Raw genomic sequence first — 224,957 nt, 5'->3', positions numbered from 1 at the left:
GGCCAGTGAAGACGTGGGATTCGTCCTCAGTGGTTCTGATAGTGATGACAACAATGTCGTAATCTTCACCGTTGAAGTAGTCATACGTGGTGGAAATACCGCCGATAATCAGGAGCGACACAAAGACCGTAAAGAGGTCCACGTCTGGGTCTGTGAGTCGACCAGCGAATGACAGCATGTAGATACCGAAGATGAGTCCGACAGTGATGATCGCGAAGAACCATCCGAGAAGGTTGTTACGGTACAGCGATGTGTCACGCGTGAATGTGACGCTTGTAATGTCATCTGTTGGGAGAGATACTGCCGACGATGTGTCCGTATTTTTCGGGGTGTACGTAATATGGGAGTCATCTCCAGCAAAGATACCAATATTTTCGCCATCAATGACATATTCGTCGATAAACGCTTCAGTTTCAAAATACATTATGTGTGATTTTGAGAGGCCCCTCTTTTGAGGCTTTTGGCCCTGTGAAATCTACAATTGGAGATCGGTTTGCCAGACGGTGCTGCTATATCGACTCTCTCTTACACTGACCACTTCCCAGTTTGTGCATAGATCGTCAATCCCGACCATATACTGTTTTCCTGTACCGACCACCCCCTCACCGACAAAGCAGTCTACCAAGAGCAACACAACTTCCCACTCGGTTCCGCACACCTGGCTCGAACTCCTCGGCGTCATGTACTCGAGAATCGCATCGACGACGGTTCGAATAGGGCTTACTCGAGGCGCTCGAGAATCGCGTCTTTTTCGTAGGAAAGCGTCAGCGAGCGCGAGCGCCCACGGCCATCGACCTCGGCGTATTCGGCGTCGATCAGCCCCAACTGATCGAGTTTGTTGACGATTTCGGAGTATCTGGTGTAGCCAAGGTCAGTCTGGTCGTGGAACGCCTCGTAGATGTCGCCGGCCTGCTTGCCGTCGTGGTGAGCGATCACCTCGAGGAGTGCCTCCTCGGTGTCGGCCAGCCCCGACAAACTACGCGAGAGATTGATGTACTTGGATTTCTCGTAGGCTTCCTCGACATCTTCGCGCTCGACCGTGCGACTTGCGCGCATTTCGGCGTTGAGTCCCGCCCGGCGCAGGAGGTCGATTCCCACCCGCAGGTCGCCGCTTTCGGCGGTGAGTGTCGCGACGTACTCGAGGGTCTCGCGTGAGATGACGCCGTCGTGAAAGCCGCGTGTGACGCGTTCCTCGAGAATGCCGACGATTTCAGGCTGGTCGTAGACCGGGAAGTAGACGTCTTCGGGCCGGAAGACGCTCTGGACGCGCGAGTCAAGTTCGTCGATCACGTCGAGGGCGGGATCGGAGGAGACGACGATGACGCCGATTTTCGCGCCGGGGTGTTCCTCGTGAGCGCGAAGCAGTGAGTACAGCGTATCGGAGGCTTCGTTTTCATAAAAGAGGTAGTTCACGTCGTCCAGCGCGACGACGAGTACCTTGTCCTCCTCGACGAGTTTCTCGGCGATCTGGCCGAACAGTTTCTTAAAGGAGATTCCGGACGAGGGCGGCTCGTAGTCGAACGTTCCTTCGAACAGCCTCGAGAACACCGAGTAGCGCGTGGCGTTGACCTGGCAGTTGACCCGGATCGTCCGCACGTCGCTGGTCTGGGCCCCGACCTCGTCGAACAGTTTCTGTAGCGAGGTCGTCTTGCCGGTGCCGGGTGGTCCACGGACCATGACGTTCAGCGGCCTCGAGCCTCGGACTGCCGGGCGAAGCGCGTAGGTCAGACTCTGCATCTGACTATCGCGGTGTTTGAACGTCTCGGGGACGTAGTCGATCTCGAAGACGTGCTCGTCTCTAAACACGGATTCGTCCCACGACAACATCCCGCCCTCGGGATCGTCACCCATCACTTTCACCACGCTCTCGAAGCTACTTAGTTGTTCGTAGCGAACCCGAGATTGGTGGCTTGACTATCACCGCGACTCCCTCACAGAGTTGGCACAGCTATGTAACCGATTGATTATTTTCTCCGGCTGAAACTGTTATCATACAATTAGTCGGATGGATAAACTCACACTTATTATCAATACCGACTAGACATCCTATTCTTGGGAAGCTCGGTATCCTTGATGAATACAATACATTATTACAATAGAGATAGCTGCGAATGCGATAGCGAAGATCAGATACGATAATTGATTGTCGATTTCATAGGAACCCATCCCTACAAATGTATGAACACTACGCCAGATCCACCATGAAGTAGGCGTAGCGACTACTACTATTAGAGTCATTAGAAGAAAAGTCGGTTTCAATATTTTTCCATATTTAGTTACCATTATTCCTATTGGTTATTCTTGTTGAAAGACTATAATTTTTATCGAGACGAAGACGTGGATAGATGGGAACCGAAGCGATCAGGACAAGCGGAGTCCCGACGAGAACGTGTCGGTGAAGGAGTGGCATCAAGTTGGCCGATAAGAGGACGACCACATTACCATAGATGAGCATGGGATTCACTATCCCAACGCCGAGTGAAATTGAAGTTCGTTTCAATATTGCGTAGTTTTCTATTCTATTCAAACATAATCTCTCTCGAATCAAAAGTGTTGAAACACTGGTGGCAGCCAGTGACCTGACTGGCGTCCGTCACTATACGAATGGGTTCACTTTACGGCATCGAACGGGAACGTGAGTGCATGACTCTCACCGCCGCCGTCGTCGGCTGTGGCAACATCGCCGACGCTTACTTTGCCGAAAAAGACCGAAATGATTGAATAGTGTCTTATTCTGTTCGAGTGTGTTCCTCGGCGGTTAGGAATAGAGAGATATCAATTACCAGTCCCAGTGCTGCAATTATGAAGGCTGCTAGCATTATAGAATGAACTTGTGACACAGACATTCCGACGCCACTAACAGATGACTGTGCCATTGTTATTCGTTCAAACCCGCCAAATATCAGTAAAAAGATTGCAAAGCGTTGAAGCGAGGGGCCAATCATTTTGTTCCTATTTTTATTTCAGCCACTAAAGTATGTTGATTAGATATCATCACACACGCAATAGGAAGTGGCTGAGTATCATTTTGAAGTATACTATCTACTCAGTCGAGATGTGACCACCGTCCGCCACGAATCGAATCGGTTCACTTTACCGCACCGAACGGAAACGCGAGCGCATGACTCTCAATGCCGCCGTCGTCGGCTGTGGCAATATCGCCGACGCCTACTTTGCCGCGAAAGACCGCTTCGAGGACTACGAAATCGTCGCCTGTGGCGATCTGCAACAGGACCTCGCCGAACAGAAAGCCGACGAGCACGGCCTCGAGGCCCGGCCCGTCGCAGACCTCGTTGCAGGCCCCGATATCGACATCGTGATCAATCTGACGCCGCCGAGCGTCCACGCCGACGTGCTCGTCGATGCGCTCGAGGCCGGCAACCACGTCTACACCGAGAAGCCACTCGCGACGACCGTCGCGGACGCCGAGCGGATTCTCGAGGCCGCCGCGGAAACCGACAAGCTGGTCGGCTCCGCGCCGGATACGGTCCTCGGTGCGGGTATCCAATCTGCACGCGCAGCACTCGAGTCGGGACGGATCGGCCGGCCAATCGGGGCGACGGCCCACTGGATGACCGGCGGTCACGAGGTGTGGCACCCGAATCCGGATCTGTACTATCAGGAGGGTGGCGGGCCACTGTTCGATATGGGGCCGTACTACGTCGGCGCGCTCATCACACTGTTGGGATCGGCGACAACCGTCACGGGGGCCGTCGGGCAGGCGTTCGACGAGCGCACGATTGGCAGCGGCGACCGCGCTGGCGAGACAATCGACGTCGAGGTGCCAACACACGAGGCTGGCGTCGTCACCTTCGACAACGGCGCAATCGCGAATCTCCAGTTCAGTTTCGACGCGACGGGTGGCTCCTCGGGGCCGTTCCCGCTGTTCGAAATCTACGGCACCGAGGGCACGCTACAGGTCCCCGATCCGAACAACTTCGATGGCGAGGTCCGCGTTCGAAACAGCAGCCGCGACGCGTTCGAGACCCTCGAGCACACCCACGACTACACCGCCGGTCGCGGCGCGGGCGTCGCCGACCTCGCGCGAGCGGCTCGAGACGACGACTGGAGTCACCGCACCAGCGGCCAGCGCGCGCTGCACGGCCTCGAGATCATGGCCGGGCTTCGGACGGCCGCGGAGCAGGAGAGTCACGTCACGCTCGAGCATGGCTGTTCGCAGCCAGCGGCGCTGCCAGAGTCGTTCCCGAAGTAAGGCGTCGACGCACAACTCGGTACTGGTCAGGCCGGTTCGATGCGCTCGATACCGCGCTCGAGGTCAGCCGGGTCGATCCGGCCGCCGTGGGCCATGCGGACGTGTGCGCGAACGAGTCGTTCGATTTCGTCCGTGCTACTCGAGTGGACCAGAAACGCACAGTTGTGATCAGAGCAGACGAATCGGTATGGCATATCCGTATTTCGGTGTCTCGGGAAGTAGGCGTGATACTTGCAGGTGTCGGCTGAAAAAGGGAAACGCGGGTGCAAGCAGCGTTAAAGCCAGCCGGTCTCAACGCGGTCGACGAGCGCCGAATCCGCCTCACGCCATGCGTTTCCGGCCCGATCGAACACGGCCGTTGCTCGCTCAGTTGCCGTCTCGAGGACGTGATCCTCGTCGATCGTCTGTACGGTGCCATCCTGTACGAGAAGTTCGCCCTCGACGAGAACCGCATCGACGAGTCCAGTGTTTGCTCCGTAGACGAGATTCGGGACTACCGTGTGCAGTGGGTCGCTAACAATTGGGGCCGTCGAGGGATGCTCGAGGTCGAGCAGAAGAATGTCGGCTCGTTTGCCTGCCTCGAGCGAGCCAACGCGGTCGGCAATGCCGAGCGTTCGTGCGCCCTCAATTGTAGCGACGCGAAGCGCGGCCCATGCTGGGAAGGCTGTCGGATCGCCGCGGTTCGTTTTCGCGAGGAGTGCTGTTGTCCGAAGCTCCCGCAAGAAGTCGTGACCGCCGCCACCAGGTGCTTGGTCCGTGCCAAGTCCTGCAACACCGCCGTACTCGCGGTAGTCGACGAGCGGCGGCATCACCCCATCGATGGCGGCAATCGAACTCGGATTCGCGGCCATCCGGACGCCCGCCTCGGCCAGTCGTTCGCGCTCCGCAGCCGTCGCACCGTGGAGATGTGCCGCCAGCAGGCGATCCGAGACGAGGCCGAGATCAGCGAGGACGCTCACCGTCGTCTCGCCCGCCCCGTAGCGAGCCGCAATCTGGCGGGCCTCACGCTCGCCCTGTGCGACGTGCATGTGGATTCCGCGATTATGCTTGGCTGCCCGGTCGCGAATCACGTCGAGCAACTCGGGAGGAACCATATCGACCGCCTGCGGCCCGTACAGACACGAAACGCGGTCGTGGTCGGCGTACGATTCGAACAGCCGCTCGTTTCGCTCGAGTGCCTCCCGACCCTGCGTCTCATTGAACGGATATGGCTCGTCCGGGCCGAGGTCGGCTGCTGCGTCATCGACGGCGTTGATGGTCTCCGCGGCGACGACACGAACGCCCGCCGGTTCGTAGACTTCCTCGACGAGACGGTCGACGTTCGCCGCGTACTCGCCAACGGTGGTGACGCCCGAGCGCAGCGCCTCGAGAACGCCCAGACGCGCCCCCGCGATTCGATCATCCGGCGTCAGTGCCTCCGTCAGCGGGCCGAGCGCCCGGTTCATCCACTCGATCTCGGGGACGTCCTGTGCGCCGCCCCGCAGCAGCGTCAGGTCGGTGTGGGCGTGGACGTTCACCAGTCCCGGCATCGCTACGCGGCCGCTGGCGTCGATCGTTCGATCTGCGTCGCCGTCGAACTCGGCTGTCGGTCCGACGAAGGCAATCTCACCGTCTTGGATAGCGATTGTCGCGTTCTCGAGGATGCCAAGTCGGTCGTCTCGCATCGTCAGCGCGAGTGTGTCCGTGATCGCGAGGTCCATACCCTGACGACGGGTGGCGCGGCCGAAAAGATGCCCGGTCGGTCGCGCTGTGAGCAGGTCGCAGGTCGTGAAACGCGGCGACATCGCTTTGCCGTCGGACGGATTCTCGCCATACGTGTTACCGCCAGGGCACTTCGGTGTTGCCTACCTGTTGTACTCGCTGTACGCCCATGGACGATTCCGCCGAGCGCCGGGAGCGGAACCCGCGCTTGCGGTGCTCATCGGCTCGCAGTTCGCCGACCTGATTGATAAGCCGCTGTGGTGGCTCGGCGTCTTTCCGACCGGCCGCGACCTCGCGCACTCGCTGTTTTTCGCCGCTGCGCTGATTGTCGTCGTCTACGCCATCGGGATCGCTCGAGGACGGACCGAAACGGCGACTGCGTTCGTCATCGCCCACCTCTCACATCTAGCTGCAGACATCCCGCCGCGAGCGCTGCTTGGCTATCCATTCGGCACCGAGTTCCTGTTCTGGCCGGTGCTCCCGCACTTTACGTTCACCTTCAGCGAGCGGTGGTTCGAACCGCCCGCACTCGTCGAGACAGTCGTTACCCCACTGACCGATTCGACGACGTTCCTCGCACTCGAGGGTGTCCTCTTCGTCCTCGCACTCATGCTCTGGTACCTCGACGGCTGTCCCGGCCTCGAGTATCTCCGACGTGGATCGAAGGCCGACAGCCAGCAGGTTGTTAACTGAACCGCTACAGTTACCAATACGCGGCCGAAAGCGTTCGTATGGGAACGATTGACGCAAGCGACTTGCTGCCAGCCGACCGACTCCAAACCGCCGCTCTCGAGGGCGAGGTCACCCAACTCCACCGCGGCGACAAACACGCCAGCGAGGGCGATACGTTCGACATCGAGAACACAACGTTCGAAGTCGTCGAGGTCCGCGAGGAACGACTCGGCGAATTGACTGACGAAGATGCCCAGGCAGAGGGGTCGTCCGATCTCGAGGCGTACAAAGACCGAATCGAACGAACGCACGACCTCGAGTGGGACGACGACCGAACTGCAGTGTTGCATCGATTCGAGCCGGTCTCGTAGGCAAGGATGAAGACGCGCTCAGTCGAACTTCTCGAGCAGTCGCTCGTAAAACAGTGGCTCTGACGGCCCACCATCTGCAGGCGAGCCACCGTTTGTGTGCGCCGCTGCACTCGCGTCGCCGCCAGCACCGGCTTCCGTCGCCAGTTTCTCGACGATTAGCTCTGGTGTCGAGCGAGCGAGGTGATCTTTGACTGGTGAGCGATTCACCTCGAGTTCGCCGTCGACTAACCCGACTGCTTCGATGCCGTCGACGGTCACCTCGTAGTTCGCCATCTCGCGGATCTCGTCGGCCAGGTGCGAGACGAACACCGCCGTCGCATCGTTTTCCGCGAGCGCCTCGAGAATTCCTGCGATGATCTTCGCAGAGGCCCCCGGTTCGGTGATGCTCTCGAGTTCGTCCACGAGGACGAGCGAGCCCTCGCCGCCCTGCGCGAGGTCGGCGAACTCCCGGACTGTGGACTCGAACGCACCTGCGTCGAGGGTCCCCTGCGTTTTTGCGTGGTAGTGCAGATCGTCGAATCGCCGCAGTTCGGCGTCCTCGGCGGGGACCGGCAGCCCCATGTGTGCGAGGACGACGACGCTCGCGACGAGGTCGAGCAGCGAGGTCTTGCCACCGCTGTTGACGCCCGACAGCAAGGCAACGCCTGAGACCTCGTAGTCGACGGGGTCGATCTTCTCGAGTGGCTCTGGCAGTAATGGTGAGCAGCCGGCGTCGATGTCGAAGCCGGTCGCGGTGGCCGTCTCGTCCCAGACGAACTCGGGCATTTCACACTCGTATTCGTCCGCAAATCGGGCAACCGCGAGTTCGACATCCAACTCGAGGGCGGTGTGGACGAGATCGCGGGCGTCCGCGCGCTGGTCGGCCAGATCGGCTGCGAGGTCGCGTTTGAGCCGTCCGGCGCGGCGCTCTTTGGCAGCGGTGAGTTCTTCCCGAAGGCGGCTGACGGCATCCTCGTCGCGCTCGACCGGAAACGTCGGCTCGTCGCTGAACGCACGTCGGGCGATTTCTGCCTCGCCGGTGTCAAGATCCAGCGCGTCGATCAGGTGCTCACGGGCCGCTTCGATGGCTGCGGCGTACTCGTCGGCCAGTTCTCGAGAGAGGAGCGAATCGACGCCAGCGCCGCGTTCGACCAGCGAGAGCAGGTCTGCGCCCTCGATGGTCACGTCCTCCTCGCGGATCGCCTCGCGCAGGTGGTCGTTCGCGACACTTTCGGCTGCGCCTGCAGCTACGTCGAGGTCGTCTACAGCCGTCGTCAGCCGATCCAACTCGTCGTCGCCCGCGACAGTTCCGTCGTCCTCGAGTCGCGAGAGGCCGTCCTCTAAGGCGTCCAGATCGCAGTCGGTCTCGAGGTCGGCCACGCGATGGACGTCAATCGCGGCGCGCAGTCGGCTTCGGTTGCGCGCGAAAAAGGCGAGCGGGCGCTCGGGAACGACCTCGGCGGGCGTCTCGAGGGCGTCGGGGCGAACCTGTACGTCGCCGTCGATGGTGACGCCAGTGAAGGACTCGTCGAGTGCGATTACCGTCGAGTAGCCGCGTGCGAGTTCCGCAAGTCCCTGTGCGTCCTCGATGACCTCGACGGAGAGTTCCGGCACCGCCTCTCGAGCCTCGGTGTAGCGCTCGGCGTCCATCGTCGCCAGACAGCGCTCGCGGACGCGCACGTCGCCCGGGTCTCGGAGGGGTTCAACGCCCTCGAGTGCTGCGAGGACGTCCGGATCTGGATCGCGCTCGAGTGCGTCGCGGGCGAACGTTCGAACCTCCTCGATGCGCGAGCGGCAGGGACTCGGATAGATCGTCTCGAGGCGGGCAGCGGCGTAGTTCGTGACGGTTCGGTCTTTGAGCAGTCCGAGGACCTCGCGGTAGATCTCGCGCGCGCGGTCGGTTGCGAGGAAGCCGCCGGGGTCGTCGTGTTCATCCCGAATTGCGCCACGGGCGATGCGGGCGGCCCGCCCCTGGCTGATCCCGGGTGCGGTCGCAATCGTCGCCACGTCGCCCGCGCGCAGCGCGTGCTCGGGGTCATCGAGGTCCGACAGCGCCCGCGCGGTCTTTTCGCCCACGCCCGGGATCGACTCGAGGTCCATTGCTTCTCGCGGAGCTATCAAACCGAAGCGAGAAAAAGTTCCCGCCCCAATTCGCCCAGTTGTTGTGTGTTAGCAGTTATAGCGTTCATTATTCACGGCCGACATATAACCTACTTCATTGGTTACGTAATCCAACTGTTAGGGTGACTCCACGATACTGAGGATTGCCGGTGCTCTGTATACCTGATATCGTTCCGAACCCGAGATTTCCTCGATAATTTCTGCTGCTTCGAGCGCTTTGATCGCGTCGTAGACAGCCTGGCGTGACCGGTTGGTGACGTCGATTGCTCGAGGAGCCGTGAGATACGGTTCCTCAAAGATGAAATCAACGACGTCTCGAACAGCAGGACTGTTCGGGAACGGAGAGTAATACTGTTCCCGAAGACCGACGAGTTTTATGCCGCAATTATAGGCATCAATCGCTTGTTCAGCGATTGCGTTCAGGACGAACGTAATCCACTGCTCCCAGTTACCATCACGACTCACCGCAAGCAAGTAATCAAGGTACTGTTGCCGGTATCTGTTGAAGTACGCACTCAGATAGAGATACGGCTTCGGCAGTAGTCCAGCATCATACAGTTGTAACATGATCAGCAGTCGTCCAAGGCGACCGTTCCCATCCCGGAACGGGTGAATCGTCTCGAATTGGTAGTGCGTAATCGCCACGTCAACTACCGACGGATACGACCCGCCGTTCATGTAAGATACGAGCTGTTCCAACAGGAGGTCAACTGTCTGAGGATTGGCTGGAATGAACCGGGCAGACTGCGCTGATCTATCAGGAGAACCAATATAGACCGGCACATCTCGTAGTTCTCCAGGGCGGTTTTCCTCACCACGAACGTCTTTCAGCATCGTCTCGTGGAGGTCGCAAATTAGCTCAACCGAAAGCGACTCCCCAGCCTCAATTCGCTCAAAGCCCTCGTGGATTGCGTCAACGTAGTTGTACGCTTCGCGAACATCAGCTGACTCAGCAGCAGATCGTTGTGGAGTCCCGTCGACATCGTGAAGGACGATATCCGAGACTGTAACGTTCGTTCCCTCAATTTGTGAACTCATTGCTGCTTCACGCACCACGAACGGGGCGATCAATAGGTTCTCGTTATCTACGTCCCGGTGAAGTGTCGCCAGCCGCCCTAATGCGTACTGAGCATCCCCGTATACCCGGATGATATCATCGGTGTACTCAATCTCCGGGGGAAGGCTTGCTGGACGATAGCAGGGAAGCCCTTCATACGGGGTGATCGTCCCCGGTCCATCCTCAAAATCGTCTGGATCCATTTGACTTAGAGTTGTACTCACTCCTATCTAAGTCTACTGAATGGGTTATGAATTGACTTAGAGTAGTTTCAAAATGCGCTGCGTCATCGGCGGACAAGAACTCTTGACTGGGAGAGTGTCACTGATCGTTTCAATCCGTGAGGTTGTTTCGATAGTAAACAGTTCCAGTTGTTACTATAGTAGCCACTGCAACTATTTACACACTGACCGCCGACCTGTCTGGCGATCAGGTGTGCATTGACTTGCAGTGGCTACTATAGACGCAAGGGTCCACACGCTGAGGCAGGTCTCGCACATTTATGCCACTCGAGGTTGCGGTGAGAGACATGCAGCGACAGCGCGATCCTCGAGCGGCGGGCTCGAGGCGATGGAGCCGACTGCGTCAGCGCCAGGACGAACCCATCGGGGTCCCGGAGTACACAGATGGGGTATGAGCGCGTCGACCTCGTCGTGGATCGCTTGCAACTCCTCCGGTCGTACGGCTACGGGCTCTGTATGGGCACAGCGGACGCCCTACCCGGCGTTTCGGGCGGTACCGTTGCCCTCCTGCTTGGCTTCTACGGCCAACTGCTTGCCGCGATTACGGCGCTGACGCCACGACGTGCTGCGACCGTCCTCTCTGGTTATCAGCCCGACCGGCGCGAGGAGGCCCGCGAGGCACTCCTCGAGATGGATCTGCAGTTCCTGCTCCCGCTCGGGGTCGGAATGGTCACCGCCGTCGTGCTCATCGCCGGCGTCGTCTCTTCGCTCGCAGAGTCGAATCCGTATCCCATGTTTGGCTTCTTCGCCGGCCTGATTGCCGCCTCGGCGATTGCACTTGGGAAGAGCCTCGAGTTTGCCACGTGGCGCCACGTCGCGGTCGCGGCGGTTGGCGGTGGACTGGCACTGCTCGTCGCCGCAGACATCGTCTCGTTGCCGGGCAGCGGTCCGGCCGTCATCTTCGTCGCGGGCGCAATCGCGATCAGTGCGATGATCCTTCCCGGCATTTCGGGCGCGCTCATTCTGATCCTGTTCGGCCAGTACGTCTACCTCTCCGATCAGTTGAGCGCGTTCGTCAGCGCACTCGGCGGACTTCCCACAGGTGGCGAAGTCGCTGCCCTCGTCGACCCCGGAACGACCGTGGTCGTCTTCGTCACCGGCGGCTTCGTCGGCCTCTTTACGATTGCCCGCGTCGTCCGCGCCGCGATGGCTCGCCAACGCGAGTTGACGCTGATTTTCCTCGTCAGCCTCATCGCGGGGTCGACGCCCGCACCGTTGCACAATATCAGCGAGCACACCGCGAGAGCGACCGTCTGGACCACTGATACGGCCGCAATCACCGCCGGCTGGATGCTCCTTGGCGCGCTTGCGCTGTTCGCCCTCGAGTATCTCGTCGGTGGGTTCGATCCCGAATAGGGCGCTGAGTCGTCGATTTCATTCTTCGCGTTCGCGTTCAGTCGTCGAGTGCGCTCTCGGCTTGCGCGCTCCGGGTCTGGCGTTATCCCGTCGCCGTCACAAGGACAGGTATGCTCAAAAAACTCATCGGCTCGAGTGCAACGCGCTCGCTGGCGGTCGTCTCAGTGCTCAAGGAAGCGAAACGCTCGTTGGACCGCGGGAAGCACCTGCGTATGCTCGTCTTTCTCGGCATCGCTGTCCTTGCCTGGAAGTGGGCCGTGATCGCGCTGGTCGCACAGGGACTGCTGTCGCTGATTCGCGGCGGCGACTCCAACTCAAGGAACGCGGACTCGAGTCCGGTCTAACGACCTGATCGGCAGTCAACCGGCGAATTTCGTTTTCAGCGGTCGTTAGTCGACTACCCGTGTCTTCGTTCTGCAGTTCATGGACTCAATCATTCAAAAAAGCTACCATGAGTGGTTACTATGGGTAACTATCACTGGCCCTTGTCCGGATTCGCAGCGGCTCGAGCCGACCCTCACTCGAATCGGTGGTATGTTGGTGGCAATCGTGGGGCTGGCACTGCTGCTGATCTATCCCCTGGCGCGGCCCGTCGTGTATCCGCTCGTACCCGCCGAGTGGATTCCGGGGTACAGTCACTCCCTCGAGCCGACGCATCCGTTCGTTGTGTACGTCAGTGCGATTGGTGGGGCACTACTCGTCACCTGGGGCGTGTTCGCGGTTCGCCATCGAGCAGTTGCGCCGTTAACCGTTCGGCGGGCGCTTCTGGCACCGGTACTTGGCCTGTTCGCCATCGGCGCTGGAGTCGCGGTATTCACGTATGAGTGGGTTCACGGGCTGCCAATCGGCTGGTGGACTGCCGAGGCACCGCTTGAGTTCCACGCGTCGCAGGTCGTTCACGCCGAACTAGGGCCACCGCAGTTCGGCGCGTTGGCTGCCGTTCTCGCGATGGTCGTCGGGACTGTCGCGGCCCGACACGGCTGGCACCGCGCCGTCGTATGGGCACTTCTTCCAGCCGCACTCATCGTCGGGCCAACTATCTGGTACGAGACGTCTCTTGGAGTCAGTCTGGTCGTTCTCGCAGTGTTTCTCGGCGGTCCCATCGCGTTCGGATACGGTACCGCAAAGTCAAGCTAAGACAGACTGTTGTCGGCGGCGGCAACAAGAGTGACCAGACGTTCTCGAGCCGACGATGATCCGCAATCACTGAACGAACTCATTTCCCTGTTGCCGGTGAGGCAAGCGTATGCCCATCCGACCGCCGACTGTCGACGAGTTGCAGGACCTGGGTTCGGAACTCTTTCTCGAGCTGACAGACGACGAAAGCGAGTTCTTTCGCGAGCAGATCGTCGAGAGCCTCGAGGACTACGAAACCGTCCGTTCGTACCACCCCGAGCCGCGTCTGGGTGGCACTGAGCCGCGCGTCCGAGCGGCTGGCTCCAGGCCCGATGACGAGGACAATCCCCACCAGCTGTGGGTCTCACGATGTGAGGTTCATGGCGACGACAGCGGCGACCTCGAGGACTGGGACGTTGCCATCAAGGACAACATCTGCGTCGCTGGCGTCGAGATGACCTGTGGCTCGCGCGTCATCGAGGGCTACGTTCCCGACGTGGACGCGACGGTCGTCAGCCGCCTGCTCGAGGCTGGCGCGGATATCGTCGGCAAGACGAACATGGACGAGATGGCAGTCACGCGTACTGGCCACAGCGCCTTCGGGACGATCACGAACCCACACGACGAGGATCATCTGGCAGGCGGCTCGAGCGGCGGCAGTGCGGTGGCGGTCGTCGAAGACGAAGTTGACATGGCGATCGGCTCCGATCAGGGCGGGAGCGTCCGCATTCCAGCCGCACTCTGTGGCATCGTCGGGCACAAGCCGACCTATGGACTCGTGCCGTACACGGGCTGTGTCGGCCTCGAGCATACGATTGACCACCCCGGCCCGATGGCCAGTGACGTCGAGACGGTCGCTCGAACGCTGTCTGTCATTGCGGGCAGCAACGAACGCGATCTGCGCCGGCCGGAACCGGTTCCCGTCGAGCGCTACGAGGACGCACTCGAGGGTGACGCGAGCGAGCTCTCGATTGGCGTGCTCGAGGAAGCCTTTGGCAAGCCAGACGGTGATGCAGCCGTCGAGGAGCAGATTCTCGATTCGCTCGACCTGCTCGAGGAACGCGGTGCGACAGTGGAGGAGGTCTCCGCGCCGCTGCACGATGAGGGCTCGGCGCTGCACTCGGTCTGTACGAACGAGGGGTTAGTCGCCGCGCTGTCGGGCCAGGGTGTCGGCCACGGCTGGAAAGCCTGGTACAACGTCTCGTGGATCGAATCGTTCGGCAAGTTCCGACAGGCCCAGGGCGATGACTTCCCAGCGGCGCTGAAACTGTCGCTGTTGACGGGCGCGTACATGGCCACGGAGTACCACTCCCGGTATTATGCCGCCGGGATGAACCTCGTCGTCAGCCTCGCCCAACGCTACGACGAATTACTCGCCGACTACGACGTCCTCGCGATGCCGACCGTCGACGTGACCGCCCCCGAGCACGACCCCGACCGAAGCGAGTTCGACCGCATTCAGAACCTCGAGATTCCGGGCAACACCTCACCCTTCAACCGGACCGGCCACCCCGCCGTCAGCGTCCCTGCAGGCGAGGTCGACGGCCTCCCAGTTGGACTCATGTTTGTCGGTTCGAGATTCGACGATGCGACGACCCTCGACGCGGGCTACGCACTCGAGCAAGCGCAAGCTGAGACCGCACCTTGACTGGTCACAAATCGGGGTGGTCAGTCGAACTAGCCTTAGTAGCGATGTTTTTGCTCACCCGTAACGTATGGACGCCGATTAGCCATGACCCGATCGAGCCGCCGTCAATACTCTCCGCGAGATCGAGCGCTCGTCGCTGAATTCGACGCGCTCGAGCGCCGGATCGCGAAACTCGAGCACGAACAGTCGCTGCTGTACAACACCCTGTCAGGGCTGGCCAGAGAGTCCGATCTCGAGGTATCGATCGGAAGCGTCTGCACCCGCTGTACCCGCTCGTACGTCCTCATCGGGAACGGGACGCTCTACTGCCCGAAGTGTCACAGTCGGCGCACTGTGTGAGTCGCCAGCCGTTCGCTCGAGTGCTCACTCGCTGCCCGACCATGCGAATACAGGGGTCATGTAGCACCGTCTGGAGCGTGAACGACCCGTATCGGCGGCACCGCGCTGCTCGATTCCGTCGCGTCCACTGAGACGTGACGTCACTTTCACACCACACCATGAATCCGACTGTGAACCTGCGCCCACTCGAGGAACAGACGATCGTCATCACCGGTGCCTCATCAGGTATCGGACTGGAAACTGCACGGATGGCTGCCGACCGTGGCGCGAACGTCGTGCTCGCGGCCCGAAGCGAGGACGCATTGCAAGACCTCGCCGACGAAATCACTGCTGGCAATGCAAGCGCCGAGTACGTCGCCGCCGACGTGAGTGATCGTGACGATATCCGCGAGATTGTCGCGACTGCCGAGGACGCCTACGGTGGCTTCGACACGTGGATCAACGGCGCAGCCGTCTCCATCTACGGCCGCCTCGAGGACGTCCCAATTGAGGACATGCGCGAGCAGTTCGAAACCAACGTCTGGGGACTGCTCTATGGCTCGATTGCGGCCGCCCAGCACTTCAAAAATCGCGGCGAGTCAGGCGCGATCATCAACATCGGGAGCATCGTGTCCGACCGCGCGATCATCCTACAAGGGAGCTACTCCGCGTCGAAACATGCCGTCAAGGGCTTTACTGACGCCCTCCGGATGGAACTCGAGGAAGAGGGCGCGCCGGTCTCTGTGACACTCATCAAACCGAGCGCGATCGACACGCCGTATCCGGAACACGCGAAAAACGAGATGGATGCCGAGGCGACGCTCCCAGCTCCCGTCTACGCGCCGGAGACGGTCGCCCAAACGATCCTCGACGCCGCTGAGCACCCCGAACGCGAGATCACCGTCGGTGGCGGTGGGAAAGGCATGATTCTGCTCGACCGCATCGCGCCTGGTCTACTCGACACGCTGATGGAACGAGTGTTCTACAACCAGCAGCGTACCGACGAGGAACCAACCGCAGAGCACAGCCTCGAGAGTCCGTCCGAAGACCTCGAGACACGCGGCGGCTACGAGGGTCACGTCGCGGACTCGAGTCTCTACACGCGACTGCGCCAGCGTCGTGGACTGACGGGAACAGCCCTCGCCGGTCTCGCAGCGACGGCGGCGTACGCGGGCTACAGAGCGCTTCGTGGCCGGCGAGACGGCCCTCCGGATGAGCGCGAACGTGATAACTCGAGCGAGACGACGACGCGGCCTCGAGTGCTGCGCTGACTCCGAACCTATAGTAACAACTGAAACTGTTTACACACCAATCGTATAGCAGTCATGCGATTGGGTGTGCACTGACTTTCAGTGGCTACTATACCTGCCGCGAAATATGCGTTGTCCGCTACTATTTTGCGCTGTTCAATCTCACTGGAATCCAATGAGCGAGCCGACGCTGATCGTCGTCCGTAACGAGGTCAACCCCGAGAGCGAGTACCACTGTGACGCCCTCGAGAGTCTCGTTCCGAACGCTCGAGCGCTCAACTTTCCAACGGGCGAGCGACCGGACCTCGAGTCCGCCGACGGGGTCGTGCTGACGGGCAGTACGGCCGGGGTTTACGAGCGTGCCAAGCACCCGTGGATCGACGATCAGCTAGTGCTCGTGCAGGAACTGGTCGAACGTGAGATTCCGGCCCTCGGCGTCTGTTTCGGCCATCAGGTTGCCAACGCAGCGCTCGGTGGGACCGTCGAGGCGCAGGAGACGACTTGCCGACCCGTCGAGATGGCGGTCGAAGACGGGGAGCCACTGTTCGACGGCGTCTCACCTATCGTCCCCGTCGCCCACGGCGATGTCGTTACTGAGGTCGGCGACGGAATGGAGGTTATCGCCTCGAGCGACTACTACCACGCCTTCGCCACTCGCCACCGCGATGCGCCGCTGTGGACCGTGCAGTTTCATCCCGAGTTTACGTCCGAGCTTCGAGAGCGACTCGAGGCCGATTTCGGCTGGACCGAAGACGAGTACGGTTTCGAGGACGTGACCGCGGCACGAGTGGTCGAAAACTTCGCGTCGATGGTCGCGGGCAACATGGGAACGACGCGCCCGTAACGCCGTCACAGTTCTCGGAACGTGTGCTCGACGCCGCTGACGTCGTCGATTGCTGTCTTCACCACCTGAAACGTTGCATCCGCCGAGAGCGTTTCCGTGTCGATCACGAGGTCGTAGGGCGACAGATCCGTGATATCGATATCGTAGTACTCCCGGTAGCGTTCGGCGTCGCTTTGCTCGCGTTCGCGGAGTTCCGCGGGCGCCTCGTCTCGATCACCGAGTCGATCCGCACGCACCTCGAGCGGCGCATCGAGCCACACCGACAGCGTTGCGCGGCCATCGGCGTGCCACCCTGCAAGCCGGGATTCGACGAGCAGCCCTTCGCCAGTCGGGTCGCGCTCGCCAGCGAGGTGGGCGTCGATGGCGGCCTCGAGTCGACGATCCAGTTCGCGGTCGATATCGGGGTCTGATTCGGCGACGGCGGTAAACTCCGCAACAGACAGGTTGCGTTCGGCGGCGAGCGCTCTGAAACTGTCGCCACCATTGAGTACTTCGTAGCCAAACGCCATCGAGAGCAGTTCCGAACACGTCGACGTTCCGGCCGCGGGCGGTCCAGAAAGGGTGATCAGCGGTGGCGTAGCCATGGTGTCACTACGCTGTTGGTGGTGGTAGTGTTTTCCGTCACCGCACATGCTGCGAGTGGTCGTCGTCGAACACGCTTGAGGGCGCTACGCCGGTGGAATCGTGATCGAATCGCCGACTGCGAGGTCGTCACCGCGGTCTGTCTCCGGAATCTGCATGATGACCATCAGCGTGTAGTAGTGGTCGAACGCCGCCTCGTCGGCCCATTCGGGGAACGTCGCCTCGCGGCGCTCGATAAAGCGCTCTCTGAAGCCCTCGAGTGTCTCGCCCGTGTCGGGGTCGCGTTGGGGGACGACACAGCGCCCGCAGGGTGTGACGCCCTCGAAACAAATGCCGTCGACCTCGAACGCGGGCGCGTCGTCGCCGACAAACCGGTCCTCCCAGAACGGCTCGACGCCGCCGACTTCGACATTCGCTCGCATCCGTCGCCGAACGCTGTCGACGGTGAGGTCCGCGTCGTCGAACCAGGAGGCGACTTCGCGGAGCGTGGCCGTACTGATCACCGACGGTCCCATCTCACGGCGATCCACATAACCGAGCGAACGGTCGCGCTCGAGCGTGACCTCGAGATCGAAGAAGTCGCCGAACCAGTCGGCAGCGCGTTCGCGGCCGGACGCTGACTCGAGGTCGAACGCGAGGCTGTCGCCGTCGGGAGGTGCGACAGTAAGCGTTGTCGTCTCAGGATCGAATCCAGTCTCGAGGTCGTGAATTCGGTCGGTTCGCTTGCCGTTGACAACGTCGCCGTCCGCATCGAACAGGGCGAACTCTCTGTCGTACTCGAGCGTGCCACCCTCGAGTATCGACGTGTGCTCGCAGTCGATACCGTCGAGTCCCTTCACGGGATAGACGGTGAGTCGGTCGATGTGGGTCATTGATGAGGCTAGCGTGGCAGTTAACCTATAGGTAGGTGTTCGCCTGATTGTTTCCGCGTCGAACTGTGTTTTGACAGTGAGTGATTGGGCGGATAACTGCACGCGGGCAGGCGGTCGTCATCTGCAGGCTCCACTACTATGTCGTGGATGCCAGTAGGAGGGGGACGATGAATCACACCGACAATGCCGATGCGCGACACTCGCTTGCCGTCGGAGAAATCACCCAGTTATTCGAGGACGCAACGTTCCCGATGACGACGGCGGACGTGCTCGAGCGGTATGCAGACGTCGAAATCGTCTATCCACACGAATCCGATCCACTCCAGACGGTGCTCGAGACCTCCGGCCACGAAACCTACGAAAGCCGGGATGACCTCGAGCTGGCGATCTTCAACGGTGTCCGGCGCGATGCCGTGGGACGACCGCGATACAGCGACCGCGGCGACAGCCCACACGACACCGACACGACCCGGATGCAACAGTCGTTCTGAGACTTCTCGAGAGGTTCTGATAATGACTCCAAGAGACATGACGCCACACGAGACGCTTGCGGCTGAACTGGCGCGCCTCGACGCGCTCGAACAGGGCATTGACACCGCACTCGAGACGCTGTCAGCCGATGTTGCGATCGACACGCTGGATACGGTGCGCGAACTTCAGTGCCGCGAGCAGTTACAGTACGCGATTGACCAGCGACGAGAGCAAACGGCCGACCGCCGCAGACACCTCGAGGAGGCGTTCGACGTCCTTGATCACCGTCTGGATACCGGGCCTGTGCCCGAACTGGACGGCCTGATCGCGGACAAAGAGAAGTTCAACAACGTCGTCTTAAACGACGAGTTGCGGCCGCTGTACTACGTCGAAACGATGCTGAAACTCGAGGCGCTCGAGTGTACGCGCTACGAGCGGGTCATCGGTCTGGCTCGCTCACTCGACGACGAGACTGGCGAGGCTGTCGCGGATGCGATTGCACCGAACTACGAACACGCCTGTGACGTGCGGACAGAACTCGAGTCGCTCGCCGATGGCGCGGCTGTTGACCGACTGCTGGCAGCGAGTCAGATCGACGACGCCGACCGCGCGTCGCTCGATCCGTACCAGTGAGCGCACTCGTGAGACCGACGGCGACTCGAGTGCCCGTCCCGGCCAGCCGCGGTTGGCTCCTGACGCGCAGTGCCACACCCGATTTATCACCACTTCAGCTATGAACATCGAAACTATCGAGGATCTGTTCGGATTCCAGCTACAGCACGCCTACTACGCAGAGCGAACCCAGGTCGAACTCCTCTCGGAACTCGCGACCGACGCCGCTGACGCCGGCAACGACGCCCTCGAGCAGGCGCTGTCCACCCACCGCGAGGAGACTGAACAACACGTCGACCGCCTCGAGCGCGTGTTTGCCGCACTCGGGCGTCGGCCGCGAGCCAGTCGCTCGCAAATAGTGGACGAACTCGCAGCGGCCCGACGCGATGACCTCCACCCGGAATCCGACGCCCCTGACCCGCCCCCACTCGAGACGGCGTTGCTCGCCGAACGATTCGAGAGTCGGACCTACGAGATGCTGGTTCGACTCGCCGGGCGGCTCGCCTACGCCGACGACGTGGTCGACCCGCTCGAGGCGATACTCGCCGACGAACGAGCGATGTGTGCCACCCTCGAGGACCTCGAGGATGGCTTTGCGATGGCCCAACCGAGACGCGAGGAGGCATGACGATCCGTTCGCATGCAGCTGCGACTTGCCGCCGACTACTGGGTCGTCGACCGCGACGGTGAACTCGTCTCGGCTACTCCGCTGATCGATGCCGCCGCACAGGCCGGAATCAGCCACGGCCCTGCTGATGCGCTGGTGACGGTCAAGGGCCCCCTCGAGTCCGCACCGTCGGCTGCGAGCAGCCCGATCGCTGATCGCTTCTCCAGTGTCTGTGCGACCGCAGCGACGTTGGATCGACGGCTCGTCCCGCTTGCGACGCCGATCAACAACGGGCCAGTGAGCAAGCACGGGCAGGACGCCTCGAGCACTGACTCGGTGCCCGCAAGCGCTGGTGCGCGCCTCCGGTTCGACGCGCGCAATGGGTGCGAGCAGTGGAACACGCTTCTTGCGTTGACGCCCGCGCTGGCGTTGGTCAGTTCCGCCCCATATTGTCGAGGTAATCGTGTCGCAAACAGTGCGCGTGCTCACGGCTATCGAACACATCACGGAATCCCGACGGGAGCGCGCGCGTTCGAGTACATCGACAGTCTCGCAGACGCCGCTTCGCCGGCGAACTCGAGCGATCCGTCCGACGCGGCAGCCATCGAGTGGCCAATTGCGTTCACTCCCGCCGCGGACTCACGCACCAACTCGAGCATGCTCGAGTGGCGACTACCGGATACAGCACTCCCCAGTCAACTCTGCCGGCTGGCAGCCGATCTCGAGGCCATCCTCGAGCGAGTCGCCCGCGGCCACGTCCACGTTGGCCGATACGCCACGTCGTCGTCCTCAGTCGCCGCAGGCAGTGCCGACGACATCACTGTCGGGCACGTCACGAACGCCGAGGTCGCCTTGCCCCGGGCTGCAATCGTCTCACAGCTCACGGAGACGGCTATCGACATCGGACTCGATGCGACAGGAGTCGCCGCCTACCTCGAGCGAATGGGCTTCGATATCGAAAACTACCACCCAATCGCCAGCCGAATCGACGGCCGCCAATTCGTGACGCAAGCTGATGCCCGTGAACTCCGCCTCGAGTATGCCGGCCGACTCGAGGAGGATGTTCAAAATCTCACGAGTGCAGACGTCCTCGAGTAACGACCTGCACCCCTCAAATGAGACCACTGATGAACGCCAGCCCCATCCCAACGAGGACAACTGCCGTAATCGTCGGCAGGTATGGCGTGATTCGCTCGACGCGCTCGCGATGGTGTTCGTAGCCCGCGATCAACAGGAGCGTTGGGATGACGATGGCGACGATAACCGCGAGTGAGTAAATGAGCATCAACTCGAGGCAGGCCTCAGTCCCGACACAGATCGCCAGAATCTGAATCGGCTCCTCGTGGGCAAAGCCAAGCAGCAGGGCAGTCACGCCCAGTGCGGTCAGCCCGCGCTCGGCGTGTTCCTCGGTGAGATGCTGGTGGCCGCCGCCTGGGAGAAACGACCGAAGGCGCTCGAGGAGGCCGCGATCGTCGGGTTTGGCGTTGTGGTCGTGGCCGTGACTGTGGTTGTTGTAGTCGTCGTGATCGTGGCTGCTGTGGTGGTCGTGACCGAGGTCATGGTCATGGCTGTGGCCGTGCTTCTGACCGTGGTCGTGGTCCCCATGGCCGTGTCCATGATCGGGGTCGTCCTCGTGGCTGTGATCGTGTCCGTGACCCACGTTCCCGTGTCCCCCGTGTCGGTACTCGTGAATGCCGAGCAGAATCAACAACGTGCCGGCGATATAGCGCATCCACGGCCCCTCCGCGAAATCGGCGAACGCGCTGAACCAGAAGTATGCGAGGACGAGGACGACGCTGCTGATGAGATGTCCTACGCCGAGAATCAAGGCAGCGACGAACCCGTACAGCAACCGGCGCTGGCGGTTGAGCGCGTACGTCGCCGCAATAGGCCAGCCGTGGTCCGGCAACACGCCGTGGACGAACCCGATAACAACCACGCCGATAACGACGCCGAGTTCCATACCTCAATTCCATCGCTACCGGCCTAAACAGGTTGTTATGAGCGAGATCAGCTGTTCGTAATACCGCTGTTAACGCTTGGTAACTTGGACTCGAGTAGTGTTAAAATTGACCGGCGCAGTCGTCAGTTGCCGTCGTCGTACTCGTACTCGTCTTCGGGGTCGTCGACACCCTCCGTCCGGGAACCGACCCACGCGCCGAGTGCAAGTCCATAGACGAGATGGCCCGCGTGAAACAGCGCAAGTTCGTTCGCCTCGAGTCGGATATCGAGCATTTCCTTGAGCATGATCTGAGACCCAAACGCCGATAGGGCCATGCCGTAGACTGACCCCCAAACGAGCCCGCGCTGTTCGGGTTCGATCGAGCGCTCAGCGTCTTGCAGCGCAAAAAGCCCGCCGAAGATTGCTCCGGCCTGAATGCCGTAAATAAAGTGTAAGACCAAGCCTGCAAACGGGTGATTGTCCGGGTCACCGCCTGAAACGTACTGCGACCAGAAGTTCGCCGACGGCGGGAGTGAGCGGAGGATCGGCAACCGGAACGCCGTCATAATCAGCGTCGCGACGAACCCCGCCTGAACGCCTCGAGCGGTCGCAGCGACGACGTGGTCGGCGCTCGAACGGCGCTCGTCCGAATCGAGGGGATCAGTCGTCTCGGTATCGGGTCGCAACTGACGCAAGCGGTCTGAGACGGACATTATGGGACCATACAACGAGAACGCTCTTACCGGTCCGGCATGCGTCTGACGGGTCAGTACGATGATACGCGATGGCGCTCGGTATCAAACTACTTGGCAGTCGGCGACAACCGGACCGATATGACCGACACGACGGCACTCCTGATCGGCGAGACGACGTTTCCATTTCACTCAATTGACGAGAAAGGACCCGAACTGGCCGCCGCTATCGGCGACGCCGCAGACGTCACGACGACGACCGACCGCGACGCCCTCTGTGATCTCTCCGAGTACGACGTCGTAATCGACTATCTGACCGACAGCGACCTCTCCGAGGACCAACTCGAGAGCGTGCTCTCGTTTGTCCACAACGGCGGCGGCTACCTCCCGCTTCACTGCGGCGCGGATCTGATGAGCACGGCTCCCGACGACCCCGACGACCTGCTCGACACGCGTGACGAACCCGTGCCTGAACTGCGCGAACTGATCGGCGGCCACTTCCTCACCCACCCCGAGGAGTCCGAGTTTGGCGTCGACATCCTCGAGGACCACCCAGTCACCGAAGGCGTCGAGGACTTCCAGATTTTCGACGAACCGTACCAGTTGGATGTTGACGAGGGCGAGGACAGCGACCTGACGATTCTCGCCCGCATGGACCACCCCGACCTCGAGGAGTACCCAATCGCGTGGACTCGAACCGAGGGTGACGGTCGCGTCTGTTACATTTCGCTCGGCCACACGGACGAGGCGCTGCAAAACGACAGTTTCCGGACGCTGCTGCGCAACGCCATCGGCTGGGTAGCATAGCCCGAATACGGCTCGACGTGTGGACCGGCTAGTTATTTATAGCGCATTCAGCAATGCCCTACCATGGATTTTGGCGTTCTCAGCACGGCAGGCATCGCACAGGGATCGTTCCTTCCGGGAATCGAGCCGACCGAGCACAACGTGACGGCTATCGCCTCCCGCAATGCAGCGGACGCACAGGCCGTCGCTGACGAACACGGCATCGAGACGGTGTATGAAGGGTATGAGGACCTCCTCGAGAATGCTGGCGTCGACGCGGTCTACATCCCGCTGCCGAACGCACTTCATGCAGAGTGGACGAAAAAGGCGGCTGATGCTGGCATCCACGTCCTCTGTGAGAAGCCACTGACCGTCGACGCGGCTGAAGCCCGCGAGGTCGTCGAGTACTGCGCCGACCGAGACGTGGTCCTGATGGAGGCGTTCATGTACCAGTACCATCCGCGAACCGAACGCGCCCTCGAACTCGCCGACGAGGAACTCGAGGACATTCGCTCGGTGACGGCCTCGTTCAAGTTCGGCCTGTTCGACGACCTGGACAATATCCGCCTCTCACCGGACCTGTCCGGCGGCAGCCTGATGGACGTCGGCTGCTATCCGCTTTCGTTCGCTCGGCAAGTCCTTGGCGAACCCGACAGCGCCTACGCCTACACGACAGACACCAAAGACAGCGGCGTCGACACCGAACTCGCCGCCATCCTCGAGTACGACGAGGCCTCCGCCCGCATCGCCTGTGGTTTCGATACGACCCACATCCAGCGCTATCGCATCGAAGCGAACAACGGCTGGATCGAAGCCGACGACGGTTTCAACCCCGGTAGCGGCTCCGTCGAACTCGAGCACAAAATCGATGGCCGCCACGCCGTCGAGACGTTCGATCCGGTCGATCAGTACCGTCTCGAGATCGAGCACTTCGTCGAGTGTGTCGAGACTGGCAGCCAGCCACGAACGGATGGGGCAGAGGCAATTGCGAACATGGAAGTCATCGATGCAATCTACGAGAGCGCCGACAGCGACCGCGCGGTCGAGATTGAACGCTAAGCCGGCCACTGGAGGCAGTTCACTGGGTAGACCACGTGAACTTCGATACCCTTCTGCCACGTACCTGCACTGTATCACGAACGATTGATGGGTATATTTTTAACAGTGCCTGTATATTGGCTGACCAATGTCTGATTCGATCCGGGTTTTGTACGTGAATACGAAATCGGATACCCTGGATCTGCCTGACACTCGAGCACCCCACGAACCCACTCGATTCGAAGTAGTGACCGAATCGACCGCTCAGGCTGCACTCGAGCGGCTCAAATCATCGGACTCGCCGATTGACTGTGTCGTCTCTGAGTATCGACTGGCTGACCTCGATGGGCTTGAACTGCTGGAGTGGGTTCGACAGTGTGACCCCACGATGGCGTTTCTCTTGTACACGGACAGCGGTTCCGAAGCCATTGCGAGCGAAGCAATCTCGCGGGGCGTCAGCGAGTATCTCCCGAAATCAGCCACCGACGAGGCCACGCTCGCCGAACGAATCGCGGCCGCCGTCGAACAGGCACGAGACGACCGACAGCGCCGCGAAGACAGCAATCTGCTGGACGAAATTTTTGACCAGATTCCGATTCATCTGTTCGTCAAAGATACAGCGGGACGCCACGTTCGGGTGAGCAGGCACCTCACCGAGGAAATCGAACACGAAGGGGACACCCTCGATGTTCCCGCGTTCACACGAGCGAATATCTTTGGCAAGACCGACATCGAAATCGGTGACAGCGAACACGAGCGCCAGTCCTACGCCGACGATATGCATGTTATCGAGACCGGTGAACCGATCATCAACAAAGCAGAGTACAGTCCAAACGCCGACGAGTGGAACCTCACCTCGAAAGTCCCGTGGTACGACGAAAATGGCGAGATAAAGGGACTTTTCGGCGCGACAAAACGGATCACGGACCGGAAACGCTACCAGCAAGAACTCGAGCGACAGAACGACCGACTCGAGGAGTTTACGGGCATCGTCTCACACGACCTTCGTAATCCATTGAACGTCGCGCAGGGCCATCTCGAGCAGGCCCGACTCGACTGTGATAGCGAACACCTTGCTGCGGTTGCACAGTCACACGACCGCATGGAGACGCTGATCGAGAATCTGCTGACCATTGCTCGAGAAGGAGAAGCAGTCACTGAGTTTGAGACGCTTCGACTGGCGGCTCTTGCTGACGCCTGCTGGGCGACTGTCAAGACGGACGAAGCCGAACTTCGCCTCGAGTCGGATACGATGCTTCGAGCCAACCGGAACAGAGTCAAACAGTTGCTCGAGAACCTACTATGTAACGCTGTGGCACACAGCAGCGGCGATGTCACGGTGACGGTCGGCGCAATTGACGGCGGCCCTGACTTCTATGTCGCCGATGACGGTCCCGGCATTCCGGAAGCCGAGCGCGAACGGGTACTCGAGCGAGGCTACTCGACGGCGACGGATGGCACCGGCTTCGGACTCTCGATTGTCATGCAAATTGTCGAAGCCCACGGCTGGAAACTGACTATTACCGAGAGCGACGACGGTGGTGCGCGATTCGAGATCACCGGCGTCGACGACCCAACACAGCCACACGGGTGAGTGTTCACGGGCCTGTGGCTACGACACGACTATCTGTCACTGAAACAGCAACTAATGGGGTGCTCCTCGAGCGCCCGCTCTGGCTCGACGAGCGAATGGACGCCGCTGACGTTCCAGCGGCCGCACCCGAGGCGCTGGCAGCGTCGATTCCAGAATAAGCGAAACGGCCGACGACGACAACGACCTTTTGCCTATCCGGGTCGAACGGGTGGCTATGACCACGCTCGAGGCGAAACTCGAGGCCGCCCGCGAGGACCTGGCCACCCATGACGGGGTTGTGATCGCCTTTTCCGGCGGTGTCGACTCGAGTGCAGTCGCCGCACTCGCCTACGACGCACTGGGCGAGGACGCCATCGCCTGTACCGCACGAAGCGAGACGCTCCCCGAGGCCGAACTCGAGGATGCGAAAGCGGTCGCCGAGGAAATCGGCATCCGCCACGAGATCGTCTCTTTTTCCGAACTCGAGAGCGATGACTTCGTCGAAAACGACGATGATCGGTGCTATCACTGCCGGACGATGCGGTTGGGTGAGATGCTCGAGACGGCTCGAGACCTCGGCGTCGGGACGGTCTGTGACGGGACGAACGCCGACGACCCCGGCGCGGGCCACCGACCCGGCCTGCAGGCCGTCGACGAACTCGACGTGCACTCGCCGCTGCTCGCTCACGATATCTCGAAAGACGAAGTGCGCGAAATTGCGGCTCACTACGACCTCTCCGTGGCGGACAAGCCCTCGATGGCCTGTCTGTCCTCGCGGATTCCGACCGGCCTCGAGGTCACCGAAGAGCGCCTGACGCGAGTCGAGCGCGCCGAAGCCGTGTTACGCCAGTGGGGTTTCGAGCAGTTTCGCGTACGCGATCACGACGGCCTCGCGCGCATCGAAGTCGCACCTGCGGAACTCGAGCGTGCGCTGACTCGTGAGTTCGCCGAAACCGTCCGCGAGGAACTCTCTCGGATCGGCTTTGACCACGTTACACTTGACCTCCATGGCTATCGAACTGGCAGCGTCAGTCCAGCAGGCGATGGGTCGAGCGAGGGCAGCGCCTCGGCTGGGTCAGAAACCGGGGACTGACGCGGCTGCCGCGTACCGTTTCTCCCGGCTCACTCGAGTGGCGAATTCGGAATCGTCGCACTCAACCCAGTTACCGAAGACAATCTTCCAATATATAACCACATTTTCGCCACCAAATCCGCCATTAGTACATTTACTGAACCAATGTTTGGTAATATTGCGTGTTGCGATACGAACGTAGCACTTGGGTTAGTATCTGTACTCGATGGACGTCGACGTGCCGCTCGAGTGGCAAACGGAAGCGTGTCGGTCGTACACCCCCGCAAACAGCAACCGAGAGATGGAATACCGGACGTATCGTCACGAATCGGGTGATCTCCGGCTCAAAGTCGCGCCAGCATCGCTCGACGGCGAGAGCCACCCTGGCTATGCCCTGACGGCGACGAGTTATCCCGGACTTGAGTTTTCGGAAACGATTCGTGTCAGAACTGTTCTCACCTTCGAACGGTGTAATCGGATCGCACACGATTTCATGGATCTGTTCTCGGCGAGTTACGACGGTCCCGGCTCGCTCGAGGATGCCCTCGAGTACGCCTACGAACGAACGAGAGATCACCGATGAGCTGACGATCCCCCATCTTTCTGGGAGAGTCGCCGTCCCCTGACTGTTCACATATTGTTCTATTATTGATACCAATGGACTTTTACTCATTCTCGAGTAAGCGGTGTTGATGATGTGGCAAGACCTCGTCTTTCTCGCCGGTAGCGCCCTCTCAATCGTCTTTCTCGCACCGACGATTCGAAACTCGACCGCCAGGATCCCGCTTGGCTCGAGCGTCCCCTCGATGACGATTGGGACCGTGTATGCAGTCACGTATGGAACGCTTGGGATGACCTTCTCTGCGGTCGGCTCGCTCGGCGTTGCGATCATGTGGGCACTAATCGTGAGTTACCGTGCGCCGCGGCCGGAGACGGGACCGCAGAACGTGCGCTACTTCGTCGCCGATCTGTTCGAGCGCGCTCAGCGACTTCCAGCCAGCATTCTCGAGGACGAACCAACGACGTCAGCCCAGTCCGGACACGAGCAGTCCGCCGATTGACGCAGCGCTGCGTACCAGTGAATCAACGATAAAAACGAGTGTGAATTGAAACCGACTGTGAGTGGTGACAACGGAGCCGTCGTCGACCGTCAGTCGTCCGATGGAGCAACCGACTCAGCAGTAGGTGCTGACTCGGTTTCTGCGAACGGGTACCAGGACTGTTTGGCGTCGCCCATATACGGGGCTTCAAAGTCCGTCTCCTCGGGTTCACAGAACTCGATCAACTGTTCGGTGCCCGTCGCCTCGACCCACTGGCGGAACGTCTGGCCTTCGGTGCGGTGGGCCGCAAAGGCCTCGAGCAGGTTCTTGATCGCGCCAGGTGCCTCGTCGGCGGGCACGCGCTGTTGGACCCACTCGACGAACGATGGCTCCTCGCCGATGCCGCCGCCGACGCCGATGTCGAAGGCTTCGACCATCTGGTCGTCCTTGCGGGCGCGCATGCCCTGCAGACCGATGTCCGCAGTCATCGCCTGCCCGCAATCGGCCGTACAGCCCGAGTAGTGCATCTTGATCTTCTCAACATCGTCTGGCAGATCGACGTTTTTGTTGAGCCAGCGCAGCATGCGGGCCATGCGCCCTTTCGTCTCCGTGAGTGCAATCGAGCAAAACTCCGTCCCGGTACAGGCCATCGCACCGCGTTCAAACGGACTCGGCTCGGGCTGGTACTCCTCGAGCAGTGGCTCAGCCAGCAGGTCCTCGAGTCCGTCCTCGTGAACATCGACGACGACGGGGTTCTGGCGACGCGTCAGCCGAATCTCGCCGGAGCCGTACTCATCAGCCAGATCGGCGAGTTCGATAGCGTCCTCGGCAGGAATGCGCCCGACGGGGACGTTCAGGCCGACGTACTTCAGACCCTCCTGTTTCTGGTCGTAGACACCGACGTGGTCGTGTTTGCCCGCGTCGGTCGACTTGCCCGCGTTGTAGGTGTACTCCTCGCGGAAGTCTTCGCCTGCGGTGTGCAGTTCGAAGTCGACGTACCCCGCCTGCAGCGTCTTGCGGATCTTCTCCATGCCCCAGTCTTCGGCGAAGAAGCGTGCGCGATTCTTCGAGCGGTTCGTCCGCCCGCCGTGGTCGTGATAGAGTTCAACGAAACCACGGCCGACCTCGTAGGCCTGCTCGGGCGTTACGAAGACATCGAGTGGCGTCGCAGCACGGGGCTGGCGACCACCGAGGCCGCCACCGATGCGGACGTTGAAGCCTTTCACTTCTTCGCCGTCAATTTCCTTGCGCGCGGGTTCGAACCCGATGTCGTTGATCGAATCCTGCGCACAACCCGACTTGCCCCCGGTCACACTGATGTTGAACTTCCGGGGCATGTTCGCGAGCGCGTCGTCGCCGCGAAGTTCGTTCTGGAACTTCTCGAGCAGTGGTCCGGACTCGACGTACTCCTCGACTTTGCCGTGGAGTGCAGTCCCCGAAATGTTACGCATCGTGTCTCCGCCCGCAGAGCGCGAGGAAACGCCGGTACTCTCGAGGTGGTCCCAGATTGCCGGCACGTCCTCGAGTTTGAGCCAGTGCAGTTGGACAGATTGGCGAGTTGTAAAGTCGACCCAGCCGTTGCCGAATTCGGGGTTTTCGACGGGCCCCGTCGCGTAGTCGCGAGCGACTTCGGCGATTGCACGCAGTTGCCCCGGCTCTAAGATGCCACTGGCGTTCGTCAGGCGCATCATGAAGTACGACTCCTGACCGCTGCGCTGGTGGAACAGCCCCCAGAACTTGAATCGGGTGAACCAGGTGTCGCGTTCGTCCTCCGGAATCGCCTCGTAGCCCCCGTTTTCGGCGAACTCGAGGATGTGCTCGCGGACGTCGTCCCCGTAACAGTCTGCTTTTTGTTCTTCTTTCTTATGCACCATCGACGCTCACCTCACGGTCGCCCCGACGACCCGTCGCAAAGACGCGGAATTCCACTCCAAACATTTCGCTATTCACGTTTTCATGCAATGGTTCTAAACCATATAACTTGTACTGTTGACATATGGTTAAATTTGGGAGCGTTTTAGGAACAGAGCCGAAGTGTACAACCAAATATAACGCATATTAGGATATGTCCGTGGAGAACATTGACTCGAGAATGGACGTCTTTCACTGAGTTGACTCGATGAGGTACCAGGCCGGTCGGGACGATAGCGCGATGGAGACAACAAGCGCGGACGAGAAAACGCACCTACTCGAGTGACTCGATTCAATCGTCAGCAGGTGCCGGCGTCTGTGACGGGGCCGCCGTCTCGCTTGAACGATACAGCGAGCCCGCGATGATAAGCGCGAGGAGACCGAGTAGGAGGTAGACGACGAAACCAGTTGCGTAGCCCGAGACACCCTGAACGTCGACGAACAGGCCGAGGATCGGTGGGACGACGAAGCCGCCAAAGCCGCCGAGTCCGCCCACGAGGCCAGACGCACCGCCGACTGCTTCGGGGACGTATCGAGGCAGCAACTGATAGATTGCTGCACTGGCGATTCCCATGCCGGCGCCGAGGACGACCGTCGCAGCGATTGCGAGGTGGAGATGTGAGACGAATATCAACACGACCGTCGAACAGACGACCAGCACGAAACTCCCAATTGTTGTGATCTCGCCGCCGAATCGGTCGCTGATCGCACCTCCGCTTGCGCGAAACAGCGGCGATGAGAGCGTAAACGCAAGCGCGGTGACGACACCGGCAGTCCGGAGATCAAGCCCATGGAAGTTGTGCCAGTACGACGGTAGCCAGGTCGTCAGTGCGAGATAGCCGCCGAAGGAGACGAAAAACATCAGCGTCAACAGCCACGACCGCGGGAGCGCCGCCGCCTGTTTGATCGACTCGAGTGCATCACCGTTCGGGAACAGTTCTTGTCCAACGTCTTCGGCGCGAGCTTTCGCTTCGGCTTCATCGAGGCCCTGTTTGCGCAACTGGAAATAGGGTGAGTCGACGGCGAACGTGACGAAAATCGCGGTCCCAACGAGGAGGAAACCAAACCACAGCGCGTACGTCCCCGTCAGCTGGATGGACTCGAGGGCAAACGGCGAGACGATGGTAAACAGGCCGGGTGAGAGCGTCCCGAGGCCGGCAAAGAGCGCGAGCATCGTCCCGCGGCGACGTGACTCGTACCAGTAGGAGATGTCGGTAATGCCGACGGAGAACGCCGCGATCCCACAGCCTGAGAGCGCGCCGAAGAAGAAGATGAGCGGGTAATGGACCATCGTCAGCCCGTCGGGGTACGTCGTCATCAGAATACCCAGCAAGCCGCCCATGCCGACTACTGACAGCCCAAGGAGGATGCTAAATGGCTTTTTGGCGCCGACACTGTCGGCCCACGCGCTGAAGGGAATTCGCAGTAGCGAGCCGGTCAACTGTGGTGCAGCGACGAGCAGGCCGAGCAAGACGCCCGACAGGCCCAGGACGTTCTCGAACTCGCTTGCGACGGGCCCGTAGACGACCACACCGGCGAATCCGACGAAGTAGCCGAACGTCAGGATCGAAAGCGCCTGCTTTGGCGTTCCACGAATCGTTGGACCGCTCGATTCAGACGCCACGGCCGACCACCTCAGCTAAACGATTCACACGAGAAGCGGCATATCCCTTCTCGAATATAACGAACGTCACGAATCATCGTCATGCTTGTCCAACATATAACAGTATTCGTTTATGAACTCGAATATTTCGCTATTTTCTATCCAACCTGCGTGGTCTTCAATCGAATAAGGACTATATTAGGACGTTTATTCGGCGAGACTGCGGCCGGAATTGTGCATCTTCAACGGACCAGCGAGGCCGCACTCGGGACAGTCATCGACTCTCGGAGCCACTACACGTTGTGTGCACAACCGCACTATGCTCTCGCTTCTGCGATGGCTATCGCGTCAGCATCTTGCGGTGGCTCGAGGCGAACGGCACACTGCTTGTAGTTTGGTTCTTTCGAGCGAGGATCGACATCAGAAACTGTCAGTTTGTTGATTCCAGGGTGGTGAATCGGCAGCCAGACGATGCCATCGGGAATCGCCTCGTCAGTGTCGACACGAACAGGTACCGACGCGCGACGAGAGACGACGCGACCGTACGTCGTGGATGCGTCGTCCCCGGCCTCGAGACCGGTCGTCTCGATATGCTCGAGTTCGTCGACCAGAGCAGCTGCCGTCGCGGGACTGACACGAGCAACTGGTGGGGCTGATTCGCGCGTCCGAACGCCAGTGTTGTACGCGTCCGGTTGTCGCCCGGTCGTCAGCGTCAACGGATATGAGTCGTCGGTCGACTCCGGGAGCGGGTGGGCGGTCCCACTCGAGAATCGCGCGCAACCGGATGGCGTTGGGAACGACCACGAGTCGCCTCCGGCCGCGGTCTCTGTCGCCGAGTCGCTCTCCGTGTAATCCGGCCCCTCGTAGTATCGGTAGCCAGCCGACACATCCGGGGCGGGTGCTGGCCAGCGAACCGCCGACTCAGCCTCGAGTCGCGGGTAGCTAATGCCCGACAAATCCGCCGGCGTTCCCGCAGTGAGGGCGGCAAGTTCGTTGAAGACTGCTTCAGGCTCGAGCCCGTCGTCGAACAGGCCCGGAACGGTTCGGGTTGCAAGCGCGCCGATCAGCTCGAGGTCCGTCTTGATGCCACCTGGCGTCTCCGTCGCGGCGCGAACGCGGGCAACGGTTCGTTCCATATTGGTCGTCGTTCCCTCGGACTCTCCCCAGGTCGCTGCCGGCAGGACCACATCTGCGAGTTCGACTGTCTCGCTTCGGAACGAGTCCTGGACGACGAGGAACGCATCCTCGAGTTGGTCGCGCACGTGTGTCGTATCGGGCATCCCCGCAACGGGGTTCGTCGCGACCGCGTAGACGGCCTCGACATCGTCACCGATTGCGTCGACGATGCCCACGGGGCCGGGACCCGGCGTTTCGGGCAGTCGGGATTCGGGTACGTCCCAGGCGGCTGCGACGTCCTGGCGGTGCTCCGGGTCGTCAAACGGTCGGTGTCCGGGCCAGGTTCCTTTCGAGGAACAGACGCGCGTGCCCATCGAGTTCGCCTGCCCAGTCAGCGAGAACGGGCCGGAGCCGGGGCCGAGATTCCCCGTCGCCAGACACAGATCGATCAGCGCGCCCGCGGCTGCGGTGCCGTTGACGCTCTGGTTGATTCCCATTCCCCAGTACAGCAGTGTGGGGTCCTCGAGTGCAGCCGCGATGTGTTCGACATCGGCCATCGAGACGCCAGCACGCTCCGCGGCAGTTTCGGCGGCTGGCAACGACGCTTGCAGGTCCGCAAAGCCCGTAGTTTCCTCATCAACGAACGTCTCATCGACGCGGTCGGTCTCGAGTACGTGTGCGAGAACCGCTCGAGCGAGCGCGAGATCGCCGCCGGGCTCGAGTGGCACGTGGTGATCTGCGACCTCGGTCGTCTCGCTCGCGATGGGATCAACGACGATCAGTTCCGAGTCGTCCTCGTCTGCGGACTGATTGATCCAGCGGAACATGACCGGGTGGGCGGCGGCCGGGTTCGCGCCCCAGACAAGGTGCGTGTTCGCCTCGGGAATATCGTCGTACGTCGGTGGCGGCGCGTCGCTCCCGAACGCATCGTAGTAGGCGGTAACCGCCGAGGCCATACACAGCGTCGTGTTGGCGTCGTAGTACGGTGTCCCGAACCCGCCTCGAGCTAGTTTCCCCAGCGCGTAGGCTGCCTCGTTGGTCTGCTGGCCGCTTCCCAACACCGCAACGCGTTCTGGACCACCCTCGAGTGCGCCGTCGAGCCCTTCCGCGGCGCGCTCTAAGGCGTTCTCGAGCGTCGTCGGGACGAGGTCGCCGTCACGGCGAACGAGCGGGCGGGTGAGCCACTCGCCGTCTGGGTCGGCAGTCTCGCGAATGCCACGCTGGCAGGCGAGACCGTTATTTACCGGATGTGTCGCATCGCCGCGAACGACGTCAAGACCGTAGCCCTGCTCGACGGGCCGTTGAACGTGCCCACAGCCGACCGCACACCGCATACACGTCGTCGGGACGAGATCAGTCACGAACGACACCTCCGACCGGCTTCGAACGGGCCACCAGAGAATACTCGGACCCGGACTCGAGAGCGTACAATATCATACGATTGGTCGTATAGGGTTGGAAAGTGTGTGGCTACTAAACCGTATTCGTTTATATTCCACTACATTTCGATCTATTAGATGATGTTCGTCCAGTGGTGGTACGCATTAGGACAATATAAGGACGGACACATGGCTAACGGATTCACTAAGTGACCGAGTGTCCACACCGAATTCTCTCGAGTGGGTGGCTCTTATCGTGTTTGGGCATTCGGTGGGTTGGCACCAGAAGAACGAGACGCTCGCGCGCGATTATTCCTTACCGACCCATTTCAGGATCAACAGGGTGCCTTCGAACAGCAAGATCATGGTGATCGCGACGAAGATGGGTGCCATCATGGTCGGGTCCATGGTGAACATAAAGGAGAGCCCGAAGAAGCCAGCCCAGAAGTACAGACGCTTGTCTGCGAGCCAGCGCCGGGTCGTTACACCCATCATGATCGCGAGCATCATGAACAGCGGAATCTGGAAGACGATTGCGAGGAACCCAGTCAGCGTAATGACCAGATCGAACGTCTCACCGAGCGCGTAGGCGATGTCTGCGCTTCCTTCCGCGTAGAACGTGAAGTACTCGAACAGCAGCGGCAACACGAGCACGTACGAGAACAACATCCCAAGTGCGCCAAGGATGACACTCGTCGGGACTGCCGCGAGGTAGTACTTGCGCTCGTGGGGGTACAGCCCCGGTTTCATGAACTTATAGCACTGGTAGACGAAGGCCGGCAAGCCGACCATGATGCCAAGCAGCGCCGAGAGCTTAATTCGGGTCAGCCACAGCTCGAGTGGGTGATAAATGTGTGGCGGGGGAGCTTCATCGGCTGCAGCCGGGAAGATATCTGCCCAGATGTAGCCGATGGCATCCGAGGCAAACAACAATCCGACGGCCGTGCCGGCGGAGGCGAACAACAGGACGAAGGCCATCCGAAGCACCATCTCCTCGATGTGGTCGGCCAGCGGCATCTCCTGGTCGTCCGGCGGCGTCTCGAGACCGCCGAGGTCGTCGTCTTCGTCGGGGTCCGGATAGTCCGGATAGGGGGGCTCCCCGGTTTCTGCCTCCGGACTCACGACGCCTTCGCCGTCGGTTTCGACCGGCGGAGTTTCGTCGCCGTCCGCGCCTCCGTCTGCATCGAAATCCTCGTCCGCGTCATCATCGGATTCGGGTTGCCCGCCGTCGGGGAGTACACGCTCGTCAGCCCGTTCATGTGGCTGGGTGCGTGCGCTCGCTGGGTCGGGATCCCCCGAAGCCGCCAACTCATCCGACATCTATCGGGATATAGATAGGCCACTGGTTATAGGCCTTTTTCTTACGACCATCTCACGCGACCCACAATGACTCCCTACCCGACGCCCTCGAGGCGGCTCACCCACACCGATACAGACGCAAAAACGTATATGGCTCATTTCCAGGGTACGGGACTCGAAAGGTTGATAACGGGATGTCAGTTACCCATGGACACCAAATGAGTTCTGCCGTCGACGAGGATACCGTCCGCGCAGTTCACTCCGGGCGGGAGACGCTCGGTGCGATACTCTCGAGTGCGCAAACACACCTCCAGAAGGTGTTTATCGTCTTTGTCATCGGCTTTATCGGCTCGTTTTACGCCCTTCGGGTCTTTATCTGGGACTTTCTCGAGGCGACGGCAACAGCGGAAATGGACCAGTACGTCGCCGATGCGACACAAATCATTACGCGCACGCCGTTCGAGGTCATCCTCTTACAGGCGAAAATCGGGATGCTTGTCGGTGTCATCGTCGCGATTCCGGCGTTGTTGTACTATTCACGCGATGCGCTTCGAAAGCGCGGCGTCAACTCTGTTGTTCCGGTCTCACGCGGGTATCTGGCCGCGCTCGTTATAACCTCAATGACGCTGTTCTGGGTCGGCGTCGCCTACGCGTACGCAGTCTTCTTCCCATTCGCGTTCGACTTCCTCGGTGCGGTTGCGTTCGATGCCGGCGTGAACCCAAGCTGGGGTATTACCGAGTTTACCGAGTTCATTGCGCTGCTAACGCTTTCGTTCGGACTGGCAGCACAACTGCCGCTGTTTATGAGCGTCCTTTCGTACACTGAGATCATTTCCTATGAGACGTTCCGCGATAAGTGGCGCCACGCAATTGTCGGCATCACCGTTTTCGGGGCTCTTTTCTCCCCACCGGATCCGTTCACGCTGATCATGTGGATGCTGCCACTGGTCGCTCTCTATGCGTTCAGTCTCGGTCTCGCGAAAATCGTCGCTAACATCCGCCGACGCGGCGCAGCCGAACTCGACGGCGGCACCGCCCTGATGAAACAGCGCGTCCTCCAATTCGCTGGCATCATCGGACTGACGACCACTGCGGTAACGATCTATCTCAATCAGAACGGCCTCGAGCGCACGGAAGAACTCCTCTACCCATTGCTGCCGGCTGGCATCCGACCGAGCAGTTCGCTCGAGTTGAGTTTCGGTCTCGAAACACTACCGGCTGAACACGGCCTGCTCGGTGATGCGGCCGTCGCGGGCATCATCGCGCTCGGGCTCGGAGTCGTGTTGCTCGTCGGCTACATGGTCAACATCCTGCAGTCGCCGGTGTATCCGCGCGAAGGCGACATTCGTGCAGCCGAAACGCCGGACGATGTCGACTTCAACACGCTCGCAGTCGGCGATATCGAGGAGGTTCCAGCGCCGGTCTTCCTCGCGATGACCGAAGACCAGGCAATGGACTATGCCCGGCAGGCGATGTACGACGACAACCGGGAGAAAGCCCAGACCATCATCGACCGGTTCGACACGCTGCACGAACAGCAAAAAACGGCGGACAACCCCGCCGACGTCAACTTCGACGTCCTCGATGCCGACGATATTGGCGAGCTTTCGGATTCGGTCTTCCTCACGATGACCGAAGATGAGGCTCTCGAGCACTCTCGGCAGGCGATGCACGACGAGAATCGGACGAAAGCCGAAGCGATTCTCAACCGCTTTGACGCACTCGAGGACGAACGCGAGGACGCCGACCTCGAGGATGCAGGCGGCGAAGAGGCAGGGGCGGCTGCAGGCGACGATGGCGTTGGTGATGACGATGATGAGGGGAGTCTCTTCTCGAGTACGGCAGCGGGCATGCTTGATCCGTTCACCGAGGAGGAGACGACGGAGGACGACATTGGGGGCTACGCGTACGATCTGGCCTTTATCGTGGACAGCCTGACCTCGAAGACGATCTACATCGTCGGCATGTTCATGGCTGTCCTCGGTGGCACCTTCCTTGCAATGTATCAGGGCGGGTTCGGGATCGTCCTGGCGCAGTTCGTCGACCGTATCCCGGCCAGTGTGCTCGCTGAGGTCACGGATCAGAGTGAAGCAGAAATCGCCGCTGCAGATTCATCGGAGCAGATGACCGATATAATCGGTGAACTCGGCTTAGTCATCGCGTTACACCCCGTCGAAGTGCTGATCTTCATGGTGAAGGTGAGTACGATCCTTGCGATCATTTCCGTGTTGCCAATGATCCTCTACTGGGCGTGGCCCGCAGCCAAAGAGCGCGGCCTCGTCCGCGGTGACCCGCGCGTGTTCCTCGTCTGGGGCGGCACCATCTTCGCCGGCTTCGGGATGGGGCTGTTCCTTGGCTTCTACTGGATCGCGCCGACGGTCATTTCGTATCTCATCACTGACGCCCTCCGGAACCAGATGGAAGTCACCTACCGGATCAACAGCTTCTCGTGGCTCGTGATCTACACGACCATCGGCGTTGGCTTCCTGTTCAATATCATCGTCACGATGGCGCTGTTCCACGTCGGGAAGATCGTCCACTACCGGACGATGCTGAAAGCCTGGCGTCCGGTCGTCGTCGGGATCTTCACCGTCGCCGCAATCGCCAGCCCGAAGGGCATCTTAACGATGTTGCTCGTCGCGATTCCGATTGCGCTGACGTACATGCTCGGACTCGCCATCCTGTACTTGTTCACCGCGGGTGGCCGCCTGTTCGGCGGCGGTGGCGGTGGGAGCGCAACCGAGCCGGAGCCGGAGACGGACGCAACGGCGGCGAACTAACTCCCTCTCTTTCAGCAGTTATCTCGAGCGAGTGACCAACACCTGACAGCGGTCCGTATAAGAGTGGGGACTCCGAACTGCCAGACAGACTGATGCCAAAAATTAGCGTGGAAATCCCACAGGAGCTGCTCGAGGATCTCGATTCACACGTCGGCGATGACGGGAAGTTTGTCAACCGAAGCGACGCGATCCGCGCGTCAATCCGGAAAAATCTCGATATTCTCGACGAGATCGATGAGCGCCACGACCGACTGACGGACGACGAGAGTTAAGACTCGAGTCGCTGTGCGAATCCGAAGTTGGGTTTGACGTCATCGACACGAACAGTGATGGTCTCGCCTTCTTCGGCGTCCGGAACGAACAGCCGATAGCCCTCAACGGAGGCGATACCATCACCCTCGCCGCCAACATCGACGATCTCGACCTCGAGTTCGTCGCCGGTGCGGACGGGTGCGGTGAGCCGCCCTTTCGCGATGAAGTACACCTCGGAGGAGGATTTTCGCGAGGCTTTGGGACTCGTGACGCGCACGTACTGGAAGTCATCTTCGACGTCGGCTTTGAACTCGTCGACGTCCGGACCCTCGAAAATCTTCACAACCAAATCACCATCGGGGCCGAGTAACTCGAGTGAGGTTTCGTAGGCCTGACGGGCGAGATACAGTGAGCGGGCTTGATCCAGCGAGTACTCGCCGGACATGTTAGGTGCCATGTCGGAGACGACCACGTCAACGTCGCCGCCTGCTGCATCGAGGACGCGTTCGCGTGTTCGCTCTTGGGTCATATCGCCGCGAAGCGTCTCGATCCGGTCGTCGATATCGTCGTCGAAGTTTTTGATCCGCTGGAGGTCGACGCCGATGACTTTGCCTTGCGGGCCAACCTTCTGTGCGGCAACCTGGAGCCAGCCGCCGGGTGCCGCCCCGAGGTCGACGACCGTATCGCCCTCGTCGATGACGTGCTCGAGTTCGTCGAGTTGTTTGAGTTTGTACGCCGCTCGAGAGCGGTAGCCTTGCTGTTTCGCCCGATTGTAGTAGTCGTCTTTTCGTGTCATAGCAATCTCGGCCGACGCTGTTGCAGCCTCCGGTCGGCCGAGTGGTCGACGCGACGGAGAGACGTGTCGGCAGTCTACACGTCTAGACGAGGCTGATGCTGAAAGGGTTGACGTACTCGGCCGACGAGACGGGACACCTCGAGAAGCAGGCGCGTGAGTGGGTGTCGGTCAGTTAGTCGTGTGCTCATCCGGGGTTGCTGTTAGCCCACCGGCGTATGCGAGCAACTGCTGTGCCCGTTCGCGCCGTGCCAGAAAAATCTCTCGGAGCGAGGGCGGATTCCGCAGGTCGGCTCCCTCGAGCAGCGGTTCTGGGAGTGCAAGCGTATTCGCGGGGACGCCTTCGTCGCCGTGTACTGGAAAGTGCTGGGACTCGAGTTTCATGACGAGTGGTGAGTCGAGCGCTTCGATGCCGTCGCCGGTCGCATACACCTGCTCGTTCAATCGCTCGTGTTGGTCGCGGTGCATGAGTGCCCGATTGTGGTCGGTGGGCGTCACATAGAGGCGGCCCAGATAGTAGCTCTGTGAGAAGAGCTCAAACATGGCAACCATACACATGGCCTGAATAGAGTTAACTATTTCCGGATACGTTTAAGTGGTCGCGCAATCATGGTTGTTTCAGATTGCTTGGGGCGGATCTGGAACATACTTTTATTCCTCACTGAATATATTCTGGTCGAATGTCTACCGATCGGTCAGGGAACTATAGTAACAACTGAAACTGTTTACACACCAATCGCATAGCCGTCGTGCGATTGGGTGTGCACTGACTTTCAGTAGCTACTATATGCGACGTATGCTTGTCTCCGCTTGCGCAATCGCTACGTATCAGATGCTGCTCGAGTGAGCCGATATCTGGCGCCCTTAAACGCTAAGGCCGGCGCTGATTGCTCGAGATGAGTCTGTGAACGGTCCGAACGAAACTCAGACTTTTTAGTGGACTCGCTAACAGGTACAACTGATGACCGCCTCTCGGGTTCGACCCCGTCTTCGCATTTGTGGACTTTTTGCCGTTATCGTCGTTGCGATTCTCGGGCTCACCGTCGCGCCGGTTGCGAGTGCGCTCGTGGGTTCCGGAGCTGACACCGCTTCGGGAGTTGACGATGAACAGACGGCAGAGTCGGAACCGAGTGCTGACGAGTCTGAGCCAAACACGAGCGTCACGTCGTTTATGCAATCAACTGCTGCGGATGCTGAGTACACGGTTGATTCAGAGCTGTTTACCGCCTCCTACGAAAATGCGGACACAGAACAGCGAGCAGCGCTCCTCTCTGAGCGCGTCGATGACCTCGAGCAGCGGGCTGACCGCCTCGAGTCAGAGCGAGAAGAGCTTCAATCGGATGGTAACTCGACAGATTCCCCGGGACTGCACCAGGCTCGGATGACTGCGCTCACGGTGGAACTCTCAGGACTCGAGCGCGAAATTGGCCAGACGAAAGAGCGCGCTGTTGCAGCCGATGTCGAAGATGAACGACTTGAGTCACTCGAGTCGAGTGTCGAAGCGCTTGCGGACGAGGAAGTCGCCCAAACGTCGCAGGGAATCGCTGGGTTCGACCGCCATCCTGGTCAGGGGCAGGGGCCGCCGGCTGACCGTGGCACTGCTGTGGGCAACTCACCGCCAGGACAAGCAGATGAAAACGCTTCGCCACCGGGACAGGCGGAGAACAGTTCGCCACCGGGACAGGCAACAAATAGTTCGCCAGGTCAGGGCAACGCCGGTAACGCATCGACACCGGATGCAGCCAACGGCAATGCAGGTGTGCCAGAACACAGCGAGTCGGCTGGAAATGCAAACGCGTCGAACGAGAACGCGAACACACCGAACGAGACCGCTGAGACACCAGAGCAGCGCACATCGAACGGCAACGGGAACAACTCAAACGGCAACGCTGGAAGCTCGGCCGAGGACGAAGCAACACCAGACCAGGGTAACTCCGAGAACGCAACCTCTGGTCAGGACAACGAGTCTGCTGACGAGTCAGGCGCTGCTTCCGAGTCGGACGCAAGCACTGGTTCGAACTCGAGTTCCGACTCGCAGTCAGCGGATCGCGGTCAGGGTTCGGGATCGAATTCGTCGGCCGACCAGTCTGGCCAGGGCTCCTCGAGTGACACAGACAACGCTGACGCTGGCAGTGATGAGGGCGAGGAGCGTTCGGAGTCCGGTGGGTCCGGTGGGTCGAACACAACTGACTCGAGTGACAGCGATTCGGACAGCACGGAGTCGATCGATAGCGACGACGCAGACAGCGACACCGCCGAATCTGACAATCGGAACTCGAGTGCTGGTGAGCGCGGTCAGCCGGGCCACGCTGGCCGATAAGCACAGCGCTGGGTCGGGTTGACTGTGCTGAGTGGCCGGACTGAGCAGACACCCTTTTCAGCGACGACCCCATACCCTCGCTCGATGGACTCCGCCGTGTTGCTGGATTTGTTGGGAAACGAAAATCGAAGACGCATCCTTCGGTTACTCGCCCGCAAGCCATGTTACGTCACGGAAATCTCTGACTACCTCGGTGTGAGTCCCAAAGCGGTCATCGAACACTTGCGAAAACTCGAGGAGGCCGGCTTGATCGAGAGTCGCGTCGATGACCAGCGCCGAAAGTACTTCCATATCGCCCGTAACGTTCGTCTCGAGGTGAACGTCTCCCCGTATGGCTTTGCGAGCAAGAGCGCGTATCCGGCTAACAACAGTTTTGACATTACGTCCTGTCGGCATCTTTCGCTGGATATCGCCTGGGATGACGCCGACGAACTCAATGGCCTCTTGCGGACTCTTGAGGATCTCGAGCAACTCGAGAACGAACTGTCGCTCGCCCAGCGGTGGGTACAGGGGCGACTCTGTGACGTGCTCGATGACATTTCGGAGGCGGTCGGAACGGACCCCGAAAGTCGAATTTACGCTGATCTGCTGGCCGCTATTCGAGCAGAGCCACGCGCCGTCGGTGAGCTGAGTCGAGACATTGATGCACCTCGTGAGGTCGTCGCAGAGTTGCTCGAGGTACTGGCCGACGAGGGGATCGTCCAGCGGACCGAACGCGGCTGGGAGCTGACGACGACGGCGTAATTTCGATTTTCACTCGATATCGCGGGCCAGCCCATCGCGCAGGTCGCGTCCGAAGTAGTAGCCGAGTACGGTCGAGACGAGGCCAATCGCTGCGCCGACGAAGAAGACGGTCGTTCCCGACCCCGTCAGAATAAACATCGTGTAGTCGTTGAACGCGCCAAGGACACCGACCAGCAGGCCTGCCGTCGTCATCTCGAGATACCGGCGCTTCGAGGTCACGAGTCCGACGAGGAAGGCAACGGTGAACAGCGCAATCAGTTGGCCGATGGTGCTCAGAAACGGGACTGCGCCGCCCGCGAACATCCCGACACCAAGCAGCAAGACAGCGGCGAGAAACCCCTTCGGCGAGAAGTACTCACCGGGCGAGACCGATCTCGAGCGGCCGGACCCGAGCCCAAGACTCGGCAGTTTCGAACGGAGCCCACCACTCGACTCACTCGGTTCGCTGGTTGCGTCGGCGTCCGAGGTGGCCGGCTCTGAATCGGAGAGCCACGAGTCGGAGCCGATATCCGTCGCTGTATCAGCACCCGCCTCCGTCTCTGTCCCTGTCCCCGTGTTCCTGTTCGCGTCTGCCGGCGCTGGCTCCGCTCCCGACTCCGACCCGGACCCTGACTCTTCGAGCAGGCGCTCCGTCTCCTCGAGCAAGTCGTCGGTCGAACGGGCGTCCCGGGATTCGGTCACCTCGTCGGTGCGGTCGCTCATACCTCAACGCAGGGTGGCCGGGACCATGGACCTTTCCCTGTTAGACTACTATCACGTTTACCGGTCGGAGCTGTGTGACCAAACGCAGCGGCGTACCGACTCCGGCCTCGTGACGATGCTTTATCAGGGGCGGGCTGGTAGAGTTGCAAGTGAACGTCGAACTGGTCGCCTTCGGTGCGCTCGCACTCGCCGGCGCGATTGTGCTTCTCTCGGCCGCACGCCGTCTCTACCCGAAACTGGGGATTGCCGAGGAGGCACTCGAGACGGCTGAACTGCTGACGGCACTGATCGTCGCCGTTCTCGTTCTGACCGGCATCGGACTCATTCTCGTCGGCTTCGCTGGCTGATCGACGTCGCCGAAAGCGTGCCTTCAAGTCTGCCCGCGCGCAACACTGGCGCATGAATCCAGGCGATCGCGTTCGCGTCGACCGCGCGGATCGCACGTACGAAGGCGTCTTGCTCCCCTCGAGCACCGACGACCACCTCGTCGTCAAACTCGAGGGCGGATACAACGTCGGTATCGACCGCGATGACGCGGACATCGACGTGCTCGAGTCGGACGTCTACGAAATCGACGGTGCGGATTCGGTAGGCAGCGACGAAGCCTCCGAGATCGAGTTCGACGACGACCTGCCAACCATTTCGCTCATCTCGACCGGCGGCACCATCGCGTCGACGGTCGACTACCGCACGGGCGCGGTGACGGCACAGTTCGACGCTGAAGACGTGCTCCGAGCCGTTCCCGACCTTGCCGGTCGCGCAAACTATCGCGGGCGCGTCGTCGCAAACATCCTCTCGGAGAACATGGAACCGCCGCTCTGGCAGGATCTCGCACAGGCCGTCCACGAGGAGATCGAAAACGGCGCTGATGGCGTCGTCGTCATGCACGGCACCGACACGATGCAGTACTCCGCCGCCGCGCTCTCCTTTATGCTCGAGACGCCCGTTCCAATCGTCTTTACGGGCTCCCAGCGCTCGGCTGATCGGCCATCCTCGGATAACGTAATGAACGCAGTGTCGGCCGTCGAGGCCGCACAGAGCGACTGCGCAGAGGTGCTCGTCTGCATGCACGCCTCCGAGAGCGACGACAGCTGTGCACTCCACCGGGGCACCCGCGTCCGCAAGAACCACACCTCCCGACGCAACGCATTTGAAACCGTTGGCGCAGAGCCACTCGGCACCGTCGATTATGACTCCGAAACCGTCGACTTCCAGCGGGACTACCAGCAGCGCGGCGAGACGGACCTCGCACTCGAGGAGAGCCTCGAGAGCGACGTCGAACTGCTCAAGTTCACGCCCGGCATGGACCCCGCGTTCCTCGACGTCGTCGAGGGAAGTGAGGGACTCATCATCGAAGGCACCGGCCTCGGGCACGTCCACACTGACCTGATCCCGCGCATCGAGGAGTTGATCAACGACGGGACGACTGTCGTCATGACCAGCCAATGTCTCGAGGGCCGGGTCTGTGACCGGGTCTACGATACGGGTCGAGACCTCCTCGAGGCGGGCGTTCTCGAGGCCGGCGACACGCTCCCTGGCACTGCGAAGGTCAAACTCATGTGGGCGCTCGAACATAGTGAGAACGTCGAGGAGGCTATGCAAACCTCGCTGGCGGGCGAACTGCAGGAACGCTCCGTTCCCTGGGAATAGGCTTCAGTGCCATCGCGCCGACTTGTGTATCGGCTGTTGATCGTCCAACACACACCTGACAACCGAAATTTGATTCACTCCACTCCATTCACATGCATATCCGCAGAGCGACACCCGACGATTACGACGCCGTCTGTGAACTGACGAGCGACATCTGGGCGGACCGCGGCGGCGACTACCTGCCCGATATCTACCACGACTGGCTCGAGGACGACCCCGGACAGGGAAAGAAAACCTTCCTCGCTGAGATTGACGGCGACCTCGCGGGGATTGTCCAGGGTGTCATGCTCTCGCCCGACGAAGCCTGGTTCCAGAGCCTACGCGTCTCGTCGGACTACCGCCGACAGGGCGTCAGCCAGCGCCTCAACGAGGAACTGTTCGCGTGGGCGCGCGAGCAGGGCGCAACGGTCGGGCGCGTTATGATTTTCTCGTGGAACACGGCCTCCTTTGCCGCCTCGCGCTCGAGTGGGTTCGACCCGCTCACGGAGTTTCGATTCGCTCACGTCGAACCCGATGTCGACGCTACGATACCGGACTCACGGTCGATCAGCCACGACCCTGCGCCAGCGTGGCGCTACTGGACCCACAGCGATGTGCGCGCGGAACTCGAGGGACTGGCGCTCGATTCTGACGAGTCGTGGGCGCTCTCCGAACTCACTCACTCGGACCTCGAGCGCTTTGCCGATGAGACGGCCGTCTTCGCAGTTGAAGGCGACGACGGGCTCGCGGGGGCGAGCTATCGCGTGCGGACATTCGAACGCGAGGACGACGACGGCGACCTCGTTCGCTGGGCCGAGTACGGCGTTGGTGCCTGGGACGACGTCGATTCCGCTCGTGCACTGTTTGCGGCGATTGCTCGCGATGCGGCCGCGCTCACGGTGGATCGAACGCGCATACTCATTCCCGAGACGGCACAATACGTCACTGACGCGGCCTACGCAGGTGCAACGGTATCTGAAGAGCCGGATTTCGCACTCGGTGTCGATCTGATGAAGCGCTAATCAGCGGCGCTCAACCGACCCGCCGCTGACCGGCGGAAACAGCGCCAACTCGTCGCCCGCTTCGAGTTCCGTCTCGAGGCCGTCTTCTTCGACCAGTACGTTCGTTCCGTTTCGAAGAACGTTGATCTGGGTTCGCAGGTCTTCGCCGTCCTCGTCGAGGACGCGGTCCTCGAGTGCCGGTCGGTCAGTGAGCAGTTCCTCGAGGGCGTCGCCGACGGTGTCGCCGGCGCTGGCCTCGACGCGAATGTGTTTCTCGCCGGCGCGTTCGGCGAGATCGGCGAACAGTTTCCACTCAGTGGGCATAGGTGGCGGTATCGGTGCTGGGGGCAAGTAGCTACCGTTTGCCACGTCTGGCGTGCGAACCAGGATGACGCCGCCGAAGTCGGAGGCGTTTAATTCGTTGGCGGTTGCAAGAGGTGTATGGTCGGCGAGGCACTCTTCGAGCGGTTGCCAGACAACTGGAAGCGACTGGTATCCGTCCGCGTCGCGATTGCACTCGCCCTCCTCGTTGCGCTGCTGTCGGTCGTCACGGGCGTTCTCAACATCAGTCAGGAGGCCGCCGATTTCGGCCCGCTCGCCGCTTTCGTTCCCGACTCCGTTCAGGAGGCTGTCGGCTTTACCGGCGCGCTGACTGGCTTCTTGATGGTCGGGAGCGCCCTCGCCTTGCGCCACGGGCTGCGAGCCGGTTGGTGGGCGACGCTCATTCTATTGCCGGTGACGGCGATTCAGGGACTTTTGCAGCTCAATCGGTACTCGCTCCCGTTGATCGCGCTGTCGCTGCTCTCGCTTCCGTTCTTGCTATTCACCCGAAATCGCTTCGATCAGGAGCTGGCGCTGACGACGACCCAACTCGCAGCCGGCGGCGCGCTCGTCGGCGTTCAGGCCTACGGGACCTTCGGGGCGTACGCCTTACAGGAGGACTTCGACGGCATCGACACCGTCCTCGACGCATTTTACTTTACGCTGATCACCTCGAGTACGGTGGGCTACGGCGATATCGGCCCGACCAGTCCGGAGGCAATCTTGTTCACGATGTCCGTCGTGGTTCTCGGTGTGGCGAGTTTCGGTATCGCTATCGGGGCGCTCGTCGGCCCTGCAATTCAGGCGCGAATTACGAAGACACTCGGGAAAATGACCGACTCAGAACTCGAACTCCTCGACAATCACGTTATGGTCCTCGGCTATGGGGATCTGACCGAACCGATCGTCAACGAACTCCACTCGGCGGACACCCAATTCGTCGTCGTCACGGACGACGATTCGGCGGCGGATGAACTCTCGAACCGCGACATTCCGGTGCTCACTGCCGACCCGAGCAACGAAGCGCCGCTCAAGCGAGCGAAAATTCAGAACGCGCGGGCCGTTCTCGTCGCCACCGACAACGACGCCGAAGACGCGCTCGCCGTCCTCACCGCCCGGCAACTCCGGCCGGACATCCGCATCGTCACCGCCGCAACCGACCGCCAGAATACGCGCAAACTCGAGCGCGCGGGTGCTGATGACGTCATCAGTCTCGCGGAGCTGGGCGGGCACCTGCTCGTGCGCTCTGCGCTCGGGTCGAACGAGTCGCCCGTGGTGTCGCGACTGTTGAGCGAGACCGAGTAATTACTCCGGTGCGCCCTCGAGAATTTCGACCCCGCTCGAGGCACCGATTCGCTCGGCTCCGGCCTCGAGCATCGCCATCGCCTCGTCGTAGCTGCCGATCCCGCCGCTTGCTTTGACGGGCAGGTAGTCGCTCATGAGTTCGACGTCTGCGAGTGTTGCGCCGCCGTCCTGAAAGCCGGTCGAGGTTTTGACCATTGTTGCATCCGCTTCGACCGCGGCCTCGCAAGCGCGGTGTTTCTCCTCGTCAGTGAGGAGTGCGGTTTCGATGATGACTTTCACCGGAATCGGCACCGCAGCGACGAGTTCGGCGAGTTCGGCCTGGACGGCGTCGTCCTCGCCGGCTTTGAGTCGGCCAATGTTGATGACCACATCGAGTTCGTCCGCGCCGGCTTTCCACGCGAGGACGCCTTCACGGCGTTTAACGTCGTGGTCGTTTTGGCCATGCGGGAAGCCAATCACGGTCGCGAGGGTTACATCCGGCGCGTACTCGGCCGCCTCCTCGAGCGCGTAGGGTGGAATACAGGCGTTCATCCCGTACTCGTCGGCGGCCTCGAGAATCTCGTGGATATCTGCGGGCGTTGTCTCCGGTCCGAGGACGGTGTGGTCGATCAGCGGCGCGAGGTCGGTGCGGTCCATAGCAGACCGACTCGGTGGATGGGCAAAAGTCCGCCCGGTCTTCACGCGATGTGGCAAACGGTCGGCCAGGAGTTGCTGGAATCCGTATCAGTAATCGGAAAGTGTTAGTCAGTGGTCGCTACCAATAGAAACATGGTAGTTCCAGAGGGGTTCGTGTTACCGCCATGGTATCTCCTCATCCCACTGCTCGTCGTACTCGGGGGGGTACTCGCGCTGTTGTGGACACTCGAGCCGCCGGTGACTGATCGGACGGTGATTGCGTTTGCGCCATGGATGATGTTCGGCTCGACGTTACACGTCTTGCATCGTCTCGAGGCCTATCCCGATAGTATCGCGGTGTTGTTCGCCTCGCCGAGTGTCTACTTGTTGACGGCGACCGTCGCGGGATTAGTCTGGATTGTCGGGCTCTTTCTCCACGCCGGCGGCTTGCAATCCTCGAGTGAGCGAGTCGTAGGAATCGCTGGTACGGCGTTTTTCGCCATGTTCACACTGCTTATTCTATTCGATAGTTGGGAGGCTGGGACATTCGAGCCGTTCTTCCCAGTTATTTCTGTCGTGATCGCCGGTATCGTCACCGCACTGGCGTGGCTCGCACTCGGACTGTGGTTTACTGACGTGGCTGCGACGACGAGTCTGACCGGCGTGCTCGTCGTTTTTGGCCACGCACTCGATGGCGTCTCGACCGCAATTGGATTCGATCTGCTCGGTGCCCACGAGGAAGTCCCCGTCTCACGGATGATTCTCGAGGCGGGTGAGGCGTTGCCAACGGCGGAATACATCGGCGGCGGCTGGCTGTTCGTGCTGGTCAAGGTTGCACTCGCGATGGTGATCCTCGGCCTGTTCAAGGAGTACGTCGAGGAGGAACCGCGACAGGCCCGGACGATCCTCGCGCTCATCGCGGCAGTCGGTCTGGGACCGGGTGTCCACAACGTCTTGCTGTTCATGGTCGGCTAGATTTTTCTCTCCAGACCACGACGATTCGATGAATGGAGACGGTGCTTACAGCCGGTCACGTCAACTGGGACGTGACGCTTCGTGTCGATCGATTCCCCGAAGCGGACGGTGAGGCGGCGATCTACGACCAGCATCGCTCGGGTGGCGGCAGCGCAGCCAACGTCGCGGCCGCACTTGCCGGTCTCGAGGTCGATGTCGGACTGATCGGCAGCGTCGGCGACGACGAAAACGGCCTGCTTGCCCGCCGCGATCTCGAAGAGGCGGGTGTCTCGCTTGACGGACTTCGGGTCGTTGCGGGTGCGAATACGGCGGTGAAGTACCTGCTCGTCGACGACGACGGTGAGGTCGCTGTTCTCGGAAACGACGGCGTCAACGAGGCTGTCGGCCCGGACGACATCGACGAGCGTCGCGTTCGTGACGCCGATCACGTTCATCTGACGAGCCAGCGTCCGGCAACTGCTGGCGCGATTGCGACGACGGCGAGCGACGCCGGCACGACCGTCAGCTTCGATCCGGGCCGCCGACTCAGTGATCGTGACTACAGCGAGGCGCTGTCTGCCGCTGACATCGTCTTCGCGAACGACCGCGAACGCGCAGCCTTGCTCGAGGACGAGTACGCTGGCTCGCCGTTCGATGACCGGATCGTCGTCATCAAACACGGCGCAGACGGCGCTGCCGTGCATACACCGACCGAGACGTACACGCACGCGGGCTTCGATATCGAGGCTGTCGACACGGTCGGCTCGGGCGATGCGTTCGCTGCCGGCTTCATCGCCAAACTGGTCGACAGTGCCGGCGTCGAGGATGCTCTCGAGTATGCAAACGCCTGCGGAGCGCTGACTGCGAGCGAGCGCGGAGCACGAACGGCACCGGCGGCGCAGGCGGTTGCCCGATTCCTTGGATTGCGTCCGCACTCGTGAGGATGTGACAGTGAGTGTCGACAGATTCTGCTTGAGAACACTCACAGCGACCGGTACGGGCCGATCCGGAAATCTTCTCATCGGGTGTTGTCTGACGGTACTTATATGGGCGACGACGTTGCCCTCTCAGCTAGACAGTCACGGAGACGTGACGGTGTGAGAGATATGACGGAACGAAAGATCTGCGAGCCCTACGATAGCCAGCATGGTCGACCGATTACGTACGACCGGCCAGCGGGGGAGTCGCCAAGTATCGCTGTCGCGACGGCACTGGCACGATACAACGACGAAGACGTCACTGCAGCGAGCACGCAGCTGTACGACTACGTCGATCCTGAAGCCCTCGATGCACTGTTCGAACAGACTCGTTCCGGCGCTGATCGCTCCGTTCGAGTCGTCGAGTTCGATGTCGACGGCGCGACGGTGTCGGTGAGCCCGGATCGAGTCGAAATAACGTCACAGTAGCAGCGACGTCCCGTTGGGAAGTGGGGTATCGCTCCCAACTGGGGGTGGTCCACCGTGGGCACACTCCATCTTCGGTCTCGAATCCTTTTTCTCGTCACCAACGGAACGCGCAGGTATGGGAACGCAACCACACCTGCTCGTTGAGGACGGAGACTTAGCAGATATCGCACTCATTCCGGGCGACCCCGGTCGTGTCGACCGCATCGCAGACCACTGTGACGAAAGCGAGACGGTCGCCGAGAACCGCGAGTACAAGGTCGTCAACGCCACCTACGAGGGTCGCGAACTGACGATCTGTTCGACCGGTATCGGTTGTCCATCCGCTGCGATTGCACTCGAGGAACTGGCGAACGTCGGTGTCGAGACGTTCATCCGCGTCGGCACGACCGGCGCGCTCCAGTCGGATATCGAAATCGGCGACATGGTCGTCGCGACTGGGGCAGCGAAAAACGAGGGTACCACGAAGCGCTACGAGGCTGTCGAGTACCCTGCCGTTCCCGACTATCATGTCCTCTCGGAACTGGTCGATGCTGCCGAGGCCAACGACGAGGACGTTCAGATCGGCCCTATCGCGTCTGATGACGCCTACTACGCCGAAACTGACGAGTACGTCGCAAACTGGGAGGACGCCGGCTTGCTCGCCGTCGAGATGGAAGCCGCTGCCGTCTTCACGCTCGCTCGGCGCAAGGGCCTTCGCTCTGGCGCGATCTGTACCGTCGACGGCAATCTCGTCGAAGGCACGCAGAAAGGGACGGACACTGAAGACGACGAACTGCCCGAAAAGGCAAAGAACAACGTCGGCCGCGCAATCGATATCGCCCTCGAGGCGACGACGACCCTCTAATCTGGGCTAGTGGGGTGGTTCGCCTCGTCTTGTACCGACTTACGACCGCCACGACCACGGATCGAACGCGATCGAATAGAAAAGGACGCCTGCGAAGACGATGATGTAGTACGCCGTCAGTGACAGGTCAGTGACTCGAACGGTGATCGTTGCCGCGACGACCCAGGCGATAATCACGCACAGGTCGATCAGTAATCGCCCCCCGCTTTCTGCAAGCCACCCACGGCTGTCTCGAGCGGCGTCTGATGCCATACTCGAGTCTCGACGCTCGAGGTTGTAAAGTTGTGTGTCGGCGCGGTCAAGGCAGGCTTGCCTCGGCTGTCACCATACAGCGACGTGGCGACTCAAAAGTGCAGTCCGTATTCATCGAGGAGGTGGTATGCAGCAGTGCCCCAGGTAAAGTCCGAACTTGGCCACCAGGTGCGGGCGTTGTTCATACCGCCGACGAGGATGTAGTCGTCGGGATTCTCGGGGTCGGGATGGAAGTTCACGGAGCCGCTGTCGCCGTCAGTGAGCGTATCTTCATCGCCCCAGATGAGTTGCCCGGGTTTGCAGACGGCACCAGAGTAACACGTCATCGCGTTCACGCCTTTAATTTCACCAACTGTCCGATCCGAGAGCGCCCCCAGTTTCTCGAGGGTCGCGTCACGAGCCATGAGGTCTGCAAGGCCGAGGCGGGTGTACTGGCCGATTACCTGTGATGGCTCTGCGCGCTCGATATTGGTTGCTGGCTGGTAGCTGTTGACCGGTTCGACCTGCACGAGATCTGCGAGCGGATAGCCCTGTACGACTTCCCCAATCTGGAATTCGTTGTCATCGTGGGCGATAAACAGTGACTCTCCGCGGTGTTCTTCTTCCTGGATGCCTTCCTCATCGTAGACGTGATTCGACGTTGCAAAGTAGCGCTCGCCAGTCTCGGCGTCGAACAGCGCCGGCGTCAGGGTTCCCGATCCTTCCTCGGTGTCACAGAGAACACCACCCGGTATGTTTGATGGGTCGTACTCTGCGAGTTGGTGCGCCGACTCGTACTCGCCATCGCTTTGTGGGCGCGGTGGGAGCTCATCGAGAACGCTGATCTCAAGTGGCACCTCTGAGACGATCTCCTCGAGCGTTTCACTGGCCGTCTCATCAGACGTCTGTACTGAGAGTGATGCCTGTGGGTTATCGTAGCTCCCGGGGACGACGAACGACGAGACCAGCGGGTCAAGACCGGTTTCTTGAATCGCTGTCTGGGCGTCGAACGCCAGTCTGAGACTTTCGTGCCAGGCGACCGGCACGTCTTTGGTCCGCTCTTCGAGTTCCTCGGCGTCCGGTTCGGGACGGGCCAGTGCGTACGTGATCGTCCCGAGGTCGGCGTTGGTGGCGTAGTTGGCTGCGCCGAGCCCCCAGATGAGGCCACCGGCGATGCCAGTATTGACTCCAGTCCGAAGTACCGTACGGCGACTGACTCGAGTGCGAGATCCCGACTCGTCCGTCGTATCGGCCGAGCGATTGTCGTTCGACACGTCACAGACTCCTACGACGTACGGAGTTAAATGCGTTCGAGTTGCGCATCCGTGCTTGCGGGACACTGATGCTACAGGTGCTGTTTCCCTCCGTACAGGAATAGTCACCCGACAGAATTGTATAAATCTTGACTTTCAGGGATGCCACAATGAAAGCCACAACGGCCGCAGTCGGTTCAACTCACTACTGTGGATCGGTCGGTTCGCCCTGGAGTGCTGTTGCGACCTGTCCAGCACACTCCGTCAGCGTTTCTGTCGTCGCTGAGGCGCCCTGTAGCGTCTCGTTGATCGCGCTCAGGCGCGCCTCCATCGAGTCGTCCGTGCCCATGACGGCCGTCCCAGCACTCTCGCTTGGTAATCCGCAGGTTGGACACGCCGCGGTATCGTCTCTCTTGTCTGTCTCGCTCGTTTCAGTTGCTTTGAGACAGCCGCGACAGCGTCCGATTGCGACCGGCACCGTCTCACAGTAACTGACGAGTTCTCGAAGCTCCGTCTGGAGCGTGCGGGCCGCCTCGACAAGTTCAGCGAGTGGGTCGCTAACAGCAGGATCGAGCGCTGTCTCATCGACCGCAGCGAGGGGATCGAGACGCGAGGGAACGGACTCGATCGCGAGCAACACCTCGCGACGTGCCTGACGATACTCGGCTTCAGCGTCGGTGCGGGCCGCATCGTCCTCGCCTGCATCCTCGAGTGCTGTCGGCAACGAGGTTGCAATCGAGGAGAACGAGGCAACAGCGGAGACGGTGACACCCTGGCGCTGTGTCAGGTCGCGCGCGAGCGTAAACAGCGTCTCATCATCCGGCTGCGTGTCGGTCGCGACGGACGCGCCCTGCAAGGAGTCAAAACACCGATCACAGACCGTCACGAGCGAACTCTCGTGGACCGTCCCCTCGAGCGGTACGTCGCCGATAGGATAACAGTGCAGGTCGGCTGTCGACGCGCTCTCGTCGCCGGTGCTGTCAGTTGCCCCACACCGGCGACAGGTGTGGCCGTCTCGGTCGAACACAGCACGTTGGTCACCGTGCCAGTCGCGGGAAGTCACGGGCGAGCGAAGACAGCGCGGCGACAAAAACGCACCGGCTATCATCGTCACTATTGCCAGCGTGTCCTACACGACAGCGACGTTCAGGGACGAAGCGGGTCTGCCTCGCCATCGATATCGACTGCTGTCGTCTGTTCCGGTGTCCCATACTCGAGTGTTGGACTCGAGCCGGCTGGAATCGCGTTGAAGCTCTCGAGAAACGAGACGATGCCGTCGCGACCGCCGAAATCGCCCTGATACCGGCGAAACAGCCGCGGAATCGTCACGTGGTTTCGATCCGGGTCGTACTCGGTGTTCTCTTCGACATACCACTCAACGGCGATATCGAGATCGGCATCGACGTCGGCCGGTGAGTAGACCGCAATCGGCGGACAGCTCTCTGCGCCGTGTGAGAGCGCAAAATGAATCCGCGCATCGCATTCCGGCAACCGAAACTGCCGTTCGAACGACGATGGAACCAGCCGCGGCAGGTAGCCAAGGCCCCACGGGTGTTTCGACCGCCGTAGGAGCCCATGTTTGATATCGTTGAGGCTCAACCAACTGCCAGCGATCGGCACCCGATCACGGGTGAGAAACTTCCAGCGCTCGAGGTGACTGCCTGCGGGTGACTCCGATTCGGACTCGAGGCGCAACTGGACGTAGGCGTTGTAACAGTTGAGCCAGAACGCAAGCTTTGCGGTGCGATCCGACAACGCCCGCGCTAACTGTGCGCGCTCGAGCGTCGCGAGGTGGTCACACAGCCCGCTGGGATCGCCACCCTCGGTCGTCACCGCGTAGAGAAGATCGGCTGACAGCGAGAGGGGATCGAGCTGAGTCGACATCGTTTGCCGGTTTGTCAACCACTCCCTTGAAGCCGTGTGGCGGATTGGAGCGACTGTCGCATCAGCAAACATGTCTGGGTCGGTTTTATCGGTCACAGTGATGATAGCTCACCCGTGAATCGATCCAGGGGCTATCTGCTCGTCCTCGTCGCGCTCTTTGCGTACTTTTCGTGGCAACTGGTCACGCCATTCTTCCAGTACGTCCTTGCAGCGGTGTTGCTCGCGTTCGTTCTCACGCCGCTCCAGCGCCGCCTCGAGGCGTACATCTCGCCGACACTGGCTGCATTTTCCCTGCTCATACTGGCGCTGCTCGGCTTCATCATCCCGTTCGTCGTCGTCGCCGCTGTCATCGCCGACGACGCCGCCGCAATGCTCGAGTCGGCCGATCCGGAGACGCTCGAGATAGCCACTATCGAAGACTGGATCGAGACCGAAACTGGCTTTTCGGTCGATATCACCGGCACCGTCGTCGATTCCGCCGAACAGATCGGGTCGGTCCTGCTCGAGCAGACGACCGCATGGTTTAGTGTCTTCACGCACGCACTGCTTGGCTTCGGACTGGCGCTGTTCTTGCTCTACTATCTGCTCAAAGACGGTGACGTGCTCATAGAGTGGCTTCGCGAGCGGACGCCGCTGCCCGATGACGTACAGGATGATCTCTACGGTGAACTCAACGATGTCATGTGGGCCGTCCTGGCGGGCCACGTCCTGATCGCGGTCGTCCAGGGCCTGATCGCCGGACTCGGCCTGTTCGCGACGGGGATTCCAAACGCTACCTTCTGGACGTTCGTGATGGTTATCCTCGCGCTCATCCCGCTGATCGGCGCGTTCCTGGTCTGGGGACCCGCTGTCGTCTATCTGGTCGCCTCTGGCGAGCCGATTCTGGCGATTGCGCTGTTTCTCTACAGCGCCATCGTCGTCGGCGTCTCCGATGACTACCTCCGGCCTATCGTCGTCGACCGCTACGCAGAACTCAGCCCTGGCATCATCATTCTCGGCGTCCTCGGCGGCGTCTACGCCTTCGGCGTCATGGGCCTGTTCTTTGGCCCCGTCTTGCTGGGTGCGCTTGTCGCAACGCTCGAGGTGTACGATGAACACTACGAGCGACTCGAGTCGGACGATACCGAATCTGTATAAACAATTGGAGTTACTCTGGGCTCCAAATTAGTCGATCAAGGTTCCAGCTTCGGTTCCTCGTTGTCGGCACAAGTCACTTGAGAACGTCCGTCGGTGAACCCTTCACCGCGACCATTGATACAATTATGCTGATAATCAACAGATGGAAAATTTAATTACATTTTATTCTTATCTATTATCATGGTTGAAAAACATTTTAGAGATTACCGAAGGCGAGCGATTCTTCGAACAGTAGCCATGACAAGCGTCGGAATCGGTATGGTCGGAACCAGCACTGCAAGCGACGACGCAGAACTCAATGATGAACAGTATATCGTTCTCGCAGGCGAGTCGGGCCATAGTGATCGACTCGAGAGTGCTGGTTACGAAGTTTTGCACGACCTTGCGGACGGATCCGTTATCATCGTTCAGGGGCCAGAAGGAATGGAGAACCAGTTAGAATCGATCCCGGTCGTAAATAGTGCGGTTTCGAACCAGACCTATACCGTCGAAATCACCGAGCCGGAGGCAGACGAAAGTGTGGCTGCTGCCGATACCGAATCACTGACCGACGAACAGTGGGCAATGGAACGAATTCGTGCCTTCGAGGCGCATGACATCGCAACTGGCGACGGAACGACAATCGCGGTGATCGATACGGGGGTCGATCATACACATCCGGATCTCGAGCCGCAACTCGACCGCGAGCGGAGTCGGCTGTTCCGTAACGGAACCGTTCACTCCGGAACGCAGGAGATCAACGTCGCTACTGAGCTGGAGCCGGTCGAACGATTCGTCGCGACTGACGTGGAGGGACACGGCTCTCACGTTGCTGGCATCGCCGCTGCCTCAGGAACCGAATCGGGAATCGTCGGCGTCGCTCCCGACGCGACGCTCGTCTCGCTTCGACCGTTCTTCTTCGAAAATCCGCAAGACGGGCTCTTTAGTTTGAGCAGTACGATTGTCGATCTTCTGATCGCGATCGATTACGCCGTCGAGATTGGCGTCGACGTGATCAACATCAGTCTGACCGCTGGCGATCCGGATCCTGGAAGCGTTGATCGCCGTCGCGTGTACGCCGCATTCAATCGAATCGTTGAGTACGCACTCGAGCGCGGAACGGCCGTCGTCGCCGCAATGGGTAATGCTGAAACGGGTAACGACGGTATTAACATGGACCAGTTCCCTGGCTATATCCTTCCTGCCAGTAATTCGGGGACGATAAGCGTCGCAGCAGTCACTGAAGACGACGTTCGATCTCAGGAATCTCACTTCGGAGACAGCACCGTGACCGTCGCTGCGCCTGGCGACCAGATTCTTTCGACGGTTCCAGACGAACTCTTCTGGGATCAGTACTATCTCGGCTCTGGTACGTCGACAGCAGCGCCACAGGTTGCGGGGCTTGCGTGTTTGCTCCGTGAACTCGATCCGAACCTTCATCCACGATCGATTACACAGGCAATGGAAAAGGGAGCGACCGATTTGACAGGTGAGAGAACATCTGGACTCGGGACAGGACGTATTGACACCTTCGAGACGGTCGACAGTTTCCAGTAACTTCGACTCGAGTCGTTGAGGTCGTTCGAAGGACCAGGTCATTCAGTATCTCCGAGATTTTCCAACTTCGACGAAAATCACTGCGGAAACCGCCAAAGAAGCTCTCAAACATGCTATTAAAGCTATGCTATGTGCGTAACAAGGTGGATCATATGGAAATTATTAATAGCGATTGCTCTTGGAAACATTTATGTGGAATGAAGATAATTTCTATTTGCGACGAAAGGTAGAAGAAAATTCCTGGCATCCGCAGGTGCACTGGCTGCAATTAATACCGTTGGAACTGTAAGCGCAAGTAATCAAACGGAAGAACTCTCAAAAGCGATTATCAACAAGGAGGTCCTTGAAGGTGCAGAAGAGAACGGGATTACCGGAGCTGAGCAAGCACTAGAAGATCTCGGATTAGACCCCGATTTCAACACCAAACATTTAGAAGAGTCTGACCTTCAGGAGCCCGAAAACGATGGGGAACTAAGTACTGAATGGAGATTTGCAGACCCAGAAGAGGACTCTGCCGCTAGCTTCTCCTGTACATCAACTAGTGCAGACAATGATGACGAGGTCTACATAACCGCCCTGTCAATCCTTCGAAATCCAACATACACCGCGAGAAACTCATGGTGGGCCCCTGATGCTATTGCGATTGGTTACAATAGTGAAACCGACTGGGCCGCAATGGGCCATCCGGAGCTCGACGCAACTGGAGGACATTCCCCAAGATACACGTCCGACGACGTGGACGATGATGCTCTTGCAGGCACTGTTAATATAGAAGCAAACTCTCCAGCAGGTGATGGTTTTTCAGAAGAAGATCTTCCGGAAGGTTATGTGGCTTTAACCGGTCGATTCCGATTAAGAGATGGCGGTGAGCCAACTACTGTTTGGGGATCGTACACCCATACATACTCAACGACTCCTGGCGGAGCAATTGAGAAGATTACTGGCGGGGCTAGTGGTATCGGGGTGGAACTTAATACACGTGCCCAAACTGCATGGAGTATAGGTGAATCTGCTGCACCAGAATATTCGCTTGATTAATAAGCAAAATAGTAAAGTATATGAATCTATAGAAAAGAATCAAATAGCAAGTAAATATATTTATGGATGAAACAGACCTATCCTATAAGACGGATCTTCGTGCGATTCGATCCGCCATTGTCGCATTGACACTTTCAGTTCTAGCAACCGCACTTATTCTTGACGGTGATGCGTTTGGTTTAGCACTGTTTGCGGTAAGTCTACTTATGTGCCTTCATGCCTTTATAACTCCAATTATTAGTGGATAATCTATTTCCGGAAGGTTAGACTTTATTTTATTATATTCTTCTCCCTATCTGAGTGGAAATATCTTGGAATTTTCGGAGGCGGACGAAAGTATGGCTGCTGCCGATACCGACTCACTGACTGGCGAGCAGTGGGCGGTGGGACGAACTCGCGCTCTCGAGGCGTACGCTATCGCTACCGATGATGACACGTCAATTGCGGTAAGCCATTTCCGGTGCAACCGCAGTACATGTCGCAGTTGCACCGGTAAATCAGTACAGCAACCGTCTCAGTCGTCTGCCGGCACCGGTCCCTCGTCAGCCAGTAGTGGCGTGCCGTCTGCCTTTGGCCCTAACTGTGGCCCGAACGGTGGGTCGTCGGGGTCGATGACGCGGCGTTTCTCGTAATCCGTCGAGCGCTCGACCGGCACGCGGCCAATCGAGGTGATCAGTTCGACGTAGTCCGCGAAGGAACGGAACTCGCCGTAGCCCCCGCCCGCGCGCTTGGTGATCTCCTCGGAGAGAATCGTCCCCATGAAGTCGTCTGCGCCGCAGTTTAACATCTTCAGGCCCTGCTCGTTGCCGTACTTGACCCACGAGGACTGGATGTGGTCGATATTGTCGAGGAAGAGCCTCGAGACGGCGATCATCAGTTCGTCCTCGTCGGTGCTTGCGCCCCCAGAGACCACGTCGTGCTCGTACAGCGGCGTGTTCTGGTGGATAAACGAAAGCGGGACGAACTCCGTAATTGCGCCGTCGACGCGCTCTTGCAGGTTGCGCACGCGTTTCAGGTGCATGGCGCGGTGGGCTTCGTTTTCGACGTGGCCGTACATGATCGTCGCCGTGAGGCCAAGGCCGACGTTCGCCGCGGCTTCCATCGCCTCGAGCCAGTCGTCGGTGCCGATCTTGCCGGGGCAGATCACGTCTCGCACTTCGTCGACGAGGATCTCAGCGGCGGTACCGGGCACCGTATCGAGCCCAGCTTCCTTCAGCCGGCCGTAGACTTCCTCGTAGGACCAGTCCGTGCCGCGTTTGGCGTGGTAGCCCTCTTCGGGCGTCATCGAGTGGACGTGCACGCCGTCGACGCTCATCGCCGCCATCTGCTCGACGTAGGTGCCGGGGTCTGTTTCGTACAGTTCGACCGGCTTGTAGTTCACCGCCTTCGGATCGGGGTGGGCCTCGAGAATCTCTCGATGCTCGTCGTCGAGGACGAACGCGGGGTGCAGCCCGGAGACCGAACAGACCTCATAGATCCCGCGTTCGGCGGCGTCGGCGACGATTTCACGCGACTCGGCTGGCGTCTTGGTGAAGCCGGCCGTCTCGATCTCGGCGTCGCGTTCGAACGTGTGGGCCGCGTCTTTGAAATTGCAGAATAGACAGCCCACGTTGCACGCGGTCGTGACGTTGTTGTTCAGATTCGCAGCGAAGGTGACTTCCTCGCCAACGACCTCAGCGCGCCGGCGATCTGCGGCCTCGAGCACCTGTTCTTTGCGCCGGCGATCGATTCCGTCGACGTCGGCTCCCGTCGTCAGCAGCGCAATTGCGTCTGCAACGGTCAGGCGGTCGCCGCTTCGTGCCTTCTCGAGTGCGTTCTCGAAGGACTGGTCGCTCTCGCTGTCGGGTGTGTACTCGAACGTGAGGTCGGCCTCGGTCACCGGTCGCTCCATCGAGGTAACGATGCGGATACAGTGAGAAAAGGATGCTGGTCGCAGCAGCGTACGTCTTGTACCGATGACGCGACGACGCGGTTGGTCCGGTCGCCGCCTCAGTCGTCGGCGTTGTCGCCGCTGTCGTCGCGTTTCAGGACGAGATCTCCGTCGTCCGGATCGGCCACCTCGGTCGTCGAATCGTCGTACTCGAGCATCTGCCCGGCACTCGAGTCGTTGTCGGCTGTGCCTGATCGGTCACCATCTGTGGCTGCACTGTCCTCGCTGACATCGAAGGCCTCGAGTGAGGTGCTCAAGTCGTCGGCCATATCGGTCAGGGAGTTGGCACCGGCGGCGACGTCGGAGACGGTCGCGGCCTGTTCTTCGGCGGCTGCGGCGACGGTCTCGGTTTCGCTTTTGGTTTCCTCGCTTATCTCGGTGACTTCGTCGACCATGGTGACGACGCGCTCGTTTGCGCGGGCCTGCTCGCCGGTCGCCTCGTTGATCGACTGGACACCGGCGTTTGCCTCTTCGACCTGTTCGGTAATGGCGTCGATCGCTTCGATGCCATCGTCGACGACGTCTGCGCCTTCGTCGACCTGCTCGCGCATGCGTTCGATTTCATCGACGGTTTCGTCGACCGCGGCTTCGACGTTGGTGATCAGGTCATCGACCTCCTGGGTTGCGTCGCCCGTCTCTTCGGCCAGCGATTTGACCTCGCTCGCGACGACCGCAAAGCCGTCACCTTCTTCGCCAGCGCTTGCCGCCTCGATAGAGGCATTGAGCGCGAGCAGGTTCGTCTGATCCGCAATGTCGTCGATGAGGTCGACAATTTCGCGAATCTCGCCCATCTCCGAATCGAGTTGCTCGACCTGCGTCGTGATCGCTTCCGCACGCTCTTCGAGATGGTCCATTTCAGTGCGAATTTCACCGGTTGCCTCGCCAGCCGCATCGGCGCGGTCGGCAGCGGTCTCGGAGACACTTGCCACGTCGTCGGCGGTAGAGGCAATCTCTTCGACGGTTGCAGAGAGATCGTTCATCTCGCCGTAGACGTTCTGGAAGCGGTCGCTCTGTTCTGCGGTTGCTGTTGCAATCTCTTCGGCGGAGCGGCTCACGTCGTTACTCGCCGTTTCAATCTCTGCGACCTGACCCGTGACCTGGCCGCTGATCTGATCGACGTCGTCTGCAAGATCCTGAATGTCGATGATCGTGCGCTCGAGATCCTCGAGCATGCCGTTAAAGGCGGTTGCAATCTCTGCAAGCGCCTCGTTGTCGACGTCGTCGTCGAGTCGCTGCGTGAAGTCGCCGTCTGCAGCCTCGCTCATCACGTCAGCGAACTCGGCGGCAGTCATCTCAAGGCGCTCGGCGAGGGCTTCGGCTTCCTCTCGAGCAGCTGCGGCTTCGTCTTTCGACGCCTCCGCTTCGGCTTTCGAGGCCTCAATATCCTCGATGTAGGTCTCGAGGTCGGTTTGCATCCGATCGAGCGAGTTCCCGAGTCGGCCCGGTACGTCTTCGTCGAGTGCGTCGTCGTTGAACTCCTGGCGAGCAATCGCATCTGCCTGATTCGCCGCGGTCTCGAGGTAGGTCTGAATCGAGGCAAACGAGCCCCGGACTTGTCCAACCTCGTCGATGCGGCCGTCGTCGTCGATTTCGATATCGGAGTCGCCGTTTGACAGTCGATCGGCGTCGTCAGCGAGGCTGTCAAGGGCGTGTGCTGTCGAGCGCCCAATCGTTGCTCCGATGATGAGGAATCCAAACAGTGCAATGGCGATGACCGCTCCCAAGGACTCGACGACGTCATCGACGAGCGCGTACGTGCTCGACTGTGGCGCGTGCGTGACGAGCGCCCAGTCAGTGTTTGGGATCTGTGCCGCAGCGACGACTTCGTCTGTGTCGTCGAGATCGATCACTGTTGACCCATCGAGTCCGCCCTCGAGGACGGCATCGCTTTCGGCGTGTTCGTACTCAGAGAGCAGGTGATCGCGGTCATCGGCGAACATCATCTCATGGCTGCCGCCGTCGACGACGGTAGTTTGTCCACCCTCGGCATGGTTTCTGAAGTAGTTAGATCGATCTTCGATCGAGTTGACGATCATGACCGCGTGATCCGTGCCATCGACGGGGCTGAAGAGCGCAATCGACATTTCACCGTTGTACTCGAAGGTATCCGAGTACGTCGAATCGACCTGTGAAATGTAGATGTTTTCGTACTCGAACTCCGAGACCGAGTACTCGTCGTTGATAACGTGGAGGTTGAGACCGAACTCGGTGACATCCGTCTCGACCATATCGCTATCCGTACTCACATCGATCGTATCTGACTCTAAATCGACGTAGTGGATGTCCTGAACGGTGCTCCCCATCTCATGATATCTGTTGTTGAGTCCCGTCCTAATTTCGTGATCTGTCCCGTTGGTATATGGAATATCACCGTCATTTGCGAGGACCTCGGCTTCCTGTGTCTCAAGATACATCCAGTCGCCGATCTCCTGGGCTTCAACTTCCGCCGTCAGCTCCAGTTCGTTCTGTGCGTTATCCGAAATCTGATTCGAGATATCGATGTAGGAAAAGCCTGCAACGGCGAGTGTGGCAACCAACACCAGCGCGATCACGAGTCCGAACTTTGCCACGTAACTCCGTCGAATCCGATCCGGCAGCACAACCCCCCAGATCCCCGCTGTCGAATTTGTGACTCGAGAGCGAGCCGTCGATGCACCTTCTGTGGCTCGAGTAGTGTACGTGGTGAGCCTCTCTGGCACCAGCCCACTGAGCCGCTCCCTGGCAGAATCCGGTATAAGCCGGTCTCTCAGCGACATTTTCGTAAATGTTCGTCCATTACATAAAAGCAGTTGTGGCCATCTCAATGCGTTGTCCGGACGCCAGCCAGTAACCATCTGCCGACCCGATCGATACTGAAACCTTCTTGAGTGATCGTCACGCGGATTCGAGTATGCACGACGGCGACCGCAACGCTGTGGGGTGGCGCGCGTGACCAGCGTCAAAGAGTTCCGAATCGAGCGCGAGGCGACGGCTGACAGCCTCGGGGCGGGTTCGTTCGTCTTTACGGACGATTACTCCGTCTTCGACTGGGGCAAAATGCCCGATCAGATTCCCGAGAAGGGAGCCAGCCTCTGTACGATGGGCGCGTTCAACTTCGAACTGCTCGAGGCCGAAGGCGTGCCCACGCACTACCGCGGCGTCGTCGACCATAGCGGCGACTCCGACTCGATCGTCTCACTCGAGGATGCCTCGAGTCCACCCTGGGAGATGGCCATCGAACTGACGCAGGTTCCGGATCTCCCAAACGAAGGGCGAGAGTACGATTACGACCACTACCACGAGGCCGCCGGCGAGAACTACCTCATCCCGCTCGAGATCGTCTTCCGAAATCGCGTCCCGATCGGCTCGAGTCTGCGTAGTCGAACGGAACCCGAAGATCACGGCCTCGCGTACGACTCCTGGCCCGACGAACCAGTCGACCTCGACGCACCAATCGTCGAGTTCTCGACCAAGTACGAGGAGGGTGATCGCTATCTCGAAGCCACAGAAGCCGACCAGATCGCTGGCCGCGCCTCGCTTTCCGCACTCGAGGACCTCGCACGCGACGTCAATCGGATTCTGACGGAACAGGCTGAATCGGCCGGTCTCGACCACCAGGACGGCAAAATTGAGTGCCTGTACTACGACGGCGAAATCCGTGTCGCTGATGTCGTCGGGACGTTCGACGAGAATCGCTTCAGCTACGAAGGCAGTCAGCTCTCAAAGGAAGTCCTTCGTCAGTACCATAAACGAACCCAACCCGAGTGGGTGCAAGCCGTCGAAGCCGCCAAAGCCGAGGCGAAACAGGAGAACGTCGCTGACTGGAAATCCCTCTGTACCGTCGATCCCGAACCGCTCGAGGACACCGTTCTCGAGACGGCTCGCAATCTGTACTGTGCGGGAACCAACGCCTACACCGGCCACGACGTGTTCGAGGCTCCGCCGCTCTCGAGTGCAATCGGTGCGGTCCAGCGATTATAAACTGGCGCTCGAGGCAGCCGGCAACGAGCACTGTTGATATTCGTGGGTCGATTGTATGGGGTATGATACCTGTGTTCACTGCGCGTCAACACAGTAACTCTCATATCGCCAGCGTTGCCAGAATCGAATGACAGCCAATGACCGCCGGCATTGCTAGTGTCCTCGGAGTAAGTATCGTTGCGGTGGGTCTGATCACGACAGTCACCATCGCTACAAGCGTCGCTGTCGCAGCGATCGTCCTTGCGATGGTTGGACTTGCCGTCCAGTCACATGTTTCCTCGAGTACGACCAGTGTGGCCTCGAGCAGTGCGAACGCGCCCGAACCGGGCGCTGAACCAAGCGACGACTAAGCGCGCTGTTGTCGTCTCGTTCGCGTCGTCTCTCGTCTTTTTTAAAAATAGTGTCGTGAGACACAGTCATGCGGTGTCGCTATCGCGGCGACACACAGCACCGTCGCCTTACTGCCACTCCTCGAGTGACGCGGCTGCCTGCTCAGGTACCGAGAGCCAGGCATCGTCACGGGCGATGTTGGCAATGACGAGCCGTGGCCGTCCGTCTGCGTCGTCGACTGCTGCAACCACCTCGTGGCTCTCTGTCGACGGTTCCCCGACTGACTCTGTCTCGGGCGTCATGTTTGGATATGTAACGTACTCGCCTATGAATGTTCTGGAATCGGCGCAATCAGTTGTGAAACGTAGCTCGTCTCGGCGAAAATGATTGAACAAGTCGGACTATAATGGTCTTTTTGGTAGACGGCTGCGAACTGATTCCTCGTTCGAGTCGCTAATCGAGAACTTATTTCTCCTGTGTGTGGTGAAAATTAATGCTGATAGCGACTTATTGTCTTCCAGCCAAGTGATTTACTCGTCAGCGACTGCGTTTCCAATACCGTCAACCGGGCGATCTGGGGTGACGTCGTCGATCTCTGCAGGAAGTCCAAGCTGGTACTGCTCACCGTTCTCTCGGACCGAGGTTCGTCCACGGTGAACTGAGACGTCGCCGTTTAGGTGGAGTTTGACAGCCTCGAGCAACGCATCGGCCTCGAGTGGCTGGCCCCGGTTTTTCATCGTGTCGGCGTCTGCATCGTCGGGGACGTCGAATGCGCGCTGGGTAATGATTGGCCCCTGATCGAGGTCGGTTGTCACGTAGTGGGCGGTGACGCCAGCGACGCGGACGCCTTCCTCGATGGCCTGGCGATAGGCCTCTGCGCCGGGGAACGCCGGCAACAGCGAGGGGTGGACGTTGATAATCCGGTCTTCGTATCGGAAGACAACGTTCGGGCTGAGAATCCGCATATACCGCGCGAGGACGATCAGGTCGGCGTTGTACTCCGCAAGCACCTCAAGGAGTTCGTCTTCGTTTTGCTGGCCGCTCTCGGTGCCGATATCGTGAAACGGCACGTCGTAGTGATTTGCAAGCGGCTCGAGGTCGTCGTGGTTACCGATGACCACGCTGATGTCCGCGCCGAGGTCGTCGTTGGCCCAGGCCTCGAACAGTGCCTCGAGGCAGTGGCTCTCTTTGGTGACGAGAACGGCGATCTGCTGGTTCTCGCGGTCGGCGGGGAACCGGACCTGCACGTCAAGTCCGAGGTCATCGCCGAGTTCGTGGAGGTCTTCCCGGAGTTTCTCCTCGGTCGTGACCATTTCCGAGGTGTCGACAGCGAGATACATCCGGAAGACGCCGTCGCGAACCGCCTGATCGAGGTCTTCAATGTTGATCCCGCGCTCGAACAGCAGGCTCGTCACGTTCGCAATCAGCCCGGTGTCGTCCTCTCCGATCACCGTGATTTCGGTCACATCAGTCGTCATCGAGACCACCTCCGCTCGAGCGTCCGTCGGTTCATCACCTCGTTCTCAGACCGTGTGCGGCTAAAAGTCCTGCTTTCCGTCTCCGATTCAGAGACGTTAAACCGAGAGTATAGAATACCAAATATTGCTAACTAACGCGCCAGAGTTATTAATTAGTGGGGCAAACCAGCCCACATGACACGTTCGTTCGACCACGAAGTAGCAGTCATCGGTGCGGGTCCCGCTGGCATCGGCACTGGCGTTGCCCTCGAGCGACTCGACCTCGAGTACACCGTTCTCGAGCGCGACTGTATCGGCGCGTCCTTTCGCCAGTGGCCCGCAGAGATGCGGCTACTAACTCCCTCGTTTCCCGCGACTGCGTTCGGGACGCGCGATCTGAACGCGATCACGCCCGATACGTCCCCAGCACTCGCACTCGACTGTGAGCATCCAACCGGCGAGCAGTACGCGGACTATCTCGAGGCCATCGCCGAGTTCCACGAACTTAGCGTCGAGACAGGTATCGACGTCACCAGTGCTGTGTCTCTCGATGGTGACACTGACGGTGGCTTTCGACTCGAGACGGACGATGACTCGATCACCGCACGCTTCGTCGTCTGGGCGGCGGGCGAGTACCAGTACCCCACGACGGCAGCCGTTGCAGGCGCACAACACGGCGTTCACGTCGCGGGCGTCGACTCCTGGGAATCGTACGCGACCGCGCACGATCTCGAGGCGGATGTCGACCTCGAGTCCGACGTTGCGCCAGTCGAAACGCTGGCGGCGGGCGATGGGACTGGCGACGCCACACCACAGGCGGCGGCCGACGGCGCGGGCACAATGGCACCGGTACAGGACGATGTCATCGTCATCGGCGGCGCAGAAAGCGGCGTCGACGCCGCGCTCTCCCTCGCCGAAGCGGACTGTTCGGTTACGGTCCTCGACGATGCCGGAACCTGGCAGTTCCGCAGTCCCGACCCAAGCGAGGTGCTCTCACCGCGGACGAACGAGCGACTCGAGGCTGCACTCGACGAGGAACAGCCGATTGCGCTCGTCGCGGGGGCGCGCGCAGAACGGATCGAACGACTCGCTGATGAGGACAGTACAGAGATCGATGACGGCGGACTCGAGTACGCTGTCGTCACAACTGATGGCGCCCGATTCTGTTCGCGAGCCCCACCCGTTCTCGCAACCGGCTTCGAGGGCAGCGTCTCGCTCGTCGAGGAACTGTTCACACTCGAGGATGGCGTGCCCGAACTCACCGACCGCGACGAGTCAACGGCCACGCCCGGCCTGTTTCTCGCCGGCCCGCAGGTCGCACACAACGGCCAGGAGTTTTGTTTCATCTACAAGTATCGCCAGCGCTTCGCTGTCGTCGCCGAAACCATCGGCGAGCGACTCGGCGTCGACACTGACGCGCTCGAGGAGTACCGGGAGAACAATATGTTTCTCGAGGATCTCGAGTGTTGTGAGCCGGAGTACTGCGACTGGTGAACTACCCCTGCCTACTCAGCCGCTGACGCGGCTTCCTTGAGGCAGGGGCTTCCTGCTTCTACGACGCGACTTGCATCCACCTGATTGGACGCGGAAAAACCGCATCCGTCGGTGGACACAGCGGTTGCAGTCTCCACAGGCGTTGCTTCGGAGTGAACCACTCCTAGTTGCTTCAATCCGCGCTCCAACACATTGCACGCCGCGTTCAGGTCACGATCCATCTCAACCCCGCACGTCGGGCAGTCATGCGTTCTGACCCACACTGGCTTTCTTGTCTCCGATCCACAGTGAGCGCATTCCTTCGTCGTTCCCGCCGGGTCAACCAGTTCGACGTAGCACCCATTCTTCTCCCCATGATGCTCGAACACTGAAATCATGTCACGCCACCCGACTTCGTGCTTGTTTCGGGCGTTCCCATCCTCTTCAAGCATCCCTTTCACGTTTAGGTCTTCGAGGAACACTGCATCGTACTCAGTGGTGTAGAAGTGTGCCAACTTATGCTTGAAATCATGCTTCTTATTGCTCATCCTATCATGGACTTGCGCTACCTGTCGACGTTGCTTCTCCCAGTTATTCGACCCGCGTTGCTTCCGAGAGAGTGAACGCTGTTCACGTTCCAATCGCTCCCGGTCTTCGGTTAAGTCGAGGCAACTGACAGACCTGCCGTCTGAGTCATGAATGAAACTCAGCACGCCGAGGTCGATTCCGATGCAGTCATCCGGAGTGATGTCTTCGATACTGGGTTTCTCCGGGTCGTCTGTTTCGACGGTGAACGACGCATACCACGCGCCAGTTGGTTCTTTCTTGACGGTGAGTTGCTTCACTTCCCCGTCTGGAAGGTCGCGGTGGAGGCGGATTGGTACATCGATGTTTTCACCAGCCACTCTCTTGAGTGTGAGAACTCCACGTCCACTAGGGCCGTTGTTCTTGTCCAACTCGAAGCCCCGAATATTGTACGTGAAACTCCTGAACTCTCGTGGCGGCTTCCACCGTAACTCACCTGCATCGTACCCGTTTTTCTGCAGTTCCTGCAGACTTCGTTTGTTGTCACGGATACGCATTGTTGCCGTCTGAAGCACGGTGGAGTACACGTCGTTGAGATCGTCCCACCATTGCTTCAGTTCCGGTAATTCATCTCGTGCCATGCGGACACGTTGAGTGAGTGTTCCGGCGTTCTCCGGGATTTCTTTGAATCGTTTCAGGCGGTCGTTGTAGAGTTGTCGCACGATGTCCACGTTCTCCTCGAGCAACTTGCGTTGCTGAGTTGTCGGGAACAAGCAGAAGCGTGGACTGTACTTCATGCGACGTAACCATTATTACGACAGTATTTTATTTAAAAGTGTGGTCGGGCAGCGAGCGGGTTCTGTATCACCGCCCTACTGCGCTACTCGCTTCGCTGCGTTGCTTCTTGAGGACGGAGGCTTAGAACCCTCACCACAACGCTAAAAATTGTGCGACGCGACGCTGTGGTCAGTGACTCTCGTGGATGTGACTCCGCAGCGAGTCCGTGTCGTTGAACCCTTCGTCACAGACGGCACAGGTGTTGTGGTGCAACGCGACGTGTTGGGTGACGCCAGCGGCTGACTGAAAGTCCTCGTCGCAGGTGGAGCAGTTGTATCCCATACTAATACTCTCTATCGGGCGAACACGGCAAAAGCGTTCCTAGGAATTTCACAGCGACTGCGCTTACTTTTTAACAACGATGCGGTGTGGTTTCACACCACTTATTTGAGTTCATCCGCTCGCCGCCGCAACGACGGGTCGATTGCTGTATCCGTGGCGAGGTCGGCGAGTTCGTCGCTGGCGTTACAGGTCCCGAGACCTGCCAGCGCACGCCGTCGGAACTCGCCGTCGAGGCCACCCATCTGGACGAGGATGGCAAGGTTGGTTCGTTCGTCGCGGTCGATCATACGATCAATCGCGTCGCGTCGATGCGTGTCGGAAACGGCCGATTTCACTGCGGTCTGGAAGTGCGTGGACATTGTGTGGAAAGTGGCTGTGTGGTGGTCGCGACTACCTGGCGTCCTCGCGCGAGACGAACCCGTCGCCCCATGCTTTGATCCAGCGGTTGCGTGCCGCGTCCGCGGTGACTGCTGAGTAGATCGTACAGGAGTCCGGACGGTGATCGTGGCGCTCGAGATAGGCCTGATAGCATGGCGAGATATCGGCGGTTGGGGGGTCGCCGTCACTCTCGGCTGGACTTGAGTCGCTGTCGCGTTCGGTGTCTGTATCGTGTTCGGTCACGGCGGGGTTCTCAGTCGGCGATGCCGATTTCGTGTTGTTCGTCGTGGTCGTGATCTTCGTCTGCACTAGGCTCCTCGGCTGCGTCCGCCTCGTCTGCCTCGTCCGCCGCTTCTTCCGGCACTTCTGGCGGCTCGAATGACGGGAACCGATCCTCGTAGGTCGACCAATCCTCCTCGAGTTCGTCGTCCGTGAGCAGACAGTCCTCGAGGTCACCACGCAGCGAGTCGTGGTCCATGTCGGTGCCGATCAGGACGAGGCGGATGCCGCGGTCGCCCCAGCGGACGTGCCAGCCTGCTTTGAGGTCGGGATTTTCGTCGAGGTGTTCCTCGCGTTCGTCGGCCGGCAGCGAGTCGACCCACTGACCGGCGGGAGCGACTCGAACGGACTGGCCGGCAACGTTGACGGTAATCGCTTCGTCCATACGCCTCACGTGTCGCTTCTCGCTCGCGGTTCCACTGCTCGCATCGGGATCCTCGCCTTGCTCGGATCCGGTCGCTCCCGTTCGCGGTTCCGAGGACTCACGTTGTTCGTCCTCGTAGCTCGCAATCCAGAAATGCCCCTTCGAGCGGACGACGTTGCTCGGGAAGTCATCGAGCAAGTCTGCAAAGCGCTCGGGGTGGAACGGTCGCCGGGCCTCGAAGACGAACGAGGTGACGCCGTGTTCTTCCTCGGCGGATTCGTGTGGCTCCTGGAGCTCTTTGATCCAGCCTGCGGAGTGGCTGGCTTCCTCGAAGTCGAATCGATCGGTCTCGATGATCGTGTTGGGATCGACCCGTCCGTGTTTGGTACGGATAATCTCCGCGCGCGGCTGGAGCACCTCGAGCGTGGATTCGATTTCTGCGAGCGTCGGTTCGTCCACGAGGTCGCACTTGTTGAGTAAGAGGACGTCGCAGAACTCGACCTGTTCGACGAGCAGGTTGCCAAGGTGTTTCTCGGTGCCGTCGTCGTCGAGGATTTCGTCGGATTCCATCGCCGCGTTGAACTGGTGGGCGTCGACAACGGTGACGGTTGTATCGAGGTGACAGCCCGACAGCGGTTCGATGCCGGTCTCCTCGTAGAACTCCGTCGGATCGAGGTCGGCCTGATCGAAGCCAAGCGTCAGCGTCTGGGCGACCGGTAGCGGTTCGGCGACGCCGGTTGACTCGACGACGAGAGCGTCGAATTTGCGGTCAGCGGCGGTGAGTTCGCCGATTGCATCGAGCAGGTCGCCTCGGAGTTCACAGCAGATACAGCCGTTCGAGAGTTCGATTAGCTCCTCGTCCTCGTCAGTAATATCCGAGGATTCGGCGACGCGATCCGCATCGACGTTGACCTCGCCCATGTCGTTGACGAGCACGGCGAGATCGCGGTCGCTCTCCCGCAGGAGGTGGTTCAGAACGGTCGTTTTCCCGGCTCCGAGCGTTCCGGACAGTACCGTGACTGGTAGCGAGTCGTCGCTCATCAGTTAACAACACAACGCCCTCACTGATAGAAGTTATTATTCTAAGCGAAGATATTATTAACAACCCGCTCGAGGTGTCGAACAGCATGACACAAGAGACACTGCCCGGGTTTGGCTGCGATCTGCAGTCTCACCGCGGCTCGAGGACCAGTCCGGAGGCGATGAATGAGCGGCGGTGACACAGACCGCGTCGTTCTTATCGGCAAGGAAAGCGTTGGCAAGTCAGCACTCGCGGCCGGACTCACCGGATCGACACCGGTCACCGAGAACATCGGTGGCTCGACCGTCTCGAGTGAGGTGTACCGAAGCGACGGCCTCGAGGTGGTCGATACGCCCGGAATCACGCTCGAGGCGGACACTGAGACGACCCGTGAGGCGATGACAGCACTCGCGGAGACGGATTCCGTCGTTCTCGTCGTCCCCGCAACGGATCTGGACCAGGACCTCGCGGATCTGTTACCGCTGGTCGGCGGGAAGACTGGTGCAGTGGTCGTCACCTACTGGGACAAAATCGGCGCCGAGATCGACGCGCGGGGAGTGATTGGCGACCTCGAGTCAGAGCTGGGCGTCCCGGTGGTTCCAGTCGATGCGCGAAATCTCGCTTCCGTCGCGGCCGATGGCGGCTACGCGGCACACGAAGTCGATGCGCCCGCGGACGCGAGAGCGATTCGGCAGGCACTCCAGCACAGCGGCGAGTTGCCAGCCACCATCTCAACACAGGTCGGCTGGAAGATCGAACCGTCCGAAACGATCCTCGAGCGACCCGTTCTCGGCCCGATTGTGAGCGCGCTCATCCTGCTTGCGCCCGCGGCGGTCGCCGTCTGGTTCGCGAATACAATCGCGGGCGAACTCGATCCGCTCGTTGGCGCGGCACTCGAGCCTGCCGTCGCCTGGAGCGCGACACTTCCGGGGCCGCTCGCGGCCGTGCTGGGCGGGGACTACGGCCTGCTCGCGATGGGACCATTCCTGTTCGTCTGGGCGCTCCCGACGATGCTCATCTTCGCGCTGTTCATGGGCGCGTACAAGGCGAGTGGTCTGGTCACGCGTGTGACGACCGCGCTCCATCCCGTCATGCGCCAGGTCGGCCTGACGGGACGCGATCTCGTGCGCGTCGTGATGGGCTTTGGCTGTAACGTCCCCGCCGTGACGAGCACGCGCAGTTGCTCGGACTGTACCCGGTGTACGACCATCTCGGCGATTTCGTTCGGCTCGGCCTGTTCCTATCAGTTCCCCGCGACGCTTGCGGTCTTTGCCGCCGTCGGCATGCCGTGGCTCGTCGGCCCCTACCTCGCGATTCTCGTCGCGACGACGCTCATCTACGTCAGGCTGATCGCACCACCCACAGCGCGCACGACACATCTCGCTGTCGACCGGCGCACGTTTCTCGAGCGCCCGCGCCTGCGAGCGATCTGGCGCGAAGCGCGCACGTCACTCGCGAGCTTTCTCAAAACTGCGCTGCCCGTCTTCGCGCTCATCTGTGTCGTCGCCGCTCTGCTCGAGTACGTGGGCGCGCTCACCAGACTCGGGGGCGTCCTCGAGCCCGCAATGAGTGTCTTTGCGCTCCCGACCGAGGCTGCGTTGCCGCTCGTGCTCGCGTCGATCCGCAAGGACGGCATCGCCCTCTTTACGGCGGATTCAGCTGGCGTCGCTGCGCTCTCTCCACTCGAGGTGCTCGTCGCGGTCTACCTCGCGGGCGTCCTCCTGCCGTGTCTCGTGACGGCGATTACGGTCGCTCGAGAAGTGTCGGTCCGGTTCGTCGCGACAATGCTGGCTCGACAGGCCGCCGCAGCGGTCGGCTTTGCCCTCGTGATCGCCTGGGGTGGCCGCCTCCTGTTCTGAACTAGCCCATCGACCGTTCGAACTCGCGGTCGCGCGAGTCTGCCGAGGGCTGTCCACTCGGCTGGACGGACTCGCTTTCGCCTGCGAGATAGCGTTCAACGTCGTCGACGGTCTCCGTCTCGAGCAGGACCTCGAGTCGGCGTTCGAACTCCGAATCGGAGAGATCGCCGTCGGCGTATCGGGTTCGTAGGCGCTCGAGGGCGTCTTGTGGGTCTTCGTCCGGCGCGGTCTCCTCGTTGGCTGGGTCCGCTGACGGTTGCTGTATCGCGGCGATCATCTCCCTGAAAATATCCCCGCCGAAGACGAACGCGAAGATGGCGACGATCACCGCGACGCCGGTGTCGACAGCCGCGAGCGCGACGAACGAGAACAGCAGGCCGACGATGACGATGGCCATCGGCATCGACAGCCCAGCGGTGGTCCAGTCACTTCCCATACGTCATATTGGGCAACGAACACAAAAAGGGCTGGTATTGATCAACTCTCTGCTACTTATACTCTTACAGTCGCTCTGTATACTGTGATAGATCTTCCTCGAGTTGCTACTGATTATTAAAACGAAGATCTAAAGTAATAACGGAGCATACTGAGCGGTCATGCGCGAGTGCGTCATCGTCGGCGGCGGCATCCACGGCACCTATCTCGTCCAGCGACTGCTCGAGGAGACGCCTCTCGAGCGCTCAGACGTTCTGGTCGTCGATCCGAACGACCGATTGCTCGCCTCGTTTCGCCAGAAAGCCCGCGCCTGTGAGATGAACGCGTTGCGCTCGACGTTCGTTCACCACATCGGTACCGAACCGTTCGGACTCGAGGACTTTGCAGAGGCGCGCGGGCGCGAAGACGAGTTACTTTCGCGGCCGAAATACCCGCGCCGCCCGTCGCTGTCGCTGTTTCTCGACTACACCGACTACGTCATCGAGCGCAACGACCTCGCTTCGCTCCATCGACAGGCCGCGGTCACGTCGATTCGTCGCTGTGACAGCTCCAGTGAAACGCAGTCGCTCGTCCTCGAGACCGACGCAGGCGAGACGATCACCACTCGGACGTGCGTCCTGGCAATGGGCCACGGCGGCCGGTATCAGCGCCCGTCCTGGGCGGACGGAATTGGAGAAATCGAACACGTCTGGGACGACTCGTTCGACCCTGAAACGCCCGCGGGCGACGCCATCGTCGTCGGTGGCGGAATCACCGCCGCACAGGTCGCACTCTGTCTTGCTGATCGCGTGCCGGACGATGCCGACGACGCTGACGCCGCCGCCGTTACCCTGCTCTCGAGACACGACCTCGAGACGGCGGCAATCGAGGCCGATCCGCGCTGGATCAACTGGAATCACGTCGAGCGCCACCTGCACCGCCATCCGCCCGGGTCGCAGGCCCGCGCCGATGTACTCCGCGAGGCGCGCAACGACGCGACGATTCCACCGACGCTGTTCGACCGCCTCGAGTCCGTCGCAGAATCGGAGACGCTGTCCATCCGCCACGGCGACGTTCGGAGTGCCCGTCAGGTCGATGGTCGTGTTCGACTGGTACTCGAGAACGGCGGCTGTTGCAGCGCCGAGCGGGTCGTTCTTGCCACCGGTTTCGCGCCCGTCTTTTCCCATCCGTTCGTCGAACAGGTCGCCGTCGAACTCGACCTCGAGTGTGGCTATCGCGGGATGCCGCTCCTGTCCGATGAGACGCTTGCGTGGCAACGGGCGGATGACGAACCAAGTCACGTCTTCGTCTCCGGGGCACTGGCAGCAGGTACCGTTGGCCCGCTTGCGGGCAACATTGCTGGCGCACGCCGGGCCGCTGACCGTCTGAGTGTGGGCATCGAGTCCATCGCCGACGCAACCCGTCTCGCCGCGTAACGCGAGATCCGCATCGTTTTATTCGCGTGTTCGGTATTGGGGTGTATGAGCACAATCGGTCCGGAACAATTCGAGGATCAACTCTCGAGCGACGACTCGCCCTACGTCCTCGATATTCGACCGCGCGAGACGTACCAGCGCGACCACATCGAGGGCAGTTATAACATTCCGGTCTACAACGACCTTCGAAATGGCGACGAGGAAGCGCTTCGAGAGGAGTTGTCGGATGTTCCGAGCGATGCAACCGTCGTCACGGTCTGTAAGGCAGGAATCGTCGCGCGCAAGGCCACGGCCGTTCTCGAGGAGGAAGGCTACGACGCGGTGACGCTTGCCGGCGGCCAGCGCCGTTGGAACGGCTACCAAAACGGCTCGCTCGGTTACCGACTGCGATCTGCCCTCAGCGGGTTGCTTCCCTGAGCGTTGCTCACTGGTGGAAAAGTATCCACGAACGTGTAACACCGAGCAAAGGCGAAAGCGTTTTTGAGCATGGTTACGGGATATCAGACAATGACCGCCTACACCGCGACGGTGACGGTTCGACTCAAACACGGCGTGCTGGACCCCGAGGCCGAGACGACGAAACAGGCCTTAGGACGCCTCGGATTCGAACTCGAGGGGCTTCGCTCGGCTGATCGCTTCGAAATCGATCTCGAGGCCGAGTCGGCAGATGCCGCCCGCGAGCGCGCCGATGAGATGGCCGAACGCCTGCTGGCGAACCCGACCATCCACGACTACGATGTGGAGGTCGACGAACGGTAGATGACCGTTGCAATCATCCGTTTCGGCGGCTCCAACTGCGACCGCGATGCTGACCGCGCACTCGCACACCTCGAGATCGACGCCGAAATCGTCTGGCACGAGGATGGCCTGCCCGAGGAGACGACAGGCATCATGCTGCCCGGTGGCTTCTCCTATGGTGACTACCTCCGCGCAGGCGCGATGGCTGCGCGCTCGCCGATTATGGCCGAGGTTCGGGAGGCAGCGGACAACGGCATCCCTGTTCTCGGCGTCTGCAACGGCGCGCAGGTCGGTTGTGAGTCTGGTCTGACTGAGGGCGCGTTCACGACCAACGAGAGCGCACGCTTCCAGTGTGAACACGTCTACCTGCGCGTCGAGCGCGCGGATACGCCTTGGACTGGCGCCTACGACGAAGGCGAGGTCATCGAGGTACCGATCGCTCACGGTGAAGGGCGCTACGAGATCCGTGACGAGCGACTCGCAGAACTCGAGGACGAGAATCGGATTTTGTTTCGCTATTGTGACGCCGAGGGCGAGACCGGCACCGAGGTCAATCCCAACGGCTCGAAACACAATGTTGCGGGTGTCCTCGGCGACGACGACCACGTTGCCGTGTTGATGCCTCACCCCGAGCGCGCGACGTTGCCAGACGTTGGCGCGACGGACGGTCAGGGCGTCCTCCGCGGGTTCGAAACTGCTGGCAGTCTCGAGTAACTCGCAGAGCGGCGCTGTATCAGCCGCCGATGTCGGGTCGGCCGGTACACTTATTCCAGTCCTCCAGCGACCAGTAGGTATACTGCTCGCAACTCCAGTGGCTAGTCTCGTGTGGGCAACTGGTACGTGCGGCCCTCCCGGGACGGAGACTGCTGACAATTATGAACTGTGTCGTCTACGCTGATCGCGCCCCGTCTGACGACCTCATCGCCGCGTTCGTAGCAGCAGGTTTCGAGCCGATTACTGCCGAGACGATCAGCGAGTGTCACTCGATCCACGAGCGCGAACCAACTCGCCTCGCCTGCGTCGTTGCGACTGACTCACTAGCTGATGGCTCTTGTATCGATTTGTGTCGTCAGTTCGACGGAGCGTCCGTCCCAGTTATCGTCTGTCCGGTTGACGGAAGCGAAGCACTTGCTGGCCGACTGCTCGCGGCCGGTGCCGACGGATACGTCCCGCGCTCACAGGCGCCTGAGACGCTTCTTAAGCGCATTCGAGATGTCTCAACACAGCAGCAGCGGTCACTCGTCGGACCTGGCGTCGACGGCGAGAGTCACGACAGCGCAGGTAACGAGGCCGACTCACCGGCGTCCGCAGACCCCATATCGGACGATACCTTCTTACTTGAGTCACAGTCACACGACTCGCTCGAGTCGCTGCTTGAGTCGACGGATGCTGACGTTTCACTCTCGTTCACACAGGGTGAGACGACGGATCGAGAGCGGGCAGGGACGATCGTGGAAGTCGTTGGCGAGAGCGTGTACTCGTTGGATGAGGCGGGGCGATTCGTTACCGTCAACGGGACGCTGATGGCTGTCACCGGCTACACTCGAGACGAACTGGTTGGCGAGCATATCTCGAAGATTCTCTCCGACGCGAGTGTCGAGCGACGACACAAACGCATTCGGGCACTTGCTTCCGCACGTGGCCAGCCCGACGATGCTGTCGCAACGTACGAAGTCACGCTCGAGACGCGGACTGGCCGCCAACTCCCCTGCGAGATCAATGCGGCGTTGCTCGGGACCACGGGGAACGACGAGGATGAGATGAGTGCAGATGTGAGTGGAGACCGGGGAACAGTCGGCATCATCCGGGATATCAGCGACCGCAAGCAGATGAAACGCGAGTTGCTCGCTCACGAGGACAAAATCGCGAGTTTGCACGAGGTGGCCTCGCAGCTCGACGACTGCGAGACGCGCGAGGAAATTTATGACCTGACTGTGACGGCCGCCGAAGAAGTACTCCAGTTCGATGTCTGCGTCGTCGATATGGTCGAAGAGTCGATGCTGGTCAAAAAGGCAGTTTCGACTGGCGTCGACGTGGAGGTCACACAGAAGATGTCTGTCGACAAAGGAATCGCTGGGAAAACCTATCGAACGGGCAAGACGCACCGCGTTGACGACCTCGCGGCCAATCCGATCGCACAGACCGAGGACGACGAGTACCAGTCTGTGCTGAGCGTGCCAATCGGCGATCACGGCATCTTTCAGGCGGCCTCATCCGAACTCGCTGCGTTCGATCATAACGACGAGGAACTCGCGGAACTGTTACTTTCACACGTCACCGACGCGCTCGAGCGATTCGATTTCGAAGCGGAGCTCCGTGCTGAGCGGGACCGATTCGCTGCGCTGTTCGAGAACGTTCCCGACGCGGCGGTCAGCACGCGCCAACGTGATGCGACGTCGACGCCAATTATCGAAGCTGTCAATCCTGCCTTCGAGGAACTGTTTGGCTACGACGAGGACGAACTGCTCGGAAAACCGCTCGATACGTTCATCGTTCCGCCCGAGCAAAACGCCGAGGCAGCGACGATCAACCAGCAAAGCAGCCAGGGCTCGGTCGTCGAAACCGAGGTTCAACGCCGCACCGCTGATGGCATTCGCGACTTCATGATGCGGGTGGTCCCCATCGAAACTGGCGACGAGGTCGGTCGGTCAGTGGGTCTCTACACCGACATTACGGACCGCAAGCGCCGACGCAAGCGCCTCGAGATTCTCAATCGAGTCCTTCGTCACGACCTCCGAAACGGGATGAACATCATCAACGGCTGTGCGGAGGTCGTTGCTGACACTGCCGAGGGTGAAACCGCCGACTACGCGTCGGTGATTCAGGAACGAGCGAACGAACTCATTGAACTCGCGGAAAAGACTCGTGCGGTTGAACGCACGCTCGAGCGCGACGGCTCGATGACGGCCGTTGTTGACGTGGCTGCGGCTGCTGAGCGAGCGGCAGATGCATTTGCGTATGCCGTTGACACGGACAGCGAAATCGACTGCGACCTCACAATATCGCTTCCCGACCAGTGTTTTGTGCGAGCAAATCACTACCTCGAGACGGCGATTTCGGAGGTTCTCGAGAACACGCTCGAGCATAGCGACACCACCTCGCTGGCGGTTGACATCCAACTGTCGCCAAAGCCGGATTCTGACGGATTTGTGACGCTGTCGATCAGTGATACAGGTCCTGGGATTCCGACCGAGGAACGCCAGTTACTGCAGGAGGAACGCGAGATCACGCAGTTGCGCCACGCCAGCGGTCTTGGACTCTGGCTGGTCAACTGGGCCGTCGCCCAATCCGGCGGACGGCTCACGTTTACCGACAATCAGCCCCGAGGGACGACTGTCACGTTACACTTGCCTCGAGCCGACACGCAGGCGATTCAGTACGTGACCGAAGGCGCTGCCGACGACTAATCGGTCTGTAATGGTGTGGGTCCCGCTTGCTGGCCGACACTTGGCTGTGAAGACTAGAACGTTGCTTTTGGGAGTGTTGCTGAGAAGTGCGCTGAGGCTGTGTTCCTCATACCAATCGCTATTGCCCGCTCGAGTTACCGGGAAATGGCCAGAAACCATACTATCGGGTACCCGTGATTTGAACTCGAGACCCGTCTCGAGGGTGTACACGTGTCCGAACTAGGTCCAGAGACAAACGCAGAGCCGATTGCAGTCGGTATCGCAGAGTACGCGCTTTCGACGGACGAGCGACCGCTTCGGACCAGCGGCGTTGGCTCGTGTGGCGTTGTGGCCGTTTATGACGAAGCAAGCGGCGTCAGTGGCCTGCTACACTTTATGTTGCCGTCTGCGACGGACTCTGACGAGGTGTTCCCACCTGCGAAGTTCGCTGATACTGGCATTCAAAAGTTGCTCTCGGCGATCGACGCCTACGGCAGCGAGCCAACTCGAGTGTGGGCGAAACTGTCTGGTGGGGCGCGGATGATTCCGTTTGATCGACTCGAGGAATCGATCGGTGAGCAGAACGTAACGGCCGCGCGGACGGCGCTTGCGGCCCAGGACGTGCGGATTCGCGGGATGGACGTGGGTGGCGAGACGGGGCGGCGGGTGACGTTCGTGCCGCGGACTGGCGAGTTAGTGGTGACAACGGCAGATGGGGAGACGCGCAGAAAGTAATCGAGTCAGGTACTCGTTGCCGGATGGAAGCCGTCTATCGAGTCAGCGGCTGGTTGAAACTCCGTTCGCGCTCCATGACGACCTCCCAGGTGCGCTCGCATTCACAAGAGACCTGCTCGAAGACGGTGGGGTCCTGTCGCAGCCCGAAGTCCTTGATCGCCTTTTGGACGAGATCATCGCACTCCTGGCAGTTGTGCGGGCCACGGTCGGAGCCGTGTCCAACGGGGTCGGAGACGACGATGGCGTCGATGTCTGCGGTCTCCTCGAGGACGTGTGCGACCGACCAGAGCCACGGTGGCCGGTAGCCGTCGTTGAAGTAGAGTTCGTCGACCATCGTGTAGCGCTGGACGTTACACGGGTTCATCGAGACGGTGTGACAGCCGGAGACGTCGGCACAGCGCTCGATTGAGGAGATCATGTCTGCAACGGCCTCCGATTCCGTGAGGAACGGCGGCTTCATCAGGAGGTAGGCTTTGATGCCCGCGTCAGCCTCGCTGCCAGCGTCGTCGTCTGCGACGGCTGCCTCGGCGCAGGCGTCTTCGAAGTCTTCGAAGTCGAAGTACTTGTTCACGCAGTCGTGGCGAACGCGGTCAGTCGCCGTCTCGAGGCCGATGGCGATGTCTGTGTCGATGCCGTACTGGGTGAAGTCGCCGATTTTCTCGCGGTCGACGAAGTCGGGGAGGGACTCGAGGACGATGCGCTCGCGCTCGGCGAACGTCTCGGCGATTGCGCGCCGGCTCTTGGCGTCGACTTCGCGTTCGTCGAGGAACGAGCCGGAGGTGTAGATTTTGATGAGTTCGGCGGGTTCGTCCGCGTTTTCTGCCTCGTGCTCGAGGCAGATGTCGATCTGGTTCATCAGCGCCTCGTGGGAGACGGAGCCGCCGTCGACGCTTTCGGCGACGTAGCCACACATCGTACAGCCGCCGGCGCGGGCCCAGCGACAGCCGCCGGTGTTCAGAATAATCGTCAGACTCGTCTTGACCCCAGTTGGGGTGTTGTCCTCGTCGAGCCAGACGCGGGTCGGCTCGTGGGGATCGTAACTGGCCTCCTTGCGCGAACGGATCTCGCGCATCACTTGGTTGTGGGCGTCCATGCCCTTGCCCTGCTCGTAGACGTCGGGCGTGGGTTTACTCATTAGCAGGGGAAAGCGGGCCAGCACCTAAAGCGCCTTCGTTGCCGCGAGCCACACCCGTTGGCTCACCCCAGTCGGATCTCTTTCGTCTCGATCGCATCGCAGGTCGGACAGACGAACTGGTATTGCACGCGCCCGCCTGTAGTGGTCACGCGCCAGGCAGATTCATCGCCCTGTGCCCCACAGTGGCGACACTGTCGCTCGGTTTCGTCGAATTTGGTCCGGAGCCGTTCGAACGGTGATCGGTGGACGCTCATACACGTGCCAATGCCATGTGTGATATTAACTCTCATGGATGTGGTTCGTAATCCAACTGGTCTGACGACACCCTGCGTTCTTGAGGGTCCCGCACGTACCACACTGTATGACAAACGCCGATACTGGGGGTGACACAGTCGAGGACTCGCCCGCCACAGCCACACTCGAGCGACTCGTCGACCCCGTCATTACTGTCACGGATGGGACCGTCACCTACGCAAACGGTGCCGCCCGCGAGGCGTTCGACCTCGAAGGGACTGGAGAGCACGCGTTAGGCGACGTTCTCGAGGATTCACACGCCGTCGCAGCGGAAATCAATGAGACGACAGTTGGGACGTCGCGTCAGATCGCACTCGATGGAACGCAGTACAATGGACGGATTCACCGCGCAGAAAGCGGTGCAACGGTTGTCTTTACGTCTCGAGTGATGGCCGATTCCGCGAGTGACACAGCGACAGCCACACGTGATGGCCAGCATTCCGACCTGACACAGGATCGAGCGGTCAAAGAGCGTGCACTCGAGGAAGCGCCAGTTGGGATCACAATTTCGGATCCCGACCGGGAGGACAACCCGCTTGTGTACGTCAACGACGCGTATCAGGAGATTACGGGCTACAGCTATGACGACGTCATCGGCCGGAACTGCCGGCTCTTGCAGGGCGAGGACTCCGATCCCGACGCAATCGCCGAAATGGCTGTTGCTATCGCCGAGGAACGGCCGGTAACTGTCGAACTGAAAAACTACCGCAAGGACGGCACTGAGTTCTGGAACGAAGTCACCATCGCGCCGGTCCGGGATGCTGCCGGAACGGTCACTCACTACGTCGGCTTCCAGAACGATATCTCCGCACGCAAGGAAGCCGAACTCGCCCTCGAAGATCGCACTGCGGAACTCGAGTACCTCCTTGAGCGCGTCGAAGGTCTCGTTCAGGATGTCACCGCGGCCGTCGCGGGTGCCGCCGATCGGTCGACGCTCGAGCGAGCGGTCTGTGATCGGATCGCGGCGGAGGCAGCCTACGATGACGTCTGGATCGGCGAACGAAATCCCGCCACCGGAACGATCGACGTCCGAGCTGGTGCCGGTTCAACACCAGAATCGATCGCAGTCGATGCGGCCCATCCGGCAGCCGAGGCGCTCGAAACGGGCGAGATCGCCCGCAAAACGGTCGCCACCGATGCTGATGCGTCGACAGCCGAGCCGACGCACGCAGCGTATCCGCTGATGTACAACGAGATCGAGTACGGCGTCCTCAGCGTTCGTGCCGTCTCTGGGCAGGATATAGGCGACCGTGAGGCCGTGATTTTTTCCGCACTCGCTCGAGCCATCGCAAGCGGGATCAACGCTCGCGAGACCAGCCGCGTGCTCACGACCGACGCTGTCGTCGCCATCGACCTCGAGGTAACGGATTCTGCTGTTGCACCCATTGCACTCTCTGCAAGCGCTGACTGTCGACTCGAGTATCGCCGATCGGTCCACCAACCTGGATCAGGTGACCTCAGTGACGGGGACACAGCGACCCTATTTACCGTTTCGGGAGCCAGTGCGGACACACTAACCGAGGCAGCCGATTCCCTGTCGGATATCGACTGCCGTGTCGTGGTCGACCGCGAAGATGACGATGAATGCGTGGTCGAACTCTCCGGTGGGGACGACCCCGTCTCTTGGCTCTCCGAACGCGGTGTGCGCGTTACGTCGATTGACTGCGAGGACGGCCGCGCGAGGCTTTCACTCGAGATTCCACGCTCGGCGAACGTCCGCACGATCATCGACGCACTCGAGGAGCGCCATCCCGGAACCGACGTTCGCTCGTTCCAACAGCGCGACCGAAGCGGCGAGACACGCCAGGAGTTCGCCGCGCGACTCGAGGATGAGTTGACCGAGCGCCAACTCACCGTTTTACAGCGGGCCTACCTTGGCGGGTACTTCGAGTGGCCGCGTCCGGTGACGGGCGAGGACCTGGCTCAGTCGATGAACGTTTCGCGGCCGACGTTCCACGAACATCTGCGAACGGCAGAGGCGAAACTCTGTCGTGCGTTTTTCGACGGCGAGTACAACAGCGAGTAGCAGAACTAACTCATGAGTGACAGTAGCGTGGCTCGGTAGCTGCTTTCCAGATGGGTTGAACTGCTGTCACATCGGCAGCTGCAGGCCGTATGACCGCGCCTACTCGTGTGTAGCCACCGATTAGCGCTTCGAGGGTCACCAGCGTTTAATACGACGTTTGTGGTAGCAACTGGTGATGCTCGAATTCGCAACTCCGTTACAAGTCGGCGGTGGCGGCTTCCTGTACTGGGCAGTCGTGTTCTTCGTGCTCGCGATTATCGCCGCGGCCGTCGGGGCCCGTGGTGTTGCCGGCGTGACGATGGAAATCGCACGTATCTTCGTGTTGATCTTCATCATCCTCGCGATCGTGGCGTTACTCCTGTAGCGTCACGCACTCGAGTGGCTTCCCAACTGCTCACGGGCGAGTAGATTCCGATCACACCGTAGACGATCGGTTGTCAGTCGGTACTGGTGGTCCGTCAATTGGATTCGTGGGTGTGATCGACACCAGTGCAGGTTGCGACGATCTGACCTGTCTTCTTCAGTCGGTCTGGGTGCGAGAGCCGGCAGCCCGTTCCGATTGTTAACCACTGTTGGTTACTGACGATCGAGAACAGCTAACATGCTGGCGGCCGAATACAATGGGGAGGGGTTACTATGACTGCACTCGGCGGTTTCCAAGATCACGTCGCCCGCATCGACCTAGCTGATGGGTCTGTCGCCTACGAGTCGATCGACGACGAGGACGCGAAGAAGTATATCGGTGCGCGCGGCCTCGGGGTAAAGTACGTCTTTGAGCAGGGGCCGGATGTCGATCCGCTCGGCCCTGACAACCTGCTCGCATTTATGAACGGGCCGCTCTCGGGTACCCAGACAACCATGAGCGGGCGCATCGCGGTCTGTACGAAGTCACCACTGACCGGCACCGTCACCGACAGCCATCACGGCGGCTGGTCGGGCGCACGCCTGAAATGGGCCGGCTTCGATGGCTTGCTCTTTGAGGGACAGGCCGACGACCCGGTGTACGCCTACATCGAGGATGGTGAGGTCGAACTCCGTGATGCGTCACATCTCTGGGGCGAGGGTTTCCACGACACCCGCGACGCCATCGAAGACGAACTCGAGGGTTCCTATGGAAAGAATCTCTCGATTATGGGGATCGGCCCTGGTGGCGAGAACGAGGTCATGTATGCCTGTATTATGAACGAGGACGACCGGGCCTCGGGCCGGGGTGGGACGGGCTGTGTCATGGGCTCGAAAAACCTCAAAGCCGTCGTCGTCAAGTCGACGACGAAGATGCCCAAACCCGCCGACCAAGAGACGTTCATGGAGGGTCACCAGCAGGCAATGCAAGCGATTCAGGAGTCCGAAGTCACCGCGCCGAACGAGGGCGGACTCTCGATGTATGGCACGAACGTCCTGATGAACATCGGTGAGGAGATGGACGGCCTCCCAACGAAAAACGGCCAGTACACCTCGACTGAGGCGATGCGCGATGCCGAAGGTGGCGATATCGACGCGGAGAACGTCTCCGGCGAGAACGTCCGCGAGAATATCCTCGTTGACGAACCCACCTGTCACTCCTGTCCCGTCGCCTGTAAGAAGGAAGTCGAAGTGACGGCGATGCACAAAGGCGAGGAGATGAACGTCCGCACCGAATCCTACGAGTACGAGTCCGCCTACGCACTCGGGCCGAACTCGGGTCACACCGACCGCGACGCCGTCGCGCTCATGCTTGACCGCTGTAACGACATGGGCGTCGACACCATCGAAACGGGCAACATGATGGCGATGGCGATGGAGATGACCGAGGAGGACAAACTCGAGGAAGGCGAACTCGAGTGGGGCGATACGGAGACGATGATCGACATGATCGAACGCATCGCCCACCGCGAGGGCGACCTCGCAGACCTGCTCGCGGACGGCCCACGCCGCGTCTCAGAGGCGAAAGATGCCTACGACAACTCGCTTGCTGTCAAGGGCCAGACCATCGCGGCGTACGATCCGCGCTGCATGAAGGGCATGGGCATTGGCTACGCAACCTCGAACCGCGGGGCCTGTCACCTGCGCGGGTACACGCCCGCCGCAGAGATTCTTGGCATTCCCGAAAAGGTCGATCCCTACGAGTGGGAGGGCAAAGGAGAACTCACGGCTGAGTTCCAGAATCTTCACGCGATCAGTGACTCCTTCGATATCTGCAAGTTCAACGCCTTCGCGGAAGGCATCGAAGAGTACGTTCTGCAGTACAACGGCATGACCGGCCTCGACGTGAGCGAGGACGACCTGATGAAAGCCGGCGAGCGCGTCTACAACTTAGAGCGCTACTACAACAACCTCAACGGGTTCGACGGCGCTGATGACTCGCTCCCAGCGCGCTTCCTCGAGGACGGTATCCGCGGTCAGGGCGCAAGCGAAGGCGAGTACTGCGAACTCGAGGCAATGAAAGACGAATACTACGAGTACCGCGGCTGGGTCGATGGTGTCGTCCCCGACGAAAAGTTAGACGAACTCGAGATCGAAATCGGCCCGGGAACGGGCGTCAGCGCCGATAGTAGTGGTGCGGCTGCGCCGGGCGACGACTGATCGATTCGGTTACTCGCTCTCGAACACGTCGGTATTTTTATCAGTTAATCACCGATCATGTAGCGTATGCTGCGTCGCTCTCGAGGTCTCCAGGGTCGAATGGCGCTTTCGCTCGTCTTACTGGTGACGGTTACCGTTGCCTTCGTCGCCGCTGTCTGGGGGCTGTTCTATGCACTCTTCGCACTGCTTGGCGACCGAAACCCTGGCGCGGTCGCAACCGTCCTGACGCTCGTCATCTTGGGCGCAATCGCCGTTCTCGAGCTCTGGCAGTGCCGAACGATCGAGCGCTCGAGCGGCGCACGCGAAATCTCGCCGGCGGACTATCCCGACCTCCACGCGACGACGACTCGGCTCGCGACGATTCTGGATGTCCCACAGCCGACACTCGAGGTATCGGACACCCAGGTTCCCGAGGCGATGCTTGTCGGCTTCCATCCGGAGTCGGCCCGACTCATCGTCTCGGCGGGAACGCTCGAGGCGCTTTCGGACGACGAACTCGAGGCTGTGCTGGCGCACGAACTTGCCCACCTCGCAAACCGCGACGCGATGGTGATGACCGCGATTTCGACGCCTGTCGTCATCGCTGACGGACTCAAAGGGCGAGCAATGTTAGCCATCACTCGCGGCGAAAGCCCGTTTATTGTGTTCATGTTCCCGTTCCTTCTCGTCGGTGGGCTTGGCTGGGCGCTCGCCAGAACCATCGTCGCCGTCCTCTCGCGCCAACGCGAACTCGTTGCCGACCGAGCGGCCGCGGACGTCACCGGCTCACCAGCCGCGCTTGCGAGCGCGTTACGGACGCTCGACGAGCACATCGCGGAGGCACCGCGGCAGGATTTGCGCGCGGCTGAAGGTGTGAGTTCGCTCTCGATTCTACCGTTGCGTCCCGAGGCCGTGACACCAGTCAAACTCGGTCCTGACGGCAATATTGAACCGTTTCTCTGGTCGATTCGCAAACCGCTCGGTCGGCTCTCTGCGCGACTCTTCCGAACGCACCCGCCGACTGCAGAGCGACTCGAGGCGTTGGCTGCGCTCGAGCGCGACCAACACGAGTCTCGAGAGGACGTGTCACTCGAGGCCTGATCCCTATCGTACCAACTGGCTTATTGAAATCCTCACTGGCTAATATAGTAGCCACTGACAGTCAGTGCACACCCAATCGCATGACGGCTATACGATTGGTGTGTAAACAGTTTCAGTTGTTACTATAGAATTTGGGTGTTGAAGCCAGTGAACTAGTCGTTCGGTCGACCTGCGAACTGAGCGATTGACTTCGGTGAAACAACCCACCAACCTTTTCCTGTTTATAGGTCAATATGAGATCATGAGTCTCGATGACATAGTATCTCAATTTAACACACTCCTCGACGGGGAGGATATGACTGGAAAACAAGCGGTTCTAATAGTTGTTGCTTGGATGGGTGCCACCGCTCTCTTCGGTTTGGTATCATATATTTTAGTGTTTGTGATTATTGGATTTTGATTGGTTCCCTGCTTATCGCCTACACTGACTGATTTAATTGTCATTGTACGACATTCGCGGTCTCTATAGTGGCCACTGCAAGTCAATACACTCTGCTCGCACAGCTCACGGGCACGGCGTGCCCGTTCGCACGGTTCGCGGGATCGCAGATCTCGCGTTATTCGCTTTGTCGCGGCTCCCATTCGTTCCGAGTCGCGCGTCCGTCCGACAGGTGTGCAGTGGCTTGCAGTGGTGGCTCTAACTTGAGTCACTGAGAGATCACCGGACGGTTCAGCCGTCCGAACGAACCAACGGACATATAGCCAAACCGAACAGTGTTCAGCTATCCATGATGGCGACGACACACGCGTTTGTGGGCCTCTCGCTCGCGGTCGGCGTCGCCCTCGTCGCGCCTGAATTTGCCGCCATCGTCGCGATTGCAGGTCTTCTCGGCGGACTCTTTCCCGACTTCGACCTGCCTGCGGGGCACCGACGGACGCTGCACTTTCCGGTCTACTACTGGATAGTCGCGATTCCTGCGACGGCCGTTGCGCTCGCCGTTCCAACCCAGTGGACCGTCGCCTTCGCCGTCTTCCTACTCGCCGCTGCGCTTCACTCCGTGACTGACGTGGTTGGTGGTGGCCTCGAGACCCGCCCCTGGGAGCGGACCACCGACAGGGCGGTTTACAGCCACTACCACGGTCGGTGGATTGCGCCGCGCCAGTGGGTCGGCTACGACGGCTCGCCGGGCGATCTGGCACTTGCGGCTCTGCTTGCACTGCCCGCGCTATTTGTCTTCGACGGTGTCGTCCAGTCGCTCATCGTCGCGATGCTCGTCATTTCGATTTTCTACACCACGCTCCGGCGGGTTCTCGTCGACGCAGGCGGTCGGCTGCTGGAACGCGCACCAGCACGGCTCGTGGCGGTGTTGCCACAGTGGGTCCGCTCCAACGGTAGCGACAGCGCGCCCAGGACCGAGCGCTCGAAGCGGGACTGACTGCAAGGAGGTGAGGCTGGCTTCGTCTCGTTCCACGGCAAAAATGAAATATCGGCCGCACTCGAGGTGTCCGCTACGACGCAACCACCGGACGGGTCCGGCAGGTGGCACGACTGACGTCTCGAGTGTGTTGCTCAGTCGTCGGCGACCGCGTGTCCGGTGGTCGCGGCGGTGGTTCCGGCCGTCTCGGACTCCGACTGGGTCAGTTCAATCACGACGCCGGTGTCCTCGCTGAGGGAGACTACGACGTCGTCGAAACAGCGGACGTACTCGGTGGCATGCTTGCCGGAGGTGTTGATCCGAACCTGTTCGTCGACGAGACTAGCCTCGGTGAGTGTCTCGACTTTTCGGTAGGCCGTCGACATCGGAATGTCACACTGCTCTGAGAGCTCTGTTGCGGTCAGTGCATCGTCGCTAGTCGCCTCGAGAATCGTTCGGCAGGCATCGTCCTCGAGTGCTGCGAGGACACGTTCTGGGTTGACGGGTTCGTCATCGGTGAGCCATCCTGCTTTGGGTGAGTTCGTAGCGGACATCGTACTTCGTAGTAGTGACCGGGCCACCTCGTAGTGAGTCCCACTAAATACAGGGGTGTTTAAATGGGGTCGGGAATATCTGCGCCTCGGTGGCTCGTTCGGCTCGGTGCTAGCGAGACACAGGCTTTAGGATACTCCGCCTCTCATCTCTCGGTAATGCCGTCGGGGATACGCGCCGAGATTCGACTCGAGGACCCGCTCGACTGTGTGGTGACGCAGGCGGCTGCGACCACCAGCGGAACGGTCAACTCGGTCACGACCAGTATCAATCCGGATGCGCCCACGCGCGTGACAGAGGAGTTCATGCTCGAAGCCGAGGAGTACCCCGACGACGACGAGTTCGACGTGGACGCGACGCTGTCGTCGGTGTTCGCCTATGGCTCGAGTTCGGTGTATCGGTTCGAACGCGACCTTGGTGCGGGCTGTCCCTGCGAGGTCATCGAGTCGTTCGACTCTCCAGTAACTGACGTCCGCGCGCGCGGGGCGTCGCTGTATCTGACTTTCCATGCACCGGATATGCAGGGGCTACAGGCGATTATCGGCGAGTTACAGACCCAGTACGACTCGCTCGACGTGCAGCGCTTGCTCCAGTCTCAGCAAGACCACGCCGAAGAGAACCTCGTCTTTGTCGACCGCTCGACACTGACCGACCGTCAGTTGGAAGTACTCGAGACAGCCCACCAGATGGGATATTTCGATCATCCGAAGCAGGCGAACGCGGGCGAAGTCGCCGAGGAACTCGGAATTACGAGCACGACGTTTACAGAGCACCTCTCGGCCGCACAGACGAAACTGCTGGATGCGATTCTTGATCACAAACGATGATCATACTAGAACGCTTCGGGAACTACTGCCGAGCAGAAACGAACCCCAACCCTATATATAATGGACACACAGCTATGAACGTAGCCGATTCACATCGTATACAGTCCGACCGACGTCATGAGTAGATACGTATTTAGCTGCCCCGAGTGCGGCCAAGAAATCGAGGTCAACGAGTCGATGCGTGAGGCTACGTTAGCCCACGGCTGTCCAGTCTGTGGCGCCGACGTCACACCATCGGCGTTCGCGACTGAACAACAGACGAACTAGTCGTCTCTCCTGTGATCGTTTCGTCTCCACTGTGTCTGTGGCCGCTCGAGAAGTGAGTTGGTCGCCGTAGCCGACGGCTGACCGGTCCGTGGCCGGCAGTCTTACATGCTGACAGTTTCCATATAGTACGTCCTCAGTCGTCGCTGCGGTCGATTTCTGTTCGCCGCCCGTTGAGTGTCTCCGGAACGAATCGATACAGTTCGATATCGAGATCTTTCTTCCCCTCGGCCCAGATTTCGAACAGCGGTCGCTTTGCATCGCCGTACTGTGCGATCTGGTCAGGCGTCAGATCTGCGGGAACGATCTCCTCAAGTGTCCCCGTTACGATGACGCTGCGATAGGTGTCTCCGTCCTCATCGTAGACGACCAGTCGCGCGTCGGGCGTCGAGTGGAGAAACTCTCGCTTTTCGCTGTCCGGTGTCGAAACCAGTCGCATATAGAACTCTCGATTCTCGTCGTCGTAGCCGTACGAAATCGGGATCGCATACGGATCGTCGGTACGTGCGAGCGACAGCACCCCCGTCTCGTGGCCGCCGAGGAACGTGTCGATCTCCTCGTCGGTCATATCGGTCTCTGTATCGATGGCCATCGTCTCAGTGTCCCAGCAAAGGAGAAACAGTCTCTTTATAGTTGCGACCCCGCCGTGTCAGCAGTTTGTCCGCCATCGCGCTCGAGTCGAGCGTCAATCACTGGCCACGCCAATCAGAACCGGCTCGCGAATCTCGAGGGCGGTCTCGAACTCCTCTTCGCGGTCCGCTCGCCGACCGGCGCGTAATAGTTGCTCTTCGTGCGCGCGTCGAACGGCCGCACACTCGCGCGTCTCGAGACCTACCTGTTCGCCGAGTTCGTCCCAGTGACCCCACTCGACGAGAAACGCCTCGTAGCTGCCGTCGTTCGCGTACACGCACTCGTACTCGCGCCGATAGCGCTCGAGATCAGCCTCGAGGGCGGTCTGTGCTCGGTCAACCAGTGTCGGCAATCTGTTCGGCGCCACGCTCGCCTTCGCAGCGGTGAGCAACAGCACCTGTCCGTCAATCGGCCCGCTCATCATTACCCACCCGCGCGCATCGCCTTCTGGGCAAAGTCCTCGACGAGTGACTCGAGGGCGGCCTCTTCGCCCTCGAAGACAACGGTCACTTCGGTCAGCGTCAGCGTCGGGCCGATACCGACGCTCTCCGAGGAGATGGTCGCCGCCCAGTCCTCGCCTGCAACGGTCTCGTCGTCGATCTCCTCGCCCCCAAGATTTGTCAGGTATCGTCTCGCGAGGCGTTCAGAGATGCCGCGAAAGGACCGCTCGATACGAGTCATCATACGTTTCGTTGGCTCGCTGTGGGTATATTCGTTCGGCACACTATTCGACGTGCTCATCCCTCACCCGTTAATATCAATCAAACACTATTATTTTAGTTCCTGAATGTCTATGTCTGGCCAATGGCTCTCCAGCTAGACGGCGTCGGTAAACGCTACGGCGAGAATCTGTGGGGCGTCCGGAACGTCGACCTCGAGTTAGAGACTGGAATTCATGGCCTACTCGGGCCGAACGGGGCCGGCAAGTCGACGCTGATGCGGCTGATCACGACGGTCTCGAAGCCGACGACGGGGACGATCCGTTGGGACGGAACCGACGTCACCGACTCGCCGGAGACGATTCGGCGCGTCCTCGGCTACCTCCCGCAGGATTTCGGCGTCTATCCCGACCTGACCGCGACAGAATTTCTCGAGTACATGGCTGCATTGCGTGGTCTTGATCGAGAGACAGCAGCCGCTCGGATCGACGAACTCCTCACGTTGACGGGTATCGACGGGGTAGCGGATCGCAGACTCGGAGACTTTTCCGGCGGAATGCGCCAGAGCGTCGGCATTGCACAGGCGCTGCTTAACGATCCTGACGTGCTGGTCGTCGACGAACCGACTGTCGGCCTCGATCCCGAAAAGCGAGTCCAGATCCGAAATCTCCTCTCGTCGGTCGCCAGCGACCGCGTTGTCTTGCTCTCGACACACATCGTGCCCGATATCGAGGCGACCGCAAACCGGGTCGCACTCTTGCGAGACGGCGAACTGCTCGCACACACCGATCCTGAGTCGCTCGTCGCCGACACCGACGGAAGGGTCTACGAGTACACGACGCCGCGTGACGAACTTTCGACACTCCGCGAACAGTATCAGGTCTCGAGCACTGTCCAACAGCCCGACGGCGTTCGGGTCCGGTTGCTCGCCGACAAGCGCCCGGCTCCTGAGGCCGAATCGGTGACACCGACGCTCGAGGACGCCTATCTCGATCACATTGGAACGCAGTCGAAAATGGCTGTCAGGACAGCGACAGCCATGGGTTCGGAGTCGGACGGGGTGACGTAGATGGCCGTGGGATGGCTGTCTTCTGTCGTCGCCATTGCACGTGCTGATCTCCGCCAGCGGACGCAGTCTCGGCGATTGCTGGTGGTCTTAGTGATTGTCGCGTACGTAGGCTATCAGTTGAACGTTGGGACGTTCGAACTGTTGTATCAGGATACGGTCGATGGCGAAACGGTCGACTATCGCGGAGAGCCGACCGCACCGTACGTTGGTCTGACGACTGGACTCCTGGGGGCAACGATTCTGTTGTTTTTTGGGTACTACATGCTCGGCAATTCACTGAAACGAGATCGATCAACCGGGTTTGACGAACTCCGCGCAAGCACGCCGACCAGTGACCGCACGTATCTTATCGGAAAGTGGCTCAGTCACGTTACACTCGCCACGATACTCCTGTTGACGCTGGCGGTGGCTGCGCTCGTCAATCACGCCGTCCACGGCGTTGGAACGACTGATCCTGTCTGGATCGTCGGTGCTGTCTTGTTAATCGGCATTCCGATGGGCGCGTTCGTCGCCGGGGTGACGCTCGTTTTCCAGTCAACCGATCGGCTGCGCGGGACAGCCGGGAACGTGCTCTACTTTTTCGGTGCGATGATGATTGTGACGAGCATTGCCCCTGCTTTTAGTAGTGACAGTGGCGGGACGGCGTCGATTTCACCCTGGATTCGAGCCATTGATTCGATTGGCCTTGTTGCGGCCGGTGAGATGACCATTGACGCGTTGCTCGCCGTCGCCCCGTCGTACGATGGCCCACCAGTCGGCAACTACGGAGCCGGTGCGGACACCGCTGAAACCGTGCTGTTCACCTGGGATGGTGGGGCTTGGCCCACCTGGTTCTATGCGAACCGCGCCGGACTGGCGCTGTGTGGCCTCGGGCTGACGCTCGCTGCGACCCTGCCGTACGACCGATACGCCGGCGGCGACGACTCACCGAATCGGACCGTCACTGCTCGAGTCGGCCAGTTCGTCCCCTTCTTCGGCGAAGACCATGCTGACACGACGAACGACGAATCCGACGCCAACTCGATTGTCACCACGAACGTCTCGCTCACGCCGGTGACGGATCGCTCGGCTGGCGGGTTCAGTCGCTTACTCCTTCAGGAGTGTCGGCTCCTGATCCGGGGCCGGGCTTGGTGGTGGTATGTCGGCGCAGCCGTCATCATCGCTGTCGGACTCAGCGGCTCTGCCCCAACCGACGTGATCGTCCCAGCCGCGGCTATCTGGCCACTGTTTCTCTGGTCGGGACTTGGCTACCGGCCGGTTCAGCACCGAATCATGCCGTTTATCCACTCCTCGAGGAGGCCGTCCCATCAACTCCTCGCGGAGTGGAGTGCCGGCGTCGTCGTAGCTGCGGTGTTTCTCGGCGTAGCGCTCTGGCCGGCCGTGCTCGAGGCGGGTCTCTCTGGCGTCGTCGTGTTCGCGGGTGCCGTGCTGTTCGTCCCATCGGTCGCACAGGCACTGGGCCTCTGGAGTGGAACACAGCGGGTGTTTGAACTCAGTTATCTGGTGCTCTGGTACGTCGGAGTGCTCAACGGCGTCGCGGTGCTCGACTTTGCCGGTGCGACGACCGAGACCGCCGGGACGACGACGCCGCTGCTGTTCGGTGCTATTGGCCTGCTTGCACTCGGTGTGTCGCTGACACACCGGACGCTCAACACGTAGTCTACACGACCGCTCGAAACGCCACGACACCGACAACGCCCGCAATCAGCGCCAGCAGAATGTTTTCTGTCCGCCACATGACCAGTAGGACCAGTCCTGCTGCTCCCCACTCGGCTGGCCCGCCGGCTGCGAGTTCGGGGCCGAGGATTGCGATCACGATTGCGCCCGGCAGCACGGAGAGTCCGGCCTCGAGGCGCTCGCTCAGGTCGACACGGCGGACGAGCCAGATGCCACCGACTTTCGTCAGGACGGTGACGGCGGCCATTGCGAGGATGACGCCGACGATGAATGGATCGAGCGAGAGCGCACTGGGGAGGTCAGTCGTCATAGCGGATCACCTCGACAGTGGCGGCGACGAGGCCGCCGAGCAGGATGTACCAGCGCCCGGGGAGGTACTCGGCGGCGAGGACGGCCGTTCCGAGGGCGACGACCCACGGGACGAGAGAGGAGTGGCCCTCCCAGAGTTCGGCGGCGAGCGCGACGAAGACGGCGGTGAGGATGAAATCGGCACCGTACTGGGCAGGGTCGCCGATCACGCCGCCCGCGAGCGCGCCGACGATTGTCGCACCGACCCAGAACACCCAGATGGCGATGCCGCTGCCGAGCAAGAAGGCACCGCGGCCGCTGCCGGACTTGAGATCGCGCATGGTCAACGCCCAGTTCTCGTCGGCCATCATGTAGAGGCTGCCGTAGATTTTCGCCGGCGAGAGGTGTTTGAACCACGGCTGGAGCGCCGCGCCCATCAGCGAGTACCGGAGGTTGATCGCGAACACGGTTGCGATGATCGCCCCCACCGGGAGCGGGTCCGCCCAGAGTTCAACGGCGACGATCTGGGCCGCCCCGGCCAGCACGGTCGCGCTCATGAGTGTCGCTTCCGCGACGCTCAGTCCCGCCTGATTGGCGAGAACGCCGAAGGCGATGCCGTAGCCGCCGACGCCGAGTGCGACCGGTACACAGGTCAGAAAGCCAGTTCGGACGCCCGCCCAGGTGAACGAAACTGACTCTGCTGCTGGCTCGAGGTCGCCGGCTGTCTCGGTTTCGGTCGGCTCGGCCTCGAGCGGGCGCTGCTCGTCGCTCTCAGAATCTGGCGATCCGGTTGCAGCGCTGTCGTCTGCGTCTCGAGTTGATTCGGACGCGACGGGGCGCGTGTCTGCATCGGCATCCACACTCGTAGTGCGGTGTACCGGCGACTAAACGTTCTCGGGGGAACGCTAACACATCTCGAGGTGCGGCGCTGTCTTACCCAGAGTGGCAGTCTTGTGCATCTGTGCCACCAGCGCCATCAGCACCACCAGCGACGGGCGGGAACACGGAGAGGACGTCACCATCCTCGAGTGTCGTCTCGCTGTCGTCCATGTGGACCACGTCGCGCCCATTTTTCAGGACGCTCAGGTGGTCTCTGATCGCGCCGTCGGCGAGCAGTTGCCCCTCGAGGCCGTCGTATGCGCCCTCGAGGTCGGCCAGCACGTCGCCGACGGTTGCGTCGTCGTTGACGGTCCGCGTCCGTTCTTTCTCGCCGACAGCGTCGCGAAAGGTGGCGAAAAAGCGTAGCTCGATGTCCATATCGGTGCGTCGTGAGCCATCAGCATAAACGTCGGTGTGGATGGGGGCTGTGTGCGTGCCCATCTTCCGGCGTGCGAGTGCTTGCAGTGACCGTATGCGCCTCGAAGGCCCAGCGCAGGTATGTCCACGCAACAGCATGAACGCAGTGTGACTCGCCGTCGTGCGCTCGCACGTACCGGCGCAGCGATTTCTGCGATGGCGTTGGCGGGCTGTGGTGGCCCCGGCGAGGAGGGCGAAGAGAACGGTATCGACCCCGAAGAGGGCGACGAGACGGCAGGCGAAGAAGAACCCGACGCCGAGGAGGGGACGGGGAACGGACAGGATATGGAGGATGATGAGGACACCGACGAAACCGACGACGAAGACGAGTAGATACCGTTCTATAGGAGGGCCGCCAGCAGCCTCACTCTAACTTCTCGAGGCCATCGAAGAAGTTCGCCTGTGGGCCGACCAGTGTGACGGGTTCCTCGGCGACCGTGACCGTGACCGTCGTCGGTGGCTCGAGGTGGCGTCGGTCGCGGCCGTCGCTGATCGCGTAGGCCGTTTCGGCGTCGCTGACGGTGAGCGTGATTTCGGTGTCGGTGTCGACGACTAACGGGCGCATGCCGTCGTCGGCTGCCATCTGCGTGAGGATCAGCGAGTTTGCGTTTGGATGCACCAGCGGGCCGCCCTCACTCAGGTTGTAGGCCGTCGAGCCGGTTGGCGTCGCCACGAGCACACCATCGGCGTGGCCCGTCGCATACTGCTGGCCGTCGACGCTAATCTCGAGTGTTGCGCCGCCGCCGTGACCACGACGTGGACCGTGGACGACGACCTCGTTGAGCGCCGGCTCGAGCGTCCACTCGCCGTCGACGCTCGTTGCTTGCAATCGGTTGAGTTCGCGGCCCTCGAGCGAGCCCGTGTCCTCGAGGTGGTCAACGAGGTCGACGACGACGTCTCGAGCGTTGTCGGGCGCGACGGCGTTGAGAAAGCCGACTTCGCCGAGGTTGACGCCGAGAATTGGCGTGCCGCCGACTTCGCGGGCGACGAACAGGAGCGTGCCGTCGCCGCCGATGCTTACCACGAGGTCGTGACCGCGCATCTCGGCGACTGGCACGCCCGCGCGGTCAAATCTGTCTGCGTGGCCGGTCGCCTCGTCGACGACGGCTGTGACGCCCTCGTAGTCGCGCTCGAGGGTGTCGACGAGGGTGCGTGCGAGTTCGTGTGCACGGGTATTGTTCCGCTGGGCAACGATTCCGACGACGACGTCCATCGTCGGCCGCTACCGGCCCCGTCATCAAAAAGCCATGCTTCGCGTCCCGTCGCGGTGGAGTCACGCCGACGTTCGGAACATCGGCACTATGATTAAGGGGGATGGGTTCGTTCGACACGAATAACAGTCGCGACGTTCGTCGCAGTCTCTGGCATGGTTGTCTCTCTCGCTCTCGTGATTGCTGGCTGCCGTCACCGCGAGCATCTCGCTTCGACTCTTGCGACCGTGGGGGTGCAGCCTCGAGCATGAGCGACGACTGGTTCGAGCGCGCCCTCGAGGATGACGAGGCTGCGAAAGCCGAGGCGGAAGCAGAGCGCGAAGGCAAACACGAAGATGAACGCGAACGCGCACACAGCGAGTCGGACGACGACGAACGTGAAGCGAAAGCGCACTCGCCAGTCGACGCCGAGTCGGATGACGCAGACTCGAGCGAGGGGTCGCTGTTCGAGACGAGTTTCGGGGAGGCGTTGCAGAACGTTCCCGCTCCAGAGATGGGAACTGAAGGCGATTCCAGTGGTTCCCATTCCGATGGCTCAGCCGATCCGTTTACCACCGAGACACCGCTCGCCGGTGACAGCGATAGTGGCCCCACCCCACCAGAGCACTTCTCCGCGGTCGATTTCGACCTCGAGGCTCCCGACGAACCCGATTACGACGCCGACGTGGATTCGGCGCTCTCGCGGATCGACCTCGGGGTCGAGGGACTCGACCGGATGATTCAGGGTGGCGTTCCGGAACGCTCGCTGATGGTCGCCATCGGCAGCGCCGGCACCGGCAAGACGACGTTCGGCCTCCAGTTTCTCGATCACGCACTCGAGGACGGTGAGAGCGCGGTGTTCATCACGTTAGAGGAGAGCCGCCAGCGCGTGATCGACAGCGCGACCGAGAAAGGGTTTCCGTTCGACGAGTACGTCGCCGAGGATCGGCTTGCCATCGTCGACCTCGATCCCGTCGAGATGACGAACAGTCTGGCCTCGATTCGCAACGAACTGCCGCGACTTATCGAGGACTTTGACGCCTCACGGCTCGTGCTTGACTCCGTCTCGCTGCTCGAGATGATGTACGACGACCGTGCCAAGCGGCGCAACGAAATCTACGACTTCACGAGAGCGCTCAAAGAGGCCGGCGTCACGACCCTGCTGACGAGTGAGGCTGCAGAAGACACGCCGTATGCCTCCCGCCACGGCATCGTCGAGTATCTCACTGACGCCGTGTTCGTCATGCAGTACGTCCGGCCGGATGATTTTCGAGAGACGAGACTGGCAATCGAGATTCAGAAGATTCGGGATGCGAATCACTCTCGAGAGAAAAAACCCTACGAACTCACCGACGATGGGATTTCGGTCTACCAGCAGGCCAACTTGTTCTGAGTCTCTCCAGACAGTCAATCCGCACCGTCTCGAGTTTGCGCAGTAATCAATTCTTTCGCCCTGTTCGCGGTCCATACTTTTGCGGGCAGCCCCGTGTGTGCTGACCATGGCAGAACGAACGACAAGTGACGAAACCATGTCACGGGCCGACCTCGCAGCGTATCTGCGACATCTGGCAACGGAGTTCGAAGACGAGACAGGAACCGAGCAGCTCAACGTCGACGTCGGGAACAAGACCGTCTCCTTGCACCCGCCGGAGTCGGTTGACGTCTCGATTGACGTGGTCGAACGATCCACGATGTTCCGTGGCAATCACGAGACGATCCAACTCGAGTTGCACTGGAAACCGCAAGCCGCCGAGTGACCGCGGTTCGGTTCGGCGGTGTTCCCACCGGGAGAGAACGAGAACGAATCTATTTTCCCTCGAGCGAGCGAGGATCGACTAGATGTACGAGACGATCCTCTTTCCCACGGACGGAAGCGATCACGCGGGGACGGTAGCCGACCACGCAATCGATATCGCGACGACGCGCGAGGCAGACGTACACGTCATGTCGGTCGTCGACGACCGCGCCTTTCTCGTGCTCGACGACGAGCGCGTCGCGCAGGTCCGTGGCGATCTCGAGGAAAGCGCACAGGCAGCGGCCGACGAGGCGGCAACACGAGCGCGCGAGCAGGGCATCTCGGTCGAAACGGCAGTCGATACCGGCCACCCGGCGGAGTGTATCGTCGAGTACGCCGAGGCAAACGATATCGACCTGATCGTGATGGGGACGAGCGGCGACGACTACGAGAACAACGTCGTCGGCAGCGTCTCCCAGCGCGTCGTCCGCACTGCGCCTGTGCCCGTGTTGACGGTTGGGCCAGACGCCGACGCCTGATCGGTTGGTTGTAACTCGGTGTTCGGGACTCGAGCAGGTACTTTGATAGTGGGTCAGTCTGCAATGCAGAGTCAATGCGTCGCTCGCTCGTTATTGGAATTGCCTTGCTGGCTGTCGCGTTTCTGTTTGTCGGCGGGCCATCGCTGTTGTTTTCGCCGTCTACCGACGAGATCGCACCAGAAACCGAAACCGAAGCAGGCCAGCAAGAGCCGGAACTTATCGCTGTCGCGGATAGTGAGAGTCAGTTCTGGCCGTACCTTAACGCCCAAGAGGCCCACGAAAAGCGAAGTCCGCTCAACGTGGTTGTTCGCGGTGATGCCACAGAAGTCGTTGATTTGCTCGCCGCCCACGGTGACGGCGACTGGGAGGAAGCCGACCACGACCACTTCGAGGCGACCGATCTCGTCGGTGTGACTGATAACGAGACTGCGGCGACGACTGACGACGACCACGAAACTGAAAACGGCGACGCGACCGGGGAAACGAGCGAGGACGACCACGAGGACACGGAAAACACCACAGCCGATACGCTGGCAGATGCGGTCCAACCGATCTCGCCGACCGACATCCCTTGGTCACAGGCTGATGGGGCAACGCGATACGCCTATCTCGACCCCGGCCCGGACGAGGAGAGTTACTGGACGACCGAAACGATGCAACTCGAGGATGGCGAGTACTACGGCTATCGCTACCACATCCGGGCCTACGAGAGCCCGAACCCGGACGATCAGTGGATCGTCATGCAGACCCACTCGGAGCACTTCGATTGGTTCACGCTGCGCCATCGCGTTGACGGCGTCGAAGAAGCGCAGACCCGCCTCGAGCGGGACCTGATGGCGATCCCGAGCGTTGATATACAGGAGGATGTCCAGCGGTTCTACCTCGGTAACGAGGGACCATCAGATGCCAACGGCTGGGCAACGAAGGTCGAACTCACCGCAATGGCGGCGGTCCCGCTGGCGCTCGGCCTTGCCGCCGGACGGGTTCGCGAACGTGACGATGAGGGCCTGCTCGAGCGGGCAGGTTCTGCCCTCGGCGTTGAACTCACTGCAGCGGACCGTGAGCGGATTCAGGCTGCATCCGACCGTCTCGATGCGCGCCATCTCATACTTGGGGCGACGATCGTGACTATCATCCTTGGCGTCCGAATCGGGGGGATTGCGGTCGATCGAACCGTCAGCGCATTCACAGTACACATGATCGCCGGCATGTTCTATCCGTTCATCGCTGTCGGCATTCCCGTCGCGACGTACATCATTGCAAACGGCCTCGAGCGTCGACTTGACGCGGCGATGGCTGCATCGCTCTCGCTTGCGGGGGCGATCTGGCTCGATTACACACTCGTCGGTGTCGATGTCTTGCCCATCGACGTGGTTGTCCAACGCATGCTCGTCGTGGTTGCACTCGGGCTGATCGCGGCTGGGGCGACACAGCGTGGGACACGCGACTCTCGGTTCAATAGTCTCCTCCTCGTCGGCGTGGCAATGTGGCTGGTGGTACTCATAGGGACGCTCTTTGGCTATCTCTAGACGATGTGCAGTCGCGTTTCGCCCGTACCCATGTCATATAGTCACACGACCCACAAGGGATTTAACTGATACTGAGTTACTCCCAGATGTGATCGGCCACTCCGGTGAGGTTCGCCTTGCGGCCCGGTAGCGACGCTTCTCATTCAAGTTAGTAACCGTTAAATGCCTCCCGCCGCTACCTATCTGTAGTATCTCGAGACAGCCGCTTCTTTCCGAATAGCCCACACGCACACCACTCACCCAATACATGGTAGACGTAAGCCAACATGAACTCGTGCCGGAGCACTCCATCCTCGATGAGGACACACTCGAGGAGGTTCTCTCCGAGTACGACATCGATCGCACAGACTTACCAAAAATCAAGCGCAACGACCCCGCGCTTCCCGATGATGCAGGGGTTGGAGATGTTATCAAAATCGTCCGAAATTCACGAACAACTGACCAGGCAGTCGTATATCGACTTGTGGTGGAATAAATGGCGATGGAACTTAACCGCGACAAACGCCGCGAAATTTCACGCGAATACTTCTCACGGGAACGGCTTGCAGAACATCATTACCGCTCCTTTAACGCCTTCCTGAACCGGGGGATGCAACAGGTCGTCGACGAAAAGGAGACGATCGATACGGACATCGGGGACAAAGAAGGCGAGGAGCCGGTCCACGTCGAACTTGGGGACGTCCGCGTCGTCACGCCCCGTGTTCGCGAAGCAGACGGGTCCGAAGAACTGCTGTACCCACAGGAGGCTCGCCTGCGAAACATCACCTACTCCGCGCCCGTCTTCATGGAGATGTCCATTGTCAAAGGCGAGGAAGGCGACGAACGCGTCGTCGACTCCACCGAAACCAAAATCGGCCGCATGCCGATCATGGTCGGCTCCGATAAGTGTAATATCGCCGGCTTCTCCGACGAGGAACTCATCGAAATCGGAGAAGACCCTGCTGACCCCGGCGGCTACTTCATTGTCAACGGCTCCGAGCGCGTGCTGATGACCAGCGAGGACCTCGCACCGAACAAGATCCTCGCCGAGTACGACACCAAATACGGCGACGAGATTCAGGTCGCAAAGACCTTCTCCCAGCGCCGTGGCTACCGCGCACTCGTGCTCTGTGAACGCACCCGTGACGGCCTGCTCGAGGTCTCGTTCCCATCCGTATCGGGCTCGATCAACTTCGTCACGCTCGTACGCGCACTCGGCCTCGAGTCCGACGAGGAAATCGTCCACAAGGTCTCGAACGACCCCGAGGTCGTCAAGTACATGCTCGAGAATCTGGAGGAAGCCGAGGTCCAATCCGAGGAAGAAGCCATCGAGGCACTCGGGAAACGCGTCGCCTCCGGCCAGGGCAAAAACTACCAGCTCAAGCGCGCGAACTACGTCATCGACCGCTACCTCCTTCCACACCTTCACGAGGAAGGTGTCGAGGAAGAGGACGTCCGCATCAACAAGGCCCACTACCTCTGCCGGATGGCCGAAGCCTGTTTCGAACTCGCACTCGGTCGACGCGACTCCGACGACAAGGACCACTACGCCAACAAGCGCCTCAAGGTCAGCGGCGACCTGATGAAAGACCTGTTCCGAACTGCACTCAACAAGCTCGCACGGGACGTGAAGTACCAGCTCGAGCGTGCAAACATGCGAAATCGGAATCTCTCGGTGTCGACCGTGGTTCGGTCTGACGTGCTGACCGAACGTCTCGAGCATCCGATTGCGACGGGGAACTGGGTCGGTGGCCGCTCCGGTGTGAGCCAGCTGGTCGACCGGACGGACTTCATGGGAGTTCTCTCGCACCTGCGCCGCCTGCGTAGCCCACTGTCGCGCTCGCAGCCACACTTCGAGGCACGGGACCTGCACGCGACCCAGTGGGGTCGTATCTGTCCCTCCGAGACACCCGAGGGGCCAAACTGTGGGCTGGTGAAGAACTTCGCCCAGGCGATGGAACTCTCCCAGAATATCGAGGACGAGCAGGGACTCAAACGGGAACTTGCCTCGATGGGGGTCGAGGGCATTCCGGGTATCGACAGCATCGAACGATCCACGACAGCAGACGACTAACTCATGAGCAGCCAACAACGCGAAGCCAAAGTCTACGTGAACGGGTCGCTGGTGGGAACACACCCCGATCCACACGAGCTAGCTGAACAGATCCGCGAATCCCGACGTATCGGAGACGTCTCTGATATGGTCAACGTCTCAGTCCGTGACCGGACGCGAGAAGTCATCATCAACGCCGACGCTGGCCGCGCACGTCGCCCACTGCTCGTCGTCGAAAACGGCGAGCCACGAATCACCGACGAGGAGATTCAGGCGCTCAAAGACGGCGACCTCGAGTTCGAGGACTTAGTCGACCACGGCTACATCGAGTTCATCGACGCCGAGGAAGAAGAGGACATCTACGTCGCCGTCGACGAGGACGATCTCAACGACGACCACACCCACCTCGAGATCGACCCACAACTGATCTTCGGGATCGGTGCGGGGATGATTCCGTACCCAGAGCACAACGCCAGTCCGCGTATTACCATGGGGGCAGGGATGGTCAAGCAGTCGCTGGGTCTCCCGAGTGCAAACTACCGTATCCGGCCGGATACGCGCCAGCACCTGCTGCACTACCCGCAGCTGTCGATGGTCAAGACCCAGACGACCGAACAGATCGGCTTCGACGACCGTCCGGCGGCACAGAACTTCGTCGTCGCCGTCATGAGCTACGAAGGGTTCAACATCGAGGACGCGCTGGTCATGAACAAAGCCAGCGTCGAGCGTGCACTCGCTCGCTCGCATTTCTTCCGGACCTACGAGGGCGAGGAACGACGCTACCCCGGTGGACAGGAAGATCGCTTCGAGATTCCGTCCCAGGACGTCCGTGGCGCTCGCGGTGAGGAAGCCTATAATCACTTAGACGAGGATGGTCTCGTCAACCCCGAGACGCGCGTCGACGAAAACTCCGTGCTGCTCGGGAAGACGAGTCCGCCACGATTCCTCGAGGAACCCGACGACATGGGTGGACTCTCGCCACAGAAACGACGCGAGACCTCCGTGACCATGCGCTCGGGCGAATCGGGCGTCGTCGACACCGTCACGCTGATGGAGGGCGAGGACGGCTCGAAGCTCTCAAAGGTCTCCGTGCGTGACGAGCGAATCCCCGAACTCGGGGACAAGTTCGCATCCCGACACGGCCAGAAGGGTGTCGTGGGCCACCTCGCACCACAGGAGGACATGCCGTTCACTGAGGAGGGCGTCGTGCCCGACCTCGTCTTGAACCCACACGCACTGCCATCCCGGATGACCGTCGGCCACATCCTCGAGATGATCGGCGGGAAACTCGGGGCAATGGAAGGCCGCCGTGTTGATGGCACACCGTTCCTCGGCGAGGACGAAGACGAACTCCGCGACGGACTCGAGGACAACGGGTTCAACTCTGCGGGCAAGGAGACGATGTACTCCGGTGTGACTGGTGAGAAAATTGAGGCCGAAATTTTCGTCGGCGTCATTTTCTACCAGAAGCTGTACCACATGGTCTCGAACAAACTGCACGCCCGTTCGCGCGGGCCGGTGCAGGTGCTGACCCGCCAGCCGACGGAAGGACGTGCCCGTGAGGGTGGGCTGCGTATCGGTGAGATGGAACGGGACGTGTTCATCGGTCACGGTGCGGCCATGACGCTGAAAGAGCGACTGCTCGATGAGTCCGACCGCGAGTACATCCACATCTGTGCACAGTGTGGGATGAGCGCAGTCGAGAACGTCGAACAACGTCGCGTCTACTGTCCGAACTGTGACGAGGAGACGGACATCCACGAAATCGAGATGAGCTACGCGTTCAAGCTCCTGTTAGATGAGATGAAGGCTCTGGGTATCGCGCCGCGACTGGAACTCGAAGACGCTGTCTAAACCGCACATGCAAAACAGTACACCAAAAGAAATCGGATCGATCAACTTCGGGCTGATGGAGCCCGAAGAGTATCGGGAGATGAGCGCGACGAAGATCATCACCGCCGACACCTACGACGACGACGGCTTCCCCATCGACATGGGGCTGATGGACCCTCGTCTCGGCGTCATCGACCCCGGCCTCGAGTGTAAGACCTGCGGGCAACACTCCGGGTCGTGTAACGGTCACTTCGGCCACATCGAACTGGCTGCGCCGGTCATCCACGTCGGCTTTACGAAGCTCATCCGCCGACTGCTTCGGGGCACCTGTCGAGAGTGCTCGAGTCTCCTACTGACGGAGGACGAACGCGAGGAGTTCCGCGACGATATCACGGAATCGCGTAAACTCGGTCGTGACCTGAACGACGTCACGAAAGCGGCGATTCGACAGGCCCGAAAGAAGGATCGGTGTCCACACTGTGGCGAAGTTCAGTACGACATCGACCACGAGAAGCCAACGACCTACTACGAGGTCCAGCAGGTCCTGACGAGCGAGTTCTCCCAGCGCATCGCCGGTGCGATGCAGGGTGACGAGGAAGAAGGCATCGAGCGGACGACGCCGGATGAACTCGCCGAAGAAACCGAGATCGAACTCACTCGCGTCAACGAGATTCTCTCGGGCTCGTTCCGCCCGCGTGAGAGTCAGCGCAAGGCCATCGAGAAGGCGCTCGATATCGACCTGACCGAGGAGGACACGAACAAGCTGATGCCCTCCGATATCCGGGACTGGTTCGAGAACATCCCGGACGAGGATATCGAAGTGCTCGGCATCGATTCGGACCGCTCCCGGCCCGAATGGATGATCCTCACTGTCCTGCCGGTGCCGCCGGTTACCGCACGGCCATCGATTACGCTCGACAACGGCCAGCGCTCCGAGGACGACCTCACGCACAAACTGGTCGACATTATCCGGATCAACCAGCGGTTCATGGAGAACCGTGAGGCCGGTGCGCCACAGCTGATCATCGAGGACCTTTGGGAACTGCTGCAGTACCACGTCACCACCTTCATGGACAACGAGATTTCGGGTACGCCGCCAGCGCGACACCGTTCCGGCCGCCCACTCAAGACGCTCTCCCAGCGTCTTAAAGGGAAGGAAGGCCGCTTCCGTGGCTCGCTGTCCGGAAAGCGTGTCAACTTCTCCGCACGTACCGTCATCTCGCCGGACCCAACCCTCTCGCTGAACGAGGTCGGCGTCCCGGACCGCGTCGCAAAGGAGATGACCCAGACGATGAACGTCACCGAGCGCAATCTCGAGGATGCCCAGCGGTTCGTCTCGAACGGCCCCGAGGGCCACCCTGGCGCGAACTACGTCCGCCGGCCAGACGGTCGTCGCCTGAAAGTAACCGAGAAGAACTGCGAAGCACTCGCAGAGAAAGTCCAGCCCGGCTGGGAAGTCAACCGCCATCTCATCGACGGCGACATCATCATCTTCAACCGCCAGCCGTCGCTGCACCGGATGTCGATCATGGCCCACGAGGTCGTGGTCATGCCGTACAAGACGTTCCGTCTGAACACGGTTGTCTGTCCGCCGTACAACGCCGACTTCGACGGCGACGAGATGAACATGCACGCCCTCCAGAACGAGGAGGCCCGTGCCGAGGCTCGCGTCCTCATGCGCGTCCAGGAGCAGATTCTCTCGCCACGCTTCGGTGAGAACATCATCGGCGCAATTCAGGACCACATCAGCGGGACGTATCTGCTGACCCACGACAACCCACGATTCAACGAGACGCAGGCACTCGACCTCCTGCGTGCCACCCGGATCGACGAGTTGCCGGAACCGAGCGGTATCGACGACGAAGACGAACCGTTCTGGACCGGCCGCGACGTCTTCTCCGAACTGCTGCCCGACGACCTCGACCTCGAGTTCACGGGTACGGTCGGCGACGACGTCATCATTGAAGATGGCCAGCTCATCGAGGGGACCATCGCCGAGGACGAAGTCGGCGAGTTCGGCGGGGAAATCGTCGACACGATCACGAAGGTTTACGGCAACACCCGCTCGCGGATCTTCATCAACGAGATTTCGACGCTTGCGATGCGTGCGATCATGCACTTCGGGTTCTCGATCGGGATCGACGACGAAACGATTCCGGAGGAAGCCAGCCAGCGCATCGACGAAACCATCGAAGACGCAAACGACCGCGTCGAAGAGCTGATCGAGGCCTACGACGCAGGCGACCTCGAGTCCCTGCCAGGCCGAACGATCGACGAAACGCTCGAAATGAAGATCATGCAGACGCTCTCGCGTGCGCGTGACAATGCGGGTAACATTGCAGACGAGCACTTTACCGAGGACAACCCGGCCGTCGTCATGGCCTCCTCGGGTGCGCGTGGGTCGATGCTGAATCTGACCCAGATGGCTGGCTGTGTTGGCCAGCAGGCAGTTCGAGGCGAACGGATCAACCGCGGCTACGAGAACCGAACGCTTAGCCACTATCAGGAGAACGACCTGTCGGCAGAGGCACACGGCTTCGTCGAGAACTCCTATACGAGCGGTCTGACTCCGCGGGAATTCTTCTTCCACGCGATGGGTGGCCGCGAGGGACTTGTCGATACGGCAGTCCGTACCTCGAAGTCGGGCTACCTGCAGCGCCGGCTCATTAACGCACTCTCGGAACTCGAGACGCAGTACGACGGGACGGTCCGAGACACTTCGGACACCATCGTCCAGTTCGAGTTCGGTGAGGACGGCACCTCGCCAGTCAAAGTCTCCTCGGGTGATGAGAACACCATCGACGTCGCAAACATTGCAGACCGCGTCCTCGACGAGGAGTTCGACTCCGAGCGCGACCGCGAGGAGTTCCTCGGACGGAAAGACCGAACGACGAACCTCTCCGAGCACGCCGATGATCGTCTGACTGTCGACAGCCCGGAGGTGACCTCCGATGACTAACGTCGAGTACGCCGTGAGCGATGATATGATCGCCGTCGTCGAGGACACCGACCTGCCACGACGACTCAAAGACAACGTCTACGCGGAACTCGAGAGCCGTGATGGGGCAACCGTCGAAGACGCAGACGACCTCGCAAAGGCCGTCGAACTTCGCTATCTCGACACCCGTGTCGACCCGCTCGACCCCGTCGGGACCGTCTCGGCCCAATCGATCGGTGAGCCCGGAACGCAGCTGACAATGAACACGTTCCACTACGCGGGTGTCGCAGAGATCGACGTGACTCAAGGGCTGCCCCGACTCATTGAGCTGGTCGATGCCCGAAAGACGCCTGATACGCCGATGATGACCGTCCATCTCGAGGACGAGTACGCCACCGAGCGCGAGAAGGCCCACGAGGTCGTCTGGAACATCGAGGCGACGAAAATCCTTGCACTCGGTGATGTCTCGACGAACGTCGCCGATATGCGCGTCCAGATCTCGCTCAACCGCGACACACTCGAGGAGCGCATGATCACGCCCGAGGAAGTCGCCGAGATCATCGAGGACAATCTCGCGGTCAGTACGGTCCAAAACGGCACCGAAATTCAGTTCGGCCCCGAGGAGCCGTCCTACCGCGACCTGCTCCAACTCGTCGAAGAACTGCGTGACATCACCTTCAAGGGTATCGAGGAGGTTTCCCGTGTCGTTATTCGCCGCGAAGAGATGGACGACGGAAGCGAAGAGTTCGTCCTCTACACCGAGGGATCGGCCTTCGGCGATGCCCTCGAGATCGAAGGCGTTGATGCCTCCCGGACGACGTGTAACAACATCCACGAAATCCACCGTAATCTCGGTATCGAGGCTGCCCGTGAAGCCATCATCGAGGAGACGAACAACACGCTCGCCGAGCAGGGTCTCGACGACGTGAACGTTCGGCACCTGATGCTCGTCGCAGATATGATGAGCAACCGCGGCGAGATCGAGTCGATTGGTCGCCACGGCATCTCGGGTTCGAAAGATTCCGTGCTCGCTCGTGCAGCGTTCGAGGTGACGGTCAACCACCTGCTCAATGCCGCGATTCACGGTGAAATCGACAGCCTGCAGGGCGTCACCGAGAACGTCATCGTCGGTAAGCCAATCAAGCTTGGAACCGGTGACGTCGACCTCCGGATGGGCTCGACGACACGTGGCGGCAGTCAGGCCGACTAATCGATGGGTGTTACCCTCGACGACGAGGCCCGACAGTATCTCGCCGCGTTCGAAGACGCCACCGGCGTCTCCGGCACCGACTGTATCGTCCAGTCAACGGTCACCGAGACCGATACAGACACCGACGATACTGAACCTGAGGCCGAGCAGAACGCGATGACGACGGCCTCGGAAACGGACGACCAACTAATCGTCGTCGTCTCGAGCGGCGACATGGGCGAGGCAATCGGACCAGGTGGGCGGACGGTCACGCGCTTCGAGGATCGCGTCGGCGTGCCGGTTCGGCTTGTCGAGGACGCTGCCGACCCGGAGACGTTCGTCGCAAACACGCTCGCGCCCGCGGCTGTCTACAACGTCACAATCAGCGAAAACGACGATACCGTCGCCTACGTCGAAGTCGCAGATGAAGACCGCGGTGTTGCGATCGGTTCAAACGGCCGGACGATCGAGGCCGCACGACGGCTCGCAAAGCGCCATTTCGGCGTCGACGACGTGCAATTGATCTGATTGGCACTGCTCCCGGTTGCAGTCTTCTGTCCGGCTCTGTTGTCTCCGATAGCAGTCGCTCCCCACACCACGTTTTCAGAATCCAGAATGACGTTGCTCGCTCTACTGGTCGCACACTCCGTGAAACGCCCGCAGATTCAGCGAGCGGTACCCCTCGAGCGCTCTCGAGGCGTAACTCCAATTCGAAACGGGTCGCTTAAGTGGCTTCGACGGATAGCGACCCCTATGGCAAACGGCAAATACGCCGCGCGCAAGCTCAAGAAGGACCGCCAGGACCAGCGGTGGTCCGACTCGGACTATGCGCGCCGAGCCCGTGGACTTCGCGAGAAGTCCGACCCGCTCGAGGGAGCGCCCCAGGGTCGAGGTATCGTTCTCGAAAAGGTCGGCATCGAAGCAAAGCAGCCGAACTCGGCAATCCGAAAGTGTGTTCGAGTACAGCTGATCAAGAACGGAAAGCAGGTCACCGCGTTCTGTCCCGGTGACGGTGCAATTTCGTTCATCGACGAGCACGACGAGGTCACCATCGCTGGTATCGGTGGTGCAAAGGGTCGTGCAATGGGTGACCTGTCGGGTGTCAACTACAAGGTTGACAAGGTCAACGGCGTCGCGATCAAAGAACTCGTTCGCGGAAACGCAGAGAAACCGGTGCGATAATCATGGCTGCAGAAGACCAACCCGACCCAGACGCCCCAGCCGGCGGCGCAGACGTTTCGGCACAACTCTTTGGCGAGTGGGAAATCGGCGAAATCGAGTACGCCGACCCATCGACTGAGCGCTACATCACCGTGACGCCCGTCGCGCACACGGCCGGTCGCCACGCCAACAAGCAGTTCAAGAAGTCCCAGATCTCCATCGTCGAGCGGTTCATCAACCGCCTCATGCAGACAGAAGAGAACACGGGCAAGAAACAGCAGACGCTCAGCTTCGTCCGCGAGGCATTCGAGCTGATCCACGAGCGCACCGAGGAGAACCCAATTCAGGTTCTCGTCACCGCCGTCGAGAACTCGGCCCCGCGTGAGGAGACCGTCCGCCTGAAATACGGTGGTATCTCGGTCCCGAAAGCCGTCGACGTCGCCCCACAGCGACGTGTCGACCAGGCTCTCAAGTTCATCGCCGAAGGTGTCTACAACGACTCGTTCAAGACGCCAACGTCCGTCCCTGAGGCTATTGCCTCCCAGCTGACCGGCGCAGCCAACTACGACGTTCAGACGTACGCCGTCAGCCAGAAAGAAGAAAAAGAGCGCGTCGCGGCAGCCGCACGCTAACGCTCGAGTCGATTTTCTCTCATCTGTTTTCGAGTCCCCGGTAGTGGCGACTGTTGTGTCGCTGACTTGTAGGGCCGCGTCGTTGCCTGATTAGCAATCGCTGCGTAGACTGCGTTCTCGACACTCACTGTGTGCTGTACGCGAGAGGCCGCTCGTGAGACACTCGAGGCACTCTTTGCGTTGCCGTTCGGGATAACTGACATCAAACTCGAGCGAGACCTGCTCGAGAACTTGTACGCTGCTGCGGTCGGTCAGTGAGCACCGCCAACGGTGGGGTACTTCTCGACACCACCCCTTCGAGTCCCCCCGCCACCGCATCCGCTGACACACTGACACAGATAAATCGCACCACGGCGTCCATCTACCTACATTTAATACCCCGCGGTAACCGATACTAACAGAGACGTGGTGTTGGAATCGACACAGCAGGTACTCGTCGTCCATCGCGAGCAACCGCTCTCCGCCATCGACCCTGAGGCCCTCTCTCTTCCAGTTGCTATCGATCAGGTTTCGTTCGATATTTCGATCCTCGAGCAACTCGCGGACTGCTACGATCTGCTCGTTCTTGATTGGTACCTCGAGTCTCCAGACGCGTGTGGCGTCCTCGATGCGTTTCGCCAGGTCGCACCCGACAGTTGGGTGCTCGCCCTTGCCACCGAGGTCCCCGATGATGATCCAGTTGACCGCGGCGTCGACGAAGTCCTCGTCGAGCCGCTTTCGCCCGCAACCCTCGAAACGACCCTCGAGCGCTTGCTCCTCCAGTGTGCCTACGAGCGAACGATGAGTGATCTATTCCGTCTGTCGACCGAACGTGCTGTCCTCGAGACCGAACTCGAGTCGAACGTAGACGTTGCAGAGCGCTATCAGTCAGTGAGTCAAGAGTTACAGGATTGTCGTGAGCGCGCAGCATCGATCCGAGCGGAACTGTCCGGCGACTCATTCGACCAAACGCTCCGGCAGTTGTTCAGTGAGTAAGCTACTCGAGGACCGAGTTGATCTTGCAGCGTGGCATGTGAATCACCCACACAGAAGTGACAACCATACTTGACAATTTATCGTTATATATAATATTACTGCGAAAACCTATGATATATTAAGATAGATTAATTTTAGATCGGGCACATTTTGCAGTTGTACCATGCAAGACATGACTGAGTACCTCACGAAACACCCACGAATGATTGGCGTGCTGTTTACAATTATGGTTTTGTTGTCACAGGCAGGGACCGCAGCAGCGAGTGCTTCTGCCTATTACGGACCGTGAATTATCGGTCATCCACCGCTATCGCATCACTCCAATACAACTGATTTTCAAATAGAATTGGAAATCTACCTACATTAAAAAACTCTTGTAGTTGCGACAGATCGGTTGGAAACCAACCAGTTTTTGATGGAATTGTATAATAATTTTCGATAGAATCGATATCAGGTGTGAATACGCCTCCATTTGATGACCTCACTTCGCCGTATGCAACAATATTGAATTCATACCCATCTTGCTCCTTCCTAACTAAGCAAATATCTGGCATTGCTGTTTCTGATTGTGCGATTGTTGCCCTACCATCGCCAGCGATTAGATACTGTTGTCCGATAATGTTCTCAACTCTTGCGAGGTCAAGTGCCGCGTATAGAGGGAATCCGCCATTTAGCAATTGGGCAATGATACTTCCCATCTTCACTGCACCACTATTGACAACATCTCCTAGGGTTACAATTCCGCCAATACCCCCTGCCTCAATGAGATGGAGGCCTTGGTCGTGGGATTGACACGCATTCAGTAAAAACGCCTCCACACCCACTGTATCCATAGTTGATGCATCAAATTTCCCATCTGAACACTGGAATCCTTCCGCATCGATGTGTCCAATATAGTGAAAAAAGTCACTCTCAGTAGCAAGTGTGTTCTCGAGTTCGGTTGTTGTGAGGTCGTAATGAACGGACACATTAAACGGTAGTCGGTTGTGTGTTCCATAGAACCCATTTACCGACTCAAGCTCGTCCTGCATCTCTGCGTCATTACAGACAACTTCTATTTCAATTGGATCTGGACGTGGCGTTCGGCCAATCCGATTGTAGTATGCCGAAATTGGCGTCGTACTATTGATGTTTGTTCCGTGTATACTCTGCCAGACTTGCGTAATCGTTGGTTGTGGCGGATGTTCGGTACTGTTTGAATCAGCTATGGGTGTTTCTTGATTGCCACGGACCGGACTCGCACTCCGGACAAAATCAGCCCGAGTAAATGTATCAATTGCCTCAACCGTCTCTTTGGCTGGCTCTGGTGTCTCTGTCCCATCGTCAATACTGATTATCGCAAGTTCGTCCGCTAAAAATGGGAGAAATTCAATGGTTTCATCAACTGGGTTGACCTGTGCCTCGAGTCGCCAATCGGGATAGTACTCTTCGATAGTGGCTGAATCAACCTCGAGATAAACCTGAACCTGCTCATGGAGTGGGCGACTATACATCTCCTCGAGATCAAATTCGAGAAGTGGTTCGATTGCTTTACGTCTGTACAACGGAAGTGGCGTCGGTCCTTCAGTTCGAACGACGCAATCGAGAACGAAAATGTGTTTCAATACGCGTTTGACAGTGTTCTCAAAGCCGTCCGGTCCACAGAGCGAGTACGTATACCCAGACTTAGTCACGATCTGTGGTTCGGAACCAGATCGGATGGCTGCACCCAAATAATACGAAAGTGGTGTGACGACAAATATGTCCCGTAATTCCGGTGGTACAACAATCTCGATACCTGTCTCTAATTCTGTAAGCGTGTCTGGAATTACAAGTTGGTTGCCGACCTCGAGTTTCGGAGGGTGACCACGGAGCGTCGGATATGACCGTTCTGCAGAGGTTGTCTTTAACGCAGAACTAAATGCCGAGACTGCCTCCATCACATCGGTTGGCTCAGCCGTTGTCGTAATCGTGTCTGCTGGTCGTCGATGAAATGATCGTGCACCAATCAGGCACTGTGTCTCTCCATCGAATGAAATATGCGTTTGTTCATCCTCTGAATAAATATAGACGGAACTAGTGATGTGTGCATAGACTTTGAGTGAGCCAGAGATGTCGAGATTGTAGGTTTCGTGAGGAAAATACGCGTGATCGTCTGATTGGACTTCTGCCTTCATCAGCCCCTCTTCGTTGCGAACGAGAACGCGATTCATTGTTGGAAGGACGATCTCGCGCGTTACGATTTGAGCCGCCGTTCCAACAGGAAACGGAATCCCATGTTCCTCAACCGGTTCCGGCGACACCGCTCGAGGCGTCTGCAGTTGATAGCGCCGTCGCTCGATGGGGTCGATAATCTCGAGTCCGGCAGAGGTCGCTTCAAATGTTGGTTTCATCTGATGGTGAGAGATGGCGAGGAACGGCCCGGTCGCAGTAGGTATTCGAGCCGAGTTAGAGACGGGGCGTTACGATTCTTGTGGATTGCGTGTGATCCAGTGGCTGTGGTGAGTGTCATCGCAAGCGGAGTCCGTTACCCGCCATCGTTCCTCGTATCCCTCGGGATGCGCTCGGACCTCGAGCACGATATCGAACAGTGAGGAAAAGACTGAGACAACGGTGGCATCGCGCTCGACCGGCAGGTGACAGTGGACCATTCCGTCGGCGGCGGTCGCTCGCCCGGTCGTAAGATGTAAGAACGTAAAGACGGTTTCCCGGTCGGTGGCCTCGAGCAGCGGAAGGAGTGAGTCGATGCCGACGCGGAGTTCGGCAGGCTCGAGGCCGCCTGCGTCAGTGTCGAAGTATTCGATTGCACTCGAGATGGCGATGCCGAGGTCGGCGAGGGTGTCGACGGTGACGCGTGATGGGGCGACGGTCGAGGAGTTGGCGGTTGCCGTCGTCGAGCCGGCTGGTTCGGATGCGTTGGGTGCGTCGGGTCCGTCGGGTGCGGACGGCGTTGCTGGGCTGTCGGATCCGGTGTTGTCTGCGGTCGACGGTGGCTGGGAGGCGACACTGCCGCGTGCGGGGGCATCGTAGGTGATGTGTCGGTACGTGGCGGTCGTCGAGTCGGCCTCGAGTGAGGGCCAGACCGGGCGGCCGGTAGTTGAGACGGCGATACGCCGGCGTGGCGTGTCGGCGTCGGATTCGTCTCCGAAGAGGCGACGACAGATGTCTCGGCGGTGGGCGGGCTGGAGCGAGCCGACGACGAGGACGCTCGCGCCGTCATGTTTCAACTGGCGCAGTTCCGTCGTGAACGTCCCCTCGCTCGCCGTACCGCTACTGTCTGGACCCGAGAACATCAGTTGTATGATCGGAAATTATGTCGTAATAAACATTAAACGTTCGGGTCTGTTTCACGACAGAGACGGACACGGTCTCCGGTCTCGATTTGCCGGTACACCCGCGCCCTATCCTGCGATTACGCCGGACGTGGCTTACAGCGGACCGTCTGCTGGCTGTGAACAGGGTTTACAGCCGAGAGCGTCGTCAGTCGGCAGCGACGCCATTGCCGCCGACGTACGAGCGCGTTGCGTCGACGAGGACCTGCCGGTAGCTACTCGAGTCGGGTTCGCGCGCGAGTTCGCGGAAGCGGCGTTTGAACCCCTCAAAATCGACGGCGGGCGCGTCGAGCGCGGCCGCGTGTGCGAGGTCGTAGAGACGATGGTCGTCCTCGAGAAGGTCGTGGCGTTCGGCGAGTGCAAGCGCGAACGCGGCGTTGACGGCGGTAATCTCTGGGTCGGCGCTTGCGGAGAGACGCTCGAGGCTCGGGCGGGAAGCCGGATCTGGTCGATCCGCGAGGGCGGTTGCAAGACTCGACTCGAGATATGAGAGGAGTTTTTCGCCGGGGCCGACAGCGAGCGTGATGTCGTCGGCGTAGATGTCTTTCATGTGGTTGGCGATCTGGTAGCAGTGAGAGAGTTTGCGCCGTTCGACGCTCTTGCCCGCGAGTGCGAGATACAGCACCTCTTCGGTGGATTGGGTGTGAGAGGGATGTTCTTGCTCGTAGCGAGCCATGTGTGCGAACTCGTGGAGGGCGAGTTCGCGGGCCATCGCGCTCGAGGCGGCCTGTTGTGAGATGTTGAGGACGTGGCGGTCGTCGTAGTGGCCAGCCCAGGTTCGTTCGTCTGGGTCATCGCGCAGGCGCACGTAGACCGGGAGGGAAAGGTCGTGTTCTGTTTCGAAGAGATCTCGAGCGCTGAGAAATGGCGTCGTTGGCCCGGGACCCTGCACGCGGATATCCATGGGTAGTCCTACCAGGGGTTGGGGCTGTATGTCTTTTTCGCCGGATTGCATCATACGAGGGAGTGACAACTCGAGTGAGTCTGGGCCAATAGTTGGCTCTGTTCTATGCGTGGTGTTGTCTCACGCAAACTGGAAATTCCAGCGCCTGAACCGGATTCTGTGTCAGTTTCGGCGGCGACGAAACACTACCCTTTTGACCCCGCTACCGGTAACAGGGTGTATATGGGCCGACGCAAGAAGATCGTCCAAGAGTGTGAACGGTTGATGGACGAACCGGAGAACATCCGGAACATCGCCATCGCCGCTCACGTTGACCACGGGAAAACGACGCTTTCTGACAACCTCCTCGCGGGTGCAGGCATGATCTCCGATGAGACTGCCGGCGAACAGCTCGCGATGGACACGGAAGAAGACGAGCAGGAACGTGGGATCACCATCGACGCAGCAAACGTTTCGATGACCCACGAGTACGAAGACACCAACCACCTGATCAACCTGATCGACACGCCGGGCCACGTCGACTTCGGTGGCGACGTGACGCGTGCGATGCGTGCCGTCGACGGTGCGCTCGTTGTTGTCGACGCTGTTGAGGGTGCCATGCCACAGACCGAAACGGTCCTGCGCCAGGCACTCCGCGAGGGCGTCAAGCCGACCCTGTTCATCAACAAGGTCGACCGCCTTATTTCGGAACTCCAGGAAGGTCCCGAGGAGATGCAACAGCGTCTCGTCTCGGTCATCGGCGACGTCAACGAACTCATCCGCGGCATGACCGAGGACATGGACGACGTCGAAGATTGGACGGTCTCCGTCGAAGACGGAACCGTCGGCTTTGGCTCTGCACTCTATAAGTGGGGCGTCTCGATGCCGTCGATGCAGGCCACCGGCATGGACTTCGGCGAGATTATGGAACTCGAGCGCGCGGACAAGCGCCAGGAACTCCACGACCGCACGCCGCTGTCGGATGTTGTGCTCGACATGGTCTGTGAGCACTTCCCGAACCCAGTCGACGCACAGCCACGTCGTATCCCACGTGTCTGGCGTGGTGACGATGAGTCCGAACTCGCAGACACGATGCGTCTCGTCGACGAAGACGGCGAGGTCGTCTTCATGGTCACTGACATCGGAATGGACCCACACGCCGGCGAAATCGCCTCCGGTCGTGTCTTCTCGGGCTCCCTCGAGAAGGGCCAGGAGCTGTACGTCTCCGGGACCGCGGGCAAGAACCGCGTCCAGTCTGTCGGGATTTACATGGGTGGCGAGCGCGAGGAAGTCGAAGAGGTTCCCGCGGGGAACATCGCGGCCGTCACCGGTCTGCGCGATGCAATCGCCGGCTCGACCGTCTCCTCCGTCGAGATGACGCCGTTCGAGTCCATCGAGCACATCTCGGAGCCTGTTATTACGAAGTCCGTCGAGGCACAGAACATGGACGACCTGCCAAAGCTCATCGAGACGCTGCGCCAGGTCTCCAAAGAAGACCCAACGATCCAGATTACCATTAACGAGGATACTGGCGAGCACCTGATCTCCGGACAGGGTGAGCTTCACCTCGAGGTCATCACCCAGCGTATCGAGAAGAATCAGGGCATTCCGGTCAACACTGGTGAGCCGATCGTTGTCTACCGCGAGCAGCCCCAGGAAGCCAGCCCGGAAGTCGAGGGAATTTCCCCGAACCGCCACAACCGCTTCTACATCACGATCGAGCCGATGACGAAGGACCTCGTCGAGACTATCCAGCTCGGCGAAGCCTCGATGGACATGCCAGAGCAGGAACGCCGTGAGGCCCTGCAAGAGTCCGGCATGGACAAGGACACGTCCCAGAACGTCGAGCACATCCACGGGACGAACATCCTCATCGACGACACGAAGGGTATCCAGCACCTGAACGAGACGATGGAGCTGGTGATCGAGGGATTCGAGGACGCACTGGACAACGGCCCACTCGCAAACGAGCCAGTCCAGGGGACGCTCATCCGCCTGCACGACGCCCGACTCCACGAGGACACCATCCACCGTGGTCCGGCACAGGTTATCCCCGCCACGCGTGAGGCGCTTCACAACGCCCTGATCGAGGGTCGCATTAAGATGCTCGAGCCGATGCAGGACGTCCGTATCGACGTGCCAAACGACCACATGGGTGCCGCCTCCGGCGAGATCCAGGGACGTCGTGGCCGCGTCGACGACATGTACCAGGAGGGTGACCTCATGGTTGTCGAGGGTATCGCACCCGTCGACGAACTGATTGGCTTCGCAAGCGACATTCGCTCTGCGACCGAGGGCCGTGCCTCCTGGAATACGGAGAACGCCGGCTTCGAGGTCATGTCCGACTCGCTCCAGCGTGAGAAGATCATGGAGATCCGCGAGCGCAAAGGCATGAAGCTCGAGCTGCCAGAGCGCATCCAGTACATCTAAGCGTCGACCACCTCGAGCCGTCGACGAATCGCTTTTCTCTTTCGACTGAACTCACCGCTGAGCGGTTGCTATTTGAGCGAGCCGAACGAGTGCTGTTGCTCAAAACTACTATACTGGTGCGACAATACGCCGCCGAGTCGAAAATGGCTGGTGAATCAGGTCAGCCATCGACGATACGTTCACGTGTATTGCAAGCCCCGGCGCGTGGCCTGCAGGTTGACTGATTCCACTGTGACACATAATGCTATCCGAAGGAAACCCGACTATCAGTACACACAGTATCTCATCTTCAAGAGACCATCTGTAAGAGCTAACACTCACGGACTCGAGAGAGTGTTTTACTCGAGTATGAGTCGAGTCGTCTCTGACGATGCGTCCGAGCAAAACGGTGGTCGTTCTCGAGAACAGACAGTCTACAAAACCTGTCAGGTAGCTATTCGCGTTCGCCTGCACCCAGTGCCGCTTCGCCGACTTTCTCGTGGCCCTCGATGACCTCTTGGTCGCCCATGTAGGGTTGGAGGGCTTCGGGGATGGTGACGGTGCCATCTTCGTTCTGGTAGTACTCGAGGATGGCGACCATCACGCGCGGGATCGCAAGCCCCGATGCGTTCAGGGTGTGCAGATACTCTGCGGATTCGTGGCGCTCCGGACGGTAGCGCAGGCCGGCACGCCGCGCCTGGAAGTCCTCAAAGTTCGACGCCGAGGAGACCTCGAGCCAGCGCCCGCCTTCGTCGGGACCGTCGTCCATGTCGTCGCCGGGGGCCCAGACCTCGATATCGTAGGTTTTGGCCGACGCAAAGGTCAGGTCGCCGGTACAGAGTTCGAGAATGCGGTAGGGAAGGCCGAGTTCCTGCAGGACGACTTCGGCTTCCTCGAGCAGGCTCTCGAGTCGGTCGTAGCTTTCGTCGGGTTCGACGAAATTCACCAACTCGACTTTGTTGAACTGGTGGACGCGGACGATGCCCCGTGTTTCGGTGCCGTGTTCGCCGGCCTCGCGCCGGAAGTTTGGCGTGTAGGCTTGATGCTTGAGTGGGAGGTCGTCTGTGAGGAGAATCTCGTTGGCGTACATGTTGGTGACGGGCACCTCTGCCGTCGGGCAGAGCCAGAGGTCCTCGTCGTCGAACTCCTCGTCGTTGCTGCCACCGAGGCGGTAGGCGTCGTCAGCGAACTTAGGGAACTGGCCCGTCCCTCGCATCGAGGCACTTTTGACGGGCACTGGCGGGAAGACATCAACGTAGTCCTGCTCACGGTGAATATCCATCATGAACTGGATGAGGGCGTGCTCGAGTCGTGCGCCGTCGCCTTTGAGGAAGTAGTAGCCGGAGCCGGTGGTCTTGGCGGCGCGTTCTTCGTCGATAATGTCCATCTCCTCGCCGAGTTCGTAGTGTGGCGTTACGTCGTTGGGCACGTCACGCAGGTCGTCGAAGCCCCAGCGTCGGTCCTCGACGTTGTGGCGCTCATCTACGCCGAGTGGGACGCTCTCGTGAGGGATCTGTGGGACCTCGAGCATGCGGTCTTGGAGTTCGTCCTGAAGCTCGGCGGCTTCGTCTTCGATTTCTTCGATCTCGTCTTTCAGGTCGCGCGATTGGGCGATTGCTTCGTCTTTTTCCTCTTGTTTGCCTTCGGCGACGAGTGTGCCGATTTGTTTGGTGACTTCGTTACGCTCGTGGCGCAGTTCGTCGCCACGGGCTTTCAACTCGCGCCAGCGTTCGTCGATCTCGAGAAGATCATCGAGGTCGACGTCGGCACCCCGATTGTCCAGTGCGTCGCGTACCTCGTCGGCATTTTCGCGTACGTAGGTCCGATCAAGCATTGCCCGAGGCTTCAGTACGGCCGTCCAAAACCGTATCGGAAGGTGACTGCGAGTGAAAGCACGGGGCAGTGGCAGGAAATGTTTTTTCGTGTCGGGGAAAGTGTGGTTCGTATGGACCCGCTCGAGGGCGAAGCACCGTCGGAACCGATCAGGTACGAGCCCGTTAACGTCAAAGACGTGCTCGTCGAGATGAAAGATACGGCAGAGTTGTTGATTGACCTGTCGTACTCTGCTGTGTTGCACTCGAGCGAGGAGATTGCTCGCGAGGTGCTTCGTCTCGAGGGGCGCATGGACGAACTCGAGATGCGCGCGCGGATGGGCCTGATGATGGCGACGCGCAGTCCGGACGACGCCGAGCAACTCGCTCCGGTCCTCGGAATCGTTACAGCTGCTGATGATATCAGCGACGCGGCCGGGGATATTGCGAAAGTCGTTCTCGAGGATATCGGTCTCCCCGAAGCGATGCGTGCAGCGCTGCCAGAAGCCGTCGAGACGCTCGTCCGCGGGGTCGTCGTGGGTGATTCGGAATACGTCGACCAAACGCTTGCGGAGATTGACCTCGAGTCAGAAACTGGCGTGCGCGTTATCGCCTTGCGGCGTGGCGATGAGTGGCTGTTAAACCCCGGTCCGGAGACGGCGATTCGGACGGACGACGTGGCATTGCTTCGCGGTCCGGACGTCTCGATCAGCGAGGTCTACGAGACGCTGACCGGTGATCCCTACGAGGCCCCCTCCGTCGAGACACCGGATATCGAGGACCTCGAGCGCGCGGTCGATACGATCGTCCATATGAAGAATCTCTCGGAACTGGCGGTCGACCTCGCCTACAGCGCAGTTCTGTTCGACAGCGAGCCACTGGCTGAAGAAGTTCGCAATCTCGAGGTCGAAGTGGACGCCCTCGAGTCGCGTTTTGAGGCGTGGACCTTGCGAGCGGCGGCGGATGCGCCCGACCCGGTCGTGCTCCGTGGACTAATCCACCTGGGCAGTGCAACGGAGGTCATCAGCGATGCGGCAATCGACATTAGCGAGGGTGTCCTGCGCGAAATCGATGTTCACCCAGTCGTTCAGATGGCAGTCGAGGAAAGTGACGAAATCATCACGCGCGTCGCAATCGAACCGGACAGCGATCTCGATGGCGCTGCGATTGTTGGCGGCGTTCCGGATACGGAGACGACGATGTCGGTGATCGCAATTCGACGTCCTGAGGAGGGTTGGTTACTCGTCGGCGATGCCAATGCCGAGATCCGACGTGGTGACGTGTTGATCGCCAAGGGAACACGAACGGCTGCGACCGCGTTTGCCGACCTTTCGGAAGCGTAGTCCGTCAGACGTAGCGTTCCTGTGTTCTTCTCGTTGGTTACTCGAGCAAAGCGAGCAACGTCCCAACGAGTTCGAGGTAGCCAACCGTTGCAAGGGCAACGATGATGACGGCGAGCGAAAGCGGGACGAGCATCCGCACGCGAGCACCAACGTGTGCGCTCACGGGGACGTGTTCTCGAGTGCCGATACGGATACTGTGGCGAAGTTGCACGAGCGTCAGTGCCATCGAAACGGCGATAGTCAGTGTTGCGGTCATCGGTGTGCCTGCCATACGTGCCATGGCCGGTGGGGGGTTCCGGTGGAGTGAGTCGCAAGCCAATTCCGAATGCGTACCATATCACGACGGCCACGCCATTGTACTTGAAACTCAGTCAGACGCCCGACAGACGCGGCGCTGACGCTCTCACAACGTGACCTCACAGACGTCGAATCTCTCGATCTCAGAAATTGAGGACAGCTGCAGAGACGCCGATGAAGATGACCATCCCGAAGACGTCGACGACGTTGGTGACGATTGGGATCGTCGTGTCGTCGGGGTCGATCCCCAAGCGGTAGGAGCCATAGGTGGCTGCGAAACTGAAGATGATCGCGATTACGGCGACAGACATCCCGCTGACGAGCGAGATGAGCAGCAACTCGCCAAACGCGATCGGGGTATCGAACAGCACGACGCCGAGTGTGTACGCGCCGACAGCGAGTGCGGTGAAGATCGTTGCCGCGAGCGCCAGGATGGCGACGACGTTCGCCCACAGCACCCGATCCGTCGGATCGAGTTCCGTGGTCCCGAGGTGGAAGCGAGTCGAGAGCCGGGAACTCAAAATCGCACCCAGATTCCCGCCCATGTCGACCATCGTCGGCACCATGACGGCGAGAATCGCGAACTCCTCTAACATCTCTTCGGCGTCCTCGAGCGTGATGCCGGCCCAGAGGACGATAATCGAGAGGACGACCAGCAGTGGGAACATATTGCCGACGATTGACTTCCAGTTCCACGTCCCGAGCGAACCCTGTGGGACGACCATTAGACGAGCACCTCCACGAAGCCAATCGAGAACAGCATGAACAGCATGCCGAAGATGTCACCGAGTGTCGTCACGATAGGGCCAACGAGATTGTCCGGATCGTAGCCGCGCTTGTAGCCCGCGAAAATCAGGACGAGCAGCCCAAAGATGAGGATCACCGAGGTGAGCAGCCCTGCGATGAGCATGATCCCGACGAGTTCATACAGCGCAGCGACTTCCCAGCCGATTGCGAGCAGTGCAATCCAGGTGAGGACGCCGATGACAATCGAGATCCCGATCCCGTTGATAAACGATGCTACCACGGCATTGACCAGTCGTTCGTCCCGCTGAAATCGCGGTTCGATCAACCCCTGGTGCAGCCCACTCGAGATCCGACCACCGAGTGCGCCATAGACGTTGCCCCGGGTAGCAAGGAAAACGGGCACCATTACGAGTAAGCCCGGAAACCGTTCGACGCTCTCGAGAATGCTCTCGAGGACGAGTCCAGCGAACAGTCCGCCCCCGAGTGCGATCACTAGCACTGGGAGTGCCTCACGATAGATCGACCACACGTCGCCCCGAACGCTCATACCAGTGAATCACTCAGTTGCCTGTTAAACGTATGGGTCGTGTCCACCGATATCGGCGTCGTCGTCTTTCGGTTTCATTGTGCACTCACCATGATTCAATTTGACATGGTTATCTCACCCATGGCAATTAAATTCGTTGTTAGTACCAAAGGGGAAGTATTTTTAGAAGGGGCTAAACATTGCGCTGTGTATGCTGAATACTAACCACAGCAGTCCACTACGTACCGATACCACCATCAACGACGCACGCGATCGATTGCCGACGCTCGAGGAAGTAGTGCTCGATCTTCTCGAGGGCGAGTTTGCCGGCGTCATTCGCTCACACAGCCGGGGTGAGGTGTATGGGGGCTGCTAGCGACCGCGACCTCGAGTTTCACGCGGATCGCGTTGGCGAGGTGACTGACGACGAGTACGTTGCGGTCACGCAAGATACGTTCGTTGAGATGGCGATCGACGAGTTCCGTCGGTTCGAACCGCTCGACGACGAAACAACTGTTTATTACCTGTACGTCACCGATAACGCCGGCCGACTCGTCGGTGTCATGTCTCTCCGGGAATTGCTCAACGCGCCGGAGGACGATGTCGTCGAGGATCACATGATAACCGACCTCGTCACGATCAACGCAGATGCCGACCCCGAGTTGGCGGCCAACGAAATGGCTGATCGGGATTTCCCGGCACTGCCGGTCGTTGACGACGACGGCTACCTCGTCGGTGTGCTTCGAACCGACGACATGATCGACGTTGTCGAGGAAGAAGCCACCGAAGACATACTCAAGAGCGCCGGCTTTTCGTTTGCTGATGTCGAGGAATCTCGCAGTTCGGCAATCCTCGAGTCCTCGATTCCGCGCATTCTCAGACTCAGGCTTCCGTGGCTGATCGTCGCCCTCGCGGGCGGGTTACTTGCCGGTGGCGTCATCGACTTCCACGAGGAAACGCTCGAGGGCGTCGTCGCGCTCGCCTTTTTCGTGCCAGTGATCATGGACATGGGCGGCAACGTCGGGACGCAGGCGTCGACGATTTTCGTCCGTGGATTGGCGCTTGGCCAGATTGACGACCGAAACGCGATGAAGTACTTCGCACGCGAAGGACTCATTGGCTTGCTGATCGGTCTCATCATCGGTTCGATTGGTGCCGGTGCCGCCTACGTCTGGCAGATGAACGAGCCATTTGCGACCGAACTCGCAATCGTCGTCTTCGTCGGCCTCGTCGCCGTCTGTGTCGTCGCGTCGGTCGTCGGCTACGTTATCCCGTGGGTGATGAACAAACTCGGCTTCGACCCTGCTGCGGCGTCCGATCCACTGATTACGACCGTCAAAGACGTGACGGCGCTGTTGATCTACTTCGGACTCGCATCCGTGTTGCTGGGCGAGTTGCTGTAGCAACAGGCCGAACGCAGTGATCCTTTTTTGCTGTCGAACACGATGGTAGCTCTATGTCCAATTCCGTTCTCGTTCCAGTCGACGGCTCGCCGGCCGCAGAACACGCCCTCGAGTACGCCCGAGAGCAGTTCCCAGACGTGACGCTGACGCTACTGTACGTGATGAATCCAATGGTCGATTACAGCCGCCGGCAGTCCTATCCGGGCTACACGGGCGATGACGAGTTCTCGAACGAGCGCGACCGCGGTGAGGCCATCCTCGAGGCAACCGCAGAGTCGATACCAGACGGCGTGACCGTCGAGACGGCACTCGAGGCAGGCGATCCGGCGCGGACGATTGTTTCGTATGCGGACGACCACGACTGTTCACAGATCGTGATCGGTAGCCACGGCCGCGACGGACTCGCGCGATTCCTGCTTGGTAGTGTTGCAGAGACGGTCGTGCGTCGGTCGGCCGTTCCGGTCACAGTGGTTAGGCCCGAGGCATGATCAGCCGACAAGCGCGAGCAGTCCCCACGCGAGGGTAATCCCGACGAGCGAGAGACCCAAATTACCGGCTGCGTTTACAACAGCGAGCCGCCGATCACCGCGCTCCCAGAGTTGCACCGTTTCGACGGAAAACGATGAAAACGTCGTAAACGCACCACAGGCACCGATCCCAACTAACTGAATCGTCGACTCGCCCGCACCAGCGAAAATCGCGAGCGCGAAGACGAAACTGCCGATCACGTTCACCGCGAGCGTCGGCCACGGGAACCGCTCACTCGAGACCTGCAGATAGACCAGATGGCGCAAGACGGCCCCAATTGCGCCCCCGATTCCGACGAGGTGGGCTGGCTCGAGTTCGAATCCGATGAAGAGAGTCGCGGCCGACTCGAGGAGACCACTCATGCAGTCTCACCGCCTGTCGGGTGTGGTCCCGTGGTGAGCCATCGAACAACTGTTCGACTCGCGAGAACGCCGGTAAAGCCGAGTCCGTAGTTGCCGGCGACGATGCCGACGAGCAACAGCGGCTCGGCGGGGCCGGCGTCGATTGCAGTCTGGATTGCAAACGTGCTGTAGGTCGTCAGCGAGGAGAGAACGCCGGTCGTAAAGACGAGCCGCGATTTTCGCGAGAGGATGTCGACATACTCGGCTTCGTAGGCGAACAGGCCGAGTGTGAAACTGCCGACGACGTTGACGAGCAAGACAGCCTGTATATCCGAGAGCGCGCCGAGTGCGAGAAACCGGAGGTTCGCCCCGACGAAGCCGCCGATAGCGATCAGTGCAAGCGTCTCGAGTCGGACGAGTGGATGGGATGGGGATGCTGCCATGGGTTGGAGGCAGGGACCGTCAGCCGCCCTCGAGGGGTGTCGGTCGCCGAGAGCGGCAGTTGAGTCAGGCGGGCCCCATCGCCCGTAAGTCTGCTCGAGCGTTCTCAGAGTGGACATATGAGAATTTCGGAAGGAGGGACGAACTGCGTGGACGACTCACACACGACGGCCGGAGGGAAAGATCCAAGTTTAGACTGGGTCTAAACCAGGTATGGCCGACTCGGCGACCGGCAGACGCGGGTTTGTTCGCGCTTCATGGGCGAATGTCCTCGGGAATACGGTCAAGATTATCGTCGAAGGGGCGGCGGGGTTGGCCTTCGGCAGCGTAGCCCTGCTCGCAGACGCGGCGCACTCGATTGCGGATCTGGTCGCAAGCGTTGTCGTCCTCGTCTGGGGTCGCAGTTCCTTCGACGAACCGGATGATACACACCCCCACGGGCACGACCGGATCGAACCCCTCACGGCGCTGTTTGTCGGGAGTGTTATTGCTGTCCTCGGACTGATCCTGCTCGTTGAATCCCTGCAGGGACTCGTCGAACTCGATCCACCTGACGCGACGCCGCTTTTGCTCGGCGCACTGGCGTTCGCGATAGTCGATATGTATCTCGTTTACCGATACACAGAGTACGTCAACGCCGATATCGGGTCAACTGCCCTCTCCGCGCTCGCGGCGGACTGTCTCAACGACATCTACACCTCGATCGCCGCCACCGTCGGCGTCCTCGGCGTCCTGCTGAACGTGCCGATACTTGACCCCATTGCCGGCGGGCTCGTCAGTCTGCTCGTCATCTATCAGGGCATCAAAATCGGCCGCGAGAACGTTACCTACCTCGTCGGCGCTGCGGCGAGCTCCGAGAAGCGCACGGAGATCACCCGAACCCTGCGCGATCACCCTGCTGTCGAGGGTGTTCACGATCTGACGGTCTTCTACGATGGCACCGTCCTCGAGGTGGAAGTCCACGTCGAAGTCGATGGCAACATGCCGTTTCGTCAGGCTCACGATATCGAATCCGACCTTGTCGATCAATTGCGAGCGATCGAGGATGTCGGTGACGCACACGTCCATCTCGATCCCTCGGGTATCGGCGAGTGGAAAGAGCGGCCTGATGACTAACGACAATTCTGCTAAACGACTGTCCATGAGCCGTCGCTACTGAAGTGAGGCTGTCGAGACGACGGATGAAGGAGACTCGCGGGTCGGTCCGTGGTGTCGATTTCGACTGCAATCTCGCTGTTCGCGCGCGTTTTCTGAGGAGTGCTGTCCCGTCGGTCCTATTTCCCGCTCGTTCGTGTCCTGGCGGCGCTGTGAGGAGGCTCGAGGCAGCGTAATCGCAAAGACACTCCCCTCGGGTCCGGTTTCGACGAGATCGACAGCGCCGCCGTATCTGGTCACCAGAATGCGAACGAGATAGAGACCAAGGCCGTGATTACTTGACTTTCGGTCGAACAGTGTTGCTCGCTCGTCTTGTGGGATGCCCGGTCCATCATCAGCAATGGTGACAGTGACTGTTTCGGACGTTGTCTCGACGGTGAGTTCGACGTGCGGGCACTCGTTGTCGTTGTGTTCGATCGCGTTCTCGAGGACGTTCATGAAGATGCGTTTGAGCCCGTCGTTGCCGTCGACGGTGATTGAGGCAGGAATCGTCGTGTCGATGTCGACGGTGTACTCTGTCTGGACCATCGTCACTGTCTCGACAAGCAATGTTGAGAGATCGACGACGGCTGGCTGGTTCGTCCGTGCGTTCGCATCGAGCATCACGCGAACGTCATCGATCACAGCCTGCAGGGACTCGGTCTCGCTGTCGATCGTTTCAAGGCGGCGCTTTCGGCTCGGTGTCGGTGGCTCTTCGAGTAACAGCGATGCGTGTCCGCCGATGATCTGCGCACTGTTTAAGACCTCATGTCGGAGCAGGTCGTTCAGATACGCAAGCACCTGTCGTTCCTCGGCCAGTTGATCGGCCCGCACCGCTGCGGCCGTTGCGTCGACTTCGCGCTGGACGGCGCGTGCTTCGACGTAGCCAACGGCAAAGCCGCCGATAGCGCCTGCAGTGACCGCAAAGTGTGTCCAGGCAATTGCGACGACGGGATCGTGCCAGGGGAAAATGAGCATCGTCGGGAGCGCAACAGCAAGTAAGCCGACTGCCCCGCCAAGACACCAGGCGACCGGGCGGACGTAGCGATCGGACGCGATATCGCTTTGCTCGAGGCGGTAGCCACTCCAAGCGAGTCCGAGCGTCGGCATCCCAACGGTTCCAAGCGTTAACAGAAGCGCCGGCACGTCTGCCGGTGAGAGAAAGCGAAGCCACCAGCCGATCAGCGCCAGCCCCGAAAGGAGACTGAACCCGATTACGATTCGGGGCGAGTGGGCCTGTGTTCGAAGCCAGTGGCGTATCTTGCGTTTCATGCGAACGTTGATCACACAGCGACTGTTCTAATCTACAACTGGAGTGGGGGACTAAAAATCTTCATGGGTTGCTATCGACAGTATTCTGACCGTCTGACTCGAGGATGTCTGCCAGCTATGGCGATGACCGCATGCGGCAGGTGTTTTTATCGGGTTCGAGGATGCCCTAGCCGTATGGACATGGATGTTGGTACCGTCCGCAAAGTCACGACCGGCGACTGTTCGGACCTGTACTATCTCGATACCGGAATGTACGACACGCCTGGCTACGGGGCCGCGTACATCCTCGATGCCGACCAGCCAGCAATCATCGAGACTGGACTCGGCACTAACCACGAATTGCTCCTTGAGGCGCTCGCCGAGGTCGGAATCGACCGTGAGGAACTCGCGGCGATTGCCGTCACGCACATCCACTTGGATCACGCCGGTGGGGCTGGCTTTCTCGCCGAGGCGTGTCCACACGCGTCGGTCTACGTCCCCGCAGCCGGTGCGAGTTTGCTGGCCGATCCTGGTCGTCTCGTCGCCGGAACGAAAGCCGCCGTCGGCGACCAGTGGGAGTTCTACGTCGAGCCCAAACCGATCGACGAAGACCGAATCGTCGAACTCGAGGACGGCGATACGGTCGACCTTGGGAATCACGAACTGCGCGCCCACAGGGCGCCTGGTCACGCGTTCCATCAGGTCGTCTTCGAGGACCCCGAAAACAACGCGGTGTTTACGGGCGATGCCGCGGGGATCTGGGTGCCTCCGCTCGAGCGGATCGTCGAGACCTCGCCACCCTCCGATTTCGACCTCGAGGGCTGTCTGGCTGACCTCGAGACGATTGCCGAGATCGATCCTGACGTCTTGCTCTACACCCACTTCGGCCCGCGCGACGTAAGCGACACTCTCGAGGAAGCCCTCAAGACGTACGCGGAGACCCTCACTGCGTGGGTTGCGTCAGTCAGTGATGCCCGCGAGGAACTCGAGGACGAGACTGTCATTGCAGATGCGGCTGACTCGGCTGACGCCGACCTCATCGATGTCTGGGGCGAACGCAAAGCGCGCGCCGAAGCCACAATGAACGCGCGTGGGGTTCTCGACGCACTCGAGGAGTAAGCGATACGCTGAGCGATGCATTCTGGACACTCCCGAATAAACACGTCCGTCGATGACTGTAGTTTCATCATGTTTTATCGCACGGGAGGTTGTCACACACGCATATGAACTGGTTGGACGCCGAACGCGAGTACGAGGACGAAGTAATCGGCGAGACGACCCTCGGACGGCTATTCGAGGACACTGCAGAGCGACACGCCAACCGTCCGGCCCAGAAGTACAAAGGCGGCGTCTCGGACCGGTCACTGACCGATTCGGTTATCCCTGCCGCAGCGCCAGGTGAGTTTCGCCCGCTCTCGTATGCCGAGATGCGCGATATCGTCCGCATGCTCGCGGCCGGATTCCGCGACCTCGGCATCGAGCGCGGTGATCGGGTTGGTATCTTTTCGAACACCCGCATGGAGTGGGCCCACTGTGACTTTGCGTTACTCAGTGCTGGCGCGGTCGTGACGACGGTCTACGCCGATTCGTCTCCCTCGAAAGTCGACTATCTCCTCGACGACCCGAACGCCTCGGCCGTCATCGTCGAAGACCAGCAACGCCTCGAGACCGTCCTCGAAGTCGAAGACGATCTCGACCTCGAGTTCATCGTCTCGATGGACACGCTCGAGGGCGAGGTTACGGACCGCGAGGACGTGCTGACGCTCGCTGAGGTCTACGACCGTGGCGAGGAGACGTTCGACCTCGAGACCTACCAGACGTGGGTTGATGCGCCGGCGATGGACGATCTGGCGAGTCTGATCTACACGAGCGGGACGACGGGCAAGCCAAAGGGCGTCCAGCTCACTCATCGGAACTTCCGGGCGAATGTCAATCAAATCCGCAAGCGATTCGGCCCGCGACCGGACAGAAGCGACGATGTTCCGGTTCTGGATGCAGCGTCGCAGTCGGTGTCGTATCTGCCACTGGCACACGTCTTCGAGCGAACGGCTGGGCATTTCGTCATGTTTGCGGCTGGAGGCTGTGTTGCTTACGCCGAGAGCCCGGATACCTTACAGGAGGATTTCAGCCTCGTCCAGCCATCGACGGCGACGAGCGTGCCACGGGTTTACGAGAAGATTTACGACGGAATTCGAGAGAAAGCAAGCGAGTCAGGGGCCAAACAGCGGATCTTCGAGTGGGCAACCGATGTCGGCGTCAAACATCATCAGGCCGATGACCCGGGTGCAATTTTGAACGCCAAGCGCGCGCTCGCGGACAAACTCGTCTTCTCGACCGTTCGGGAAGCACTCGGTGGTGAAATTGAACTGCTGATTAGCGGCGGCGGCAGCCTCTCGGCGGAACTCTGTGCACTTTATCACGCGATGGGACTGCCGATCTACGAGGGCTACGGACTGACGGAAACTGCCCCTGTGATTACCGTCAACCCACCCGAAGCGCCGAAAATCGGGACGATTGGACCGCCGGTCGTCGACGTCGATATCGCGATCGACGAAACCGCTGCCGATCAGTCGGCGTTCGAAGACGATGCCGGCGAAGTGGGCGAACTCCTCGTGAAGGGACCGAACGTGACCCGCGGCTACTGGAACAAACCCGGCGCGACGGATCGGGCGTTCACCGACACCGTCCCCGAGACCACCGATGCCGGCGCTGACGCCGACAGCGATGAACCCACCGAACGGATGGACGCCGACGGCGCTACTGCCGGCCAGTGGTTCCGAACCGGCGACATCGTCCACAAGCGACCCGATGGCTACCTCGAGTTCCGCGACCGGACGAAACAGATTCTCGTCCTTTCGACAGGCAAAAACGTCGCGCCCGCACCGCTCGAGGATCAGTTCGCCGCAAGCGAGATCATCGAGCAGGCGATGGTCGTCGGCGACAACGAGAAGTTTGTCGGCGCGTTGCTCGTACCGAACACCGACCACATCCGCTCGTGGGCCGAGAGCGAGGGCATCGACCTGCCTGACGAGCCACAGGCGATGTGTGACAACGAGCGCGTTCGCGAGTACGTCCGCGACGAAGTCGACCGTGCGAACGAGGACTTCGAGGACTACGAGCAGATCAAGCGCTTTGAACTCGTGCCGCAGGAGTTCACCGAGGAAAACGAGATGCTCACGCCCACGATGAAAAAGAAACGGCGCGTCATCATGGATCGATTCGCGGATCGAATCGACCACATTTACGACGAAGACCGGTAAGCACTATCGCGTTTCCTCGTCCGACTCGTCATCTCCCGGCGTTAGCGTCTCTGAAATCTCGAGTGGGCCTTCGACGAGCCCTTCGACGAGATCGTCAGCGCCGACGGTGTCTTCGACGAACGAGTCAACTGGGTCGTCATCGTCGGATGGATCGAGTCGGTCTGGGTCTGTCATCACGTCCATCTCCGGCCGGGACACGGTTGACTGTTGGGTTCACATAGTTTGGGTCTCGAGGCGAGGCGGTGTCTCCACAAGAGCTATACCGCCATCAGCGAGTGCTCGGCTATGGTCCGCCACCGCTTTGCGTATGCCCGGACGACCGAGGCTGCCCTCTTCCCTGGCACGACTGTCCGCTATCACTACCGAACTGGTGACTCACTTGCAACCGTCGTCGAACGCACCGACCGATTCGTGACGTTCATCGGCCCCGATTGTGACGGCCGCTTTACTCATGACCAGATCGACCACCTGATCGACGACGACCGCCTCGAGGTCGTCCTCGACGACGACTGTCACGTCCCTGACGACGAGCGGGCTGTCCTCGAGTGAGGCCCAAGCCGATTCAGTGCTCGCCGGGAAGAATGTCCCCGAGCGAACCACCGATTGCCATCGCGGTGAAGATCACTGATACCTGGCAGAGATCCACCCAGGGCTCGCTCCAGGTGACACGCCCCCACAGCGTCATCATCCCTGCTGCGGTGACGAACGCAATAGCGAGCACCCAGACGGGACGGCGCGGAATCACGCCAAAGTAGGGGTTGGTCACCCGCACGTCGCGAAAGTCGGCGACGTAGAGAATGCCACCGACCAGCGCAACCGCGAGCGCGATGTTCACACCGAAGTACGCTGGCGTTGCCGCGAGAAACTCGCCGATCTCGAGAACTCCGTCTTCGACAAGCAACGGCATCCCAATGACGACGCTGCCGACGAACGCTTCGGCCTTGTCCTTGCCTCGAAATTCGGTGATCACTCGGCCGACGGTACCGTTACCTGGGAGGCGCGCAGCAAGGCGCTTCGTTCGACGAACCTCCCGTTGTTCGTCTGCGTCGTCGACTGTCTGCTCTAAGGTCTCGAGTTGTTCGTACAGGTCCTCAATCGTTGCCCGCTCTCGGTCAGGGTCGCCTGACTGCGCCATACGCACCGTCGTTGACTGATCTGTTTAAAAGCCGTTTTTCGCTCATTACGTCGGTTTGTGGAAGCATTGTACAGCGACTCGACCGACCGAGGGGCCGAGACGCGCCACTGCCCGGTCTCCGGGTGTGACTTTCTCAATCGGTAGCGTTTTGCCGCTCCTCGTCTCACACTATCGACCATGAAACACGTCCGCGGACCGCTGTGTACGATCGATGTCGGCGACCGGACGGCCGAGACGGACGCTATCGACGACATCCTCGAGTCGTCGATTGGCGGGCGCGCACTTGGAACGCGACTCGCCCACGATCGAATCCCCTTTGACGTTGACCCGCTCGGCCCCGAGAACCGACTCTACTTCGCGACGGGACCGCTGCAGCACTCGACAATGAGCTTTACCGGACGAATGTCCGCGACCAGCGTCTCGCCGTTGACCGATGGGTTGCTCTCCTCGAACGCGGGCGGGTTCCTCTCGAGAAATTTCACTGGGACCGGCTACAGCGCCGTCGAGATCACCGGCGCGAGCGACGAGTTGGTCATTGTGCATGTCACGGATGAGGGCGTCGAGTTCGAACCCGTCCCCGACCTCGAGGAAGCCCTCGTCTCGGAGACCTGTGACTACATCGCGGACGAACACGGCCTCGAGGCCGAGCACACGGTCGTCGTCGGCCCCGCGGGTGAGAATCAGGTTCGCTACGCCTCGATCATGACCTCGAAAGAGCGCGCGTTCGGCCGGGGCGGGCTGGGCGCGGTTCTGGGGTCGAAGAACGTCAAAGCGATCACGTTCGACGGCGACTCGACCAGAGAGATCGAGATTCCACCGCTGCAGATGGATGTCCACCGCGAGGCCGCCCAGTCCGACCACATCATGCGGGACCAGGGGACGTCCTCGGTCGCCGAGTACGCGAATCAGGTCGAGGCGTTGCCGACACACTACTTCTCGGAGCTCTCATTCGAGGGCATCGACGGCGTCAGCGGCGACCGCGTCGAGGAGAAAAAGTACCAGAAAGGCACCTGCTCGGCGTGTGCCTTTGCATGCAAACTGCCGACCCGCGACGAAGAGACTGGCCTCGAGACGGAAGGCCCCGAGTACGAGACGCTGATGGCCTTCGGCCCGAACTCGGGCGTCGACGACATCGTGGACGTGATGCAATCGAACAAGCTCTGTGACGAACTCGGCCTTGACACCATTTCGGCGGGCGACTCCGTTGCAGCCTATCTCGCCAGCGAGGACGAGTTCGGAAACGCCGACCTGATCCACGAACTGGTCGAGAAAATCGCCTATCGCGAGGGAATTGGCGACACACTGGCGGAGGGCGTCGACCGCTTCCACGACGACCTCGGCGTCGAGAACTGGTCGGTCAAGGGCATGGAATTCTCCGCTCACGACGGTCGCACACTCAACGGCCAGGGACTCGCCTTCGCCACATCCAATCGCGGCGCAGACCACATGTACGCCGAATTCTACCCCTTCGAGTACCCGCTCGTCGACGCCGCCGACGCCTTCCCGAAGGATGGCCTCGAGGGCAAACCACCCAAAATCGTCACCCTCGAGAACGGAAATGTGATCAAAGACAGCGCCGTCCTGTGTAAGTTCTCACGGGATTTCGTCACGCCCGACCGCATCGAAACGTTGCTCGATGCTGACTACGCAGACCTGCTCGCACTTGGCAGCGAAATCGTCTCGCTCGAGCGCCACTTCAACAACCAGCGCGGCTTCGACCGGAGCGACGATACGCTCCCCTACGAGGACCAGATTCCGGGCTTCGAGGAGGGACTCGAGGCGTACTACGACGAACGCGGGTGGAACACCGACGGGACGGTTCCCCGATCGCTGCTCGAGGAGAGTGATGCCGGCGGAACGCCAGCAGACGACTAAGGGGACTCCCACTCGTCGATAGCAACACGTTACTGTTTCGTGTTGATCGAGTCTGTGACGTCCGACAGGGCATCGGGCTCGAGTGGTTTTTCCATGCAGGCGTCGACATCCGCTTCGACATCAGTCAGTTTGAGGTCGGCGCCTTGCTGTGACCCAGAGAGAACGATGACGGGAATCTCTTGAACGTCTCCATCCATTGCGGCCAGTACTTCCTCACCATCCATTCGCCGCAGATGCAGATCAAGAAGGATCAGATCTGGTCGCGGGGCGTCGGTGTACTCTCCACGCTGGTGCAAGAAATCGAGGGCGTCAGCGCCGTCCGTGACGACGTGCAGCGTCGGCTCCATCTCGACTTCCTTGAGGAGTTCCTTCGTGAGTCGGACGTCACCCGGATTGTCCTCTACTAAAAGTATTTCGTCTACGTGCTTTGGAAGCCCCATTGTACACCCGGAAGCGATTGATTGGTTTAAACGTTCTGTCGCCAACGAATCTAACTCATCGTATTCTGAGTGTTCAATCCCATCACGGATTCGCCCTCATCATTCATCACGGTCTCGTTCGAGTTCGTCTCGAGTCCGAGCCTCCTGCTCGTCATCTTGCGATGCCAGTCGTGTATCGTTGGCGCGTGAGGGGTGGATTTCGAAGGTGTTCCCATCGCTGTCCTCGGCGTCTCCACGATACGGGTCCTCGTCCGGATTGTAGGACAGTTCGCTGCGTTCGAACAGATAGATGAAAAAGCCAAACAACGGGATGCAAAACGTAATCGCCGTCCACTTCATGCGCGGCTCGAGGCCTACCCGCTCGGAATCGTAGTAGACGAACGCCGTCAACCCGAGATGCCAGGCGAGCGGTATCCCAATAATCGCCGCGAGGAGAATTCGGCTCATACTGATACTACGGCTCGAGCCTCCTAAATTGATGGTCAATGAGTGGGTGATACCCGCCCACCAGATCGCTTTAGTTGACGTCGAACTCGATCGCTGCACCTTGGCCAAAGCCAACACACAGTGTCGCCAGTCCGAGGCCGCCGCCGCGTTTTGCGAGTTCGTGGATGAGCGTTACTGGCAGGCGTGCGCCCGAGGCCCCCAGTGGGTGCCCAATCGCAATTGCGCCGCCGTTGACGTTGAACGTCTCGGGGTCGACACCGAGTTCGTTCCGCGAGTAGATCGCCTGGCTCGCGAAGGCCTCGTTGAGTTCGACGAGGTCGTACTCCTCGATATCACGCCCGTTGCGCTCGAGCAGGCCACGCGTTGCCGGAACCGGCCCGACGCCCATTACGGTTGGGTCGACGCCGGCGACGTTGTTCATCCCGACTTCGGCCAGAATCTCGAGGTCGTGTTCCTCGGCGAAGGCCTCACTCGTCACCAAGAGCGCGGACGCGCCGTCGGAAATCTGGGAGGCGTTGCCGGGCGTGACAGTGCCGTCGGATTTAAACACGGCTGGGAGGTCGCCGAGCTTGTCGGCGGTCGTGCCGGGACGGAGTCCCTCGTCTTCGGAGACGGTTCCATCCTCGTCGACGGCTTCGCCGTCTGCTCGTTGCGTCTCCGACGCAACGTTGGTTTCGATGGGGACGATTTCGTCGTCGAACCGGCCCGATTCGGTGGCGTCGACGGCGCGCTGTTGGCTCTGTGCGGCGTACTCATCTTGTTGCTCGCGTGTGATATCGTACTCCTCGGCGACCTTCTCGGCGGTCATACCCATCTGGAGTTCGCCGACGTTGTACAGGTCGGCCATCCCGGGGTGGACACTGCCCATGTTGTCGCCCATCTGGACGCGGCTCATGTTCTCGACGCCGCCAGCGATGATGGCATCTCGGTTGCCGGCCGCAATAGCGTCTGCGGCGGACATGATGGACTGCATCGAGGACGCACACCAGCGGTTGATCGTCGTCGCGGGCACGTGCTCGCCGAGTTCCGAAAGCAGCGCGATGACGCGGGCAACGTTGTTACCCTGCTCGCTACGTTGCTGGGCACAGCCCCACATCAGATCGTCGATTTCCTCGCCAGAGAGGCCCGTCTCCGCGAGGATCTCGTCAATCAGCGGCACCGACAGATCCTCGCTGCGGACGTCTGCAAATACGCCGTCTTCTTTCCCTTGTGGCGTTCGCACTGCTTTCACGACGACTGGCGTCTGTGTCATACTCTATCGCACATCCTTCATGAACTTAAATTCGGCAGAACTCGAGCGGATGCACGCGGAGTTTACGCCCCAGACGGATGACGGACTCGAGAACAACCCTTATCTCGCGCGTGTTGGAATAGGCGGCCATGGACGAGGATGGACTGAACGCGGATCCCGCTTCTGATCGTGATGCCGAGTCGCCGGCCGAAACCGGCCTTGACGGTTCAACTGACGCCTCTGAGACCACTGATTCTGCCGACACGAGTGCTGATGACTCGTCTGCTGTGGCGGGTGAGGAGACGACAGACGAGGCTGCGATGCCGGGCGTGCCGGACCCCGAACCCGAAGAGTCCGACGTGCCTGACGATGTCCAGAAGTATGCTCGCTTCACAAAGATGGACGGCGCGCAGTACGACCGCGTTAACGAGTTTCTGCGCGACCGGACCTATATCACCGCCCGCGAGTGGGCAATCGCCCGTCTCTGTGCCGACTTCCGGACCGAAACCGGCGTCGAGATGACCAAAATCGGCGAGAACCTGCCCGAACTCGTCCCCTTCATGACCGACACCTACACGCCGCAGGCGGTCAATCAGGCCCGCTCCTCCTTCGAAGACAAAGTCCGAACCGCAGGCGCAACCTTCCTCTACGGCGCGATGTGTGACTTTTTCACCGCCGAGGAACTCGACGACGTGATGTACGAGTCGACTGAGGTCGCGAAATTCCTCCTCGAGGTCGAAGGCGTTGACCTCTCCGTCGAGGACGAACTCGAGGCCGAAGAGCGAATCTCGAGTGTGATGCGAGAGGTGCGCGCGGCCAGTGAGGAACTGCGAGAACAGGACGAAGAGTGAGCGCTCTCAGCCTCAGGGGCCATCTCGGCACTCGAGTCCCCGGTGCGACGAACGCACGATAAATATACGCAGTGCCTGCGACTGTTTCGCATCCAAAACGGTTGGAAGGCTGAATACCGTCGTGATTCTCACAGGGAGTATGCTGGAGTCGGCTGTGGTGGGCAGCAATGCACTTCGTTGCTCTATCCAGTTGCTGGGTAATTGCAGGTTGGATTGTTTGATGACCGGAACAGACGTGTAACTCGATCACTACCATCGTCCGATGTCTGCAAGTGTCTCTACAAATCGACGCGTCTCGCCGGTGTTTCGGGTAGGTGCACTGATACAATCACTGGCTGTCTGGCAGTGTCTACCGGATGTCACCGAACGATTCGGACCGTAATCGACAGACGGCAGAGCACTCGAGCGAGGACAAAACAACAGCCACGACGCGGCAGGCCGATTCTGGTGTGAGTCGCCGACGAACATTACAGCTGAGCGGACTCGTGGGCACCGGCAGTGTACTCGGCCTCGTTGGCGCAGGAATCAACCGCGCAGCAGCGTGCGACAACCGACCGGACGAGGTCGTCCACCTCGACTACGACGACGCCGACAGCTGGGACGACGTCTACTGGCTCTCCAATGGGAACCCCGAGAACCTCGACCTCGTCTCGAGTCCGACCAACTCCGGCGAGCGTGCACTCCAACTCCGGATTCAGGAAGGCGGCCACTGGGGCGCGAGCACTCACTACGGCTTCGAGGACGGGCTGTTCGAACTCACCGGCCGGGTCAGTTTCGCACTCGACACGGGCTGGGCGATGGACGGCCGACAGCCGGCGAACTGCCGGCTCTGGAACTGTGCAATCGCACTGGGCGAGGGCAGCGCCGGTGGTGGGATTCCCGACGGAACCAACGGTTGGAGCAACCGGCTGTACGTCACCACTCGAGGGACCGACTCGGACGGACCGTATCACCTCCTCTCGAATACGTACCACATGGACGACGCCAAGGGTGTCGGCGATCACGATTACATTCTCGATGGCGAACCGTACGCGCTCGCGCAGCCAACTATCGAGCCTGGGCAGTGGCACGAGTTCGAGTATTACGTTTGCGTGAACACGATAACCGACGGAGAGGCGAACGAGGACGGAATCGTTCGCTACTGGCTCGGTGACGACCTCGTGTACGAACGCGAGGATATCCAGTTCACGACGGACCACGCGGACAATATCATCGACACGACCGGACCCGTGGGCCACTACGGCGGGCAATATGAGGCACCGCAGAACCTCTATGCGTACTACGACGATCACTCGATGGCGCTCAACGGGACCTTCGAGTACGACGCCTGTTGATGGGCTGGACAAAGAATGTGTAGCGCAGTCGCGCTACCGTGGCGTCCTAAACTCGAGCGGGCACGCTACTCATCGGCCGCCGTGCGGATATCCGCCTCTGCGAGGAACAGTGACGGATCGTCGTGTGAGAAGGTAATCCACCGCTCGTCAGCTTCGTCGGACGCCTCGGTGCTGGCTTCGCTGTCCGAGTCGCCTTCAGCATCGGTCTTGCTGGCGGCCTCATCCACAGCGTTGGAATTGGCTGTTGGGCCGCGAGCACTGACGTGGACGAGTAACGTCCCATCAACGAGTGCTGTTTCAAACATCGAGCGTGCCGCAGACAGCGAGTAGGTCAGGGGCAGACAGACCGCTGTTTCGGCGGCTGTATCCCGTTCCACCGCGAGCGCGAACCGCCGGTCGTCGTCTGCGTTCTCGGCCGACCGATAATACACCTCGGCCTGATCGAAGGTCACGTCATCGTTTTCAATGAGCGTCTCGAGCAGTCCGTACTCCGTCGGTGAGACCTGGACGGCCAGCCCGAACCGTTCGTCTCGTTCGCTCGGAAAGACAGAGACTGGCTCGAGGACGACGGCATCCCAGCCGTCTGCACGGTACTCGTCGGCGATTGCCGTTGCGTCTTCGATCAGTTCCGGCCAGCGCATATCGGTGGTCGGGGCATTGTCCGTCATCAGCGACCCTCCGTGATGGACTGTCGACTCATACACACATCGGACGCGCTCGAGCCCGAAAATAGTACCCTGTCTTGTCTGTCGATGACACGGGATGGCTGGGTGTGGTTCCGTATCAATCCACGTCGATGAGTGTTTGAACGGATTCAGTCACTGCGTCCGCATCGCCCACGAGTGTCGTCTCTAACGCTGTCCGAACCCGTTCTGGATCTGTGGGACAGCTGGCGTCTGCGACGGTGCCGACGGACGTAGGATCGAACGGGACCGCGAGCGCGTCATAGATTGACTCGAGGATGTGACTCATCGTCTCGCGGCCATCAACGAGGACGATTCCAGCGGTGATCGCAGCATCTGTGCGCACCCGTTGGGCAATGCCGACGACTTTCTGCTGCGTGGTGGCTGCGCCAGCCGCTGGGACCCGCACTGACAACGAATGCGCGCCTGGGCAGAACGAGTCGTCAGGTTCGCCGCGCTCGAGGGTGACGCCCACCGCTGAGAGTCCGTGCACGACTGCTTCGGTCGTGCGCACGTAGCGCTCGTCAGTTCCCCGCCGAAAGTCCGAAACGGGTTCGGCGCGGGCAAACGCAAGCGTGGTCTCACCGTCGTAGGCGACTGCTCTCCCGCCGACATCGCGCTCGACGGGTGTGAACCCTGCCTCGAGTGCCGCCTCTCGAGCGCGTTCGTAGCCCGCACAGTGGCGATCTCGCCGGCCGAATGCGACCTGCCGGTGGGGCGTCCAGACCCGAATCGCGGGCTCGCCGGCCGCGGCGATCTCGAGAAGGGACTCGCTGGCCGCTCGGTCGGCGTCGATCGTTGGCGCACGCCCGCGGATCACCCGAACCATAGGCTCTCTTCGGGTCGATGCGCCTAAACGCTCCCGCCGCGCATCCGCAAACGAACCGATGGGTGCTATCACGCTGTCGGCGGCCGCGCTCTCGCAGTACGCGCGATTCTCGCTGTATAACTCGCCGTACCCCGCCCACGATGCGGGCTGTGCGATTGACCTCTATCCCGGGACGCTGCGTGATGGGCGGACGACCGCCGCGCCCAGCCCCGTCTCCGGAATCGTCCGCGAGACGAAAACAGTGCGCGCGCCGTCGAAACCCTATGCACCCGCGCACGATCACCTCATCTTGCTCGAGCCGACCGACGCTGCGGACTTCGTCGATGCCGAACCCGCCGAATGCGCACTCGAGGATCTAATCGTCCGCATTCTGCACGTCGCTCCCGCCGTTGAGGCCGGTGACACCGTTGAACGCGGCGACTCGCTTGGGCGTCTCGTCCGCGCCGGCTTTTTCGCCCCGTGGGTTGACAACCACCTCCACGTTGGTGTTCGCGGCTCCGGCCAGAATCCCTACCGTGCGTCTGGCTCGCTCCCGCTCGAGGTTGGCGTCGACGTAGAGCCACTCGAGTGGGATGGCTCTGGACGGGTTGTTTCGACTGGAGACACCTATGCCGTCCTTGATGCGCCCGTCCATCCTGCACTCGGCGAGCAGTTCGCGGGTATCGCCAGTGACGCAGGCGATGTTCTGGACGGTGGACTCCCGCACTACGACGGCGGCGGCCTGCTGGGCGGTTCCCACTCTCAACCCGGTAGCACCACTCCAGTCGCGCTGAACGGCGACCGGCTCGGCTCCGTTGCAGGCCGCACAGTTGCGTGGGATGACGTGACCGTTCTCGCAAACGGCGAGCCAATTACCGGACTCTCGTTTTTCTGTGCTCGAGACGGCGACTTCGGTGCAAAACTGATCTGCCCGGAAACGTCGTTCGTGGAGGGCGAGACGGTGAAGGTGCGGATTCGCCGCCCATGAAAGAGATTTGATTGTGGCCGTGAGGCGTGTCAACTATCCTTACTAGGGTTCATACAGCATGCTCGAGTCGTCTCGAACAATGAATCCACTCACAACGCCTCCAACGGAGCGCGTTCTCTCGGGTACCGCCGAATGGCTCGGCGCGGACGAAGCGAACTGGCTCGCTCGCCATCCGCTCGAGTCAATCGAAACCGAGTACCCCCACCACGTCTGGTCGGTTGACTCACCTGAGGGGGTCGACCGGCCGAGCGACACGCATCCGGTGTTTTACGGCTGCTACGACTGGCATTCTGCGGTGCACAGTCACTGGGCGCTCGTGCGTCAACTCCGGCTGGTCGACGACCATCCGCTGTCGGCCGAGATCACGGAGAGTATCGATTCCCGACTCACGTCCGAGAACGTCGCCCAGGAAGTGACTCACCTCGAGGAGAATCCATCCTTCGAGAAGCCCTACGGCTGGGCGTGGCTGTTGCACCTCGCGGCAGAACTCGAGGTATGGGACGACCCGCGAGCCGATCGATGGGGCTCGACGCTCGAGCCGCTCGAGCGGACCGTTGCACAGTTGCTCGAGTCGGAATTTCTCACGCAGGAGCGGCCGTTCAGGGTTGGAACGCATGGCAACTCCGCGTTCGCGCTGCACTGTGCTCTTGACTACGCACGGACGACCGGTGACGACGACCTGGCATCGGCAGTCACTGACACGGCGCGCGAGTGGTTCGGCGACGATCGGGACTATCCCGTCGCGTACGAACCGCTCGGCTGGGACTTTCTCTCGCCGGCACTCACCGAAGCAGACCTTATGCGTCGCATCTATGACCGCGATGCGTTCGTCACCTGGTTCGATGGCTTCGTTCCTGATCTGACGAGCGCGCCAGCGAATGGGATTCTCGAGCCAGTTGCAACCGACCCAGAACCCGACGAAGAAGTTGCGACCCACCTGATCGGGCTAAACCTCGCGAAGGCATGGTGTTTGGCCGGCCTCGCTTCGACGCTCGAGGATCATCGCTACGTTCCGGCGCTCGAGCAAAGTGCGGCAAAACACGCCCAATCGGGGCTGTCTCATGCGTTCACCGACGACTATGCCGGCGCACACTGGCTCTCGTCGTTTGCGCTGTACCTTCTGACACGCAACGAAGGGACAATTGCGCCGACAACGCACTGAGTGAGTACCAGCATCACCGCTTGCGTTCTGTGGTCCGCACCATGGCTCCGCAGGCGATTATTCGTCTTGCAACGTCTCGCCATCGACGACTCGCCCCCAGAACAGCGGCGTCTCTGTGGGCAGGTCACGGATGTAGAATAGGAACGGTCGGTCGACGGTCACCTCGACGTGGTCCGCCGGCGCGGACTCGTCCATCGCGACCGCCGTCGCGGCCGCCGCTTCTGTCCCTTCCTCGTCGACCTCGATGAAGCTCTGGTGGACGATTTCGCTGATGAACAGCCCGCCGTCATCACCCTCGAGCATGCCGCTGAAGTCCGCCCCAGAGCCGAATGCGCGTTCCATCCCCAGCGCGTCCATCGTTTCGACGAGGCTAAACTCGGACTCGAGGCCGAACTTCGGCAGCGCGAGGTCAACCTGCGGACGAGACGTTTCCTCGAGCAATTCGCCGAGTTGGTCGGTCGAAAGCGACTCCTCGAACGCCTCGAACTCGCCGTCGGCGGGGAGGATGACGACCATGCTCGTTTCGCCGTTCGCGTAGGGAAGTTCGACGAGCTGGTGGCCGTCCATCGCTGCGTACTCTAGCTCTTCGGACTGGTGCATCAGCTCGAGTTCGGTTTCGCTGCCGTCCAGTCCAGTGAACGTCGCTGGCTCGGTTTCGGCAGGGTCGAAGTCGTGCTCCCAGGCCGCGAGGAAGTAGACTGCATTCGTGAGCACGAGTCGGGTGGACGAATCGACTGACCCCTCCGGTAAAAGTTCTTCAATCCGGTCGTTCGTTTGCTCCTCGACCCACGCGTTGATCTCTTCGCGCGCTTCGTCGGGGCTCCCCGAGAAGTCGACGAGTCGCTCACCGGCCCCGTAGTAGGCCTCGAGCAGGTCGACGTAGTCTTCGTCGAACGGAAAGTCCGCCTCTGCCCAGACGGAATTCGCACTCGAGAGTTCGAACCCGAGGTCGTCCTCGCTCGCCTCTCCTTCCATGCCATAGGGTTCGTCGACCTCCGCGCCGTCCTCATTTCGCCGCTCGAACTCAGCCTCGAGTGCGCCGAAGGCAGCATGCAGGTCGTCACTCTCGAGATTGTATCGCAATGCGTCGGCCATCTCCGCGGCGGTCTCGCCACGCGCGCCGGCGTAGGTCATCGCCAGCGCGACGGAGATGCTGTAGGGTGAAAGAAAGAGGTTCGACTCGGGGTCGTCTTCGCGCAACTGCTCAAGGACGGCAAGCGAGAAGTCGATGTTACCGCGAACCTGCTGTGCGAGCGCGCCGGTGTCGATGTCGGGGTCAGTGACAGGGTCGACCTGCGGGAAGTCGTCGCCGTTGGAGCCGTTCGCCGGGTCGTCGGAGCCATCAGCGTCGGTTCCGTTTCCACTCTCTCCATCGTCGTCCGAATCTCCGTTTCCGTTGTCGCTCAGACAGCCGGCTGCGCCAGCCAGCAACGCGCCAGTGAGCGCGAGGACGGTCCGTCGTTGAGATGGCATACCTACGCTCTACTAGCGACTGATAAACGCTTTCTGTAGGGTGAAATCGCTCTTTGAGCGTGTGCTTGAAACCATCGACAACGGAGACCCCGTGTACAGAGAGATAAAGGGCCTCGCTGTGGATGAACGGGCATGACCGACGATTCAGACGGGGCTGGAAACGCCACTGATAGTATTGGGCCAGAATCCGCCGACGACATCGCCGAATTCGTCCAGTACTTCATCGACGAACACCAGGAGTTTCTCTCGTGGATCGGCACGCACGTCGACGACGTTGACGACGGGACGATGACGCTCTCGGCACCCTACGACGAAAAACTGACTAACGCGCGCCCGAGCGCCGACGACGACCAGCGCGCGGACATCCACGGTGGCATTGCCGCGACGCTTATCGACACCGCCGGTGGACTCGCGCTCCGAACCGAACTCGAGCAACCTCTCAAGGGGAGTATCGCGACGATCAACCTGAACGTCAACTACCTCCGGCCGGCGACAGGCGACCTCACGGCGACGGCGACCGTGATCCGCGCGGGCTCAAGCGTGGGCGTGAGCGAGGTAACAGTCACAAGCGAGTCGCCCGACGGGGACATCCGCGAGGTGGCGACGGGCCAGGGTGCATACCGTATTTTCCGAGCCTAGTTGCTGTCGGCCAGTATCGCGTGTAATGACTGCCGTTTTTCCGGCTGAGAGTATCAGATACGTATTCGAAACGTGAGGTTCGCGTGTCAGATGAGAGAATTATCTGTGTTCTGATATCCGACGCTCTCGAGAGGGCATATAAAGGATCGGCCGAACTGGTTCTGCGCATCTACCGGTCTTCGGGAATCTGAGCCGCTCCTATTAGGGTAGCCTAGGTATGCCCACCTGTAACGATCACCGGGACGTCGAACGGTGAGATAGCGAATATATCGGACCAAGGACAATGACAAACACTCACAACACTGATGGGGGGCAATCGATTAGCAGCGCCGACGACCGCGACCCGCTGTTCGCACGAATCCCACGACGCGACTTCATGAAAGCCGGTGCAGCGGCCGGAGCGATCGGTTCGCTCGCTGGCTGTACAAATCTGCTCGATGAGAGCGACACCACGGCGGCCGCAGATGTAGACACGTCGGTCCCACCCGGCGAACTCGACGACTACTACGCGTTCCTGTCGGGCGGACACTCCGGGGATATCCGCGTCTACGGCGTGCCATCGATGCGCCAGATTATGCGCATTCCTGTCTTCAACGTCGAGAGCGCACGCGGCTACGGCTTCGACGACGAAACACACGAAATGCTCCAGGACGCGGGCGGCTACACCTGGGGAGACACGCATCATCCGCGTGTAAGCCAGACTGATAACGAGTACGACGGCGAGTGGCTGTTCGTCAACGATAAGGCAAACGGCCGGATGGCCCGGATCGACCTCGAGTACTTCGAAACGGACGCGATCATCGACCTGCCGAACCAGCAGGGGACTCACGGCGCGTGCGCGTTGATGCCCGACACGCGACTCATCTTCGGCGTCGGTGAACTGCGCGTTCCGATCCCTAACGATGGTCGCGACCTCGAGGACCCGAGCGAGTACGGGTCGACGCTGTCGGCGATGTCGGCAGATCCGTTCGACCACGAGTGGGACGTTCGCGTCGACTGTAACCTCGATAACGGTGACTCCGGAAAGAACGGCGAGTGGTTCTTCACGACGACCTACAATAGCGAAGAAGGCGTCACGGAGTCGGAGATGACTGCGGCTGATACGGATTACGTGGTCGCGTTCAACATCCCGCGCATTGAGGATGCAGTCGATGCCGGCGAGTTCGAGGAAATCAACGGCGTTCCCGTCGTCGACGGCACCGAAGACAGCCCGCTCAACGAGGGTGACGAACCGCTCGTACGGTACATTGACGTGCCGACGAACCCCCATGGCGTGAGTGTCACGCCTGACGGCGAGTATGCCATCGCCTCTGGGAAACTCGATCCAACCTGTACGATTATCGAGATCGATCAGCTCAACGAGGTCGACGACCCCAACGATGCTATCGTGGGTCGAGTCAACGTTGGCAACGGGCCGCTGCACACTGCCTACGACGACCGTGGACACGCTTACACGACACTGTTCGTCGACTCTCAGGTCGTTAAGTGGGACATCGAAGCAGCTGTCGACGCGGAGATGGGCTCCGAGAGCCCGGTCATCGAAAAACACGACGTTCACTACAGCCCTGGCCACCTGATCGCCGCCGAATCCTACACCGGCGATCCACAGGGTGACTGGCTGATCGTCCTCAACAAGCTTTCGAAGGATCGGTTCCTCCCTGTCGGGCCGGTCTTCCCCGAGAACGACCAGCTGTTCTATATCGGCGACGACGACGCCGGAATGGAACTGGTCAAGGACACGCCAGCCTACCCCGAGCCACACGACGCCTCGATCGTCCGTGCCGACCGACTCGACCCTGCCAGTGTCTACGACCCTGACGACCTCGAGTTGGACTTCATTTCGGCTGATGACGAGGACAACTTCGTCGAGCGAGACGGCGACCAGGTCCACGTCGAGATGTACAACTCGCGCAACACCTTCGGATTCGAGGACATTCTTGTCCAAGAGGGCGATGAGGTAACGATCCGATCGACAAACATCGAGCAAGAAGAGGATATTATCCACTCGCTGGCGATCCCCCAATACGACGTCAACGTCAAGTTGGCACCCCAGGAGACCCGCGAGGTGACGTTTACCGCCGACAAGCCCGGCGTCTACTGGATGTACTGTGCGTACTTCTGCAGTGCACTCCACCTCGAGATGCGCTCGCGGCTGCTGGTCGAACCGGCTGACTAACCACCCATTCCCTCTTCCGCCATGTCAAAACTCAACACTCTGACCGAACTCCGTCGCGCGCTCCCGCTCGCAGCGGCGGCGCTGTTGCTCGTCGCAATTGCGCTCCCGATGTGGCGGATCACGCTCGAGGCACCGCAGTACCCCGATGGCCTGTTCGTCGAACTGTACGCCTATCCGCGCCTCGAGGGCGACGTTGCCGAAACGCAGGCGCTCAACCAGTACGTCGGGTTTTACTACCCAGATCCGGTGTATCTCGACCCGAACTACGACGTCAATCCGAACGCGATTTCGGTCCCTGAGTGGTCGGTCGGGCCGATTGCGTTCGTCGCCGTCGCTGCCGCTGGCGTGTTCGTCGCGCTCGCACCGACCGTCCGAAAGCTAAAGCTTGGCCTGACCTGCCAACTCGCGGGCACGTTTGCTGTGTTCGTCACGATGTTCGCGGCGATCCAGTACCGACTGTACCAGACCGGCCACTCGCTCGATCCCGACGCACCGATGCGGGGAATTGACGGCTTTACGCCACCGCTGCTGGGGAGCTACGAGATCGCCAATATCAGCGGAGTCGCCTGGTTCGGTCCCGGTGGGTACCTCACGATCGTTGCGCTCGCCCTGCTGGTAGTCGCGTTCCTATCTCGTGACTCGGACGCGACGCTTGGAGACGTTCCCGCCCTCGTGCGGGACCGAACTGACCGACTCATCGGACGCATCCGACCCGAACGCGACTCGAGTGACGGGTCCGATCCCAAGCCGACAACGATGTCAACTGACGCGACAGCCGCTGACCGGGAGGTGAGCCGGGATGACTGACCGCGAAGTCTGGCTCCTCGTCGCCGCCGTTGCGGTCCTCGTTGTCGCCCTCGGGGCGGCCGTCGTCGCGGCCGATAGCGGCGGCAGCGACGCCAACAAGACGATTGCGGGCTGGACGCCTGACGTGGATGACCCACGCGAGGCAACCCCACCCGATGACCCGGGCGTCGCAACGCTCGAGGGCCACGCGTACGACTCCGTCCAGGCTGCCGTCGACGATGCTGAACCCGGCGACACAGTCTCTCTCGAGGGTCGGTTCGACGAACACGTCACAATCGAGACGCCGGATCTCACGCTCGAGGCGGCCACCAGCGCTGCCGAGCACGACAATGCCGAAACCGCGCTGCTCGACGGGAGTGGCGAGGGCACCGTTCTCGAGGTGACAGCAGCGAACGTCACCGTCGACGGGCTCTGGGTCCGCGAGTCCGGCCCTGATCGAAGCACCGAGGACGCTGGCATCTACGTCAACGGCTCGGATGCAACGCTGTCGGACGTCCGAATCACCGAGTCGACGTTCGGCATCTGGATCTCTGAGTCGACGAACGTCACCGTCGAAGACGCCGCCATCGCGGGCCGCGAGGGGATCGACGAGTCCCAACGTGGCAACGGCATTCACCTCGACCGCGCCGATGGCGCACAACTCCTGGACAACGAGATTACGACCGTCCGCGACGGGATTTACTTCTCGTGGTCAGAGGACGTCCACGCCGAGGGCAACCACCTGTGGGACCTGCGCTACGGCGTCCACTACATGTACTCCGACCACAACCATCTCGAGGGCAACGTCGCCTTCGACAACGACGTCGGCTTCGCGCTGATGGTTTCGCGCGACCTGACGATCGTCGATAACGTCGTCGTGAACAACGACGGGCCAAGCGGGCAGGGCATCCTCGTCAAGGATGTCGACAACTCCGAGATTCGCGATAACGCTGTCGTCGCCAACCGCAACGGGCTCTACGTCTACAACGCCCACGGGAACGAGATCGCCGACAACCTCGTTCTCGAGAACGCAGTCGGGATCCACTTCACGGCCGGCAGCTCCAACGAACGCGTCGTCGGCAACAGTGTCATCGAAAACGGCGAGCAGGCCTACGCCTCGACGACCTCGCAACTGGCCTGGAACGACACCGACGGCGGCAACTACTGGTCGGACGCCCGCGCGAGCGACCTCGACGGTGACGGCACCAGTGCGGTCCGCCACCAGCCTGCGGGTACCGTCGAGCAACTCGTTCGCGAGCAGCCACAGGCCGCCGTCTTCGCCGAAAGCCCGGCCTTTGACGCCGTCCGCATGGCCGAGAGTTCGTTCCCGATCCTCGAGTCGCCCGGCGTCGTCGACCACCGACCGCTCGCCGAACCACCACACGACAACTGGAGAGAGTACTATGCAGATCACAATCACTGACGTTCACAAGCGCTACGGCGACGTCGTCGCACTCGAGGGGCCCTCGTTCGAGATTCCCTCGGGGTCGACGTTCGGCGTCCTCGGGACGAACGGAGCGGGAAAGACGACGCTGTTCGGGTTGCTGGTCGGTCACGACCGCCCCGATGCAGGGCGGATCGAAGTCGGCGGTATCGACGTCGCCGAAGCCGGACATCGCGTCCGCGAGCGCGTTGCCTTCCTGCCCGAACACGCCGGCTTCCCGCCGGCGATGACCGGTCGGGAAGTGCTCGACGTACACGCCCGCGTCCGGGGGCTCGAGGGCCGCGACCGACGGATCGAGGACGCCCTCGAGACAGTTGGCCTGGCCGACGCGGCTGACCGCGCGGTCTCGGGCTACTCGAACGGGATGGGCCGGCGACTCGGTCTCGCAGCGGCGCTCATTCCCGATCCGCCCGTGCTCGTCTTAGACGAGCCGACGGCCGGACTCGACCCGCGTGGCGTCGCCACGTTCCACCAGACGATTGAGCGGATCGGCCGCGAAACCGATGCGACCGTCGTCCTCTCCTCGCACGTCTTGAGCGAGGTCGAACGCCTCTGTGACGAGGTCGCTATCCTCGAGAACGGCAGTCTGCGCGCGGTCGGCTCCGTGTCGGAACTGCGCGAAGAGACCGCTGGCGGCCGCGTCACCGTGTCGCTGTCCCCGGCGGCCGACGCCGACCGCGCGGACCTGCTCGAGGCCGTCCAGGGCTACGACTCGGTAACGGAGACGAGCGAGTCACTCGAGGTCGTCTGCGAGCGCGACGCCGCATTCGCCCTCTGTGGTGCGATCGAGTCCGACCTCGTCGAGCGCTTCGAAGTGACAGAGCCGGGTCTCGAGGCGGCGTTCCACGAGGCGCTTCGCGAGGGCGAAACAACTGAGGCGGGCGAAACGACAGCGACCGACAGCACCGACGCGGCCACGGAGGTGAGCGCACCATGACTACACCTGAGACTCCGCCTGACGCCGAACACGGCCAAGACACGCCTGAACCGAGACCGGACGGCGGCTACAGCGCCGCAGTCGGAACTGAGGCCATTGAAGCGACCGACGTCGACTCGAGCGAGTCGGGCGAGTCCGGCGTCTGGTACCGCCAGTTGCTGGTCGTCGCCGAGACGGAGTACCGCCTTGCAGTTCGCAGCCGGTGGGCAGTCGCACTGATCGCCATCTTCGCCGCGTTTGCACTCGGGCTGACGACCTTCAGTGGCGCAAGTGTGAGCCCGGCCGGCTTCGAGCGGACCGTCGCCAGTCTCGCTGTGCTGGCGGTCTACCTCGTGCCGCTGGTCGCGCTCGCGTTCGGCTACGACGTCGTCGTCGGCCGCGAGGAAAGCGGCTGGCTCCAGACGCTGTTCTCTCTGCCGGTTGATCGCGCCTGGATCGTCGTCGGCGCGTCACTGGGACGAGCTATCGTCCTCGCGAGCGCGACGATTATCGGCTTCGGGATCGCCGGCGGCTTCCTGCTCCTCGAGTTCGGCCTGCAGGGGTTCGACGCCTACGTGACCTTCCTGCTCGCGACCGTCGGACTCGCGCTCGCGTTCCTTGCGCTTGCCGTCCTCGTCTCGACGCTGGCCCGCGAGAAAACGCACGCACTCGGCATCTCACTGCTCGCGTGGGCGTGGTTCGTCCTCGTCCACGACCTGCTCGCACTCGGCGTCATCGCCGCCCTCGAGCTCTCGGATGCGGCCGTCTCGGTGATGTTGCTCGCGAACCCGACCGGCGTCTTTCGGGCGCTGGTCCTCGGCACGCTCGGCGCGGCTGGTGACGCCGGCTTTGCCTCCGTGCTCGCCGATGCCGGCCTCTCGACGCCGGTGCTCATCGCCGTCTTCGTCGGCTGGATCGTCGTGCCCATCGCCCTCGCCGCGCTCGCGATTCGGAGGCGACGACTATGATCCGCCACACCGATTGCGGATCGCGCAATAAGGCTGCTCCGTGCAGTCACACGCACTCGAGGCGGCGGGTACTGGTCGGACTCGGCGGCGTCGCGGCCGTCTCGCTCGCGGGCTGTCTTGAGGATGAGACTGCCGAGGAGCATCCTGCCGATCCGCTCTCGTTGGATGATGGTCAGTCCTGTGACGTCTGCGGCATGGTGATTGAAGAGCACTACGGCCCTGCCGGTCAGCTGTTCTACGCCGACGGCGAACCCGAGGACCGCGACGGGCCGGCGTGGTTCGACAGCCTCGCTGAACTGCTCGTCTACCACGATGAACGCGTCCAGCGCGGCTGGGAGCTTCGGGACGCGTTCGTCACCGACTACTCGAGCGTCGAGTACGACCTCCTCGAGCGCGAGGGGACGACGTACGTCTCGAGTCACGTCGAGGCGGCGGCGTTCGCGGACGCGACGACTCTCACCTACGTCGTTGACAGCGACATCGAAGGCGCAATGGGCGAGGATTTGCTCCCCTTTGCCGATGAGGATGACGCCGCCGCGCTCGTCGATGAGTACGGTGGCGAGGTTCGGTCGTGGGACGAACTGACTCCCTCGACGTGAGTGATCTTTTCGGGCGGCTCTTGGGCCTACAGCTGTGAGTTCGTCTGCGAGCCGTCGCCTTGAGTTGTCGACGACTCCGTGTCTCGAGCGCTGCGCCAGAGTCGACTATAGAGGAAACAGCCAATCGCCGCAACGACCAGCAAGTAGCTATAGATCACGAGTTCGATATAGTCGGGAAGTGGCGGAACCGACGCAGGGTCCATACAATGTGGAACGTTCACATGGGTTATACATCTTGCCCTGTATTCGTTCACGATATATACAGGCTCGCGTCAGTGTCGAGAGTCCAAGAGGCCCCTAGAATTTACCGGACGAGACCATCCAGTAGCGGATCACAAGATAGACGATAATGAACCCGAACGTGATCGCAAACAGCGTATCGCCGGCCATAGCGGCTGAAACCAGGGCCGCGCCTGAGAGGATCATACCGATAACGTACATCAACTGCAGGCGGCGTTCGTTCATCGACGCTCACCACCTACCACTGCGAGGACTGTCATAGCTATCTCTTCGAATGGATCGATAAAAGTCCTCCTTCCTCGTCTTCCGGTTCGCCCATCCATCCAGTGAGTGACTGCGCGAGCGGAACCGAGAACGGACTCGAGTGAAGCGGTCGAGTGCCCCTGTGACTCTTTGGCTCCAGTTGCCCCGCCTCGAGTCTGTCCACCTTAGACGATCTGGAGATGGTCCTGTTGGAGTTCGTCCTCGGTGAGGTCCTGATCGTGGGACTCTCGCATGTGTTTCTGTGCCAGTTCGATCGCTTCCGTTTCGTTTTCCGATTGAATAATGAATCGGCAGGTGTCCGAGACCGATTCACAATCGAGTTTGTGTGCCTTCGACATGGTGGTCACGTGATTAGTCGTCGCCTGCGGCCGACTGCGATTGCAGGTGGGTCGCGATCTGTTCGGTTTCGTCTTTGAAGACCTCGAGATCGTAGTCCTGTGCCTGGATGAGGGCGCTGTAGCGTGGTGTGTAACTCGCGAGGAACGAGAGTTCCGCGAGTTCAGCCTCGGTTGCGCCGTGGAGTTGGGCCGCGCCTTTGTGGAAGTGTCTGCAGTACTCACAGCCGATTGCTGCGGCCACTGCAAGCCCAACCAGTTCGCGGGTCTTCGGATCGATTGCGCTGTCGCCGAAGAGGAACCGCTTCAGGTTCGGCTACTCATTTTGTAAGGCCTCCTCCGGGACCGCGTCCAGATACCCTGGCATGATCCCGAACGTTTCCTCGATGTCTGTCACCGTCTCGTCGTACGGTTGCTGTTGTGTCGCCATTGGTTCTCCCCCGACTCCCCGCAGAACGGGTTGTCATACTCAGTAGCGTGGCTATTGCTACCGCGCACCAGTATCTACGACAATAGATTACTTAATGATTTTCGATGCAAACTATTCATATCCAACCCAGAGCGTCAATTTTCTCAGCCAATCAGGGCCTCTGTTTCGTCTCCGCTGCCAGTTTGTGTTGTTTTGTACCACCGACCTCGGCGTGGGTGACCCTCGAAAGTGTCCGACTATTCGCCGTCGACGAACGCTACCTCGCTACTGTCGATGACCTCGCCGAACAGCCAGTCTGCGTGCTCGAGGGCGTACTCGTGGTGCTCGTCCTCGATAGCGCCGATACAGTCCTCGAGCAACAGCGGGCGGAAATCGCGGAGACCGGCGCTGCCCGCGCTGTGGAGCACGCAGACGTTCGCGAGCGTGCCACAGAACAGGAGATCGCGGATGCCTCGAGCGCGCAACCAGCCCTCGAGTTCGGTCTTCTGGAACGCGTCGTAGGTGTGTTTTTCGACGACGTGATCAGCATCGTCGACTGGCAGTTCCTCGACGACCTCGGCTTCCCACGAGCCCTCGAGGACGTGTTCGCCCCACTGTTCGAACTCGTCGTAGTAGTAGGCGTCCTCAAACTGCTCGGGCGGGTGGACGTCGCGCGTGTAGACGACGGATGCGCCCGCCTCGCTTGCCTGTGCGACGAACTCGCCGATTGGCTCGATGACGTCCTCGCTGCCCGGTGCGTACAGCGCCCCGTCTGGATGACAGAAGCCGTTTTGCATGTCGACGACGACGACCGCGGTTCGATCCGGTTCGAGCTCGAGTGCCATACGCGAGGATACGAAAGCGGGCCTGAAAACGTTCGCGACGGCGGCTGTGCTCGCCGGTCACTACCAGACTGCGCCGCTTGCCGTTCGACCGGCGGTCTTTTTGCGCCCGCTTTCGTACGCGATACTGTTCAGTTCGAATGACTCAGACGCGCACCCGTCTTCTCGGCGTCCTCGTTGCCGTCATCGTGCTCTCCGTTCTCGTCGTGGCCACAGCCGGCATGGTTCCTGGCTTGTTATCTGATGGGCCAACCCCCGACAGCGAGTCCGATGCCGAGTCGACGTCCGACGACTCCGCCTCCGAACACCCGCCAGATGACCGCCCCGACAACGCCACGACCACTGAGACGATTGGCTACGTCGAAGGCTACTGGTACGATGATTCCCTCGCCGTCGACGATCAGGACGACGCTGTCGTCGACGAAGCCGACCTCGAGTCAGTGATTTATCGCTCGATGGCTCGTGTCGAGGTGATCCGTGACCTGCCGTTCGAGGACGATGTTCCGGTCGATGTGATCTCCCGCGAGGAGTTCCAGGAGGACAATGACGATCTGTTCGTCGACGTCACCGACGATGAACGGATACAGGAAAACGCCAACTACGAGACGCTCTTTATGGTCGAACGTGACGACGACGCCGTCGACGCTGTCGAAGCGATGTACGGTGGCACTGTCGGGGGCTACTACGACCCCGAAACCGACGAGGTCGTCATCGTCTCCGACAACCCGGAGACACCCGAACTCGATGAAGTAATCCTCGGGCATGAACTGCTTCATGCGCTGCAGGACCAGCACTTCGACCTCTCGACATTTGACCGGGAGACGGTCGATCAAGACAACGCGAAAAATGGGCTCATCGAAGGCGACGCCGTCTGGGTCGAACGCGAGTACGAACAGCGCTGTGCGGATGAATGGGCTTGTCTTCCGGCAACCACCGACTCTGAGGAGCCGCTCGATCCGAACTGGGGCGTCTACCTTGCAGTGTTCCAGCCCTACGAGGACGGCCCAGACTACGTTGAGTACCTTTTAGACCAGAACGACTGGGATGCCGTCGACGCGGCCTACGACGACCCGCCTACGAGCAGTTCCGAAGTGATCCGCCCCGGCGACGAGCGCGAGCCAGCCGATATCGCCGTTGATGACCGCTCGAGTGACGACTGGCAACAACTCGAGGTCAACGGCGCGGTGGCGAACGAAACCGTCGGCGAGGCAGGCATGGTCGCGATGTTCGGTGCTGGCGCACTCGAGGATGGCGAACCCACCGTAATCGGTGAGTTGTCGCTCATTGGGACTGACCCCAGCATCGAGTACGACCACGACGTGACCGATGGCTGGGCCGGCGACGAGCTCGTGACCTACGTCAGCGACGACGGACTCGCGGCTGACGACCCAGCCGACGCCGTTTCCCACACCGGTTCCGTCTGGGAAACCCAGTGGACCTCGAGTGAGGACGCCGCACAGTTCCACGAGGGCTACCTCGAACTGCTCGAGGGCTACGACGCAGAACCCGTCGATGATCGCGAACACACCTACGAAATCGACACCGACGCCTATCCCGGCGCGTACTACCTCGAGCACAGCGACGACGGTGACGGCGAAACGGTGACTATCGTCCGCGCGCCGTCGGTCGATGCACTCGAGGAGATTGAGGATGGCGCTGCACCCGAGGACGCGGACGCGGACACGGCCACAGCCGGGCTGAGTGCGCCTGCCGTCGTCGGCCTCGCCGCCGCTAGCGGCCGGTTTGCCGCAGACAAGCGCCGCTAATATTTTTCACACGCACCATGCGTCTTCGCCAGCCGTCGGAGCGATGCACCTTTGCGCCGTCCCTCGAATGCGTCTGATATGGCCCGCGTCAAACTCGCTGCCGTTGTCTTGCTCGTCGTTCTCGCTGGCTGTTCGGTCCCCGGCGCACTCGATGAGTTCGACGACGACCGCGAACCGGGCCAGATCGGCCACTACGCATACGATGACGTCTTCGAGTTCGACGGCAGCGAGGGGCTGACCGAATCCGAACTCGAGGCCGTCAAGTACCGGGCCATGGCGCGGATCGAAGTCATCCGTGGCCTGCAGTTCGATCACGACGTCGACCTCGAGGTGATCGACAGAAGCGAGTATCGTACCCAGCGCGGCGAGAGCCCAGCGGCCTCGGCAGTCGAGAACGAACTCTGGCGGGGGCTGTTCATCATTGACGGCGAGACAGATGTGAATGAGGCACGTGATGCACTCTATGGCGGCGCGGTACAGGGTTACTACACCAGCGACCGCATCGTCATCGTCACCGACGACACTGACGAGATTCGCATCAACCGCGATACGCTCGTCCACGAACTCGTCCACGCACTGCAGGATCAGCACTTTGGCCTCGAGCGCACCGGTGAGACGCTCGACGCCCAGCGCGCGGAGACGAGCCTGATCGAAGGCGAGGCGAACTATCTCCCGTACCTGTACGCCGAGCGCTGTGACGACGACTGGCAGTGTCTTCCCGACCCTGCTGGGCCAGCCGAGTCCGAACTCGAGGCGGACGACGAGGTCGAAGAAGTCGACACAGTGGACGACCCTGCCGACGCTGACGACGCCGAAACGGCAGACGAACTTTCAGGCCAGCCGTTCAACGTCGGATTGTTCCTCTCAATCTACGCGCCCTACTCCGAGGGGCCGGCGTTCGTCGAGGCGCTTCACGACCGCGACTCCGACTGGAGCGCCGTCGACCGTGCCTACGACGACCGACCAGCGAGCACCTCGCAGGTGATCCATCCCGACCGCTACCCCGACGATGAGCCAGTCGACGTGACGATTCCGGATCGCTCGAGTGACGACTGGGAGCCAGTGACGGTCGGCGACGAACTGCTCGAGAACGAGACGGTCGGCGAGGCGACGCTCTTTGGCGCGCTCTGGACGAACGGCGCGATTGACCGCCCGCTGACAGCGGGTGCAACGACGCTGTCGCCGTACAACTATTCGGCTCCAGCAACCGACGGCTGGGCCGGCGACACGTTCCAGGTGTATCACGACGCCGACAACGAGAATCGAACTGGCCACGTCTGGGAACTCGCCTGGGAGCGCCCCGCGGATGCCGAGGACTTCGCCGACGCCTACCGGACTGTGCTCGAGACCAACGACGCCGAGCAGGTCGACGACGCAACCGGCGAGACGTATCGAATCGCAGACGGCGATGCCTTCGCGGGCGCGTACCGGCTTGCTGTCAGCGGCGACACCGTCACAATCGTCGGCGCACCGACCGTCGATGACCTCGAAGGGATTCACGCCAGCGACTCGGCGGCCCCATCCGCGCTCGCTGGCAGTCACAGTTCCCCATCGGCTGCCCCGGCGACGGCTGCACCCTCGATGGCGTCGCCGATGGCAGACGGGTAGCTTTTTTGCGTCAGGCGGAAAGTCGCCCGTATGTCAACACCGTTCGATACCGTCCCTGACGAGGCAATTCTTGAGGGGCGCGCGACGGACGCCTACTTCGAGCGCACCCGGACAACGCTCGAGCACGCCGGGAGGAATCCCCATGTAGTCGCCGAAGTGACCGCCGATCAGTTCCCAACCGGGGAGTTCGAGGTTTTCACGGGTATCACAGACGTGGCCACGCTGTTCGAGGGCTACGACGTCGATATCGACGCCCTGCCGGACGGGCAACTGTTCGACGGCGGCCCCGTCATGCGCATCGAGGGCTCGTATCTCGACTTTGCCGCACTCGAGACCTCGCTACTTGGCTTTCTCTCACAGCCGAGTGGCTTCGCGACCGCCGCACTCGAGGCACGACTGGCTGCCCCCGACTCGCAGGTCCTGTCGTTCGGCGCGCGCCACGTCCACCCGACCATCGCCGCGACGGTCGAACGCGCGGCCTTGCTCGCCGGACTGGATGGCTTTTCGCACGTCGCCGCGGGCGAGGTCCTCGAGCGCGACCCGGGCGGGACGATGCCCCACGCGCTCATGTTCTGTTTTGGAGAGGGGAATCAGGCCGAGGCGTGGACTGCGTTCGACGAGGCCGTCGCCGAGGACGTGCCGCGAGTCGCCCTCGTCGACACCTTCTGGGACGAGAAAAGCGAGAGCCTGCTGGCCGCTGAAACGCTCGGCGACGAGTTAGACGGCGTCCGAATCGACACCACCGGTTCCCGGCGCGGCGACTTCCGACACATCGCTCGAGAGGTTCGCTGGGAACTCGACGCCCGCGGCCACGAAGACGTTGATATCTTCTGTAGCGGCGGGCTCACACCCGAGTCGATCCGCGAACTGCGCGATGTTGCGGATGGTTTTGGCGTCGGCAGTCACATCACCGGTGCGCCATCGGTCGACTTCAGCCTCGATATTGTCGAAATCAACGAGGGATCGGAAGATCCCTCGAGCAGCCGGACGCAGTCCGGCGACGATGGCGAGCCAATCTCCAAACGTGGCAAGCTCTCAGGCGTCAAAGAGGTCTATCGCACACCAGACGGCGGCCATCAGGTTTCGTTAGCCGATCGCGAGGGACCCGAGGATGGAGATGCGTTGCTCGAGCCCCTCATCCGCGATGGAGAGATTGTCCGAGAGTTCGACCTTGGAGAGGCGACCGAGCGGTGTCTGGCCGACGCCGACGTAGTTGGATTCGACGAATCAACGGATTGAACACTTTGGACTCAATCGATCCGATATGGACTCTGCCCCTCCATCGGACACACGACCATCCCGTACCGACATCGCGAATCGATTGACGCTCCAATTGTTCGGTGTCGGCGTCTTCGCCATCTTCGTCACTGCACTCATCTCAGCTCTCGTTGGTCCAGTTGGCCTGCTCGGGCTCTTTCTGTTAGTTCTCCTGTACGGCCTCGTCCTTTGGGTCGTCGTCCACGCCGTCTTCGCTGCGCTCGAGGATCTGTTCCAATTGAAACTCACTGAACACTCCTGACTCGAGTTCTCACGGTGCTCCTCGAGCCTGTTGCTACACCGGTGTCACCAACACCGTTTGCGCTACCGCATGTGCTTTCGACGACCGATGCCCCCATCGATCGCCTGTACTGAGTCGGACTCCCCCAGCCCGCCGTCCACTTTGGTTAGACTTCTTCGATACTGCCGTCGGCCGCACGCTCGCGGAAGACCTGTCCTTCGAACAGCGTGACGACAACGTCGTCATCTTGCCAGGCCCCCGGCGCGAGTTTTGCCTTCCGGCAGGTGCGGTCGAGGTACTCGCGTGCGCTCCAGTTGTTCTCGACTGGCACCGTCGGGTAGAGCCAGCCGCCCTCGCCACCGTCGATGGCGACGCCGTGGGTACCGACCTCGAGGTCGGCCAACGGATCGTCCGTGAGGAGGACATTTCTGACGGTACAGACCGAAACCGTGAGGTTTGGCAGTTCGGAGGGGCTCACTTCGGAGCCACAGGAGTCTTCGCTCGCGGCTTCGATTGCCGCGTCGACGATGACGTGACCGAGTTGGTCGCCTGAGCGGTAGCCACCAGCACACCCGCGCAGGCTGCCCCGCCCGCGCGTTGACTCGAGTCGAACGAACGCGCCCGTGCGCTCGTAAAAGGCCTCACGCATGCTTCCTGGTTGTTCTCGTTGCCCGTGTTCCACGTAAGATTCGACGGCTTCACGCGCGAGTTCGACCGCACGCGCCCCGTCTTCATAGGAGAGGTCGACGCCCTGTCGCTGGGACATACAACAGTACATAGGAATGCCGGTCCTAAAACGCTTCCATTCGTTTCGGGAGTCAAACCATCCACACAATCGGGGGACTTATTCGCGTTCAACCACTATATTTACCGGGAGAGAGAGCCTGGCTGCCGCGGCGAACGTGTGGGCGACGACACGTTCGTACACTACCGTTGCCCGTCCCTCCGGGACGCGCAACGCTCATAACGTGGCCCATCTCTTCGAGATGCGCCACGCTCGCGAGGAAAGTCCCCCCACCTGTTCGGGCAGGTGACCGGACGCAAGTCCGGAGTGGGAGACCACTGGCTCTGGAACAGAAACGACACGTCTTGGCCTGACCAATGATGCGTGCGAACCCAACCGAGAGGACGGGGAGTCAACCCGCAGAGGGCCGCGGTCCACCGGACCGCAATGCGTGTGTGATCGACACCGTGGTTCAACCCCACGAGTCATGACCTACAAGCGCGACTCGAGGCGTCTCTGACGCACGAGCGCGGGAGTGAGTCGGCGCGAGCCGTCCAACACAGTCGGCGTGACTGATCACACGCGGACGGCCAAGGATCGATGGAACGGCGAATCCTCACCGGTGCAAGTCCACGCCGTGGTAGCCCGAACACCTCGTGGCCCTCACGGGCCGCGGACGGCGTGGACGCTTAGCCAAATGCCGGGATGAACAGAAGGGGGCTTACTCCTCTCACCCATTTTTCGCGCTGACAGTCCTCTCTAGACACATTGCTGTCTGTTTTGTTACGGCCTTGAGCCCCACTCAGTAGCCATCCCAAATATATTTGGAACGAGGCTTTTCCACCCATAGCCTAACGTTCGAATACGAATGGTTACCGACGATATCTTTGCCCTCCTCTCGAATGCGGATCGACGCTGCATCCTCGAGACGCTGTCCGAACGCGGCCCAACGACGGTTGATGAACTCGCAACAGAACTCGCAGTTGCCCCATCCAAGACCCCTGATAGCGGCCGAGCCGACGCTGTCTCCCGTGCGAAAATCTCTCTGGTCCACCGACACCTGCCACGGTTGGCCGATCACAACGTCATCGCGTACGACGGTCCCGATGGCCCCGTCTCGCTCGAGTCGGTCGACGGACTGGAGTCGTCTCTGAATACAACGACTGACTACACCGATCGTAGTACCCCAATAACGCGGAAGGCCGTTACTCAGTCGCAGAAACAATAACGCGGCCGTCGCCTTCGACAACGATGCGGTAGTCCGAATAGAAGAAGCCCATCTCGAGGGCAGATCCCTCACGCTGGCGGTCGAATAACGTGTTGAGGGCGTCTGGGTCGACGCTGTCATACAGTGGTGGGAGTTCAATCGGACTTATCCCGGTGGCTGTGGCAACGGCGTCGATCACGGCTTCGGTCACCGATTGATCGTCTGCGATATCGTAGCGAACCAGTGTCCCTGTTGTGCTCGTCGAGCCAGCCTGATTAAGTGCAGATTCCATACGACTTCTGCCTGAAAGGCAACATCCTTATATAAAAGCGTTCCTAAACCTCCTCCTCTAACACTAACAATAATTATAAACTCTATTCTCGAGCGATGATAGTCAACTTTTCTGGATGATCAGGAATCGTATTGGTGACTTGTGTCAATCACGCTCGAGGCAGTGATTTACTTATATACTACTTCGCGGTTCACTTCGTTCGGTCGCTGCGACTTTCCTGCTTACATCTCCGTATCGGGGTTTCACTGACACCAGTCGCTCGCCTGCTCAGGTTTGGTGTCGGCAGAAACGTCCTGACGGAGTCTTACGCGAACCGGGCGGGACCGAAGGTCCCGCTGGTGACTAGGTGAGCGTAAGGCACGTCAGGACCGAACGCAAAAGCGAGTGCTGAACAACGTGAAGCACTCGCGATAAGTGAGCGTCCTGACGGAGATTTGAACAGGTGAGAGACGTTCCTGCTCGCGCCTACGGCGCTGTGCGGGCTGCGCCTCTCGTGTTCAAATCCCCGCTGGAGTTTCCTGCAGCACAGACTCCTCACTTCGTTCGTCGTATTGTGCTACAGAGAAACGTCCTGACGGAGATTTGAACTCCGGTCCCTGGCTCCGCAAGCCAAGAGGATAGTCCACTACCCTATCAGGACTCATCTATTCGTAGCCGGGGGACTATTAAAGCACTTTCGAAAGGGATGCTCACTGCGGGATGGGGGCGACAGCCATGGGCCACGGGAACACGGCGGTGCTCGAGCAGGTGCACTGGGGCATCCCTGACTGCCCGATCCGAACGTGGTTTTATATACAAAGACGCAGCCAACGGGGGCATGACCGCGAGTAGTGACGTGGGAATCGACGCCCGACGGCAACGCTCGAGGAGGGTGCGTTCACACCGAATGGGCAATGCTTATGCGCGGGCTACCCATGCACGAGCATAGAATGAGCGACATCGAGGGCGTATATGAAGACCTCGAGGCCGACGTCTCTCTCGAGGAGTTTCGCGAGGCCGTCGAGGAGAAAGTCGAGCAGATGGGCGGACTCGCGGACGAGGAGACGGCGGCGATGCTCATCGCTCACGAGGTCGGCGAGAGCGAGGTCGGCGGCATCGCTGATATCGAACCCGGAATGGAGGAAGCGAAGTTCGTCGCGAAGGTCCTCTCGATTGGCGAGGTTCGGACCTTCGAACGCGATGGCGAGGACGAGGACGGCCGCGTCGTCAACGTCGAAGTCGCAGACGAAACCGGCTCCGTGCGGGCGGCTTTTTGGGACGAACACGCCGAAGCCGCCATCGAGGAACTCGAGGAGGGACAGGTTCTCCGGATCAAGGGCCGACCCAAAGAGGGCTTCAGCGGCGTCGAGATCAGCGTTGATCAGGTTGAACCGGACCCAGATACGGAAATTGATGTGCAGCTGTCGGACACTCACACCGTCGAAAGCCTCTCGCTTGGACTCTCGAACGTGAATCTGGTCGGCCTCGTCCTCGACACTGGCACCGTCCGGACGTTCGACCGCGACGACGGCTCCAAGGGGAAGGTGTCGAACCTCGTCCTCGGCGATTCGACCGGGCGCGTGCGCGTGACGATGTGGGACGAACAGGCCGAGACAGCCACCGAATTCAGCCCGGGCGTAACCGTCGAAGTCGTCGACGGTTACGTTAAAGAACGTGACGGCAACCTCGAGTTACACGTGGGCAACCGCGGCGCAGTCGAGGAAGTCGACGAAGAAGTCGAGTACGTCCCCGAGAGCACCCCAATCGAAGACCTCGAGATCGGACAAACGGTCGACCTCGCGGGTGTTGTTCGCTCTGCGGACCCAAAACGCACCTTCGACCGCGACGACGGCTCCGAAGGCCAAGTCCGAAACATTCGCGTACAGGATGCAACCGGCGACATTCGCGTCGCAATGTGGGGCGAAAAAGCGGATATCGATATCGGCCCCGGCGACGAGGTTGCCCTCGGCGATGTCGAGATTCAAGACGGCTGGCAGGACGACCTCGAGGCCTCTGCGGGCTGGCAGTCGACGATTACGGTTCTCGAGTCCGAGGCTGACGCGGCCTCGAGTGGGGGCGACGACACTGGTTCGGGCAGCAACAACGCGGGACTCTCTTCGTTCGCCGGCGATGACGACGCATCCGGCGATGATGCCACCGATTCGGTGGCTGACGATTCTGACGCAGCTACCGATTCAGCATCCGGTGATGATGGCGTCCCTACCGACGGCGCGGAAACCGAGTTCACGGGCGTCGTCGTACAGGCTGGCGACCCAGTCGTTCTCGACGACGGCGAGACGACGATGAGTGTCGCGACCGACGCAGACGTTGGTCTGGGCGAGGAAGTCACCGCTCGTGGGGTCGTCCGCGACGGCCGCCTCGAGGCAAACGACGTGTTCTGAGCGGCCGAAACACCCTCGAGCGCCTAGGAAAAGCGTTAAGGGCATTTACTTCGCCTAGCATGATATGAACGTCGAACTCCCGTTTGCCCCGGTTGATACGATCATCCGGCGGAACGCGGGCGACCTTCGGGTGAGCGCCGGGGCGTCGAAGGCACTTGCATCACGGATTCAAGAACGTGGTAGTGAACTCGCGGTCGATGCCGCCGAGGAGGCGACCGCTGACGGCCGAAAGACGCTGATGGCGCAGGATTTCGGCGTCGAGACGGTCGTTGATAAGGATGATCTCGAGTTGCCGGTTGCACCAGTAGACCGGATTGCCCGAATCGATATCGACGACCGGTATCGCGTCTCGATGGACGCCCGTGTGGCGCTTGCAGACATTCTCGAGGATTATGCTGACAACGTCGCCAGAGCGGCGGCAATCCTCGCTCACCACGCGGATCGACGAACTATTACGGCTGACGACATCGAGACGTACTTCTCGCTGTTTGAGTGAAAGTGACATGCAATTTGGTTACAGCGAGGTCTGTCTCGAACACGATCCTGGGTCGCGTCACCCGGAGACGCCCGACCGCTTGCGTGCGATTCGTGAGCGATTGAAGCGAAAACACGGCGTTGAGTATGTCGACGCCGACCCTGTCGGTATCGATACGATTGCGTCTGTCCACGACCGTGCATATATCGAGTCAGTCGAGCAGTTCTGTGCTGACGGTGGCGGAGACTGGGATCCCGATACATCTGCCGTCGAAGAAACCTGGGATGCGATCCGTCACAGCACCGGACTCGCCTGCTGGGCAGTTGACGCTGCACTCGAGGGGGCATCCGGCCGGGACACGCCATTTTCAATCGGCCGACCGCCGGGTCATCACGCCGTCTACGACGACGCGATGGGGTTTTGCTTTGCGAACAACGCCGCGATTGCGGCCCAACACGCACTCGATAACGACGAATACGATGTCGAGCGTGTCGCAATTGTTGACTGGGACGTCCATCACGGTAACGGCACACAGGATATCTTTTACGACCGTGATGACGTGTTCTTCGTCTCTATCCACGAGAAAGGGCTGTACCCGGGAACGGGCAATATCGACGAAACTGGAGAGGGGGCGGGTGAAGGGAGGACGATGAACATCCCGATGCCTGCTGGTACTGGTGATGCTGCCTACCTCGCTGCCACCGAGGGTCCAGTTGCGACTGCACTCGAGACGTACGATATCGACCTGCTGATCGTCAGTGCGGGCTTCGATGCACACCGACACGACCCGATTTCGCGGATTCGCCTCTCGACGGAAGCGTATGCCTTACTCACTGATCGCTTGCGGACCGTCGCCGACAACTGTGACGCCGGTCTAGCGTTCGTTCTTGAGGGTGGGTACGGACTCGACGTGCTCGCAGATAGTGTTGCGATGGTCCACGAGACGTTCGACGGCCGAGAGCCAATCGAACCCGACAACGGGTATAGCGAGGACGCACTCGAGGTGCTCGAGGCGGTTTGTGACGCACACGACCTTTCGCTCGAGTTTTGAGTGTCAGCGTGTCAGCGCGTCTGCGTGTTTCAGGGTCGCGGTTCGAAGTACCGTCTGAGTTCTGCTCCGAATTCGTCGAGTAACGCCGTGATTTCGTCGCCGACGAGCACGTCATACTCGTTCTCGAGGGCAGTCTCAACGTGTGCACCGAGGCCGACATCGAATAGCTGGTCACTCTCGAGGAATCCACGGGCGGTCGTGAACTCGCGTTCGCGTTCGGCGACGTACCGGCCGCCCTCGATGAACGGGCCGTAGGTGTCTGGGTCGTCCGCGTAGGCACTGTAGAACCCTTTGGCGTGGCCTGGGACGTGAACCGGTGGCCCCTGGTGGCGTTCGACGGCGGGCTGTTCGACGACGGTGAGTTCAGCAAAGATGACGGCTGTTTCGTTGGCGAACGTCGTCCCGCGGAACACGTCGAAATCGAGGTCGTCGAGCCCTTGCGTGATCCCTGAGAGCGACTTGTAGAGTTGCGGGTAGAGCTGGTCGTCGACGACGTTTGGGGCGTTGAAGCGGATGGCGACCGGAATCGTCCCGCGGCGCTCGAGGTGGGCGCGCAGTTCGGATTCAGAGAGTGGATCAGGGTCATCAGCCTCGAAGGACTCGAGCATGGGGGACTCGAGGAGGGCGCGGGCGTAGTGCTGGAAGCGCGCGACGTTTGCGGCGGAACAAACTGCGGCGACGTTGCGCTCGGGGTCGGTCGGGTCGATGACGACGAGCGGATCAGTGAAACTCGCTTGCCCGTGGTCTTCGGGGTCGAGTTCGACTGGTGGCTGCCACTCGGTCGCCGCCTCGAGCAGTGGGCGAAAGCCGCCGTATTCGACGACGAGCAGTTCGGTGAGGTAGCCGCTGAACCCGCGCGTCCGGAGGTCACTGCCGTACGCGCCGATGCCTTTCAGGAACTGTTTCGTCAGGCGCACGTCAGCCGCGAGGTCGTCGTCCAGTCGGGCCTCGAGATACTGCGTGTGGAAGGGGGTGCGGTCGACGGCCGACCGGATGTCTGTCGCGGACTCGAGGCGAAAGCAAGGGACAACGTCGATGTCAAACCCCTCGACGACGCCTTTGACATAGGGATGTTCGGCGTACTCCTCGTGGCCCTCCGGCAGCGTCGCGTGGCCGACCTCGAGGCCGTAGCGCTCGAGCGTCGCGCGGTCGAGTTCCGGTGGGAAGCGAACGAAGATGTCGATATCGCGGTCGCCGCTGATCCAGGTGTCTCTGGCTGTCGAACCTGCTTGCAGGACATCCGCGCCGGGCTCGAGGTCGTTCGCGGCGTCCTCGGCGCGGGCGGCGAGTCGGTCAGCAACCGCGCGCAGTCGCTCGCGTTCGTCGGGGCTGGGATCGACTTGCTCGCGGACCGTCTCGAGGACGGCCTCGAGGTCGCCGGCTGTTTCGTCCGCGTCGTGGTCGTCCGGGTCGGCTTCCTCGTCGCTCATGAGAGATGCCTACTCGAGCCGTGGGTGAAAGGGTATCGAACCGCAGGAAGCGACGCCCTCGCCGAACGGAAACGAAAGCCCTATCAAATGCACCACCCAACCAGAAGATGAGCCGAAGTAGCTCAGATGGTAGAGCACCTCGCTGTTACGGTGACACAGGTTTCCTGGTCGCCGCAGATACGAGGTTGTCCCAGGTTCGAGTCCTGGCTTCGGCGTCCGACAAATTTTGCAGAAATTTTCGGGCTAAGCAGAACGTGTAGCGTTCTGTTCGCGCTGTTTTCCGAACACTACTTGCGAGGAGCGATAGCTCCGAGCGAATCCGGTGAGGAAAACAGCGGAACAAGACAGACCCGAACACGCGAGTCGCAGCGGCCGAACGAAGTCGTTCGAGAGAGTTCCGCTCTCTCGTGACTGAGCGAAGCTCCCGCGAGGTCAGCGAGACGTGCGCCTCGCCAGAATTCGCGATGTCCGCGAAACCTTCGGTTTCGCTTGATGACGAAAGACGTCTCGACGTCTTTCGAACCATGAGGAGGACCGTCTCGCGTCTGTTCAAGTCCTGGATTCAGCGTTTTTGCATAATGTTAAGCGATACTGTTTACTGGGAGTAAACGACGAAGAGTTTCCAAAGACATGCCAAGAATGACAACAATACCAATAGCAACAATTGACATCATTAGTTCTCTCCCAAGCTCCCAATAGTCTCCAGCATGTTGGACTACAAGTGGGAAAAACGCTCCTGCGGAGAGAACACATAACGCAGTGACTGTCGCGACTTTGATCCTACGGTCAGCAGGCACAGAATACACTATTTTACCACCTATCAGGGCTACCACACCAAGTCCGAGGTAAAACATAATTATGAGTGGGCCAGACAGCACATAGAATGCCAAGAGGGCTGTCGCAACGATACACCAGATCGATAGTTTTGTTAAGATATTCATCATGATGATGGTGAATACTATTCTACATATAGTTGGCGGTCTGCTAATGTCTAGTTCGCAGACTTCGACGCGAACCAAACGATATCGCTGTGCTGCATCTATCCTCTATATACAGCACGCTATTCCTATCAACTACTGAGAATTGCAACAGACCAAATTTTGTAAATGCGGAATAACAGTCGTGCGTCTCTCGTACTCCTCGAGGACTCACAGACGACCTACGTGTTCTGTTGTGTCTCCGGGAGCTGTCCGACCGAATCCAACGGCACCAGCGAGTAGTCGACGGTCTCAACACCGTCGACTGCGCGGAGTTGGCCGACGAACTGCGAAATCTCCTCGAGGTCGCTCTCGAGGACGAACAGATCGAGGCAGTAACTGGGTTGGGTGCGGTTGATCGTCGCTTTTGCCACCGGATCGGCGGCGTCGTCAGCGGGTGCAGTGTCAGTGCTGCCGGTTCGGATGTCGCCGGTGCCGACGTGGCTGTGATCGTTCGTGACGATAGCTGTCTCGTGGTCGTGGCGAATGTCCGTGACGCGGCGTTCGACTGATTGGTTTGCGAACTCGTAGAGGACGGTGACGGTGCCAGCAAGGGGACGGTTCTCGAGGCGTTCGTCGTCGAATTCCGAGAGCAACGCGCGGGCGCTTTTGCGGACGACCTCACTGCGGCCGGTGTAGTCGTGATCGTCGGCGACGGCGTCGAGTCGCTCGATCAGTTCGGCAGGCATCGAGACGCTGACGACGGGCATGATATGAAAATAGATCCTCGAGATAATAGTATTTGTTATGTCTTGTGCTCTGCGAACGTAATAACTAACATTAACAAGACCTGGGTTCGTATTCACAACCGATATGGACGATAGCCGAATCCCCGTGACAGTTCTGAGCGGTAGTCTTGGCGCTGGCAAAACCACGGTCCTCAATCACGTACTGACCGCAGACCACGGCTTAGAGGTCGCCGTCGTCGTCAACGACATGGGCGAGGTCAACGTCGACGCCGAGCACGTCACCCAGCAGTCCGATCTGGGTGGCGAGGAAGAGGTCATCGAGATGTCGAATGGCTGTATCTGCTGTCGCCTACGCGGCGACATGTTAGACGAGGTTGGTCGCCTCGCCGATCGCCGGGAGTTCGACTACCTGCTGGTCGAATCCTCCGGCATCTCCGAGCCGATTCCCGTCGCCCAGACGTTCGCGATGGGGTTCGAGGACGCCGAGTTCGACCCGACCGACACCTACGCGCTGGATACGATGGTGACGGTGGTCAACGCCCACAGCTTCTTCGAGTCGTTCGACTCCGGCGCGGCGCTGACGGATCAGGACGGCCACCTCGAGGGCGATTCGGGCCGCGTTCCCGAGGAAGTCCTGCTCGATCAGATCGAGTTCTGTGACGTACTCCTGCTCAACAAGTGCGATCTGGTCCCCGACGAGGACCTTGCAGAGATCGAGGCCGTTCTCGAGCGCTTGCAGCCGCGCGCGGAGATCATCCGGACGGAGTTCGGCGAGATTGACCCGGACGAGATTCTCGGCACCGGCGAGTTCGACTTCCAGCACGCCCAGAATTCAGCGGGCTGGAAACACGAGCTTCAGCACGACCATCATCACGACCCTCAGGAGGAACACGGCGTCACCTCGTTCGTCTACCAGCGCCGCCGGCCGTTCCACCCCGAGCGCATCGCCACACTGCTGTCGGACCTGCCGGACGAAGTTGTCCGCGCGAAAGGCTTCTTCTGGAGTGCAGGCCGCGAAGACGTTGCGATGGGCGTCGACAAAGCTGGCACGTCCGTCCGTGCTGGCCCCTCCGGAACGTGGCTTGCGAACCTGCCGAAAGCCGAACGCGAGCAGTACTTCGCCGCTCGCCCCGGTCTCAAAGATGACTGGCACGAGGAGTACGGCGACCGAATGACCCGGTTGGTGTTCATCGCGCGCGAGTTCGACGAGAGCGGGCTGATCGACCGACTCGACGACTGTGTGCTCACCGACGCTGAGATGGGTGCGGACTGGACCACCTACCTCGACCCGTTTGAACCGGAAAGCCGACGTGAACTCGCGCTCTCGCAGTAAGTACAATGTCTGTTCCGGTCACCGTCCTTAGCGGCGAACTCGGCGCGGGGAAGACGACGCTGCTCTCGAGGCTACTCGAGACGGTTGAGCGCGATATCGCCGTGTTGGTCAACGATGTCGGCGCGGTCAACGTCGACGCCGACCTCGTGGAAGCGCGCACCGACCTCGAGACTGGCGAGGAAGTTGTCGCCCTCGAAAACGGCTGTATCTGCTGTAGCCTCGGCAATGAACTCTCGCAGGCGGTAATTCAACTCTGGAAGGAACACGAGTTCGACCATCTCGTCGTCGAGGCCTCCGGCGTCAGCGAACCCGAGCCGATTGCCCGCCAATTTGTCCGCGGACCCGCCGGCGGCCCCTACGATCTCGAGGCCGTCGTGACGGTGATCGACGCGCGGCGATTTTATGACCGCTTCGCCGATTCGTCCGTCGACGACCCACCCGAAATCGAGGGTGACGACGACACTGGTACGCGCCCGCTCGCCGATCTGGTCCTCGAGCAAGTCGAGTTCTGTGACCTGCTCGTGGTCAACAAGTGCGACCTCGTCGACGACGGCGAACGCGAGCGCGTCGTTGCCTTGCTCGAGACGCTCCAGCCCCGCGCTGATCTCATCACGAGCGAGCACGGCGACCTCGAGCCCGATCAGTTACTGGGAGTCGAGCGATTCGATCTCGAGGCGGCGACCGAAGCAGCAGGCTGGAAGCAGGTGATCGAAGCGGATGAGCGCGAGCACGAGCACGATGACCTCACTGACGCTGATGGTGATCACGAGCACGAACACAGCGACCACCATGACCACGGTGACCACCACGAGCATGGCGATCACGGCGGCCACGATCATGATCACGACCACGATCACCGCCACCCACCCGAACGCTACGGCATCGCTGTCGACACCTACCATCGCCGCCGGCCGTTCCACCCCGAACGCCTCGAGGCGTTCCTGTCGGACCTCCCCGATGGCCTCGTGCGCGCGAAAGGGCTGTGCTGGATTGCCGGCCGCGAAAAGCAGGCGATCACGATGAGCTACGCCGGCACCGAGACCGCACTCGAGGTCACGGGCCGCTGGATCGCCAGCTTCTCCGAGGAACGCCAGGAACTGTACCGACAGGGCCAGCCTGACCTTCCGTGGGACGACGAATGGGGCGACCGCGAGACCCGACTCGCGCTCATCGGGCGTAACATCGATCTCGAGGCGCTCGAGGCGCGTCTTGATGAGTGTCTGCTCACTGACGCGGAGATGGACGACGACTGGCTCGTCTACGAGAATCGTGCGCCGACTGGAATGGGCGAGAGCGCTGTAGTCTCGAGTGAGCGCTAAGCAGACGGAGTCGCTGATGCGAGCGACACGCTACGCTGGTTCCGGGTATGCCTGTCGCCAGAGGCCATGCACGACGAGTGCGAGAAATGGCAGTCCAAAGACAACGTAGGGAAGCGCACCCACTAGCGGCCACGGCCCAGCCGCGAAGATAATTGCACCGACAAGCACGCCGCCGAGGGGGACGACTGCAGCCGTCGCAACTCGCCGGTTAAGTGGCTCCAACTCGAGTGCTGCCTCCGTGATCGGCAACTCGAACGTCTCGACGAACGCCGGGGCGTCTGTCACGGGGCCGAGTTCTCGCGTCGCCTCGTCGTCGCCCCAGCCCATCTGGGCCTCGAGCGTGCGGGTGTCGTACACTCGGTCGGGGAATCGGGTGTGGATGAGACTGACGTCACGGACTTCATACAGCGCCAATGCCCACTGCGGTTCGTCGACCCACGTATCGTACGCGACGAGATGATCGTCGTATCGGCGGTACTCGAGTGGAGCGTACTCGAGGATATGTTCGGCTGTTTTAATCGCCAGAAAGCCGACGAGCGCCGCGAACGCGAGGAGACTGATGCCGACCGTCAGCGCGATCGCGGCCCTGCCGCTGGCGGTGCCTCCCAAAACGGCGAGGGCGAGGAACCACGCGAGAAGGACGATCCCGATGTAGAACGGGGCTGGTTTGATCAGTGTGCGGAGAACGCCGGTCAGAACCACGGTCCGCGTGTGTGTCGAGAATCGGGCATCCGGCTCGTCTGTGGGGACGTCCAGTGCCTCGAGGGGTTCACCCTCGTCGTCCGGACCGGAGAGCCAGCCAGTGAGTCGCCCGCTACCGCCGTTGGTCGCGCGAAACGCCGACCAGTCGACGAGCAGTTTGACGGCGACGAACGCGCCGAGGACGATGGCACCGCTCGCTTCCGCGACGAAGAACAAGACGAATACGAGGAAGAAGGCCTGTCGCGCCGGGGTTTCGATGACTGCGTACGGCGAGGTCGTCTCGTAGCGTCCGCCGCGGAAATAGTCACGCCAGGTCTCGATGACCTGTCCGCTCACCAGCGCGGCAACACAGAACCAGACTTCCGGCCGCGCAAGGGCTTCGCCGACTGCAACTTCGGCCAGCAAGGCGACGAGAAAGAGCGTCGACCACACGGTCGCAAACAACAACGCACCGATAAACGGCAGGTTCCGCGGATAGATCGGGGGAAGCCACGACACGAGCCGCAGGTGCCCGCGCTTGCGTGCCAGCTCGGTGTTTCCGACGCTGATGACACTCGAGTCTCCCTCGCCATCTTCGGTCTCGAGGTCCTTGACTCGAGGCGGCTTGCCCGCAAACAGCGCCTTCCCCGCGGCGAGTGGAAACGCGAGGAGTACCTCGAGTGCGTAAATGACGACCAGCGTCGCCGGGTCCCAGCCGAACTCGAGCACGCCGACCAGCGGCACCAGATTTCCGATGAGAATCGGCACGAACGTTACGGGCCGAGGGACCCGCTCGGACACGGCTCGAGTGACCATCTGAGAGACAGGTTGCTCGAGTGGCAGTAAAACGTTCCGAACGGCGGTGGCGGGAGCTACGTCCAACTGGAAACGACACCTGACGAGCCACGGACGACGACCGTTTATGACGGTTCACTGTGAACAGACACGTATGCCAACTGACCGAGACGAGCGACGCGGCACCGACCACCACGGCCACGATATCATCGACCCTCTCTACGTCGGGATCGTGACGGTCTCGACCTCGCGCGCGCAGTCCGACGACAAAACGCCGGACGATCCGGGCGGCGACACCGTCGAAGCGTGCTTCGAGGCCGAGGGACACGAGGTACACGAGCGCGTGCTCGTGCGAGACGACTACGCGGCGATTCGCACGGCCGTCCGGCGACTCGTCGCGCGCCGGGACATCGATATCGTGATCACGACTGGCGGAACGGGCGTCTCGGCCGACGACGTGTCGCCGGAGGCCACGTCCGCGCTATTCGAGCGCGAACTGCCAGGCTTCGGCGAGTTGTTCCGCTCGTTGTCGTGGGACGAGGTCGGCACGCGCGCCATGGCCTCGCGCGCGACGGCTGGCATCGCCGTTGACACGCCGGTCTTCTGTCTCCCCGGCAGCACGAACGCCTGCCAGACCGCCTGCGAGCAACTGATCGTCCCCGAAGCACCCCACCTCGCAGGCGTCGCCACCAGTCACCAGACCGAGCGAACAGACCAGTCGCTGTCGGCCTACGGCGACGACGAATAGCACGAACCCAGGTACCACCTACCCGCCTTCTGGCGATTGTACCGCCACTATTCACTTTCACTGCGGTTGCGGCAATTTAAATACTATTGGGCGCGAATAGTGGTATGCCTCCCACTGAAACGAAAGAGGAGGCGTGACACAATGAGCGACGTACGACAGCATGCGGACGACATACACGACCAGTTTTCGGATCATATAGACGTCTCAGTCGACGACATCACAGAGCGACTGACGACGCTCGTCGACGAATACAAAGTGCCAATGGACGAGGCACGCCGGAGCGTCACCAACCACTACCTCGAGGAGGCCGGACTCGAGCGCGAGGACATCTCGAGTGGCTCGAGCGAGGCCGTCAACATCGAGGACGTTGACGAACCTGAGGAGTGGATCGACCTCACCGCGAAAGTGATCGAACTGTGGGACCCACGCAGCGACTCGGTCGCACAGGTCGGTCTCTTGGGGGACCCAACGGGGACGATCAAGTTCACCAAGTGGGCCAAATCCGACCTGCCCACGCTCGAGGAAGGCGGCGTCTACGAGCTTCGCAACATCGTAACCGACGAGTACCAGGGCCGGTTCTCGGTCAAACTCAATTCGACGACGGTCGTCGAAGAGCGCGACGAAGAGATCGAAGTCGGCGACGATAGCAGCATCGTCGAAGGCGCCCTCGTCGACATGCAACGCGGCAGCGGCCTGATCAAGCGCTGCCCGAAAGAGGACTGTACCCGCGTCCTCCAGAACGGCCGCTGTAGCGAACACGGCGAGGTCGAGGGCGAGTTCGACCTCCGCATCAAGGCCGTCGTCGACGACGGCATCGACGCCCACGAGGTCATCTTCAACAAGGAAGCCACCGAAGATCTGACGGGGCTCACTCTCGAGGAGGCCAAGGACATGGCGATGGACGCCTTAGACACGACCATCGTCGCCGACGAGATCGCAGACGACATCGTCGGCACCTACTACCGAATCGAGGGGCCAACCTTCGGCCGGTACGTCCTGGCCGACGATGTTGAGGAACTCGAGGGGCCAGCGGATGCTGAACAGCTGTTGATCAAAGCGAGGTCGATGTAAATGTCTCAGGCAGAACTCACCCGCGAAGTCGCCCGCCGCGTCTTCGCCTCCGAATTCAACGACGCGACGTATTCGTTCAAAGAAAGCGACGACGAACGCGCGCCAAACTACGCGCTCTTGCCAACGGGGGACCGCGCAAACCGCGTGTTCGTCGTCGGCACCCTCACGGAGACCGAGGACGTCGGCGAAGACAGCGAGTACTGGCGTGGCCGAGTCGTCGATCCGACCGGGACATTCTTCGTCTACGCCGGGCAGTACCAGCCCGAAGCCGCCTCGGCGCTTCGCGACACGGAACCGCCAGCGTACGTCTCCGTCGTCGGGAAGCCCCGAACCTACGAGACCGAAGACGGCACGGTCAACGTCTCGCTGCGACCCGAGAACATCACAGTAGTCGACGACGCCACCCGCGACCGCTGGGTCGTCGAGACCGCCGAGCGCACGCTTGACCGCATCGAAGCCTACGGGGAGTGGGAGGCTGAGCAAGAAGCGCCCGAGAGCGGGTCGACCGCCCCAACGAACGAGTACGCCGAGATGGTCCGTGACCGGTACGACTCACCCGTCGAGAACTACCGCCGCGACGTGATTCAGGCGCTCGAGCAACTCGAGACAGTCGACGACGCCGAAGCCACCCCGCAGTAACAGCCAATAGCCTATCGCAACACAGCAGGATCGATTTTCTGATCCTGTTTCACCCGATTTTCGCGACATCTGTGTGCACACTCCAGCACAGCCATTACTAGATTCGCTCTCGTCGGGTTAGTCAACCGTGACTGACGCTGATCCCAATGCTGACGCCGAGTCTTCTGACGGTCCTGCAGACCACCTCGAGAGCACAGCACCTGACCGCGCGCGACTCGTCGGGACCAACCACATCGCCCTCGAGGTTGGCGATATCGATGAGGCGCTCGCGTTTTATGACTCCCTGTTCGCCTTCGAGTTGCGCGGACGCGGTGACACAAAGGCGTTCATCGACATGGGCGACCAGTTTATCGCACTCGCCGAAACCGAGGCCGCCGGTGACACGACCGATGACGCCCGTCATTTCGGGTTGGTCGTCGACGACGCAGCTACCGTCGAGCGCCGACTCGAGGCCCTCGAAATCGACCAACTGGACGCTCCCGGTCTCGAGTTTCACGACCCGTGGGGCAACCGCGTACAGATTGTCGACTACGAGGAGATCCAGTTTACGAAAGTTGACCACGTACTCGAGGGAATGGGCCTCACAGACCTCGAGAAGACGGACGACGCACTCGAGGAGCTACGTGAGAAGGGACTTGCACCAGACTCGAGCGGCGAGTAACCTCAGCTATCGGCTGCGAGCAGCGTTTCGAGCATCGACCCAACGGCGTCGAACTCGTCGTCGGTGACTTCGTGGCCGACGCCGGGATAGGCTCGCTCGTCGACGCTGGCATCTGCGTCCGCGAACGTGCGAACTGTCCTCGAAACCCGGTCGGCACTGACGTGTGGGTCGTCTTCGCCGTAGCCGAGCAGTACTGGTGTTTTCTCGAGCGCGCCTGGAATCTCCCAGTCGTCATCGCTCGAGCCAGGGAGCGTCCCCGAGAGACAGCACAGGCCGCCGTAGCGTCGTGGATTCCGGCGGACGAACTCCGCGGCGACGCAGGCACCTTGCGAGAAGCCGCCGATGACGGTTCGTTCCGGGGGCACGCCGATTTCTTGGGCGGCCTCGAGTGCTGCGCCGACGCACTCGACGCTCGAGGTGAGCCAGGGCTCGTTCTCGGCTCTCGCTGTGGGTGCGCGGCGAGGGTACCAGCGACTGCGCTCGGCTGCTGGCGCGAGCACGGTCACGCCGTGGCGGACGGTGGGCGAAAAGAGGTTGATGACGCCCTGTGCGGTCGCGCCGCGGCCGTGGAGCAGAACGATGGCAGCCTCGGAAGCCAGCGCGGGTGCGCCAGCGGTGAGCAGGGGCTGGCCGTGATGGGGGCCAGCAACGGACTCGAGGGGGCGGTCCTCGCTCATTTTCCTGTTATCGTCTTCGGAAGATGCAGTTCGGGCAACTGACTCTCGATCAGGTCTCGGTCCTGTTCGAACCAGTCGGGGAGCACGAGTTCGGTGCTGGGTTCGTCTGCCTGGTCGCCGTCGTCAACAGCGAGGCCACCCGTTTCGGTCGCCAACTCGACGAGGACGCCACCTGGCTCACGGACGTATAGCGAGTGGAAGAAGTGGCGATCCTTGACGCGTGAGACGTCGTAGCCGCGGTCGTCGAACAGGTCGCGCCACTCGTGTAACTCGTCTTCATGTTCGACGCGGACGGCAACGTGGTGATGTGTTCCCTGTCCCTCGCGGCCGTAGGGGCCGTCTTTCAGCAGGATATCCACAGTTGTCGCGTGCGTTTCCGACCCCGGTATCTCGTATCGAACGCGCTCGCCCTGTTCGGCGACGTACTCGAAGCCGAGCGTCTCGAGCAGGCTCGCCGTCGCGTAGGGATTGACCGAAAGCGTCGTGACGCCGTCGATGCCTCGAAGTGCGTGCTCGAGGGGGACTGGGCTGTGCTCCCACGGTTCGACGGCACTCGCCTCGATGTCTGCGGCCGGCCGGGCGACCAACTCGAGGTGGGTGCCGACCGGATCCTGAAACTGCACGACGGTATCGCCAAAGCGTTCGTGGCGCTCGAGTGGGATGTCATGTTCCTCGAGTCGATTCTGCCAGTAGGCGAGACTCTCCTCGGAGATCAGAAACGAGACTGATTCGACCTGTGGTCGCCCAACTCGGCCGTCGTCGCCGTAGGGGTCGGGGAAGACGGTCAGGACTGTCCCCGGTGTTCCGGTCGCGTCGCCGAAGTAGAGGTGATGCTGGAGGATATCCTCGAAGTTCACCGTCTGTGTGACGAGACGGAGTCCGAGCACGCCGGTATAGCACTCAATCGCCTCCTGGGCGTCACCGACGATGCCCGTCACGTGGTGAATCCCCGCCGTCTCTGAGACCATTATCGATGCTTCGGCCTCGAGGAAAATAGCGTGTGGGGTCGGTGCTGTGTCCGTCAGGCGGGTCGAACAGCCCGTTCGTGTGTTAGAAGAACTTGTAGAGATCGTCCCGATTCTGTTCGTGGAGTTGGTCGCGAACGGCTTCGTTGAGCGCGTCGATCTGGCCGCGTTTCGCGGTGATCGGCGCGATAACTTCTTGCCACTGCTTCCAGGGCGGGTAGAGACCGAGTCGGTCGCAGAGTTCGTTCAGTCGCTCGTCTTTATCGTCGACCTTGTCCATCTTGTTGACGGCGACGACGGTCGGAATGTCCAGCTCTCGCAGGAAGTGAAACATCTCCACGTCGTAGGGAATTTCGTCCGGCCCCGAGTGGCGGTCGATAATGTCGATGACGCTCTTGCCGTCGACGACCAAAATCGCGACGAGGATGTTGTCGGCGTTCTCCTCGAGATAGTGGACGATGTTGGTCTTGATCTCCTCGCGGTAGTCCTCGTCGACGCCGCTCATGAAGCCGAAGCCGGGCAGGTCGGTGATGACGAAGTCCTCGGCGTTCCAGTCGTAGTGGTTCGGTTGGCGGGTGACACCGGGTTTGCCACCGGTGTCGAAACTGTGGCCGGTCACCTCGCGCATGAGCGTTGACTTGCCCACGTTCGAGCGGCCGACGAGTGCGACCTCGGCCTCACGATTGGGGCGGTTCTCAAACATAGCACCTCCTAGGTGCGTCAGCCGTTTATACGCAGTGTGTTCGAGTCGCCCGCTCGAGTCATGACGCTCGAAAGACCCGAAGTTATGATCCCAGGGGTTCTCAGCCAGAGACGTGCGGCTCGTACAGCTGACGGTCCCGACGGGTAAACAACAGACGATCCTCGAGACGTTAGACGATCGAGAGATCGATTACGTACTGACTGACGAGCAGAGCAATCGCGACTACGCGGGCGTCGTGTACTTTCCACTCCCTGCTCCCGCCGTTGAACCCGTCCTCGACGAGCTACAGGACGCTGGGATCGACGAAGACGCATATACTGTCGTTGTCGATGCTGAAACGGTCGTCTCGCGCCGCTTTGAAGCGCTTCGTGACGAGTACGAAAACGGCGATGTCAACTCCGATCGTATTTCTCGGCAGGAACTCCAGGCCGAAGCCCAGTCGCTGACGCCGACGTTTGCCGTGTACGCGATCATGACGATCATCAGCGCCGTCGTCGCGACCGCAGGGCTGTTGCTCGACTCGCCGGCCGTCGTCGTCGGCTCGATGGTGATCGCGCCGCTGATCGGGCCAGCGCTCGGACTGAGCGTTGGTTCGGTCATCAATGACGAGGACCTCTTTCACGAAAGCCTTCGCTACCAGTTGCTTGGGATTGTCCTTGCGATCGGTGCAGCAGCGGTCTTTGCCCTGCTGGTCCGCGTGACTAACGTCGTTCCACCCGGCCTCGAGATCGGCGCCGTTGACGAGATTTCTGAGCGCCTCGCGCCGGACCTCCTCTCGCTCGCGATTGCCCTCGGTGCCGGTGTCGCAGGGATCATCAGCATCGCAACGGGCACGTCCGTCGCGCTGGTCGGCGTGATGATCGCTGCGGCATTGATTCCACCCGCTGCGGCGGCTGGCATCGCCATCGCCTGGGGACAACCATCCGCTGCGATTGGATCGACCGTCCTCGTTCTGGTGAACGTGCTCTCGGTCAACCTTGCCGGCTTGCTCACCCTCTGGTACACCGGCTATCGCCCTGAAAATCTGTTCTCGATCGGGCAGACCGAACAGCGCGTCCGTCGTCGCGTCCTCGGCCTCGCTGCAATCGTGCTCATCTTCGCCGTCTTTCTCGGCGCGATCACGTACACCTCCTTTGTCGCCGCTACGTTCGAGGAGAACGCCCGCGAGGAAGTCGAAATGATCCTCGCTGAAGACGAGTTCGAACAGTACCAACTCCTCGAGTTCGAGGTCGTCATGGACGATGAGTATCCCTTCGTCGGCCCGGAACGCGTCGTCGTCACCATTGGCGGCCCAGCAGGTGAGTCACCGCCGGCACTTGCGGATCGGATCCACGAGCAAATCAATGAACACAGCGACGAGACTGTTGCCGTCGAGATTCGGTACTTCGAGACAGTCGAACGCTGAGATTCGGATGCTAAGTTCTGTGAATTCCGTCGGAAACGAGCGCTGTCACCGCCTGCGAACTCGCTCGAGCAGGCTCGGAGTCGGTTCGGAATCGTCGGGTGATGACTCGTCTGGCTGATCGGAGTCAGAGTCGGATTCGGGGCCGGATGCTGTCTCGGAGTCGGACGCCGAACGCCGCCCGAGTCGACGCTTGACCCACGTTCGCGGGCCACCGATTCGACGGACACGGCCGGTGAATCGGTTGACCAGAAACGTCGGGAGATACAGCGCAAACGCCCCCATCGCGAAGAAGCCGATGCCGGCTGCGGTCCGGCCGGTCCGGACGAACTCGAGGCCGACGACGAACATCGGGCCGGCCATCGAAAAGCCAGCGGCCGTCTGTAGCATCCAGAGGATTCCTGGGCTCTTCATCGACGTCTCACCTTCCCCTAGCTCTCGAAGGGCAGTTCCGGCTCGTAATCGACGGCCTCGACTGCGGCTTCGAGAACGGTTTCGACGTTCTCGCCGGTTTCGATACTCATCTCGAAGTCGGCCTCGAGGTCCTCGAGTTGGTCGGCCCAGACCTCTCTGCGGTCGGTCTTGTTCGCGATTGTGAGTACGGGGACGGTCTCAAACTGGGCGATAATCGAGTCGCGCAACTCGAGTTGGGAGGCGAGTGGATAGCCACACTCGGCGCTTGGGTCGACCATCACGAGCATGCAGTCGGCGAGGTGTTCGATGGCGCTGACGGCCTGTGATTCGATCTCGTTGCGCTCTGCTGGTGGACGATCGAGCAGCCCCGGCGTATCGACGATCTGGTATCGGAGGCGTTCGTGTTCGAAGTGACCGAGTCCGATGCCTTTCGTCGTGAACGGGTAGGATGCAGTCTCACCGCGGGCGTTCGTCACGTCGTTGACGAACGAGGACTTGCCGACGTTTGGGTAGCCGGCGACGACGATAGTCGGCTCATCGGGGTTGATCTCCGGCAGGTCGCGCAGGTCGTTGCGCGATTTATTGATATACAGCAGTTCGTCGTCGACCTGCTCGACGATATCCGCGAGTCGGGCGAACGCCTGCTTTCGGTGCTTGCGCGCCGTGTCAGTGTCTGTTTTCCGAAGGCGGGGTTGATACTCTTCGTGAATCTCGCGTGTCTTCCGGCTGGCCCACATCACTTCCGAGAGGCTCTGTCGGAGTCGGTCAACGTCGACGATTGCGTCGGCCAGTTCGTAGTAGAACGGATGGACATCGTCTTCGTACTCGAAATCGGGCCACGCCGTGACTACGTTCTCGAGGTTGTCCGAGATGATGTTTGCCGCAGTCTGCAGCATCGACTGTTGGGCCTCGAGGCCGTGCTTTGCGTTGCCTGCCCGTGCAGCCCGTGAGAACGACTTGTCGATCAGCTCTTCCGACGTGGGCGTCGTCGGAAGGTCTTCGAAAATCATACTCGGTCTAGCGGGCGCAATCATAAAAGGCCGTTCGATCCGCGTTTCGGTGGTGATGACTCACACGGCCCGCGCTGGAGACCGTTCTATCAGGGTCACGGCAGCGATCGGTTGATGCCCGAGTCGCCGACTGAGCGGTGCTCTCGTCGAACCGTACTCGAGGCTGCAATCGATTTGGTCGGCAACCTGGACGCAGACGACGAGCCGTTTATCCGGTTGCTTGCCGTCTATACGGCTATGACTAACTGGCGTGCCGTCATTATCGGCTTCCTCGTCGCGACCGTCGTTGGCGTACTTGGCGTCGTCGTTCCGGGCATCGGACAGCTTGCGGCCGGACTGTTCGGTGGCTTCGTCGCCGGCTACATCGCTGGCGGTGGGCTCCTTCGTGGATTCTGGCATGGACTGCTCGCTGGCGCACTCGGCGGGATCATCGCCGGACTCGCGGTCGCGTTCATCGTTGGCGTCGTCGGCTGGGCTGGCGGGCCAATCGGTGGCGCTCTTTCGGGACTTGCCGGGATCGGCATCTTCGCCGTTGTCTTGCTCGTCTCGTTCGTAATGGCACTCGAGAGCGCGATTGCAGGGGCCGTCGGCGGCGTGCTCAACGGTAATCCAGACCCCTCGCATTCGCGGAGTCGTAACCGCTACTGACTGTCTCGAATCGCCTCGAGTGCGCGCCGTTCGGCGTCGATTTCGCGCTGCGTTCGGACGCCGAGTCGACGGAGGAATGGCAGTGGCGGACACCAGCCCTGCAGGGCGTGCTGGAGCAGGAACGCGGCGATCACGGCTGGCACTGCGAAAAACCGACGATCAACTGTTGCGCCGAGGGCGAGCGAGACGAGGGTTAGCCCGGCGGCGTTCACCTCGAGCGTCCGTTCGATATCCCACTCGTCCTCGAGGTTCGCCAGTCGGTCGTCGATTTCGTCGGGATGATCGGCGTAGTAGCTATAGTGAGCGTGTCATATAATAGGTCACGTACCCTCCGAGCTTGGTCACGAATGATCAGTTTAGGCGGTGTAGGTACCGCTGCGGTCGTGGCCCAATCACTGCACCCGCGAGCGACCACAGGGAGCGAGCGGCCTTTTTAGCGTAGATTTTTGGAGGAGCGGTGAGCGAGCGATGCGAGCGAACCCGACGAGAAAAAGGTACGTATGCACGTATACTTGCTGGCTGGTTCAAGCAAAGAATGGTGAAATCAACTCTCTGCAAATCTTTCTATGACACGCTCTTATAGACTAAAATACCCTCGTTAATTTATTCAAGAATTGTGCTGACTACTATACACGCCCGAGGCCGCAGCCGTGCATGAACGCAGGTATTTCTTGAACTGTGCCTTCGTCTTGTCATCGCTATCACCAACTACGAACGAGGAGACAATCTATGAAGCACGATCATCACGGTGTGACAAGAACTCTATGAAGCCCCATGATGACTTAAATTTATACTTGAATCAAAAGTTTCATTAGTGAAGAGGTAGTAACATTAAATAGATATGAGGAGAAGGAAAGCACTCAAGGGACTTGCATCCGCAGGAACAGCAGGTATTATGTTTCCAACGATCACTGGAGCTTCAAGTGCTAATCAAGAGCTTGAAGATTCCATAGAGATTGAACGTATTGAACCGGATAGCAATGAATTAGAGACGCATACAACCGGTACAAACCAGTCAGAAGCATATTTCAAAGCTGAATATAACGAAGAGACTTTTATCGTCAAAGCTGAAAATACTGCTGGTGGTGACGTTAGTGAGTCAGGAAAAAATTTCTATGAAACCAGTAAGTGATAAGCAGACTCAAAGAGATGAATTAACCACTCACTCTGTCGATAACGACATCGTTGAAGATTATAATATTATTGAGCTGGATGATGGACCAGAATGTAGTTATGTAGGTGATAGTGATTACGAAGATTATAATCACAAAATGAGGGGCTTTGACGTTGAATTTACACGGGATGTTAATGTTGTAAACAGTGTATCAGCCGGGTCCGCTACTTCTGCTCTCCTTGTCCTTGCAGGAATTAGTTCATCAGCGGTCACAATTGGGGCAGGAGCTATTGTCGGCCTTTGGGTAGGGCTTTCAGGTCCAAGATACTATTACGGTATAATGGATCGTGACAGAGGTTGTGTGAGTGGCCGTTGTGGGTTTAGAACGATAGACAATAGGTATGGTGATGGAAGCACCGCTAATCCAGACGATTGGGATCAGTTCTATAATTTAACCAGTGTTAATGATTATTCACTTGGCCATATCGGCAGTCCGTAAAATACCATACAGCAGCACGGCCTACAGTAACAATTAAAACTATTTGCACACCGATCGTACCGGAGTAATGCAATCGGGTGCATACTGACTTTCAGTTGTTACTATCAGTGTTTCTTGAAGGAAATCTGTGAATTATGCAGATTTCTGGTGAACGATTAGAACAGCACCGAAGTCGATGAAGACAATCTTCAACCGATTAGGGTTGAAGATCGTCATTGCTGACTGCCTGAGCAGAAGGCTAGCAACGGACTCGAGCTACCTTCGGTTGAACGTATGTAACCAGTTCATTACGGTATCATCACAGGGCGTGTCGTCGTTCTCCTTGCATGTTTCCCAGAGAGGTCTGATTGACGGCTACACGGATAACGACAGTCCAAATCTCGCCTGGATCGAAGGGTGCTCCCTCAATCCTTGGCAGCGGGAGCTGGTCGATAACGTCCTCCGCTACCCCTTTGACATCTGATTTACCAGTCATATGGCCATAACATTCCTATATAAAAGCATATTATTGAAGAAACAATGAATATAGATTGTTCTATATTTAGAGTATAAAAGGACATTCCTGTTCCAGCAATCCCGCCGACAAATAGGGGTGTTGTTATCCATTCAGGAGGTAGAAAATCAAATTTTGTGTACTTATCTACGAGTAGTAAAGCTAACACTAATAATAATGCGGATAATGACATGGCTTGCAAATAAATCATCGGTTCTACCCTTCTCATCCAATTACTTAATATTTGATTTATGGGGCGGATAGTATGAGAGCTTGTTAAGTCCTCACCAGAGGTGAAAGACTGGGGCGGCTAAGGCCGACAACTATAGTAGCCACTGCGAGTCAATGCACACCTGATCACACGACAGATGTGCGATCAGTGTGTGAATAGTTACAGTTGTTACTATAGACAGCGAGGTTTGTTGTACTGTGCCTCCGAATTGTTATTGCAATAACCAACTACGAGCGAGGGGACAATTCCGGACGTGAGAAATTCAAGCTATGAGTTGGATTCTATGACACGCTCATAGTAACAACTGAAACGGTTTACACACCAATCGCATAGCCGTCATGCGATTGGGTGTGCACTGACTTTCAGTGGCTACTATACTGTTGTCGGCGAGTTCGCGTCGAAGCGACTTGTTGACGTGCGCTGCAGTCTGTTCGGGAACGCGTTCGGCCGTTCCTGGCAGTGCATCCGTCATTGCTCAGGTAGCCATCTCGCGACAGCTTTCGACGCACTCGGGCAGGACGTCAGCACAGGCCTGACAATGCTCGTGATCGTGCTGGCTACATTCATCGGCACACGCCTCACAGATGTCTGCACAGAGTTCGCCCAGTTCCTGATGGAAACCGGAGTTACGCGCCATCCAGCGCGCGTGCAGCGAGGCAATGTCGGCAACGTCCCGACAGAGTCGGATACAGCGAGCCATCTCTTCGCCCTCGCCCGCACAGGCATCAGCACACCACTCACAGACCTGTGCGGCCTCGAGGCAGTTGTCGATACATTCCTGCATATGGTCGTCTGCGTGGTCGAGTCGGGTACTCACCATTTCAGTGTACGGACACCGGCGAGGGCAATGAAACAGCCTGCGGCGAGTGCAAGCGTGCCAATCTATCGGCGCGCCTCGAGTTCGGCCTCGAGATCGGCGAGATCCATCTCTTTCATCGAGAGCAAGACGAGCAGGTGATAGACGATATCGGCGGCTTCGTAGGCGATTTCGTCGTGATCGTCGTCTTTCGCGGCGAGTACGAGTTCTGTTGACTCCTCGCCGAGTTTCTCGAGGACGGCGTTTTCGCCTTTCTCGTGGGTAAACAGCGAGGCGGTGTAGGAGTCTTCGGGCAGCGTTTCTTTGCGGTCTTCGATCACGTCGAATAGTTCGGCAAGTGTGTCATCCATCTATAGATCACCGGGAACGTTACGGATATCTTCGAGTTCCTCGAACTTTGCGCTGTCGTCTCGGCTGCTCTCGAAGACCGCCGGTGTGACTTCGATTCCGACGTTTGTCCGCGCGGCAAGTGCGAGTGAATCGCTCGGCCGGGCGTCGATGACGGTCTCACCACGCGGCGTCTTGACGTGGAGGTCTGCGATGTAGGTGCCGCCTTCGCCAGCGGCTCCCTCGCCGTCGATCTCGCTGACGACGACGCGGTCGATTCGCCCGCCGAGTTCTTCGACGACATCTAAGAGGAGGTCGTGTGTCATCGGTCGGCCGATATCTGCTGCCTCGAGGCCCCGAGCGATGCTCGTCGCCTCGCTGAAGCCGATGAAAATGGGGACGACATCGTCTTCACCATCGATTGCGAGGACGACGACCGGGATCGGTCCCTGCTGGGTCCCCGCGACGCGAACCGCGTCGATAGATGCCTGCATACACCAATCCTTGCGGGCGAGTGGGAAAACAGGTCCGGTCGCGAATGCATGCATACGGCCAGACTGACAGCCTTGATCCACACAGCCGTGACCGCCCCAGGAATCGCAACCGATATTCTGGTCGCATCGCTCGAGTCGAGTATGGATATCTTCTTCAGCGGCTCGATTCGCGGCGGTCGCGACGACGTCGACCTGTACGCGGCACTCATCGACCGCCTCGAGGCCACCGATACCGTTCTCACCGAACACGTCGGAACTACCGATATCGAAGCGGTCGAACAGGAGGGCGGACTCACTGACGGCGATATTCACGAGCAGGACGTCGCCTGGCTCGAGCAGGCCGATGTCGTCGTCGCCGAAGTAACGACGCCAAGTCTCGGCGTCGGCTACGAACTCGGCCGTGCGGTCGCCTGGGAAAAACCCGTCCACTGTCTGTACCGTCCGGAGTCGACGCACGACCTCTCTGCGATGATCCGGGGCAACGACGCCGTGACGGTCACCGAGTACGACTCACTCGAGGAAGTCGAACCCGAACTCGAGGACTTTCTCGAGCGCCATCGCTGAGCCTGCAGACGGTCAGGTGCTCGCCGATTGATCTGCGCTCTCGAGAACGGCGTCGTCGTTCGCGAAAAAGGCCAGTTCGTGAATCCGGTCGTCGGGCGTCAGTTCCGGGTGGAAGGCGGTAGCGACGATTGGGCCCTGTTTGACCGCAACCGGGCGGTCGTCCCACGTCGCGAGGACCTCGGCGTCGCCGTCTTCGACGGTATCGATTGCGGGTGCGCGGATGAACACCGCTGGATAGGGCTCATCGCCGAGACCCTCGACCGGCAGCGGAGCCTCGAAACTGTCCTTCTGGCGGCCAAAGGCGTTGCGCTCGACCGAGACGTCCAGTACCTCGAGTTCCTCGACGCGGTCGTCGGCTGCATCGCTCGAGGCGACGATCAGGCCCGCACAGGTCGCAAGCAGCGGTTTTCCGGTATCGACGTGGGAGACGATTTCGGCGGCGATACCGTCGCTGTGGATCTGTCTCGAGATTGTGGTTGACTCGCCGCCGGGCATCGCCAGCAGGTCGCAGTCGGGGACGATGCCGGCCTCACGGATTTCGTGAACAGTGACCTCGTGGCCGTGTGCGCGGGCCGCCCGCTCGATGGCGGCGGCGTGTTCGGAGACGTCACCCTGGACGGCGATGACGCCAGCGGTCAGTGACATGCGCTGTCATAAGAATAGCGGCGGGAAAAGTGTCGCGTCCCGTCGGTGTTGAATCCGATTACGCGACTGGAGTCACGGCGACCCACGTCAGCAACTGGACAAGAATGCCCAGCAGAACGCCGCTTGCAATAATCGTTTTCGGGTTGAGCAAAATCGCATTCGAGTCTTCCGCATCGAAGTACCGAACCAGTCCGGCACTGGACATCAAACCGCCAGTGTTCTGTCCTTTATCCATACCGGTGTATATGGGCCCCCGGAACTAAATCTTTCGTCCTTCCGATTGGCATCCACCGGCCTCTCGAGAGTACAACTGCACCGATTGTCACGCCTCAGAGACATCGTACTGCGACCGGGCGAGCCAGTCTGGGTTTAGCTCGACGCCCCATCCTGGTCCCGTTGGGACGGTGATCTGCCCATCTTCGAGCGTTGGTTCACGAGTGTACAGCGACTGCGAGCCCCTATTTGGGATTTTGTACTCGAAGGGATACGCACCGGCGTTGTCAATCGCTGCAAGCAGGTGAAGCGTAAACACCTTCTGGAGCGTATGGTTTGGCCCGTGGGGGACACACGGGAGGCCTGCCGCGGCAGCCATATCGGCAATGTGTTTCGTACGGGTGATCCCACCGACGTATCCAATATCCGGTTGGACGATATCGAGCACGGGCCGATCGATGATCCGTTCCCAGTCGTTCCCCAGTTGTTTGGTCATGTTGTTCTGCTCGCCGCCAGCGACCGGCATATCGAGTGTCTCACGCACCTCTGCAAGCCAGTCGAACTCCCAGTACGGACACGGCTCTTCGAAGTGGATGACGTTGTTTGGCTCGAGCACCTCTTTGCCGACCGCAATTGCTTGCTCGGCCGAGTACGCGCAGTTGGCATCGACGAGGAGATCAACATCGTCGCCAAGAGCTTCTCGTACGCCTGAAACAACCGCCTCCGTTCGACCTGGCCACACATCTTCGTCCGTTCGAAACGCCATTCGCTTACCAATCTTCAGCTTGAACGCCTCGAGGCCGTGTTCATCGCGCGCTGTTTGGCAGATTTCGATCTCTTCGTCGACCGTCGTTTCTCGGCTCAAGCGCGACCCGTATGCACGGAGTGTTGTTGGGCCACCACCGAGGAGTTCACAGACGGGTTTGCCCTCGCGCTTGCCTGCGAGGTCCCAGAGTGCGGTATCGAGTCCGCACAACGCCCGCAACAAGAACGTCCCTGGATATTTGTACGGACGCGGCCAGCCGTCGCTCTCGAGGACGCTGTCGATGACGCTAGACACGTCAATTGGATCGGTCTCGAGCGCGTAGGGGGCAATAAGTTTGTGAAACACCTGAACGGTGAGTTCCTCGCTGCCAGTCGCAGTCTGTCCGAACCCGACGTCACCATCGTCGGTCTCAACTCGAACCACACAGGCGTCGTCCGACGTGAACGTCTCGATCCGTTGGATTGCCATAGATGGGACAGCCAACCAGCCCGGCTAGTATAAACCCTCGTGGTGGGTAGATGACCCGTCTCAACGGCTTGTAATTCCTTCTCCACCACCGAAAACGCGGCAAACTGTCACGACTGGGAAACCCTTATGCGCGGCGGGTAGCAATGTAGCGATGACTGCATGACTGTCACGCTTAAGGATTTCTACGCGGACTGGTGTGGCCCCTGTAAGACGCAGGACCCCATCCTCGAGGAACTCGAGGACGACTGGGACGGCCGCTTTGAAGTCGAGAAAGTAAACGTCGACGAACAACAGGACCTAGCGAACGAGTATCAAGTTCGATCGCTCCCAACGCTGATCATCGAGAACGACGACGACGGCATCGTCGAACGCTTCGTCGGTGTCACACAGCGCGAAGACATCGAAGACGCCCTCGAGACGGCTGGCGCGTAAGTTTTTCTGCCAACCATCCGTCTTCAGTTTTTGTGCCCACTCCGAGAGTGGAAACTACTTGTCAGCAGTGGCGCTCGTCCCAGCGTTAGACCCACTTCACGCCGGCTTCATCCAGTTCGCTGTTGTATTTCGTGGTGTTGATCACGAGTGGGGTGAGGCTCTCGACTTCTCGAGCGTTCGCAAGCGGGCCGGCCGCAAGTCCGCGGAGGCCCGCAACTTCGTTGGTGAGTGAAATTACCGTCTGGACGGCATCCTTGTCGCCGACGACGGGCGTGTCGAAGTTGATGTCGGTCTCGAGGTCGGCAAGCGTGTTCGCGGGGAGGTTGTGGTAGGTGCCAACGACGGGGACCTCGTCGGGGGCGCGGTTCGCGACGAGTTCGGTCGTGCTGCCGGCTGGCGGCGCATTGTAGTGCATCCCGGTTTCGTCGCGTTTCATGCCAACGGCGGGCGATAGGAGTATTGTGTCATCATCGAGGCGGTCCGCAATCGAATCGACAACGTCGCCGACGTAGTATGGTGGAATCGCGAGAACGGCGATATCGGCGCGGTCGGCAACCATTTCGTTAGTAAATCCCTTGAGTGAGCCAGACGCGCCGTGGGCCTCGATGATCTCCTCGTACGCGGAGACGGCCTCACGAGCGCGCTCCGGGTCTCGCGAGCCGATGAGTATTTCGTGATCGGTGTCGCGAGCGAACCGAAGCGCCAGCCCTTCCCCAAAGTCCCCGGTGCCGCCGAGCAGTGCAAGTCGCATACTGGTCACTCTGGGCGAAATCAGGATAAAAGGACAGGATCGATGTCTGGAGCGGGCTACTGTGCGTGGACCTGCACGGTCGTCTCGACAGTGTCGTCGGCCCCCACGACTCGAATCGGGAACTCCTCGTCCTGGCGCGTCGGGTACGTCTCGAACCCAAGCGTCGCCGCGCCGGTCTCGCCCGGTTCGACGATAATCTCCTGCGTGTCGAGCACCTCAGGATCGTGGCCGACTACCAACTCGAGGACGTCCTCACCCGTCTCGGTGCCGGTGTTTTCGATATCGATGATCACCTCGAGATACTCACCTGCGTCGACTGGCGAGTCTGCGTGGCGGATTGAAAGATCGAGCGTTGGGCCGGGTTGTTCGTCGCCGTTGTCGTCCTCGACCGCCTCGAGTTGCCAGTCGCCGTCCAGTTCGGCGACGGTGCCGTCCGAACAGATCACCCACGGGACGACGTGGCAGGTGTGACAGGTCGAATCCGTGACGAGCTGTGCCGTGTCCCTCGTGCCGCTAAGGTCGCTCGTCCCCACGATCACGTCGGCCTGTGTGAGCCACCAGACGACGCGCTCGAGGCTGGTCGCTGGGTCGCTGGCCTCGAGTTCGAACGTGATGTCGTCACCACTGGCTGGAACGGTGCCGAGATCGGGTCGGATCGCCTCGACGGTTGGGGCATGGTGGCCGCTCTCTGTCACCTCGACGTGCCAGTGAATCGTGTATGTTTCATCGCGGTCGTGTGGGAGCACGGCCACCGCGACGTCGTGTGTGCCGGGCGTCTCGAAGGTCTCCTGGCGGAAGTGTGCGCCGAGTTCTTGCAGGTAGGCCCACTCCCAGGGACCGTCCATCGCGGAGACGTGCTCGCCATCGACCCACCAGACCGTCTGTTGGGACTCATCTGGGTCGTCAGGAACGGCCTCGAACATGACGGTCGTATCCGGTTGGACGCTCATAGTCTCGGTCGGGTCGGGGCGTCCCGCAGACAGCGACGATGCACCGATAACGGAGACCGTCTCATCGGCACTATCGCCGTCGACTGCGACCCTCACTGGAAACTCGTCGTCACTCGGAACTGGATAGGTGTAGAATCCGAGCGTCATCGTGTGGGTTTCGCCCGCGTCGATCGTCGTCGTTATCCGCTGGTTCTCTGTCTGATCGTCACCGATGAGCAGGGCAACGTCGGCTCGAACGTTCGAGCCACTCGTATTTTCGATTTCGGCGGTCACGTCGAGATACTCGCCGGCACCCACTGGCGCGTTTGTCTCACGGATCGATACCTCGAGTGCGCCGCGTTCGCCGTCGCTGTCGAGGTCGAGGTCGGCAGTTGCGTCGGCGGTATCGGTGTGGCCGGAGACAGTCCCTCTATCCTGTCCGTGCCGATTCTGCGTCCAGGCTGCTGTTCCGAGGACGACGGCGCCGGTTGAGACTCCGTGAAGCACCCGTCGCCGCGTTGGTCTCTTCATACGTCTGTAGTGTCGGTATATCACGCAAAACTCTGCGTACCGTTTCAAACGGAAACAGCGTGTTTCGTTCTGTAGGCTCATGTTTCGACCGTTCTGCACGCTGAAACACCATTCAACCGTTGCCGAAGACAAGACTCACTCACGGTGGAATTTTCAGATGGTGTCCCGTTCGTCAGTTCCGACTCGAGCGCTTGATAGCCCAACTCAGGGTGCGTCGTCATCAGACGGATTCATCGCCGATCCAAGGCCACCGTTGTACGCACCGCGCTCGCTCACAGTTCGCAGACGCTGTTTCACCCGATCCTCGAGTTCGGCCCGTCTGTCGTCATCAATGCGCGAATCACCGTCCAACTCCCTGAGCCGATCCTGCGCGTCGCGAAGGGTAGCCATCGCCGCATCGGCCTCGAGTTCGGTCGCCCGATCCAACTGCTGTTCGATCGCTGCGAGCGGTGACTTAGTCATCGATACTGGTTGGGGTGTCGGCCTTGTCAAAGGCTCCCCAGAACTCGCCACCTCGGATGGACAGACAACTGCTGCTATTTAACCCCACTTCGTGTGTAACATCGTTTCCTGTCGGTGCCAATCGCTTTCTGTGTGTACTGACCGGAACTCGTCGGATCATCGGACGATTGTGATTGGTACTCACCGACGGGCGTATCTGTTGTTTCTATATAGTGAGTGTATCGAACGGACCGTATGGTTCGTCCCTCTGGGATTGCACACCGCGGCTACGCTGGTGTCGCTCCGGAAAACTCCGTCGCTGGGGCTGTCCACGCGGCGTCACACGACGCAACGACGATGATCGAAATCGACGTCCAGCCCGCTGCCTGCGGGACGCCGGTAGTCATCCATGACACCACTCTCACTGGCAGACGCGATGGCCGGCCACTGACCGATGCGACTGGTGTCGTCTGGGAAACGTCACTCGAGACGCTGACAGCGTCGCACATTTTAGGTACGAAGGAGACTGTGCCGACGCTACAAGGCCTTCTCGAGGCACTTCCGGAGACGGTTGGCGTCAACATCGAACTGAAGAATCCCGGCTGTGACCCGACTGAACTCCGAGTTGGTGAGGCGCTCAACGCGGACACACGAGCTGATCGCCAGCAGGTCTGGCAGCCGTTCGTCGAGCGCGTCGTCGCAGACTGCGAGGCGTTCGACGGCGAGGTGCTCTTTTCGACGTTCTGTGAGGGAGCGCTTGCAGCGGCCCGTGCGTGTACCCCGCGCTACGGGGCCGCCGTCCTCATCTGGGACGACCTCGAGGCTGGCCTGGAACTTGCCCGTCGCTATGACTGTGAGGCGATCCACCCGCCGAGAAACGTGATTGCTGGGACGGCGCTCGTAGATACTGCCTACGCGGGTTTCCCGGCTGGTGAACCTGACATCGACATTCTCGAGGCTGCACACGAGGCGGGCCGCGCCGTCAACGTCTGGACTGTCGAAACCTGGCAGCAGGCAGCCCAACTCGAGGCGGCCGGCGTCGATGGGCTCATTGCGGAGTATCCGGGCGTCCTCGAGTGGGACCGCGACGACACACGGTGAGTGATCGATTTCGCTCCGTCAGTCCCTGGTGTCCCACTCGCACAATCTGTACAAACGCGTTCTCTTTCAGTTTGTCGCAGACGGACCAACCGTCTCACCGAAGCCGACCTGGAGTGCGATCAGCTGGACGCAGACGGCACCCACTCCGAGGGCAGTGGACTCGAGAATCCACGGCCCAAACACCGTCTCGAGGCCGGCCGAAAGCGGCAGGAGTGATCCGAGACCGACGACGGTGAGTAGCCCGCAGAAGACGACGAGAAACGCCCAGCTAAACTGTGCCGTCCTGAGTTGGAGTCGCTCGAGGCCACCGTAGAACGCGAGCCAGCTGGCACAGACGACACAGCCAATGAGATACAGGTTCACGGCGACGGCGGGACCGTCGATGGCCAGCCAGAGCGCGTAGCCGGCGGGGAGAAACACTACTGGGAGATAACACACACCGAGCCAGGCGAACGCTCGGCCGGCGTTGGGTTTCGCACTGAGGCGGCGATAGCCGCCGTGCTCGAGCCAGATCGTTCCCACAGCAGTGGCCGTAAGAACGGCGATCCAAACCCCGACATCGGGAACTCGAGTGTCGGCTGCCGACCATGTGAGGAAGTGACTACTCGCGGTTACGAGATGGCCAGCGAGCCAGGTCAGCGCAACGAACGTCCCAACGGCGGCACCGATCTCGGCGAGCATCGAGCCGGCGGTCGTTCGGAGCGTCCGAATCGTTCTGGTCACGAGCGATCTTTTTCGACTTCTCGCGCTGTGTTTAAATAAATGCCTCTGTGATTGTCGTCAGAGGTAATATGTGTGAGTGAACGCCGGGACAGCGCAGTCGCACCGTGCGTCAGTGCTCGTGATCTGGCTGATCTCGAGACGCCAGTGGCTCGGTTGCCGGCCCCTCGAGTACCTCGCCGTCGAGGTCGAATCGGGAACCATGACAGGGACAGTCCCAACTCCCTTCGGCATCGTTCCACTCGACGACACAGTACAGGTGCGTACAGACGGCCGAGGTCGTGTGCAGTTCACCGTCGGCATCGCGAGCGCAGGCGACGGGTTTCCCCCCCTCGCGGATAACGGTCCCCTCGCCAGGCTCGAGGGCGGCATGGTCGGGGCCAAACAGGGTCTGAAGCCAGTCCGTTGCAAGCGTGCTCACCGCGTCCGCGTTTTCGGTGAGCGTCGTTCCGAGTGCGGGCTTTGGCGTGAATCGAAGCGGGTCAAACAGCGCCTGGGCCGGTGGCTGTTCGCCGTTGATCAGCTCCGCGAGTAACCGGCCGGCGGCGACGCCGTTCGTCATCCCCCAGCCGCGAAAGCCGGTCGCGACGTAGACGTTCTCAGTTCGCGGCCCGGCGCGGCCAACGAGTGGCACCTTATCAGCCGGGACGTAATCCTGGGTCGACCAGTGGTACTCAACTGATCGGACTGGAAAGTGCTCGCGCGTCCAGCGCAACAGTCGCTGATAGCGGTCGATTGTCGACCCGCCCTGGCCTGTCTTGTGATTCTCGCCACCGACGAGTAGCAACTCTCCTTCTTCATCCCGGTGGGTCCGGACCGAGCGGTAGGGATCGCCCGGCCGGTAGTACATCCCCTCGGGTGGTCGCCCATCGAGTCGAACACCGAGTACGTACGAGCGCTTTGGGTGCATCCGAGCGAAGTAGCCCGCCCGATCGAGGATCGGAAACCCGGTTGCGAGGACGACCTTCCGGGCACGAATCGTTCGACCGTCCACCTGAATCCGGCAGGGAGACCCTGGCTCGAGCGCCGTCACTCGAGTCTGCTCAGCGAGGGTCGCGCCGTCGTCCTCACGCAGTGCGTCGGCAAGCCCGAGCAGGTACTTTCTGGGATGAAACCACGCCTGCTCGTCGAATCGAACGCCAGCCTGCGAGCGTTCGAACGGCGGCACGGACGTGACGTACGTCGCATCCAGCCCTGCCGCCTGTGCGGCCTCGGCCTCCCGTTCCATCGCATCGGGGTCGTCGCTGTAGAGATACGATGGCATCCGTTCGAACCCACACTCGATGTCGAGGTCCGCGATGCGCTGTTCGACCGTCTCGATCGCCTCTTCTTGGGCTTGTGCGTACTGGCGTGCCTCTCTCGAGCCGAATTCCCGTGTGAGGTGATCGTAGATCTTCCCGTGTTGGCTCGTCAGTTTCGCCGTCGATTTGCCGGTGACGCCCGTCCCGACCCGGTCGCGCTCGAGGGCGAGGACGGACTGGCCGCGCTCTCGAAGCTCGAACGCCGTTGAAAGGCCAGCGATGCCAGCGCCGATCACTGCGACATCGACGGGCTCGCTGAGTTCCTGCTCGAGCGATGACTCACTCGCGTGTTGCTCATCGCCTGAATCTGGCGCTGGCTCCTCGAGCGTGCTCGCAAGCCAGGGTGAGGTGGGACTTCCGGGGAGTTTGGTAGTGCGGGGAACGTCGGGCATAACTCAGTCTTATACGAGTACACCGACAGGTACCAAAAAACGGGTGCCTCGAGCACACTGTGAACGCCGCACTCACCGCCTGTGGTCTCGAGCGGTTGCAATTACCGCGCGCTTCATAGTCGGTGAGTGCGTATGGCTCTCACTATGTCTTGGACGTCATCGTCACTCGAGGAGGCACTGGACATCCTGCTCGTCGAACCGAATCCGGGGGACGCCAGGTTGTTCGCTGAATCGTTCACGGATGCCACTATCGCCTGTAATACACACACTGTCTCGACGGGCGAGGACGCACTCGATTTCATCCACCAGCGAAACGAGTATACGAAGAGTCCGTCCCCGGATCTGGTGTTGCTCGATTTCCACCTGCCCGGTGTGAGCGGCGAGGATGTCCTCTCAGCGATCAAATCCGAGCCAACGCTGCGCCGGATTCCGGTCATCGTCCTCACAAGTTCCGACGCCGAAGAAGATATTGCGCGGTCGTACGACCTGCATGCAAACGCCTACATCCAGAAACCCGTCTCGCCCGACGAGTTCGTCGATCTCGTCCACTCGTTCGAGAACTTCTGGCTGACGTTCGTCCGACTCCCAAAGCGTACCGTCTCGAGTTCGGACATCCATCGCTTGTCGGCCACTGAGCACCCGGAGACTGCCAACGCCACGGAATCTGAGACAGAGAGACAGTCGGACTACCTCGAGTCCGGAACGAAATCCGAGTCTGCGAGCAAGTCCAACTCTCGCGATTAGCTCTCGAGTAGGGCTGGCAACTCGTTGATCGACTCGAGCACGGCGGCGGCGTCCTCGGCTTCGTACTTCTGTCGCCCTTCCTCGCCAGTCAACCCGCCGGTCAGCACGCCGATGCCGTGGTACTCTCGGTCCGGATCCGCATCGACAGCGTTGGTTGCCGTCCGCACATCGTCTAAGGTGTCCCCGACGAAGACAACGCGCTCGGCGTCGAAGCGCTCGGCAAGCGTCGTCAGCGCCCGCGGGTGCGGTTTGCCTTCGTCCCAGTCGTCCATCGTAAAGCGGTGCTCGAGTGAGATTGCGTCCTCGAGACCGACACGCTCGAGCGCGATTTCGGCTTCGGCTTCGGGACGACCAGTGAGGACGCCGACGTCGTACTCGGCGAGTAGTCGGTCGCGAGCCGCGGGCTCGAGGATGATCGGTTCGTCGTGGATGAACCCGCGCGTCTCGCGGTCGGGCTCGCCACCCTCAAGGCCGCGATACAGCTCTGCGCCGAGATACAGTTGCTGGAACACGTCGCGTAGTTGCTCGCGATCCCAGCGGTCGATAACGCGCTGGGTCGCCTGCGCGCCAATCCGATCTCGAACTGCGGATTCGGCAGCCTCGAGCCCGCCGCCGTTTGCCGCGATGGCGTCCGTGAATGCCTCGAGCGATTCGTCGTAGCCTTCCTCGGTCGCGAGGACGTACAACGCGGCCGCATAGGTAAGTTCCCAGTCGTTGTTGAACCCGCCTGCGTCTTTGAACAGTTGGATGTCGGCTTTGCGAATCGTCCGATCGTACACGGAGTCGACTGCCTCGAGGATTGCGCGCCGGTAGGAGTCGGCCACGTCGACGAGCACTCCGTCGATGTCGAGGACGACGGCGTCTGCGTTCATACGCGGTCGAACGGGCGGGTGGGAATAAAGCCGGTCGATTTCGACGTGGGGTTTCGACGCTCGAGTCGTTCTGTCATCGGTCCAAAATAGTTTTCACGTGATGGGGTGTGCGTGGAATATGGCTCTCGAAGTGCTGTTCAGCCTCACGACGCTTGGAGTGATCACCGCGCTCGTTGCAGTTGGTGCGGCCTCGTACGTTGGAACGCGGCTCGCGTTAGGGCGATCAGCGACAGATGACCAGCAGCCCTCACAGCGACAGTAATCAATCAGCTATAGTACCAACTGCAACTATTTACACACTGATCGCCGACCCGTCTGACGATCAGATGTGCACTGAATTGCAGTGGCTACTATACTTCTCGAGGACGTTAGCCAAGCGAAATCCCGACGAGTGAAAACGCGAGCACGAGCAGTCCGAGTGTATAGAGTACGTCCGCCCACAGCCACGAGAGCACGTTTGCGAGGTAGATCACGGCGACGACTGGCAACCCGAGCAAGACGAGCGGGGAGCGTTTCCACTCGAGACGCGAGCGCGTCCAAAGCTGGTTCGCATCGCCGGTACTGGGAAACGCAGCCATCCCAACAGAGAGGCCGAGCCACGCAAGCCCGAATCCGGCGAGTAGGGTCTGTTGTGGGGCCGACAGCACGCTCTCGAGGCTCGCCGGTTCCTCGAGCGTGCCGACCACGAGAGTGAGGCCGACGAACGCGACGAGCGCAACGGCGGTGTTGACCAGAAACGGTGCAACGCAGATGACGAACGTTTCGCGATAGCGTGCCGGCTGTTCGTGGCGAACGTAGCCCGCCGGATCACCAAGTTGGAAGTAGACGACCTCGAGCACTCGCACACCGACGAGCCGGCAGGCACTTTCGTGGGCGAACTCGTGGACGACGACGCCGGGAATTGAGAATAGTTGAACGACGACCCAGCATATCGTTCCGATGCCGATGACGGTGAACGTGAGCGCAACTGCGAGGAAGATGATCACGAGAGACAGCGGGAGTGACTCGAAGGGCACGATCAGGTCTTGGGAGTCGACACTGTTCGCATCACTGGTAACTCATTTGTTCTGTTCACCGCGGTCGCGAGCCACGTACAGCGTCCCTTCCTGAATCGTCTTCCGCTCGACTGGGATCGCGGGCTGATCGCCGCCGAGCGTGGTGAAGTAGAACGCAGCATCAACCTCACGGGCGACCTCGAGCGCCGGCCGGTGGAGTTCGGGCGGCAGGTTTTGCGCATAGATGGCGTCCGCGCCGGCGTACACTGAGATGTCGGGGTCAACGATATTGTCTTGCACGAATCGCACGTTCTCGGGAACCTCGAGTGCGTACACGTCGGTTGCGACGACCGAAACTCCTGATTTCGCGAGTGTCGCCGCGATATCAGGTCGGAGACCAATGGCAACTTCGACGACGTGATCGAACTCACGAAGGTAATCAATTATTGCCTTCGGATCGCGACGAGAGTGGGACACGGCGGGACGTTTATGATGGCCGCGCGCATAGGAGTTGCCATGCTCGTCGACATCGTGCCGATCGGAACCGTCCCCGCGGAGGTCAAACGAGCGGCCTCCGGTGCGTTGCGATCGGTCTACGACTGCGAGGTCACGATCAACGACTCGCAGTCGGTTCCAAACGGCGCCTACGACTCCGGGCGGAACCAGTACTCCGCCGAGCCGTTTATCCAACTTGCCGAACGCGTCGGCCGCGGTGAGAAAAACATCGCAATCACGCCACACGACCTGTTCTATCGCCGCCGAAACTACGTCTTTGGGCTTGCCTACCTCGACGGCAGCGGTAGCGTCGTCTCGACGTATCGCCTCCAGACCTCGAGCGACGGCGGTTTCTCGAATCAAAGCGCCAACGAAATCTTCGAGGACCGCGTCCGCAAGGAAATCGTCCACGAAATTGGCCACACCTACGGGCTCGAGCACTGCGATAATAATCGCTGCGTGATGAACTTCTCACCGACTGTCCGTGAAGTCGATATCAAAGAAGAGAACCTCTGTGGCAGCTGTCAGCGCCTGATTAGCTGACCCGAGACTCGATTCGTTCGCCCGTAACGCCTCCGAACACAACCCATTTCTTTCCGGCCTGTGAGTGATACGCCATGCCAACCCCTTCCCCCTTCGAGACGCAGACAGCCGCGTACGACGACTGGTTCGACGCAAACGACGGCGTGTACCGAACTGAATTGGCTGCCCTCGAGTGCGCACTCGAGGACGTCGCTGTCGATGCCGACACGCAGGCCCTCGAGGTCGGCGTCGGAACTGGCCGATTTGCGGCCCCACTCGACATCCCTGTGGGTATCGATCCAGCCCAGTCGCCGCTCGAGCGCGCTACCGACCGCGGCGTTTCCACCGCTCGCGGCGTCGTCGAGTCGCTGCCAGTTGCCGACAACGCGCTCAATCTCCTCCTGTTCGTCACCGTCCTTTCGTTCGTCGACGACCTCGAAGCGGCGCTGCAGGAAGCCCGCCGCGTACTTGCGTCCGATGGCACGCTCGTCATCGCCATACTCGACCGCGCGAGCCCCGGTGGACAGGTCTATCAGGAGCACAAAGACGAGGATCCGTTCTACGCCGACGCTGAATTCCTACGGGCCGACGAGGTATGTACCGCACTCGAAGAGGCAGGATTCACTGTCGAGCAGCGCCTCCAAGCGGTGTTCGGCGATCCAACCGAGATTGACGCCGACGCTGAACCAGACGTTCGCGAGGGCCACGGCGATGGCCTGTTCGCAGTGATCCGAGCCGACCCAACTGGTGTGTAACGCGGTCGGACCGGCCGGTGGGAACAACCACTTATCCCGAGACACCCTACTTGGACGTACCGAAGCGACCGTGACCGACTCCACCGACCGAGACGACGAAATCGAGATCGAAATCGAGCGAGACCGGCCGACACCCAGTGACGACTCGAGCGATTCCGACGCCGACACTGACTCTGGCGGTCACACTCCTGCTGAGACCAGCACCGATCTTTCAGCAGACAGTCCCAGTTCGCGTTCACACACGGGTCGACACCTTCCCGAGTCACCCGAACGTCGCCTCGAGGACGAACTCGGCCGCGTCGACGTCTCGACGACCCACGACGGATTCGTCGAAGGCCACGTCGTCGGCTTTGACTCACCTGATGAAACGACGGTTCGACTCGAGGTGGCGTTGCCCCACGGCGGAATTGTCGAGTTCACGCTCGAAAAACCGATTCCGTGGTCTGAGGAGTTCTTGTTGGCTCGCATCGTCGACGATGTCGGCTACGATGCCACCTCGATTAGCCATCTCGTTGATGAAACGGTGTACGTCACACGCGCGGATCTCGAGGACGACCCCGAAGTGGACTGGTGGACACAGCCGGTGCTTGCTGCACAGTCGTCGCTCGGCGACTGGTTCACCGTCGACGCCACTGGACCCCAGTGGCGACTCGTCGATCCACGGGAACGCCAGACAGGCACCGAGCGGAGCCAACTTCTCGACAACACGCTGGGACTTGCAACGTTTTTGATCGTCCTCGCACCGCTGGTCGCCGCGCTCGGCGTGGCGTACGCACTGACTGGTGGGATCGTTCTTTCTGGGCCTGTGATTGGCGCGATACTCGCTGGATTCGTGCTCGCGCTCCTCGGTGTGAGCGGATTCGTTATCGACGAGTAAACACAAAATCGGCCTGCGAGACTCGCGACGGTTACGGCGCGTAGTAGTACTCGCCGTCGCTTTTCTGCTGTTTGTCCAACTGCGAGTCCGGCTTGTTGATCCGCGGGCGCGAGGTTCGCTCGTCACGACGGAACGTAACCTCGAGATTCGCGAGGAAGTCGTTCATGCCAGCACGCATGGACTGTGGCGTGCCGGCGTGGCCGTGAACGGCGGGTTCGCCGTCGAAAACCATCAGCCGGTCCGCAAGCAGGTCCATCATATAGATGTCGTGGTCGATGACCATGACGGTCGCGTCCTGTTGTTCGGCGTACCGGCGAATCGCGCTCGTGGCTTGAACACGCTGTTCGACGTCCAGATGCGCGGAGGGTTCGTCGAGCAGGTAGAGATCAGCCGAATCGGAGAGACAGGCCGCAATCGCAACCCGCTGGCGTTCACCGCCGGAGAGATCCGACAGGTTCTGCTCCATGATCCGCTCGAGTTGAAGCGGCTGGGCGATTTCGGTGTTCCAGTACGACGAGCCGAACTGGTCCGTAATCGACGAAAGGAACGCATCGACGCGCATGTGCTGGTCAATGGTCACGTACTGTGGCTTGTAGGAAATGTTCAGATCGAGGTCCGCGTCACCCTCGTCGGCCTCGAGATTTCCGGTCAACAGTTTCGCGAACGTCGACTTCCCGATTCCGTTCGGGCCGACGATACCGAGGACTTCGTTCTCCCGAATTTCGCCCGATTCGACCTCGAGCGTGAACTCGCCGTCACCGTAGCTCTTGGTGAGGCCGGGGTACTCGATGAGCGTGTCCCCGTGGCCACCGCTTCGAGGAGCGTGTTCCTCGAACTCGATGGGATTCGGCCGGATCCGCATGTTTTCGTTGTCGAGATAGCCCGAGAGGTACTCGTTGATCCCGTTCCGGACGGATTTCGGCGGGGTGATGACACCGTACGCGCCGGGTTCACCGTAGGCGACGTGGAGCGTATCGGCGAGCAAGTCGAGAATTGCAAGGTCGTGTTCGACGACTAGCATCGACCGATCTTCCTCTTCGGCGAGTTCCTGAATCAGTCGTGCTGCAGTGACACGCTGGCCGATATCGAGATACGGCGTGATTTCGTCGAGGAAATAAAAGTCCGTATCGCGCGCTAAGGTCGCTGCGATGGCGACACGCTGGAGTTCACCCCCAGAGAGATCGTCAATCGACTGCTCCATCACCGGCCCAATTTCGAGGCGTTCGACTAACTCATCGAGGGCACCGCGTTCGTCAGTTTGCTCGAGCAGTTGGCGCGTGTTGCCGTCGAAACTGTTCGGAATCTGATCGACGTACTGCGGTTTGCGTGCAACCGTCACGTCGCCGTCGCGGACGTCTTCGATGTAGTCCTGAAGTTCGGTTCCGCGATAGGCCTCGAGGACGTCCTCCCAGTCGATGTCCTCGTCGTGACGGCCGAGATTCGGCTCGAGTTCGCCGGCGAGAATGCGCACCGCGGTCGTTTTCCCGATCCCGTTTGGGCCGAGAATACCTGTTACCTGCCCTTCCTGGGGGGCTGGCAGTCCGTACAGCGAGAACGCGTTTTCGCCGTAGCGGTGGACTGGATCGTCCTGCAACTCACTCGGGAGATTGATGATCTCGATAGCGTCGAAGGGACACTTCTCGACGCAGATTCCGCAGGTTTCGCCGAGACAGATCTCTTCGGAGATACGAACCTGTTCCGGCTGTCCTTCGTCGGTTTCCTCGCCGCGAAGTGTGATGCACTCTTTGCCAGTCCGGTTTGGCGGACAGTAGTTTTTGCACTCATACCCACACCGGTCGGGCTGACAGCGATCGAGGTCGACGACGGCAATACTATCGTCTGCCATGAATTAGGCTGCGGCCTCCGCCGTCAGCATGATTCCCCACACCACGAACCAGAACGAAAACGTCATGAACGTGACGTAGAGGTAGTGTTTCATACCGAACTCGTCATCGCCGTAGATGCTCGTCACGTCATAGAAAATAATCTGTGCGAGGATCGCACCCACGACGAGCAACAGCGCTCGCGTATCACCCGCGGCGGCGCTTGCCGTCTCGAATGAACTGACGTCGCCTGTGATTGCCATTGAGGCGAATGCCGCGGCGACGCCGAGCAACGCCGACAGCGCGGTGACGCTGATCGAGCGGATATGCTCACGTCGGTCACTAATCGATTCAGTCGACATGTGTCGACTTCTGTTGCCGGTGGTGAAAAGGGGTTCGGGTTCGATTCTTGATCCGTCAGGTCCCGTTGTAGTCTCCGTCAGGTCCCGTTGTAGTCTCCGTCCGATCCTGTGTCGTTCTTAGCCAATATCGATGACATCGACCTCGACATCGATATCTGTGTCCGGAGTCGGCGGACCATCGCTCGAGCCGCCGACTCCACCAGGCTCGAGATCAATATCGTCTTTGTCGCCAACGTCACCGAAGCTGGGTGTTGGACCGAGTCCCGGTCCATCTGAACTGCCGGGGCCGTGTTCGGCGGGTTCGATGTCGATCGGTGCCGACTCTGTCGCGTCCTCGCTGCGGACCGTGATCTCGGCACTGCCGTTGTCGTCGCCGTCGGTCTGCCAGACGAGTACCTCTTCCGTGGTTTCGTCTTCCTCAAGTGTGCTATCGAGTGTCACTGATTGCGTGTCGACTGTCTGGCCATCGGGATCAGTGAGACTGATCGTCTGGGTTTCATTTGGAGTGTAGTCTGCGTCACTTCGCTCTTGGTACCGGCTTGTGACGGTCACATTTACTGGGGCGGCCTCGCCAGCAGTTACGTCCGCAACGTCGTCGATCGCCACATCGAATTGCCCCTCTGCCGCTAGTTCCCAGGCGAACCGTGGGTAGTCGTCAGGCAGCGCCACCCAGGGACCGCCTTCCTCTTCATAATCGAGATGGTCGAGGTTTCCGGCGTCGGTCACATCGAGTCCCTGCATCTCGTCGGTGGTTCGTTCGTTTACGTGTATCTCGTCTCCGATGACGTGTTCGCCGAACGCGTGGCTGTGGTTCTGTTCGTTGTAGTAGACGCTATCGTCAAACTCATCACCGTTGTCGTCGCCGCGACCGAAGATTGCGCCGCCGGTATCGTCGTCGTGTGAACTTCGCCTCATTGCCTCGAGATGGTCGTCAATTTCGTCTTGGCTAGCGGTCACCGTAATATCGCCTTCAGCCCAGTACATCTGCTTGTTCGTACTGGCGTAATCGGAGGTCCAGCCGACAATCCCGCCAACGCCGAATGGGCCTTCGACATCGGCCTGTGAGTACGCAGTCGAGACTTCGGTATTGTATCCTGTCGATCCAATAATCCCGCCAATACCCAGATTATCCGCGTACCACGGATGTTCGACTTCGTTCGTCGCATCCGCCGGAATGCCGCCACGAACAGTCGCTTCCGAAACGAGGCGATTGTCCAGATCTGCGTTATGTGCTGAGCCGGCGATCCCACCGACTTCCTGATATTCTGCTTCGACGGTCCCACTGACGCGGACGTCTTCGATGACACCGCCAGCAGCCCCGATTAGCCCACCAGTAACCTGCTGGCCGTGAACCGAGACATCCTCGAGTCGCAGGTTGTGAATCCGCGATCCTTCGCCGACCTCACCTGCGTTATGGAAGTTTGAATTGGCGGCGAACAGCCCGACGAAATCCTCGTTTGATCGGTCGATGTGAAGTCCCTCGATGATATGTCCGTCGCCGTCGAAATCACCCCCAAACTCGAGACCACCATTCTCCTGTTCGCCAATTGGTTCGAAGCCAGCCCCACCGTTCCAGTATTCCGTTCCATGGGCGTCGATATCGTTTGCCAGCCGATAGTTGTCGGTGAGGCTGTCGTACTGACTGTGGTGGTCGTCATGTGGCCCAGCATTGTCGATACACTGGAGTTGATCTGCGTCCTCGATGAGGAGATAACCGTCATCGTCTCGCTCGGATTGCGAAACGTGACCGCAGTCAGGCCCCCATCGTTCGACGACGACGACACCCTCCGTATCATCGTCGTCCGTTTTGACCGTCACCCGATCCGTTATCGCATCGTGCGGTACGGAATACTCGAACTCGGCGGTTCCCGGCCCTTCACTCCATTGTGCCGACGAGACTTGCTCACCGTCGAACCCCTCGAGGACGACCTCCTGATCCGGAGTTCCACCGATCGTCTCGAGATCGACGTCGATACCGACCGTTCCTCCCTGATGAACTGAGTCTGTAGCGGCCACGTCGTCGATTTCGAGACGCGGCTCGACGTCAGGGGCGATGGTTTCATTGTCAGTTTCCGTTCCGACCGTCATGGTCGGGTCCCCGGTGTCCGGAACGTCGACGGAGCCCCACTCGAGTTCGACGTTCGTCCGTTCGCCGGGGCTGAGTTCAGTTTCGTTGGTCGCGACAATCGAATCATCGAAGCCTTCGAGCCAGACGAACTGCTCGTCGGTCGTATCCTGGTTTTCGATATCGGCAGTGACAGTCACCGAGTCATTCGGTACGAGCGGTTCGTCGCTCAGTTCCACGTTCTCGATGGTGAACTCGGATGGCTCCTCGGCAACGAGGAACGAGCCATGATCGTCGAGGTGGTCGTCTTCGGTTGAGACGTTGTACTCGTAAATCTCTCCAGCCGGAAGCGACTGCTCGCTATTGAGTTCGAACTGCGCAGTTTCATTGGCCTCGAGCTCGAGGGTCGTCTCGTCCTCATCGATGGTATTTCCGTCACCGTCTAACACGTCAAGCGTCACGTTCTGGGTCTGCGTACTGTCGTACGTGTTGGTGATGTTCGCACCGATTGTGACCGGATCTTCGTCGGTGATGACCTGTCCATCAGTGCCGTTGACCTGCAGCGTATCGGGGATACCACGATCGTCTTCGATTTCAAACGTGCCGCCATCCGTGACTTCGAACAATTTAGTGACATCCTCTGCGTCATCATCCGTTGTGACGGTCCCATCGTAGGTCCCGTTCGGCCAGTCTGACTCATCGATCGTCCAGGTAACGATCCCGCTTTCAGTCGCGCCGAGTTCAATCTCTCCATCCACTGTTATAGAATCACTACCCCCTGCTCGGGTAATCTCGAGTTCGATCGTCTCTTCGTTTCCGTCTGTGGTTCCAATGTTTCGAACGTCTGCATTAATCTCGGTCTCGTCACCTGAGGAGTCACTCCAGACGGTATCGATGGTGTACGTCGGCTCGTCGCTGAGATAGTAGAACGTCTCGTTCTCGGTCAACGTGTCGTTCGGCGTTTCGATATTGTATTCGTAGGCCGTTCCAGGACTTAGACCGATCTGCGTGGGGTTGAACTGATTCTCGTTATTGTTGTTCTCCCAGTCGTTTTGCTCGTGAAGGGCTATCGACTCGTCTGCGTCAAGTTCTGCAGTAGGTGACTGCGTGACAATCTCAGTTCCATCGTCATCCCATATTGTGACTGTCGTCTCTGCATCGCCCGCCTCTCTACCGACGTTTTCGAGCGTTGCGTTGATGTGGAAATTCTGATTTTCCTCGAGCAGGTTTTGATCAATGAGGTCTCCGTTTGGCTCGTTCAGTCCGTTGTTTTCCTCGATGACGATGTGTTCGTCGACGCTCGTGGCATCCATCCCCTCAATCAGTACGTCGACGTATTCGTCGCCACGGTCGATATCAACGCTCCAGCTATCGACGTTCTCGGCTTCGTCTTTGAAGTGACGTTCCCAGCCATCGGCGTACTTACTTTCCATTCTGAGCGCGAAGTTATCTCCTGCTTGATTTTTAGTCACGTACGAAAGTTCGTCGTGTAGATTCATCGCAGTAGTCGAGTTTCGTTCGGCCATTGCAGTCGATCCACTCTCCATTGCGGTTTCGAACTGCATGAAATCCAAATTGAGTTGGCCATCATCAGCATCGGTCTCAAATCCGATTGCCGGCGGTTTTTCGATGCTAACGCTCGAGTCCGAAAGGTCCCAAACACCGCCACCCTGATGGGCAATTGTTTGTCCGTCGACGTTAAATTCGAGTGCACCGAGGGTAGTCTCTGCCGTGTCGGAGCTACTTGCATCCCATGTCGGCTGCTCGCCGTCGTCGTACCAGGTAACGAGAACGGTTCCGCTATCGGCTAGCTGTGGTTGGCAGTCGGATTCGTCGAAGTCCATTGCTTGCCCGTGCCCGGTCGATGCAACAGTCCCGAGTCGGTGATCTGTTTCATCGATACAGAACTGTACCTGCTCACGATCAGCTTCCGATTCGACTGAATCGAGAACTGTGGACCCCGTTACAAACAACAGCGCGCTCCCGATGAGAACGATCCCAATGAGCAGCACAACGCCAACAACTGGATTTACGCTTCTGTCTGTGTCGCTCCCACTTCGGTGTCTTACCCGATTGATGCCCGATGTCATATGATCCCTACTGGTTGTTGACCCTCCACCCCATTCTCGAGTGTGCTGTCTTCCCGACTGCTCGAGTTCCTGTGGGTACCGGTCACACTGTTGGTGCCCGCGACCACGATATACTTCCGCGATTCACAGCACGATCATAAAAATCTACTCAAATATAGTTATTATAATATAAATAGTTCATAATAATTATGGGCGAACACAGTGACAGTCGCGCGCCCCAGTATTGTAGCTCTGCCCACCTGCCACAACCTTCATTTACGCTGAGCAGTACTGCGTTATCGTCTTCGAGAAAGTGACCATTTGTCTACTACACACTGTCCTTCGTTGACACCAATCCTGACCAGTCGGTCAACTGCATCACACTCGGGAGAGCGTTTCTGAGACAGTATTTTACTCGAATATGATGGCGAAAGCTGTCAGCCTACTCCCGGGTAGAAGGCTCAACTTTTATACTGCTGGGAGTTTTCAAATCGTAATATGGCAGAGACTGACGGGGAGGACATCGAAGACTTGCCACCGAGCGCCAAACTTGTTTTCAAGGTTCTCGAGTATGATGGCCCGCTGACGCAGAAACAGATTGTTGAGGAATCAATGCTTTCGGCCCGGACGGTTCGGTATGCACTCGAGCGACTCGAGGAAATCGGAATCGTCGATGAGGATATTTACTTTGCTGATGCTCGCCAGAGCCTCTATCGACTCGAAGAACCGCTTGCAGCAGATGGAAACGGTGTCGAGGAGTCGCCGAAGAAAGACGCCTGCTGTGCGGAGTAACGTCTGTTCTGCCCCGTAACTGAGAACAGCAGGATTATTTTGGCTCGGTGACTGTCACCTCAGTATGGACAAAGAACGGCTCCCACGGTGGGGCTGGCTGCTGATCGGGTTGCTTGCGATGTCGTTTCTCTCGACGGCGATCAATGCGGCTATCTTAGACCCGCGGGGATTAGAAGAGGCGTATCAGATCGTCACCGTCATCACGATGATGGCGCCGGTGTTGATCTACGTCGGCGTCTGGTACGACGACCATCGCCAGCACTACTGGGACCATCCGACTGAACGAATTATTGGCGACCTTACGTTCGTCCTGTTCGGGGCGCTTATCGGCTCGACACTGACGCTTGCGGCCATCATCGGATTTGGCCTTCCACGCGTGATTCAGGACATCCTCGCCATGGGTGGTGGCTTCATGCTCTCGTGGGGACTCTTCTGGTGGCGGAATCCGGATCTGTACTTCGAAGAGGCGACGTCATAATCACAGTACTAATTGATCGGTGCGAGGATCACTGATCGCATCCGAACTCAGCGCTCGAGTCGGATCGGTCGACGACACCGGGCGTTGGCGGCTGGGCGCGTTTGTGCGCCGTCTCTGCCGATCTCCAGGCAAGCGAGCGAGCTGTCTCGAGGTCGATCGAACAGTTTGTTGCTGCCTCGCTAACGGTGGTGTCCGTCTCGAAGAGCTGGTGCAAGAACGGATCAATTGCGTCATAGGAAGCACCAAGTTCGGTCGCATCGGTCTGGTCGGCCCAGAACCCAGCTGTTGGTTCCTTGCTAACAATTCGGCGGGGGACGCCGATACGACCAGCGAGGGCACGTACCTCTGTTTTGTAGAGGTCTCCAATTGGGTACGTGTCGGCGGCTCCGTCGCCATACTTGGTGAAGTAGCCAAGCAGGAACTCCGAGCGATTTGCGGTCCCGAGAACGAGACGCGACCGTCGGTTCGCTGCGTAGTACGCACAGACCATCCGCAGCCGCGCCGTCACATTTCCGAGCGCATCGTTTCGTTCGACAGGGCGCGTCGTGTCTGCTTGACGTCCCGTCTCGAGCGCTGGGTCGACCGCAGTTTTGAACGCCTCGAGCAGCGGCCGGAGGTGGATCTCCTGAAATTCTATGCCGAGCCCGTCCGCAATTGTCCGTGCGTCGCTGACGTGTGCCTGATCTGCCTTGTGACAGGGTAATCCCAATCCGAGAACGTGCTCGCCGCCCAGTGCCTCGACGGCCAGTGCAGCCGTCACTGTCGAATCGATGCCGCCACTCATTGCGACGACGACACCGGTCGCGCCTGCATCGTCGACAGTTGCCCGAATGTCGTCGATAATTCGTTCACGAACCTCCTCGAGGTCGCTGTCGGCCGTAACGAACGGGCCGTTCTGTACGCCGCATCCTGGATAGACGAACGTCTTACTTTCTGCACCCATTGTATTGGATCACTTTGTGTTCTCTACTACACGTAGACAATCGTCTGGTATATAGATCTAATCCTTAAACACCTAGTAGTGGGGAGTGTGCCTATGAGTGACTGTCGAATTTCTCTCTCTGAATCTGAACGAGTAGTGTTATATGGTGGTATTGCCGATACGATGACAGTACTCGCGATGTCTCCCGCTGCTCTCTCCACTCTCCGACTTCGGCTAGTTGTCGCACTTGGTCTCGTCATCGCGCTTCCGTTTGTGCTCGTTTACACGGTGATCTTTCTGGGTAACACCGTTGGACTTGCCCTCCTCGAGTGGGTACACGACCGACCGTATCACGGACAGTTGTACGTTGACCCCGTTTTGCTGACGACTGCCGTTGTCGGCGCGCTCATGGTGCAGTACTGGGTTGGCCCACGGGCTGTCTGCCGGTCAGTCGGCGCACGGACAGTCTCGAGCGACGCATACCCCGCGGCTCACGCGGCACTAACGCGCGTCGCAGCCCAGGCCGATGCACCAAAACCAGCGCTTGCTGTCACGGAGACTGGTGCTCCGAACGCGTTCGCCGTCGCGGGCGGCAACTCGATTCGTCAACGCGATGACTCTGGCGGCACCATCGTCGTCACAACTGGCCTCCTCGAGACACTCACTGACGACGAACTCGAGGCTGTGTTGGCCCACGAACTCGCCCATCTCGAGAATCGAGATGCGAGTCTGATGACCGTGGCGTGGCTCGTGCCGACAATTACATACTATCTCGCAGTGGTCGCATTTTACGTCATCTACGGCTCCGTCCGACTCCTTGGCTCGGGGAGCGGGCTTTCGACTCGCCGCAGCGGCGATACGCGCTCGTTCGCCGTGGTTTTTCTCGTCGCCATGGTGTGTGCGGTCCTGACGCTTGCGATTTCGGTGTTATTCTGGGCTGGGAGCGTCCTGCTCCATCGCGTGCTCTCGCGTGAGCGTGAGTACGTGGCCGACCAGGCTGCAGCGGCTATCACTGGCTCGCCTGCCGCGCTTGCAAGTGCCCTCGAGTCACTGGACGAAACGATATCCGAGGTCCCGGATTCGGATCTCCGGACACTCGACGGTGGCACGGAGGCCCTGTGTCTTGTCCCGCTCGACTCACAGGCGTTTGACACACAATCACTCATCAGCATGGATATTTTTCCGGCGACGCATCCGCCAACAGCTGAGCGGATCGACCGACTGCGAGCTCTTGCTCGCGACCAGCGAGGGGAGCAGCGATGACCGACAAGCGCGCACTCTCGCGTCGACGGCTCCTCGCTGCAGTCGCCACCGCCGGTGGTGCATCGGTCGCCGGCTGTGGCTACCAGCCGGCCGCCGGCGATCAGGCGTGGCGCGTCTCCATTCAGACCCGTCCAGGGCTGTATCGCTCGCCAATCGCCCACTGGCACGCCGATGGCGAACGTCTCTACGGCATCAGTTCGAACGGCTGGGTTAGCGCGTACACGCCACGCGGTTCCCTCGCCTGGAGTGGCAGCCCCGACGCCACCCTCGAGGGTGAGACAATGGTCGCCAATGGACGCGTCTACATGCAGGTCGAAGACGAGCAAGTCGTTGCCCTCGAGCATGATGACGACTCGGATTCGTCCAGCTCTCAGTACGGCAGCGATGCACACACGCGCTGGAGCGCACCACTCGAGTCTGCCGACACCGACACTGACACCGATGCCGACAGCGATGCTGATTCGAGTGATGAGTTCCCCACACTCGTCGCGGGTCACGGGCTGGTCGTCGCCGCCCGTGACCACCTCGTCGCACTCGCCGCCGACGATGGCACCGAGCAGTTCGTCCTCGAGCCGACCACGTTCGACGATCAGCGACTCGAGTTGGTTGCGATCACCGACGAGACCGTTTGGGTAGTGGCCGTTCCCGACGATGAACCGAGTGACGCGTCGGATGACTCAGCCTCGAGTACCACCGACCCGACGCTGTATAGCATTTCGACCGACGGCGAAATCCGCGCGACGCGCTCACTTGCCGGCGTTCCATCGTGGCTCGTCGCCGTCGACTCGAGTGTTGCCCTGTGGATCGAGTCCGACGGCGGCGACGTACGCCTTCTCGATCCCGACGGCAGCCGCCGAGCCACTGTCGTCTCCGAAAACAGCGTTGCAGGCATCCCAATCGTTGTCGACGATACCCGGCTGTATCACTATACACAGGGGCAACTCGAGGCGATCGACACCGCTGCGGGTGAGCGTCTCTGGGTAGAGTCGTTCGACTCATTTCATGAGGCACCAGTCGCGGACGCCGACGGCGTCTACGATGTGACTGGTGATCCCACGACAACCGATGGCTGCCGTCTCAGCGCCCGCTCGAGTAGTGGAGAGCCCCGCTGGGATGTCCGCCCGCCGACAGATTTGCAGTGTGGAGACGAGACGTATCTCGTCGGTGACCGGCTTATCGTCCGTGCGGACGACGAACTGTACGGATTCCGAACGACACAGGGCGACCGCGACTCAGTTCGTCCGTGGTAGCGAGGAATCGACTCCATACGAGCGAACGACTGTTACCGGCTCTTTCTGGTCGATCGTCTACTCAAATCCCTCGGTAATCGCACTCTCTCGAGATACCTGAATCTCGCACACGTACCTTTTTTCTCGTCGGGTTCGTTCACTTCGTTCGCGAACCGCTTCTCGAAAAAATCTACGCTAAAAAAGCCGCTCACTCTGTTCGCGCTACGGCTACGATGGCACGACCGTCACCGGCTCTTTCCGGTCGATTGCCTGCTCTAACTCCTCGGCAATCGCACTCCCTCGAGATACCTGAATCTCGCGCACGTACCTTTTTTCTCGTCGGGTTCGCTCACTTCGTTCGCGAACCGCTTCTCGAAAAAATCTACGCTAAAAAAGGCCGCTCACTCTGTTCGCGGTACGGCTACGATGGCACGACCGTCACCGGCTCTTTCCGGTCGATTGCCTGCTCTAACTCCTCGGCAATCGCACTCCCTCGAGATACCTGAATTTCGCCCCCGCGACTTACCGTCGCGGTAAAGAGGTAGTCGCCACCGGCCTGGACCTCGACAGTCTCGCCGTGGTTGCCATCGACTGGGACCACGATATGTCTCGAGGTGACCTCGGGGGTGACCATCTGTCCGGCGGCCTGGCCGCCACCATCGCTGCTCGCGCCGGCGTTTGCCGTTCCGCTGCCGGCCCCGTAGTTGGGATTCTCGTCGTGCGTGCGAACGTCGATGTTGATTCCGAGACGGTTCTCGACGTCCGTGATTCGACCGCCGCCTTTACCGATGACGCTTGAGATGTCGTTCTCTTCGACGTAGACGACGGCTTTGTCCTGGCTTTTGAGTTCGACATCGACGTAGCCGCGTGCGATCGAGCGAATTTCGCGTTCGATTTCCTGCTTTGCGATGCGGTCGACGCCTGACTCGTTGCCGGGGCCGCCCTCGTCGTCGGTGAGTGGGACGGTGACGACCTGTCGGTTGAAGGTGTAGATTTCGTACTCTGGCTCGCCAGTTTCGAAGTTCGTCACCTGGATGACGGGACGCGCAAGGTCCTCTTCGGTGAGTCCGGCGGGGACTTTGACCTCCGTTCGGACATCGTAGACGGTGTGGACTTCCCCCGCCTCGATGTAGACGACGGTGTCGACAACCTGGGGAATCATCCCGAGCTCGACGCGGCCAACAAGGCGCTGGAGGGCGTCGATTGCTCGGGTCGCGTGGACGACACCGATCATCCCGACACCTGCGAGGCGCATATCCGCAAAGACCTCGAAGTCGTCTGTTTTGCGGACCTCGTCGTAGATGGTGTAATCCGGGCGAACCATGAGGAGAGCGTCTGCGGTGTTTGCCATCTCCCCGCCCAGTTCGGTGTACTGCGTGATTTCGGGACCGACCTGCAGGTCACGCGGTTTCTCCATCGTCTTGACCGAGTAATCGTGATTCGAAATGTAGCGTGCGACCGCCTGCGCGAACGTCGACTTCCCGGCCCCCGGCGCACCCGAGATGAGGACACCACGCTGATGCTCGAGCAGTCGGTCTTTCAACTCCTCGGCGTTGTCGTAATCGTCGATATCCGTTTGCGCGATTGGTCGGACGGCGGTGATCTCGATGCCATCCGAAAACGGCGGGCGACCGACGGCAATCCGGTAGTCCCGGAACTGGACAATCTTCATGCCTGGCTGTGACAACTCGAGAAAGCCATCGGACGATTCCTTGGCGGCGTCGATGACCTCGCGGGCGTACTCGTCCATGGTTGACTCCTCGAGCGGGTCATCGGCAATCGGCTCGTAGCGCATCTCGCCGAGTTCGCCTCGCTTGGCTTTCGGCACCGCGTCCGTGCGGAGGTGGACGCTCATGGTCTGGTCGTCGAAGTAGTTCTCGACAGCGAGCGTCCCGACATCGACCTCTCGGACCTCCGGTGCAATGTGTTCGACATCGAGGCCTTTCGCCTGCGCGACTTCGGCTTGGACGATATCGCTCGTCAGGAATGTCGCCTCGAGGTCCTCTGCGAGGTCACGGATCAGCGCGTCAATTTCGCCTTCGGAGGCGTGGCCGCGCTCGATAGCGTTCGGCCGCTCACCAACGTATTCGAGGGTAATCGTGCCCTCGTCAGCGAGGTCGGCGAGACGCTGGAGTTCCTCCAGGCCATCCCAGCCGCTCTCGATGCCGTCGTTGGCCTGCGCCTCGAGTTCTGCGACGACGGCTTCCGGCACCGAAATCGTCGCTCCCTCGAACTGCCCATCATCTATCGTCGCCGAGACGCGGCCGTCGATGACCACGCTCGTATCCGGCACGACGTTCATATCGCAGCGTTCGCTCTTCGCAGGTAAAAGGGTGCGGGACGCGGCCTCAGGTGGGTCCGTCAGACTCGTCGCCGCCTGCTGGCTCTACGCGCGTTGCGTGCCGGCGATAGCGCTCGTAAATCTCGGTCGCCCATTCGCGAAACGCTGGCTCTGTACTTTCGATACAGGCGACGAACGTCCCGGTATCGTACGTCCCAACGAACGTTCGGTCGTCGGTCAGCGTCACGCTGAATTCGAGTGTCTCCTCGAGCATGTAGACCGTAAATATTGGTGATGGAAGCTCCGAAATTGGTATTGGTGCAGCCTCAAGCACCGGTCGCGGTGCGACCAGTTCGGATTCGACGCCTGCATCGAGGAGGTCGCGATGGACTTCGATGAGCAGTTCACTGAAAATGGGAAGAATACCACGAACGGTCTCACTCGTCGTGTCAGCCATTGCGTTCCGATAGTGATAGATTGGTTCATGTGGGTCAGTCGGCTTTGCGACCGAGACCGTCGCCTCAGAGAGCAACAGGGGATCGAACGAGTCATCGATTGTTGCGAGACTGTCGATTACGTCGCTGTTTTCCTCGAGAACTGTGAGCCGGTCGAGATACGTCATTGTCGCCGTACAGACGCGCTCGCCGACGGGTGTGAGCTCGTACTGGCCATTGACTTTCTGTACCCATCCGTGGTTCGAGCAGTGATTGAGATGGCGCTGAACCGTCACTCGCGAGATCGAAAGTGTGTCTGTCAGCGTCTTCGTATCGGCCGGATTCGAGCGTAGCTCTCGTAGCAACGCGAGACGATGTGACGAGGCGAATAGCTGTGTGCCCCAATCGTACCCCATTACGTGATCTTTGGTTGACACAGCGTCTTATTCTTTCCGGTAGAACTGCCAGAAGGTTCCCGCCATCACCGGACACACCCCGCATTTGTGCACCACTAAGAGATGTCGTGATCTCGAGATGAGTGCAATCACACCGGCTGGCGAATTGTCCTTGAAAGGTGCTCGCCGAAATGTTGGTTTCAGTCAATGTACGTCGACCCGGTCGTGTTCATGTGGTGTACGCACACACAGACGGTAAGGTAAGGTGTGTTTCGAGCCAACGATCAGTGCGCCACGGCGTTACATCTGACTAGTGTTCCGTACTCGTACGTGTGCGACACTGTGTTCGATGGTTGTCGTGTTCCTCTGACACTCCGGCGTTCGAGTCTTGCCCGACTCGAGCGCCCACACTTGGTTCCAGACGCTCACTCTGCAGCGCGGGCTTCGTCTGTCGACTCGAGTCGGTGAATCGAGACGTCGTCGAACGTCGCGGTACAGGGCGTTCCTGAGACCACACTACAGACGACGAGGCCGACCTGTACCGGCGAGGTGTACTCGATTGGGCGCTGATCGACTGGCGTCCACTCGATGCCATCTTGCGAGACGAAACACGTGACGTATTCCTCGAGTACGTCGACGCGGAACCAGGGCGCACTGGACCCTTCGCGCAGTTGCTGGCTGATACCGTTGTCCCCGTGGCGTGTCCGCCAGAGCAGTTCCGTCCCGAATCCCGGTGTCTGTCCGACGTAGCCGTAGGTCGCGGCTTCGTCGCGCTCGTCTCGAATCATGATCCCAGCTTTGCTGAACGGGTCGATCTCCTCGAGCGAGGAGACACGCGCTCGGATACTCACCGGTTCCTCGACCTGTCTCGAGACGAAGTAAAAATCGTTCCAGTGACGCCAGATGTTCGCCCCATCCGCTGTAACCGTCCAGCGGTCGCTATCGTCGTCGTACGACGCAGAACCACCCGCCTCGAGCGTCCCGATGTCACCGGTTTCGCTCAGCGAGAGCGCTGTCTCGTTGTCGGTGATATCGACGCGGTCGACCGCTGTCGGCGCTGCGGCTACGGGACAATTTGTAAACTCGAAGCGGGCACCGCCTTCGTCGCTGTCCGTGATCGTGAGGTCCCAGCCCTGCTGCTGGCAGACGTCGGCAACGATACTGAGGCCGGTCCCGCTGCCAGTTGGCTTGGTGGTGTAGCCGGCGTCGAGGACGGCACTTCGCTTATCTTCCGGTATCCCAGTACCCGTATCTTCGACGTAAAAGCCGTCAGTGAGCGCTCCGACGCGAACGACGACATCATCGCCGCCGTGTGTGACAGCGTTTTTGAACAGATTTTCGAACACCGGGCGCAACGTCGGTTCCGGTGTGTACGTTCGAACACAATCCGCGAGGGTGTTCTCGAGCGTTGCGTCGCGCGTGTAGAGGATGTCCCACACCGACGATGCGACCTCACCGAGGGCATTTGGCCCGTGTTCTGGGCGTTTCGTCTCATCTTTGGCGATCGACTCGAGGTCCGTCATGATCTCCTCGATTCGCTCGAGTGCCTCTCTTGTCGTCTCAAACATCTGTTGGTCACCGGTTTCTCGTGCGAGTTGGAGGTGGCCAATGGCAACCTGCAGCGGGTTTTTGAGTTCGTGACGGACATTCGAGGAAAACTTCTCGAACTGCTCGCGCAAGATCTCGAGTTCGACTTCCTTGCGTTTTAACTCAGTTATATCGGTGGTAATGCCGACCAGTCCCTTTGTTTGTTCGCCGTCGGTCCACGGCACCTTGGTGGTGCGGACGACGTGTGCCGTCCGCCCGTCGCCGTACCACTCTTCGCGCTCGCGAATCGGCTCTCCCGACTTGATGACCGCAAGATCGTCCTCGTACGTCTGTTGTGCCATCTCAGGGTCGCTCTCAGAGTATATGTCGAGATCGGTCTGTCCGAGTTTGCCCTGATTGTTCGAATCTGGACCGGCCGCCGTACGCAGATAACGCGCTTGCTCGTCTTTGACGTAGATGTTCGTCTGGCCGTTCTCGAGTAACGTCTCGAACGCCGAACGTTCCTCGCGGGCATCCCGCTGTTGGTCGTAGGTCTCGAGTACCTCGTCGATAGCCTGGGTGACCACCTCGGGTGAATCGTCGTGCGTGTAGTAGCCCGAAACACCCGCATTCAGCGCGTCTCGAACTGTGGCCTGCCCGTTGGCCTCATCGTCTGCCTCGGTGTAGACCACGACCGGAAGCAACTCATCGTGGCTGTGGACCTTGCGACAGAGATCGGCCCCAGTCGTCTCCGGCAGCGATCGATCGGTAAGTACACAACCAATCTCGTTAGTCTCACTGATCGCCTCGAGAACAGCATCGGCTGACTCGAAGACGCGGTACTCGGTTGCTTTGCCGGCCAATATCGACTCACGGAGCGCTACAGAGTGGACTGCGTCACCGACACCGACGACGACGTTCGGATCAGTACGGAGAACGCTCATCGGTTGCTCACCAGGTCGTGTGTGCTCGGTCGCGAGCCAGCCATGCGCTGGTGTTGCCGTGCGATCATCGTGAGCAACGTGGTCTGAGACGGCTGATCTCCTCGCGGGTACCCATATCGTGTGACTGGGTTTCGAATGCCACCATTCAGTTCTTCTCTTGGATTGCAACTAATTATCACTAGCGCCTTCGGCTTGCCACCGGTGCACTCACGGCGCTGGCGCCCTCTCATTCGTGTATGTCACCCACGGTCGCTGCACTGACCCACGAACTGGTCGCGATACCAAGCGACGAGGACGAAACCGCCGTCGGCGACCACATCGAAGACTGGCTACGCCGCGAAACCACGAGCACGGTTGCTCGAGACAACGCCGGAAACGTAATTGCCTACGCAGGCACTGGCGAGGAGTCACTCGCACTCGTCGGCCACCACGATGTCGTTGAGCCGACTCCTGCACAAGTCACCGATTCCGGCGAATACGCCGTCGAGGAACGCGATGGTCGTCTCCACGGCCGGGGAACTGCCGACATGAAAGGAGCCGTCGCGGCCGCCATGCTCGCGTTTCGAGATGCTGTCGAGACACTCACAGCGTCGGCTGTCGATGGCGAACTTATCTTTGCGAGTTTCGTCGGCGAGGAGGTCGGTGGCGTCGGTGCACGCCACGCCATCGACGAGGGATTCGCGCCGGACTATGCCATCGTTGGCGAGGGCTCGACCGGCTACTCGAGCCCCGGCGTAACCGACGTCGCCATCGCCCACAAGGGACGACGCGGGAGTACGATCACCGCCCACGGCAGCGCGGCTCACGCGAGCGAGGCCGATGCCGGTGAAAACGCAATCTATCGCGCAACCGACGCCGTCTCCCTCGTCCGGGATCTCGAGGCCCCGACCGTCGAGGTCGCAGGCGACACGCTGTCGGGCAGCGTCGTCGTCACCGAAATCGAGGGTGGAACAGCCTGGAATGTCGTTCCCGACCGCTGTGAGATCACGGTCGACGAACGGACGGTCCCCGGTGAACGCGTTGCACTCGAGCGCGTCGAGGAGGGTGCCGGCGTTGAGTGGACTGTCGATCAGGACTTGCCGCCGATGCAGTGCGGTGACGACGACTTTGCCGACCTCGTGCTCAAGGCTGCCGACGTCACCCAGTCAGGCTCACCCGAACTCGTGACAAAACCCCATGCGACCGACGCTGGCTGGCTCTCGCAGGCCGGAACCGAGTGCGTTGTCTGTGGTCCTGCCGAACCCGGCGAGGCGCATACTGAAACCGAGAGCGTGAGTATTGCCGTGCTCGAGCGCTGTCAGAAGACCTATCGGCGGGCACTCGAGGCGTGGGTGTGACGATTCTGTGTTCCGGTTACAGCCCTGGCACGCCGACTGCGTTGAAGCCCGTGATCCCGACTGCGGCGAGCGCGTAGAGGGCAATGAGGACGGTTACCCAGGCGACGAGGCCGATCATGGCCGCGGCGGTCCAGTCGCCGGGGTACTGGAAATTAATCACCGTGATGTAGGCCAGCAGCGCCAGCGCCGGCCCCAAAAGCGGAATCCAACCGACGAAGAAGCCGACGACCGCCCAGACGACCGCCCCGATTAACGCGGTGACGATCGCATGGTCGTAATCGCCTGCGCCGACGATGATTCTCGCCCCGAGATAGATCCCGAGTGCGCCGATGAGCAAGCTCGCGAGGAACACGACTGCGGATGCAACAACCATACGTATCGTCTCACTAGCCAGTTCGAACAACCTACGGCTTGCAACTTCCTCGGACTTTACCACCGTACTCGGGACGTGTCCGCCGCGTGTGAGAATACTGCCTTCCAGTCGCCCGTGTGAACAATTATCCCGTTCGGCCACCGAGACATGATATGCAGTGGTGTGAGCAGCCACCCGCGTCATCCAAGTGCGAGCGTGTTAGGATCAGATGTCACGGTCTCGAGGGGACTCCATGACTGACGACCCGCTCCCGGCCGAACACCGGTCGCCGCTTGCTGACCGCGTTGACGAGGTGCTCGCAGCTGTTGGTTATGAGCTCACCGCGGCTACCAACGCCATCGACGACGCGGTCCCCGGCTACGGCGGGCTTTTCGACCCCCAAACCAGCCGAGGTGAGTTACGCCACGCACTCGAGGACGTACTCGAGTCGGGCCTCTCGCGGCCGTCCATTCCTGAGGCGACGGGTGATGCGTTCGTCCTCTACGTCGACGGCAGTTCGCGTGGCAACCCCGGTCCGGCAGGTGCGGGCGCGGTCATCATGGACTCCACAGAAACCCAACTCGCCCGTCTCGGTCGTCCCGTTGGCTCTCGGACGGGGAACAACACCGCCGAATACGTCGCCTTGCAACTCGGGCTCGCCGAACTGTTCGCTCGCTACGAGCCACGCACGCTGGATGTCCACATCGATTCGATGACCGTCATCCGAGACGTCTGGGGCGGCAACGAGCCTACAGAACCGGGGGTCGAGACCTACAGCGAGGCTATTTCGACGGCACTCTCGAGCGTCCCCGTCCACCGATATACGCATCTGGCCGACAGCGACCCGAATCCCGCTGACGCGCTGGCGACGGTCGGGGCTGATATTGCGGCACTGGGACCGTGATCGGTGCGTTTTCGATTCTCACAACCAGTCGCTACCGCCGCTCTCGGGTTCCGCCTCGAAAAAAATCAATGTCTATCACGGCCTCGAGCCGATCCCACTAGTTGGGGGTAGTCCGGTGATCGTCGGCGTATGGGTGGTGGCTCTGGCGCAACCGTTGATTGATGATACGTTTCAGGCATCGTGCTGAACGCATGCTCTACATGCACACGCCAGATTTGGCAGTCACTCGGTTGTTCGGATCGCATCTGCTGAATAGACAGCGCGAATGCGCGACGGCGGCGAGTGCAGACGAAGCCAGGTGGTCTGCGGGGGAGATCTACTGGGAAACCAAGATAACTCCAATAAGTGCGAACGCTATCCCAGCAACTCTCGTTATCGTAACTTCGTCTCCGAGGATGGCCACACCGATGAGAGCCGCGACGACGAAATACATCGCGCTGAGAGTCGAAACAACGGTTGTTGATCCTCCAGAAAGGCCGATGTACATCGAAATGAGACCGATTCCGGTGAACACGCCGGCCGCACCAGCGAGCAGTCCGCCTCTCGCAGTAATGGCAAGTGATGCGTCCGAAACGAGGATGTATCCGAGTGCAAGAGGGGCCGCAACGAGATAGGAGATTGCGGCGGCCGTCCTCGGGTCGATAGACTCCGACGCAGCGTTGCCCAGGACCACCCAGATTCCCCAAGTCACCATTGTAAGTAACCCAAAGAACACAGCCGAATCTATCTCTGGAAAAGCCATACTGTGTACTCCGACCTTGCGACCGAAAAGCACCACCCTTCCTTATTTGAGGGTCTTAAATAGTCAGTGGTCCGGAATAGGACACGCTAGTGCACGATACACCAAGGCTGAACAACCATCACCGGTAACTGACTGATATGTCGCCGTTCAGTTCGCAGGTGTAGTCGACTGGTGACTTACCGTAGCAGCGCAAAATATACGGGGTCATCGTGTGTCTCCATGCTCTCTATCAGCAGCCACAGATCATCTTCTTGGGTCCAACAGAGCCCGAATTGTCTCCGTGGACACAGCCCATACTTTGCTGTTGAGTGATGGGTCGTTGCTCGAGCATACGTGATCTCACCATCGTCTGCCACTTTCGTCCGATTTATGTGGACAGTCTCAACAAATGGCATGTATGGACGGTTCGACCGCGATTACGGCAGGCTTTGGTGCATTGCTCGTCGGCGTCCTCGTCATCCTCGGTGGCGTGTTTACCGGCGGCCAGGAACTGATCATCGGCGCTGGCGGCGTTATTATGGTACTCAGCGTCGCTGGTTTCGTCGTCCCGCTTTTTAATGGCAATTCGCACCACGAGGGTGCGGCCGGCGCAGACTAACGCTCGAGCACCTCGATTTTCACTCGTTCGAAGTTATCGTGACCAGATAGAGTTCCTTTGCTCGAGTCACGCCTCGAGTCGAAATACCCGGAACCACGAGGTTGATACAGCGCCCGCACATACCTGCCGGGCATGGCAAGTGAGCAGGCCCATGACGAGCGGGCCGATACCTACGACGAGTTCGAATCGCGCGTCGAACGAATTTCTAATATCGGCAACGCGGCCGGCATCCTGCGCTGGGATCAGGAAGTCGTCATGCCCGAGGCGGGGACGCCCGCCCGGGCCCAGCAGCTCTCAACGCTGTCGTCGCTCAGCCACGAACTGCTGACCGCCGAGGAAACTGGCGAGCTACTCGAGGCACTCGAGTCCGATGATCTCTCCGACGAGCAGGCTGCAGTCGTCCGCGAGGTCCGTCGCCAGTACGACCGCGAGACGAGCGTCCCCGGCGAACTCGTCGAGAAACTCTCGGAGACGACGACGAACGCCCATCCGAAGTGGAAAGAAGCCAAGGAAAACGATGATTTCGAGGCATTTGCGCCCGTTCTCGAGGAACTCGTCGAACTCAAACGCGAGTACGCGAACCACATCGATCCGGACGCCGACCCCTACGCGGTCCTGTTCGCCGACTACGAACCCTATATCGACCTCGAGACGGCAGAACAGGTCCTCGAACGCCTACGTGACGAACTCGTTCCGCTGATCGACGAAATTCAAGCGAGTGACACCGAGTTGACCACGGACGCGTTCGCGGGGACATTCGACGACGACGATCAGGAGGCACTCGCTCGCGACGTACTCGATTCGCTGGGCTACGACTGGTCGCGCGGCCGCCTCGACACCGCACCGCATCCGTTCTCCTCGGGGACGCAGTTCGACGCACGCGTGACGACCCGATTCGAGGAAGACGACCTGCTCGGCTCGATTACGTCGACCATTCACGAGTTCGGCCACGCGAACTACACCATCGGCCTGCCCGACGAGGGCTACGGTACGCCATTAGGTGAGTCTCGAGACCTCTCTGTCCACGAATCCCAGTCGCGCCTCTGGGAAAATCACGTCGGGCGCTCGCGGCCGTTCTGGGAGCAGTTCCTCCCGATTGCACGCGAGCGATTCCCCGAACTCGAGGAGATTTCTCCCGAAGCGGCCTACGAGTCCGCAAATCAGGTGTACGACGACAACCTGATCCGCGTCGAGGCGGACGAACTTACCTACCACCTCCACATCGTCATCCGCTTCGAGATCGAACGCGATCTCATCTCGGGCGACCTCGCCGTTTCCGACGTGCCCGAAGTTTGGAACGACAAGTACGAGGAGTATCTCGGTGTTCGCCCCGAAACCGACGCCGAGGGCTGCCTCCAGGACATTCACTGGTCCCACGGCTCCTTTGGCTACTTCCCGACGTACTCGCTTGGCTCCGTGCTCGCAGCCCAACTGTACGCTGCCGCCGAGGACGACCTTGGGGAGTTCGACGACCAGATCCGCGAGGGCGAATTTGACGAACTCAACGGTTGGCTTCGCGAGAACATCCACCAACACGGCAAACAGTTCACCACGCCCGACCTGATCGAACACGCCACCGGCGAGGGCTTTACGGCTGACTACTTCCTCGAGTACGTCACCTCGAAGTACGGCGAGCTGTACGACCTGTAACCCGGGAGACGCGCCCGTTGCGTCCGTTGTGCCCGTCGTGCCCGTCGCGTCCGTCGCGCCGGGATCTGTTTTTGGTCACCGGCGCGAGTTCCGGTATCGGCGAGGCGACCGCTCGAGGGTTCGCCGAGTGCGGTGCGAACGTCGTGCTCGCAGCCAGAAGCGAGGACACACTCGAGTCACTCGTGACTGATCTCGAGGACGAACATGGCGTTGACACGCTGGTCATTCCGACGAACGTCCGCGATGAGGCAGCAGTCAACTCACTCATCGAGGACGCCGTCGACACGTTCGGCGGGATCGACGTTCTGGTGAACAACGCGGGCCTCTCACGTGGCAGCGACGTCGAGGACCTCTCGACCGAGGAGTACGAGACGATGCAGGAAACGAACGTGGACGGCGTCTTCTATGCGACTCGAGCGGCGATTCCACACGTCCGCGAGCGCGCGGGACACATCGTTTTCGTCAGCAGTTTCGCGGGGCAGTATCCGCGCTCGTTCAACCCCGTCTATGCCGTCGCCAGAACCCCTGGTTCTGGCGGGCTCACGAGAGTTCCGCTCTCGTGAACGGCGTCGAAGTGGTGGGTCCGTGGCTTCGCCAAGAGCGTGGCCGCACAGGTTGGGGACGAAGGCGTCGGGGTGACTATCGTCAACCCTGCCGAAGTGCGCTCGGAATTCGAGACAACCGACGGCTCGACGTTCGAAGAGGTATTCGACGAGGACGAGGCGAGTGACCCACGAGAGGTCGCAAACGCTATCATCTTCGCGGCGAGCCACGAGGGCTCGAGTGTGAGCGAACTCGATATCAATCGCCGGGATAAGTTCGCCGATGGGTTCTGAGTGCAGCCAGTAGCTGGCGACGTCTGAGGCTTGGACTTGCCGGGGTGACACTCACGACTGCAGAGACGCTTTTGTGGGTATGCGTGTTTCAATTCCGGGGGTTCCTGGTGTCTACTACGATACGGACACCGGAACGACGGCGATGGCAACTGTCTTCTCGTTTGCCGGACGAAAAGCACCGAAACCGAAGGGCTACGCACTGCAGGCGTTGCCCTATCTCTGGTCGTTCGAGGTTGACCTCCACGAGGTGCCAAACACGCATCCGATCCAGTACCTCCATCCCGAGGGTGCACAGTCACTCGGCACACTCTCACCCGAGCGAAGCGTCCGCCAAGCCGGCACCGAACTCGAGGCCGTCCTGCGCTTTGCCTGGGAGGTCAATCGCGAGGTCGAAACCGCGACAAACAGCCTCATCGGGCGCGCCCCCGAAGACGACGGCGTCGTCATCGAAATCAAAGACGGCAGCGTCAGCGTCGGTGGCGACGAACTCGAGACGGACGAGTTCGATCTCGAGGACGAGTCGACGGAGTTGCCGCTCGACGACGCCAACACTGACGCTGAGGCTGACGCCGATGCTGCGGCCGACGATTCCGTAACGGAGACAAACCGCGAGTACGACGGCTTTGACGACGATGACGCAGAATAGTGGTCAGTAGCCACTCGAGAGAGCGTTCACGCCGCGGAATTCGAGTTGTTGGAACGAGAGTAAAGCGTTTTCACCCTTCGTTGGCTATATCCGTGCATGCTCCGGTGGATCCTCGCGTTGTTGTTCATCCCGTTTCTCGACGCCGTCTTGCTGGCAATTGTGGTCAGCCAGACGTCGTATCTCGGCTGGGTTGGGATGGTCTTGCTCGTCGTCCTGACTGGCCTCGTCGGGATGTTATTCGTGCGGATGGAGGGCCGTCGCACCCTCGGAAAGATGCAACAGTCGCTCGCACAGGGCCAGCCGCCGACGAACGAACTGCTCGACGGCGGGCTACTCATCGCCGCCGGTGCGTTCCTGTTGACGCCCGGGCTGGTCACCGACGCGATTGGATTCTTGCTCGTCCTCCCGATAACCCGAATCCCGATCCGCGCCGGCCTCAAGCGCTTCGTGATCGTCCCCTACGCGGACAAGAAGACCGACGGCCTTGCAAGCGGCGTCGTCTGGACCTACGGCTTCCCGGATGAGGATGCCCCGGGTAACGCAACTGGTACGGCTGGCTCGAGCAGCGCTGGAACCGCTGGCAACGGTGCTGCCGGCACCTATGATCTCGGCAGTGATTCCTATACTGTCGAGGGTGAGAGCAACTCGACCGAGCGCTATCGCGTCGATCTCGGGACCGAACGCACACGCGATGCAGACGAGGATTCGGAATCGGACGATGGCGACGGGGTTTCTCGGTAGCGGTTCCCACAGCAAGAGCGGAAAGAAACGCTTAAACATACCACCACGCAACTACTGAATGCAGACGCGGGCCAATAGCTCAATCAGGTTGAGCGCCACTCTGATAAGGTGGAGGCTCTCGGTTCAAATCCGAGTTGGCCCATATTTTCGCCGCGAGCAAACTCGCGAGCGGCAGGAATTGGATCCAACTCGGATTTGCATCAGGGAGTGGGAGGTGAGCGAGGCTCTGCCGAGCGAACGGGAACGACCGTGGTTCAAATCCGAGTTGGCCCACTTCTTGCGGCGAACAAACTCGTGAGCCGCAAGCACGTGCTGCCGCGAGGATTTGAAATAGAGAAGCCGCAGCCCGCACAGTGAGTGGAACGAACGAGCAGGACCGTCTTCGCGTGGTTCAAATCCGAGTTGGCTCTTTTTGTAGTTGACAAGAGTACGAGTTCGAAATTGAGACGCGAGCAGACAGCTGAACGCCTAACTCGAGTGATCGTGCCGACCTGACGTCTCAGGAATTATCCACGAGCGACCGGTACGGAGTCATGACACGGCACGCTCGAGTCCCTCGAGTCTCACCACCGCTATACCATCTCAACGGACAGTATAGTCCAAAACCACGCCCAGAATTCAGAACGCGCGCAGGTCCTCGAGGACGGCCGCTGCGCTGCCATCGTCAATCACAGTGCGCGCTCGCTCGAGGCCGGTCTCGAGGTCAGACACGTCGTCGCGGGCATAGATCCGAAACGCGGCGTTGAGCGCGATTGCGTCGGCGAAGTGGTCGTCGCGGTCGCCGGCGAGGACGGTCTCGGTGATGGCCGCGGAGTCGCTGCGGACATCGTCGACGGCGAGGTCATCGCTGTCCATCTCCATGCCGTAGTCTGCGGTTTCGATTTCGAAGTCCTCGAGGTCGTCGCCTGCTCGCGGCTCGTCGCCGCTCGCATCGTCCGAGGCGCTACGCGCCTCGCTGTCGTTCCATTCGGCGACTTTCGTATATCCTGGGCGAATATCGTCGTAGCCTTCCATGCCCTGGAAAAAGATCGCGCGGGAGTACTCGAGTTCGGCGCTGTCTTGGATTAGACTGGTCAACTTCTTCGCGAACGCGAGGTGGTAGAACGAGCCGAGATGGACGTCGGCGTTGGCGGGGTTGGCGACGGTTTCGATGGTGTTGATAAACGTTCGGACGCCCATCTCGTCGCGTCGGTCGTAGAGGTCGTCGATGGCGGGGTTGAACGCTGGTTGGTAGTAGAAGCCGAAGCCGGTCTCGTCGACCATGTCGGCGCTTTCCTCGGGCTCGAGATCGATTCGGACGCCGAGTTCGTCGAGGACGTGTTTGTAGGCGGTTTCTTTCTGTGTCGGGACGCCGTCGCCGGAGTGGACGACGACGGGGGTACCTGCAGCAGCGGCGACGACGCCAGCCCCGACACCGAGGAGGGCGGAGGTGTGTTTGCCGTCGTAGTTCGCGCCACAGTCGACGGGGTCACACTCGGGTTCGGCGGTGATAACCGACTCCTCGCGCATGACGTCGGTATAGCCCGCAAGTTCTTCGGGCGTGTTTCGCTTCCAGCGATTTGCCAGCCAGAATGCACCGAGGGTCGTTTCCTCGGGTTCTCCGGCGAAGATTCGTTGGAGCGCTTCACGTGCTTGCTCGCGAGACATATCGTCGGCCGATTTTGGCCCCGAGCCGACGACCTCGGTCATAAGCCGTTTGAGCGGCCAATCACCGAATTCCTGTGCTGTCCGTGCCATATCGGGACTGTGTCTGGCGGGCGCAAAAGGCTCCCGTTTGCGGCGATGTTTCGAGCCTGCTCAGACACCGCTTTCGTTCCGAATCCGTTATCCAACCCGCTCTCGCAGCACTTTGTATGCAGGTACTCGTCCACGGCGGTGCTGGCAGCGCCCCTGACGATCCAGAACCAAGACAAGAAGTCCTCGAGCGCGCAGCCGAAACTGGTTCGAGCGAAGTCGACCCGGTCGATGCAGTCGAGCAGGCAGTCCACGTCCTCGAGTCCTCGCCGCGGTTCAACGCGGGCGTTGGCAGTGCCGTCCAGAGCGACGGCGACATTCGCACTGATGCAGGGCTGATGACCGACGAC

229 protein-coding genes, 3 tRNA genes, 1 other RNA gene, 4 pseudogenes and 1 riboswitch (2 of these 238 cut by a window edge) are annotated in these 224,957 nt (G+C 60.3%); of the genes and pseudogenes, 134 read left to right on the top strand and 103 right to left on the bottom strand.

What is annotated here, in order from left to right:
* Both G6M89_RS05775 and G6M89_RS05770 read right to left on the bottom strand, forming a co-directional pair.
* A protein-coding gene (locus G6M89_RS05775) for a hypothetical protein (RefSeq protein ID WP_165160851.1) crosses the window boundary here: on the bottom strand, positions 1 to 424 show its 5' portion. Its footprint begins 104 nt before the window's first position; only the first 424 of its 528 coding nucleotides appear in the window; its start codon is at positions 422 to 424; its stop codon lies beyond the left edge, outside the window.
* 296 nt (positions 425 to 720) lie between these two features.
* Entirely contained in the window at positions 721 to 1,851 is a 1,131-nt protein-coding gene (locus G6M89_RS05770) for an ORC1-type DNA replication protein (protein ID WP_165160850.1), read from the bottom strand.
* A gap of 1,270 nt (positions 1,852 to 3,121) precedes the next feature.
* Between G6M89_RS05770 and G6M89_RS05765 the strand changes: the two genes are divergently transcribed.
* Positions 3,122 to 4,213 carry a Gfo/Idh/MocA family protein gene (locus tag G6M89_RS05765; protein WP_165160849.1) on the top strand — a complete coding sequence of 364 codons (1,092 nt, stop codon included), beginning with the start codon at positions 3,122 to 3,124 and terminating at the stop codon, positions 4,211 to 4,213.
* Between the two features lie 26 nt (positions 4,214 to 4,239).
* Here the strand turns inward: G6M89_RS05765 and G6M89_RS05760 are convergent, their stop codons facing one another.
* Positions 4,240 to 4,407 carry a DUF1059 domain-containing protein gene (locus G6M89_RS05760; RefSeq protein WP_165160848.1) on the bottom strand — a complete coding sequence of 56 codons (168 nt, stop codon included), beginning with the start codon at positions 4,405 to 4,407 and terminating at the stop codon, positions 4,240 to 4,242.
* Between the two features lie 81 nt (positions 4,408 to 4,488).
* Positions 4,489 to 5,913 carry an amidohydrolase family protein gene (locus G6M89_RS05755; protein ID WP_165160847.1) on the bottom strand — a complete coding sequence of 475 codons (1,425 nt, stop codon included), beginning with the start codon at positions 5,911 to 5,913 and terminating at the stop codon, positions 4,489 to 4,491.
* A gap of 115 nt (positions 5,914 to 6,028) precedes the next feature.
* On the opposite strand from G6M89_RS05755, the gene G6M89_RS05750 reads away from it, so the two are divergent.
* Entirely contained in the window at positions 6,029 to 6,607 is a 579-nt protein-coding gene (locus G6M89_RS05750; protein ID WP_165161305.1) for a metal-dependent hydrolase, read from the top strand.
* A gap of 38 nt (positions 6,608 to 6,645) precedes the next feature.
* Entirely contained in the window at positions 6,646 to 6,957 is a 312-nt protein-coding gene (locus G6M89_RS05745) for an ASCH domain-containing protein (RefSeq protein WP_165160846.1), read from the top strand.
* An 18-nt stretch (positions 6,958 to 6,975) separates the two neighbouring features.
* On the opposite strand, the gene G6M89_RS05740 is transcribed toward G6M89_RS05745, so the two are convergent.
* Together G6M89_RS05740 and G6M89_RS05735 are read right to left on the bottom strand one after the other, a co-directional pair.
* The gene (locus tag G6M89_RS05740) at positions 6,976 to 9,036 is read right to left on the bottom strand and encodes a helix-hairpin-helix domain-containing protein (RefSeq protein WP_165160845.1); all 2,061 of its coding nucleotides are present in this window, start codon (positions 9,034 to 9,036) and stop codon (positions 6,976 to 6,978) included.
* A 138-nt stretch (positions 9,037 to 9,174) separates the two neighbouring features.
* Positions 9,175 to 10,317: a Fic family protein gene (locus G6M89_RS05735; protein WP_165160844.1), complete on the bottom strand. Its 1,143-nt coding sequence runs from the start codon at positions 10,315 to 10,317 to the stop codon at positions 9,175 to 9,177.
* 423 nt (positions 10,318 to 10,740) lie between these two features.
* Between G6M89_RS05735 and G6M89_RS05730 the strand changes: the two genes are divergently transcribed.
* The 7 genes from G6M89_RS05730 to G6M89_RS05700 all read left to right on the top strand — a co-directional run bounded on the left by G6M89_RS05730 (position 10,741) and on the right by G6M89_RS05700 (position 16,888).
* A complete protein-coding gene (locus G6M89_RS05730) occupies positions 10,741 to 11,712 on the top strand; it encodes a DUF368 domain-containing protein (protein ID WP_165160843.1) in 972 nt (323 codons plus the stop codon).
* 110 nt (positions 11,713 to 11,822) lie between these two features.
* A complete protein-coding gene (locus G6M89_RS05725) occupies positions 11,823 to 12,056 on the top strand; it encodes a hypothetical protein (RefSeq protein ID WP_165160842.1) in 234 nt (77 codons plus the stop codon).
* Between the two features lie 196 nt (positions 12,057 to 12,252).
* A complete protein-coding gene (locus G6M89_RS05720; RefSeq protein ID WP_165160841.1) occupies positions 12,253 to 12,849 on the top strand; it encodes a hypothetical protein in 597 nt (198 codons plus the stop codon).
* Between the two features lie 109 nt (positions 12,850 to 12,958).
* Entirely contained in the window at positions 12,959 to 14,476 is a 1,518-nt protein-coding gene (locus G6M89_RS05715) for an amidase (RefSeq protein ID WP_165160840.1), read from the top strand.
* Positions 14,477 to 14,560: 84 nt separating this feature from the next.
* Complete coding sequence (locus G6M89_RS05710; protein ID WP_165160532.1) at positions 14,561 to 14,815, top strand: hypothetical protein; 255 nt, start codon at positions 14,561 to 14,563, stop codon at positions 14,813 to 14,815.
* Between the two features lie 158 nt (positions 14,816 to 14,973).
* Positions 14,974 to 16,065, top strand: coding sequence for an SDR family oxidoreductase (locus tag G6M89_RS05705; RefSeq protein ID WP_165160839.1), 1,092 nt, complete (start codon positions 14,974 to 14,976; stop codon positions 16,063 to 16,065).
* Between the two features lie 154 nt (positions 16,066 to 16,219).
* Positions 16,220 to 16,888: a type 1 glutamine amidotransferase gene (locus tag G6M89_RS05700; protein WP_165160838.1), complete on the top strand. Its 669-nt coding sequence runs from the start codon at positions 16,220 to 16,222 to the stop codon at positions 16,886 to 16,888.
* A gap of 5 nt (positions 16,889 to 16,893) precedes the next feature.
* On the opposite strand, the gene cmk is transcribed toward G6M89_RS05700, so the two are convergent.
* Together cmk and G6M89_RS05690 are read right to left on the bottom strand one after the other, a co-directional pair.
* A complete protein-coding gene (gene cmk, locus G6M89_RS05695) occupies positions 16,894 to 17,472 on the bottom strand; it encodes a (d)CMP kinase (protein ID WP_165160837.1) in 579 nt (192 codons plus the stop codon).
* A gap of 84 nt (positions 17,473 to 17,556) precedes the next feature.
* The gene (locus G6M89_RS05690; RefSeq protein WP_165160836.1) at positions 17,557 to 18,342 is read right to left on the bottom strand and encodes an MOSC domain-containing protein; all 786 of its coding nucleotides are present in this window, start codon (positions 18,340 to 18,342) and stop codon (positions 17,557 to 17,559) included.
* A 167-nt stretch (positions 18,343 to 18,509) separates the two neighbouring features.
* Between G6M89_RS05690 and G6M89_RS05685 the strand changes: the two genes are divergently transcribed.
* The 4 genes from G6M89_RS05685 (at position 18,510) to G6M89_RS05670 (ending at position 21,130) form a co-directional block, all read left to right on the top strand.
* A complete protein-coding gene (locus G6M89_RS05685) occupies positions 18,510 to 18,833 on the top strand; it encodes a hypothetical protein (protein WP_165160835.1) in 324 nt (107 codons plus the stop codon).
* A gap of 22 nt (positions 18,834 to 18,855) precedes the next feature.
* Positions 18,856 to 19,446, top strand: coding sequence for a DUF892 family protein (locus G6M89_RS05680; protein WP_165160834.1), 591 nt, complete (start codon positions 18,856 to 18,858; stop codon positions 19,444 to 19,446).
* 100 nt (positions 19,447 to 19,546) lie between these two features.
* Positions 19,547 to 20,053: a ferritin-like domain-containing protein gene (locus G6M89_RS05675; protein ID WP_165160833.1), complete on the top strand. Its 507-nt coding sequence runs from the start codon at positions 19,547 to 19,549 to the stop codon at positions 20,051 to 20,053.
* A 12-nt stretch (positions 20,054 to 20,065) separates the two neighbouring features.
* On the top strand, positions 20,066 to 21,130 hold the full coding sequence (locus G6M89_RS05670) for a glutamate--cysteine ligase (protein ID WP_165160832.1): 1,065 nt from the start codon (positions 20,066 to 20,068) through the stop codon (positions 21,128 to 21,130).
* Positions 21,131 to 21,143: 13 nt separating this feature from the next.
* Here G6M89_RS05670 and G6M89_RS05665 read toward each other — a convergent pair whose 3' ends face one another.
* Together G6M89_RS05665 and G6M89_RS05660 are read right to left on the bottom strand one after the other, a co-directional pair.
* Positions 21,144 to 21,995, bottom strand: a complete 852-nt coding sequence (locus G6M89_RS05665; protein ID WP_165160831.1) for an ABC transporter permease — start codon at positions 21,993 to 21,995, stop codon at positions 21,144 to 21,146.
* 122 nt (positions 21,996 to 22,117) lie between these two features.
* Positions 22,118 to 22,687 carry a DUF6789 family protein gene (locus G6M89_RS05660; protein ID WP_165160830.1) on the bottom strand — a complete coding sequence of 190 codons (570 nt, stop codon included), beginning with the start codon at positions 22,685 to 22,687 and terminating at the stop codon, positions 22,118 to 22,120.
* Between the two features lie 120 nt (positions 22,688 to 22,807).
* On the opposite strand from G6M89_RS05660, the gene G6M89_RS05655 reads away from it, so the two are divergent.
* From G6M89_RS05655 to G6M89_RS05625, 7 genes are all read left to right on the top strand, one after another.
* Positions 22,808 to 23,473, top strand: a complete 666-nt coding sequence (locus G6M89_RS05655; RefSeq protein WP_165160829.1) for a ThuA domain-containing protein — start codon at positions 22,808 to 22,810, stop codon at positions 23,471 to 23,473.
* A gap of 63 nt (positions 23,474 to 23,536) precedes the next feature.
* Positions 23,537 to 24,511, top strand: a complete 975-nt coding sequence (locus G6M89_RS05650) for a Gfo/Idh/MocA family protein (protein WP_165160828.1) — start codon at positions 23,537 to 23,539, stop codon at positions 24,509 to 24,511.
* A gap of 127 nt (positions 24,512 to 24,638) precedes the next feature.
* A complete protein-coding gene (locus tag G6M89_RS05645) occupies positions 24,639 to 26,084 on the top strand; it encodes an ATP-binding protein (protein WP_165160827.1) in 1,446 nt (481 codons plus the stop codon).
* 14 nt (positions 26,085 to 26,098) lie between these two features.
* The gene (locus G6M89_RS05640) at positions 26,099 to 26,242 is read left to right on the top strand and encodes a hypothetical protein (protein WP_165160826.1); all 144 of its coding nucleotides are present in this window, start codon (positions 26,099 to 26,101) and stop codon (positions 26,240 to 26,242) included.
* Between the two features lie 56 nt (positions 26,243 to 26,298).
* On the top strand, positions 26,299 to 27,156 hold the full coding sequence (gene larE / locus G6M89_RS05635; RefSeq protein ID WP_165160825.1) for an ATP-dependent sacrificial sulfur transferase LarE: 858 nt from the start codon (positions 26,299 to 26,301) through the stop codon (positions 27,154 to 27,156).
* 205 nt (positions 27,157 to 27,361) lie between these two features.
* Positions 27,362 to 27,718, top strand: coding sequence for a hypothetical protein (locus tag G6M89_RS05630; RefSeq protein ID WP_165160824.1), 357 nt, complete (start codon positions 27,362 to 27,364; stop codon positions 27,716 to 27,718).
* A 109-nt stretch (positions 27,719 to 27,827) separates the two neighbouring features.
* Positions 27,828 to 28,196 carry a hypothetical protein gene (locus tag G6M89_RS05625; RefSeq protein ID WP_241175223.1) on the top strand — a complete coding sequence of 123 codons (369 nt, stop codon included), beginning with the start codon at positions 27,828 to 27,830 and terminating at the stop codon, positions 28,194 to 28,196.
* Between the two features lie 89 nt (positions 28,197 to 28,285).
* Here the strand turns inward: G6M89_RS05625 and G6M89_RS05620 are convergent, their stop codons facing one another.
* From G6M89_RS05620 to G6M89_RS05605, 4 genes are all read right to left on the bottom strand, one after another.
* On the bottom strand, positions 28,286 to 30,049 hold the full coding sequence (locus tag G6M89_RS05620) for a nitrite/sulfite reductase (protein ID WP_165160823.1): 1,764 nt from the start codon (positions 30,047 to 30,049) through the stop codon (positions 28,286 to 28,288).
* A gap of 329 nt (positions 30,050 to 30,378) precedes the next feature.
* A complete protein-coding gene (locus G6M89_RS05615) occupies positions 30,379 to 31,710 on the bottom strand; it encodes an MFS transporter (RefSeq protein WP_165160822.1) in 1,332 nt (443 codons plus the stop codon).
* 296 nt (positions 31,711 to 32,006) lie between these two features.
* Positions 32,007 to 34,166, bottom strand: a complete 2,160-nt coding sequence (gene nasA / locus G6M89_RS05610) for an assimilatory nitrate reductase NasA (RefSeq protein WP_165160821.1) — start codon at positions 34,164 to 34,166, stop codon at positions 32,007 to 32,009.
* A 327-nt stretch (positions 34,167 to 34,493) separates the two neighbouring features.
* Positions 34,494 to 35,504: a twin-arginine translocase subunit TatC gene (locus G6M89_RS05605; protein WP_165160820.1), complete on the bottom strand. Its 1,011-nt coding sequence runs from the start codon at positions 35,502 to 35,504 to the stop codon at positions 34,494 to 34,496.
* A 197-nt stretch (positions 35,505 to 35,701) separates the two neighbouring features.
* On the opposite strand from G6M89_RS05605, the gene G6M89_RS22265 reads away from it, so the two are divergent.
* Positions 35,702 to 38,263, top strand: a complete 2,562-nt coding sequence (locus G6M89_RS22265; protein ID WP_165160819.1) for a twin-arginine translocase subunit TatC — start codon at positions 35,702 to 35,704, stop codon at positions 38,261 to 38,263.
* Between the two features lie 92 nt (positions 38,264 to 38,355).
* Positions 38,356 to 38,535 (top strand): ribbon-helix-helix protein, CopG family, encoded by a 180-nt coding sequence (locus G6M89_RS05595; protein ID WP_165160818.1) that lies wholly within the window; start codon positions 38,356 to 38,358, stop codon positions 38,533 to 38,535.
* Here G6M89_RS05595 and G6M89_RS05590 read toward each other — a convergent pair.
* Together G6M89_RS05590 and G6M89_RS05585 are read right to left on the bottom strand one after the other, a co-directional pair.
* Complete coding sequence (locus tag G6M89_RS05590; RefSeq protein ID WP_165160817.1) at positions 38,532 to 39,311, bottom strand: RlmE family RNA methyltransferase; 780 nt, start codon at positions 39,309 to 39,311, stop codon at positions 38,532 to 38,534. The genes G6M89_RS05595 and G6M89_RS05590 overlap by 4 nt on opposite strands.
* A 168-nt stretch (positions 39,312 to 39,479) precedes the next feature.
* Positions 39,480 to 39,851 (bottom strand): DUF5802 family protein, encoded by a 372-nt coding sequence (locus tag G6M89_RS05585; protein WP_165160816.1) that lies wholly within the window; start codon positions 39,849 to 39,851, stop codon positions 39,480 to 39,482.
* A 418-nt stretch (positions 39,852 to 40,269) separates the two neighbouring features.
* On the opposite strand from G6M89_RS05585, the gene G6M89_RS05580 reads away from it, so the two are divergent.
* Both G6M89_RS05580 and G6M89_RS05575 read left to right on the top strand, forming a co-directional pair.
* Positions 40,270 to 41,628: a hypothetical protein gene (locus G6M89_RS05580; RefSeq protein ID WP_165160815.1), complete on the top strand. Its 1,359-nt coding sequence runs from the start codon at positions 40,270 to 40,272 to the stop codon at positions 41,626 to 41,628.
* Positions 41,629 to 41,712: 84 nt separating this feature from the next.
* On the top strand, positions 41,713 to 42,372 hold the full coding sequence (locus tag G6M89_RS05575) for an ArsR family transcriptional regulator (protein WP_165160814.1): 660 nt from the start codon (positions 41,713 to 41,715) through the stop codon (positions 42,370 to 42,372).
* 9 nt (positions 42,373 to 42,381) lie between these two features.
* On the opposite strand, the gene G6M89_RS05570 is transcribed toward G6M89_RS05575, so the two are convergent.
* Positions 42,382 to 43,074 (bottom strand): hypothetical protein, encoded by a 693-nt coding sequence (locus G6M89_RS05570; protein WP_165160813.1) that lies wholly within the window; start codon positions 43,072 to 43,074, stop codon positions 42,382 to 42,384.
* A 149-nt stretch (positions 43,075 to 43,223) separates the two neighbouring features.
* On the opposite strand from G6M89_RS05570, the gene G6M89_RS05565 reads away from it, so the two are divergent.
* The 3 genes from G6M89_RS05565 to G6M89_RS05555 all read left to right on the top strand — a co-directional run bounded on the left by G6M89_RS05565 (position 43,224) and on the right by G6M89_RS05555 (position 45,725).
* Positions 43,224 to 43,421, top strand: coding sequence for a hypothetical protein (locus tag G6M89_RS05565; RefSeq protein ID WP_165160812.1), 198 nt, complete (start codon positions 43,224 to 43,226; stop codon positions 43,419 to 43,421).
* Positions 43,422 to 43,473: 52 nt separating this feature from the next.
* The gene (gatD, locus tag G6M89_RS05560; RefSeq protein ID WP_165160811.1) at positions 43,474 to 44,724 is read left to right on the top strand and encodes a Glu-tRNA(Gln) amidotransferase subunit GatD; all 1,251 of its coding nucleotides are present in this window, start codon (positions 43,474 to 43,476) and stop codon (positions 44,722 to 44,724) included.
* A 92-nt stretch (positions 44,725 to 44,816) separates the two neighbouring features.
* A complete protein-coding gene (locus G6M89_RS05555) occupies positions 44,817 to 45,725 on the top strand; it encodes a GNAT family N-acetyltransferase (protein ID WP_165160810.1) in 909 nt (302 codons plus the stop codon).
* Here G6M89_RS05555 and G6M89_RS05550 read toward each other — a convergent pair whose 3' ends face one another.
* Entirely contained in the window at positions 45,726 to 46,028 is a 303-nt protein-coding gene (locus G6M89_RS05550; RefSeq protein WP_165160809.1) for a ubiquitin-like small modifier protein 1, read from the bottom strand.
* Between the two features lie 117 nt (positions 46,029 to 46,145).
* On the opposite strand from G6M89_RS05550, the gene G6M89_RS05545 reads away from it, so the two are divergent.
* Entirely contained in the window at positions 46,146 to 47,330 is a 1,185-nt protein-coding gene (locus G6M89_RS05545; protein WP_165160808.1) for an NAD-binding protein, read from the top strand.
* Here G6M89_RS05545 and deoC read toward each other — a convergent pair whose 3' ends face one another.
* Positions 47,331 to 47,966 (bottom strand): deoxyribose-phosphate aldolase, encoded by a 636-nt coding sequence (gene deoC / locus G6M89_RS05540; RefSeq protein ID WP_165160807.1) that lies wholly within the window; start codon positions 47,964 to 47,966, stop codon positions 47,331 to 47,333.
* 132 nt (positions 47,967 to 48,098) lie between these two features.
* Between deoC and G6M89_RS05535 the strand changes: the two genes are divergently transcribed.
* The 4 genes from G6M89_RS05535 (at position 48,099) to G6M89_RS05520 (ending at position 51,149) form a co-directional block, all read left to right on the top strand.
* Positions 48,099 to 48,920: a DUF63 family protein gene (locus tag G6M89_RS05535; protein ID WP_165160806.1), complete on the top strand. Its 822-nt coding sequence runs from the start codon at positions 48,099 to 48,101 to the stop codon at positions 48,918 to 48,920.
* A gap of 32 nt (positions 48,921 to 48,952) precedes the next feature.
* A complete protein-coding gene (locus G6M89_RS05530; protein WP_165160805.1) occupies positions 48,953 to 49,840 on the top strand; it encodes a carbohydrate kinase family protein in 888 nt (295 codons plus the stop codon).
* 165 nt (positions 49,841 to 50,005) lie between these two features.
* On the top strand, positions 50,006 to 50,305 hold the full coding sequence (locus G6M89_RS05525) for a HalOD1 output domain-containing protein (RefSeq protein ID WP_165160804.1): 300 nt from the start codon (positions 50,006 to 50,008) through the stop codon (positions 50,303 to 50,305).
* Between the two features lie 115 nt (positions 50,306 to 50,420).
* The gene (locus G6M89_RS05520; RefSeq protein WP_165160803.1) at positions 50,421 to 51,149 is read left to right on the top strand and encodes a nucleoside phosphorylase; all 729 of its coding nucleotides are present in this window, start codon (positions 50,421 to 50,423) and stop codon (positions 51,147 to 51,149) included.
* 39 nt (positions 51,150 to 51,188) lie between these two features.
* Here the strand turns inward: G6M89_RS05520 and G6M89_RS05515 are convergent, their stop codons facing one another.
* The 4 genes from G6M89_RS05515 to G6M89_RS05500 all read right to left on the bottom strand — a co-directional run bounded on the left by G6M89_RS05515 (position 51,189) and on the right by G6M89_RS05500 (position 54,517).
* On the bottom strand, positions 51,189 to 51,401 hold the full coding sequence (locus G6M89_RS05515) for a hypothetical protein (protein ID WP_165160802.1): 213 nt from the start codon (positions 51,399 to 51,401) through the stop codon (positions 51,189 to 51,191).
* Positions 51,402 to 51,493: 92 nt separating this feature from the next.
* Positions 51,494 to 52,654: a hypothetical protein gene (locus tag G6M89_RS05510; RefSeq protein ID WP_165160801.1), complete on the bottom strand. Its 1,161-nt coding sequence runs from the start codon at positions 52,652 to 52,654 to the stop codon at positions 51,494 to 51,496.
* Positions 52,655 to 52,838: 184 nt separating this feature from the next.
* Positions 52,839 to 53,696: an HNH endonuclease gene (locus G6M89_RS05505; RefSeq protein WP_165160800.1), complete on the bottom strand. Its 858-nt coding sequence runs from the start codon at positions 53,694 to 53,696 to the stop codon at positions 52,839 to 52,841.
* Between the two features lie 83 nt (positions 53,697 to 53,779).
* Positions 53,780 to 54,517 (bottom strand): DUF547 domain-containing protein, encoded by a 738-nt coding sequence (locus G6M89_RS05500; protein WP_165160799.1) that lies wholly within the window; start codon positions 54,515 to 54,517, stop codon positions 53,780 to 53,782.
* Between the two features lie 114 nt (positions 54,518 to 54,631).
* Here G6M89_RS05500 and G6M89_RS05495 point away from each other — a divergent pair, with 114 nt between their 5' ends.
* The 4 genes and pseudogenes from G6M89_RS05495 to G6M89_RS05485 all read left to right on the top strand — a co-directional run bounded on the left by G6M89_RS05495 (position 54,632) and on the right by G6M89_RS05485 (position 58,228).
* Positions 54,632 to 55,654, top strand: coding sequence for an AI-2E family transporter (locus G6M89_RS05495; protein ID WP_165160798.1), 1,023 nt, complete (start codon positions 54,632 to 54,634; stop codon positions 55,652 to 55,654).
* A gap of 237 nt (positions 55,655 to 55,891) precedes the next feature.
* On the top strand, positions 55,892 to 57,190 hold the full coding sequence (locus G6M89_RS05490; protein ID WP_206335453.1) for a S8 family serine peptidase: 1,299 nt from the start codon (positions 55,892 to 55,894) through the stop codon (positions 57,188 to 57,190).
* Positions 57,191 to 57,209: 19 nt separating this feature from the next.
* Positions 57,210 to 57,329, top strand: a pseudogene (locus tag G6M89_RS22850) (IS1595 family transposase); the annotation flags it as partial.
* Between the two features lie 596 nt (positions 57,330 to 57,925).
* Positions 57,926 to 58,228: a hypothetical protein gene (locus G6M89_RS05485; RefSeq protein WP_165160797.1), complete on the top strand. Its 303-nt coding sequence runs from the start codon at positions 57,926 to 57,928 to the stop codon at positions 58,226 to 58,228.
* A 514-nt stretch (positions 58,229 to 58,742) separates the two neighbouring features.
* Here the strand turns inward: G6M89_RS05485 and cofH are convergent.
* Positions 58,743 to 60,119, bottom strand: coding sequence for a 7,8-didemethyl-8-hydroxy-5-deazariboflavin synthase subunit CofH (gene cofH / locus G6M89_RS05480; protein WP_165160796.1), 1,377 nt, complete (start codon positions 60,117 to 60,119; stop codon positions 58,743 to 58,745).
* Between the two features lie 98 nt (positions 60,120 to 60,217).
* A complete protein-coding gene (locus G6M89_RS05475) occupies positions 60,218 to 62,728 on the bottom strand; it encodes a methyl-accepting chemotaxis protein (protein ID WP_343162625.1) in 2,511 nt (836 codons plus the stop codon).
* A 358-nt stretch (positions 62,729 to 63,086) separates the two neighbouring features.
* On the opposite strand from G6M89_RS05475, the gene G6M89_RS05470 reads away from it, so the two are divergent.
* Complete coding sequence (locus G6M89_RS05470) at positions 63,087 to 64,118, top strand: phosphoribosylaminoimidazolesuccinocarboxamide synthase (RefSeq protein ID WP_165160794.1); 1,032 nt, start codon at positions 63,087 to 63,089, stop codon at positions 64,116 to 64,118.
* Positions 64,119 to 64,300: 182 nt separating this feature from the next.
* A complete protein-coding gene (locus tag G6M89_RS05465) occupies positions 64,301 to 64,468 on the top strand; it encodes a hypothetical protein (RefSeq protein ID WP_165160793.1) in 168 nt (55 codons plus the stop codon).
* Positions 64,469 to 64,576: 108 nt separating this feature from the next.
* On the opposite strand, the gene G6M89_RS05460 is transcribed toward G6M89_RS05465, so the two are convergent.
* Together G6M89_RS05460 and G6M89_RS05455 are read right to left on the bottom strand one after the other, a co-directional pair.
* Entirely contained in the window at positions 64,577 to 64,750 is a 174-nt protein-coding gene (locus tag G6M89_RS05460; protein WP_165160792.1) for a hypothetical protein, read from the bottom strand.
* 228 nt (positions 64,751 to 64,978) lie between these two features.
* Positions 64,979 to 65,926, bottom strand: a complete 948-nt coding sequence (locus G6M89_RS05455; RefSeq protein ID WP_165160791.1) for a formyltetrahydrofolate deformylase — start codon at positions 65,924 to 65,926, stop codon at positions 64,979 to 64,981.
* A gap of 174 nt (positions 65,927 to 66,100) precedes the next feature.
* Here G6M89_RS05455 and G6M89_RS05450 point away from each other — a divergent pair, with 174 nt between their 5' ends.
* The gene (locus G6M89_RS05450) at positions 66,101 to 67,399 is read left to right on the top strand and encodes an NAD(P)/FAD-dependent oxidoreductase (RefSeq protein WP_165160790.1); all 1,299 of its coding nucleotides are present in this window, start codon (positions 66,101 to 66,103) and stop codon (positions 67,397 to 67,399) included.
* An 11-nt stretch (positions 67,400 to 67,410) separates the two neighbouring features.
* Here the strand turns inward: G6M89_RS05450 and G6M89_RS05445 are convergent, their stop codons facing one another.
* From G6M89_RS05445 to G6M89_RS05425, 5 genes are all read right to left on the bottom strand, one after another.
* Positions 67,411 to 68,700, bottom strand: a complete 1,290-nt coding sequence (locus G6M89_RS05445) for an RNA-guided endonuclease TnpB family protein (protein WP_165160789.1) — start codon at positions 68,698 to 68,700, stop codon at positions 67,411 to 67,413.
* A 169-nt stretch (positions 68,701 to 68,869) separates the two neighbouring features.
* The gene (locus G6M89_RS05440) at positions 68,870 to 69,022 is read right to left on the bottom strand and encodes a C2H2-type zinc finger protein (protein ID WP_165160788.1); all 153 of its coding nucleotides are present in this window, start codon (positions 69,020 to 69,022) and stop codon (positions 68,870 to 68,872) included.
* Between the two features lie 101 nt (positions 69,023 to 69,123).
* Entirely contained in the window at positions 69,124 to 69,381 is a 258-nt protein-coding gene (locus G6M89_RS05435) for a hypothetical protein (protein ID WP_165160787.1), read from the bottom strand.
* 31 nt (positions 69,382 to 69,412) lie between these two features.
* On the bottom strand, positions 69,413 to 69,643 hold the full coding sequence (locus tag G6M89_RS05430) for a hypothetical protein (RefSeq protein ID WP_165160786.1): 231 nt from the start codon (positions 69,641 to 69,643) through the stop codon (positions 69,413 to 69,415).
* Between the two features lie 10 nt (positions 69,644 to 69,653).
* Positions 69,654 to 71,084: a GTP-binding protein gene (locus G6M89_RS05425; protein ID WP_165160785.1), complete on the bottom strand. Its 1,431-nt coding sequence runs from the start codon at positions 71,082 to 71,084 to the stop codon at positions 69,654 to 69,656.
* Between the two features lie 165 nt (positions 71,085 to 71,249).
* Between G6M89_RS05425 and G6M89_RS05420 the strand changes: the two genes are divergently transcribed.
* The gene (locus G6M89_RS05420) at positions 71,250 to 72,923 is read left to right on the top strand and encodes a nucleoside recognition domain-containing protein (protein ID WP_165160784.1); all 1,674 of its coding nucleotides are present in this window, start codon (positions 71,250 to 71,252) and stop codon (positions 72,921 to 72,923) included.
* Position 72,924: 1 nt separating this feature from the next.
* Here G6M89_RS05420 and G6M89_RS05415 read toward each other — a convergent pair whose 3' ends face one another.
* Complete coding sequence (locus G6M89_RS05415) at positions 72,925 to 73,359, bottom strand: SHOCT domain-containing protein (RefSeq protein ID WP_165160783.1); 435 nt, start codon at positions 73,357 to 73,359, stop codon at positions 72,925 to 72,927.
* 160 nt (positions 73,360 to 73,519) lie between these two features.
* On the opposite strand from G6M89_RS05415, the gene G6M89_RS05410 reads away from it, so the two are divergent.
* The 6 genes from G6M89_RS05410 (at position 73,520) to G6M89_RS05385 (ending at position 79,632) form a co-directional block, all read left to right on the top strand.
* On the top strand, positions 73,520 to 74,773 hold the full coding sequence (locus tag G6M89_RS05410) for an FAD/NAD(P)-binding protein (protein ID WP_165160782.1): 1,254 nt from the start codon (positions 73,520 to 73,522) through the stop codon (positions 74,771 to 74,773).
* 45 nt (positions 74,774 to 74,818) lie between these two features.
* A complete protein-coding gene (locus G6M89_RS05405) occupies positions 74,819 to 75,190 on the top strand; it encodes a rhodanese-like domain-containing protein (protein ID WP_165160781.1) in 372 nt (123 codons plus the stop codon).
* 90 nt (positions 75,191 to 75,280) lie between these two features.
* The gene (gene purS / locus G6M89_RS05400) at positions 75,281 to 75,532 is read left to right on the top strand and encodes a phosphoribosylformylglycinamidine synthase subunit PurS (protein WP_165160780.1); all 252 of its coding nucleotides are present in this window, start codon (positions 75,281 to 75,283) and stop codon (positions 75,530 to 75,532) included.
* Positions 75,533 to 76,225: a phosphoribosylformylglycinamidine synthase I gene (gene purQ / locus G6M89_RS05395; RefSeq protein WP_165160779.1), complete on the top strand. Its 693-nt coding sequence runs from the start codon at positions 75,533 to 75,535 to the stop codon at positions 76,223 to 76,225.
* Between the two features lie 161 nt (positions 76,226 to 76,386).
* A complete protein-coding gene (locus tag G6M89_RS05390; RefSeq protein ID WP_165160778.1) occupies positions 76,387 to 78,918 on the top strand; it encodes a PAS domain S-box protein in 2,532 nt (843 codons plus the stop codon).
* 210 nt (positions 78,919 to 79,128) lie between these two features.
* Entirely contained in the window at positions 79,129 to 79,632 is a 504-nt protein-coding gene (locus tag G6M89_RS05385; RefSeq protein WP_165160777.1) for a chemotaxis protein CheD, read from the top strand.
* A gap of 34 nt (positions 79,633 to 79,666) precedes the next feature.
* Here the strand turns inward: G6M89_RS05385 and G6M89_RS05380 are convergent, their stop codons facing one another.
* Both G6M89_RS05380 and G6M89_RS05375 read right to left on the bottom strand, forming a co-directional pair.
* Complete coding sequence (locus G6M89_RS05380) at positions 79,667 to 80,767, bottom strand: archaeosine biosynthesis radical SAM protein RaSEA (RefSeq protein WP_165160776.1); 1,101 nt, start codon at positions 80,765 to 80,767, stop codon at positions 79,667 to 79,669.
* Between the two features lie 62 nt (positions 80,768 to 80,829).
* Positions 80,830 to 81,021, bottom strand: coding sequence for an HVO_0649 family zinc finger protein (locus tag G6M89_RS05375; protein WP_165160775.1), 192 nt, complete (start codon positions 81,019 to 81,021; stop codon positions 80,830 to 80,832).
* Between the two features lie 107 nt (positions 81,022 to 81,128).
* Between G6M89_RS05375 and G6M89_RS05370 the strand changes: the two genes are divergently transcribed.
* From G6M89_RS05370 to G6M89_RS05345, 6 genes are all read left to right on the top strand, one after another.
* The gene (locus G6M89_RS05370; protein WP_165160774.1) at positions 81,129 to 83,087 is read left to right on the top strand and encodes a bacterio-opsin activator domain-containing protein; all 1,959 of its coding nucleotides are present in this window, start codon (positions 81,129 to 81,131) and stop codon (positions 83,085 to 83,087) included.
* Positions 83,088 to 83,262: 175 nt separating this feature from the next.
* Positions 83,263 to 83,451: a DUF1328 family protein gene (locus tag G6M89_RS05365; RefSeq protein WP_165160773.1), complete on the top strand. Its 189-nt coding sequence runs from the start codon at positions 83,263 to 83,265 to the stop codon at positions 83,449 to 83,451.
* 272 nt (positions 83,452 to 83,723) lie between these two features.
* Positions 83,724 to 85,649 carry an aldehyde ferredoxin oxidoreductase family protein gene (locus G6M89_RS05360; RefSeq protein WP_165160772.1) on the top strand — a complete coding sequence of 642 codons (1,926 nt, stop codon included), beginning with the start codon at positions 83,724 to 83,726 and terminating at the stop codon, positions 85,647 to 85,649.
* Between the two features lie 99 nt (positions 85,650 to 85,748).
* Entirely contained in the window at positions 85,749 to 86,729 is a 981-nt protein-coding gene (locus G6M89_RS05355; protein ID WP_165160771.1) for a M48 family metalloprotease, read from the top strand.
* A 241-nt stretch (positions 86,730 to 86,970) separates the two neighbouring features.
* Positions 86,971 to 87,129, top strand: a complete 159-nt coding sequence (locus G6M89_RS05350) for a hypothetical protein (RefSeq protein ID WP_165160770.1) — start codon at positions 86,971 to 86,973, stop codon at positions 87,127 to 87,129.
* Between the two features lie 328 nt (positions 87,130 to 87,457).
* Positions 87,458 to 88,105 (top strand): metal-dependent hydrolase, encoded by a 648-nt coding sequence (locus G6M89_RS05345; RefSeq protein ID WP_241175221.1) that lies wholly within the window; start codon positions 87,458 to 87,460, stop codon positions 88,103 to 88,105.
* Between the two features lie 134 nt (positions 88,106 to 88,239).
* Here G6M89_RS05345 and G6M89_RS05340 read toward each other — a convergent pair whose 3' ends face one another.
* Positions 88,240 to 88,638: a helix-turn-helix domain-containing protein gene (locus G6M89_RS05340; protein ID WP_165160768.1), complete on the bottom strand. Its 399-nt coding sequence runs from the start codon at positions 88,636 to 88,638 to the stop codon at positions 88,240 to 88,242.
* Positions 88,639 to 88,794: 156 nt separating this feature from the next.
* On the opposite strand from G6M89_RS05340, the gene G6M89_RS05335 reads away from it, so the two are divergent.
* Both G6M89_RS05335 and G6M89_RS05330 read left to right on the top strand, forming a co-directional pair.
* Positions 88,795 to 89,463: a helix-turn-helix domain-containing protein gene (locus G6M89_RS05335; RefSeq protein WP_165160767.1), complete on the top strand. Its 669-nt coding sequence runs from the start codon at positions 88,795 to 88,797 to the stop codon at positions 89,461 to 89,463.
* A 117-nt stretch (positions 89,464 to 89,580) separates the two neighbouring features.
* On the top strand, positions 89,581 to 89,730 hold the full coding sequence (locus G6M89_RS05330) for an FmdB family zinc ribbon protein (protein WP_165160766.1): 150 nt from the start codon (positions 89,581 to 89,583) through the stop codon (positions 89,728 to 89,730).
* A 133-nt stretch (positions 89,731 to 89,863) separates the two neighbouring features.
* Here the strand turns inward: G6M89_RS05330 and G6M89_RS05325 are convergent, their stop codons facing one another.
* The 3 genes from G6M89_RS05325 to G6M89_RS05315 all read right to left on the bottom strand — a co-directional run bounded on the left by G6M89_RS05325 (position 89,864) and on the right by G6M89_RS05315 (position 91,041).
* The gene (locus G6M89_RS05325; protein WP_165160765.1) at positions 89,864 to 90,319 is read right to left on the bottom strand and encodes a pyridoxamine 5'-phosphate oxidase family protein; all 456 of its coding nucleotides are present in this window, start codon (positions 90,317 to 90,319) and stop codon (positions 89,864 to 89,866) included.
* A gap of 93 nt (positions 90,320 to 90,412) precedes the next feature.
* Positions 90,413 to 90,781 (bottom strand): hypothetical protein, encoded by a 369-nt coding sequence (locus G6M89_RS05320; protein ID WP_165160764.1) that lies wholly within the window; start codon positions 90,779 to 90,781, stop codon positions 90,413 to 90,415.
* Positions 90,781 to 91,041, bottom strand: a complete 261-nt coding sequence (locus G6M89_RS05315) for a hypothetical protein (RefSeq protein WP_165160763.1) — start codon at positions 91,039 to 91,041, stop codon at positions 90,781 to 90,783. The genes G6M89_RS05320 and G6M89_RS05315 overlap by 1 nt, the downstream gene beginning before the upstream one ends.
* Before the next feature lie 120 nt (positions 91,042 to 91,161).
* Between G6M89_RS05315 and G6M89_RS05310 the strand changes: the two genes are divergently transcribed.
* Entirely contained in the window at positions 91,162 to 92,085 is a 924-nt protein-coding gene (locus tag G6M89_RS05310) for an ABC transporter ATP-binding protein (protein ID WP_165160762.1), read from the top strand.
* The gene (locus G6M89_RS05305) at positions 92,086 to 93,744 is read left to right on the top strand and encodes an ABC transporter permease (protein WP_165160761.1); all 1,659 of its coding nucleotides are present in this window, start codon (positions 92,086 to 92,088) and stop codon (positions 93,742 to 93,744) included.
* A gap of 1 nt (position 93,745) precedes the next feature.
* On the opposite strand, the gene G6M89_RS05300 is transcribed toward G6M89_RS05305, so the two are convergent.
* The 3 genes from G6M89_RS05300 to G6M89_RS05290 all read right to left on the bottom strand — a co-directional run bounded on the left by G6M89_RS05300 (position 93,746) and on the right by G6M89_RS05290 (position 95,307).
* Entirely contained in the window at positions 93,746 to 94,072 is a 327-nt protein-coding gene (locus G6M89_RS05300) for an AzlD family protein (protein ID WP_165160760.1), read from the bottom strand.
* Positions 94,062 to 94,910, bottom strand: a complete 849-nt coding sequence (locus G6M89_RS05295; protein WP_165160759.1) for an AzlC family ABC transporter permease — start codon at positions 94,908 to 94,910, stop codon at positions 94,062 to 94,064. Before G6M89_RS05295 ends, G6M89_RS05300 begins: the two co-directional genes overlap by 11 nt.
* Before the next feature lie 73 nt (positions 94,911 to 94,983).
* On the bottom strand, positions 94,984 to 95,307 hold the full coding sequence (locus G6M89_RS05290; RefSeq protein WP_165160758.1) for a ubiquitin-like small modifier protein 1: 324 nt from the start codon (positions 95,305 to 95,307) through the stop codon (positions 94,984 to 94,986).
* A 147-nt stretch (positions 95,308 to 95,454) separates the two neighbouring features.
* Between G6M89_RS05290 and G6M89_RS05285 the strand changes: the two genes are divergently transcribed.
* On the top strand, positions 95,455 to 95,679 hold the full coding sequence (locus G6M89_RS05285) for a hypothetical protein (protein ID WP_241175267.1): 225 nt from the start codon (positions 95,455 to 95,457) through the stop codon (positions 95,677 to 95,679).
* A gap of 31 nt (positions 95,680 to 95,710) precedes the next feature.
* Here G6M89_RS05285 and G6M89_RS05280 read toward each other — a convergent pair whose 3' ends face one another.
* Positions 95,711 to 96,559, bottom strand: a complete 849-nt coding sequence (locus G6M89_RS05280) for an NAD(+)/NADH kinase (protein ID WP_165160756.1) — start codon at positions 96,557 to 96,559, stop codon at positions 95,711 to 95,713.
* A gap of 245 nt (positions 96,560 to 96,804) precedes the next feature.
* On the opposite strand from G6M89_RS05280, the gene G6M89_RS05275 reads away from it, so the two are divergent.
* The 14 genes from G6M89_RS05275 to G6M89_RS05215 all read left to right on the top strand — a co-directional run bounded on the left by G6M89_RS05275 (position 96,805) and on the right by G6M89_RS05215 (position 111,099).
* Positions 96,805 to 97,929: a KaiC domain-containing protein gene (locus G6M89_RS05275; protein ID WP_165160755.1), complete on the top strand. Its 1,125-nt coding sequence runs from the start codon at positions 96,805 to 96,807 to the stop codon at positions 97,927 to 97,929.
* A 106-nt stretch (positions 97,930 to 98,035) separates the two neighbouring features.
* Positions 98,036 to 98,293: an amphi-Trp domain-containing protein gene (locus G6M89_RS05270; protein ID WP_165160754.1), complete on the top strand. Its 258-nt coding sequence runs from the start codon at positions 98,036 to 98,038 to the stop codon at positions 98,291 to 98,293.
* An 82-nt stretch (positions 98,294 to 98,375) separates the two neighbouring features.
* Positions 98,376 to 98,810: a universal stress protein gene (locus G6M89_RS05265; protein ID WP_165160753.1), complete on the top strand. Its 435-nt coding sequence runs from the start codon at positions 98,376 to 98,378 to the stop codon at positions 98,808 to 98,810.
* Positions 98,811 to 98,884: 74 nt separating this feature from the next.
* Positions 98,885 to 100,339, top strand: a complete 1,455-nt coding sequence (locus G6M89_RS05260) for a hypothetical protein (protein WP_165160752.1) — start codon at positions 98,885 to 98,887, stop codon at positions 100,337 to 100,339.
* Between the two features lie 247 nt (positions 100,340 to 100,586).
* Entirely contained in the window at positions 100,587 to 100,814 is a 228-nt protein-coding gene (locus tag G6M89_RS05255; protein ID WP_165160751.1) for a DNA-directed RNA polymerase subunit H, read from the top strand.
* A complete protein-coding gene (locus G6M89_RS05250) occupies positions 100,815 to 102,392 on the top strand; it encodes a DNA-directed RNA polymerase subunit B'' (protein WP_165160750.1) in 1,578 nt (525 codons plus the stop codon). It abuts the gene before it with no gap.
* Positions 102,393 to 102,395: 3 nt separating this feature from the next.
* On the top strand, positions 102,396 to 104,225 hold the full coding sequence (rpoB, locus tag G6M89_RS05245; protein WP_165160749.1) for a DNA-directed RNA polymerase subunit B: 1,830 nt from the start codon (positions 102,396 to 102,398) through the stop codon (positions 104,223 to 104,225).
* A 7-nt stretch (positions 104,226 to 104,232) separates the two neighbouring features.
* Positions 104,233 to 107,163 carry a DNA-directed RNA polymerase subunit A' gene (locus tag G6M89_RS05240; RefSeq protein WP_165160748.1) on the top strand — a complete coding sequence of 977 codons (2,931 nt, stop codon included), beginning with the start codon at positions 104,233 to 104,235 and terminating at the stop codon, positions 107,161 to 107,163.
* A complete protein-coding gene (rpoA2, locus tag G6M89_RS05235) occupies positions 107,156 to 108,352 on the top strand; it encodes a DNA-directed RNA polymerase subunit A'' (protein WP_165160747.1) in 1,197 nt (398 codons plus the stop codon). The genes G6M89_RS05240 and rpoA2 overlap by 8 nt, the downstream gene beginning before the upstream one ends.
* A gap of 3 nt (positions 108,353 to 108,355) precedes the next feature.
* Complete coding sequence (locus tag G6M89_RS05230; RefSeq protein WP_165160746.1) at positions 108,356 to 108,859, top strand: NusA-like transcription termination signal-binding factor; 504 nt, start codon at positions 108,356 to 108,358, stop codon at positions 108,857 to 108,859.
* 225 nt (positions 108,860 to 109,084) lie between these two features.
* Positions 109,085 to 109,513, top strand: a complete 429-nt coding sequence (locus G6M89_RS05225; RefSeq protein ID WP_165160745.1) for a 30S ribosomal protein S12 — start codon at positions 109,085 to 109,087, stop codon at positions 109,511 to 109,513.
* A 2-nt stretch (positions 109,514 to 109,515) separates the two neighbouring features.
* Positions 109,516 to 110,124, top strand: coding sequence for a 30S ribosomal protein S7 (locus G6M89_RS05220; RefSeq protein WP_165160744.1), 609 nt, complete (start codon positions 109,516 to 109,518; stop codon positions 110,122 to 110,124).
* Between the two features lie 129 nt (positions 110,125 to 110,253).
* Positions 110,254 to 110,382 carry a hypothetical protein gene (locus tag G6M89_RS22545; protein ID WP_255488109.1) on the top strand — a complete coding sequence of 43 codons (129 nt, stop codon included), beginning with the start codon at positions 110,254 to 110,256 and terminating at the stop codon, positions 110,380 to 110,382.
* A gap of 147 nt (positions 110,383 to 110,529) precedes the next feature.
* Entirely contained in the window at positions 110,530 to 111,099 is a 570-nt protein-coding gene (locus G6M89_RS05215; RefSeq protein ID WP_165160743.1) for a HalX domain-containing protein, read from the top strand.
* A gap of 290 nt (positions 111,100 to 111,389) precedes the next feature.
* Here G6M89_RS05215 and G6M89_RS05210 read toward each other — a convergent pair whose 3' ends face one another.
* The 3 genes from G6M89_RS05210 to G6M89_RS05200 all read right to left on the bottom strand — a co-directional run bounded on the left by G6M89_RS05210 (position 111,390) and on the right by G6M89_RS05200 (position 115,314).
* Positions 111,390 to 113,471: a hypothetical protein gene (locus tag G6M89_RS05210; RefSeq protein ID WP_165160742.1), complete on the bottom strand. Its 2,082-nt coding sequence runs from the start codon at positions 113,469 to 113,471 to the stop codon at positions 111,390 to 111,392.
* 69 nt (positions 113,472 to 113,540) lie between these two features.
* Positions 113,541 to 114,371: a hypothetical protein gene (locus G6M89_RS05205; protein ID WP_165160741.1), complete on the bottom strand. Its 831-nt coding sequence runs from the start codon at positions 114,369 to 114,371 to the stop codon at positions 113,541 to 113,543.
* 187 nt (positions 114,372 to 114,558) lie between these two features.
* Positions 114,559 to 115,314, bottom strand: a complete 756-nt coding sequence (locus G6M89_RS05200) for a DUF5781 family protein (protein WP_165160740.1) — start codon at positions 115,312 to 115,314, stop codon at positions 114,559 to 114,561.
* A 222-nt stretch (positions 115,315 to 115,536) separates the two neighbouring features.
* Here G6M89_RS05200 and G6M89_RS05195 point away from each other — a divergent pair, with 222 nt between their 5' ends.
* Positions 115,537 to 117,723, top strand: a complete 2,187-nt coding sequence (locus tag G6M89_RS05195) for an elongation factor EF-2 (RefSeq protein ID WP_165160739.1) — start codon at positions 115,537 to 115,539, stop codon at positions 117,721 to 117,723.
* A gap of 433 nt (positions 117,724 to 118,156) precedes the next feature.
* On the opposite strand, the gene serS is transcribed toward G6M89_RS05195, so the two are convergent.
* Positions 118,157 to 119,536: a serine--tRNA ligase gene (serS, locus tag G6M89_RS05190; protein WP_165160738.1), complete on the bottom strand. Its 1,380-nt coding sequence runs from the start codon at positions 119,534 to 119,536 to the stop codon at positions 118,157 to 118,159.
* A 111-nt stretch (positions 119,537 to 119,647) separates the two neighbouring features.
* Between serS and G6M89_RS05185 the strand changes: the two genes are divergently transcribed.
* Positions 119,648 to 120,856: a potassium channel family protein gene (locus tag G6M89_RS05185; RefSeq protein WP_165160737.1), complete on the top strand. Its 1,209-nt coding sequence runs from the start codon at positions 119,648 to 119,650 to the stop codon at positions 120,854 to 120,856.
* Between the two features lie 37 nt (positions 120,857 to 120,893).
* Here the strand turns inward: G6M89_RS05185 and G6M89_RS05180 are convergent, their stop codons facing one another.
* The 3 genes from G6M89_RS05180 to G6M89_RS05170 all read right to left on the bottom strand — a co-directional run bounded on the left by G6M89_RS05180 (position 120,894) and on the right by G6M89_RS05170 (position 122,447).
* Positions 120,894 to 121,112, bottom strand: coding sequence for a hypothetical protein (locus tag G6M89_RS05180; protein ID WP_165160531.1), 219 nt, complete (start codon positions 121,110 to 121,112; stop codon positions 120,894 to 120,896).
* A 184-nt stretch (positions 121,113 to 121,296) separates the two neighbouring features.
* Positions 121,297 to 121,878: a magnesium transporter gene (locus G6M89_RS05175; RefSeq protein WP_165160736.1), complete on the bottom strand. Its 582-nt coding sequence runs from the start codon at positions 121,876 to 121,878 to the stop codon at positions 121,297 to 121,299.
* Positions 121,878 to 122,447: a magnesium transporter gene (locus G6M89_RS05170; protein ID WP_165160735.1), complete on the bottom strand. Its 570-nt coding sequence runs from the start codon at positions 122,445 to 122,447 to the stop codon at positions 121,878 to 121,880. Before G6M89_RS05170 ends, G6M89_RS05175 begins: the two co-directional genes overlap by 1 nt.
* Before the next feature lie 190 nt (positions 122,448 to 122,637).
* On the opposite strand from G6M89_RS05170, the gene G6M89_RS05165 reads away from it, so the two are divergent.
* From G6M89_RS05165 to G6M89_RS05155, 3 genes are read left to right on the top strand one after another with little or no spacing between them, the layout of a single operon-like run.
* On the top strand, positions 122,638 to 122,802 hold the full coding sequence (locus G6M89_RS05165) for a hypothetical protein (protein WP_165160734.1): 165 nt from the start codon (positions 122,638 to 122,640) through the stop codon (positions 122,800 to 122,802).
* Complete coding sequence (gene mgtE / locus G6M89_RS05160) at positions 122,789 to 123,829, top strand: magnesium transporter (RefSeq protein WP_165160733.1); 1,041 nt, start codon at positions 122,789 to 122,791, stop codon at positions 123,827 to 123,829. The genes G6M89_RS05165 and mgtE overlap by 14 nt, the downstream gene beginning before the upstream one ends.
* A gap of 53 nt (positions 123,830 to 123,882) precedes the next feature.
* The gene (locus G6M89_RS05155; protein WP_165160732.1) at positions 123,883 to 124,317 is read left to right on the top strand and encodes a universal stress protein; all 435 of its coding nucleotides are present in this window, start codon (positions 123,883 to 123,885) and stop codon (positions 124,315 to 124,317) included.
* Here the strand turns inward: G6M89_RS05155 and G6M89_RS05150 are convergent, their stop codons facing one another.
* Together G6M89_RS05150 and G6M89_RS05145 are read right to left on the bottom strand one after the other, a co-directional pair.
* Positions 124,318 to 124,719, bottom strand: coding sequence for a CrcB family protein (locus tag G6M89_RS05150; protein ID WP_165160731.1), 402 nt, complete (start codon positions 124,717 to 124,719; stop codon positions 124,318 to 124,320).
* The gene (locus tag G6M89_RS05145; RefSeq protein WP_165161302.1) at positions 124,716 to 125,141 is read right to left on the bottom strand and encodes a CrcB family protein; all 426 of its coding nucleotides are present in this window, start codon (positions 125,139 to 125,141) and stop codon (positions 124,716 to 124,718) included. The genes G6M89_RS05150 and G6M89_RS05145 overlap by 4 nt, the downstream gene beginning before the upstream one ends.
* Positions 125,142 to 125,144: 3 nt before the next feature.
* Positions 125,145 to 125,233: riboswitch (Fluoride riboswitch) on the bottom strand.
* 119 nt (positions 125,234 to 125,352) lie between these two features.
* Here G6M89_RS05145 and G6M89_RS05140 point away from each other — a divergent pair.
* The gene (locus G6M89_RS05140; RefSeq protein WP_165160730.1) at positions 125,353 to 126,255 is read left to right on the top strand and encodes a cation diffusion facilitator family transporter; all 903 of its coding nucleotides are present in this window, start codon (positions 125,353 to 125,355) and stop codon (positions 126,253 to 126,255) included.
* A gap of 36 nt (positions 126,256 to 126,291) precedes the next feature.
* Here G6M89_RS05140 and G6M89_RS05135 read toward each other — a convergent pair whose 3' ends face one another.
* Entirely contained in the window at positions 126,292 to 127,545 is a 1,254-nt protein-coding gene (locus tag G6M89_RS05135) for a HAMP domain-containing sensor histidine kinase (protein WP_165160729.1), read from the bottom strand.
* A 180-nt stretch (positions 127,546 to 127,725) separates the two neighbouring features.
* Between G6M89_RS05135 and G6M89_RS05130 the strand changes: the two genes are divergently transcribed.
* Positions 127,726 to 128,643: an MBL fold metallo-hydrolase gene (locus G6M89_RS05130; RefSeq protein ID WP_165161301.1), complete on the top strand. Its 918-nt coding sequence runs from the start codon at positions 127,726 to 127,728 to the stop codon at positions 128,641 to 128,643.
* Positions 128,644 to 128,747: 104 nt separating this feature from the next.
* Positions 128,748 to 130,784: a long-chain fatty acid--CoA ligase gene (locus G6M89_RS05125; RefSeq protein ID WP_165160728.1), complete on the top strand. Its 2,037-nt coding sequence runs from the start codon at positions 128,748 to 128,750 to the stop codon at positions 130,782 to 130,784.
* A gap of 3 nt (positions 130,785 to 130,787) precedes the next feature.
* Here G6M89_RS05125 and G6M89_RS05120 read toward each other — a convergent pair whose 3' ends face one another.
* Positions 130,788 to 130,958 carry a hypothetical protein gene (locus G6M89_RS05120; protein ID WP_165160727.1) on the bottom strand — a complete coding sequence of 57 codons (171 nt, stop codon included), beginning with the start codon at positions 130,956 to 130,958 and terminating at the stop codon, positions 130,788 to 130,790.
* Between the two features lie 111 nt (positions 130,959 to 131,069).
* Between G6M89_RS05120 and G6M89_RS05115 the strand changes: the two genes are divergently transcribed.
* Positions 131,070 to 131,333 (top strand): hypothetical protein, encoded by a 264-nt coding sequence (locus G6M89_RS05115; RefSeq protein WP_165160726.1) that lies wholly within the window; start codon positions 131,070 to 131,072, stop codon positions 131,331 to 131,333.
* Between the two features lie 13 nt (positions 131,334 to 131,346).
* Here G6M89_RS05115 and G6M89_RS05110 read toward each other — a convergent pair whose 3' ends face one another.
* Complete coding sequence (locus tag G6M89_RS05110) at positions 131,347 to 131,919, bottom strand: DUF2391 family protein (protein WP_165160725.1); 573 nt, start codon at positions 131,917 to 131,919, stop codon at positions 131,347 to 131,349.
* Between the two features lie 177 nt (positions 131,920 to 132,096).
* Between G6M89_RS05110 and G6M89_RS05105 the strand changes: the two genes are divergently transcribed.
* Positions 132,097 to 133,794 (top strand): aldehyde ferredoxin oxidoreductase family protein, encoded by a 1,698-nt coding sequence (locus G6M89_RS05105; RefSeq protein ID WP_165160724.1) that lies wholly within the window; start codon positions 132,097 to 132,099, stop codon positions 133,792 to 133,794.
* A gap of 29 nt (positions 133,795 to 133,823) precedes the next feature.
* On the opposite strand, the gene G6M89_RS05100 is transcribed toward G6M89_RS05105, so the two are convergent.
* The 3 genes from G6M89_RS05100 to G6M89_RS05090 form a co-directional block, all read right to left on the bottom strand.
* On the bottom strand, positions 133,824 to 134,234 hold the full coding sequence (locus G6M89_RS05100; RefSeq protein WP_165160723.1) for a response regulator: 411 nt from the start codon (positions 134,232 to 134,234) through the stop codon (positions 133,824 to 133,826).
* A 99-nt stretch (positions 134,235 to 134,333) separates the two neighbouring features.
* Entirely contained in the window at positions 134,334 to 134,681 is a 348-nt protein-coding gene (locus tag G6M89_RS05095; protein ID WP_165160722.1) for a hypothetical protein, read from the bottom strand.
* A 70-nt stretch (positions 134,682 to 134,751) separates the two neighbouring features.
* Complete coding sequence (locus G6M89_RS05090; protein WP_165160721.1) at positions 134,752 to 135,933, bottom strand: thiolase family protein; 1,182 nt, start codon at positions 135,931 to 135,933, stop codon at positions 134,752 to 134,754.
* Between the two features lie 128 nt (positions 135,934 to 136,061).
* Here G6M89_RS05090 and G6M89_RS05085 point away from each other — a divergent pair, with 128 nt between their 5' ends.
* Both G6M89_RS05085 and G6M89_RS05080 read left to right on the top strand, forming a co-directional pair.
* Complete coding sequence (locus G6M89_RS05085; protein WP_165160720.1) at positions 136,062 to 136,763, top strand: DUF5806 family protein; 702 nt, start codon at positions 136,062 to 136,064, stop codon at positions 136,761 to 136,763.
* Positions 136,764 to 137,119: 356 nt separating this feature from the next.
* Entirely contained in the window at positions 137,120 to 138,097 is a 978-nt protein-coding gene (locus G6M89_RS05080; RefSeq protein WP_241175220.1) for a hypothetical protein, read from the top strand.
* A 65-nt stretch (positions 138,098 to 138,162) separates the two neighbouring features.
* Here G6M89_RS05080 and G6M89_RS05075 read toward each other — a convergent pair whose 3' ends face one another.
* Positions 138,163 to 138,765, bottom strand: a complete 603-nt coding sequence (locus G6M89_RS05075; protein ID WP_165160719.1) for a hypothetical protein — start codon at positions 138,763 to 138,765, stop codon at positions 138,163 to 138,165.
* 115 nt (positions 138,766 to 138,880) lie between these two features.
* Positions 138,881 to 139,609 (bottom strand): lipoate--protein ligase family protein, encoded by a 729-nt coding sequence (locus tag G6M89_RS05070; protein ID WP_165160718.1) that lies wholly within the window; start codon positions 139,607 to 139,609, stop codon positions 138,881 to 138,883.
* Between the two features lie 58 nt (positions 139,610 to 139,667).
* On the opposite strand from G6M89_RS05070, the gene G6M89_RS05065 reads away from it, so the two are divergent.
* Positions 139,668 to 140,576 carry a hypothetical protein gene (locus G6M89_RS05065; RefSeq protein WP_165160717.1) on the top strand — a complete coding sequence of 303 codons (909 nt, stop codon included), beginning with the start codon at positions 139,668 to 139,670 and terminating at the stop codon, positions 140,574 to 140,576.
* Positions 140,577 to 140,655: 79 nt separating this feature from the next.
* A complete protein-coding gene (locus G6M89_RS05060; protein WP_165160716.1) occupies positions 140,656 to 141,738 on the top strand; it encodes a DUF2891 domain-containing protein in 1,083 nt (360 codons plus the stop codon).
* A gap of 57 nt (positions 141,739 to 141,795) precedes the next feature.
* On the opposite strand, the gene G6M89_RS05055 is transcribed toward G6M89_RS05060, so the two are convergent.
* On the bottom strand, positions 141,796 to 143,211 hold the full coding sequence (locus G6M89_RS05055; protein WP_165160715.1) for a serpin family protein: 1,416 nt from the start codon (positions 143,209 to 143,211) through the stop codon (positions 141,796 to 141,798).
* 132 nt (positions 143,212 to 143,343) lie between these two features.
* Here G6M89_RS05055 and G6M89_RS05050 point away from each other — a divergent pair, with 132 nt between their 5' ends.
* The 7 genes from G6M89_RS05050 (at position 143,344) to G6M89_RS05020 (ending at position 150,739) form a co-directional block, all read left to right on the top strand.
* Positions 143,344 to 143,850, top strand: a complete 507-nt coding sequence (locus G6M89_RS05050; RefSeq protein ID WP_165160714.1) for a PaaI family thioesterase — start codon at positions 143,344 to 143,346, stop codon at positions 143,848 to 143,850.
* A 283-nt stretch (positions 143,851 to 144,133) separates the two neighbouring features.
* Positions 144,134 to 146,026 carry a TAT-dependent nitrous-oxide reductase gene (gene nosZ / locus G6M89_RS05045; RefSeq protein ID WP_165160713.1) on the top strand — a complete coding sequence of 631 codons (1,893 nt, stop codon included), beginning with the start codon at positions 144,134 to 144,136 and terminating at the stop codon, positions 146,024 to 146,026.
* 21 nt (positions 146,027 to 146,047) lie between these two features.
* Positions 146,048 to 146,833 (top strand): hypothetical protein, encoded by a 786-nt coding sequence (locus G6M89_RS05040; RefSeq protein ID WP_165160712.1) that lies wholly within the window; start codon positions 146,048 to 146,050, stop codon positions 146,831 to 146,833.
* Complete coding sequence (gene nosD / locus G6M89_RS05035; RefSeq protein WP_165160711.1) at positions 146,826 to 148,235, top strand: nitrous oxide reductase family maturation protein NosD; 1,410 nt, start codon at positions 146,826 to 146,828, stop codon at positions 148,233 to 148,235. The genes G6M89_RS05040 and nosD overlap by 8 nt, the downstream gene beginning before the upstream one ends.
* The gene (locus tag G6M89_RS05030; protein WP_165160710.1) at positions 148,216 to 149,193 is read left to right on the top strand and encodes an ABC transporter ATP-binding protein; all 978 of its coding nucleotides are present in this window, start codon (positions 148,216 to 148,218) and stop codon (positions 149,191 to 149,193) included. Before nosD ends, G6M89_RS05030 begins: the two co-directional genes overlap by 20 nt.
* Entirely contained in the window at positions 149,190 to 150,140 is a 951-nt protein-coding gene (locus G6M89_RS05025) for an ABC transporter permease (protein ID WP_165160709.1), read from the top strand. The genes G6M89_RS05030 and G6M89_RS05025 overlap by 4 nt, the downstream gene beginning before the upstream one ends.
* Entirely contained in the window at positions 150,137 to 150,739 is a 603-nt protein-coding gene (locus G6M89_RS05020; RefSeq protein ID WP_165160708.1) for a nitrous oxide reductase accessory protein NosL, read from the top strand. Before G6M89_RS05025 ends, G6M89_RS05020 begins: the two co-directional genes overlap by 4 nt.
* A 26-nt stretch (positions 150,740 to 150,765) precedes the next feature.
* Here G6M89_RS05020 and G6M89_RS05015 read toward each other — a convergent pair whose 3' ends face one another.
* The 5 genes from G6M89_RS05015 to G6M89_RS04995 all read right to left on the bottom strand — a co-directional run bounded on the left by G6M89_RS05015 (position 150,766) and on the right by G6M89_RS04995 (position 152,832).
* Entirely contained in the window at positions 150,766 to 150,942 is a 177-nt protein-coding gene (locus G6M89_RS05015; protein ID WP_165160707.1) for a hypothetical protein, read from the bottom strand.
* A gap of 94 nt (positions 150,943 to 151,036) precedes the next feature.
* On the bottom strand, positions 151,037 to 151,204 hold the full coding sequence (locus G6M89_RS05010; protein WP_165160706.1) for a hypothetical protein: 168 nt from the start codon (positions 151,202 to 151,204) through the stop codon (positions 151,037 to 151,039).
* Positions 151,205 to 151,407: 203 nt separating this feature from the next.
* On the bottom strand, positions 151,408 to 151,581 hold the full coding sequence (locus G6M89_RS05005) for a DUF1059 domain-containing protein (RefSeq protein WP_165160705.1): 174 nt from the start codon (positions 151,579 to 151,581) through the stop codon (positions 151,408 to 151,410).
* Positions 151,582 to 151,594: 13 nt separating this feature from the next.
* The gene (locus G6M89_RS22260) at positions 151,595 to 151,888 is read right to left on the bottom strand and encodes a carboxymuconolactone decarboxylase family protein (protein WP_255488163.1); all 294 of its coding nucleotides are present in this window, start codon (positions 151,886 to 151,888) and stop codon (positions 151,595 to 151,597) included.
* Between the two features lie 356 nt (positions 151,889 to 152,244).
* Positions 152,245 to 152,832, bottom strand: a complete 588-nt coding sequence (locus G6M89_RS04995; protein WP_165160704.1) for a cysteine hydrolase family protein — start codon at positions 152,830 to 152,832, stop codon at positions 152,245 to 152,247.
* Positions 152,833 to 152,969: 137 nt separating this feature from the next.
* Between G6M89_RS04995 and G6M89_RS04990 the strand changes: the two genes are divergently transcribed.
* From G6M89_RS04990 to G6M89_RS04975, 4 genes are all read left to right on the top strand, one after another.
* Positions 152,970 to 154,595, top strand: a complete 1,626-nt coding sequence (locus G6M89_RS04990) for an Hvo_1808 family surface protein (protein WP_165160703.1) — start codon at positions 152,970 to 152,972, stop codon at positions 154,593 to 154,595.
* Between the two features lie 78 nt (positions 154,596 to 154,673).
* Positions 154,674 to 156,203, top strand: coding sequence for an Hvo_1808 family surface protein (locus G6M89_RS04985; RefSeq protein ID WP_165160702.1), 1,530 nt, complete (start codon positions 154,674 to 154,676; stop codon positions 156,201 to 156,203).
* 30 nt (positions 156,204 to 156,233) lie between these two features.
* Positions 156,234 to 157,442 (top strand): nicotinate phosphoribosyltransferase, encoded by a 1,209-nt coding sequence (locus G6M89_RS04980; RefSeq protein ID WP_165160701.1) that lies wholly within the window; start codon positions 156,234 to 156,236, stop codon positions 157,440 to 157,442.
* A 25-nt stretch (positions 157,443 to 157,467) separates the two neighbouring features.
* Positions 157,468 to 157,722, top strand: coding sequence for a hypothetical protein (locus G6M89_RS04975; protein WP_165160700.1), 255 nt, complete (start codon positions 157,468 to 157,470; stop codon positions 157,720 to 157,722).
* Between the two features lie 145 nt (positions 157,723 to 157,867).
* Here G6M89_RS04975 and G6M89_RS04970 read toward each other — a convergent pair whose 3' ends face one another.
* Positions 157,868 to 158,467, bottom strand: a complete 600-nt coding sequence (locus G6M89_RS04970) for a TIGR00296 family protein (RefSeq protein WP_165160699.1) — start codon at positions 158,465 to 158,467, stop codon at positions 157,868 to 157,870.
* A 106-nt stretch (positions 158,468 to 158,573) separates the two neighbouring features.
* Between G6M89_RS04970 and rnpB the strand changes: the two genes are divergently transcribed.
* An RNA gene (gene rnpB / locus G6M89_RS04965) (RNase P RNA component) lies at positions 158,574 to 159,161 on the top strand.
* A gap of 132 nt (positions 159,162 to 159,293) precedes the next feature.
* Positions 159,294 to 159,653, top strand: a complete 360-nt coding sequence (locus G6M89_RS04960) for a helix-turn-helix transcriptional regulator (protein WP_165160698.1) — start codon at positions 159,294 to 159,296, stop codon at positions 159,651 to 159,653.
* Here the strand turns inward: G6M89_RS04960 and G6M89_RS04955 are convergent.
* Both G6M89_RS04955 and G6M89_RS04950 read right to left on the bottom strand, forming a co-directional pair.
* Positions 159,631 to 159,924, bottom strand: coding sequence for a HalOD1 output domain-containing protein (locus tag G6M89_RS04955; protein WP_165160697.1), 294 nt, complete (start codon positions 159,922 to 159,924; stop codon positions 159,631 to 159,633). The two genes, G6M89_RS04960 and G6M89_RS04955, sit on opposite strands and share 23 nt — an antisense overlap.
* A gap of 567 nt (positions 159,925 to 160,491) precedes the next feature.
* Positions 160,492 to 160,564: transfer RNA gene (locus tag G6M89_RS04950), tRNA-Arg, on the bottom strand.
* 289 nt (positions 160,565 to 160,853) lie between these two features.
* Between G6M89_RS04950 and G6M89_RS04945 the strand changes: the two genes are divergently transcribed.
* The 3 genes from G6M89_RS04945 to G6M89_RS04935 all read left to right on the top strand — a co-directional run bounded on the left by G6M89_RS04945 (position 160,854) and on the right by G6M89_RS04935 (position 163,831).
* Positions 160,854 to 162,305, top strand: coding sequence for a single-stranded DNA binding protein (locus tag G6M89_RS04945; RefSeq protein WP_165160696.1), 1,452 nt, complete (start codon positions 160,854 to 160,856; stop codon positions 162,303 to 162,305).
* A gap of 64 nt (positions 162,306 to 162,369) precedes the next feature.
* Positions 162,370 to 162,801, top strand: a complete 432-nt coding sequence (locus tag G6M89_RS04940) for a histone family protein (protein WP_165160695.1) — start codon at positions 162,370 to 162,372, stop codon at positions 162,799 to 162,801.
* Positions 162,802 to 162,808: 7 nt separating this feature from the next.
* The gene (locus G6M89_RS04935; RefSeq protein WP_165160694.1) at positions 162,809 to 163,831 is read left to right on the top strand and encodes a histone deacetylase; all 1,023 of its coding nucleotides are present in this window, start codon (positions 162,809 to 162,811) and stop codon (positions 163,829 to 163,831) included.
* Positions 163,832 to 163,860: 29 nt separating this feature from the next.
* Here the strand turns inward: G6M89_RS04935 and cca are convergent, their stop codons facing one another.
* A complete protein-coding gene (gene cca / locus G6M89_RS04930) occupies positions 163,861 to 165,261 on the bottom strand; it encodes a CCA tRNA nucleotidyltransferase (protein ID WP_165160693.1) in 1,401 nt (466 codons plus the stop codon).
* A 111-nt stretch (positions 165,262 to 165,372) separates the two neighbouring features.
* Here cca and G6M89_RS04925 point away from each other — a divergent pair.
* A tRNA-Asn gene (locus G6M89_RS04925) sits at positions 165,373 to 165,476 on the top strand.
* Between the two features lie 944 nt (positions 165,477 to 166,420).
* On the opposite strand, the gene G6M89_RS04920 is transcribed toward G6M89_RS04925, so the two are convergent.
* Positions 166,421 to 166,948 carry a CopG family ribbon-helix-helix protein gene (locus G6M89_RS04920; RefSeq protein WP_165160692.1) on the bottom strand — a complete coding sequence of 176 codons (528 nt, stop codon included), beginning with the start codon at positions 166,946 to 166,948 and terminating at the stop codon, positions 166,421 to 166,423.
* A gap of 103 nt (positions 166,949 to 167,051) precedes the next feature.
* Between G6M89_RS04920 and G6M89_RS04915 the strand changes: the two genes are divergently transcribed.
* Together G6M89_RS04915 and G6M89_RS04910 are read left to right on the top strand one after the other, a co-directional pair.
* Positions 167,052 to 168,260: a GTP-binding protein gene (locus tag G6M89_RS04915; protein WP_165160691.1), complete on the top strand. Its 1,209-nt coding sequence runs from the start codon at positions 167,052 to 167,054 to the stop codon at positions 168,258 to 168,260.
* 5 nt (positions 168,261 to 168,265) lie between these two features.
* The gene (locus tag G6M89_RS04910; RefSeq protein WP_165160690.1) at positions 168,266 to 169,579 is read left to right on the top strand and encodes a GTP-binding protein; all 1,314 of its coding nucleotides are present in this window, start codon (positions 168,266 to 168,268) and stop codon (positions 169,577 to 169,579) included.
* A 30-nt stretch (positions 169,580 to 169,609) separates the two neighbouring features.
* Here the strand turns inward: G6M89_RS04910 and G6M89_RS04905 are convergent, their stop codons facing one another.
* On the bottom strand, positions 169,610 to 171,076 hold the full coding sequence (locus G6M89_RS04905; RefSeq protein ID WP_165160689.1) for a DUF6498-containing protein: 1,467 nt from the start codon (positions 171,074 to 171,076) through the stop codon (positions 169,610 to 169,612).
* A gap of 133 nt (positions 171,077 to 171,209) precedes the next feature.
* Between G6M89_RS04905 and G6M89_RS04900 the strand changes: the two genes are divergently transcribed.
* From G6M89_RS04900 to G6M89_RS04885, 4 genes are all read left to right on the top strand, one after another.
* Positions 171,210 to 171,803: a molybdenum cofactor biosynthesis protein B gene (locus tag G6M89_RS04900; RefSeq protein WP_165160688.1), complete on the top strand. Its 594-nt coding sequence runs from the start codon at positions 171,210 to 171,212 to the stop codon at positions 171,801 to 171,803.
* Positions 171,804 to 171,944: 141 nt separating this feature from the next.
* Positions 171,945 to 172,874 carry a replication factor A gene (locus G6M89_RS04895; protein ID WP_165160687.1) on the top strand — a complete coding sequence of 310 codons (930 nt, stop codon included), beginning with the start codon at positions 171,945 to 171,947 and terminating at the stop codon, positions 172,872 to 172,874.
* Entirely contained in the window at positions 172,875 to 173,513 is a 639-nt protein-coding gene (locus G6M89_RS04890) for an RPA family protein (RefSeq protein WP_165160686.1), read from the top strand. It abuts the gene before it with no gap.
* 232 nt (positions 173,514 to 173,745) lie between these two features.
* Positions 173,746 to 174,174, top strand: a complete 429-nt coding sequence (locus G6M89_RS04885) for a VOC family protein (RefSeq protein WP_343162631.1) — start codon at positions 173,746 to 173,748, stop codon at positions 174,172 to 174,174.
* Positions 174,175 to 174,176: 2 nt separating this feature from the next.
* On the opposite strand, the gene G6M89_RS04880 is transcribed toward G6M89_RS04885, so the two are convergent.
* From G6M89_RS04880 to engB, 3 genes are all read right to left on the bottom strand, one after another.
* Positions 174,177 to 174,851 (bottom strand): alpha/beta hydrolase, encoded by a 675-nt coding sequence (locus G6M89_RS04880; protein WP_165160684.1) that lies wholly within the window; start codon positions 174,849 to 174,851, stop codon positions 174,177 to 174,179.
* Positions 174,848 to 175,819: a VOC family protein gene (locus tag G6M89_RS04875; RefSeq protein WP_165160683.1), complete on the bottom strand. Its 972-nt coding sequence runs from the start codon at positions 175,817 to 175,819 to the stop codon at positions 174,848 to 174,850. The genes G6M89_RS04880 and G6M89_RS04875 overlap by 4 nt, the downstream gene beginning before the upstream one ends.
* An 82-nt stretch (positions 175,820 to 175,901) precedes the next feature.
* Entirely contained in the window at positions 175,902 to 176,519 is a 618-nt protein-coding gene (gene engB, locus G6M89_RS04870; RefSeq protein ID WP_165160682.1) for a GTP-binding protein EngB, read from the bottom strand.
* A gap of 112 nt (positions 176,520 to 176,631) precedes the next feature.
* Between engB and G6M89_RS04865 the strand changes: the two genes are divergently transcribed.
* Positions 176,632 to 177,924, top strand: a complete 1,293-nt coding sequence (locus G6M89_RS04865) for a TIGR00341 family protein (RefSeq protein ID WP_165160681.1) — start codon at positions 176,632 to 176,634, stop codon at positions 177,922 to 177,924.
* Between the two features lie 45 nt (positions 177,925 to 177,969).
* Here the strand turns inward: G6M89_RS04865 and G6M89_RS04860 are convergent, their stop codons facing one another.
* Positions 177,970 to 178,335 carry a hypothetical protein gene (locus G6M89_RS04860; RefSeq protein WP_165160680.1) on the bottom strand — a complete coding sequence of 122 codons (366 nt, stop codon included), beginning with the start codon at positions 178,333 to 178,335 and terminating at the stop codon, positions 177,970 to 177,972.
* Positions 178,336 to 178,352: 17 nt separating this feature from the next.
* Positions 178,353 to 179,345 (bottom strand): GTPase, encoded by a 993-nt coding sequence (locus G6M89_RS04855; protein ID WP_165160679.1) that lies wholly within the window; start codon positions 179,343 to 179,345, stop codon positions 178,353 to 178,355.
* Positions 179,346 to 179,582: 237 nt separating this feature from the next.
* On the opposite strand from G6M89_RS04855, the gene G6M89_RS04850 reads away from it, so the two are divergent.
* Entirely contained in the window at positions 179,583 to 179,993 is a 411-nt protein-coding gene (locus G6M89_RS04850; RefSeq protein ID WP_165161299.1) for a DUF5518 domain-containing protein, read from the top strand.
* Here G6M89_RS04850 and G6M89_RS22100 read toward each other — a convergent pair.
* Positions 179,987 to 180,205, bottom strand: a complete 219-nt coding sequence (locus tag G6M89_RS22100; protein ID WP_206335452.1) for a hypothetical protein — start codon at positions 180,203 to 180,205, stop codon at positions 179,987 to 179,989. The two genes, G6M89_RS04850 and G6M89_RS22100, sit on opposite strands and share 7 nt — an antisense overlap.
* Positions 180,206 to 180,834: 629 nt before the next feature.
* Between G6M89_RS22100 and G6M89_RS04840 the strand changes: the two genes are divergently transcribed.
* Both G6M89_RS04840 and G6M89_RS04835 read left to right on the top strand, forming a co-directional pair.
* Positions 180,835 to 181,125, top strand: a complete 291-nt coding sequence (locus tag G6M89_RS04840) for a hypothetical protein (RefSeq protein ID WP_165160678.1) — start codon at positions 180,835 to 180,837, stop codon at positions 181,123 to 181,125.
* Positions 181,088 to 181,606 (top strand): hypothetical protein, encoded by a 519-nt coding sequence (locus tag G6M89_RS04835; protein WP_165160677.1) that lies wholly within the window; start codon positions 181,088 to 181,090, stop codon positions 181,604 to 181,606. Before G6M89_RS04840 ends, G6M89_RS04835 begins: the two co-directional genes overlap by 38 nt.
* Before the next feature lie 168 nt (positions 181,607 to 181,774).
* Here G6M89_RS04835 and G6M89_RS22250 read toward each other — a convergent pair.
* From G6M89_RS22250 to G6M89_RS04815, 4 genes and pseudogenes are all read right to left on the bottom strand, one after another.
* Positions 181,775 to 182,081: pseudogene (locus G6M89_RS22250) on the bottom strand (ISH3 family transposase); the annotation flags it as partial.
* A gap of 725 nt (positions 182,082 to 182,806) precedes the next feature.
* Positions 182,807 to 183,151, bottom strand: coding sequence for a four-helix bundle copper-binding protein (locus G6M89_RS04825; RefSeq protein ID WP_165160675.1), 345 nt, complete (start codon positions 183,149 to 183,151; stop codon positions 182,807 to 182,809).
* A 62-nt stretch (positions 183,152 to 183,213) separates the two neighbouring features.
* On the bottom strand, positions 183,214 to 183,498 hold the full coding sequence (gene hisE / locus G6M89_RS04820) for a phosphoribosyl-ATP diphosphatase (protein ID WP_165160674.1): 285 nt from the start codon (positions 183,496 to 183,498) through the stop codon (positions 183,214 to 183,216).
* Positions 183,499 to 183,969, bottom strand: a complete 471-nt coding sequence (locus tag G6M89_RS04815; RefSeq protein WP_165160673.1) for a bifunctional nuclease family protein — start codon at positions 183,967 to 183,969, stop codon at positions 183,499 to 183,501.
* A 141-nt stretch (positions 183,970 to 184,110) separates the two neighbouring features.
* On the opposite strand from G6M89_RS04815, the gene G6M89_RS04810 reads away from it, so the two are divergent.
* Positions 184,111 to 184,533, top strand: a complete 423-nt coding sequence (locus tag G6M89_RS04810; protein WP_165161298.1) for a nucleoside 2-deoxyribosyltransferase — start codon at positions 184,111 to 184,113, stop codon at positions 184,531 to 184,533.
* Positions 184,534 to 184,545: 12 nt separating this feature from the next.
* On the opposite strand, the gene pdxT is transcribed toward G6M89_RS04810, so the two are convergent.
* From pdxT to G6M89_RS04795, 3 genes are all read right to left on the bottom strand, one after another.
* On the bottom strand, positions 184,546 to 185,178 hold the full coding sequence (gene pdxT, locus G6M89_RS04805; RefSeq protein WP_165160672.1) for a pyridoxal 5'-phosphate synthase glutaminase subunit PdxT: 633 nt from the start codon (positions 185,176 to 185,178) through the stop codon (positions 184,546 to 184,548).
* Between the two features lie 58 nt (positions 185,179 to 185,236).
* Positions 185,237 to 185,413: a preprotein translocase subunit Sec61beta gene (locus G6M89_RS04800; RefSeq protein WP_165160671.1), complete on the bottom strand. Its 177-nt coding sequence runs from the start codon at positions 185,411 to 185,413 to the stop codon at positions 185,237 to 185,239.
* Between the two features lie 87 nt (positions 185,414 to 185,500).
* Entirely contained in the window at positions 185,501 to 186,625 is a 1,125-nt protein-coding gene (locus G6M89_RS04795; protein ID WP_165160670.1) for a mandelate racemase/muconate lactonizing enzyme family protein, read from the bottom strand.
* Positions 186,626 to 186,784: 159 nt separating this feature from the next.
* Here G6M89_RS04795 and G6M89_RS04790 point away from each other — a divergent pair, with 159 nt between their 5' ends.
* Positions 186,785 to 187,057, top strand: a complete 273-nt coding sequence (locus G6M89_RS04790) for a co-chaperone YbbN (RefSeq protein WP_165160669.1) — start codon at positions 186,785 to 186,787, stop codon at positions 187,055 to 187,057.
* Between the two features lie 85 nt (positions 187,058 to 187,142).
* Here the strand turns inward: G6M89_RS04790 and npdG are convergent, their stop codons facing one another.
* The 3 genes from npdG to G6M89_RS04775 all read right to left on the bottom strand — a co-directional run bounded on the left by npdG (position 187,143) and on the right by G6M89_RS04775 (position 189,730).
* Positions 187,143 to 187,808, bottom strand: coding sequence for an NADPH-dependent F420 reductase (npdG, locus tag G6M89_RS04785; RefSeq protein WP_165160668.1), 666 nt, complete (start codon positions 187,806 to 187,808; stop codon positions 187,143 to 187,145).
* Between the two features lie 56 nt (positions 187,809 to 187,864).
* A complete protein-coding gene (locus tag G6M89_RS04780) occupies positions 187,865 to 189,268 on the bottom strand; it encodes a hypothetical protein (protein ID WP_165160667.1) in 1,404 nt (467 codons plus the stop codon).
* 204 nt (positions 189,269 to 189,472) lie between these two features.
* On the bottom strand, positions 189,473 to 189,730 hold the full coding sequence (locus G6M89_RS04775) for a hypothetical protein (protein ID WP_165160666.1): 258 nt from the start codon (positions 189,728 to 189,730) through the stop codon (positions 189,473 to 189,475).
* 234 nt (positions 189,731 to 189,964) lie between these two features.
* Here G6M89_RS04775 and G6M89_RS04770 point away from each other — a divergent pair, with 234 nt between their 5' ends.
* Entirely contained in the window at positions 189,965 to 190,810 is an 846-nt protein-coding gene (locus tag G6M89_RS04770; protein ID WP_165160665.1) for a glycerophosphodiester phosphodiesterase, read from the top strand.
* A gap of 66 nt (positions 190,811 to 190,876) precedes the next feature.
* Here G6M89_RS04770 and G6M89_RS04765 read toward each other — a convergent pair whose 3' ends face one another.
* Both G6M89_RS04765 and G6M89_RS04760 read right to left on the bottom strand, forming a co-directional pair.
* A complete protein-coding gene (locus G6M89_RS04765) occupies positions 190,877 to 191,533 on the bottom strand; it encodes a hypothetical protein (RefSeq protein WP_165160664.1) in 657 nt (218 codons plus the stop codon).
* Positions 191,534 to 191,642: 109 nt separating this feature from the next.
* Positions 191,643 to 193,223 (bottom strand): FAD-dependent oxidoreductase, encoded by a 1,581-nt coding sequence (locus G6M89_RS04760; protein WP_165160663.1) that lies wholly within the window; start codon positions 193,221 to 193,223, stop codon positions 191,643 to 191,645.
* A 144-nt stretch (positions 193,224 to 193,367) separates the two neighbouring features.
* On the opposite strand from G6M89_RS04760, the pseudogene G6M89_RS04755 reads away from it, so the two are divergent.
* Positions 193,368 to 193,811 (top strand): annotated as a pseudogene (locus tag G6M89_RS04755) (response regulator); the annotation flags it as partial.
* A 152-nt stretch (positions 193,812 to 193,963) separates the two neighbouring features.
* On the opposite strand, the gene G6M89_RS04750 reads toward G6M89_RS04755, so the two are convergent.
* Positions 193,964 to 194,839, bottom strand: coding sequence for a TIGR01548 family HAD-type hydrolase (locus tag G6M89_RS04750; protein ID WP_165160662.1), 876 nt, complete (start codon positions 194,837 to 194,839; stop codon positions 193,964 to 193,966).
* Positions 194,840 to 194,957: 118 nt separating this feature from the next.
* Here G6M89_RS04750 and G6M89_RS04745 point away from each other — a divergent pair, with 118 nt between their 5' ends.
* The gene (locus G6M89_RS04745; protein WP_165160661.1) at positions 194,958 to 195,101 is read left to right on the top strand and encodes a hypothetical protein; all 144 of its coding nucleotides are present in this window, start codon (positions 194,958 to 194,960) and stop codon (positions 195,099 to 195,101) included.
* A gap of 106 nt (positions 195,102 to 195,207) precedes the next feature.
* Here G6M89_RS04745 and G6M89_RS04740 read toward each other — a convergent pair whose 3' ends face one another.
* Together G6M89_RS04740 and G6M89_RS04735 are read right to left on the bottom strand one after the other, a co-directional pair.
* A complete protein-coding gene (locus G6M89_RS04740) occupies positions 195,208 to 195,855 on the bottom strand; it encodes a DUF3267 domain-containing protein (RefSeq protein WP_394352358.1) in 648 nt (215 codons plus the stop codon).
* Positions 195,856 to 195,897: 42 nt separating this feature from the next.
* Positions 195,898 to 196,311 (bottom strand): UPF0146 family protein, encoded by a 414-nt coding sequence (locus G6M89_RS04735; RefSeq protein WP_343162624.1) that lies wholly within the window; start codon positions 196,309 to 196,311, stop codon positions 195,898 to 195,900.
* A gap of 39 nt (positions 196,312 to 196,350) precedes the next feature.
* Between G6M89_RS04735 and G6M89_RS04730 the strand changes: the two genes are divergently transcribed.
* The 3 genes from G6M89_RS04730 to G6M89_RS04720 all read left to right on the top strand — a co-directional run bounded on the left by G6M89_RS04730 (position 196,351) and on the right by G6M89_RS04720 (position 198,483).
* Entirely contained in the window at positions 196,351 to 196,872 is a 522-nt protein-coding gene (locus G6M89_RS04730; protein WP_165160660.1) for an archaemetzincin family Zn-dependent metalloprotease, read from the top strand.
* A 74-nt stretch (positions 196,873 to 196,946) separates the two neighbouring features.
* On the top strand, positions 196,947 to 197,606 hold the full coding sequence (locus tag G6M89_RS04725; protein ID WP_165160659.1) for a class I SAM-dependent methyltransferase: 660 nt from the start codon (positions 196,947 to 196,949) through the stop codon (positions 197,604 to 197,606).
* A gap of 70 nt (positions 197,607 to 197,676) precedes the next feature.
* Entirely contained in the window at positions 197,677 to 198,483 is an 807-nt protein-coding gene (locus G6M89_RS04720; protein ID WP_165160658.1) for a hypothetical protein, read from the top strand.
* Between the two features lie 31 nt (positions 198,484 to 198,514).
* Here G6M89_RS04720 and G6M89_RS04715 read toward each other — a convergent pair whose 3' ends face one another.
* From G6M89_RS04715 to G6M89_RS04705, 3 genes are all read right to left on the bottom strand, one after another.
* Positions 198,515 to 200,329, bottom strand: coding sequence for a ribosome biogenesis/translation initiation ATPase RLI (locus G6M89_RS04715; protein WP_165160657.1), 1,815 nt, complete (start codon positions 200,327 to 200,329; stop codon positions 198,515 to 198,517).
* A 3-nt stretch (positions 200,330 to 200,332) separates the two neighbouring features.
* Complete coding sequence (locus G6M89_RS04710) at positions 200,333 to 200,668, bottom strand: hypothetical protein (protein ID WP_165160656.1); 336 nt, start codon at positions 200,666 to 200,668, stop codon at positions 200,333 to 200,335.
* Between the two features lie 117 nt (positions 200,669 to 200,785).
* A complete protein-coding gene (locus G6M89_RS04705) occupies positions 200,786 to 204,823 on the bottom strand; it encodes a hypothetical protein (RefSeq protein ID WP_165160655.1) in 4,038 nt (1,345 codons plus the stop codon).
* A gap of 477 nt (positions 204,824 to 205,300) precedes the next feature.
* Here G6M89_RS04705 and G6M89_RS04700 point away from each other — a divergent pair, with 477 nt between their 5' ends.
* The gene (locus G6M89_RS04700) at positions 205,301 to 205,594 is read left to right on the top strand and encodes a helix-turn-helix domain-containing protein (RefSeq protein WP_165160654.1); all 294 of its coding nucleotides are present in this window, start codon (positions 205,301 to 205,303) and stop codon (positions 205,592 to 205,594) included.
* 64 nt (positions 205,595 to 205,658) lie between these two features.
* Positions 205,659 to 206,072 (top strand): hypothetical protein, encoded by a 414-nt coding sequence (locus G6M89_RS04695; RefSeq protein WP_165160653.1) that lies wholly within the window; start codon positions 205,659 to 205,661, stop codon positions 206,070 to 206,072.
* 28 nt (positions 206,073 to 206,100) lie between these two features.
* Here G6M89_RS04695 and G6M89_RS04690 read toward each other — a convergent pair whose 3' ends face one another.
* A complete protein-coding gene (locus tag G6M89_RS04690; RefSeq protein WP_165160652.1) occupies positions 206,101 to 207,015 on the bottom strand; it encodes an NAD+ synthase in 915 nt (304 codons plus the stop codon).
* Between the two features lie 162 nt (positions 207,016 to 207,177).
* Between G6M89_RS04690 and G6M89_RS04685 the strand changes: the two genes are divergently transcribed.
* Positions 207,178 to 208,257: a M48 family metalloprotease gene (locus G6M89_RS04685; RefSeq protein WP_165160651.1), complete on the top strand. Its 1,080-nt coding sequence runs from the start codon at positions 207,178 to 207,180 to the stop codon at positions 208,255 to 208,257.
* Positions 208,254 to 209,507, top strand: a complete 1,254-nt coding sequence (locus G6M89_RS04680; RefSeq protein WP_165160650.1) for a PQQ-binding-like beta-propeller repeat protein — start codon at positions 208,254 to 208,256, stop codon at positions 209,505 to 209,507. Before G6M89_RS04685 ends, G6M89_RS04680 begins: the two co-directional genes overlap by 4 nt.
* A gap of 400 nt (positions 209,508 to 209,907) precedes the next feature.
* On the opposite strand, the gene G6M89_RS04675 is transcribed toward G6M89_RS04680, so the two are convergent.
* The 3 genes from G6M89_RS04675 to G6M89_RS04665 all read right to left on the bottom strand — a co-directional run bounded on the left by G6M89_RS04675 (position 209,908) and on the right by G6M89_RS04665 (position 215,067).
* A complete protein-coding gene (locus G6M89_RS04675) occupies positions 209,908 to 211,788 on the bottom strand; it encodes a PINc/VapC family ATPase (protein ID WP_165160649.1) in 1,881 nt (626 codons plus the stop codon).
* A 46-nt stretch (positions 211,789 to 211,834) separates the two neighbouring features.
* Entirely contained in the window at positions 211,835 to 212,617 is a 783-nt protein-coding gene (locus tag G6M89_RS04670; RefSeq protein WP_165160648.1) for a winged helix-turn-helix domain-containing protein, read from the bottom strand.
* 404 nt (positions 212,618 to 213,021) lie between these two features.
* Entirely contained in the window at positions 213,022 to 215,067 is a 2,046-nt protein-coding gene (locus G6M89_RS04665) for an ATP-binding protein (protein ID WP_165160647.1), read from the bottom strand.
* A gap of 236 nt (positions 215,068 to 215,303) precedes the next feature.
* Between G6M89_RS04665 and G6M89_RS04660 the strand changes: the two genes are divergently transcribed.
* Complete coding sequence (locus tag G6M89_RS04660) at positions 215,304 to 216,404, top strand: M20 family metallopeptidase (RefSeq protein ID WP_165160646.1); 1,101 nt, start codon at positions 215,304 to 215,306, stop codon at positions 216,402 to 216,404.
* Positions 216,405 to 216,420: 16 nt separating this feature from the next.
* Here the strand turns inward: G6M89_RS04660 and G6M89_RS04655 are convergent, their stop codons facing one another.
* Positions 216,421 to 216,777, bottom strand: a complete 357-nt coding sequence (locus G6M89_RS04655; RefSeq protein WP_165160645.1) for a hypothetical protein — start codon at positions 216,775 to 216,777, stop codon at positions 216,421 to 216,423.
* A 232-nt stretch (positions 216,778 to 217,009) separates the two neighbouring features.
* Here G6M89_RS04655 and G6M89_RS04650 point away from each other — a divergent pair, with 232 nt between their 5' ends.
* Positions 217,010 to 217,660, top strand: coding sequence for a ribonuclease HI family protein (locus G6M89_RS04650; protein WP_165160644.1), 651 nt, complete (start codon positions 217,010 to 217,012; stop codon positions 217,658 to 217,660).
* Positions 217,661 to 217,976: 316 nt separating this feature from the next.
* On the opposite strand, the gene G6M89_RS04645 is transcribed toward G6M89_RS04650, so the two are convergent.
* Positions 217,977 to 218,402, bottom strand: coding sequence for an EamA family transporter (locus tag G6M89_RS04645; protein ID WP_165160643.1), 426 nt, complete (start codon positions 218,400 to 218,402; stop codon positions 217,977 to 217,979).
* Positions 218,403 to 218,799: 397 nt separating this feature from the next.
* Between G6M89_RS04645 and G6M89_RS04640 the strand changes: the two genes are divergently transcribed.
* The 6 genes and pseudogenes from G6M89_RS04640 (at position 218,800) to G6M89_RS04615 (ending at position 223,015) form a co-directional block, all read left to right on the top strand.
* The gene (locus G6M89_RS04640; RefSeq protein ID WP_165160642.1) at positions 218,800 to 219,000 is read left to right on the top strand and encodes a hypothetical protein; all 201 of its coding nucleotides are present in this window, start codon (positions 218,800 to 218,802) and stop codon (positions 218,998 to 219,000) included.
* A gap of 132 nt (positions 219,001 to 219,132) precedes the next feature.
* Positions 219,133 to 220,650 (top strand): carboxypeptidase M32, encoded by a 1,518-nt coding sequence (locus G6M89_RS04635; protein ID WP_165160641.1) that lies wholly within the window; start codon positions 219,133 to 219,135, stop codon positions 220,648 to 220,650.
* A gap of 26 nt (positions 220,651 to 220,676) precedes the next feature.
* A pseudogene (locus G6M89_RS04630) lies at positions 220,677 to 221,486 on the top strand (SDR family oxidoreductase).
* A gap of 79 nt (positions 221,487 to 221,565) precedes the next feature.
* A complete protein-coding gene (locus G6M89_RS04625) occupies positions 221,566 to 222,132 on the top strand; it encodes a hypothetical protein (RefSeq protein WP_165160640.1) in 567 nt (188 codons plus the stop codon).
* 96 nt (positions 222,133 to 222,228) lie between these two features.
* Positions 222,229 to 222,873: an FxsA family protein gene (locus G6M89_RS04620; protein ID WP_165160639.1), complete on the top strand. Its 645-nt coding sequence runs from the start codon at positions 222,229 to 222,231 to the stop codon at positions 222,871 to 222,873.
* 68 nt (positions 222,874 to 222,941) lie between these two features.
* Positions 222,942 to 223,015 (top strand) — tRNA-Ile (locus tag G6M89_RS04615).
* A 476-nt stretch (positions 223,016 to 223,491) separates the two neighbouring features.
* Here G6M89_RS04615 and G6M89_RS04610 read toward each other — a convergent pair.
* Positions 223,492 to 224,610 (bottom strand): anthranilate phosphoribosyltransferase, encoded by a 1,119-nt coding sequence (locus G6M89_RS04610; RefSeq protein WP_165160638.1) that lies wholly within the window; start codon positions 224,608 to 224,610, stop codon positions 223,492 to 223,494.
* Positions 224,611 to 224,726: 116 nt separating this feature from the next.
* Here G6M89_RS04610 and G6M89_RS04605 point away from each other — a divergent pair, with 116 nt between their 5' ends.
* A protein-coding gene (locus G6M89_RS04605) for an isoaspartyl peptidase/L-asparaginase (protein WP_165160637.1) crosses the window boundary here: on the top strand, positions 224,727 to 224,957 show its start. Its footprint extends 690 nt past the window's final position; only the first 231 of its 921 coding nucleotides appear in the window; its start codon is at positions 224,727 to 224,729; its stop codon lies off the right edge, out of view.

Origin of the sequence: Natronolimnobius sp. AArcel1, from assembly GCF_011043775.1 — an archaeon.
Classification (GTDB): domain Archaea; phylum Halobacteriota; class Halobacteria; order Halobacteriales; family Natrialbaceae; genus Natronolimnobius.
This window is presented reverse-complemented; position numbering and strand designations above follow the sequence as displayed.

Bases quoted from the DNA above. Each gene is read 5' to 3' on its own strand.
- G6M89_RS04890 (WP_165160686.1), top strand. From the start codon at position 172,875: ATGTCTCAGGCAGAACTCACCCGCGAAGTCGCCCGCCGCGTCTTCGCC.
- G6M89_RS05055 (WP_165160715.1), bottom strand. From the start codon at position 143,211: ATGCCATCTCAACGACGGACCGTCCTCGCGCTCACTGGCGCGTTGCTG.
- G6M89_RS05220 (WP_165160744.1), top strand. From the start codon at position 109,516: ATGGCTGCAGAAGACCAACCCGACCCAGACGCCCCAGCCGGCGGCGCA.
- G6M89_RS05460 (WP_165160792.1), bottom strand. From the start codon at position 64,750: ATGACGCCCGAGACAGAGTCAGTCGGGGAACCGTCGACAGAGAGCCAC.
- G6M89_RS04625 (WP_165160640.1), top strand. From the start codon at position 221,566: ATGCGTGTTTCAATTCCGGGGGTTCCTGGTGTCTACTACGATACGGAC.
- G6M89_RS05740 (WP_165160845.1), bottom strand. From the start codon at position 9,036: ATGGACCTCGAGTCGATCCCGGGCGTGGGCGAAAAGACCGCGCGGGCG.
- G6M89_RS05250 (WP_165160750.1), top strand. From the start codon at position 100,815: ATGGCGATGGAACTTAACCGCGACAAACGCCGCGAAATTTCACGCGAA.
- G6M89_RS05630 (WP_165160824.1), top strand. From the start codon at position 27,362: ATGGACGTCGACGTGCCGCTCGAGTGGCAAACGGAAGCGTGTCGGTCG.
- G6M89_RS04880 (WP_165160684.1), bottom strand. From the start codon at position 174,851: ATGAGCGAGGACCGCCCCCTCGAGTCCGTTGCTGGCCCCCATCACGGC.
- G6M89_RS05605 (WP_165160820.1), bottom strand. From the start codon at position 35,504: ATGTCGGATGAGTTGGCGGCTTCGGGGGATCCCGACCCAGCGAGCGCA.
- G6M89_RS05405 (WP_165160781.1), top strand. From the start codon at position 74,819: ATGAGCACAATCGGTCCGGAACAATTCGAGGATCAACTCTCGAGCGAC.
- G6M89_RS05450 (WP_165160790.1), top strand. From the start codon at position 66,101: ATGACACGTTCGTTCGACCACGAAGTAGCAGTCATCGGTGCGGGTCCC.
- G6M89_RS05755 (WP_165160847.1), bottom strand. From the start codon at position 5,913: ATGGACCTCGCGATCACGGACACACTCGCGCTGACGATGCGAGACGAC.
- rpoA2 (WP_165160747.1), top strand. From the start codon at position 107,156: ATGACTAACGTCGAGTACGCCGTGAGCGATGATATGATCGCCGTCGTC.
- G6M89_RS05065 (WP_165160717.1), top strand. From the start codon at position 139,668: ATGGGTGCTATCACGCTGTCGGCGGCCGCGCTCTCGCAGTACGCGCGA.
- G6M89_RS04610 (WP_165160638.1), bottom strand. From the start codon at position 224,610: ATGGCACGGACAGCACAGGAATTCGGTGATTGGCCGCTCAAACGGCTT.
- G6M89_RS05490 (WP_206335453.1), top strand. From the start codon at position 55,892: ATGACAAGCGTCGGAATCGGTATGGTCGGAACCAGCACTGCAAGCGAC.
- G6M89_RS05265 (WP_165160753.1), top strand. From the start codon at position 98,376: ATGTACGAGACGATCCTCTTTCCCACGGACGGAAGCGATCACGCGGGG.
- G6M89_RS05390 (WP_165160778.1), top strand. From the start codon at position 76,387: ATGAACTGTGTCGTCTACGCTGATCGCGCCCCGTCTGACGACCTCATC.
- G6M89_RS05545 (WP_165160808.1), top strand. From the start codon at position 46,146: ATGGTCGGCGAGGCACTCTTCGAGCGGTTGCCAGACAACTGGAAGCGA.
- G6M89_RS05125 (WP_165160728.1), top strand. From the start codon at position 128,748: ATGAACTGGTTGGACGCCGAACGCGAGTACGAGGACGAAGTAATCGGC.
- G6M89_RS05120 (WP_165160727.1), bottom strand. From the start codon at position 130,958: ATGACAGACCCAGACCGACTCGATCCATCCGACGATGACGACCCAGTT.
- G6M89_RS04635 (WP_165160641.1), top strand. From the start codon at position 219,133: ATGGCAAGTGAGCAGGCCCATGACGAGCGGGCCGATACCTACGACGAG.
- G6M89_RS04775 (WP_165160666.1), bottom strand. From the start codon at position 189,730: ATGACTAAGTCACCGCTCGCAGCGATCGAACAGCAGTTGGATCGGGCG.
- G6M89_RS04815 (WP_165160673.1), bottom strand. From the start codon at position 183,969: ATGCAGGCATCTATCGACGCGGTTCGCGTCGCGGGGACCCAGCAGGGA.
- G6M89_RS05735 (WP_165160844.1), bottom strand. From the start codon at position 10,317: ATGGATCCAGACGATTTTGAGGATGGACCGGGGACGATCACCCCGTAT.
- G6M89_RS05100 (WP_165160723.1), bottom strand. From the start codon at position 134,234: ATGGGGCTTCCAAAGCACGTAGACGAAATACTTTTAGTAGAGGACAAT.
- G6M89_RS05280 (WP_165160756.1), bottom strand. From the start codon at position 96,559: ATGGACGTCGTCGTCGGAATCGTTGCCCAGCGGAACAATACCCGTGCA.
- G6M89_RS05380 (WP_165160776.1), bottom strand. From the start codon at position 80,767: ATGAGTAAACCCACGCCCGACGTCTACGAGCAGGGCAAGGGCATGGAC.
- G6M89_RS05315 (WP_165160763.1), bottom strand. From the start codon at position 91,041: ATGATGACTCGTATCGAGCGGTCCTTTCGCGGCATCTCTGAACGCCTC.
- G6M89_RS05130 (WP_165161301.1), top strand. From the start codon at position 127,726: ATGGATGTTGGTACCGTCCGCAAAGTCACGACCGGCGACTGTTCGGAC.
- G6M89_RS04660 (WP_165160646.1), top strand. From the start codon at position 215,304: ATGTCACCCACGGTCGCTGCACTGACCCACGAACTGGTCGCGATACCA.
- G6M89_RS05165 (WP_165160734.1), top strand. From the start codon at position 122,638: ATGCTGAATACTAACCACAGCAGTCCACTACGTACCGATACCACCATC.
- G6M89_RS05700 (WP_165160838.1), top strand. From the start codon at position 16,220: ATGAGCGAGCCGACGCTGATCGTCGTCCGTAACGAGGTCAACCCCGAG.
- G6M89_RS05500 (WP_165160799.1), bottom strand. From the start codon at position 54,517: ATGTCGACTCAGCTCGATCCCCTCTCGCTGTCAGCCGATCTTCTCTAC.
- G6M89_RS05715 (WP_165160840.1), top strand. From the start codon at position 12,959: ATGCCCATCCGACCGCCGACTGTCGACGAGTTGCAGGACCTGGGTTCG.
- G6M89_RS05275 (WP_165160755.1), top strand. From the start codon at position 96,805: ATGAGCGACGACTGGTTCGAGCGCGCCCTCGAGGATGACGAGGCTGCG.
- G6M89_RS05200 (WP_165160740.1), bottom strand. From the start codon at position 115,314: ATGGATATCCGCGTGCAGGGTCCCGGGCCAACGACGCCATTTCTCAGC.
- G6M89_RS04995 (WP_165160704.1), bottom strand. From the start codon at position 152,832: ATGGCACTCGAGCTCGAACCGGATCGAACCGCGGTCGTCGTCGTCGAC.
- nosZ (WP_165160713.1), top strand. From the start codon at position 144,134: ATGACAAACACTCACAACACTGATGGGGGGCAATCGATTAGCAGCGCC.
- G6M89_RS04650 (WP_165160644.1), top strand. From the start codon at position 217,010: ATGACTGACGACCCGCTCCCGGCCGAACACCGGTCGCCGCTTGCTGAC.
- G6M89_RS05210 (WP_165160742.1), bottom strand. From the start codon at position 113,471: ATGAAACCAACATTTGAAGCGACCTCTGCCGGACTCGAGATTATCGAC.
- G6M89_RS05140 (WP_165160730.1), top strand. From the start codon at position 125,353: ATGGCCGACTCGGCGACCGGCAGACGCGGGTTTGTTCGCGCTTCATGG.
- G6M89_RS05205 (WP_165160741.1), bottom strand. From the start codon at position 114,371: ATGTTCTCGGGTCCAGACAGTAGCGGTACGGCGAGCGAGGGGACGTTC.
- G6M89_RS05270 (WP_165160754.1), top strand. From the start codon at position 98,036: ATGGCAGAACGAACGACAAGTGACGAAACCATGTCACGGGCCGACCTC.
- G6M89_RS05335 (WP_165160767.1), top strand. From the start codon at position 88,795: ATGCCGTCGGGGATACGCGCCGAGATTCGACTCGAGGACCCGCTCGAC.
- G6M89_RS05325 (WP_165160765.1), bottom strand. From the start codon at position 90,319: ATGGCCATCGATACAGAGACCGATATGACCGACGAGGAGATCGACACG.
- hisE (WP_165160674.1), bottom strand. From the start codon at position 183,498: ATGGATGACACACTTGCCGAACTATTCGACGTGATCGAAGACCGCAAA.
- G6M89_RS05240 (WP_165160748.1), top strand. From the start codon at position 104,233: ATGCAAAACAGTACACCAAAAGAAATCGGATCGATCAACTTCGGGCTG.
- G6M89_RS04645 (WP_165160643.1), bottom strand. From the start codon at position 218,402: ATGGCTTTTCCAGAGATAGATTCGGCTGTGTTCTTTGGGTTACTTACA.
- G6M89_RS05010 (WP_165160706.1), bottom strand. From the start codon at position 151,204: ATGAACGAACGCCGCCTGCAGTTGATGTACGTTATCGGTATGATCCTC.
- G6M89_RS04730 (WP_165160660.1), top strand. From the start codon at position 196,351: ATGCTCGTCGACATCGTGCCGATCGGAACCGTCCCCGCGGAGGTCAAA.
- G6M89_RS05745 (WP_165160846.1), top strand. From the start codon at position 6,646: ATGGGAACGATTGACGCAAGCGACTTGCTGCCAGCCGACCGACTCCAA.
- G6M89_RS05030 (WP_165160710.1), top strand. From the start codon at position 148,216: ATGCAGATCACAATCACTGACGTTCACAAGCGCTACGGCGACGTCGTC.
- G6M89_RS05415 (WP_165160783.1), bottom strand. From the start codon at position 73,359: ATGGGAAGTGACTGGACCACCGCTGGGCTGTCGATGCCGATGGCCATC.
- G6M89_RS04910 (WP_165160690.1), top strand. From the start codon at position 168,266: ATGTCTGTTCCGGTCACCGTCCTTAGCGGCGAACTCGGCGCGGGGAAG.
- npdG (WP_165160668.1), bottom strand. From the start codon at position 187,808: ATGCGACTTGCACTGCTCGGCGGCACCGGGGACTTTGGGGAAGGGCTG.
- G6M89_RS05725 (WP_165160842.1), top strand. From the start codon at position 11,823: ATGCTCAAAAAACTCATCGGCTCGAGTGCAACGCGCTCGCTGGCGGTC.
- G6M89_RS05350 (WP_165160770.1), top strand. From the start codon at position 86,971: ATGAGTCTCGATGACATAGTATCTCAATTTAACACACTCCTCGACGGG.
- G6M89_RS04725 (WP_165160659.1), top strand. From the start codon at position 196,947: ATGCCAACCCCTTCCCCCTTCGAGACGCAGACAGCCGCGTACGACGAC.
- G6M89_RS04840 (WP_165160678.1), top strand. From the start codon at position 180,835: ATGAGGAGAAGGAAAGCACTCAAGGGACTTGCATCCGCAGGAACAGCA.
- G6M89_RS05145 (WP_165161302.1), bottom strand. From the start codon at position 125,141: ATGGCAGCATCCCCATCCCATCCACTCGTCCGACTCGAGACGCTTGCA.
- G6M89_RS04700 (WP_165160654.1), top strand. From the start codon at position 205,301: ATGGCAGAGACTGACGGGGAGGACATCGAAGACTTGCCACCGAGCGCC.
- G6M89_RS05135 (WP_165160729.1), bottom strand. From the start codon at position 127,545: ATGAAACGCAAGATACGCCACTGGCTTCGAACACAGGCCCACTCGCCC.
- G6M89_RS04975 (WP_165160700.1), top strand. From the start codon at position 157,468: ATGGACTCTGCCCCTCCATCGGACACACGACCATCCCGTACCGACATC.
- G6M89_RS05770 (WP_165160850.1), bottom strand. From the start codon at position 1,851: ATGGGTGACGATCCCGAGGGCGGGATGTTGTCGTGGGACGAATCCGTG.
- G6M89_RS05150 (WP_165160731.1), bottom strand. From the start codon at position 124,719: ATGAGTGGTCTCCTCGAGTCGGCCGCGACTCTCTTCATCGGATTCGAA.
- G6M89_RS05435 (WP_165160787.1), bottom strand. From the start codon at position 69,381: ATGTCCACGCACTTCCAGACCGCAGTGAAATCGGCCGTTTCCGACACG.
- G6M89_RS04745 (WP_165160661.1), top strand. From the start codon at position 194,958: ATGGCTCTCGAAGTGCTGTTCAGCCTCACGACGCTTGGAGTGATCACC.
- G6M89_RS05155 (WP_165160732.1), top strand. From the start codon at position 123,883: ATGTCCAATTCCGTTCTCGTTCCAGTCGACGGCTCGCCGGCCGCAGAA.
- G6M89_RS05685 (WP_165160835.1), top strand. From the start codon at position 18,510: ATGAATCACACCGACAATGCCGATGCGCGACACTCGCTTGCCGTCGGA.
- G6M89_RS05185 (WP_165160737.1), top strand. From the start codon at position 119,648: ATGGACCCGCTCGAGGGCGAAGCACCGTCGGAACCGATCAGGTACGAG.
- G6M89_RS05225 (WP_165160745.1), top strand. From the start codon at position 109,085: ATGGCAAACGGCAAATACGCCGCGCGCAAGCTCAAGAAGGACCGCCAG.
- G6M89_RS05345 (WP_241175221.1), top strand. From the start codon at position 87,458: ATGATGGCGACGACACACGCGTTTGTGGGCCTCTCGCTCGCGGTCGGC.
- G6M89_RS05075 (WP_165160719.1), bottom strand. From the start codon at position 138,765: ATGACGGACAATGCCCCGACCACCGATATGCGCTGGCCGGAACTGATC.
- G6M89_RS05665 (WP_165160831.1), bottom strand. From the start codon at position 21,995: ATGGAACTCGGCGTCGTTATCGGCGTGGTTGTTATCGGGTTCGTCCAC.
- G6M89_RS05095 (WP_165160722.1), bottom strand. From the start codon at position 134,681: ATGAGCCGAATTCTCCTCGCGGCGATTATTGGGATACCGCTCGCCTGG.
- rpoB (WP_165160749.1), top strand. From the start codon at position 102,396: ATGAGCAGCCAACAACGCGAAGCCAAAGTCTACGTGAACGGGTCGCTG.
- G6M89_RS04685 (WP_165160651.1), top strand. From the start codon at position 207,178: ATGACAGTACTCGCGATGTCTCCCGCTGCTCTCTCCACTCTCCGACTT.
- G6M89_RS05070 (WP_165160718.1), bottom strand. From the start codon at position 139,609: ATGGTTCGGGTGATCCGCGGGCGTGCGCCAACGATCGACGCCGACCGA.
- G6M89_RS04790 (WP_165160669.1), top strand. From the start codon at position 186,785: ATGACTGTCACGCTTAAGGATTTCTACGCGGACTGGTGTGGCCCCTGT.
- G6M89_RS05645 (WP_165160827.1), top strand. From the start codon at position 24,639: ATGTCTGATTCGATCCGGGTTTTGTACGTGAATACGAAATCGGATACC.
- G6M89_RS04795 (WP_165160670.1), bottom strand. From the start codon at position 186,625: ATGGCAATCCAACGGATCGAGACGTTCACGTCGGACGACGCCTGTGTG.
- G6M89_RS04670 (WP_165160648.1), bottom strand. From the start codon at position 212,617: ATGGGGTACGATTGGGGCACACAGCTATTCGCCTCGTCACATCGTCTC.
- G6M89_RS04920 (WP_165160692.1), bottom strand. From the start codon at position 166,948: ATGCCCGTCGTCAGCGTCTCGATGCCTGCCGAACTGATCGAGCGACTC.
- G6M89_RS05520 (WP_165160803.1), top strand. From the start codon at position 50,421: ATGGGAACGCAACCACACCTGCTCGTTGAGGACGGAGACTTAGCAGAT.
- G6M89_RS05230 (WP_165160746.1), top strand. From the start codon at position 108,356: ATGGGTGTTACCCTCGACGACGAGGCCCGACAGTATCTCGCCGCGTTC.
- G6M89_RS05550 (WP_165160809.1), bottom strand. From the start codon at position 46,028: ATGCCCACTGAGTGGAAACTGTTCGCCGATCTCGCCGAACGCGCCGGC.
- G6M89_RS05710 (WP_165160532.1), top strand. From the start codon at position 14,561: ATGACCCGATCGAGCCGCCGTCAATACTCTCCGCGAGATCGAGCGCTC.
- G6M89_RS05175 (WP_165160736.1), bottom strand. From the start codon at position 121,878: ATGGTCGTCCCACAGGGTTCGCTCGGGACGTGGAACTGGAAGTCAATC.
- G6M89_RS04905 (WP_165160689.1), bottom strand. From the start codon at position 171,076: ATGGTCACTCGAGCCGTGTCCGAGCGGGTCCCTCGGCCCGTAACGTTC.
- G6M89_RS04665 (WP_165160647.1), bottom strand. From the start codon at position 215,067: ATGAGCGTTCTCCGTACTGATCCGAACGTCGTCGTCGGTGTCGGTGAC.
- G6M89_RS05760 (WP_165160848.1), bottom strand. From the start codon at position 4,407: ATGCCATACCGATTCGTCTGCTCTGATCACAACTGTGCGTTTCTGGTC.
- nosD (WP_165160711.1), top strand. From the start codon at position 146,826: ATGACTGACCGCGAAGTCTGGCTCCTCGTCGCCGCCGTTGCGGTCCTC.
- G6M89_RS04940 (WP_165160695.1), top strand. From the start codon at position 162,370: ATGAACGTCGAACTCCCGTTTGCCCCGGTTGATACGATCATCCGGCGG.
- G6M89_RS04810 (WP_165161298.1), top strand. From the start codon at position 184,111: ATGGATATCTTCTTCAGCGGCTCGATTCGCGGCGGTCGCGACGACGTC.
- G6M89_RS04985 (WP_165160702.1), top strand. From the start codon at position 154,674: ATGGCCCGCGTCAAACTCGCTGCCGTTGTCTTGCTCGTCGTTCTCGCT.
- G6M89_RS05555 (WP_165160810.1), top strand. From the start codon at position 44,817: ATGCATATCCGCAGAGCGACACCCGACGATTACGACGCCGTCTGTGAA.
- G6M89_RS05730 (WP_165160843.1), top strand. From the start codon at position 10,741: ATGGGGTATGAGCGCGTCGACCTCGTCGTGGATCGCTTGCAACTCCTC.
- G6M89_RS04935 (WP_165160694.1), top strand. From the start codon at position 162,809: ATGCAATTTGGTTACAGCGAGGTCTGTCTCGAACACGATCCTGGGTCG.
- G6M89_RS05370 (WP_165160774.1), top strand. From the start codon at position 81,129: ATGACAAACGCCGATACTGGGGGTGACACAGTCGAGGACTCGCCCGCC.
- G6M89_RS05525 (WP_165160804.1), top strand. From the start codon at position 50,006: ATGACGGAACGAAAGATCTGCGAGCCCTACGATAGCCAGCATGGTCGA.
- G6M89_RS05590 (WP_165160817.1), bottom strand. From the start codon at position 39,311: ATGACACGAAAAGACGACTACTACAATCGGGCGAAACAGCAAGGCTAC.
- G6M89_RS05670 (WP_165160832.1), top strand. From the start codon at position 20,066: ATGCAGCTGCGACTTGCCGCCGACTACTGGGTCGTCGACCGCGACGGT.
- larE (WP_165160825.1), top strand. From the start codon at position 26,299: ATGACCACGCTCGAGGCGAAACTCGAGGCCGCCCGCGAGGACCTGGCC.
- G6M89_RS05060 (WP_165160716.1), top strand. From the start codon at position 140,656: ATGAATCCACTCACAACGCCTCCAACGGAGCGCGTTCTCTCGGGTACC.
- G6M89_RS05765 (WP_165160849.1), top strand. From the start codon at position 3,122: ATGACTCTCAATGCCGCCGTCGTCGGCTGTGGCAATATCGCCGACGCC.
- G6M89_RS05420 (WP_165160784.1), top strand. From the start codon at position 71,250: ATGAGCGGCGGTGACACAGACCGCGTCGTTCTTATCGGCAAGGAAAGC.
- G6M89_RS04855 (WP_165160679.1), bottom strand. From the start codon at position 179,345: ATGATTTTCGAAGACCTTCCGACGACGCCCACGTCGGAAGAGCTGATC.
- G6M89_RS05650 (WP_165160828.1), top strand. From the start codon at position 23,537: ATGGATTTTGGCGTTCTCAGCACGGCAGGCATCGCACAGGGATCGTTC.
- G6M89_RS04680 (WP_165160650.1), top strand. From the start codon at position 208,254: ATGACCGACAAGCGCGCACTCTCGCGTCGACGGCTCCTCGCTGCAGTC.
- G6M89_RS05080 (WP_241175220.1), top strand. From the start codon at position 137,120: ATGTCACCGAACGATTCGGACCGTAATCGACAGACGGCAGAGCACTCG.
- G6M89_RS05020 (WP_165160708.1), top strand. From the start codon at position 150,137: ATGATCCGCCACACCGATTGCGGATCGCGCAATAAGGCTGCTCCGTGC.
- G6M89_RS04955 (WP_165160697.1), bottom strand. From the start codon at position 159,924: ATGGAATCTGCACTTAATCAGGCTGGCTCGACGAGCACAACAGGGACA.
- G6M89_RS05340 (WP_165160768.1), bottom strand. From the start codon at position 88,638: ATGTCCGCTACGAACTCACCCAAAGCAGGATGGCTCACCGATGACGAA.
- G6M89_RS05040 (WP_165160712.1), top strand. From the start codon at position 146,048: ATGTCAAAACTCAACACTCTGACCGAACTCCGTCGCGCGCTCCCGCTC.
- G6M89_RS04675 (WP_165160649.1), bottom strand. From the start codon at position 211,788: ATGAACGTCGTGCCGGATACGAGCGTGGTCATCGACGGCCGCGTCTCG.
- G6M89_RS05625 (WP_241175223.1), top strand. From the start codon at position 27,828: ATGATGTGGCAAGACCTCGTCTTTCTCGCCGGTAGCGCCCTCTCAATC.
- G6M89_RS05580 (WP_165160815.1), top strand. From the start codon at position 40,270: ATGACCGCCTCTCGGGTTCGACCCCGTCTTCGCATTTGTGGACTTTTT.
- G6M89_RS05170 (WP_165160735.1), bottom strand. From the start codon at position 122,447: ATGAGCGTTCGGGGCGACGTGTGGTCGATCTATCGTGAGGCACTCCCA.
- G6M89_RS04945 (WP_165160696.1), top strand. From the start codon at position 160,854: ATGAGCGACATCGAGGGCGTATATGAAGACCTCGAGGCCGACGTCTCT.
- G6M89_RS04750 (WP_165160662.1), bottom strand. From the start codon at position 194,839: ATGAACGCAGACGCCGTCGTCCTCGACATCGACGGAGTGCTCGTCGAC.
- G6M89_RS05260 (WP_165160752.1), top strand. From the start codon at position 98,885: ATGCGTCGCTCGCTCGTTATTGGAATTGCCTTGCTGGCTGTCGCGTTT.
- G6M89_RS05660 (WP_165160830.1), bottom strand. From the start codon at position 22,687: ATGTCCGTCTCAGACCGCTTGCGTCAGTTGCGACCCGATACCGAGACG.
- G6M89_RS04695 (WP_165160653.1), top strand. From the start codon at position 205,659: ATGGACAAAGAACGGCTCCCACGGTGGGGCTGGCTGCTGATCGGGTTG.
- engB (WP_165160682.1), bottom strand. From the start codon at position 176,519: ATGTTTGAGAACCGCCCCAATCGTGAGGCCGAGGTCGCACTCGTCGGC.
- G6M89_RS04900 (WP_165160688.1), top strand. From the start codon at position 171,210: ATGCCAACTGACCGAGACGAGCGACGCGGCACCGACCACCACGGCCAC.
- G6M89_RS05410 (WP_165160782.1), top strand. From the start codon at position 73,520: ATGCGCGAGTGCGTCATCGTCGGCGGCGGCATCCACGGCACCTATCTC.
- cmk (WP_165160837.1), bottom strand. From the start codon at position 17,472: ATGGCTACGCCACCGCTGATCACCCTTTCTGGACCGCCCGCGGCCGGA.
- G6M89_RS05705 (WP_165160839.1), top strand. From the start codon at position 14,974: ATGAATCCGACTGTGAACCTGCGCCCACTCGAGGAACAGACGATCGTC.
- G6M89_RS05305 (WP_165160761.1), top strand. From the start codon at position 92,086: ATGGCCGTGGGATGGCTGTCTTCTGTCGTCGCCATTGCACGTGCTGAT.
- deoC (WP_165160807.1), bottom strand. From the start codon at position 47,966: ATGGACCGCACCGACCTCGCGCCGCTGATCGACCACACCGTCCTCGGA.
- G6M89_RS05535 (WP_165160806.1), top strand. From the start codon at position 48,099: ATGGTAGTTCCAGAGGGGTTCGTGTTACCGCCATGGTATCTCCTCATC.
- G6M89_RS05320 (WP_165160764.1), bottom strand. From the start codon at position 90,781: ATGATGAGCGGGCCGATTGACGGACAGGTGCTGTTGCTCACCGCTGCG.
- G6M89_RS05655 (WP_165160829.1), top strand. From the start codon at position 22,808: ATGACCGACACGACGGCACTCCTGATCGGCGAGACGACGTTTCCATTT.
- G6M89_RS05085 (WP_165160720.1), top strand. From the start codon at position 136,062: ATGGACGAGGATGGACTGAACGCGGATCCCGCTTCTGATCGTGATGCC.
- gatD (WP_165160811.1), top strand. From the start codon at position 43,474: ATGAATCCAGGCGATCGCGTTCGCGTCGACCGCGCGGATCGCACGTAC.
- mgtE (WP_165160733.1), top strand. From the start codon at position 122,789: ATGGGGGCTGCTAGCGACCGCGACCTCGAGTTTCACGCGGATCGCGTT.
- G6M89_RS04780 (WP_165160667.1), bottom strand. From the start codon at position 189,268: ATGAAGAGACCAACGCGGCGACGGGTGCTTCACGGAGTCTCAACCGGC.
- G6M89_RS05440 (WP_165160788.1), bottom strand. From the start codon at position 69,022: ATGGGATACAACTGCTCCACCTGCGACGAGGACTTTCAGTCAGCCGCT.
- G6M89_RS04770 (WP_165160665.1), top strand. From the start codon at position 189,965: ATGGTTCGTCCCTCTGGGATTGCACACCGCGGCTACGCTGGTGTCGCT.
- G6M89_RS05355 (WP_165160771.1), top strand. From the start codon at position 85,749: ATGGCGCTTTCGCTCGTCTTACTGGTGACGGTTACCGTTGCCTTCGTC.
- G6M89_RS04970 (WP_165160699.1), bottom strand. From the start codon at position 158,467: ATGTCCCAGCGACAGGGCGTCGACCTCTCCTATGAAGACGGGGCGCGT.
- cca (WP_165160693.1), bottom strand. From the start codon at position 165,261: ATGAGCGACGAGGAAGCCGACCCGGACGACCACGACGCGGACGAAACA.
- G6M89_RS04915 (WP_165160691.1), top strand. From the start codon at position 167,052: ATGGACGATAGCCGAATCCCCGTGACAGTTCTGAGCGGTAGTCTTGGC.
- G6M89_RS05050 (WP_165160714.1), top strand. From the start codon at position 143,344: ATGACCGACGATTCAGACGGGGCTGGAAACGCCACTGATAGTATTGGG.
- G6M89_RS04990 (WP_165160703.1), top strand. From the start codon at position 152,970: ATGACTCAGACGCGCACCCGTCTTCTCGGCGTCCTCGTTGCCGTCATC.
- G6M89_RS05620 (WP_165160823.1), bottom strand. From the start codon at position 30,049: ATGGTGCATAAGAAAGAAGAACAAAAAGCAGACTGTTACGGGGACGAC.
- G6M89_RS05570 (WP_165160813.1), bottom strand. From the start codon at position 43,074: ATGAGCGACCGCACCGACGAGGTGACCGAATCCCGGGACGCCCGTTCG.
- G6M89_RS05375 (WP_165160775.1), bottom strand. From the start codon at position 81,021: ATGAGCGTCCACCGATCACCGTTCGAACGGCTCCGGACCAAATTCGAC.
- G6M89_RS05675 (WP_165160833.1), top strand. From the start codon at position 19,547: ATGAACATCGAAACTATCGAGGATCTGTTCGGATTCCAGCTACAGCAC.
- G6M89_RS05025 (WP_165160709.1), top strand. From the start codon at position 149,190: ATGACTACACCTGAGACTCCGCCTGACGCCGAACACGGCCAAGACACG.
- G6M89_RS04850 (WP_165161299.1), top strand. From the start codon at position 179,583: ATGACTAACTGGCGTGCCGTCATTATCGGCTTCCTCGTCGCGACCGTC.
- G6M89_RS05105 (WP_165160724.1), top strand. From the start codon at position 132,097: ATGAAACACGTCCGCGGACCGCTGTGTACGATCGATGTCGGCGACCGG.
- G6M89_RS05680 (WP_165160834.1), top strand. From the start codon at position 18,856: ATGACTCCAAGAGACATGACGCCACACGAGACGCTTGCGGCTGAACTG.
- G6M89_RS05455 (WP_165160791.1), bottom strand. From the start codon at position 65,926: ATGACGACTGATGTGACCGAAATCACGGTGATCGGAGAGGACGACACC.
- G6M89_RS04705 (WP_165160655.1), bottom strand. From the start codon at position 204,823: ATGACATCGGGCATCAATCGGGTAAGACACCGAAGTGGGAGCGACACA.
- G6M89_RS05110 (WP_165160725.1), bottom strand. From the start codon at position 131,919: ATGGCGCAGTCAGGCGACCCTGACCGAGAGCGGGCAACGATTGAGGAC.
- G6M89_RS04980 (WP_165160701.1), top strand. From the start codon at position 156,234: ATGTCAACACCGTTCGATACCGTCCCTGACGAGGCAATTCTTGAGGGG.
- G6M89_RS04825 (WP_165160675.1), bottom strand. From the start codon at position 183,151: ATGGTGAGTACCCGACTCGACCACGCAGACGACCATATGCAGGAATGT.
- G6M89_RS04875 (WP_165160683.1), bottom strand. From the start codon at position 175,819: ATGGTCTCAGAGACGGCGGGGATTCACCACGTGACGGGCATCGTCGGT.
- G6M89_RS04860 (WP_165160680.1), bottom strand. From the start codon at position 178,335: ATGAAGAGCCCAGGAATCCTCTGGATGCTACAGACGGCCGCTGGCTTT.
- G6M89_RS04655 (WP_165160645.1), bottom strand. From the start codon at position 216,777: ATGGTTGTTGCATCCGCAGTCGTGTTCCTCGCGAGCTTGCTCATCGGC.
- G6M89_RS04710 (WP_165160656.1), bottom strand. From the start codon at position 200,668: ATGTCGACTGAATCGATTAGTGACCGACGTGAGCATATCCGCTCGATC.
- G6M89_RS05180 (WP_165160531.1), bottom strand. From the start codon at position 121,112: ATGACCGCAACACTGACTATCGCCGTTTCGATGGCACTGACGCTCGTG.
- G6M89_RS05575 (WP_165160814.1), top strand. From the start codon at position 41,713: ATGGACTCCGCCGTGTTGCTGGATTTGTTGGGAAACGAAAATCGAAGA.
- serS (WP_165160738.1), bottom strand. From the start codon at position 119,536: ATGCTTGATCGGACCTACGTACGCGAAAATGCCGACGAGGTACGCGAC.
- G6M89_RS22265 (WP_165160819.1), top strand. From the start codon at position 35,702: ATGAGTTCTGCCGTCGACGAGGATACCGTCCGCGCAGTTCACTCCGGG.
- G6M89_RS04620 (WP_165160639.1), top strand. From the start codon at position 222,229: ATGCTCCGGTGGATCCTCGCGTTGTTGTTCATCCCGTTTCTCGACGCC.
- G6M89_RS05015 (WP_165160707.1), bottom strand. From the start codon at position 150,942: ATGGACCCTGCGTCGGTTCCGCCACTTCCCGACTATATCGAACTCGTG.
- G6M89_RS05300 (WP_165160760.1), bottom strand. From the start codon at position 94,072: ATGACGACTGACCTCCCCAGTGCGCTCTCGCTCGATCCATTCATCGTC.
- purS (WP_165160780.1), top strand. From the start codon at position 75,281: ATGACCGCCTACACCGCGACGGTGACGGTTCGACTCAAACACGGCGTG.
- G6M89_RS05330 (WP_165160766.1), top strand. From the start codon at position 89,581: ATGAGTAGATACGTATTTAGCTGCCCCGAGTGCGGCCAAGAAATCGAG.
- G6M89_RS05195 (WP_165160739.1), top strand. From the start codon at position 115,537: ATGGGCCGACGCAAGAAGATCGTCCAAGAGTGTGAACGGTTGATGGAC.
- G6M89_RS05310 (WP_165160762.1), top strand. From the start codon at position 91,162: ATGGCTCTCCAGCTAGACGGCGTCGGTAAACGCTACGGCGAGAATCTG.
- cofH (WP_165160796.1), bottom strand. From the start codon at position 60,119: ATGGAGCGACCGGTGACCGAGGCCGACCTCACGTTCGAGTACACACCC.
- G6M89_RS05595 (WP_165160818.1), top strand. From the start codon at position 38,356: ATGCCAAAAATTAGCGTGGAAATCCCACAGGAGCTGCTCGAGGATCTC.
- pdxT (WP_165160672.1), bottom strand. From the start codon at position 185,178: ATGTCACTGACCGCTGGCGTCATCGCCGTCCAGGGTGACGTCTCCGAA.
- G6M89_RS05290 (WP_165160758.1), bottom strand. From the start codon at position 95,307: ATGGACATCGAGCTACGCTTTTTCGCCACCTTTCGCGACGCTGTCGGC.
- G6M89_RS04690 (WP_165160652.1), bottom strand. From the start codon at position 207,015: ATGGGTGCAGAAAGTAAGACGTTCGTCTATCCAGGATGCGGCGTACAG.
- G6M89_RS05445 (WP_165160789.1), bottom strand. From the start codon at position 68,700: ATGAAGTACAGTCCACGCTTCTGCTTGTTCCCGACAACTCAGCAACGC.
- G6M89_RS05090 (WP_165160721.1), bottom strand. From the start codon at position 135,933: ATGACACAGACGCCAGTCGTCGTGAAAGCAGTGCGAACGCCACAAGGG.
- G6M89_RS04715 (WP_165160657.1), bottom strand. From the start codon at position 200,329: ATGGCAGACGATAGTATTGCCGTCGTCGACCTCGATCGCTGTCAGCCC.
- G6M89_RS04760 (WP_165160663.1), bottom strand. From the start codon at position 193,223: ATGCCCGACGTTCCCCGCACTACCAAACTCCCCGGAAGTCCCACCTCA.
- G6M89_RS05005 (WP_165160705.1), bottom strand. From the start codon at position 151,581: ATGTCGAAGGCACACAAACTCGATTGTGAATCGGTCTCGGACACCTGC.
- purQ (WP_165160779.1), top strand. From the start codon at position 75,533: ATGACCGTTGCAATCATCCGTTTCGGCGGCTCCAACTGCGACCGCGAT.
- G6M89_RS05255 (WP_165160751.1), top strand. From the start codon at position 100,587: ATGGTAGACGTAAGCCAACATGAACTCGTGCCGGAGCACTCCATCCTC.
- G6M89_RS04800 (WP_165160671.1), bottom strand. From the start codon at position 185,413: ATGGATAAAGGACAGAACACTGGCGGTTTGATGTCCAGTGCCGGACTG.
- G6M89_RS04960 (WP_165160698.1), top strand. From the start codon at position 159,294: ATGGTTACCGACGATATCTTTGCCCTCCTCTCGAATGCGGATCGACGC.
- G6M89_RS05115 (WP_165160726.1), top strand. From the start codon at position 131,070: ATGGTCCGCCACCGCTTTGCGTATGCCCGGACGACCGAGGCTGCCCTC.
- G6M89_RS04640 (WP_165160642.1), top strand. From the start codon at position 218,800: ATGGACGGTTCGACCGCGATTACGGCAGGCTTTGGTGCATTGCTCGTC.
- G6M89_RS05515 (WP_165160802.1), bottom strand. From the start codon at position 51,401: ATGGCATCAGACGCCGCTCGAGACAGCCGTGGGTGGCTTGCAGAAAGC.
- G6M89_RS05585 (WP_165160816.1), bottom strand. From the start codon at position 39,851: ATGTTTGAGCTCTTCTCACAGAGCTACTATCTGGGCCGCCTCTATGTG.
- G6M89_RS05690 (WP_165160836.1), bottom strand. From the start codon at position 18,342: ATGACCCACATCGACCGACTCACCGTCTATCCCGTGAAGGGACTCGAC.
- G6M89_RS04895 (WP_165160687.1), top strand. From the start codon at position 171,945: ATGAGCGACGTACGACAGCATGCGGACGACATACACGACCAGTTTTCG.
- G6M89_RS05530 (WP_165160805.1), top strand. From the start codon at position 48,953: ATGGAGACGGTGCTTACAGCCGGTCACGTCAACTGGGACGTGACGCTT.
- G6M89_RS05360 (WP_165160772.1), top strand. From the start codon at position 83,724: ATGACTGCACTCGGCGGTTTCCAAGATCACGTCGCCCGCATCGACCTA.
- G6M89_RS05365 (WP_165160773.1), top strand. From the start codon at position 83,263: ATGCTCGAATTCGCAACTCCGTTACAAGTCGGCGGTGGCGGCTTCCTG.
- G6M89_RS05425 (WP_165160785.1), bottom strand. From the start codon at position 71,084: ATGAGCGACGACTCGCTACCAGTCACGGTACTGTCCGGAACGCTCGGA.